A 228,186-nucleotide genomic window follows, 5' to 3' on the forward strand; every position below is an offset into this window, starting at 1 on the left:
CCTTTGCGCAAGGCTACCTGTGCAATCTGCTGAACCCAAAGGCCACCCTGTTCTTCCTGGCGGTGTTCACCCAGGTGCTGCAGATCGATTCTGGCCTGGGCGACAAACTGTGGTACGCGGGGATTATTCTCGGCCTGTCGGTCATCTGGTGGCCGCTGCTGGTATTCCTGATCCAAAGCGGACCGGTGCGCCGCGGGCTGGAGAAGGCACAGAAGGTCGTCGACAAATTGCTGGGCGGCATGCTGATCGCCTTAGGCATCAAGGTCGCGCTGAGCTGAACAAAAAAACGGGGCGCCATCGCGGCGCCCCTGTTGTTATCCTTTGGCTTCTTTGGCTTCCACCACTTCGTCTTCCGGCGCCTTGCCGTCGATACTGCCGCGCCAACCGGTCTGCTGCACCCGCGCCAACCGATTCTGATCCTGCTCGATGGCCGCGCTGAGCATCTCCTTGGCCCGTTGCAGGCTGGCGATACGGAATTCAGTGTCCTGATAATTCTCCAGCGTATCTTCCAGCATCTTCAGGTTATAGCGACGGAAAGTGTCCGCTTTCTCGCGCGCTTCATAGGCGTCCAGTCCCAGCAGCTCTAGCGTTTCACGGCCGATGCGCAGCGAGCTTTCGAAGGTTTCGCGCTCCGGTTTTTCCACCCCCAGTTGCCGCAGCTGATACCAGTGGTCGACGTCGCGCGCCCGCGCCACCACCTTCAGATGCGGGAAGTGCTGCCTGGCCAGCTCGGTTAACGCCAGGCTGTCCTCCACATCGTCGATGGCGTTGATCAGCACCTTGGCGTGGGCGGCGCCGGCGGCCTCCAGCAGATCGGCCCGCGTGGCGTCGCCGTAGAACACCTTGGTGTCGAATTTGCGCAGCGTTTCGATATGATCCGGATCGTGATCCAGTACCACGGTGTGCACGCCGTTGGCCAACAGCAGACGACCGGCGATCTGACCGAAACGGCCGAAACCGGCGATGATCACGCTGGCATTTTCGTCGTCAATGACGTCAGCCGGGCGCTCCTCTTTCGGCGCATTTTTCTCCAGCTGCGCGGCGATCACCAACAGCAGCGGCGTGGCCGCCATCGACAGCGCCACCGCCAGCGTCAGCGACTTGGCCCACTCGACCGGCAAAACGCCGGCCAGCTGCGCCGCGCTGAAGATAACGAAAGCGAACTCACTGCCCTGGCCAAGCAAAATGGCGAACAGGCCGCGCTGGCGTTTCGGCACCCCAAGCAGCGGCCCGATCAGCCACAGCAGCGCCGCTTTGATCAGCATAAAGCCCAGCAGCAGCGAGGCGATCAGCAGCGGATGATGGAACAGGGTGCCGAAATCGATCGACATGCCGACGCCGATGAAGAACAGCCCCAGCAGCAGCCCTTTGAATGGCTGAATATCGCTCTCCAGCGCGTGGCGGTATTCCGAGCTCGCCAGCAGTACCCCGGCGAGAAACGCCCCCATCGCCATCGACAGCCCGGCCATCTCCAGCAGGATGCCGAAGCCGAACACCAGGAACAGCGCCACGGCGCTGAATACCTCGCGCATGCCCGAGCGGGCGACGAAATGCAGCAGCGGGCGGGTGACGTAGCGGCCGAGCAGCACCACCATCACCAGCGCGCCCACCACCTTGGCCGCCGACAGCACGAATGCGCCCAGCGTGGTGCTGGCGCCGCTGCTGGCCAGCAGTGGGATCATCGCCACCAGCGGGATCGCCGCGATGTCCTGGAACAGCAGCACCGCAAACGCGCTGCGGCCGATCGGAGACGGCGTCAAATTGCGTTCACTCATCGCCTGCATGGCGATGGCGGTGGATGAGAGCGCCAGCGTCAAACCGATCAGCAGCGCCACCTTCCAGTTGAGGCCAAGGAAGTAACAGAACGCGCTCAGCGCCAGGCCGCAGCCTACCATCTGAATGCTGCCGCCGCCGAACACCGAGGCGCGCAGCGTCCACAGCCGCTTGGGATCCAGCTCCAGACCGATGATAAACAGCATCAGCACCACGCCGATCTCGGCGAAGGTGAGGATCGACTCGGCGTCCGACACCAGTTTCAGCCCCCAGGGGCCGATGATGCAGCCGGCGATCAGGTAACCGAGCACCGAGCCCAGCCCCAGCCGCACCGCGATCGGTACAAATAACGCGGCGGAGCCGAGATAGATCAGCCCCTCGATCATCATATGGTGATTATCCATGGCTGGCCTCCCCGGTTTCCGCTTCGGCGTGTTCCATCAGGTAGTCGACCAACCGCTGCCGGTAGGCTTCACCGGCGGCGAGCAACGCCGGTTCGTTGCAGGTAAAGGTGTTGTGCAGGGCGAAATACGGCTGCCAGTTCATGCCGCAATAGATCGCCGTGGCCTGCAGCGGCTGCGCCAGCGCGGCGAAGTTGGGAAAATCGCCCAGTTCGAAATGGTGCTCGTCACCGCCGCTGGTTACCGCCCACAGGCAGTCTTTGCCCACCAGCGCATTGCCGTCGTGGCCATAGGCCCAGCCGTGCTCCAGCACTTTATCGATCCACAGCTTCAACAGCGGCGGAAAGCTGTACCACTGCATCGGATGCTGCAACACCACCATGTCGGCGCGCTCCAGCGCCTGCTGTTCGGCATTGATGTCGATATTGAAATCGGGATACAGCTCATACAGCGAGCGCACCTCTACCTCGGGGAGATCCTTCACCGCCTGCAGCAGGCGCTGATTGGCATGCGAATGCCGGGGATACGGGTGAGCATAAATTATCAAAATCATTGTTATCGTCGTTCCTTCGTTCCTTGCCAATACACCAAGCATATACCAATCACACAGAGTGACAGTTTGCCCACTGATTGATAGCGGAAATTTTTAACGCCAGCCGACAAATTTGCTGAATAAAAAAGGGGCGCTGCATTGCAGCGCCCCTGACATAGCGTTATCGCACGGTTACTTGCCGATGCGCGCGTGCATTTCCTGCACCGAAGTGACCTGCTCGGTCGGATCCGCTTTCAGCGCCATCGCGGTGGCGAAGCCGCCGTTCAGCGTAGTGTCGTAGTGCACCTTGTACTGCAGGGCGCTGCGGCGAATCAGCTTGGAGTCTTCAATCGCCTGACGGCCGGCCGTGGTGTTGACGATGTAAGTGTACTCGCCGTTCTTGATACGGTCCTGAATGTGCGGACGCCCTTCGTGCACCTTGTTGACCAGGCGCGGGTTGATGCCCGCTTCGCCCAGCACCACCGCGGTGCCGTGGGTTGCGTCCAGCTCGAAGCCCTGCTTCAGCAGGCTGGCGGCCAGGTCGACCACGCGGGCTTTATCGCCTTCGCGCACCGACAGCAGCGCGCGGCCCTGTTTCTTCATGCCCGAGTTGCTGCCCAGCATCGCTTTGGAGAAGGCTTCCGCGAAGGTGCGGCCCACGCCCATCACTTCCCCGGTAGAGCGCATTTCCGGCCCCAGAATCGGGTCGACGCCCGGGAATTTGTTGAACGGCAGCACCACTTCTTTCACCGAGTAGTACGGCGGGATGATCTCTTCGGTCACACCCTGCTCAACCAGCGTTTTGCCCGCCATCACGCGCGCGGCCACCTTGGCCAGCGGCACGCCGGTGGCTTTGGACACGAACGGCACGGTACGCGCGGCGCGCGGATTGACTTCAATCAGGTAGACTTCGTTGTCTTTCACCGCGAACTGCACGTTCATCAAGCCGCGCACCTGCAGCTCGAACGCCAGTTTTTCCACCTGGCGACGCATCACGTCCTGAATTTCCTGGCTCAGGGTGTATGCCGGCAGCGAACACGCGGAGTCGCCGGAGTGCACGCCCGCCTGTTCGATGTGCTCCATGATGCCGCCGATCAGCACGCGCTCGCCGTCGCAGATGGCGTCGACGTCCACTTCTACCGCATCGTCCAGGAAGCGGTCCAGCAGCACCGGCGCATCGTTGGACACGCTGACCGCGGTCTGGAAGTAACGGCGCAGGTCGGTTTCGTCATAGACGATTTCCATCGCCCGGCCGCCCAGCACGTAGGAAGGGCGCACCACCAGCGGATAGCCGATGCCCGCCGCCTTCTCCACCGCCTGCTCGATGGCGGTGACGGTGGCGTTGGCCGGCTGCTTCAGGCCCAGGCGGTTTACCGCCTGCTGGAAGCGTTCGCGGTCTTCGGCGCGGTCGATGGCGTCCGGGCTGGTGCCGATGATCGGCACGCCTGCGGCTTCCAGCTCGCGCGCCAGCTTCAGCGGAGTCTGGCCGCCGTACTGTACGATAACGCCTTTCGGCTTCTCGATGCGCACGATTTCCAGCACGTCTTCCAGCGTTACCGGCTCAAAGTACAGACGGTCGGAGGTGTCGTAGTCGGTGGAGACGGTTTCCGGGTTACAGTTGACCATGATGGTCTCGTAGCCGTCTTCGCGCAGCGCCAGCGAGGCGTGCACGCAGCAGTAATCGAACTCGATGCCCTGGCCGATACGGTTCGGCCCGCCGCCCAGCACCATCACTTTCGGCCGGTCGTTGGTCGGATTGGACTCGCACTCTTCTTCATAAGTGGAGTACATGTAGGCGGTGTCGGTGGCGAATTCCGCCGCACAGGTGTCCACGCGCTTGTACACCGGGTGCAAACCGTGGCTATGGCGCAGCTTGCGAATTTCGCTCTCGGCGACGCCGGCCAGCTTGGCCAGGCGCGCATCGGCGAAGCCTTTGCGCTTCAGGGTGCGCAGGAACTCTTTGTTCAGGCCGTTGATGCCCGCGTCGGCCACCTGCTCTTCCAGGCGCACCAGCTCTTCAATCTGCACCAGGAACCAGCGGTCGACGTTGGTCAGGTTGAAGACGCCGTCGACCGACAGACCGGCGCGGAAGGCGTCGGCGATGTACCAGATGCGGTCGGAACCGGCGTCTTTCAGCTCGCGGCGAATTTTGGTCAGCGCTTCCGGATCGTCCAGGCTCACTTTCGGGTCGAAACCGGTGGCGCCCACTTCCAGGCCGCGCAGCGCTTTCTGCAGCGACTCCTGTTGGGTGCGGCCGATGGCCATCACTTCACCGACCGACTTCATCTGGGTGGTCAGGCGATCGTTGGCGCCGGCGAACTTCTCGAAGTTGAAGCGCGGGATCTTGGTGACGACGTAGTCGATGGACGGCTCGAACGACGCCGGGGTGCGGCCGCCGGTGATGTCGTTCATCAGCTCATCGAGGGTGTAACCCACCGCCAGCTTGGCGGCGATCTTGGCGATTGGGAAGCCGGTGGCTTTCGACGCCAGCGCCGAAGAGCGCGATACGCGCGGGTTCATTTCGATGACGATCAGGCGGCCGGTTTTCGGGTTGACCGAGAACTGCACGTTGGAGCCGCCGGTTTCGACGCCGATCTCACGCAGCACCGCCATCGAGGCGTTGCGCATGATTTGGTATTCCTTGTCGGTCAGGGTCTGGGCCGGCGCGACGGTGATCGAGTCGCCGGTGTGGATGCCCATGGCGTCGAAGTTTTCGATGGAGCAAACAATGATGCAGTTGTCGTTCTTATCACGCACCACTTCCATCTCGTACTCTTTCCAACCGATCAGCGATTCGTCGATCAGCAGCTCGTTGGTCGGCGACAGATCCAGACCGCGTTCACAGATTTCTTCGAACTCTTCACGGTTGTAAGCGATGCCGCCGCCGGTACCGCCCATGGTAAAGGAAGGACGGATGATGCACGGGAAGCCGACGTCAGCGGCAACCGCCAGCGCTTCTTCCATGGTGTGCGCGATGCCGGAGCGCGCGGTATCCAGACCGATCTTCTTCATCGCCACGTCGAAACGGCGACGGTCTTCGGCCTTGTCGATCGCATCGGCGGTGGCGCCGATCATGGTGACGCCGAACTCGGCCAGTACGCCCTGACGCTCCAGCTCCAGCGCGCAGTTCAGCGCCGTCTGGCCGCCCATGGTCGGCAGCACCGCATCCGGGCGCTCTTTTTCGATGATCTTGCGTACCACTTCCCAGTGGATCGGCTCAATGTAGGTAGCGTCGGCCATTTCCGGGTCGGTCATGATAGTCGCCGGGTTGGAGTTGACCAAAATGACGCGGTAGCCCTCTTCGCGCAGCGCTTTACACGCCTGGGCGCCAGAGTAGTCGAACTCACACGCCTGACCGATAACGATCGGGCCCGCGCCGAGGATCAGGATGCTTTTTATGTCTGTACGTTTTGGCATTTTTTACTGCTCCTGATTATTTGGCGTTAGAACGGTAAGTCTCAATCAGTTCGATAAAGTGATCGAACAGCGGCGCGGCGTCGTGCGGGCCAGGGCTGGCTTCCGGGTGCCCCTGGAAACTGAACGCCGCCTTGTCGGTGCGGTGAATGCCCTGCACCGTGTGGTCGAACAGCGATTTGTGCGTCACGCGCAGGTTCGCCGGCAGGTTATTCTCGTCTACCGCAAAGCCGTGGTTCTGCGCGGTGATCATCACGGTATTGTTGTCCAGATCCTTCACCGGGTGGTTGCCGCCGTGGTGGCCGAGCTTCATCTTCATGGTTTTCGCCCCGCTGGCCAGTGCCAGCAGCTGGTGGCCCAGACAGATGCCGAACACCGGAATGTCGGTTTCCAGGAACTGTTTGATGGCGGCGATGGCGTAGTCGCACGGCTCCGGGTCACCCGGGCCGTTGGACAGGAAGATGCCGTCCGGATTCATTTTCAGCACCTCGTCGGCCGGGGTCTGCGCCGGCACCACGGTCAGGCGGCAGCCGCGATCCACCAGCATGCGCAGGATGTTGCGCTTGGCGCCGTAGTCGTAAGCCACCACGTGGAAAGGCAGTTCCGCGGCGGTTTTGGCTTCAGGCAGGTCGCCTTCAAGCGTCCAGCTGCCTTGCTGCCAGCTGTAGGCCTCTTGGGTCGTGACTTCTTTCGCCAGATCCATGCCCTTCAACCCCGGGAAACCTTGCGCCTTGGCCAGGGCCAGCGCGGCGTCCGGCGTATCGGCGGCGACGATGCAGCCGTTCTGGGCGCCCTTCTCGCGCAGCAGGCGGGTCAATTTACGGGTATCGATATCGGCGATCGCCACGATGTTGTGACGCTTGAGGTAGTCGGACAGGCTTTCTTCGTTGCGGTAGTTGCTGGCGATCAGCGGGAGGTCACGAATGACGAGGCCTTGGGCGTGTACTGCGGAGGATTCTTCGTCGGAAGCATTGGTGCCGACATTGCCGATATGAGGATAAGTAAGAGTAACGATCTGGCGGGAATAGGAAGGATCAGTGAGGATTTCTTGATAACCGGTCATCGACGTATTGAAGACCACTTCCCCCACTGCCGTTCCCTCTGCCCCGATGGCCCGACCGTGGAATTGGGTTCCGTCTTCCAGAACCAATAGCGCTGACTTAATCAAAACATCCTCCGAGGAATAATCAATCACAATATTTGCATATTAATTCAGATATCGCGATCTAAATCAATGCAAAAACCGTCCGCGAGGCCAATTTTTGGCAAATTGGGCGCATTTTAATGATGAGTGTTCGGCTTGTCTACCCAAACTGCCATTTTTTGTTTTATTTTTGCAGTTTTCGGTGCCCAAGCGGCTTGAGCGGCGATAAAAACACAGAAAACCGGGGCTGGAAAACGGTTGCGAGGCCGAATGACGGAAAACGGCGCCGGAACGGGCTAAAATAGACGTTAAAATAGCCTCAGGCGGAGAAAAACGAGGTAATTAGCAAGATAAACATCAACAAACACAACCTTTAAAACAAAAAATAAACCAAAGCCACATTTATCATGTTAAAAAAAAGGACAATAAAATTATTGTCCGATTATCATAGCATTATGATCAATACACCCACATCACGATGGTATGCAAATCAATTATAACTGCTCGAGATTCAGCACATCTCGCATATCAAACAGGCCTTTATCTCGATTATACAGCCAGACTGCCGCACGCACCGCGCCGCTGGCAAAAGTCATGCGGCTGGAAGCTTTATGGGTGATCTCCACCCGCTCACCGATGTCGGCAAACATCGCGGTGTGCTCGCCGACGATGTCGCCAGCGCGAATGGTGGCAAAGCCGATGCTTTTCGGATCGCGCTCGCCGGTATGGCCTTCGCGCGCATAGACCGCGCAGCTTTTCAGGTCGCGCCCCAGCGCGCCGGCGATCGCTTCGCCCATCGCCAATGCCGTGCCCGATGGCGCATCCACTTTGTGGCGGTGGTGCGCCTCAACGATTTCGATGTCGGTATAGTCGCCCATCACCTGCGCGGCCTTCTCCAGCAGTTTCAACACCAGGTTGACGCCGACGCTGAAGTTGGCGGCAAACACGATGCCGATATGCTGCGCCGCATCGCGGATCGCCTGCTTGCCGGCGTCATCGAAGCCGGTGGTGCCAATCACCATCGCCTTGTGGTGCGCCACGCAAAAATCCAGGTAGCTCCGCGTGCTTTCCGGACGGGTGAAGTCGATCAGAATGTCGAACTCGCTCGCCACTTTCTCCAGGCTGTCGCTTACCTTGACACCCAGCGCGCCGATGCCCGCCAGCTCACCGGCGTCGACGCCGATCAGGCTGGAGCCCGGTCGCGACAGCGCCGCGCCCAACACTACGCCTTCCGCCTGCTGCACCGCCTGGATCAATTGACGGCCCATCCGGCCGCCGGCGCCCGCAATCGCAATGCGGATTTGTGAATCTTTCATGCTTGCTCTCTTCTTGATTTAACGCGTATCCCATTAATCCATCGATTCAGGGTAACTGCCCCGCTTGCGCGCCGCCAGAGGATTCATGACATCATTAGAAAATGATGATATTCCCCCGCTTCCATCAGCGGCGCTGTCATAAGATTAACATTCAACCGATTTGGCGGCCTGCGGCGATTGTACATAATCATGCAGTTTCCATTGAGAAAAAATGCAGAAAAAAGGCGCCGAAAACGGCGCCTGGGAAGGAGGTGCAGCGAGATCAGGCGGTAATAGCCGCCACTTCGTTGGCTATCGCCGTTAGCGCATCGTGGCGGGCATAATCTTCACGCACCAGCGCCGCGCGTTGGCGGTAGATCGGCTGCTGCAGAATACGCGACGCCGCCGCCAGGATCTGTTCTGCGCTCGGCGTGCTGGTGTGCAGGCTGATGCCGCAACCGGCAGCGACCACGCGCGCCGCCGCCTCCAGCTTATCCTCGCCGGTGCCGGCGACGATCAGCGGCACGCCGCTGTCCAGCGCATAGTTGATCGAGCCATAACCGCCGTTGGTGATCAGCAGCGACGCATGCGGCAGCCAGCGTTCGAAGGAGATAAACTCCCGCACTCTGGCGTTGTCCGGCAACGCGTCCATCAGCCCTGCCGTCGCCCGCCCGCCGGTGGTGGCCAACACCCGCACCGGCAGATGCGCCAGCGCCTGCAGCGTCGGCACGATCAGCTGATGCAGATCGACGTTGGCCAACGTGCCCTGAGACACGATCACCAGCGGCCGATCATCGTCCGCCTCCCACAGCGTCTCTTCCGCCGCCGGTTGACCGCCGCTACGCAGCGGACCGACGAAGCGCACGCCGCTCGGCAGATCGTCGCGCTCATATTCCAGCGCCGTGGTGGCCAACTGCAGGAAACGCTCGCAGCCGCCGATCAGCGCATCGGTAAACGGGCGAGTCAGCGCCCGCCCGCCCGCTTGCACCAGCGCCGCATCGAAGCTCCGCTGCACCTCATCAAGCAACACGCGCGTCTCTTCATCCACCAATTGCTCGCGGGTCAGCGCCTGCGGCAACAGCGCCGGCGGGATGCGCGGGCCGTAAAAAATGGCGTCACGCGAAGAATACGACAGCGGCGTAACGCCGATACCGAAGACCGGTGGCCGTTCGGCGGACTGCAACAGCGGCAATACGCCGTAGAAGCAGTTCTCCACCATCAACAAATCGGTCTTTTCGGCGGCAATGGCCGCACGCAGCTGCCGATCCAGCAGCGGGATCGGCGCGGCGAAGAAATCCTTCAGCGCCAGCGCCATCTGCGCATTGCCCGGCGGCAGCGCGGCGCGCTGCGGAAAGTGCTCTTCCAGGTGGCGATAATCGAAGTCCACCTGCGCGTCGAACGGTACGAAGTTCGCCCCAGCCGCTTCGGCGCGTTCGCGAAACAGCGCGCCGGTCATCACCCGCACCTGATGCCCTTGGGCGATCAGGTGACGAGCGATAGCTAACATCGGGTAGACGTGCCCCGGAGTGGCGACCGCCGCCATCAGTATCCTTGCCATAATGCTCCTTTACGCTTCTGCGTTGGCCGGCTTCAGCGCCAGATTGGCGCACACCGGGTTGCTCTGAATATGCACGCGCTGCAAATGACGCGCGGAACGGGCGGTAAAGCCCTCACGGCCGTGCAGCAGCGAGAAGTTGTCCGCCACGACCACGTCGCCCTGCTGCCACTGGTGGGCATAATAGTGACGCGGATCGTACAGGTGCTGCTGCAGGGTGTGGTGGAACTGTTCCTGCTGTTGCTCCGGCACACCGTGATATTCCAGCGCATGCTGGTTGAGGAATTTTTTGCCTTCCGTCGGCGGTTCATTGTAGCGCATGATCAATCCCCTGCCGTTCGGGTGCTGCACCACCAGCGGCGAACAGACTTCACCGCCGTAGTGCACCACCTGCTTAATGCGGTAAGTGATCGACACCGACAGCCACTGATCCAGCAGCGCTTCGTCCGCGTTGGCCAACAGTCGCGTGGTATCGACGAAGGTGGTGCATCCGCCTTCATCCTGCGATGGCGCCGCCACGCAGTGGAACAGCTGGAACTCGGGGATGGTCGGCTTATACATGCCATCCCAATGCAGCGGAACGTAGCTGCTGTCGAAGATATGATCCTTGGCGTCCGGATGTTCTTTCACGTCCAGCACCGCGCCGAACGGCCACATCATGATCTCGCCCCAGCGTTCGGCATAGCGAGTCAGGACATCCGCGTCGCTGAAACCGGAGTCGAATCCGCGCAGCACCAGCAAGTGGTGCTCCTGCGCCAGCGCCCGCAGTGCCGCCACCGGCAGTTCGCCGATCTTTTGCCCCGGGTGCTGCGGCGTCAGGATCGCGCCGAACGGGGTATTCAGTTGAATGTGGCAATCAAGCGGTTGGTTGTTCATCGGTGATTCTCCTTGCATCGAATGTGCTGCTCACACGGCAACGTGCCGTCAAAAACGCGCCCGCCAGGATTTCGGGCGCAAGGCCTGCAGAGGCTCAGGCCATCTGCGGCTGTTCGATCAGGTAATGGCTCGGCGTGCCGCGGATTTCCACCAGTTCGCCGTCCAGGCTCTGCGCGTCTTTGCGCTTCATCAGCACGAACTGGCCGTTCACGTTGGCCGCCACGCCGTGCCACGGCGTCAACCAGTCGTCTTTGGTCGGCATCATGTGGATACCCATCTTCAGGCTGTCGACCGGCTGCGGGTGAATCGACAGGCGGATCGCCGCCGGGAAGTGCTGCGCCAGCAGGTTGCCCCAGGCCCAGCTGCGCTGAATAACCCCGCAGGCGCGCTGTTTGGCGTCTTTCTGCAGTGCGGCGTTGGAACCGCTGTAACCCGGCAGTTGGCTATCTTCATACAGGAAGCGCGTGATGGCGCGATAAAGCAGTAAGCCCTGTTCGTCCTGCATCAGCTGTTGCTTGATCGCCTCCTCCGGTTCGGCATAGCCTTCCACCAACAGTTGGCGCAGCAGATCGTAATCATCGGTATGTTCGGCCAGGCCTTTGACATCCCCGAGGTTGAATACGCTGAGATGCGTCGCGCCCACTTCATGCAGCAGGTTTTCAATTTCGCGCTGGTAGTGGTTGATCGCTTCGTCACTGACGCGGATCAGATCGCCGAACACGTGGCCGTCGGAGCAGATAACGATATGCGCGCCCGGCGGGTAGTAGAGTTGAATGCGCTGGCATAGCGAATTGAGGAAGATCAGCGACAGACGCTCCGCCATGTCCGGCACCGCGCCGATCACCTTGTTGGCATTAGGCGATTTGGTCGGAAAGGCGGGCAGCACGAACTCGATGCGCTGTTCGTTTTCAATGAATGCCCGAATGCGCGGCAATTGCACCTGGGTGACCCGCCGCTCTTCATCGGCAATCGAGGTGCCATCACCGCCGGGGAAGCGGCGACGGTATTGCAATAATTCACGTAGTATCTTTAACGATATTTCTTCTTTCTGAGCGCTGTCCACAATGAGCTCCTGTTGCGATGTGGCGCGGGTGTATTATTGATAAGCGCAATAAGATTTATCAAAAAGAGAAAAATCCCTGCGGAATAATAACCAGCCCGGCGTTTATATGCTTCAGGCAATATAGAAGAGATGGTGCTATATTATTAGCCCGTATAACTCACAATCTTGGTTAAGTTGTGCTTAACAAACTATGAGCAATATTTTAAGACGTATGGCCATTTTCTCAAAAGTGGTCGATTGCGGCGCATTCAGCATGGCGGCAAAAGAATTGGGCATGACGACTTCCGCCGTTAGCCAGCATATTCGCCAGTTGGAAGAACATCTGGGCATTCAATTACTGCTGCGCTCGACGCGCTCATTGAGTCTGACCGAAGCCGGGCTGTGCTTTTATGAAGATTGCCTGTTGATGATCCACGCCGCCGAACGAGGCCAACAACGGATCGCCGCGCTGCGCGGCGAACTGGTCGGTGAGCTGCGCGTCGCCACCTCCACCGAATTCGCCACTCACTACCTGGTGCCGGCGCTGCAAAGTTTTCTCGACGAACATCCCCGCCTCACGCTGCGGTTGGAAATCCATGATGAGAAGATAGATCTCATCACGCAGCGCATCGATCTGGCGATACGCGGCGGCGTGCTGGCGGACTCCAGCTACGTTTCCACGCGGCTGGCGCGCTGCCGCGAAGTGCTGTGCGCCTCGCCGGCTTACCTGGCGCATCACGGCGTGCCGGATTCGCCACAGGCGCTGACGCACCACCAATGGGTCACCTTTACACCGCTCGGCAACCCGCAGTTTGTTCGTCTGATCCACCGCGACGGCGGCGAGCACCGCATGCGCATGACCGGTCGCTTGTTCACCAACAGCGGCATGGCGATGAAGGAACTGGCGCTGACCGGCAAAGGCATCATTCGCAATTTCTTCGCCAACGTTGAGCGAGAATTGCGCAGCGGCGAACTGATAGAAATATTGCCCGACTGGCGATTACCGGAAATTAATTGCTATGCCATAATGCCGCGCAGGGAGATCCAGCCATTAAAAGTGCGACGATTACTGGAGCATATGAAGATCTATTTACAGAAGAAAGGATTAAACGCTCTAGAACAGATTCGCCAAGAATAAAATAAGAAACATCTGCAACACCACTATTGTAATTATTGTAATCGCGCTGCCAACACCAGGCTCATTTAGATTGCAGACTAATGATATTCTGATTAATGACTTTATTGTCAGACCATATAATTAATTACGCAGAAGCTATTTCAAATACTCAGAATAAATTTGGCTTTAGTTAGCAGAAAATTTGAATATTCGCAGGATTTTATTTTTAACGCCGCAGCCTGCCCAAAAAAAACGGGAAGCCTGAGCTCCCCGTGGTTATCGCTATTCACGCACCTTAATCGATCTGACGCACATCCACGCGCAGCTCTTTCGGCACTTCAAACACGATATTCTCTTCACGCCCGCTGATCTCATGCACGTCCAGGCCGCCCAGCGCTTTCAGGCGAGAGATCACCTCCTGCACCAGCACGTCCGGCGCTGAAGCACCGGCGGTGACGCCGATGTTGCGCGCTTCGCTCAGCCAGCTTTCCTGAATATCCGCCGCCGAGTCGATAAGATAAGCCGGTTTGCCGACGCGCTGCGCCAGCTCCGCCAGACGGTTGGAGTTGGAGGAGTTTTTCGACCCCACTACCAGCACCACGTCCGCATCGCCGGCCAGATTGCGCACCGCTTCCTGACGGTTGGTGGTGGCGTAACAGATATCATCCTTGCGCGGGCCGATAATACTCGGGAAACGCTGCCGCAGCGCGTCGATCACGTCCGAGGTATCATCTACCGACAGCGTGGTCTGCGTCATGAAGCACAGGTTATTTTCGTCCTTCACCTGCAGCTTCCACACGTCATCCGGCGACTCGACCAGGTACATGCCGCCCTGCGGGTTGCTGTACTGGCCCATGGTGCCTTCCACCTCCGGGTGCCCGGCGTGACCGATCAGAATAGCTTCGGTGCCGCGGCGGCTGGCGCGCGCCACTTCCATATGCACCTTGGTCACCAGCGGACAGGTGGCGTCGAACAGCATGGTCAGATCGCGCGCCTTGGCTTCGGCGCGCACCGCCTGAGAAACGCCGTGCGCCGAGAAGATCAGGATAGAACCGTCCGGCACTTCGGCGATCTCTTCGATAAACACCGCGCCGCGCTCACGCAGGCTGTCGACCACGTAGCGGTTGTGCACCACTTCATGCCGCACGTAGATCGGCGCGCCATACAGCTCCAGCGCGCGTTCCACGATGCTGATCGCACGATCGACCCCGGCGCAGAAGCCGCGCGGGTTAGCCAGCAATATTTGCATGCGTCTCCTCCTGCTGCGGATCGATCTCCAGCACTTCGATATCGAAGGTCACTGGATGACCCGCCAGCGGATGGTTGAAATCGACGGTGATCGAGTCTTCCGCCACCGCGCGCACCACGCCCGGCATTTCGCTGCCGTCGATGGCGGTAAACAGCATGATGGTGCCCACGTCCGGCACGCCGGTTTCCGCGAAGTCGCGGCGCGAGAAGAACTGGACCAGATCCGGGTTCTCCGCGCCGAACGCCGCTTCCGGCTGCAGGGTAAAGGCGCATTTGTCGCCCGCGCGCAGGCCGAGCAAATGCGCTTCCAGCGGCGCCGACAGGCTGCCGTCACCCAGACGGAACAGCGCCGGTTTGCCGCTGCTGCGGGTGGATTCGGCGGTCGAACCGTCTTCCAGTTTCAGCGTAAAGTGAACCAGCACCGCGCTGTCACTGATAACCTGAGCCGTCATATTACTCACCTTTACTCTTTGCGCCTTTGCTCGCCGGCGACAGGAAACCTTCCAGCACGATCATCGCCGCACCCACGCAGATAAAGCTGTCCGCCAGATTGAAGGTCGGGTAGTGCCAATCACCGACGTAGAAGTCGATGAAGTCGACCACGAAACCGTGCCACAGGCGATCAAACAGATTGCCCAACGCCCCGCCGATAATAAAGGCGTAGGCGATGTTGTTCAGCTTCTGCTGCGCAGTGCTGCGATACATCATCACCAGCAGCACCGCGACGATGGCGATGGCGATGCCGGCGAAGAACCAGCGCTGCCAGCCGCCATGGTCTGCCAGGAAGCTGAACGCAGCGCCGTAGTTGCGCGCGTAAAACAGGTTGAACGACGGGATCAACGGCTGGGACTGGCCCAGCGCAAAGTTAGCGAGGATCCACTGTTTGCTGCCGAAATCCAGCACCAGCACCGCCACCACAACCCACAGCCAACGCAGGCCGGTCGAACAAATTGGTTTACTCATCAGGCGCGAATTCTCAGGCAAAGTTACGTTTCTCGCCGTCACCGGCGACGTTGCTTACACAGCGGCCGCAGATGTCTGCATGCTCCGCCACCAGACCGATATCGGTGGTGTAATGCCAGCAGCGCGGGCACTTCTCACCCGGCGCCGTGCTGAAGGCGATCTTCAGCCCTTTCAGCAGCTCGGAAGCCTGTGCGTCGGCCGGCGCATCCGCCAATGGCGCAACGCTTGCCGCAGAGGTCAGCAGCACAAAGCGCAGCTCATCCTGCAGGCTGTTCAGACGCGCCGCCAACTCGCTGTCGGCATACAGCGTCACCGCCGCTTCCAGCGAACCGCCGAGGCGTTTGTCGGCACGCGCCTGCTCCAGCACCTTGTTCACTTCGCCGCGCACTTTCAGCAACTCGGCCCAGAAAGCGTCGTTCATCGGCTCGCCTTCCGCCAGCCCGAACAGGCCGTCGTACCACTCTTCAGTGAACACGTACTGCGCGCGTTTGCCCGGCATGAAGCCCCAGATCTCGTCTGCGGTGAACGACATGATCGGCGCCATCCAGCGCACCAGCGCTTCGACGATGTGATACAGCGCGGTCTGGCAGCTGCGGCGGGCGACGCTGTCGCTCTTGGCGGTGTACTGGCGATCCTTGATGATATCCAGATAGAACGAGCCCATCTCGACCGAACAGAACTGCATCAGACGCTGCACCACTTCGTGGAAATCGTAGTTGGCGTAAGCCTGCTCGATATCCCGCTGCGCCGCCAGCGCACGGCCGACCGCCCAACGATCCAGCACCACCATGTCTTCCGGCGCCACGCAATCGGTGCTCGGCTCGAACCCGTTCAGGTTGGCCAGCAGGAAGCGCGCGGTGTTGCGGATGCGGCGATAAGAGTCGGCAGAACGCTTGAGGATCTCGTCGGACACCGCGATCTCGCCGGTGTAGTCGGTCGACGCCACCCACAGACGCAGAATGTCGCCGCCCAGCTTGTTCATCACGTCCTGCGGGCTGACGGTGTTGCCGATCGACTTGGACATCTTGCGGCCCTGGCCGTCGACAGTGAAGCCGTGGGTCAGCACTTCCTTGTAAGGCGCTTTGCCCTTCATCGCGGTGGAGATCATCAGCGATGACATGAACCAGCCGCGATGCTGGTCGGAGCCTTCCAGATACATGTCGGCGCCGTGACCGTTAAACTCAGGGCGCACGTCAACCACCGAGGCGTGAGTGGAGCCGGAGTCGAACCACACGTCCAGCGTATCCGGCACTTTCACGTAGTCGGCGGCTTCCGCGCCGAGGATGTCGGCCGCGTCCAGATCCCACCAGGCCTGAATGCCGTCCTGCTCGACGCGCTTGGCCACTTCTTCCATCAGCTCAACGCTGCGCGGGTGCAGCTGCTCGGTCTCTTTATGCACGAACAGCGACATCGGCACGCCCCAGGTGCGCTGACGCGAGATGCACCAGTCCGGGCGGTTGGCGACCATCATTTCGATGCGCGCCTGGCCCCAATCCGGGATCCACTGCACGCCCTTGATCTCTTCCAGCGACTGCTGACGCAGGCCTTTCTGATCCATGCTGATGAACCACTGCGGCGTGGCGCGGAAGATGATCGGCGTCTTGTGGCGCCAGCAGCACGGATAGCTGTGCAGGAACTTCTCGACGTGCAGCAGCGCGCCTTTCTCACGCAACAGGTCGACGATCAGATCGTTGGCCTTGAAGACGAATTTGCCGTCCAGCAGTGGATAGGTGCCGGTCAGGTAGCAGCCGTTCGGCCCCACCGGGTTGGCCACTTCCAGACCGTATTTCTGACCGATCACGAAGTCGTCCGGGCCGTGGCCTGGCGCGGTGTGCACCGCACCGGTACCGGCGTCCAGCGTCACGTGCTCGCCGAGGATCGCCGGCACGTCGAAGTCCATGAACGGGTGTTTGAAGCGCAGCAGCTCCAGATCGGCGCCTTTGCAGCTGCCCAGCACCGTCCACTCGGTGATGCCGGCGCGTTTCATCACGCTTTCCACCAGCTCGGCCGCCAGGATCAGGCACTGGCCGTCAACCTGCACCAGCTGATAGGTGAAGTCCGGGTGCAGCGAGATCGCGCGGTTGGCCGGCAGGGTCCACGGGGTGGTGGTCCAGATAACTAGGGAGATGGAGCCGCTGAAGTTGCTCACGCCGAACTTGGCCGCCACGGCAGCCGCATCGGCCGCATGGAAGCTCACGTCGATCGACGGCGAAGTCTTGTCGTAGTACTCCACTTCCGCTTCCGCCAGCGACGATCCGCAGTCGGTGCACCAGTGAACCGGCTTGGCGCCTTTCAACAGGTGGCCGTTGCTGATGATCTTGCCCAGCGCGCGGATGATGTTGGCTTCTGTTTTGAAGTCCATGGTCAGGTAAGGACGATCCCAATCGCCCAGCACGCCCAGACGGATGAAGTCCTTCTTCTGGCCCTCAACCTGCTCGGCCGCGTATTCGCGGCACTTCTGGCGGAACTCGGCCGCCGTCAGCTTCTCGCCCGGCTTGCCATACAGCTGTTCAACCTTCAGTTCGATCGGCAGGCCGTGGCAGTCCCAACCCGGCACATAAGGCGAGTCGAAGCCGGCCATCCCTTTCGACTTGATGATAATGTCTTTGAGAATCTTGTTAACCGAGTGACCAATGTGAATGCTGCCGTTCGCATACGGAGGGCCGTCATGCAAAATGAAGGTTTTTTTGCCCTTTTTGGCAGTACGAATAATCCCGTACAGATCCTGTTCATACCAACGTTGCAGCATGCCAGGTTCACGCTTGGCGAGGTCGCCGCGCATCGGGAACCCTGTTTCCGGCAAGTTCAGGGTATTCTTGTAGTCACTCATTAGATTCTCGGTTCCGTTTTCGGCTATAGAGATTAAACCGGTGTCTGTAGCCCGAAGAACTTCCGGGCCGTCACCACATCATTGGCGATCTGCTGCTTCAGGGCATCGAGCGAAGCAAACCGCTGTTCATTGCGCAATTTTGCGCGGAGCACCACCTCAATATGGCGCCCGTAAAGATCCATTGTGACATCCAGCAGATGCACTTCCAGCTGCTGGCGCACGCCGGCGACGGTCGGGCGCGTGCCGATGTTGGCCACGCCCGGCAGCGGCTGCGGCCCCAGGCCGTACACCTCCACCGCATATACCCCTTTCACCGGCGCCACCAGGCGCTTGAGCGGCAGGTTGGCGGTCGGGAAGCCGATAGTGCGCCCCAGCTCGTCGCCATGCACCACCCGCCCTGAAATACTGTAAGGGTGGCCCAGCAGGGTCTCCGCCAGCGGTAGATCGTCCTCGCTCAGCGCGGTGCGGATCGCGGTGCTGCTGATGCGCCGCTCGCCCTCGCGGAAGGTCGGGGTGCTGACCACCTCGAAGCCGTACTCTTTTCCGGCCTGCTGCAATAGCGGGAAATCGCCCTGACGCCCGGCGCCAAAGCGAAAATCATCCCCCACCATCAGGAATTTGACGCCCAGTTTTTCCACCAGCAGCTCGGCGACGAACGCCTGCGCGGTGTTGGCGGCGAAACGCGGATCGAATTTGACGCACAGCAGGTAATCGACACCCGCCTGCGCCAGGTAGTTGGCCTTGTCGCGCAGGCGCGTCAAACGGGCCGGCGCCTTGTCTGCGGCGAACATCTCCAGCGGCTGCGGCTCAAAGATCATGACCATCACCGGCAGCCCGAGGCGTTTCCCCTGTTGCTTCAACTGTTCCAGCAACGCCTGATGGCCGCGATGCACGCCGTCAAAGTTGCCGATGGTGAGCACGCAACCATGGTGGCGCGCCCGGATATTGTGAATGCCGCGAATTAGCTCCATAGCTGGCTCAAAACAGTGGAAATCGGCGGATTATACCTTGTACAGCCGGTAAGGTTAACCCGCGATTGGTGCCTTTATGTAATAGACATACCATACCGGAGATAATCTGCGCGTGAAACGGCTTCGCCGCAGTTTATCCGGCGCCGCCGGGCCGATTCTCGACCGCGGCCAACGGCTTGCGCCCGGTGCGGCAAAACATTGGCGAATTTTCTCGCGAAACACTGTATTCCCAAGAGCGAAGCTGGTAAAATCCTGCGCCATCACAACGTAGCGAGTGCCGCCTGTACAAACGGCGCTTATTTGCACAAATCCATTGACAAACGAAGGCTAAAAGGGCATATTCCTCGGCCTTTGAATTGTCCTCAATAGAATATATTTGGGAGTTGGACCTTGGCTAATATCAAATCAGCTAAGAAACGCGCCGTACAGTCTGAGAAACGCCGCAAGCATAACGCAAGCCGTCGCTCAATGGTGCGTACCTTCATCAAGAAGGTAGACGCAGCTATCGCAGCTGGCGACAAAGAAGCAGCACAAAATGCATTCCTGGTAATGCAGCCACTGGTGGACCGTCAGGCAGCTAAAGGCCTGATCCACAAAAACAAAGCAGCGCGTCATAAGTCAAACCTGACTGCACGCATCAACGCAATGCAATAAGCATTTCGTTATCTGCTTGATAAAAAAACCGGCTCAGGCCGGTTTTTTTACGCCCTGCGTTCAGCGAACCGCTAGCAGGAAAACAGCGCCGAGAAATCTTTGTTGCACACGCGCTGCACCGCCGGGTGCTGGATCATGCGCTCGGCGAAGATGATGTAATACTCCTCCTGCACGCTGTCGATGCGTCCGATCTCCACCACGTTGTCATCGTTGTAGGTATCCTGCGCATACAGCGTCGGCGCCACGAAAATCGCATTGTGGTACATACCGAAGGCCTTCATCAGCGCCGCATCGTCGAACTCGCCCAGAATCTCCACCTGGATGCCCTGCGTATTGAACCAGTTGAGCAGCTTGCGCCCCAGCATCGAACGGCGGCCGGGGATCAGCAGCTTGCGCTGTTCCAGGCAGGCCGGGAACGGCAGCTCCGGCGCCGGCTGGCGGCAGAAGAAACTGATGCCGCACTCGCCCAGCTTCAGCGAAAACAGCCCTTCCTGCTGGCTGGAGTCCACCGGGCAATCCGACAGGATCATATCCAGCTTGTGCTGGCTGAGCTGCTCCAGCAGCATCTCGTGCGTCGATTCAAAACAGCGCAGGTGGATCTGCTCGTTGTCCACCACCACCGCCGCCTCCAATACCTGGCTGACCAGCCGCTTCGACAGCGCATCCGCCACGCCGACGTCGAACAGCAGGTTGGACTCTTTGCGGTAGTTGACGATATCCAGCATTTCCTGGCTGAGCATAAACATCTTGTCGGCATAGCGGAACACCAGTTGCCCCAGTTCCGAAGGCACCAAGCCGCGCCCCTGGCGCTTGAACAACTTGCCGTCCAGCCGCTCTTCCAGCGCTTTGATCTGGCCGGTGATGGTCTGCGGCGTCAGGAACAACGCTTCGGCGGCGCCGACCACGGAGCCGGCCTTGCAGACCTGCCAGAAATAGTAAAGGTGATTAAAGTTGATATGCGACATCCTCACGAGCGGCTCTCCTTAACAACGTTTCGCAGCGGCAAACGGTGTGCCGTGACGAGCGACAAACTTCCTTTCCCTGCTTCAGACAACGTATAACCCCATTAGTCCCAACGAAGAACGGCCGAAGCTGCACATATTTTATACCGCGCAGCTCCGACCAGCCATTTTTTATGCGCCCCTGTCGGGCGCATTCAGGATTAACGCACGCGCGGCAACGCCAAGCGTAGTAATCCGTACCCGACTACCGCCGCAGCGGTGGAGCCCAACAGGATCCCCAGACGGGAATAGGTGCTGAGCGCCGCATCCGCATCGCCGAAAGCCAGCGAGGCGATGAAAATCGACATGGTGAAACCAATACCACAGAGCACCGAAACGGCAAACACCTGTTTGAAGCCGATGCCCTCAGGCAAGCGGGCGATACCCATCTTCACCGCCAGCAGGCTGAAGAGGAAAATACCCAGCGGCTTGCCGATAAACAGGCCGGCCGCAATCCCTACCGGCAGCAGCGACGTCAGCCCTTCCAGCGATACGCCCTGCAGAGAAACCCCGGCGTTGGCGAAGGCGAACAGCGGCAGGATCATAAACGCCACCCACGGGTGCAGCTCATGCTCCAGCGTCTCCGACGGCGATGGCCCCTTCTTCACGTTCAGCGGGATCATAAAGCCGACGATCACCCCGGCCAGCGTCGCATGCACTCCGGACTTGAGGATCGCCACCCACAGCACCAGGCCGACCATCATGTACAGCGAGGTCTTGCCGACGCCGCGCCAGTTCATCACCGCCAGCAGCGCGGTCGCCGCCGCCGCCACGCCCAGCGCCACCATCGACACTTCGTGGGTATAGAACAGCGCGATGATGATAATCACGCCCAGGTCATCGATGATCGCCAATGCCAGCAGGAACACTTTCAGGCTGGTCGGGACGCGATTGCCCAGCAACGCCATCACGCCCAAGGCGAAGGCGATGTCGGTCGCGGCCGGGATCGCCCAGCCCTGGCGGGTGACTTCGTCCGCGCCGTTGAACAGCAGGTAAATCAGCGCCGGCGCCAGCATGCCGCCCAGCGCGGCGATCGCCGGAAACACCGCCTTGTCGCGCCCGGACAGCGAACCTTGCATCAGCTCGCGCTTGACCTCAAGCCCCACCACCAGGAAGAAGATGGCCATCAGCCCGTCGTTGATCCACAGCAGCAGCGGCTTGGCGATCTCCAGCGAAGCGACCTTCACCATCACCGGCAGATTAAGAAAGGCCTGATAGATCCCTTGCGCCGGGGTGTTGGCCATGATCAGGGCGACGATCGCCGCCGCGATCAGGATGATGCCGCCCGCGGCTTCCTGACGTAAAAATTGACGAATAATGTTGGTCACAATACGTCTCTCCAAATCTGTGCAAGGCGCAGCGCCCTGCGAACCACAGTCATGAAGTGAGTATAGATGGCGTTTTAGTTCGAAAAAATAAGTTTATAAATGCTAAATAACTCGAAAAAACCGATTAAAAGCGCGAATAAGTCACATTTATATTGGGGAATTAGAGGTTTGGTGCACAAATAAAAACCCCGGGACAAAAGCCCGGGGTTCGCACATAAGCCAACAGAAACAGAAGGTTAGCGAGTCAGATCGTCAAAGAACTTTTTCACCCCGTCGAAGAAGCTCTTCGAACGCGGGCTGTTCTTGTCACCAGACGGACCACCCAGGCTCTCTTCCAGCTCACGCAGCAGCTGCTTTTGCTTGTCGTTCAGATTGACCGGAGTTTCCACCACTACGCGGCACAGCAGGTCGCCCTGGCTGCCGCCACGCACCGATTTCACGCCCTTGCCGCGCATGCGGAACAGCTTGCCGGTTTGGGTCTCCGAAGGCACCTTCAGTTTCACCCGGCCATCCAGCGTCGGCACTTCAATCTCGCCGCCCAACGCCGCCATGGCGAAGTTGATCGGCACTTCACAGTACAGGTTGTTGCCTTCACGCTCGAAGATCGGGTGCGCTTTCACCTGCACCTGAACGTACAGATCGCCCGCCGGTGCGCCGTGCTCGCCGGCTTCGCCTTCACCCGCCAGGCGGATGCGGTCACCGGTATCCACGCCGGCCGGAATTTTCACCGACAGCGTTTTGGATTTCTCTACCCGGCCATGACCGTGGCACTTGTTGCACGGATCTTTGATGATCTGACCGCGACCATGACAGTGCGGACACGCCTGCTGCACGGTGAAGAAGCCCTGGCGCATCTGCACCTGCCCCTGACCATGACAGGTTGGGCAGGTAACCGGTGAGCTGCCCGGCTTGGCGCCGCTGCCGTGGCAGACGTCGCACTCTTCGAGCGTCGGGATGCGGATCTCTTTGGTGACGCCACGTACCGCTTCCTCGAGGGTCAGCTCCATGTTATAGCGCAGATCGGAACCGCGGCTGGCGCGCTGACGGCGGCCTCCGCCGAAGATGTCGCCAAACACGTCGCCAAAGATATCGCTGAAGTCGGCACCGCCGCCAAAGCCGCCGCCGCCCATGCCGCCTTGTTCAAAGGCCGCGTGCCCATACTGGTCGTAGGCCGCGCGTTTCTGATCGTCGGTCAGGACTTCGTAAGCTTCTTTAACTTCTTTAAACTTGGTTTCGGCGTCTTGTTCCTGGTTGCGGTCAGGATGGTATTTCATCGCCAGGCGCTTGTACGCCTTTTTGATCTCACGTTCATCCGCCGTCTTACTGACGCCGAGAATCTCGTAATAGTCTTTCTTCGCCATTCTTTCGCTTACCCTTAACATGCGTGCACGGGCGCAGAGTTGCCTCGACGCCCGTGCTGGTTTCCGGGAGCGGCATCTCGCCGCCCCGTGCCCGCTTAAGGGCGATTATTTTTTGTCTTTAACTTCTTCGAACTCGGCGTCAACCACGTCGTCGTCTTTCTGCGCCGCGTTGTCCGCGCCGGCGTCAGCACCCTGCTGAGCCTGCTGCGCCTGAGCCATTTCCAGCAGTTTGCCGGAAACCTGCACCAGCGCCTGAGTCTTCGCTTCGATCTCGGCTTTGTCTTCGCCTTTCACCGCCGCTTCCAGATCTTTCAGCGCTGCTTCGATCGCCGTTTTGTCTTCCGCCGGCAGTTTGTCGCCCGCTTCTTCCAGCTGCTTGCGAGTGCCGTGGATCAGGTGATCCGCCTGGTTACGAGTCTGCACCAGCTCTTCGAACTTGCGGTCCGCTTCAGCATTCAGCTCGGCGTCGCGCACCATTTTCTGGATTTCGTCTTCGTTCAGGCCAGAAGATGCCTTGATGGTGATCTTCTGCTCACGGCCGGTGTTCTTGTCTTTGGCAGACACATGCAGGATGCCGTCGGCATCGATATCGAAGGTCACTTCGATCTGCGCCATGCCGCGCGGTGCCGCCTGGATGCCGTCCAGGTTGAACTGGCCCAGAGATTTGTTATCGCTGGCGCGCTTACGCTCACCCTGCAGCACGTGGATGGTTACCGCAGACTGGTTGTCTTCAGCGGTAGAGAACACCTGGCTGTGCTTGGTCGGGATAGTGGTGTTTTTGGTGATCAGCGGCGTCATCACGCTGCCCATGGTTTCGATACCCAGCGACAGCGGGGTCACGTCCAGCAGCAGAACGTCCTTCACATCACCGGCCAACACGCCGCCCTGTACCGCAGCGCCCACGGCAACCGCTTCGTCCGGGTTCACGTCTTTACGCGGCTCTTTGCCGAAGAAGTCTGCAACTTTCTTCTGCACCATTGGCATACGGGTCTGGCCGCCAACCAGGATCACGTCCTGAATGTCGGAAACCGACAGGCCTGCGTCTTTCAGCGCCACTTTCAGCGGCTCGATGGAGCGCGCCACCAGATCTTCAACCAGCGACTCGAGTTTGGCGCGAGTCACTTTGATGTTCATGTGTTTTGGACCGGTCGCATCTGCGGTGATGTACGGCAGGTTGACGTCGGTCTGCTGCGCGGAAGACAGCTCGATCTTCGCTTTCTCAGCGGCTTCTTTCAGACGCTGCATCGCCAGCGGATCGTTGCGCAGATCGATGCCCTGATCTTTTTTGAACTCTTCCACCAGATAGTTGATCAGACGGCTGTCGAAGTCTTCGCCACCCAGGTGGGTGTCACCGTTGGTTGCCAGTACTTCGAAGGTTTTTTCGCCGTCAACGTCGTCGATTTCGATGATGGAGATATCGAAAGTACCGCCGCCCAGGTCATAAACCGCGATGGTGCGGTTGCCGACTTCTTTGTCCAGACCGTAGGCCAGGGCCGCAGCGGTCGGTTCGTTGATGATGCGTTTTACTTCCAGACCCGCGATGCGGCCGGCGTCTTTAGTCGCCTGACGCTGGGCGTCGTTGAAGTAAGCCGGTACGGTGATAACCGCTTCAGTTACCGGTTCGCCCAGGTAATCTTCCGCCGTTTTCTTCATTTTCTTCAGCACTTCCGCAGAGATCTGCGGCGGAGCCATTTTCTGGCCTTTCACTTCCAGCCAGGCGTCGCCGTTGTCGGCTTCGACGATTTTGTACGGCATGATCGCTTTGTCGCGCTGCGCTTCTTCATCCTGGAAGCGGCGACCGATCAGGCGCTTGATGGCGAACAGGGTGTTTTCAGGGTTGGTCACTGCCTGACGCTTAGCCGGCTGGCCAACCAGAGTTTCACCGTCCTGGGTATATGCGATAATAGAAGGAGTAGTGCGGTCGCCCTCGGCGTTTTCCAGCACGCGTGCCTTGGCACCATCCATAATTGCTACGCAAGAGTTGGTAGTACCCAGGTCGATACCAATAATTTTGCCCATCTAAACGTCTCCACTAAAAAATTCATAATCAGTCAGGTTGCTAGCCTATATGCGGGCGATTTTTTACTTTTCAACTGCCCGATATCTCAGTGCGACCCGCGGTTAGCAACTGCGGTTGCAAATAAGATGGGGCCATACAATCCGGCATCAAGGGGCAAGGCGAAAAAAATTTCTTTTTTTATCGTCATTCAGATCATTGTTTCCGGCTGCGGGGATCATTATGATGCGCGCGCTCTGATGGAAAACTTCGATTTTTTGGCCATTCAGACCATTTATTATTTTACTTCGCTGTTTCCGTTAATTTTCTGTTATCGCAGAGGACTTATGCACACCAACAAGTTGGCGAATCCCGGCCCTCTCGGCCTGATGGGCTTCGGGATGACCACCGTCTTGCTGAACCTGCACAACGCGGGCTTTTTCCCACTGAACTCCGCCATCATCAGCATGGGAATTTTCTTCGGTGGCCTGGCCCAGATCCTGGCCGGTCTGCTGGAATACAAGAAGGGCAACACCTTCGGCATGACCGCGTTTACCGCCTACGGCAGCTTCTGGCTGAGCCTGGTCGGCCTGCTGCTGCTGCCGCGCCTGGGCCTGGCTGAAGCCACCGAGGCGCACGTGCTGGGCATCTACCTGGCGCTGTGGGGCGTCTTCACCCTGTTCATGTTCTTCGGTACTCTCGGCGCCAACCGCGTGCTGCAGTTCGTGTTCGCCAGCCTGACGCTGCTGTTCGCCCTGCTGGCCGTCGGCAACATCACCGGCAACCACGCGCTGCTGACCTTCGCCGGCTATGAAGGCATCATCTGCGGCGCCAGCGCCATCTACCTGGCGATGGCAGAAGTGCTCAACGAGCAGTATGGCCGCACCGTGCTGCCGATTGGCGAACCGGCTACGGCTCGCGTCGCGGCATCGCCGGTCACGGCGTAATCGCCCCCCTTAACGAAAAGCCCTGCGATGCGGGGCTTTTTTTTAGCTGTAAGAATCGGCTTGCCGCTCTCCGGCTTCGCTGTTGAGGTCGCGATGCAGGTAGACACCGAGCAGCAGCCCGATCAGCGACAGCGCCAGTACGTAGTAAGCGGGCGCTAACGGGGTTAATTTCATGATCAGCGTCACAAAAATAGGGGTTAAACCGCCGAAAATAGCGTACGAGACGTTATATGAGAACGAGATGCCGGTAAACCGCACTTCCGCCGGGAATGCCCGCACCATCACGTACGGCACAGCCCCCACCACGCCTACGCTGAACCCCACCAGGGCATAGCAGGCGAACAGCATTTCCGGGCGTACGCCCACCGTTTGATAAAACAACCAGCTGCAGCCGGCCAGCAGCAAACTGCCGACCACCAGCGTTTTGCTGGCGCCGAAACGATCGGCCGACACGCCGGCGACGATGCAGCCGGCGATCAGCATGATGGTGGCGATGCTGTTAGCCTGCAGCGTCAACGCCGGCGCGATGCCGAACTGTTTTTGCAGATAGGTCGGGGTCATCAGGATCACCACCACGATGCCGGCGGAGAGCAGCCAGGTCAGCAGCATCGATACCGCCACTTCCCGTTTGTAGTTGAGCACCACCGATTTCAACGGCAGTTCTTCGGCCAGCGCTTTACGCGCCTGCATCTCGATGAAGATCGGCGTTTCCTGCAGCCAGCGGCGCAGGTACATCGCCACCAGGCCGAACATGCCGCCCAGCAGGAAAGGAATGCGCCAGCCGCCGCCGGCGATGCTCTGCGGGCTGAGCGTGGTGTTGATCACCGTCGCTACCACCGAACCCAGCAGGATGCCGACCGTCAGCCCGGCGGTCAGCGTGCCACAGGCGAAGCCGATGCGCCGGCGCGGCACGTGTTCGGCGACGAAGACCCAGGCGCCCGGCACTTCCCCGCCGATCGCCGCCCCTTGCAGCACGCGCATCAACAGCAGCAGCAGCGGCGCAGCGATACCGATGCTGGCGTAGGTCGGCAGCAGGCCCATCGCCAGCGTCGGCAACGCCATCAGCAGAATGCTCAGGGTAAACATCTTTTTGCGGCCGACCAGATCGCCGAAGTGCGCCATCACGATGCCGCCCAGCGGGCGGGCCAGATAGCCGGCGGCGAAAATGCCGAAAGTCTGCACCAACCGCAGCCACTCCGGCATGTCCGCCGGGAAGAACAGATCGCCGACCACGGCAGCGAAGAACACGAAGATGATGAAGTCGTAAAACTCCAGCGCGCCGCCCAACGCGGCCAACGTCAGCGTTTTGTAGTCTTGCCGGTTCAGCCGGCGATTAGTGTCGTGAGGCATAGGGCACCGTCGGTAAAGGCTGTAAAAATAAAAGCCGCAGGCTTTCTGTAAAAGAATCCTTACTATAGCGGCAAATTATTTTCACACCAGACGGACTGAAGCCGATCTCGCAGAACGCTGAAATTTAGAGGTTTATCTCGCGGCGCGCGCTCTTTGGCCGAAATGCTGCTACCACCGCGGCGTGCGTTTCGACGTAAGGCCCGTCGAGCAGTTGAATGCAATAAGGCACGCTGGCGAAGATGCCGTGTACCACCGCATTGCCCTGCTCATCCTTCACCCCTTCCAGCGTCTCCTTGATCGACTTCGGCTGACCGGGCAGGTTGATGATCAGCGCCTGTTTACGGATCGCGCCCACCTGACGAGAAAGAATTGCCGTTGGCACATAGTGTAGGCTGATCTGACGCATTTGCTCGCCGAAGCCGGGCATCACGCGATCGGCGATCGCCAGCGTGGCGTCGGGGGTGACGTCGCGGCGCGCCGGCCCGGTGCCGCCGGTAGTCAGCACCAGATGGCAGCCCATTTCATCCACCAGCTCACACAGCGTTTGTTCAATCTGCGTCTGCTCATCGGGGATCAGTCGGGTTTCCAGCTTGAACGGCGTTGCCAGCGCGCCGCTCAGCCACTCTTCCAGCGCCGGGATGCCTTTATCCTGGTAAACGCCGCCGGAAGCGCGGTCGGAAACGGAAACCAAACCAATACGTAAAATATCCATGCGTAACCTCTACTGCCTGATGGGGTCCGAACGGGTTCGTCCCCCGCTCTGTTGTCATTGCCGAGAGTATAAGGGCTTCCCCCGCCGGCGGGAGCGCCGGGCATAAAAAAAGGTGGCCTGAGCCACCTTTTTACTGTGCGATCTGCGGCGATTACAGCAGGTCGGCGATCATTTTTTCCAGTTTGCCCTGGTCTACGGCGAACTTGCGGATGCCGTCGGTCAGTTTTTCAACCGCCATCGGATCCTGGTTGTGCTGCCAGTAGAACTCAGGTTCAGTCAGTGCGGCAGGACGCGCCTTCACTTCACCGGTGTAAGACAGTTTGCGCTCCAGCGCGCCTTCGCTCTCCGCCAGCTCTTTCAGCAGCGCAGGGGCGATAGTCAGGCGGTCGCAGCCGGCCAGCTCGATGATTTCGCCGACGTTACGGAAGCTGGCGCCCATCACCACGGTGTTGTAACCGTGCTGTTTGTAGTACTGGTAAATCTCGGTCACGGAGATCACGCCCGGATCTTCATGCGGCGCAAACTCTTTCTTGTCGCCGTTGGCTTTGTACCAGTCGAGGATACGGCCGACGAACGGCGAGATCAGGTAAACGCCAGCTTCGGCGCAGGCGCGAGCCTGAGCGAAGGAGAACAGCAGGGTCAGGTTACAGTTGATGCCTTCTTTCTCCAGCTGCTCCGCCGCGCGGATGCCCTGCCAGGTAGAAGCCAGTTTGATCAGGATGCGATCGTTGCTGATGCCGGCTTCGTTGTACAGCTTGATCAGGCGCTTGGCCTTGGCCACGCTGGCCACGGTGTCGTAAGACAGACGCGCGTCCACCTCGGTGGAGATGCGGCCCGGAACCAGTTTGAGGATCTCCAGACCGATGTTGACCGCCAGCTTGTCGGCGGCGTCGGCGATCTGCTGCTCGCGATCGCTGCTCTGGCCGCGCGCCCAGGCGATGGCTTCGTCAATCAGTTTGCGGTATTCAGGAATTTGGGCTGCATTGAGGATCAGCGAAGGGTTGGTTGTGGCGTCCTGCGGTTGATACAGCTTCATTGCCGCGATATCACCCGTATCTGCAACCACCGTAGTCAGCTGGCGCAGGGAAGTTAATTTGTCGGTCATGTTGGCATTATCTCATCGTTTGTGCATGAACTTTTGGCATTGTTCAACCATGCCCTGCCCTGATAATAACATGCGCCAAGCCCGGTGCAAGGCTGGAAAACCGCGGCGCGCAAGCATCTGTTTTATCCTTGGGCGAGCAACCGTTTACGCCGATATCTTTCGCCATTACCGAGCGGATGAAAAGGCAATAACGTGCTATCACCCGAATAAATTATGTTAAATTCGAAAAAATTGATGCAATTCGTCCGCTAATCTGCGAAAAATCTTAATCGACTGACGCCGGACCGATTCCAGCTAAGCTCTTGTAAAAAATAGGCCAATGTTTTTCACCTGCGGTGGATGCTGCCAGGTGCGCATTAAATTTCGATAAGAGGAGGGATCCCTTGACGGACCTGATGAATTTTATAAACAACATTTTGTGGGGGTCGGTGCTGATTTATCTGCTGCTTGGCACCGGCATTTACTTCACGTTGCGCACCCGCTTTATTCAGCTCCGCCACTTCAGCCACATGTTCTCGGTGTTGAAAAACAGCAATAAAAGCGACAGCGCCGGCATCTCCTCTTTCCAGGCGCTGTGCACCACGCTGGCCGCGCGCGTCGGCACCGGCAATCTGACCGGCGTCGCCATCGCCCTGACCGCCGGCGGCCCCGGCGCCATCTTCTGGATGTGGGTGGTAGCGTTTATCGGCATGGCCACCTCATTTGTGGAAAGCTCGCTGGCGCAGCTCTACAAAACCAAGGACGATAACGGCAACTACCGCGGCGGCCCGGCCTACTACATGGAAAAAGGCCTTGGCATGCGCTGGATGGGCGTGCTGTTTTCCATTTTCCTGATCATCGCTTTCGGTCTGGTGTTCAACGCCGTACAGGCCAACTCCATCGCGCAGGCCTCCGCCGTCGCCTTCCACTTACAGCCGCTGCATGTCGGCATCGGCCTGGTGGTGCTGAGCGGCGTGGTGATCTTCGGCGGCATCCGCTCCATCGCCAAAGTGGCCGAGCTGGTGGTACCGCTGATGGCCGGCGCCTACCTGCTGCTGGCCCTCTGGGTGATTGGCCATAACATCGAACACATGCCGGCGATCCTGACGCTGATCTTCAAAAGCGCCTTCGGCCTGCAGGAAGCCGCGGCAGGCGCGGTCGGTTACGGCATTTCTCAGGCGATGACCCAGGGCGTGCAGCGCGGCCTGTTCTCCAACGAAGCCGGCATGGGATCGGCGCCAAACGCCGCGGCGTCCGCCTCGCCTTATCCGCCGCATCCCGCCTCACAGGGCTACGTGCAAATGCTCGGGGTGTTTATCGATACCATCGTCATCTGCAGCGCCACCGCGGCGATCATCCTCTCCTCCGGCATTCTCGATCAGCCGACCGACAGCATCAGCGGCATCGATCTGACCCAGCGCGCGCTGTCGACCGCCGTCGGCAGTTGGGGCGCGCCGTTCGTCGCCATCGCCATCTTCTTCTTCGCCTTTACCTCGATCATCGCCAACTACGCCTATGCCGAGAGCAACCTGGTGTTCCTCGAGCACAACCACCCGGGCGGCCTGCTGATCTTCCGCTGCGTGGCGCTGGGCATGGTGATGTTCGGCGCGCTGGCGGAGCTGCCGCTGGTGTGGAAAATGGCGGATACCTCCATGGCATTGATGGCGATCACCAACCTGACGGCGATCCTGCTACTGTCGCGGGTGGCGCTGAAGCTGGCCGACGATTACCACCGTCAGCGCCGCCTGGGCAAACTGCCGACCTTCGATGCCAACCGCTACCCGGAGCTGAAGTCGCAGCTGGAGCCGGGCGTGTGGGACGATCAACAGCCGCCGCGCTGAATTTTCCGGGGCGTGTGCGATGTGCGCCCCGCCTATTGGACCGATTGCCCCTTTTTTCCGCGCTTTTTGCTACAGTATGCGCACTTGGATAAACAGGATCTGGCCATGCTCGTTATTATTTCCCCTGCAAAAACGCTCGATTACGAAAGCCCGCTGGCGACACAACGCTTCACGCAGCCCGAACTGCTGGACAAGTCTCAACGGCTTATCAAAATTTGCCGCGAGCTGACGCCGGCGCAAATCGCCAGCCTGATGAGCATCAGCGACAAGCTGGCCGGGCTCAACGCCGCGCGCTTTAGCGAATGGCAGCCGAAATTTACCCCTGACAACGCCCGCCAGGCGCTGCTGGCCTTCAAGGGCGACGTTTATACCGGCCTGCAGGCGCAGGATTTCAACGAAGCCGATTTCGACTTCGCCCAACAGCATTTGCGCATGCTGTCCGGCCTGTATGGCGTGCTGCGCCCGCTCGATCTGATGATGCCGTACCGGCTGGAGATGGGCATCAAGCTGGAAAACCCGAAAGGCAAAGACCTGTACAGCTTCTGGGGCGATCAGATCACCCAAAAACTCAACGAAGCGCTGGAGCAGCAGGGCGACGACGTGGTGGTCAACCTGGCGTCCGACGAGTATTTCAAGGCGGTGAAGCCGGCCAAACTGCATGGCGCGCTGATCAAGCCGGTGTTCCTCGACGAGAAGAACGGCAAGTACAAGGTCATCAGCTTCTACGCCAAAAAAGCGCGCGGGTTGATGAGCCGCTTTATCATCAAAAACCGCCTGACGCGCAGCGAACAGCTGGTGGACTTCAATCTGGAAGGCTACGCCTTCGACGAAGCCGCCTCGCAGGGCAACGAGCTGGTGTTCAAACGCCCGGAACAGGCATAAAAAAAGCCGTCGCAAGACGGCTTTTCGCATTTTAGCCGGCCGAACGTCAGGCCGGCAGCCCCATCAGGAATTTGCGCAGCTCGCCGAAATTGGCCGGCAGCGTGTGCGACAGCAGCGGCAGATCGGCCCGCAGCGCCAGCGCTTTCGGCAACGGCAGTTCCTGGCCGAGGATCGCTTCCACGCTCTCTTTAAACTTGGCCGGATGCGCGGTGCCGAGGAACAGCCCGAACTCCCCTTCCTGCAGCTGATCGCGCAGCGCGCGGTAAGCGATGGCCGCATGCGGTTCGGAGATATAGCCCAACTCAGCCAGTTCTCGCATGGTGTCTTGGGTGGTCTCATCGCTGACCGCCGCGTGCCCCAGCTCTTTCAGTTGCCAGACCTTACGACGGAACAGTTCCTCCACGCGCGGCCAGTTGTTTGGCTGGCTCACGTCCATGGCGTTGGACAACGTCGCTACCGTGGCGTGCGGCTGCCACTGGCCGCTGGTCAGGAAGCGCGGCACGGTGTCGTTGGCGTTGGTCGCGGCGATGAAACGCTTCACCGGCAAGCCCAGCGATTTGGCCAGCAGCCCGGCGGTCAGGTCGCCGAAGTTGCCGCTCGGCACCGAAATCACCAGCTGATTGCGCGCTTCCTGCGGCAGCTGCGCCACCGCTTCGAAGTAGTAGCAGATCTGCGCCAGCAAGCGGCTGATGTTGATCGAGTTGGCCGAGTTCAGGTGCAGCGCCTCTTTCAACTCCTGATCGTCGAACGCCTGCTTCACCAGCGCCTGGCAGGCGTCGAAATCGCCGTCGATCGCCACGGTGTGAATATTGCCGCCCAGGGTGCAGAACAGCTTTTCCTGCAGCGGGCTGATTTTGCCCTGCGGGTAGAGGATCACCACCCGAACGTTCTTCAGGCCATAGAAGGCGTGCGCCACGGCGGCGCCGGTGTCGCCGGAGGTGGCGGTCAAAATGGTCACCGGCTGATCGCCGGCCACTTCCGCCAGCATCTGCGCCATAAAGCGGCCGCCGAAGTCTTTGAACGCCAGCGTCGGGCCGTGGAACAGCTCCAGGCAAGAGACATCCTCGGTCACTTTCGCTACCGGTGCCGGAAACTCAAAGGCGGCCTGAACACGTTTCTTCAGCGCCGCCTCCGGCACTTCTTCGCCGATAAAGGCCGACAGAATGCGGCTGCTGCGGGTGACAAAGTCCTGCTCCAGCAGTTGGTCAATCTCGGTCAGTTCGAACTCCGGCAGCTCCAGCGGGAAGAACAGCCCCTGCTGCTTGCCCAGGCCTTGTTTGATCGCCTGCGCGAAGCTGACCTGCTCGTTGTGATCCTTAAGGTTGTACAGTTTCATGCGTTATCCCAGTAGTCGAGCGCCTGCGGTATCCAGACGGCAAATATGAACAAAACCTTCGTCGTTTTGCAGATAGTGTTGTTGCAGCCAGGCGGCCATGCGTTGCGCGGTGGCGCCGTCGTTGCAGACGGCGAACAGCGTCGGGCCGGAGCCGGAGATGCCGCAGGCCAGCGCGCCGATCTCCTGCGCCGCCTTGCGCGCTTCGGCGAAGCCCGGCAGCAGCCGGGTGCGGTACGGTTCGGCGATCACGTCCTTCATCAATTTGGCGGCCAGCTGCGGCTGCCGGGTGTGGCAGGCGTGAATAAAGCCGGCCAGATAACGGCCATGGCTGATGCAATCCTGGCGGCGGTACTGCGCGGGTAAAATAGCGCGCGCTTCGGCGGTGGAGACCTTAATGCCCGGATAGGCCATCACCCACAGCCAATCGTCGAAGCACGGCACTTCCTGGCTGATAATGCCGTCTTCTTCCAGCATCAGCTGCAGGCCGCCCAGGTAGCAAGGCGCTACGTTGTCGTAATGCACGCTGCCGGAAATGCGCCCTTCCAGCTCGCCCATCAACCCGAGCATCGTGTTTTTGTCCAGCGGGCGATCGCAGTATTCGTTCATCGCCATCAGCCCGGCGACCACCGAACAGGCGCTGGAACCCAGCCCCGAACCGATCGGCATGTTCTTTTCCAAACGCATCGCCACCGGCACTTCGCGGCCGATCTCCTGGCAGAAACGCTCCCAGCATTGATATACGATGTTCTCTTTCGGATCGGCCGGCAGCTTGCTGACGAAGCGCCCGGCGTTTTGCAGACTGAACGTCTCGGCGGCTTCCACGCTGACGCAGTCGCCCAGCAGCGTGCCGTCGATCGGCGAAACCGCCGCGCCCAGCACATCAAAACCGACGCTGACGTTACCGATCGAGGCCGGTGCATACACCTTAACCATATTAAACTCCCAACTTCCATGACAGTGTGCGCAGCAGATCGGCGAACACGCCCGCTGCGGTCACATCGTTACCGGCGCCGTAGCCGCGCAGCACCAGCGGCAGCGGCTGATAGTAGCGGCTGTAGAAGGCCAGCGCGTTCTCGCCGTTCTTCACTTTATACAACGGATCGTTGCCGTCCACCGCCTCAATGCGCACCTTGCAGCGCCCTTCGTCGATCAGGCCGACATAGCGCAGCACCTTGCCTTGCTCGGCGGCGTTGGCCACGTTGCGCGCAAACTCTTTATCCAGTTCCGGCAACCGCGCCAGGAACTGATCCACGTCGCCCGAGGCGTCGAAGGACGGCGGCAGCACCGGCTCGACCTCGATATCGCTCAGCTCCAGTTTGTAACCGGCCTCGCGCGCCAGGATCAGCAGCTTGCGCGCCACGTCCATACCGGACAGATCGTCGCGCGGATCCGGCTCCGTGTAACCGTTGGCCCGGGCCTGCAGAGTCGCCGCCGACAGCGACAACCCTTCGTCCAGCTTGCCGAAGATAAAGGACAGCGAACCGGACAGGATGCCGGAGAAACGCACCAGCTCATCGCCGGCGTTCAGCAGGTTTTGCAGGTTCTCGATCACCGGCAGACCGGCGCCGACGTTGGTATCGTACAGGAACTTGCGATGCGAACCGGCGGCGGCCGCGCGCAGTTGCTGATAATAGTTCATCGACGAGGTGTTGGCCTTTTTGTTCGGCGTCACCACGTGGAAGCCGTCCGCCAGGAAGTCCGCGTATTGATCGGCCACCGCCTGGCTGGAGGTGCAGTCGACGATCACCGGGTTCAGCAGGTGATACTCTTTCACCAGCCGGATCAGGCGGCCGAGATTAAACGGCTCCTGCGCGCCGGCCAGCTCGTCGCGCCAGCTGTCCAGCGCGATGCCGTGCACATTGGTCAGCATCACGCGCGAGTTGGCGATGCCGCACACCCGCAGATCGATATGCTTTTGCTTCAGCCACGGCTGCTGGCGGTAGATCTGCTCGATCAACGCCCCGCCGACGCCGCCGACGCCGATGACGAACACTTCGATCACCTGATCGGTATTGAACAGCATCTGGTGGCTGACGCGCACGCCGGTGGTGGCGGAGTCATTGCTGACCACCACCGAGATTGAGCGCTCGGAAGACCCCTGGGCGATGGCGACGATATTGATGTTGGCGCGCGCCAGCGCGGAGAAGAAGCGCGCGGAGATGCCGCGCAGGGTGCGCATGCCGTCGCCGACCACCGAGATGATCGCCAGGCGTTCCATCACATCCAGCGGATCCAGCACGCCGTCTTTCAACTCCAGATAAAACTCCTCTTCCAGCGCGCGACGGGCGCGCTGCAGCTCGCCTTGCGGCACGCAGAAGCTGATGCTGTATTCGGAAGAGGACTGGGTGATCAGCACCACCGAAATGCCGGCGCGCGACATCACGGCGAACACTCGGGCGGCCATGCCGACCATGCCTTTCATGCCCGGCCCGGAGACATTGATCATCGCCATGTTGTTCAGGTTGGTGATGCCTTTCACCGGCATCGCGTCATCGGTGCCGTCCTGACCGATCAGCGTGCCGGGGGCCTGCGGGTTGGAGGTGTTTTTAATCAGGCAAGGGATTTGGAACTGGGCAATCGGCGTGATGGTGCGGGGGTGCAATACTTTGGCGCCGAAATAGGAGAGCTCCATCGCCTCTTGGTACGACATCGATTTCAGCAACCTGGCGTCTGGCACGGTGCGCGGATCGCAGGTATAAACGCCGTCGACGTCGGTCCAGATCTCGCAACAGTCGGCGCGCAGGCAGGCGGCCAACACCGCGGCGGAATAGTCGGAGCCGTTGCGGCCCAGCACTACCAGCTCGCCCTTGTCGTTACCGGCAGTGAAACCGGCCATCAGCACGATGTGGTCAGCCGGGATCGCCGCAGCAGCGATGCGCAGCGTGGATTCGGCGATGTCCACGGTGGACTCCAGGTAGTGGCCCTGCGCCAGCAGTTTCTCCACCGGATTGATTACCGTGACCGGGTAGCCCTTGGCGCGGAACACCCCTTCCATGATGGCGATGGAGAGCTTTTCGCCGCGGCAGATGATCGCCGCATTGACGCTATCCGGGCACTGCCCCAGCAGCGAGACGCCGTGCAGCACCTGCTTGAGCTGCGCGAACTCCTGCTCGACCATGCCTTTCAGGCGATCGTACTCAAAGCCCGGCAGCGCCTGCGCCAGGCCGCTCAGCAGGTCGGCAAAGATCCGCTCTGCGTCGCTGATATTCGGCAGAATGTCCTGACCCGCCACCGTTTTGTCGATCATCGCCACCAGATGGTTGGTGATCTTTGCGGGGGCGGACAAGACCGTGGCTACCTGTCCCTGACGCGCGTTACTCTCCATGATGTCGGCGACGCGCAGAAAACGTTCTGCATTCGCTACCGAGGTTCCGCCAAATTTCAGCACTCGCATTTGTGATCTCTCCGAATTTAAGCCGAAAAAAAAGCCCGCACTGATTAGGTGCGGGCTTTTTTCTGTGTTTCCTGTGCGCGTCAGCCCGCCCCGTTACCTGTGGTATCGGTGGTGGTAATAATTGTGGTATTCAGGCTGATGTTGCGCATGTTGTCTGTCTGTCTCATGAAATGTTCTGTCCCCTCTATTGGTTAAAGCAATCGCTATCCCAAGTCAAACGATTTCTTTTTTTTGCTTATTTTCCGTTCAACGGCATCATTGCGCGATATCGCAGGTAAAAAGCAAGATGACAGAACAAAAACACGACTTAGCGGCAATTTACCAGTAGATCACACTGAGTAACCGCCTGATGTAGCCGCTATCACTTGGCGAGTTTTTTTTCGATGTCGTGCAGCAGCGTATGCAACATCGCCGTATCTCGCTGTTGCAGCGCACCGAGGCGCTGATGCAGCCAGTCGCGCAATTTTTGATCGTCGCCGACATCCAGGGTATTCAACAAAGCATCGGCGCGGCGGCGCAGCGCCTTGAGTTGCCCTTGCGATGCCGTGGTTTCCTGCGCCGTGCTGACGCCCATCAGGCTCGCCAGTTGGTAGCAGTACACCATCACCGCCTGCCCCAGGTTAAGCGACGGGTAATCCGCCTGCATCGGCACGCCGGTCAGCAAATCCGCCAGCGCCAGCTCTTCGTTGGTCAAGCCGGAATCCTCACGGCCAAACACCAGCGCGGCCTGGCCGACCCATTGTCGGCGCTCGCTCAGCTGTTCCAGCAGTTCAGGCGGCGTGCAGTAGTAGTGAAAACGCGCGCGGCTGCGGGCGGTGGTGGCGACGGTGAAGTCGACGTCCGCCAGCGCCTGTTCCAGCGTGGCGAACGTTTGCACGCCGTCGAGGATCTCGCCGGCCCCGTGTGCCACCCAGCGCGCCGCCGGCTGCAGATGTGCCTCGCTGTCGACGATGCGCAACGAAGCGAAGCCCATGGTTTTCATCGCGCGCGCCGCCGCGCCGACGTTTTCCGGCCGCGCCGGAGCCACTAAAACAATATGAAGCTGCATCACTCATCCACCGAAGGCGAGCCTGCGTTTTTGACGATGGCGCAGCGCCCGCTTATATTTACAATTGCGTAACAATAAACGCGTTAATAGCAACAAACAAGATTAAACGGCTCGTTGAGCTAATAAACCCGTCGTAATAGTCATTATTCGTGCTTATGTTTTACCTCATTTATTTATCAATGAGTTAAAACAACACGATGATCAATAAGCGAATAATTGTACCCTATCGCAGGAGATAATGCTGAATCGTTCACAGAATTTGAGGTTCTGTGACTTAAACTGGCATTTCTGTAAGTGTTTTTCACAAATCTGTTAACGTGCTACAATTGAATTTGATATATGTCAACAAAGCGTAGTTTTGTTGGGTGATGAATTCGGCACGCGCTGTTATATTGCTGTTAATGGGGTTAGGATATGCGCCGTTTTGGCACCTCAGGGGTTGTAGGGAACGGCATCCCCACCAAGCTAGCGATCTTGTTGACATGAGATGGAAAGTGCATCAAGAACGAGTTTACGTACTTTAGTCATTTGCTGAGAGGGAACGTGGCGCTATCTCTGCCCTCCTCTAAGAAAACAGAGACTTCTGTACTTCCGATTTTCTATTTTGTTGGCAATTTTAGGTAGCAAATATGCAGACCCCGCACATTCTGATTGTCGAAGACGAGTTAGTCACTCGTAACACCCTGAAGAGCATTTTCGAGGCGGAAGGCTACATTGTTCATGAAGCCAATGATGGTGCAGAGATGCACAATATCCTGTCCGAAAATGATATCAATCTGGTCATCATGGACATCAACCTGCCGGGCAAAAACGGCCTGCTGTTGGCGCGCGAACTGCGCGAACAGGCCAGCGTTGCCCTGATGTTCCTGACCGGTCGCGATAACGAAGTGGACAAAATCCTCGGCCTGGAAATCGGTGCCGACGATTACATCACTAAACCGTTCAACCCGCGTGAGCTGACTATCCGCGCGCGCAACCTGCTGTCGCGCACCATGAATCTGGGCAGCCTCGGTGAAGAGCGTCGCCTGGTCGAGAGCTACAAGTTCAACGGCTGGGAGCTGGACATCAACAGCCGCTCGCTGATCAGCCCGGCAGGCGAACAGTATAAGCTGCCGCGCAGCGAATTCCGCGCCATGCTGCACTTCTGCGAAAACCCGGGCAAGATCCAATCCCGTGGCGAACTGCTGAAGAAGATGACCGGTCGCGAGCTGAAGCCGCATGACCGCACCGTAGACGTCACCATCCGCCGCATTCGCAAGCACTTCGAATCGACGCCGGACACGCCGGAGATCATCGCCACCATTCACGGCGAAGGTTACCGCTTCTGCGGCGATCTGGAAGAGTAATTCCAGCCTGCCGTCATGAAAACGGGGTTCAGCATGCTGAACCCCGTTTTTTTATTTCGTCTCAGCCCACGGCATGATCGGCACCGCGCTCAGCGCGTTCTTCGGCGAACCGTCGATCACCTTGTCGGAGTAGCTCAGGTAAATCAGCGAATTGCGCTTGGCGTCGTAGAAACGCACCACCTGCAGCTTTTTGAATACCAGCGAAGTGCGTTTCTGGAATACCACATCGCCTTCCGCCTTGCCGTTTTTGATCTTGTCGCTCAGCTCGATAGGCCCCACCTGCTGGCAGGAAATGGCCGCGTCGGCGGTATCTTCCGCCAGCCCCAGGCCGCCTTTGATGCCACCGGTTTTGGCGCGACTGATATAACAAGTTACATTTTTAACATCAGGATCGTCGAACGCCTCCACCACGATTTTGTGGTCCGGCCCCAACAATTTAAACACCGTATCAACGGAACCGACCTGCTCCGCCTGTGCGCTACCCAGGGTTGCGCAAACCAAACCGAATAATAATATCCAGCTTTTTTTCATTTACTTAACTCCGATATAACCATGCCGTGAAAATAGGCTCGGCGATCACCATTATTTATGTCTAAGCTCACGGAATCGGGTTTTTACGGGTCCGCACCGTCCGTTTTAGCACAGAGCGTGACAAAAATCTTTGAGAGTCGCGGAGGAAAAAAATTGCTATGATGCGGCGTCGTTATTTCTTTGCGCCCACTACGGTGTACCCCAATCCAACTCTGGCGCGGCATGCGCAGCAGAGGCAAAGAGTGCAACGCATAATGGCTCATGGATCGGTCTGATAGCGCAGCACCAGCGTGACGAATCAACAGTTCGGGTTCCTACCCCCAAGCTTTACGAGGAAGATCTATGGATCAAGCCGGTATCATTCGTGATCTGCTTAGCTGGCTGGAAAGCCATTTGGACCAACCCTTGTCGCTGGATAACGTAGCGGCCAAGGCCGGCTACTCCAAATGGCACCTGCAACGGATGTTCAAAGATATTACCGGTAATGCCATCGGTGCTTACATCCGGGCAAGGAGGCTGTCCAAAGCCGCCGTCGCGCTGCGTCTGACCGGCCGGCCGATTTTGGATATCGCCCTGCAATATCGCTTCGACTCACAGCAGACCTTCACCCGCGCCTTCAAAAAACAGTTTGCGCAAACGCCGGCACTCTACCGCCGTGCCGAGGACTGGAACGCGTTCGGCATCTGCCCGCCGATCCGTCTGGGAGCCTTCACCCTGCCGCAGCCGGAGTTCGTCTCGTTGCCGGATAAGCAGCTGGTCGGCCTGACCCAAAGCTACTCCTGTACGCTGGAACAGATCACCACCGTGCGCACCGAATTGCGCTCGCAGTTCTGGCGCCAGTTCCTCGGGGACGTAGAAACCCTGCCGCCGGTGCTGTACGGGCTGCATCACTCACGCCCGAGCCAGGAGAAGGACGACGAGCAGGAAGTGCTGTACACCACGGCGCTGGAGCCGGATCAGGTGCCGGAAAAGGTACAGGACGGCCAGCCACTGGTACTGCCGGGCGGCGAGTTTGCCATGTTCAGCTATGAAGGGCCTACCGAGGGTCTGCAAGATTTTATTCTGACGGTCTACGGCACCTGCCTGCCGGCGCTCAAACTGACGCGCCGCAAAGGGCACGACATCGAACGTTTCTATCCGAAAGGCGAGCGCCGTCCACATCAGGCGCCTATCGAGATCAAGTGCGATTACCTGATCCCGATTCGGCGTTAACGCTGCAGTTCGTCCAACGCGGGCATGTCTAGGTGCGTGACATCGCCCGCCGTTTCAACGATCCAGCCGGAAGCCAACCACGGGCTTTGCTGGTGGTCGACGCGCGACAGTGAGCAGTTGCGCAAGCGCAAACGGCGTTCCGCATAGGCCGGCAGCCCCAACACCGTACTGATCAAACACCCCAACGCGATGCCATGGCTGACGAGCAGCGGCTTGCTGCCTTCCGGCAGCATCAGGCAGCTCTCCAGCGCGGCGCGCATGCGCTCACCCAGCTCCTCCATGGATTCGCCTTGAGGGATGCGGCCGTCAGGAGTACCATCGACCATCTGTTTGCGCCACTGTTCTTCCTGCGGCGTCAAACTGTCGATCAGGCGTTCTTCCAGAACCCCCATGTGCAGCTCACGCAAACGCGGATCGCAAATCACTTCGCAGCCGCAGGCTTCGGCGATGATCTGCGCGGTGCGGCGCGTGCGCCCCAGATCGCTGGTAATGACGTGCGTGATGCCTTCCTTGCTGACGCGCCTGGCGACCAGGCGAGCCTGGTGCTCACCCATGGCGGTTAACGGGCTGTCGGACTGACCCTGGATGCGGCGAGCCGCGTTCCATTCCGTTTCGCCATGGCGAACGAGGTATACCTGTAACATTTTTGTTTTCCGTTATACTGCGTGAAATTTGCGTTTATCCCCGGCCCGGCGGCGCTGTTGCCGCTGCCCGGCGTATCGGCCAGAAGGATATCAAACCCGTTATGTACCATGTTGTCGCTGCAACTACCAACCCGGCAAAGATTAAGGCTATTCAGCTGGCCTTCGATGACGTCTTTGGCGCGGACCAGTACCGCATTGAATCCGTCGACGTCGCCAGCGGCGTCTCGCTGCAGCCGATAGGCAATCACGAAACCCGCACCGGCTCGCGTCAACGCGTGATGGAAGCGCGCCAGGTCAGGCCCGAGGCCGATTTTTGGGTCGGCGTGGAAGCCGGGATTGAAGAGAATATGACCTTCGCCTGGATGACCGTCGAGAACCCGCACATCCGCGGTGAATCCCGTTCGGCGAGCCTGATGCTGCCGGAAGTCATCTTACAGGGTATTCGCGACGGCCGCGAATTAGGCAGCGAAATGGCGGCGATCACCGGTAACGCCGAGGTGAAGCGTCAGGGCGGTGCCATCGGCGTCTTCACCGACGGCCGGCTGAGCCGCACCAGCGTTTACCATCAAGCGTTGCTGCTGGCGCTGGTGCCGTTCCACAACGCCATCTATCAGCAATAGCGCAGAGCCTGCTAGGGCGCATCGTGCAGCAGCTGCTGCTCAAGCCACTGTTTCAGCGCGGGCGGCGCCGCTTTCAGGCTGTTTGAACCGCGGGTGATGGTGGCGATCCCCGCGCCCAGTTCATTTTTCAGCTCGCGTTGGCTCATCTCGCCGCGCATCAATTCCTGAATGATCCGTACCCGGGTGCCCAGCGCGGTGCGTTCGTCCGGCGTCAGCATCAGCTGCAACAGCGGTTGATGCAGTTCTTGCGCAAACGAATTCTGCAGCAGCACGACGAAGCGCAGCCAATCCTCATTGCCTTGTTCTGAAAGAGCGGGGTCGTTTAACGATAATTGCGTCATGGCAGCCACCATACTATTTAACTAGTACAGCAGCATACCATAGGGCCGTCAAAATCAATAACGTCTCTGCCACTCGGCGTCGGTCAGCACCTTGGCCGGCCGATGCGTCAGGTAGCGGTAAAACGCATCGTAAGCCAGCACGTTCTTGACGTAACCGCGGGTCTCCGAGAACGGGATGCTTTCGATGAACGCCACCGGATCGATCCGCCCCGCGCTGTTGCCCAGCCAGGTATTCACCCGCGACGGGCCGGCGTTATAGGCGGCGCTCGACAGAATGCGGTTGCGACCGAATTGCTGATAGACCGACTCCAGATAGCTGGTGCCGATGGTGATGTTGGTCTGCGGGTCGAACAGCTGGCTCGGACCAACATAGCCGGGAATATTGAACATCTGCACCGTATGCTGCGCGGTGCGCGGCATGACCTGCATCAGGCCCGAAGCACCGACCGGCGACTGCGCCTTCGGATTCCAGGCGCTCTCCTGGCGCGCGATCGCCATCGCATAGCTGCTGGTGATCCCCTTGTCATCGGTGGCGCGGCGGAACTCCTGCGGCCAGGCGACCGGGAAACGTTCCTCCAGGTGGTCCCACAGCTTGCCGACGATAGTCGCCTGCACGCTCAGATCGGCCCATTTCTGCTCAAAGGCGTAACGCGCCAGCGCCTCTTGTTCAGGCCGGCTGCGGCTGGCGACGTAGGAGCCCCACTCGCTGCGGGCCAGGTTGTCCATGTTCCAGTACATCAGCTCGCGCACCCGGGCGACTTCAGGCCCGTCGGTCAGCGACGCGCGCGGCTTGGCCGCCACCGCTACCATCACCGGGTAAGTGGCGTTCAGCTTTTGCGCCGCCACCATCGGATAAAAGCCGCGTTCGGTCATCAGGTTGCGCAACATCTCCTCACCTTCGGCGCGTTTGCCTTCGTCCATCAGCTGACTGGCGCGCCAGTAGCGCCACTCATCCTTGTTGCGCGACTCTTCCGGCAAGCGTGCCAGCCAGGTCGCCACCCCCTGCCGATCGCCGTTACCCAGCGCCATGCGCACCCGGCGCTCCAGCAGCGAAGGCGAACGGCTGCGCAGGATCACCTGATCGCGCCATTGCGCCTGCTCGTAGGTGGCATCGCTGCCCATCAGGCGCCAGGCCACCGCCTCTTCCAGCCCCAGCCGCTCGTCGTCGCTCATTTTCTGCAGCCGCGCGAGCGTCGGGATCATCGCCCGTGCGTTTTCCACATCCTGCCGCGCCAGGCGTTCAAAGGCGATGCCGGTAGCGGCGCGGGTAAAGTCAGTCGGCCCCACGCTGCGGGCGAAGGCTTCCACGGTGGTCGGATCGTTTTGCAAGCGCACCAGGGCGTTGCCCATGGTCTGATAATCGGCCGGCAGCTGGCTATAGAGGTTGCTGACCAGCGAGCTGTTGCCCTCTTTCAGCGCCAGCTTCATGCGCGCCAGAATATCCAGCGGGGTCTGCTTGCCTGCGCCGCGCCAGACGCTGAACAGCCGATCGCAGGCGCCCGGCAGCGTTTTGCCGTTCAGCCACAGCTCGTCAGCGCCGCTCCAGGCTGCCTGCTGATCGCCGGTGGCCCATTTGGCGTAGTAATAGTTGCAGCGCGCCGCCACCGGTTTGGGCGGCTGCGGGCTGAAAGCCAACAGGGTGCGCCAGTCTTCGCGACGCGCCAGTTCATTGACGAAGCGCGGCGCCAGTGATTTCGCCGGCGGCAGCGTCGGATTGCGCTTGATGAAGTCGTTCACCTCGGAGAATCCCGCCTGGCTCAAATCCTGAGTCAGCTCGCGGTATTCCAGATAAGGATAAAGCGGATAATCGCGCAGCGTCGGCATCAACTGCACCACCACGTCCATCTGATTGCCGTCCCACGCCTGCTTGATCTGCTGGTAGCGCTGACGCTGCGCATCCAGAGAATCCGCCAGCGCCACGCCAGAAAACGCCGTCAGGCACAGCCCCATCGCCAACAGCCGTCGCTTGTCCACCTTGACCATCCTCGCTCTTTCCTCACAGGTTGTGCCGCAGGAGCCGCCCAGCTCCCCGGTGACCGCCGCGCCACGGCGCCGCGGGACAAAATAAAACCGGGCGCACGGCCCGGACGCAGATATCTACCATAGACAGCGCGATCGCCCATCCATTCAATACTGTAGAAGAAGAAGTGTATCGCCATGGCGGGAGCCAGGTAAAAAACGTTTACTTAGGCTGACAAATCAGGACGCCCGGCTATTTTCGTCAGCCGGATTTTTATTAGCCGACCTCGTAGCTCAGAGACAAGTAAAATACTTTTTAATTATTAGCTATCACATTATTGCATTTACAGGATGGCGCAACCGTTGCGCAAATCGCCTGACAGCTGGCCAAACGCACCAACTTTGCAGAAAAGCGGTGGCAAACCCGAGTGGGCATTTTTATACTATCAAAAATAAGTAGGATAATTCCGAGAAAACAGCACATAAAGCGCCCAACGAAGACATCTTATAATACAATCCGCGCCAATTATGGGTTAGATAGTGTTCATTAGGCAGTGCAACTGACAGCTTTCAGCAAAACGATTGTCCCTGCAAGCGGGCCGGATTTTCCCTTGTCGGGCCACGGCCTGCGGGCGGTGGATCAGACCGGAATGGCGGGTGAAGATGGCGAATAACACCGCGATAGTGATGCGTTGCGCAAAAAGCCCCGTGCCGGGCTTCCTTGCCGCACGTCTGCATATCGGCCGCCTGTTGCTGATCGTCCTGTTGGTTCTGCTGACGTTGCCCGGACCTGCGCACGCCGCCGATGATCCCTATCAAAAGCGCACGCACGCCGTGACGACCGTGGTGGTAGGCATCATCAGCTACGCCCGCTGGTCGCGTGAACCCAATCCTATCCGGTTGTGCGTGACCGCACCCACCCAGTATGCCGAGGGGCTGTTCGATCCGATTCTGCTGAGCGCGCCGCGTCCAATTAAAACTGAACGTGTGCCGTTCGACAGCCCAACGCTGAGTACCGGCTGTGATGTCATCTATCTAGGGAACATCAACGCCGCGCAGAGACAAAATTTCATGCAGCGCATTTCCGGCAACTCCATTCTCAGCATCAGCGAGAACGATAGCGAATGCTCCGCCGGCAGCGCATTCTGCCTGCAGATCGATGGGGATCAGGCCAGCTTCAAGGTCAACCTGGACGCCCTGGCGCGCAGCGGCGTACGCGTTCACCCCAACGTGCTGCAACTGGCGCGCAAACAGGCGCCGCCGCTATGAGACTGTTGCGTAAAAACCGTTCCGGCAATGCGCGCCCGACGCTGGGCCGGGTGCTGCAGCGGGTGCATCTTGGGCTGGCGCTGATCGCCGTCGGCACCGCCGGCATCTTTTTGACGCTGGTGGCACTGTTTGCGCTGCGCGCTTACGCCAACCACAACCTGCATCTGATCGCGCGCTCCATCAGCTATACCGTTGAAGCGGCAGTGGTGTTTGAAGATCGCGCTGCCGCGCGCGAGGCGCTGATGCTGATCGCGTCCAACGAAGAGGTGTCGGACGCGCGGATCCTCGACAATAACGGCAAGATGCTGGCCAACTGGCGCCATCCCACCGACGGGCCGCTACACGGTCTGGAGCAGATCGTCGCGCACTGGGCGCTGCCCGAGCCGGTCATCCTGCCCATCACACATGAGGGCAAGCAGGTCGGTCAGGTCTGGCTGAGCGGCAACGGCGGCAGCCTGTTGCGTTTCCTGCTGCGCGGCCTGGTCGGCATGATCGCCTGTCTGGTGCTCAGTACCCTGTGCGCCCTGGTGCTGTCGCGCCGCATGCTGGTCGGCATCGTCAGTTCGCTGGACGACATCGCCAACGTGGCGCATGCGGTACGCCGCGATCGCACCTTCGGCCTGCGGGTTCCGTCGGCGCCGATCGCCGAACTGCACGAGCTCAGCAACGACTTCAACGGCTTGCTCGACGAGCTGGAGGCCTGGCAGGCCCACCTGAAACAGGAGAACGACTCGCTGGCCCACCGGGCGACGCACGACAGCCTGACCGGCTTGCCGAACCGCGCCTTCTTCGAAGGACGGCTGAGCCGCGCCTTGGGCGATATCGAGCCGTCGGCAAAATTGGCGGTGCTATTTATCGATGGCGATCGCTTCAAGGAAGTGAACGACAGTTACGGCCACGCCGCAGGCGATGCGGTGTTGACCACCATCGCCGGGCGCATTCGCGCGCAGCTGCGTGAAACCGATCTGGTCGCGCGCCTGGGAGGGGATGAGTTCGCCGTGCTGCTGGCGCCGGTGCACAGCACGGAAGATGTCCTGCAGATCGCCGATAATATTATCGACTGCATGACGCAGCCGGTCATTTTGCCGAACGACGAGACGATCATCACCTCTCTGAGTATCGGTATTGCGCTGTACCCTGATCACGCGGCGACGCCTCAGGGTCTTTTGCACGAAGCTGACGATGCAATGTATCAGGCAAAGCATCGTTATCACGGAGGCTGGCGGCTGGCGATACACAAATAAGAGCCGCAGCTATAACACTTGAACTAGGGATTTTGACTATGATACAGCAACTGTTTAAAGGCCGTTTTTCACTGTTGACGATGGTGTTCGTCGCCCTGCTGGCGCTCGCCGGCTGCCAGAGCAAACCGCAGGGGCTGACGCCCGAGCAGGTCGCGCTGCTGCAGTCGCAGGGCTTCAAACTGACCGACAACGGCTGGGAGTTCGGCCTGTCGGATAAAGTGCTGTTCGGCAACAACATCGGCAAGCTGAACCCGGAAAGCACCGAGACGGTGCAGAAGATGGGGCGCGCGCTGCTGAGCGTCGGCATCACCAAATTCCGTCTGGACGGCCATACCGACAACTACGGCGAAGACAGCTATAACGACCAGCTCTCCCTGCGCCGCGCCGATGCGGTGGCCGATCTGCTGGCCAGCGTCGGCATTCCACGCGCCAATATCGAAACCCGCGGCATGGGCAAACGCGATCCCGTCGCCGACAACCGCACCTCCAGCGGCCGCGCGGAAAACCGCCGCGTCGCGATCGTCGTCACGCCATAAGCCACCAATATGCGCCTTTATCGGCGCATAAACGGTTATACTTGGCGATCGCTGAGCGATGTCTGGGATCCGAGATCGAAACGGGCTACACTCATGCCGCCAGACATCCTATAAATACTGATATAGAGAGGCTTAGAGCAACGTGGCTCAATACGTCTATACCATGCACCGCGTCGGCAAGGTGGTACCGCCGAAGCGTCATATTTTGAAAAACATCTCCCTGAGCTTCTTCCCTGGGGCAAAAATCGGCGTACTGGGCCTGAACGGCGCCGGTAAGTCCACTCTGCTGCGCATCATGGCCGGCATCGATACCGATATCGAAGGGGAAGCGCGCCCGCAGCCGGGCATCAAGATCGGTTACCTGCCGCAGGAGCCGCAGCTTAACCTCGAACACACCGTGCGTGAGTCGGTGGAAGAAGCGCTGGCGGAAGTGGTCGGCGCGCTGAAACGCCTGGACGAAGTGTACGCGCTGTACGCGGAAGAAGGCGCAGACTTCGACAAGCTGGCCGCCGAACAGGGCCGCCTGGAAGAGATCATTCAGGCGCACGACGGCCACAACCTCAACGCGCAGCTGGAGCGTGCCGCCGATGCGCTGCGCCTGCCGGACTGGGACGCCAAAATCGCCCACCTGTCCGGCGGTGAACGCCGCCGCGTGGCGCTGTGCCGCCTGCTGCTGGAAAAACCGGACATGCTGCTGCTGGGCGAACCGACCAACCACCTGGACGCCGAGTCCGTGGCCTGGCTGGAACGTTTCCTGCACGACTTCGAAGGCACCGTCGTCGCGATCACCCACGACCGTTACTTCCTGGACAACGTTGCCGGCTGGATCCTCGAGCTGGACCGTGGCGAGGGCATTCCGTGGGAAGGCAACTACTCATCCTGGCTGGAACAGAAAGATGCGCGTCTGGCGCAGGAAGCATCCGCCGAAGCCGCTCGCCGCAAGTCGATCGAGAAAGAGCTGGAGTGGGTGCGTCAGGGTGCCAAAGGCCGTCAGTCCAAAGGCAAGGCCCGTCTGGCCCGCTTTGAAGAGCTGAACAACACCGAATACCAAAAACGTAACGAAACCAACGAACTGTTCATTCCGCCTGGCGCACGTCTGGGCGATAAAGTGGTCGAAGTCAGCAACCTGCGTAAGTCCTATGGCGACCGCCTGTTGATCGACGACCTGTCGTTCTCGGTGCCGAAAGGCGCAATCGTCGGCATCATCGGCCCGAACGGCGCGGGTAAATCCACGCTGTTCCGCATGATGTCCGGCCAGGAGCAGCCAGATTCCGGCAGCATCGTGCTGGGCGACACCGTCAAGCTGGCGTCCGTCGATCAGTTCCGCGACAGCATGGACGGTTCGAAAACCGTCTGGGAAGAAGTCTCCGGCGGGCAGGACATCATGCGCATCGGCAACACCGAGATGCCAAGCCGTGCCTATGTCGGCCGCTTCAACTTCAAGGGCGTCGATCAGGGCAAACGCGTGGGCGAGCTGTCCGGCGGTGAGCGTGGCCGTCTGCACCTGGCCAAGCTGCTGCAGGTTGGCGGCAACGTACTGCTGCTCGATGAACCGACCAACGACCTGGATATCGAAACCCTGCGCGCGCTGGAAAACGCCCTGCTGGAATTCCCTGGCTGCGCCATGGTGATCTCGCACGACCGTTGGTTCCTCGACCGTATCGCCACCCACATCCTGGACTACCAGGACGAAGGCAAGGTGGAATTCTTCGAAGGTAACTTCACCGAGTACGAAGAGTACAAGAAGCGTACGCTGGGCGCCGACGCGCTCGAGCCGCACCGCATCAAGTACAAAAAGATCGCCAAGTGATCCGAAAGGCGCCGCATGCGGCGCCTTTTTTTATGCCCGTGTCCGGCGATACTCGCGCGGCGAGCACGCCATCATTCTCTTAAAGGCGTGGCTGAACGCGCTGTCTGAATCGTATCCCAAGCGCTGCGCGATGGCGGACACCGGTTCGCTGCCGGTACGCAAAGCCCGTGCAGCCAACAGCATGCGCCAGCGCGACACATACTCTAACGGCGCCATGCCGGCCTTCTGCTTAAAGCGCAACGCCAACGTCGAGCGGGAAACGCTCGCAGCGGCGGCCAGCGACGCCACCGTCCAGCGCCGGCCAGGATCGGCATGCACCGCCTGCATCGCGGCGCCGATGCGCGGATCGAACAAGGCGGGCAGCCAACCGGACGCCACGCTCTCTTCTCCCATCAGGTACATCCGCAGCGCCTGAGTCAACATGATCTGCCCCAGATGGTGTACCATCGAGGCACTGCCCGGTGAAGGCTTCAGCAGCTCGCCCGCCAGCCGCTGCAACGCCCATTGCAACACCGCGGCCTCTTCAGTGCCGCCTCGAATCACCATCAGCGCCGGCAAAGTACCCAATAACCGCTCCACCTCTTCGCCAAAGGTAAAACGCCCGCCGATAAACAGACAATCCTCCGCCTCGCCACAGCTCGCCACGCCGTTTTTTGCCTGCAGATAAAGTGCGTCAGCATCGAGTGCCGGCAGCGACAGATCGCTGCCAACGGTGACCGGCAAGCTGCGGGTCAGCAACAAACAGTCGCCGGCCGCCAGCCACAGCGGTTCGGCCAGCCCTTCCGCCGCCAGCCAACAGCCGCCACGCACCACAGCGTTGAACTTCCCGCTCTGCGGCGCAGGAAAATGAACGGCCCAGTCGCCGCCGGCCTTCAGGCCGCCGAAAAACGCATTCTGGCTGTTCAACGGCGCAAGCACTTCCGATAAAGGATCCATACCCTCTCCCCCTAAGGCCCTTTCAAGAGCATAGCCCGTGCGATGCCCCAGCCAAAGGTTTTAGGACGATGGCGACAGAAATTAGGTTTTTGTTGCATTCAGCCGCCGATAACGCCGACTTACACTCCCAGTGTCACAGTCAACTGCAGCGAGGAATTCCCAATGAACAGACAAGTGCCCCTCAACTCCGGCTTCAACGCTACCACCACCGCCGCCGACGTGCTCAAAGACCGTCAACTGGCCGGCATGACAGCGCTGGTGACCGGCGGTCATTCCGGCCTGGGGTTGGAAACGACTCGCGCTTTGACGCAGGCGGGGGCGAAGGTGATCGTCGCCGCCCGCGACCCCGTTATCGCCCACACGCGTCTGGCCATCGCCGGCATCAGCAACGCTGAGGTTTATGAGCTTGATTTGGCCGATCTGAGCAACATCAAAGGGTTCACGCAACAACTTCTGGCGACAGACGTCCACCTCGATATGTTGATCTGCGGCGCCGGCATCATGGCCTGTCCTGAAACCCGTATCGGCCCAGGCTGGGAGGCTCAATTCGCGATCAACCACCTGGGGCATTACGCTTTGGTGAACCACCTCTGGCCGGCGTTGATGGGCGACGCCCGCGTTGTCGTCATCTCATCTTCCGGTCACCATGCCAGCGCCATACGCTGGAATGACGTCCAATTTCACAGCGGCTATGACAAGTGGCTGGCCTATGGCCAATCGAAAACCGCTAACGCGCTCTTCGCCCTGCAGCTTGACAAGCTGGGGAAAAACGCTGGCGTGCGCGCCTTCTCGCTGCATCCCGGCATGATCCCAACGCCGCTGCAGCGCTATCTCTCGCAGGAAGAGATGCTCGCGTTGGACTGGATCGACGCCGACGGCAAACCCGCCCACCCGGAAATGCTGAAAACCCCGCAACAAGGCGCGGCAACCCAGGTTTGGGCGGCGACATCGCCTCAACTCAATGGCCTTGGCGGATTGTATTGCGAAGATTGCGATGTCGCCCGGCGCAACGATGACAACGGCTTTTCCTTCAGCGGCGTAAAAAGCTACGCCGTCGATCCTGAACAAGCCCAACGCCTGTGGAAACTGTCGGCGCAACTCACCGGTGTCGATGCCTTCGGCAAGATTTAAACAGGGGACCTTCTATGCAGAATCGTCAAATCATCCTCGCTAAACTCCCGCAAGGAAAGCTGACCCTCGATTGTTTTCAGACTCGAGAGGCCCCCATGCCGCTCCCCGGCCCCGAAGAGGTGCTGTTGCGCACGCTTTACGTGCCACTGGATGCGGCCAGCAGAGCCTGGATGCAGGGCGTCACTTATCGTTCCGGATTGCAGGCGGGAGACGTCATGGCCGCAACCGCGCTGGCCGAAGTCGTCGAGTCGCGCTCTCCCCTGCTGGCCGCCGGAGATTTAGTGCTGGCGGAAACCGGCTGGCAAACCTTTGCGGCCGTACCGGCGGCTGGCGCGCTCAAGCAGTCGGGCATCGTTCCGCATACGCACTTGCTCAGCGTTTACGGCGTGCCTGGACTCACCGCTTACTTCGGTCTGCTGGAATGCGGACGCCCAGAGGCCGGTGAAACCGTCGTCGTATCTGCCGCCGCGGGGGCGGTAGGCATGTTCGCCGGACAAATCGCCCGGCTTCGCGGCTGCCGCACGGTGGGCATTGCCGGCGGCGGCGCCAAAACGGCTCTGCTGACGGACAGGCTGGGTTTCGACGCGGCGATAGATTATAAGAAGGAAAATCTGCATGACGCCCTGCGCCGCTCGTGTCCCAACGGCATCGATGTGCTGTTCGATAACGTCGGCGGCGATATTTTGGCGGCCAGCCTGCCGCATATGGCGAAGCATGGACGCATCGTTTGCTGCGGTGCGGTGTCGCAGTACGATACGGCCTCCCCGCCGGCAGCGCCTGCCGGGATACCCGGTTTGCTGATCGTCAACAGTTTGACGATGCGGGGATTCCTGTTGGCCGATTTCCTTCATCGGCAAGAACAGGCGCTGGCGGCACTCGCGGCCTGGGTCACTGAGGAAAAACTCGCAATTATCGAAGACCTGATCACCGGTTTCGAGCTGCTGCCCGCCGCACTGATCGGCCTGCTGGCGGGCGAAAATAGAGGGAAACGCATCGTTCAGGTGGCGCGGCGCGCCGCCTGAACCTAAAAGGCTCTGCGCGCGCCCGCCGTCACTCCCGCGCCAGCTCGCGCGCGTAGTCGTCGAACGCCGGGTGCTGCAGCACCACATCAATGAAACAGGCCAGCGCCGGGGAGTTCAGCTTGCGGCTCGGGTAGACCAGATACAGCTCGTTGCCCTCTGCACGCCACGCCGACAGCACTTCCACCAACAGCTTCTGCGCCACCACCTCACGGCTGAGAAACGCCGGCAGCAGCGTAATGCCGGCGCCGGCGATAGCGCATTCGCGCGCATACAGCAGGTTGTCGGTGGTGTGCGCCAGCGGCAACTGCCAGCGGTAGTAATCGTCGCCGCAACGCAGGTTCCAGGCCGTCCAGGCGCGATGGGCGATGCAGCGGTGCTGCTGCAGCTGTTGCGGATGTTCGATCGGCGGGTGCTGCGCCAGATAGGACGGCGCAGCCAGCAGATAGCGCGGCGCATAGCCAAGGCGGCGGCCGATCAGCGAAGAATCCTGCGGCTTGCCGGTGCGCAGCGCGGCGTCGAAACCTTCCTGCACCAGATCCACCATCGCGTCGGACACCGACACCTCCAGCGAAACGTCCGGGTACTGACGTTGAAAATCCGCCGCCAGCCGCGCCACCAGGGTCGCGCCCAGCCCGGCCGGCGTCGAGATGCGCAGGCGCCCGCTCGGGTTATCGCGCAGCCGCTGCAGCGCCAGATCGGCCCGCTCGGCGGCGGACATCATCGCCTGACAATGCTCCAGATAGCGCTCGCCGGCGAAGGTGAGATTTAACTGGCGCGTGGTGCGATTGAGCAGCCGTAGCCCCAGCGTCTGCTCAAGCTGGCTGATACGCTGGCTGACGCTGGATTTCGGCAGCCCAACACGCTGCGCGGCGGCGGTGAAGCTGCCGCATTCCGCCACCAGCGCGAACAGCGCCATGTCCTGCAGCTGTTTGAATTCCATTGTTCACCTTAAACGAACACTCAGTTAGATATTGTCCATCTTATCACTCCACTATCGCGGGTCTACACTGTGGGCATCATTTGAAAGGAGTACAACCATGTCGATAAAAGCCATTGCCGTAGACCCGCAGAACCCTGCCGGTTTCATCGAAATCTCACCGGAGATGCCGGTTCCCGGCCAGTACGATCTGCTGGTGGAAGTGAAAGCGGTGTCGGTTAACCCGGTGGATACTAAAGTGCACGCCGGCCTGCAGAAAAGCGGCCTGCAGCAGCCGCGCATTCTCGGCTGGGACGCCAGCGGCGTCGTGGTGAGCGCAGGCAGCAGCGTCAGCGGCTTCAAGCCCGGCGATGAAGTGTGGTACGCCGGCGACATCACCCGCCCCGGCAGCAACAGCAGCCACCAACTGATCGACTCACGCATCGCCGCGCACAAACCGCGCAGCCTGAACTGGGCCGAGTCCGCCGCCATGCCGCTGACCGCCCTCACCGCCTGGGAGGCGCTGTTCGAACACCTGAATATTCAGGACGCGCCGGAGCACAAGACGTTGCTGATCATCGGCGGCGCCGGCGGCGTAGGCTCGTTGGCGATCCCGCTGGCCGCGCTGCGCAGCAAGGTGAAAGTGATCGCCACCGCCTCAAGGCCTGAATCCGCCGCCTGGTGCCTCGAACGCGGCGCCGATCTGGTGGTGGATTACCGCGATTTGAAGGGCAACCTGGCGCAGCACGGCATCGAGCAGGTGGATTACATCCTGTGTCTGAACGATACCGACGGCCATTGGCCGGCGATGGCCGAGCTGGTCGCGCCGCTGGGCCATATCTGCACCATCGTCGAGAACGCGCAGCCGCTGGACCAAAACGCGCTGAAGCTGAAGAGCGCCGCGCTGCACTGGGAGTTCATGTTCACCCGCAGCATGTTCAGCACCCCGGACATCGCCCAGCAGGGCAAGATCCTGCAGCAGGTGGCGCAGCTGCTGGACGACGGCAAGCTGAACACCACGCTGAGCGAAACCCTGCACGGGCTGACGGTGGAAACGCTGACCGCCGCGCATCAACAACTGCTCGGCGGCCATATGCAAGGCAAGCTGGTTATCGCGTACTGAGCCAACTCGCGGCGGCGCACAGCGCCGCCGTTACTGCGGCCGCACGAACCCGACGCATAGCCGTTGCTCATCGGCGTGCGGATCGGAACGGAACGTCATATTCTGCTGCCAGTCGAGGCGCATCTTCGGCCAGTGGGCCAGCTCCCCGCCGAAATCGCTGTGCGCGCAATCGTCACCCAACCGGCCGAACAGGGCGACGCCATGCTGGGCAATCTGCGGATAGCTGATGTTGGCGTTGTAGATATTTGGCCGCGCATGATTGGACCAGCGCGTAATGGTTTGTGGCCGGGAATCGGCATACACCGTCATCCATTGCGACAGATACTCACCGCCGACGTAGCGCAGATCGACGCCGTAGCGCTCTCGCCAATGCTGTTCCACTTCACTGCTGAAGGCCTTGATGCCCACCATCTTCTGGCCGGCGTTGCGCACGTTGCCCACCATCACTGCGGCATACCCCAGATAGACCGCCAGCGCCGCGCACATCAGCCCAATAGTCGCCGCGCGCAGCGAACGCACCGGCGGTTGACGCACGCAGCCGACCAGCAGCGCGGGCGCCAGCATGAAGAACGGCTGCAGCCACTCGGTCAGCCGGCCGCCGACGTTGAAGGAAAACCAGAAGGTGATGATGCCGAGCGGCAGCAGGTAGATCCACAGCAGCACCCGCATCGGCAACGCCTTCGGCCAGGCCAGCACCGCCCCGCTGCGGCGCAGGATCCACCACAGCACCAGCGACGGATAGAACACCAGCAGCAGCGACTGCAGCATGTCGAGATTGAGCTGCATCTTGATCTGCGAATCCACCCACTTGAAGGCGGCGAAGTCGTGATTCCACAGCCAGACCACGTTTGGCAGCACCAGCGCCAACCAGATCGCCACCGCCAGATAGAACTGCGGCTGGCGATAGCAGCGGCGAACCTGCGGCACGAACAACGTCGACAGCGCCGCGAAGTAAACGAAGGCGAAGGTCGAGTACTTGGCCATCATCGCCAGACCGGCGACCAACGCGAAGGCCGGCCACCAATTGGCCGAACGGGAGATCGCCATATGGAAGAACAGCGCCATCCACGGCCACAGCATCACCAACAGGTAATTGTCGTTATAGGGAATGATGTCGAAATTGATGATGCCGGACAGGTTGAGCGTCAGCAGCGCCATCCAGGCCAGCGAGGTGCTGCCACTCAGGCGTCGCGCCAACAGCCAGACGCCCAACATGCCGATGGCGATGGCGATGAAGTGCCCGCCATACCAGTAAACGTTTAGCGGCAGCCACGACAGCCAAATCGCCGGATGCATCGCCGCACCGACCAGCCACGGGTTTTTCGGTGAGCCCCACTCGCCGTTGAGGCCCCAGTTGAGCGCCTCGACGGCGTCGTAAGGCAGGGTAGGATCAAGATGAACCGTCAGCAGCGTCCAGGCTGCGGCATAGCAGACCAACCAGAGAGCAAGTAAGCGATAAGACATGTCTTCTTCTAAGCGTTATTGTAAAGAAAATCTTAACTTAGTCGCTGTCGAATGAACCATGTTTAAACAAGCCGTTAAATGTGCGTCCGGGTGGCGTTTCTGCCGCCGCGATCGCACATTCCGCTAATTCTGCTCAGCCTGCGGCGTGGCGAGAAGCGGGCGCGCTCAACCGGCCGGCGTCCGCCGCCAGCAGCTGTTGCACCAGCTCGACGCAGCGCAGGAAACGCTCCTCGTAATCGCTGGATTCAACGTGCACATACTCGATATTGTTGGCGCGCAGCATCTCCTCCAGCAGGCGCTGGAACGCCAGCCGATCGGCGGTGCTGCCGAGGCTGCGCAGGCCGTCCGCCACCCACGGCGTATTGTTTTCCAGCAGGATCACCAGATCGAAACGGTATTCGTCGATCAGCGCCTGCACGAAGGGGTGTTCACGCCCTTCGTACTTTTTGCAAAACGCCTGGGTGGTGACGAAATCGGTATCGATAAACGCCACCTTGTTGGCGTACTTGACCGCAAAATCCACGTATTGCGCCTGCCCGAGGGCGATTTTGTCATAGTCGGAGTACTGCAGCGCCATCTCGTCGCCGCCCAGATGCGAAAACACATAGTCGCGGCCATATTCCCAGGCGCTGGTGGTGTTGAAGATGTTGGCCAGTTTGTTGACCAGCGTCGACTTGCCGCTCGACTCGCCGCCGAGGATCGCCACGGTACGCACGAAGAACGGCTTCACCTCGGTCGGGATGTAATCCCAATAGCGGAACGGATCCTGGCGGATCTGATTGCCACTGATGTTCATGAACGAACGCTCGGGGTCGACCAGAATGGTTTCGATGCCCAGATGCTCGCGGTAACGCGGCGCATCCTGCGCTTCGCTGGAATAGATGAAGCTCGGCACGATGCCCTTCTGTTCCATAAAGGCCTTCATGCCATCGCTCCATACGTTCCAGCCGTGCGGGTAGGGTTCGATGCCCTGCTCGTCGAATGAGTGGATATGGATGTTTTTCTGGTACTTGAAGGTCTGCAGCAGCCAGCGCAGGCGATCGCTGACCGTCGGCTGTTGCGACATCGAACTGTTCTCGAACAGTTCGCGGTCGCGCGGCTCGTCGTGGCACAAAATGACGTGCAGCTCATCCACCTGGCTGCAGGCGCGCTGGATCAGATAGATGTGGCCGGTGTGCAGCGGGTAAAATTTACCAAACACCACACCGACTTTGACCTCTTTGCGCGGGAACTCAAGCCCGAGAAAACGGTGCAGCGCCTCCAGCTTTTGCGCGCTCGGGCTTTTGATCTTGTCGTTCAACAGCTGGCTGAGATAGCCTTTGGTCATGCCACTGGCATCCGCCACCTGCTGCAAAGTACAGCCTTTTTGCTTGATGGACGTCTTCAGGTAATCAAATTGCGGCATGGCCACCTCCGTTTAGTATGCTAAACAAAATAGCATATCTCTCTCGCCGCCGGCGACATTAATAAAACTCTTCCAGCACGTCCAGTGCGTCCGCCAGCTTCTTGACCCCGAACACCTGCATGTTGGCCGGCGGCTTTTTCGGCATATTGCCGTGCGGCACGATGGCGCGCTTAAAGCCGTGCTTGGCCGCTTCGGAGATGCGTTCCTGACCGCTCGGCACCGGACGAATCTCTCCCGCCAGCCCCACTTCGCCGAACACCACCAGATCGTTCGGCAATGGCCGATCGCGCAGGCTTGAAACCAACGACATCAGCAACGCCAGATCGGCGCTGGTCTCGCTGACCTTCACCCCGCCGACCACGTTGACGAACACGTCTTGATCCGACATCTGCAGCCCGCCGTGTCGATGCAGCACCGCCAGCAGGATCGCCAGGCGGTTCTGTTCCAGGCCCACCGCCACGCGGCGCGGGTTGGACATCATCGAGTGATCCACCAGCGCCTGGATCTCCACCAGCAGCGGCCGGGTGCCTTCCCACACCACCATCACCGAGCTGCCGGAGGTAACTTCATCGCCGCGGCTGAGGAAAATCGCCGAAGGGTTGCTGACTTCGCGCAGCCCCTGCTCGGTCATGGCGAACACCCCCAGCTCGTTGACCGCGCCAAAGCGGTTTTTGTGGCTGCGCAGGGTGCGGAAGCGGGAATCGGCGTCGCCATCCAGCAATACCGAACAGTCGATACAGTGTTCCAGCACTTTCGGCCCGGCCAACGAGCCGTCTTTGGTGACGTGGCCGACCATCACGATCGCCACACCGCGCGTCTTGGCGAAGCGCGTCAGGTAGGCGGCGGTTTCACGCACCTGCGCCACGCTGCCCGGCGAGGACTGAATGTCCGCCATGTGCATCACCTGAATCGAGTCGATCACCATCAGCTTCGGCTGCTCCTGCTCGGCGATCAGGCAGATCTGCTCGATGCTGGTTTCCGACAGCATGTTCAGGCCGCCGGTCGGCAGCCCCAGACGGTGAGCGCGCATCGCCACCTGCTGCAGCGACTCCTCGCCGGTGACATACAGGGTTTTCATCTGTTCAGACAGCTTGCACAGCACCTGCAGCAACAGGGTGCTCTTGCCGGCGCCGGGGTTACCGCCGATCAGAATCGCGCTGCCGGGCACCACACCGCCGCCCAGCACGCGGTCGAACTCGAGAAAGCCGGTGGTGAAACGCGGCAGCGCCTCAAGGCTGATTTCCGACAGCTTCTGCACCTTGCTGACGCCGGCGTCGCCGGCATAGCCGCTGAGGCGATCGTTGCGCGCCGCTGCGGGCGACGCGGCCAAACGCACTTCCGTGATGGTGTTCCAGGCATGGCAGGCGCTGCACTGCCCCTGCCAACGCGGATAGTCCGCCCCGCACTCATTGCACACAAATGCCCGTTTTGCCGCTTTTGCCACGTCTTACCTCAATCTTTCGTTATCGCACTTCGTGTTTCAGGCTGCCGGTGAGAATGCACAGCACGCCCATCAGATCCGCATGCCGGATCGCCACCTGCGCTTTTTCATATACTTTCGGTTTGGCGTGGTAGGCGATGCCCAACCCCGCCGCCTGCATCATTTTCAAATCGTTGGCGCCGTCGCCGATGGCCACGGTTTGCGCCAGCGGGATCTCCAGCTTCTCCGCCAGCCGCAGCAGCGTATCGGCTTTGAACTGCGCGTCCACCACCGGCCCCAGCACTTCGCCGGTCAACTTGCCGTCGCGGATCTCCAGCTCATTGGCCGCCGCCGCCACCAGCCGCAGCCGGTTGCGCAGATGTTCGGCGTAGTAGGTGAAACCGCCGGAGGCGATCGCCACATGCCAGCCCATCGCCTGCAGTTTACCCACCAGGCTGGTCAGCCCCGGCATCAGCGGCAGCTCGTCGCGCACCTGTTTGAGGATGTTGGCGTCGGCCCCTTTCAGCGTGCCGACGCGCTGACGCAGACTGGCGGTAAAGTCCAGCTCGCCGCGCATCGCGCGTTCGGTGACTTCCGCCACCTGCTCGCCGACGCCCGCCAGCTTGGCGATCTCATCGATGCATTCGATCTCGATCGCCGTCGAATCCATGTCCATCACCAGCAGCCCCGGCGTGCGCAGGTGCGGGATCTTGCCGAGCGGCGCCACGTCCAGCCCGTTCTCCGCCGCCAGCAGCTTGGCGCGCGGCGTCAGGGTGCCCGCCAACCGCACCACCTGATAGTCGTCCACGCCCCAGGCGGTGACGATCACCATCGCCGCGCCGAGCTTGCGTTGGAATTGGGTAATGCGCGCCTTGTCCAGTTTTCTGCCGTACAACAGCCACCCGGTATTGCCCGCCCGGTAATCGAGCGGCATCACTTCGTCGCCGCTAAGCGAAAGGGGAAGACCCGGCCATTGAGAGATCTCCGCCGGAAGATCGCAATAGGTCAGACTGTTTGACATCATTGACTCCTGAATGGACAAAAACGCTGCATGATAAAACGACGCATCAAGCTATCCTATCGCCAGCGGTTCTGGCAACATAAAGTGTCCCCGATGCCCAAGGAACCTGCATGGCCCGCGCTAAACTGAAATTTCGCCTGCACCGCACCGCTATTATCCTGATTTGCCTGGCTTTGCTGGTGTTGCTGATGCAGGGCGCCTCTTATTTTAGCCTGAGTCACCAAATGGCGCGATCCGAGCAGGTTGAAGAGCTGGCGCAGACGCTGACCAAACAGGTCGCCTACAGCCTGGCGCCGCTGCTGGACGACGACGGCAACAACCCGCGCATCGACGCCATCCTCAAGCAGCTCACCGATCACAGCCGCATTCTCGACGTCAGCGTTTATCAGCTGGACGGCACACTGGTCTCCCACGCCGGGGAACAGATAAGTATACGCGATCGCCTGTCGCTCGACGGCAAACGCGCCGGCAGCTACTTCAACCACCAGTTGGTCGAATCCATTCAGGGCAAAGACGGCCCGATCGGCTTTATCCGCATCACCCTCGACACCCACGTGCTGGCGACCGAATCCAAACAGGTGGACAACACCACCAACCTGCTGCGTCTGATGATCCTGCTGGCGCTGGCGATCGGCATCATTCTGGCACGCACCCTGCTGCAGCACCGCCGCAGCCGCTGGCAGCAGTCGCCGTACCTGTTGACCGCCAACACGCCGTTGGCAGAAGGCAATACCGTGGAAGACGACGAAGAGGATGCGCCGGAGAACAAGCAGGAAGCGCCGAAGAAAGAGTGACTCAGGCCAGGTGAAGTGAATAGATTGACAGGCGGGCGCCATAACGACGCCCGCCGGAGTATTAGGCTTTGTCGCCCAGCAGTACGGATTCCAGCGCGATAACGATCATTTCGTTAAAGGTGGTCTGGCGTTCCGCCGCCGTGGTCGCTTCGTGACGCAGGATGTGGTCAGACACGGTGCAGATGGTCAGCGCTTTACAGCCGAACTCTTCATACAGCTCCGCCGCCACGCCGTAGATGCCGGCCGCTTCCATTTCCACGCCCAGGATGCCGTACTTCTTCATCACCTGGAACATGTCCGGATCCGGGGTATAGAACAGATCGGCAGAGAAGATGTTGCCCACGCGCGCCGGAATGCCCTGCGCCGCCGCGGCGTCGACCGCGTTGCGCACCATGTCGAAGTCGGCGATCGCCGCGTAGTCGTTGTCCTTGAAGCGCAGACGGTTCACCTTGGAGTCGGTGCATGCGCCCATGCCGATCACCACGTCGCGCAGTTTGATATCGTCACGCACTGCGCCGCAGGAACCCACGCGAATGATTTTCTTCACGCCGAACTCGGCGATCAGCTCGCGCGCATAGATGGAGCAGGACGGGATGCCCATGCCGTGGCCCATTACGGAGATGCGGCGGCCTTTATAGGTGCCGGTGAAGCCCAACATGCCGCGCACGTTGTTCACTTCCACCGCGCCTTCCAGGAAGGTTTCGGCGATGTATTTTGCGCGCAGCGGATCGCCCGGCATCAGTACTACGTCAGCGAAATCACCCATCTCAGCATTAATGTGCGGCGTAGCCATAATTCTCTTCCTTTAAATCGTATTAAATAGCGTTAAACGTATAAACCGTGGCATGTCAGACGGCGGCCAGCTGCGCCGCCGTCTGAGACTCACGAATTAAAACATGCTCTTACCGTAATCCATCGGCGACAGGCCAAAATAATTGGCGACGGTCTGGCCGATGTCGGCGAAGGTCTCGCGGTGGCCCAACGAGCCCGGTTTCACTTTCGGGCCGTAGACCAGCACCGGGATATGTTCACGGGTGTGGTCGGTGCCTGGCCAGGTCGGATCGCAGCCGTGGTCGGCGGTGAAGATGATGATGTCTTCATCTTTCACCAGCTTCAGCAGCTCCGGCAGGCGGCGGTCGAACAGCTCCAGCGCCGCGGCGTAGCCCGCCACGTCGCGGCGGTGGCCGTAGGAAGAGTCGAAGTCCACGAAGTTGGTGAACACGATGGTGTTGTCGCCGGCCTTTTCCATTTCCGTCAGGGTCGCGTCGAACAGCGCATCGATGCCGGTCGCTTTCACCTTCTTGGTGATGCCGACGTTGGCGTAGATGTCGGCGATTTTACCGATCGACACCACTTCACCGCCCTTCTCGTCCACCAGCTTTTTCAGCACGGTCGGCGCCGGCGGCTCCACCGCCAGATCGTGACGGTTGCCGGTGCGCTGGAAGTGACCCGCTTTGTCGCCGACGAACGGACGCGCGATCACGCGGCCAATGTTGTAACCGCCTTCGGTCAATTCTTCACGCGCGATTTCGCACAGCTCGTACAGGCGCTCCAGGCCGAAGGTTTCTTCATGGCAGGCGATCTGGAACACCGAGTCGGCGGAGGTGTAGAAAATCGGCTTGCCGGTTTTCATGTGCTCTTCGCCCAGCTGATCGAGGATCACGGTGCCGGATGAGTGGCAGTTGCCCAGGTAGCCCGGCAGGTTGGCGCGCTCCACCAGCTTATCCAGCAGCGCCTGCGGGAAGCTGTTGTGCTCGTCCTTGAAGTAGCCCCAGTCGAACAGTACCGGCACGCCGGCGATTTCCCAGTGGCCCGACGGCGTGTCTTTACCGGAAGAGAGCTCGCTGGCGTAAGCATAAGCGCCGATGATATCGGCATTGCGATCCAGCCCCTGCGGGAAGTTGCCGGTGGACTCTTCCGCCGCTTTGCCGAGACCCAAACGGCTCAGGTTAGGCAGCGTCAGCGGGCCCTGACGGCCCACGTTGGCTTCACCGCGCGCGCAAACCTCGGCGATGTGGCCCAGAGTGTCGGAACCCTGGTCGCCAAAACGTTCGGCGTCTTCGCTGGCGCCGATGCCGAAGGAGTCCAATACCATAATAAATGTGCGTTTCATCTGTGCTCTCCTGCGTGTTCTCACGCTTTGGACGGCCGCGAAAAAGCCGCGGCCGTTCCTGATTCTTGGGTTATTCCGTGATGCGCTTATACACCACCGGCGTCGCTTCCGGCGCCTTATCGCTCAGCGTCATCGCGCTGCGCACCGCATCGGCCGCCTGCTGCCAGCTCTCTTCATCATTGGCGTGGATCATCGCCAGCGGCTGCTGGGCATCCACCTTATCGCCCAGGCGCGCCACCTCGGTCAGACCGACGCTGTAATCGATGGCGTCGCTCGCCCGGCGGCGGCCGCCACCCAGCGAAACCACCGCCATGCCCAGCGCGCGGGTATCCATAGCGCTGATGATGCCTGGCTTTTCAGCATACACCGGCTTGCTCAGCGTCGCCGCCGGCAGATAGCTATCATAGCGTTCGACGAAGTCTATCGGCCCCTGCTGCGCCGCCACCATGCGGCCAAACACCTCCGCCGCCTTGCCGTTGTCCAGCACCGCCTGCAGTTTGGCGCGCGCGTCGGCCTCGTCTTGCGCCAGGCCGCCGGACAGCAGCATCTCGACGCACAGCGCCAACGTCACTTCCAGCAGACGCGGATTGCGGTATTCGCCGGTCAGGAAGCGCACCGCTTCGCGCACTTCCACCGCGTTACCGGCGCTGGAGGCCAGCACCTGGTTCATGTCGGTCAGCAGCGCGGTGGTCTTGCAGCCCGCGCCGTTGGCCACGCCGACGATCGCCTGCGCCAGATCTTGCGACAGGGCGTAGGTCGGCATAAAGGCGCCGGAACCGACCTTCACGTCCATCACCAGCGCATCCAGCCCTTCCGCCAGCTTCTTGGCCAGAATGGAGGCGGTGATCAGCGGGATCGAATCCACGGTGGCGGTGATGTCGCGGGTGGCGTAAAAACGTTTGTCCGCCGGCGCCAGCGAGCTGGTCTGGCCGATGATCGCCACGCCGACGTCCTGAATGATTTTACGGAAGGCGTTATCGTCCGGGAAAATATTGAAGCCCGGAATGGCTTCCAGTTTGTCCAGCGTGCCGCCGGTATGCCCCAGGCCGCGGCCGGAGATCATCGGCACATAGCCGCCGCAGGCCGCCACCATCGGGCCGAGCATCAGCGACGTCACGTCGCCCACGCCGCCGGTCGAATGCTTGTCGACGATCGGGCCATTCAGCGCCAGGCTCTTCCAGTCCAGCACGGTGCCGGAATCGCGCATCGCCATGGTGAGTGCCACGCGCTCCGGCATGCTCATGTCGTGGAAATAAATGGTCATCGCCAGCGCGGCGATCTGCCCTTCCGACACCACGTTGTCGCGAATGCCGTTGATGAAAAAGCGGATTTCCGCTTCGCTTAACGGCTGGCCGTCGCGTTTTTTACGAATAATTTCTTGAGCCAGGAACAAGGCATCCCCCTGTGTCGCCGAGAGTCGGTGCAGACGGGCACGCCTGGCGCCCGCCAACGAAATCGATCAGTAGCCGCCACCGGCGGTCTGGGTCTGGTGGCCCAGCGCGGTCAGCAAGCTGGCCAGCAGGCTGGAAGCGCCAAAGCGGAAATGCCGCGCGTCGGCCCAGCCCTCGCCCAGAATACGATCGGCAAGTTGCAGATAATGCAGCGCGTCTTCCGCAGTGCGCACGCCGCCGGCCGGCTTGAAGCCCACCGTCTTCGCCACGCCCATATCGCGGATCACCGACATCATCAGCTCGGCGCTCTCCAGTGTGGCGTTAACCGGCACCTTGCCGGTGGAGGTCTTGATAAAGTCAGCCCCGGCCTTGATGGCGATCTCGGACGCCTTGCGGATCAAATCGGCCTGTTTCAGTTCGCCGGTTTCGATGATCACTTTCAGCAGCACGTTGGCCGCCTGGCAAGCCTGTTTGCACTGTTTCACCAGCTCGAAGCCAACCTGCTCGTTGCCGGCAATCAGCGCACGGTAAGGGAACACCACGTCCACTTCATCCGCACCATAGGCGATCGCCGCGCGGGTTTCCGCCAGCGCGATGTCGATATCGTCATTGCCATGCGGGAAGTTGGTCACGGTGGCGATACGAATGTCCGGCGTGCCTTGCTCGCGCAGCGCCTTACGCGCCACCGGAATAAAACGCGGGTAAATGCAGATGGCCGCCGTGTGGCCGGCCGGGCTGTTGGCCTGACGACAGAGCGCGATCACTTTCTCATCGGTATCGTCATCATTCAGCGTGGTTAAATCCATCAGGTTCAGCGCACGTTGCGCTGCTGCGGTTAATTCGGTCATAAAACTCTCCAACTGAGTACCTGGGTGTTGGCGAGCGGACTTGGTTCCATGAAGATAGCGCTGGGGAACGGCGTTCCCGCGGCGGCAACTGAGATCCTTCTCACCGCACATGGCCACCCGCCTTGCGGCCGGCCAGTAATAGCTATTTGAACACGAATGCCGGGGGCGATTCGCGTTCAGCGTCACACTATATGAAATAGCACTGTAACAGACCGGAATTATATGTGAAGAGCATCACAAAATAACGCGATATCGTTCACAAATTCGCTAAAGAAGCGGCTGAAGATCGCGGGTGCGGCAAGCACCCGCGTTGCTTAGAGTATAGGCGGAGTCCCGCGTTCGGTCGCACCGTCGCGGGCTCTGGGATGGCTTACAGCGCCAGGAAGAAGCCGGCGATGGTGGCGCTCATCAGGTTGGACAGCGTGCCCGCCGCCACGGCCTTCAGGCCGAAGCGCGCAATGTCATGGCGTCGGTTAGGCGCCATGCTGCCCAAACCGCCCAGCAGGATCGCCACCGAGGAGAGGTTGGCGAAACCGCACAGCGCAAAGGAGATGATCGCCTTGGTGTGGGCCGACAGCACCTGCAGGCCTTCCGCCGCCACCACGTCGTCCGGACGCAGATAGGCGCCGAAGTTCATGTAGGCGACGAACTCGTTGACGATGATCTTCTGGCCGATAAACGAACCGGCGGTCATCGCCTCGCTCCACGGCACGCCGATCAGGAAGGCGATCGGCGAGAACACCCAGCCGAGGATCAGTTCAAGCGACAGCTGCGGATAATCGAACCAGCCGCCGATACCGCCGAGAATGCCGTTAAGCAAGGCGATCAGCGCGATAAACGCCAGCAGCATCGCACCGACGTTCAGCGCCAACTGCATGCCGGAAGCCGCACCAGAAGCCGCCGCGTCGATCACGTTGGCCGGACGATCTTCTTCGGCGATCAGCTTCATCGCATCGTCTTTATCGTGGGTCTGCTCAGTTTCCGGCACCATCAGCTTGGCGAACAACAGCCCGCCCGGCGCCGCCATGAAGGACGCGGCGATCAGGTATTCCAGCGGCACGCCCATCTGCGCGTACCCCGCCAACACCGAACCGGCCACCGAGGCCAGGCCGCCGCACATCACGGCGAACAGTTCCGATTGGCTCATGGTGGCGATATACGGACGCACCACCAGCGGCGCTTCGGTCTGGCCGACGAAAATGTTGGCGGTCGCCGACAGCGATTCGGTGCGCGAAGTGCCCAGCAGCTTATGCAGGCCGCCGCCCAGAACGCGGATCACCAACTGCATGATGCCGAGGTAGTACAGCACCGCAATCAGCGAGGAGAAGAACACGATCACCGGCAGGACGCGCAGCGCGAACACGAAGCCACCGCCGCCGAACACCTCGAACATCTTGTCGGACACCAGCCCGCCGAAGATGAACGAAATGCCCTGATTGCCGTAGGCGATAACGTTTGCCACACCGTTAGACATACTGCCGAGGATGCTGCGGCCCAGCGGCACGTACAGCACCAGCGCACCGATGCCGACCTGAATGATGAACGCCCACACGACGGTGCGCAGTTTAATGGCCCGGCGGTTGCTGGAGAGCAGCACCGCAATGGCGATCAGCACCGCCATGCCAACCAGACTCATGATGAGTTGCATGCAAAGTTTCCCTGTTGCAAAAAATAAAATACATCCCTGCTCATGAAGAGAGGTCTGCTATTGGAGAGTTTCGCGGGGGATTATACTGAGCGAGGTCACCCTCGCACCGATTTATGTCACAAATGTATACAACGAGACGCAAATGAAAATCTTATAACGTGACGCAGGTCACGTTATGGTCATCTCAGTTCGGCATGGCGAACAGCGCCTGAGTATTGCGTTGCAGGTGGGCGGCGATCTCGTCGGCCGGTTCCGGCCGCAGCGCGCACAGCGTTTGAAACACCTCGGCGGCGCGTTCGGGGCGATTCGGCTGCCCCTGATAGCCGGCCAGCGGCATATCCGGCGCATCGGTCTCCAGCAGCAGCGCCTCGAGCGGCAGCTGCGCCATCACGCCGCGCGTTTTCTGCGCCCGCTCATAGGTGATAGTGCCGCCCACGCCGATATAATAGCCAAGGCGAATAAACGCCTGTGCCTGCGACAGGCTGCCGGCGAAGCCGTGCACCACGCCGCGACGCGGCAGCTGTATGCGCCGCAGCGCCGCGGCCAGCTGATCGTGAGTGCGGCGCGAGTGCAGGATCACCGGCAGGTCATGCTGTTTCGCCAGCCTCAGTTGGGCCAGCAGCACGCTTTGCTGCCGCTCGAACTGCGGGTTGTCCATATACAGATCGAGCCCGATTTCCCCCACCGCCACCAGCTTGTGCGGCCGTTCGGCCAGCAACGCCGCCAGCTGTTCCAACTGCGGTTCATGATGCTGCGCGATATACAGCGGGTGCAGCCCCAGCGCGGCGAACAGCGGCGCGTGCTCCTGCGCCAGCCGCAGCACCCGCGCGAAGCGATCGGCGGTAACCGTCGGCACGATGATGCGCTGCACGCCGGCGCCGGCTGCCCGCGCCAGGCTCTCGGCCTCATGCCCGGTAAAGGGTGGGAAATCGAAATGGCAGTGGGTATCGGTAAAGGCGTAACTCACAGCGCGCCCCCTTCACCCGGCGGCAGATCGCCCGGCAGGATAATTTTCGGCGCCGCCACCGCGGCCTCCGGCTGCGCGCCCAGATCGGACGGCATGGCGATATCGGTCACGATCGGCGAAGGCATTCTGACGTTCTCCGGCTGGATCAGACGGCGCGACAGCGATTTCTTCACCTTCATGCCGTCCGGCTCCGGCTGCGCCATCCACTGGCCGACGGTGGCCAGGAAATAACGGCCGCAGCGGCGCCCCAGATGATAATCCTGATTGAGCGAACCCAGTCGGCTGCCCAGCGCATTGCTGGCCAGCGGCTTCGGTGGAAAGATTTCGAAAATGCGCAGCTTGCCCGGCGGCTTCTCGATAAAGCGCTGGATGCGGTGGTAGCTTTGCTCGTGGTGCTGCAGGATGCGCACCATCTGCTGCAGACTGCTGTCGCTCAGCCAGTGCTCCATGCGCTTCATCCACTGCGGGGTGTAGTACATCTGCGAAGGGACGGTGCGGATCACCACGATGGTGTCGGCGCCGCGACGGTAGGCCTCTTCCACCGGGATCGCATCGCTGATGCCGCCGTCCTGATAGCTGACGCCATCCAGCTCCACGCCCTGACGATAAAAGCCGGGAATGGCACTGGACGCCTTGATGGCCGGCAGCCAGCGTTCACGCTGCGCCGGCAGATAGGTCGGTTCAAAATCATCGCTGCGGCAGGCGCACAGCAGGAACTCGCGCCCATCGGTGAGGTGTTGTTCCGCCACGTCCATCGCCAGCGGCATCTGTGCCGCCGCCGTGTCGACCAACCAATCGAGATCGATCAGATGCCCGCCGCGTACGAAACGCAGCGGATTGAAAAATTGCGCCGACGTAGTGTAACGGGTGATCACTCGACGCGCGTAGCCCATCTGGCCGCAGATGTAGGCGGACAGATTTTGCGCGCCGGCAGACGTGCCGATCAACAAATCGAAAGGGTTAAAGCCCGCGCGCTGAAACTCGTCCAGCACGCCGGCGGTGAAAATGCCGCGCTGGCCGCCGCCTTCACAGACCAACGCCATTTTTCCTGGCCGAAAGGGTTTAGACGCCAGCGGTTCTATATTGCCGAGCGTGATGGGTATTCTGTATCCCAACTTGGCATCCTCAGTGAGACGTTTTTTCCGAGGATACCGCGTCTCGCTCTCTTCCGTAATCCTCTTGCAGCACGCCGGCGAGGAAATCATTGCTGCCAGCCAGCCAGGCGCAATCGCTGCCGGACCATTCGGCCCACGCCTGCCATACCTGGCCTTTCAGCTGTTTCCAGCGTCCGACGACGATATCGCTGTTCATGGCCGGCCCTCCCGACGTGAGAAAAGGAATTAAGCTTTGTTACAGTTTACAGGAAAATGCCGGCCGGCTAAGGGCGCCGGCGGCCGGTGAACAGGCTGACCAGGAACAGGATGATGCCGACGACGAACACCACCTTGGCGGCCCAGGCGGCGGTACCCGCCAGCGAACCGAACCCCAGCGCCGCAGCGATAAGCGCGATGACTAAAAAGATAATGCCCCAACGAAACATAAGCTTCTCCTTACCATTGTGAAAAAATCGCTGCTGTCTCCCGCCCCGACAACGGGGCATCGACGGCAAATCAGTTTCTTTTTTTGGTGGTACACGTCGGGCCGCCTTCACGGCCCGACAGATGCGGCTTGTTGTGACTTGTTACGGGCGCCTGGCGGGATTACTGCTTGACCACCAGGTCATTTTTCACGCTTTTCACGCCGTCGATGGCCTTGGCGATGCTTTCCGCACGCTCAGACTGCGCCTGCGTTTTCACTTCGCCGGAAAGCTGCACCACACCGTCGGTGGTTTCCACTTTCACATTGCGCGACGGCACGATGTCGTCGGCCAGCAACTTGGCTTTCAGCTCGCTGGTGGTGGCGGTGTCGCCGGCATACGATTTGATCGACTGGTTGGCTTCATCTTTCACGTGCAGCTTGTCGCTGACGGTCTTGACGCCTTCCACCTTACCGGCAACCGCGACCGCATGTTCCGCCTGCGCCTGGCTGCCGACGAACCCGCTCAGGGTCACCGTGCCTTTTTCGGTTTTCACCGAAATGTCAGAACTTTTGATGGTCTTATCTTCCACCAACGCACTTTTAACTTTAGCCGTTATCGCGCTGTCATCCATGTAACCGTCAACTTTTTTCATGGAGCTATCGATTTTGGCACCGGCACTATCCGCGGCGTTAGACGCCTTGTTGAGCAGACTGTCTTCGGCCAGCGCACTGCCGCTCACCAAAACAGAACCCAATACGACAGCCATCAGCGAGTGTGCAAATTTGGTCTTTTTCATCGATCTCTTCCTTTTGTTGGGGGCCCTCAGCGCCAGAGCGCCGGAACCCTGCGGCCGCCTTCACGCGGCCTGCTCGGTAAATACTTCATCATCGCTATACGATTAAGCGTTCACGACAGGAGTACTGCAACCGTCGTGCCAACTCAATAAATACATTTAAAATCAAATATATAAATCATTGCGTCGGATTTTTAATCAAAAAACTGTCGCCTATTGACGACAGACTAAGTGACACAAAACGGTAAAACAGCCATCTCATTGATATTCAAGGAAACACACTGTCTCCTATCGGCAACACATTGGAATAAGTCACCAAATAACCAACGCATTACAGTGATTTACTCTCAAGCAATGTGTGGGCATCTTGTTAAACATAGACCATCAGACGAAAAACGCAGGCCAAACGAACGCTGCCTGGCGACATCGGTTTGCGGCATAAAAGGTGAGGAAGTTTTATTAATTAGCGGAGTGAGGATGAGGGAGGTTGGCAGGGCGCACCGGGCGCCCTGCCGATTTATCAGTGTTCGCGCGTCTTGCGGAAGGTCACGTCAGGATAGCGTTCCTGCGTCAGGTTGAGGTTCACCATGGTCGGCGCGATGTAGGACAGGTTGTCCCCACCGTCCAGCGCCAGGTTGATCTCGTTCTTGCGCTTGAACTCTTCGAACTTTTTCACGTCGTCGCACTCGACCCAGCGCGCGGTCGACACGTTGACCGACTCATACAGCGCTTCCACGTTGTACTCGCTCTTCAAGCGCGCCACCACCACGTCGAACTGCAGCACACCGACCGCGCCGACGATCAGATCGTTGTTGGCGATCGGACGGAATACCTGCACCGCGCCCTCTTCGGACAGCTGCACCAGCCCTTTCAGCAGCTGTTTCTGCTTCAGCGGATCGCGCAGGCGAATGCGGCGGAACAGTTCAGGCGCGAAGTTCGGAATACCGGTGAACTTCATGTCTTCACCCTGGGTGAAGGTATCGCCGATCTGAATGGTGCCGTGGTTGTGCAGACCAATGATGTCGCCCGGGTAGGCTTCTTCCACGTGCGAGCGGTCACCGGCCATAAAGGTCAGCGCGTCGGAGATCACCACGTCTTTGCCGGTGCGTACCTGGCGCAGCTTCATGCCCTTCTCATAACGGCCGGACACGACGCGCATAAAGGCCACGCGGTCACGGTGCTTCGGATCCATGTTGGCCTGGATCTTGAACACGAAGCCGGTGAATTTCTCTTCCGCCGCTGTCACTTCGCGGGTATCGGTTTTGCGCGGCATCGGCGCCGGCGCCCAGGCTACCAGGCCGTCCAGCATATGATCCACGCCGAAGTTGCCGAGTGCGGTACCGAAGAACACCGGGGTCAGATCGCCGCTCAGGAAAGCCTCCTGATCGAACTCGTGGGAAGCACCCTGCACCAGTTCCAGCTCATCGCGCAGCTGCGCCGCCAGATCTTCGCCCACGGCGACATCCAGTTCCGGGTTATTCAGGCCTTTGACGATGCGCACTTCCTGAATGGTGTGGCCTTTACCGGTCTGATACAGGTAGGTTTCATCCTTGTACAGGTGGTAAACGCCTTTGAACAGCTTGCCGCAGCCGATCGGCCAGGTGATGGGCGAGCAGGCGATCTTCAGTTCACGCTCAACTTCGTCCATCACTTCCATCGGATCGCGGATGTCGCGGTCCAGTTTGTTCATGAAGGTCAGGATCGGCGTGTCGCGCAAACGGGTGACTTCCATCAGTTTGCGGGTGCGATCCTCAACGCCCTTGGCGGCGTCGATCACCATCAGACAGCAGTCGACGGCGGTCAGGGTACGGTAAGTATCTTCGGAGAAGTCTTCGTGCCCCGGGGTGTCCAGCAGGTTGACCAGGCTGTCGCGATACGGGAACTGCATCACCGAGGTGGTGATCGAGATCCCACGCTGCTTTTCCATTTCCATCCAGTCGGATTTGGCGTGCTGGCTGGAGCCGCGGCCTTTTACCGTACCGGCGGTCTGGATCGCCTGTCCGAACAGCAGCACTTTTTCGGTAATGGTGGTCTTACCGGCATCGGGGTGCGAGATGATGGCGAAAGTTCTTCTTTTGGAGACTTCGCGGGCAAATTCACTAGGAGACATGGTTTTCAGGTTCTACGGTTAGTCCGCCCTGCGACATCATCAGAACGCGCCGATCGCGGCGCCGGGCAAAGCGGTGAATAAAAGATAACAGCCGGGCATTTTCGCCGATTTGCCAACCGGTGACAATCAATGGATCCGATTTCCCGCTAACGCAGGCGGAAATCGGGGGACAAGGCAGCCCAATGCCGACGCAATATCGATTTGTGATCGTCCGCCATCGGCAGGTTTTCCAACAATGCCGGCCACAAAGCTCGCGCCTTGTCGATGGCATCCAAGAGATGCACCCGTATTGCGGGCCAGGGAATATCGACTCGATCAGACCAGTGCTCGAAGGTTCGCATTGAGATCCTATCCCAGCGTTTTTCCTTCGCCATATTGAGCGCAACCTCAGACTCACCAGGGATATAAACCAATGTAGTGACGATGTCATAAGCGGGGGCAAGCCGCACATCGGCCTGGTTTGGATAGATCATGGACCAATTTTTTACGTGAGCATCGCCATTGGCGAGCAGAATATTCGCCAACAGACGGCGCGCCATTTGCTGCGTATCCGCTAAAGATTCACTGCCAAACTCATAGAGATAAGCCGCTATCTGATCGTAATTTTTGCCGCGGTATTTGTCGTGTGGATAGATCTCGAATATCTGGGCAAAATCTTCTGTATGCACTCGCCCACTTTCACTGCGGTCAAAACGACGAATGGCATAAGCATAGGGTTCATCCGCCAAGCGAATATCAGGCAAGTGTTCAAGCCGTGTCAGCTCAACCAGCTCAATATCGGGAATATCCACGCCGATGGCTTGCGCCAAGCGCATTGCCGTATATTCATTTTCGGGGAGATGACGATGAACGGTTGAAGGCGTTTTAATGATCCAGCTATCAGCGCCCACCTGAGAAGAAATGTTGAAGCGGCCATCTTTGCGCACAGAGGAAAATTTCATTTGTACCCCTGCCAGAGAAAATTTCTGCGCCACCACTCCAACATCAATTTGCACGGCTTCCAGCTCTCCGCGCGACATTAACGCCCAAGCGGGAATATCACTTGCGGCCAGCGGCCGTGCTTCAAGCGCTCCCGGCAAGTTTTCCCCCGCCCAGGCAATTAAAGGAAACTCCTCATTCACATGGGTTTTCAACGACTGGGCCAACCAACTGCGCAGTGCGCCTTCGGGCAATAAATTGGATAAGACGGGCGGAAGGCGCTGCGATGACTGTAAAACTTGCTCAAGATACCCTGCGTGCGCCTTCTGCCTTAGCGTAAACAGGGGACGAACAGGCTCCGGCAAAGCGAGGTAGTGCGGATCAAACGTCAGGATGTTTCTGCCGCCGCTGTAGTGCGCCAGCACGCCCACCCGCACACCATGCAATATCAAGGCTAACGCCTGCACCGATTCAACCTGTCGCCGCCCTTTCATTCGCTAGTCCTCGAGATCTTTCAGTTTTTCTTCGAAATTCTGTAAGTTACTCACTTCTGGTGCATGACTCACTGTCTGTTGCAGCAAGCACTCCACATCACGGACAGACCTTTTCGGCACGATAACATATTCCAAATCCATCGCCGCCAATATCCGTAGCAGCGTGCTCATCCGCATATCGCTGCCCGATTCAACACGCTGATATTGCTGTTGAGTCATGCCAATCTTCATCAAAAAGTCTTTTTGGCTCCAGCCCAACTCAATGCGCTTTTCTTTCAGCAACGCTGATATTTCTGATAATTTTCTCATCCCCACCTCCAAACAACGCATTGATTGTTTCCTCAACAATAAACAACAAATTAGTTGTCGTCACAGCGAAAAACAACTTGTTTGATGTAAATTAATCAGGAAACAACTTTTAAGTTGTTAAAGGGAAGAAAACAATCAATAGGATGTTTTTAGATTACGCCAACGGCAGCGCCATCACGATCGCGTCTTCGCGGCCGTGGGCGCTCGGGTAATAATTGCGGCGCACGGTGACTTCGTTGAAGCCGAGATCTTCATACAGCGCGATCGCCGCCTGGTTGGAGGCGCGCACCTCCAGCCACAGCGTGACCACGCCGCGACTCTCCAGCTGTTCGATCAACGCGTTGAGCAGCAGGCGGCCAAAACCCCGGCGCTGCCACTGCGGATGGATGGCGATGTTGAACAGCGTGGCTTCATCCAGCACGATTTGCGTGATGGCGAATCCCGCCATCTCCCCGTCGGCGCTCAGCTTCAGGTTAAGGTAGCGATCGCCCTGATTGCTGGCGAAGGTGGTTTCCGTCCAGGGAAAGGCGTGGCTGGCTTGCTCAATGGTGAAGGCTGTGGCCAGGTCGGCCGCCGTCAGGGTAGAAATCGTGTTCATGATGACAAATCTGCTGCCAGAGGGCGCGTTTGGCCCCCGCGTCTTGGGAAAGCTCGGCCAGCGCCGGGCTGTGTAGCTGCGCGCCGGCGACCGCAAGCGGTTCCGCCACGCCCAGCCGCCAACTGTTGCATGTGGTCTCTTCAGGCAGCATCGCCGCCTGTTCCGGCGTCAGGCTGTAGGTTTGCGCCGGCGTCAGCCCCAGGCTGCGCAGCACGTCGCAAAACAGCGGATCGTCGGGCGCGGGCAGCGTCTGCGCGACCACCAGCAGGCGCGCCTCGGGTGGCAGACTGACCGCCACTTCGCCCTGCAACACGCCCGGGCGGCGCAATGTCCACTGCGTAATACCCAGTTGTTGTAACAGCCAGTCGCGTTTTGATGCCATGCCGATTCCTACCCGTTGTGGTGCGCCATGCCTGCCATGCGCCGCGCTATGCTAACAAACCCGCGCAGCCCGCGCCAACAAACCCGTCGAACATATCGCCACAAAGCTCTATAATCCCCGGTCTCATTTCCAGGAGCCAATATCTGATGTCTGCATTAACCCCCGCCAGTGAAGTCATGCTGCGCCACAGTGATGAATTTATCGAACGCCGCGTGCTGTTTGCCGGCGACCTGCAGGACAGCCTGCCGGCCCAATTCGAGGCCGCGGACGTGCGCGTCCACACTCAGCATTACCATCACTGGCAGTTACTGAACCGGACGATGGGCGATAACGTGCAGTTCGGTTTGACCGTCGATCCCGCTTTCGTCGCCGACTGCGACACGCTGGTTTACTACTGGCCGAAGAGCAAGCAGGAGGCGCAATTCCAACTGTGCAACCTCCTGGCGCTGTTGCCGGTAGGCGTGGACGTGTTCGTGGTCGGTGAAAACCGCAGCGGCGTGCGCAGCGCCGAGCCAACGCTGGAAGGCCACGTTGCGCTGGTGAAAATCGACAGCGCACGGCGCTGCGGCCTGTATCACGGCCGCCTGGACGCGCAGACCGAGTTCGATCTGAACGACTGGTGGGACAGCTATCAGCTGCACGATCTGGAAGTGAAAACGCTGCCGGGCGTGTTCAGCCGCGATGGCCTGGACGTCGGCAGCTCGCTGCTGCTGTCGACGCTGGAAAAACACATGAAAGGCAAGGTGCTGGACATCGGCTGCGGCGCCGGCGTGATGGCCTCGGTGATGGCCAAGCTGTCGCCGAAGGTGAAACTGACCCTCAGCGACGTCAACGCCGCCGCGGTGGAATCCAGCCGTGCGACGCTGGCTGCCAACGGCATCGAAGGCGAAGTGATCGTCAGCAACGTTTACTCCGACATCACCGGCCGTTTCGACATGATCATCTCCAACCCGCCGTTCCACGACGGGCTGCAGACCAGCCTGACCGCCGCGGAAACCCTGATCCGCGGCGCGGTGAAGCATCTGCCGATCGGCGGCCAGCTGCGCATCGTCGCCAACGCCTTCCTGCCGTACCCGGACATTCTGGACGCCACCTTCGGCAGCCACGAAGTGCTGGCGCAGAACGGCCGCTTCAAGGTGTACCAGGCTACCGTCGGCCGCCCGCCGCGCGCGCCGAAGAAGAAATAAGTTCCCGTTGGCGGAAAACGACAGAGCGCGGCCCGAGGCCGCGCTTTTTTTTAGCCGTTGATATAGGTCATCGACTCCGCGCCGTAGCGATCGCCGGCCGCCGCGCTCAGCGGGAACACCGCTTCTATCGCTGCCAGTTCAGCCGCGCTCAGTGTTATCTCCGCCGCGGCGACGTTCTCTTCCAGATAGCGCCGGCGTTTGGTACCGGGGATCGGCACGATGTGCTCGCCCTGCGCCAACACCCAGGCCAGCGCCAACTGTGAAGGCTTGACGCCCTTCTGCGCCGCCAGCTCGCCCACCTTCTCCACCAGCGCCAGGTTGCGGGCGAAGTTTTCCCCCTGGAAGCGCGGGTTACTGCGGCGGAAATCGTCCTCGGCCAGATCCTCCGGCCGCCGGATAGCGCCGGTGAGAAAACCGCGCCCTAACGGGCTGTATGGCACAAAGCCGATGCCCAGACGCTCACAGGCCGCCAGCACGCCCTGTTCGGCGTCGCGCGTCCACAGCGAATACTCGGTCTGCAGCGCGGTGATCGGATGCACCTTGTGCGCCCGCTCCAGCGTGGCGACCGACGCCTCGCTCAGGCCGATATGGCGGATCTTGCCTTCGCGGATCAGATCCGCCATCGTGCCCACGACGTCTTCGATCGGCACCTGCGGATCGACCCGGTGCTGATAATAGAGATCGATCTCCTCCACGCCCAAGCGCCGCAGGCTGCCTTCCACCGAGCGCCGGATATACTCGGGCCGGCTACTGACGCCGCGCGCCGACGGATCCGCCGGATCGCGCAGAATGCCGAACTTGGTGACCAGGAACACCTGCCGCCGCTTGCCCTTGATCGCCTCCCCCACCAGCTGTTCGTTGGTGTGCGGCCCGTACATGTCGGCGGTGTCGAGCAGCGTGACGCCCAACTCCAGCGCCCGGTGCAGCGTGGCAATGGCTTCTTGCCGATCGGCGCCGGTGGAATAGAAGTCGCTCATGCCCATGCACCCCAGCCCCAGAGCGGAGACGACGGGACCGTTGGAACCGAGTTTACGTTGTTGCATTGTGCTGCCCTCATGCGGTGAATGGATAACGCAGCAAAGTCTGGTTGTTTACGCGGCAAAGATAAATAATGCAGATTGCACATCACTGTTTAAGAATCGCCAACAATCCGGAGTGAACATGGATCAGGTTCAAGCCATGCGCATTTTTACCCGCATCGTCGAACTGGGCAGCTTCAGCCGGGCGGCCGAACGCCTGCAGCTGCCGCGCGCCACGGTCAGCAACGCACTGAAACGGCTGGAACAGCGGCTGGGCGTGCGCCTGCTGATCCGCACTACCCGCCAGGTGCAGGTGACCAGCGAAGGCAGCCTCTATTACCAGCGCTGCGTGCAGTTGCTGGGGGCGCTGGAAGAGGCGGACACGCTGTTCAGCCAGCATAAGCTGCAGCCGTCCGGCAAGGTGCGCATCGATATGCCCCATTCGCTGGCGCGCGAGGTGGTGATTCCGGCGCTGGACGACTTTTATCGGCGATATCCCGACATCACGCTGGCGCTGGGCGCCAACGACACCCACGTCGATCTGTTGCGCGAAGGCGTAGACTGCGTGCTGCGCGCCTGGGAAACCGAAGACGACGGCCTGGCGGCGCGGCGCATCGCCCAGCTGCCGCAGGTGACCTGCGCGTCCCCCGTTTATCTGCAGGCCCACGGTACGCCGCTCGACATCGATAGCCTGGCGCCGCATCGCGCGGTGGGCTATTTTTCCCTGGCCAGCAACCGCGATTACCCGCTGGAATTCTGCCGCGGCGGCAAGCTGGAACTGCGCGAGCTGCCCGCGCGGCTCAGCGTCAGCGGCGCCGATGCCTACATCGCCGGCGCGCGCGCCGGCATGGGATTGATTCAGGCGGCGCGCTATTCGCTGGCACCCTGGCTGAAACAGGGGGAGCTGGTGGAGGTGTTGACGGAAACGCCGCCTCCGCCGATGCCGATTTACATCATGTATCCACCCGGCCGTTTCCTGGCGCCGCGGGTCAGAGTGTTGATTGATTGGCTGATTTGGCTGTTTGACCAGCAGAAAAGCGGCGATATGGCTGTTTTTCCAGCAAACGCCCGCAAAGCGGGGAAATAACTATTGACGTGTCCGCCAAAATCTCTAGAATTCGCCTCCGTGGTAACGTTACTCCGGTAATGTTTCTGGTACGCGAAGGTGGCGGAATTGGTAGACGCGCTAGCTTCAGGTGTTAGTGTCCTTACGGACGTGAGGGTTCAAGTCCCTCTCTTCGCACCAATAACCACATGATTTATATTGCACTCAGCATCGATGCGAAGGTGGCGGAATTGGTAGACGCGCTAGCTTCAGGTGTTAGTGTTCTTACGGACGTGAGGGTTCAAGTCCCTCTCTTCGCACCAATCTGGCGACGTAATATAAATCAAAGCAACAACATCGACTGTGCGAAGGTGGCGGAATTGGCAGACGCGCTAGCTTCAGGTGTGAGTGTTCTTACGGACGTGAGGGTTCAAGTCCCTCTCTTCGCACCAATTGATGATCTCTCCGGCAGTTCCCTCGAAAAAATCCCAACGCATTGATGATAAACACGTATAAGCGTGGTTTTGCCGTTTCCGGCGTTTAGCCGACGCTGAAGTTCAGACTGATGGCCGCCAGGCCGCCCGCCAACGCCATACAGGAAGGCAGCAGCAGATAGTGACGCAACCGGCTGTTAAACAACATCACCAGCGTCGCCAACATCGCTATCACGATCAGGGTGCGCAACTGCATCATATCCAGGTCGATCAAGGCCAGCAGCGGCATCAGCGCGCACGGCAGCAAAACGCCCCAGGCGCTGGCCAGACGATCGCCGAGGCACCAACTGACGCCCCACAGCCCGCATGCGGCAATCATGGCAGTAAGCATGACAACCCCCTTCAAGTGATAATGATAACCAATATCATATAACACTTTTTTGGCCGCCGCATCATTTTCGCTACGGTGACCAAACCCAGATGACACCAGCATGAAAAAATGATAATTTGACATAAGAAAATTCCTAGTCCTGTTTGCATGATAATAATCACAACGGTCAACCATGCAATTCAAGTGGATATTTCGCGCCGAGGGAATGCTTCTCAACCTTAATTATTCGACAGTACGACTTTGCAAAGAGTGACCTCCGTATGAACGCCCGTTCTTATCAGGAATTACTGAACAGCAAGCAGCGCCTGGCATTATTTATTTTTCTAATGATGAATGCCGCCTCTTCCATATTTACGTTATTGTTCCCTTTTAGGGATGTCCCTTCTTTTACTCTGCCTTTATTATGCATACCGTTATTTTGTCTGGCGGCGGCGCTATTTTCGTTGTACACACCGCGGCAATACCAGTGCAAACTCAACCTGTTCGCCAGCGTGCTCGGCCTGCTGTGGGCCGCACATATCTATGTCAAAAGTCAGTATTGCCTACCGAATAACCAAGATTTTTTATTAATTAGTTTGTTCAGTATCTTTTTTATCAGCGCTATTTCTCTGACGGATAACTTCACCGCCTTTTGTTTGCACGCCGTGCCCTCTGCAATGATGATCCTGGCCCTGGACGGCATGCATAATACCCTGCGGATATTATTCACTACGGTATTACCTATTATTGCTTTCTCGCTCCATCATCTGATGTTGAAACGCAGCGAAATCTTCACCCATGCGTTGGTGGCCAATCTGTATAACGAACGGGACAGATTCAATAATTTGAGCATGATCGATCCCCTGACCGGTCTTTATAACCGACGTGGGCTGGAGAATAAGATCAATATGCTGCTGGAGCCGCAAACCGGCCGCCACTACGTATTGCTGCTGGATATCGACCACTTTAAGGTCTACAACGACAGCTACGGCCATGCGATGGGCGATCGGGCGCTGGTGCAAGTGGCGGTCGCCATCCGCGATGCGGTGCGTTCGCGCGATATCGTGGTGCGCTACGGCGGGGAAGAGTTTTTGGTGCTGCTGACCAACGTGCACGAAGGCTACGCGGCGCAGCTGGCAGAACGGGTACGCCAGCGGGTGGCGGAACTGAACATCCCACACGGTGCCAGCCCACAGCACAGCGGCACGCTGACGCTCAGCGCCGGCATCTCGGCATTGGAAAAGCTGGACGTCGAATCGGCGATCGGTGCAGCCGACGCTGCGCTCTACCTGGCGAAACACAGCGGCCGCAACAATATCCAGCTGGCGCAAAACGTCCAGCCCGCTCCCCTTCACTCCTAAGCCGCCGCCGCAACGCGCGGCGGCCGGCTTCAACATTTAAGCGACGGGAAAACGCAGCCCGTTCAGCAACAGGTTCAGACCGGCTAACGCCTGTTCCAACGCCGTTTCTTTTTCCGGCTGATGTGCGACCCACAGCGCAGCATCCATCAGGCCGCCATTGATTAAATGCGCCAGCGCTTCCGGTTCGGCGGTAGCGATACGCCGCTGCGCCATCAACGCCTGTAAAGCCCCCGTCATCCAGGTGATGCAACCCAACTTGCTGGCCTGTAGATAGTCGGCTCCCAGCACCGAAGGCGAATCGCGTAACAGAATGCGCTGCGCATGCGGCTCCGTCATCATGATCAGGTAACCGCGGCAACGCCCTGCGAAGGCCTCCCAGTCATCCGGCGTGCTCGCGGTAATGTCGGCCAGGCGCGTATCCATTTCGGCGTCGATTTCCTGCACGACGGCCAAAAACAATCCCTTCTTGTCGCCAAAATGGTGATAGAGCGCACCACGCGTCATACCGGCTTGCGCGGTAAGCTCATCCATCACCGTTTCGGCATACCCCACGCCGCCGAACTGCTGACGGGCGGCCGCCACCAGCTTACGCCGGGTTTCTTCAATCATTTCTGTGCGCGCTTTACGTGCCATGGATTCACTCCCGTCTCGCCATTGATGACGTTATAATTGACATACGCCATGTATGTCAATTAACGTAACATACGTGGCGTATGTCAATGATGGGCATTGCGCGAAGACCGAGCCGCCAACATTCAGGAGCCCTTTTCATGGCAAATCCTTATTTCACACTGTTCAGCGCACCGGGCAGCAAGGCGTTTTCCTCTGCCGGGTTGATCGCACGCCTGCCGATCTCAATGACCGGTATCGGCATCATCACCATGCTTTCGCAGGTACGCGGCTCCTATTGGCTGGCGGGTGCGGTGGCGGCGACATTCGCCTTTTCCATGGCGCTGCTCGCGCCGCAAATCGCACGCGCGGCGGACCGCCACGGCCAAAACCGCGTGCTGCCCTACGCCACCGGGGTCAGCGCACTCGCCCTGTTGCTGCTGCTGATCTGCACCCACTATCGGGCGCCGGACTGGACGCTGTTCGTCTTCGCCGCGCTCGCGGGCGGCATGCCCAGCATCTCCGCGATGGTCAGAGCCCGCTGGAGCGAAATTTATCGCGGCACGCCGCAGCTGCACACGGCATTTTCATTCGAATCCGTACTGGATGAGGTCGCCTTTATCATCGGCCCGCCGATCGCCGTGGGGCTCAGCGTTTCACTCTTCCCTGAGGCCGGCCCTTTGGCGGCCGCGCTGCTTCTGGTGGCGGGCGTCACGGCGTTCGCCTGGCAAAAAAGCACTCAGCCTCCGGTTTACCCCCGCACTCGCCAGCGGCAGCGCGCCATCCTGGCGATGCCGTCGATGCAGATCCTGGTGCTGGCGCTGATCGCGCTGGGCACCATCGTCGGCACCGTGGACGTCATCAGCGTGGCCTTCGCCGAGCAGCAAGGGCAGCCGGCCGCCGCCAGCATCGTGCTGTCGGTTTATGCAGGCGGCTCCTGCCTCGCCGGGCTGATTTTCGGCGCAATAAAGCTGCCGTCTCCCTTGCCCCGGCAGTTCTTATACGCCGCCTTCGCCACCGCACTCACCACGCTGCCGCTGCTGTGGGTGCACAATGTCTTAACGCTGGCGGCGGCGATGTTTGTCGCCGGACTGTTTTTCGCGCCAACCATGATCGTCGCCATGGGGTTGGTTGAACGCCTCGTGCCGCCTTCACGCTTGACGGAAGGATTGACCTGGATGGTGACCGGCCTGGGGATTGGCGTGGCGCTCGGCGCCGCCCTGGCGGGGCTGGCGATCGATGCGGTGGGGATCAAGGCCGGCTTCGGCGTCACGCTCATTGCCGGCCTGGTGGTTATGGCGGTGGCGGCCGGCGGCTATCGCTTAATGCGGCGAACGCTGGCCGTGCAAGCGGCGTGAGCCGCCCGCGCTAAGCGGTTTCCCAAATCGCCTTGCCCTGCCAGCGCTGTTCGATCGCCGCGAGGAACAGCTTCACCTTGGGGGAGAGGTGGCGCCGGCTGGGATAGACGGCGCAGATCGGCGGCCCTGGGCGACAATAGCGCTCCAGCACCGGTACCAGCGTGCCGGCCGCAATCTGTTCGCCGACCAGAAACGCCCCCACCTGGCACAGGCCGGCCCCGGCGACGGCCGCATCCCGCAAGGCCTCGACGTTGTTGAAACGCATCCGGCCGCGCACCGGCTGTTCGTGCAGTTGACCGTTGACCCGATAGCGCCAGGGCGCCGGCAGCCCCTGATGGCTGAAGACCAGCGTCTGGTGATCGCCCAACGCCTCCGGTTTCGCAGGCGTACCGTGCCGCACCAGATAGTCCGGCGCAGCGCAGGTGATCAGACGATGCGGCGCGAGCACCCGCCGCACCAGCCGGCTGTCGTCGCTGCCGCCGACGCGGACAGCCACGTCGATGCCGTCGCGCACCAGATCGCTGTAATCATCGGAAAAGCTGACGTCGGCGTCCACCTCCGGCCACTGCGCCAAAAACTCCCGCAAAATCGGCAGAATATGCAACCGCCCCAACGCGACCGGCAAATCCAGCCGCAGCCGCCCGCGCGGGGTTTGCCGCCGCGTATTGAGCGCGGTTTCCGCCTCTTCGGCCTGCGACAGGATGCGCTGCGCATATTCGTAAAACACCGCGCCGTCTTCGGTCAGGCTGACGCTGCGCGTGGTGCGCTGCAGCAGCCGGGTGGCCAGTCGCTCCTCCAACCGGTTCACGCATTTGCCCGCCGCCGATCGGGAGATGCCCAGCCTCTCGGCCGCCAGCGTGAAGCTACAGGCGTCGGCGACGCGAATGAACACCAGCAGATCGGTCAGGTTATCCAACGGCATAGACGGTAAATTAGCCACGTTTTGTCCCCAATATTGCGCATCAAGGCCAGTTTATCAGCCATTTTGGCGCGGATACACTGAGGTTATTCATCTGCTGGGAGGATCCTTATGAATGCCTTACACGCCGACGGCGGCGCAAAACCCTGGCTGGCGACCTTCGCCATCGGCCTGTCCACCTTCACCGTCGTTACCGCAGAAATGCTACCCGTCGGGCTGCTGACCCCGATCGTCAGCACGCTGAACGCGACGGTCGGCCGCGCGGGGCTGCTGATTTCTCTGCCAGCCCTGTTCGCCGCGCTGTTCGCCCCGCTGGTGGTGCTGGGCGCCCGGCGCACGGATCGCCGCCGCCTGTTGGTGGGCTTTCTGCTGCTGCTGATCGCCGCCAACCTGCTGGCCGCCGCCGCCACCTCCATGGCCCTGCTGTTCGCCGCTCGCATCCTGCTGGGCTTTTGCATCGGCGGTATCTGGGTCATCGCCGGCGGGCTGGCGGAACGTCTGGTGCCGCCGGCCTCCGTCGGATTGGCGCTGTCGATCATCTTCGGCGGCGTGGCGGCGGCCTCGGTGTTCGGCGTGCCGTTCGGGGTGTTCCTCGGCGAGGCGCTGGGCTGGCGCCTGGCGTTTCTGGCCGTCGCCGTCCTGGCGGCGCTGACCCTGCTGCTGCTGCTGTGCGTGCTGCCACCGCTGCCGGTCACGCAGGCGGTGAGCTGGCGGTCGTTCACCGCGCAGCGTGCGAATCGCCGGCTGCTGACCGGGCTGCTGCTGACGTTTCTGCTGGTCGCCGGCCACTTTATGGCTTACACCTTTGTCCGCCCGCTGCTGCAGACGGTTGCCGGCATCGAGGGCCGCTGGATGGGGCCGTTGCTGTTCGCCTACGGCGTCGCCGGCATCATCGGGAATTTCATCGCCGGCCAGGCCGCCGCCAAACGGCTGCGCCGCACCCTGGCGCTGATCGCCCTCGGGCTGGCGCTCGCCGTCCTGCTGCTGCCGCTGCTGGGCCACGCGCCGATGAGCGGCGGCGCCTTCCTCCTGCTGTGGGGCATCGCCTACGGCGGCGTTTCCGTTTCGCTGATGGCGTGGATGCTCAAGGCGGCGCCCGACGCGGTCGAGGTCGCCTCTTCGCTGTATATCGCGCTGTTTAACCTGGCGATTTCCTGCGGTTCGCTGGCGGGCGGGCTGGTGGTGGACGCCGGAGGCTTGACGATAAACGGTGCGCTGTCCGGCATGGTGCTGCTGCTGGCGTTGGCGATCCTGATGCGAACGCGCCCACAGACGCTGACAACGGCGGCGAAGGCCGATTCGCCGCCGGGTTGAATCAGGCGCGGCGCTGCCGCAGGCCGTAAACCAGCACCACCGCGAAGCACAGTAGCGGCAGCAGATAAGAGAGCGCGGTGCTGTAGCGGTCGGCCAGCGCCCCCATAAAGTACGGCATGATGGCGCCGCCGACGATCGCCATGATCATGAAGGAACTGGCGCGTTTGGTGTGCTTGCCCAGATTTTTCACCCCCAGGGCGAAAATGGTTGGGAACATGATCGACATAAAGAAGAACACCGCGATCAGCGCCACCACCGACACCCCGTCGACGCTCAGCATCACCACGCCGCACAGCGCGATGTTGATCAGCGCATAGGCCGCCAGCAGCGTCGCCGGCTTGACCCGCCCCATCAGCCAGGTGCTGAAGAAGCGCCCGACCATAAAGCAGATCATGGCGATCGACAGCAGGTAAGAAGCGCTCTGGTTGGACACATCGCGCCAGTGCTCGGTGGCGTAGTTGATGAAGAATGCCCCCACGCCCACCTGCGCCGCCACGTAAAAGAACTGCGTGATAACCCCGCCGACGAAATGCGGATGCTGCCACAATCCCTGCGCTATCACGCCGTGCACCGGTTTCTCCTCTTCGCGGATCGCCGGCAGCCGGGTGCGGCTGAACAACAGCGCGATCAGCAGCACCAGCACGGCGATCGCCACATAGGTCATCTTCACCGCGCTCTGATCGCCGCCGCCGGCGGATTGGCTGGCGGAGAAGAACAGCGTGCCGCCGATCAGCGGGCCGATAAACTGCCCGAGGCCGTTGAACGACTGGGCCAGGTTCAGCCGCCGTTCGGCGCCCTGCGCGTCGCCCAGCACCGTGGCGTAAGGGTTGGCCGCCGTTTCCAGGCAGCCCAGGCCGCTGGCGATAACGAACAACGCGAACAGGAACACGCCGAAGCTGTTGGCCGACGCCGCCGGCACGAACAGCAGCGCCCCCAGCGCATACAGGCACAGCCCGACCAGAATGCCCGCCTTATAGCCCTTGCGGTCCATGAAATAGCCGGCGGGCAGCGCCACCAGGAAATAGGCGCCGAAATAGGCCGCCTGCAGCAGCCCCGACTGCGCCTTGGTGACGTGCAGCGTCTCCTGAAAATGTTTGTTTAATACGTCCAGCAGGCCATAGGACAGCCCCCACATGAAGAACAGGCTGGTGACCAGGATAAAGGCCCAGCGCAGGTTGGCGGTCACGGGGACGCCCGGCTGCGCGGAGGCCGCGCTTTTTTCAGCAAGCATGGTGATATCCTCGTATCGGCTAGCGATGTTGATGTCGGCGTTATTGCTGTTGCAGAGAGAAAATCCGCGTCATTTCCACCCATTTTTCGCCCTGCGGCGTCCAGGGGGTGGCGGCCTGGTAGTGCCACATCAGCGCTTCCCATCGCTGTACTTCGGGGTTGTTCAGGCTGGCGGCGTCAAAGCGCGCGGCGTCGAAGTCGGCGCAGACCTCCACGATCATGAACAGCCGGGTGCCCAACCGGTAAATCTCCATCTCCAGAATGCCGTGCTCGCGCAAATGCGCGGCGATGCCCGGCCAAATGCGCTGGTGATGCTGCTGGTACTCCGCAATCAGCGCCGGTGAGTCGATCAGATCGAGCGCCTGGCAGAAACGGCGCCGCCCAGCCGCCGCGCCGCTCACGTCAGCGCCCGATCGAGATGCAGGTAGCCGCCGTCCACCGACAGCCATTGCCCGGTGGTGTGCGATGACCGCGATGACAGCAGAAACGCCACGGTATCGGCGATCTCCTGCGGCGTGGTCATGCGCTGTCCGAGCGGAATGCGCGCAGTGATTTTCTCCATCTGCCGCTGCGGCTCGGCGAAGGTGTTGAGCCAGCGCTGGTACTGCGGGGTGATCACCTCCGCCGGCACCACCGCGTTCACCCGCACCCCGTCATGGCGCAGCGACACCGCCCATTCGCGCGTCAGCGCCAGCACCGCGCCCTTGGCGGCGGTGTAACCGCTGGTACCCCCCTGCCCGCTGAGCGCGGTCTTGGAGGCGATGTTGACGATGGAGCCTCGGCTCTCCCGCAGCGCCGCCTGGCACAGGTGCGCCATCAGGTAGTAGTGCACCAGATTCTTTTCCAGCGAGCCGACGAACGCCTCGCGCCCCGCCTCCAGCCCGACGCCATCGTTGACCCCGGCGTTATTCACCAGCCCGTCGATGCGGCCGAAGGTCGCCAGCGTCTGGCTAACCGCGCGGCGGCAGGCCGCCTCGTCGCACAATTCGGTGAGGATCACCTCGGTGCGCGGCTGCAGCCGCTGCAAATCGGCCAGCAGCGCCGCCTCCGGCGCGGCGTTGGTGACCAGCACCGGAATCGCTCCCTCTTCGGCCAGCACATGAGAAATCGCCGCGCCGATGCCGGAACCGCCGCCGGTAACCAACACCACCTTATCTTGCAGATACAGATCCATAACCAGACTCCGTTAAACCGTAAATTCGCCAGGCGGTGCCGCCCCAAATTGCCGCCTGTTCGGCGGCCCCCAGCGTCGACAGCGCCTGTTCGCACAGTTGCACCACCTGACGGTAGTCGCCGGCCAACAGGCACACCGGCCAGTCGGAGCCGAACATCAGCCGCTGCGGGCCGAAAGCCTCCAGCGCGGCGGCGAAGAACGGCAGTAGCTCCTCCGCCCGCCACCGGCCGCCCGGTGCCTCGGTGATCAGCCCCGAGAGCTTGCAGGCCACGTGCGGCAATGCCGCCAGCGGCCGGATTTGCTGCGCCCAGTGCCGCGCACCGCGCGCCACGTCCGGCTTACCGAGATGATCCAACACCAGCCAGTGTTGGTCGTGGCGGGCGGCGAACGCCGCCGCGGCCGCCAGATCCCGGTGCGTCACCAGGATCTCGTATACATACCCGGCGCGCTGCAGCGTCTGGATGCCGCGCTCCACCTCTGGCCGCGCCAGCCAGGCTGCCGGCTCCGCCTCGTCCTGCACCTGATGGCGCACCCCGCGCAGCGCGCGATAAGGCTGCAAGGCCTCCAGACGCTGCGCCAGCTGTGGCGAAGAGATATCCAGCCACCCCACCACGCCGCATACGCCCTCGCTCTGCTCAGCCAGCGCCAGCAGGGCCAGCGTCTCTTCCTCGCTGGGACGCGCCTGCACTGCCAGCGCGCCGTCGAAACCGTGCGCCTGCAACAGCGGCCGCAGCTGGGTCGGCCCAAAATCCTGCCGCAGCACGCGCATCTGCTCGTCGATCCACGGGTGGTGCTGCGGGTGGTAGCGCCAGTAGTGCTGGTGAGCGTCGATGCGCAGCATGGGATCCCCCTGCCTCACCCGCGGAACCGATACTGCTCGATCGACGCCGGATGCATCTCGATCGAATAGCCGGGCCGGCTCGGCGGCATGTAGGCCGCGCCCTTGATTACGCAAGGATCGACAAAGTGCTCATGCAGATGATCGACATACTCGATCACCCGGCCCTCGTGGGTGCCGGCGATGCACAGATAGTCGATCATCGACAGGTGCTGCACGTATTCGCACAGCCCGACGCCGCCGGCGTGCGGACAGACCGGCAACTGGTATTTGGCCGCCATCAGCATCACCGCCAACACTTCGTTGACGCCGCCGAGGCGACAGGCGTCGATCTGCACCACGTCCACCGCGCCGCGCATGATGAACTGCTTGAACATGATGCGGTTCTGGCACATCTCGCCGGTGGCCACCTTGACCGGCGCCACCCCTTCGCGGATGCGGCGATGCCCTTCCACGTCGTCCGGGCTGGTCGGCTCTTCGATAAACCAGGGCTTGGCGAACGCCAGATGCTTCACCCACGGAATGGCTTCATCGACTTCCCACACCTGGTTGGCGTCGATCATCAGCCGGCGATCCGGGCCGATCACCTCGCGGGCGATGCGCACCCGGCGGATGTCGTCTTCCAGATCGCGCCCCACCTTCAGTTTCAGGTAGGAGAAACCGGCGTCGACCGCCTCCTGGCACAGGCGGCGCAGCTTGTCGTCCGGATAACCCAACCACCCTGCCGAAGTGGTGTAGCAGGGATACCCTTCCTGCAGCAGCTGTTCCAGGCGGCGTTCTTTGCCCTCGGCCCGCTGCTTGAGCAGCGCCAGCGCTTCCTGCGGCGTGATGCAGTCGGTGATGTAACGGAAGTCGATGCAGCGCACCAGCTCCTCCGGCGTCATCTCCGCCACCAGCCGCCACACCGGTTTGCCGACCGATTTGGCCCACAGATCCCACACCGCGTTAACCACCGCGCCGGTCGCCAGGTGAATAGCGCCTTTGTCCGGCCCGATCCAGCGCAGCTGGCTGTCGCTGGTGAAGCGCCGCCAGAAGGCGCCCATGTCGTCGGCGATCGTCTCCAGCCGTTCGCCGACGATCTGATGCTCCAGCGCGCGGATCGCCGCGCAGCAGATCTCGTTGCCGCGGCCGATGGTGAACGTCAGCCCGTGGCCGCTGAGATCCGCGCGATCGGTCTCCAGGATCACGTAAGCGGCAGAATAGTCGGGATCCGGATTCATGGCGTCGGATCCGTCCAGCCCCAGCGACGTGGGGAAACGAATGTCTTCAACCCGCAGTGCGGTAATGGTGGTCATGGCAGCGCTCCCGGTTAAGCCTGTACGGTTTGCTGGCGCTGTTCGCCCAGCCCTTCAATGCCCAGACGCATCGTCTGGCCCGCCCGCAGATAGATAGGCTGCGGTTTCTGCCCCATGCCGACGCCCGGCGGCGTGCCGGTGGAGATCACGTCGCCCGGCTGCAGGCTCATGAAGCGGCTGAGGTAACTGACGATCTGCGGAATGCGGAAGATCATGGTGCTGGTGTTGCCGTCCTGATAGCGCTTGCCGTCCACCTCCAGCCACAGATTCAGGCTGTGCGGATCGGCGATTTCGTCGGCGGTGACCAACCAGGGACCGATCGGCCCGAAGGTGTCGCAGCCTTTGCCCTTGTCCCAGGTGCCGCCGCGCTCAATTTGATATTCGCGTTCAGAGACATCGTTGATCACGCAGTAGCCGGCGACGTGGCGCATCGCGTCCGCTTCGCTGATGTAGCGCCCGCCCTGGCCGATCACCACGCCCAGCTCCACTTCCCAGTCGGTTTTCTGCGAACCGCGCGGGATCTCCACCCGATCGTTGGGGCCAACCACCGCGCTGGTCCATTTGTTAAACACCACCGGCTCTTCAGGGATAGCCGCGCCGGTTTCCGCTGCGTGATCGGCGTAGTTCAGGCCAATACAGATAAACTTGCCGATGCCGCCGACACAGGCGCCGAGGCGCGGCTGCCCTTCGACCAGCGGCAGTGCGGCGCTGTCCAGCGCGCGCAGTTTGGCCAGCGATGCCGGCAATAACGCGGCGCCGCCCACGTCGGCGATATGCTGCGACAGATCGCGCAGGCGACCTTGCGCATCCAACATGCCGGGGCGTTCTTGCCCGGGTTGCCCGTAACGTAAAAGTTTCATGCCTTCCTCTCTCAAAAATGACGGTTCAGTTGCTCCAGCCGCCGTCGATGATCTGCACCGTGCCGGTGGTGTATGAACTGGCGTCAGAGGCCAGATACAGCGCCAATTGGGCGATCTCCTCGGTGGTGCCGATGCGCCCGATCGGCTGGCGGGCGACGAACGCCTGATACACCTCTTGCTCGCTGCGCCCCTGCTCGCGCGCCTGCTCGGCGATACGCTGGCGCAGCGACGGCGATTCCACCGTGCCGGGGCAGATGGCGTTGCAGCGGATGCCCTGGGTGACGTAATCCGCCGCCACCGAGCGCGTCAGGCCGATCACCGCCGCCTTGCTGGCGCCGTAGGCGAAGCGGTTCGGCACCCCTTTCACGCTCGAGGCCACCGAGGACATGTTGATGATCGAGCCTTTGCCGCGCGCCAACATGCCCGGCAGGAAGGCGCGGATCATGCGGAACATCGCGGTCACGTTGAGATCGAGCGCGAACGCCCACTGATCTTCGCTGCAATCGAGGATCGATCCGCTGTGCACCACGCCGGCGCAGTTGAACAGCACATCGATCGGGCCGATCGCTTCCGCCGCCGCCGCGATGGCGGCCGGATCGGTGACGTTCAGCGTCAGCGCGCGGATCCCGGCGCAGCCCTGCAGGCGCTCGAGGTTAATGTCGCTGGCGATCACTTCGGCGCCGGCGGCGGCGAACAGCCTGGCGGTGGTGAATCCGATCCCTTGCCCAGCGGCGGTGATCAGTACGCGTTTCCCGGTTAAATCCATCTTGACTCCTCGGCCTAAAGGTCTAATGGTCAGGCCACTAAGGGCGATTAAAGGTCAGGCCTCTAACATGACAAAAGACGCTTTACGCGTTATCGTTGGGGGAAGAAGTTAATAAAACAGCCTTGAAACCGCATTTCAATTAACCATTTTTTTACACTTGAATAACGATTACTCAAGCGCCTTGTCGCATAATTGTGCGCCAAATCACTGAACGCCGAATCGTCAAAGGTCAAAAATGCCGATTACCCGACTGGAAAACCCACGAATTTACAGACAGATAGCTGATCAGCTCAAACGTCTTATCGAAAACAACGAATTTCCGCCGGGCAGCCGCCTGCCCTCGGAGCGCGATCTTGCCCAGCAGTTGCAGGTCAGCCGCGCGTCGGTGCGCGAGGCGCTGATCGCGCTGGAAGTGATCGGCCTGGTGGACGTTAAGGTCGGCAACGGGGTGATCGTGCGCTCGCCAACGCCGCTGGCGTCGTCGCAGGAGCCGGTGATGGCCCAGGCCGGCCGCAACCAGTGGGCGGAGATCGACGACGAGCTGAACATCGAGCTGGATTTCAACGCCGAGCTGCCGCCGTTTTCTCTGCTGCAAACTCGCCTGCTGATCGAACCGGAAACCGCCGCGCTGGCCGCGCGCCACGCCACCGACGAAGAACTGGCGGGCATCCGCGCCGCCTATGAGCAGAACTGCCGCGATAACCGGGCCGGTTCCGCCACCCACCCCGGCGATCGGCTGTTCCACATCCGCATCGCCCAGGCCAGCGGCAACCCGGCCTATGCGTTCATCATCGGCCACCTGCTCGGCCACCGCTACGGCAGCATGTTCCGCGTGCTGCAGCGCCACTATACGCCGGACGATATGCCGCACCGCTCCGAACTGGAACACCGGGCGATCCTGGCAGCGATCGAAGCGCACGACGTGCGCGGCGCCCGCAAGGCGATGAAGGCGCACCTGGACGAAGTGATCGCCATTTTCGCCCGTGCGCAGTAGGCCGCCGGCGGTTAAAAAATTTTATCGTCACCGCTCTTTTTTCTACATGCAGCCGGGGCCTGGGCGCATTACACTGGGCGACGAATGACGCCCTTTCCCGCTGCATTGTTAAATGGATAACGACCGTTGAAGAACTCTGTCTCCGCTTTATTGCTGGCGCTGGGCCTGTGCGCCGCGCCGCTGGCCGTGCAGGCCACGCCCCCGCAGCTGGCTTCGCAAATCGTCGACCAGTATGCCGAACATATTTTCTACAACAGCGGCGCCACCGGCATGGCGCTGGTGGTGATCGACGGCAATCAGGTGGTTAACCGCAGCTTTGGCGACACCAAACCCGGCAACAACCTGCGCCCGCGCCCGGATTCCCTGATCCGCATCGCCTCGATCACCAAACTGATGACCAGCGAAGTGATGGTGAAAATGGCGGCGGATGGCCAGGTCAAGCTGACCGACCCGCTGCGCAAGTACGCCCCCAAAGGCGCCTATGTGCCGGCTTACAACGCCGGCCAACCGATCACCCTGCTGAACCTGGCGACCCACACCAGTTCGCTGCCGCGCGAGCAGCCGGGCAAGAAGCCGCCGAAAACGCCGGTGTTCACCTGGCCGACCAAGGCCCAGCGCTGGCAGTGGCTGGCGCACGCCAACGTCACGGTGCCGCCGGGGGTGCACGCCGCCTACTCCAACCTGGCGTATGACCTGCTGGCCGATGCGCTGTCGCGCGCCGCGGGCAAGCCTTACAACGCGCTGCTGAAAGAGAAAATCACCGCGCCGCTCGGCATGGTCGACACCACGCTGACGCCAAGCCCCGAACAGTGCTCTCGCCTGATGGTGGCGGCGGCCGGCCCAAGCGCCTGCCGCGACACCACCGCCGCAGCCGGCAGCGGCGGCGTCTACTCGACCCCGCGCGACATGCAGCGCTGGATGCAGCAGTTCCTCTCTTCCAGCGCCAGCGGCCCGCGCAAAGCCACCGCCGCCAGCGAGCAAACCATGTACTTCCAGCGCCACGATCTGGTGTCGCTGAAGGGCATGGACGTGCCGGGGCAAGCGGATGCGCTGGGATTGGGTTGGGTGTATATGGCACCGAAAGACGGGCTGCCGGGCATCATTCAGAAGACCGGCGGCGGCGGCGGATTCATTACCTACATGGCAATGATTCCGGCGAAAAACGTCGGGGTGTTCGTGGTGGTGACGCGCTCAGAGCTGAGCAAGTTCACCAACATGAGCGATCCGGTCAACCGCCTGGTGAGCGATCTGGCAGCCAACAAGAGTTGAAACGCGGGGCGCAGGCTGCTGCGCCCCAACGCCTCAGGCCGGCACCGCCATCGGGTGGATCACCGAATGGAAGTTGCGCTTGAAGTAGATCAGACCGTTGCCGGCTTCGCTCAGCGCGATCTGCTTGATCTGCACCAGGTACATCTGGTGGGTGCCGATGCTCTGGATCTGTTCGATCTCCCCTTCCAGGCTGGCCAGGGTATTGCGCAGCACCGGCTGCCCCAGCGCGCCAAGCTGCCACTCTTCCAGCCGGAAACGCTCCTCCATGCTGACGCCGGTCATGCCGGCGAAGTGGCGCGCCATCAGCTCCTGCTCGTGGTTGAGCACGTTGACGCACAGCCTGCCGTTTTCCTGAAACACCGGGTTCATCGCGCTGTTGCGATTGATGCACACCAGCAGCGTCGGCGGCGTATCGGTTACCGAGCACACCGCCGTGGCGGTGATGCCGCAGCGCCCCGCCGGGCCATCGGTAGTGACGATATTCACCGCCGCCGACAGGCTGGCCATGGCATCGCGAAAGCGCAACCGCTGTTCATTTTCCTGAGACATACAACCTCCTCCTGAATTACTTCAGCAGATTATCCAACTGATTAATATCGTCATTGTTCCGCAGGTGCGGCACCTTCCAGCCGTGCTGATCGTAATCGGCCAGGCATTTGTCGACCATCTGCATCATGCGATCCATGTTGCCGGATCCCTGCGCGTGGCGCAGGCACTGCAGGCGGATCTCATCCTGGCTGCCGGCGTAGTTGATCTCATACAGCTCGTGACGGCCGCCGAATTCGCTGCCGATCGCATCCCACATCAGCTTGAGGATCTTGATGCGCTCGACGTGATCCATGCCGTCCGATCCGCGCACGTAGCGCGCCAGGTACTTGTCGATCTCTGGATTGTTCATGTCGCGCACGCTGGACGGCAGGTAGATCAGGCCGCTGGTGACGTTCTTCTCGATGATGTGTTTCACCTTGGTGTAGGCCATCGGCGCCATCACCCGGTAGGTTTGCAGCGCGGCGGAATCCGGCAGGTAGGCGCCGTTTTCCCATTTAGTGGCTTCGGCGCACATCGCGTCGCTCAACGACCAGAACAGATTGCGCCAGGCCACCACTTCGCCCAGATCGGCCTGCACGCCGCGGAACTCCAGCACGCCGGTACACGAGAGGCTCTTTTGCAGCAGCGCGGTGATGAAATCCATCTTCACCGCCAGGCGCACGCAGGCCTGCAGCGGGAACAGCCGGGCGAAACCGCCCTGGGTGCTCCAACGGCGGCAACGATCGAAATCGCGGTAGATCAGCACGTTTTCCCACGGGATCAACACATGATCCATGATCAGGATCGCGTCGTTCTCGTCAAAGCGGCTGGTGAGCGGGTAGTCGAACGGCGATCCGGTGGCGCCGGCCACCAGCTCGTAGGAGGCGCGCGAAATCAGCTTCACCCCTTCGGCGTCCATCGGCGCCACGAACATCAGCGCGAAGTCCGGGTTATCGCCCATCACCTGCGCCGAACCGAAGCCGATGAAGTTGTAGTGGGTCAACGCCGAGTTAGTGGCCACCACTTTGGCGCCGCTGACGATGATGCCGGCGTCGGTCTCTTTCTCCACCTGAATGTAGACGTCTTTCACCTCGTTGACCGGCTTATGGCGGTCGATCGGCGGGTTGACGATGGCGTGGTTGAAATAGAGCCCGGTTTCCTGAATGCGTTTGTACCAGTGGCGCGCGTTGTCGGCGAACTGGCCGTAGAACTCCGGATAAGCGCCCAGCGCGCAGCCGAAGGCAGCCTTGTAGTCCGGCGTGCGCCCCATCCAGCCATAGCTTTGGCGCGACCAGTCGGCGATGGCGTCGCGCTGTTGGCGCATCTCTTCCGGGCTGCGGGCATAGCGGAAGAATTTGTGGGTGTAACCGCCGTTGCCGGTGTCAGTGTTCCAGCACAGGCGATCCTGGCTGGCCGGATCGTGCAACGCGTCGTACAGCTGACCGACAGACGCCGCGGCGTTGCGGAACGCCGGGTGCGTAGTGACGTCTTTCACGCGCTCGCCGTAAATGTAGATTTCGCGGCTGTCCTGCAAACTTTTCAGGTATTCGGCGCCGGTGAACGGGCGTTTGCTGTCGGCACGAAAGTCTTCTGGTTTCATCGGGTCTTCCTCGTCATCGGCATTTTTCAGGCCGTGGAGCTGGCCATTTGTTAAAATAATGTTTTCTTTTGGTTGCTTAATTGAAGCTGCCAAAGCCGGTTTCGAGAAGAGACTTTTGCGGCAATCGCCGGTACTTTTCAGGTCAGTTTGCCGCTTTCGCGGCAAACTGTGATCGCGGTTACGAAAGGGCGTGCTGCGCCGCGCGGTAGGTCGAAGGGGAACAGCCTTCCAGCCGATTGAAAAACCGGGCGAAATAGGCCGGATCCTTGAAGCCGAGGCTGTAGGCGGTTTCATGCACCGTGCAGGCGCTGAACAGCAGCATGCGCTTGGCCTCGCGCAGCAGCCGATCGAAGATCAGCCGCTTGGGCGGCCGATTGGCGAAGCGTCGGCACAGGTCGTTGAGCCGCGATTCGGTCACCCCCAGCGCCTGCGCATACTCCGGCACCGGCAGGTGCTCGCGAAAACGCTCGTCCACCATCTTGTTAAATCGTTGAAATAGTTTCAATTCCCCGCGCACGCCGCTGTTGGCGCTGTCTTCCAGCGCGGTGTTGCGCAGCAGCAGCGTGAACACCGCCTGCGCCAGCAGCGCCAGCGTCTGTTCGCGCCCGGCCAGGTTCTGCGCGAACTCGCGGCGGATCAGCGCCCAATAGTGGCTGAGCGCCGTCAGCTCCTGCGGCGCGTCGGCCAGCGACAGGCAGATGCCCGGCATGTCCAACGCCAGATTGCTGCCGGGATAGAGGCGCTCCAGCAGCGGCCAAATCAGCTCCTGGCGCACCGTCAGCACGTGGCCGTCGCTGTCCGGTTCGGTGAAGAACGCATGCGGCACCGACGGCGGCGTGAGGATGAACAGCGGCGCCTGCACCGAATAGTGCTGATCGTCGAGCTGCAGCTCTATCTTGCCGGTCTCCAGGAAATGCACCTGGAAAAAGCAGTCGTGCCAATGCACCTGCATGTCGCGGCCGAAGAACGCCGCCAGCCCGGCGAAGGTTTCGTAATGCACCTCGTCGGCGGCGTAGCGCGCGTCATACTCTTTGCAAATATCGATGTTGGCGATAAAGCCGGTACTTTTCCGCACCTCATGACCTCCTGCAATCCTGCCTATCTGCACATCAAGGCGTCGCTCTCGGGCGCGAATCCTTCATCGGGATGCGCCACACCAACACGGCGCCGACGATCAACAGCGCCGAGACGAAATACAGCCCAGAGTTAAAGCTGCCGGTCATGTCCTTGAACCAGCCGATCAACAGCGGGCTGAGCGCCGATCCGATGTTGCCGGTGGCGTTGATCACGGCGATCCCCACCGCCCGCGCTTCCAGGCTGATCGACTGATCCGGCGTGGTCCAGAAGATCGCCATGGCGGTGAAGGAGCCGACCGAGGCCATCACGATCCCCAGCAGTTGGATCAGGCTGTGATCGGTGGCCGACGCCAATAGCCAGCCGGCGGCGGCGAACAGGTACGGCAGCGCGGTGTGATGCTTGCGCTCCTGCAGCCGGTCGGATCGTTTGCTCCACCACACCATGCCGGCGATGGTGCAGATCTGCGGGATCGCCGCCAGGATGCCGATCGTCACGTTGCTGCTGCCCTGGTTAAAGCTCTGCAGGATCTGCGGCGTCCAGATATTGATCGCGCTCAGGGTGTTGGTCAGGCAGAAATAGGCCAGCGTGTACATCAGCACGATCGGCGTGCAGATCTCGCGCCACAGGCTGCGCTGCTGCAGCGCGCGGTGGCTGCTCGGCCCGTTGGGTTGCACCAGCTGCAGCTTGTCGGCCTCCATCATCGCCTTCAGGCTGGCTTTCTCCTCGTCGGTCAGCCACTTGGCCTTGGCCGGCGTATCGTCGAGATAGAACCACACCACCACGCCCAGCAGCACCGACGGAATGCCTTCCAGCAGGAACAGCCACTGCCAACCCTTCAGGTTCATCACCCCGTCCAGCGCCAGAATATAGCCGGAGACCAGCGAGCCGATCGCCATGGTCACCGGCATGGCGATCATGAACAAGGCGTTGGCGCGGGCGCGGTAGAACGCCGGGAACCAGTAGGTGAGGTACACCAGAATGCCCGGCAGGAAGCCGGCCTCGGTGATACCGACGATCATACGCAGCACGTACAGGCTGGTGGGCCCGGTGGCGAACATGGTGCAGGTGGAGGCGATGCCCCACAGCACCATGATGGTGGCGATCCAGCGCCGCGCGCCGACCCGGCTCAGCATCATGTTGCTGGGAATGCCGAAGATCACGTAGGTGACATAGAACAACGTCGCCGCCAGCCCGAACATGGTCGAGCTGAGGCCGAGATCTTTGCCCATCGTCAACCCGGCGAAGCCGATGTTGATGCGGTCGAGGAAAGAGAAAACAAACAGCACGAACAGGAAAATGATCAGGCGCCGAAACAACTTTTTAATCACCGATTGCTCGGCGGCGGTTAACGCTTTATGTTGCTGCGCCGGGTTGGCCGGCTGCAGCGAATCGACGTGGTTCATGGTTCAGTAGACTCCCGATGAAGGTGCTGACGCCCCGCCTTGCTTGAACTCGTCCGCCAGGGCTTCCGCCGCCCGCGCCAGCAGGGTGGTGTCCACCCCTACCGCGACGAACAGCGCGCCGGCTTCCAGATAGCGCTGCGCCAGCGCCTTGTTGGCCATCAGAATGCCCGGCGCCTTGCCGGCGGCGCGGATGCGCGCGATGGCGTCGTCGATGGTGCGCTGCACCTCCGGGTGCTGCGGGTTGCCGGCGAAGCCCATGTCGGCGCTGAGATCCGCCGGGCCGATAAACACGCCGTCCACCCCTTCCACCTGTAAAATGGCGTCGAGGTTTTTCACCGCTTCGCGGGTTTCAATCTGCACCAGCACGCACATCTGCTCGTCGGCCTGCTGCAGGTAATCGGGCACCCGGTTCCAGCGTGAAGCGCGCGCCAGGGCGCTGCCGACGCCGCGCACCCCGTGCGGCGGGTAGCGCGTCGCGCGCACCGCGTCACGCGCCTGTTCGGCGTTTTGAATCATCGGGATAAGCAAGGTTTGCGCGCCGACGTCCAGCAGTTGCTTGATGATCACCGCGTCGTTCCACGGCGGACGCACCACCGGCTGGCTGGGGTAAGGCGCGACCGCCTGCAGCTGCCCCAGCACCGTTTGCACGTTGTTGGGCGCATGTTCGCCGTCGATCAGCAGCCAGTCGAAACCGGCGCCGGCCAGCAGCTCGGCGCTGTAGCTGCTGCACAGCCCGAGCCACAGCCCGATCTGCGGGCGTTTTTCCTGCAGCGCACGTTTGAAGTGGTTGGTTAACATCGCATTCTCCCTGACAAGCGGGCGCGGCGCATGGCCCCCGCCCGGTTTAGTGCGGCCCGGTTCGCCGAGCCTGCTTATTAGACGAAGCGGCAGCTGATGCAGCCCATCGGGCCGTAGTCGACGTGGAAGGTATCGCCGCGCCGCGCCGGCACCGGCCGGGTGAAGGAGCCGCCGAGGATCACCTGCCCCGCCTCCAGCTCCACCTCATACGGCGCCAGCTTGTTGGCCAGCCAGGCCACGCCGTTGGCCGGGTGGTTGAGCACCGCCGCCGCCACGCCGGACTCTTCAATCACGCCGTTGCGGTACAGCAGCGCAGAGATCCAGCGCAGATCCAGCGCATCCGGCTTGATCGGCCGCCCGCCCATCACCACCCCGGCGTTGGCGGCATTGTCGGAGATGGTGTCGAACACCTTGCGCGGCCGCTGAGTCTCGGGATCGACGTTATGGCTGCGCGCGTCGATAATCTCCAGCGCCGGAATGATGTAATCGGTGGCGTTGTAGACGTCGAACAGCGTACAGTTCGGCCCGCGCAGCGGCTTGGCCAGTATGAACGCCAGCTCCACCTCCACCCGCGGCACGATAAAGCGATCGATCGGAATGTCGCTGCCGTCGTTGAAGAACATATCGTCCAGCAGCGCGCCGTAATCCGGCTCGGTGATCTGCGAGCTCACCTGCATGGCGCGCGAGGTCAGGCCGATCTTGTGGCCTTTGAGCGTGCGCCCCTCGGCGATCTTCAGCTCCACCCACTGCCGCTGAATGGCGTAAGCGTCTTCGATGGTGATCTCGGGATGATCGAGCGACAGCGCGCGGATCTGCTCACGGCTCTTTTCCGCCTGATGCAGACGCTGCACGGCGCGGTTAACCTGCTCTTTATCCAGCATTTACGACCCCTTATTCACGCTTTGTTGAACAGCGCGTGGACATTGTTCTGTTTGTAATTCAGTACCGGATCCAGCTCTTCCATAGTGAAAGAGAGCGCCAGGTAACGCTGCGCCATCAGCGCGGCGAAGTGTTCCTTGATCAGAGCAAACAGCATCTCGCCCACCTGTTGCCGGCTTTCCAGACTGCGGCCGTGGCCGATCTTCAGCGTCATGTGCACGAAGGCGTAATCCTGCTTGCCGTCGGCCATCTGCCAGGTGTCGAGCCAGATGGCGCGGCTGCGCACGCCGGCCAACGGGAAGATGCCGGTCGCCGCCAGCGCTTCGTTGACCTTGGCGAACAGAGTCGGCAAATCCGCCTCACGGCGGATGTTGTCGGTACATTCAGCGTAAAAATGGGGCATAGCGTTCTCCAGACGGCGAATATGCGCGGGCCAGGCCCGCGCAACGGCATTTACAGCGTATTGCCAAGTTTGAAACCTTTTTCCGTATCGCCCTCGCGGGTATAGGAAAAACCGTCTGCGCCGATGGTGACGGCCATTTCGCTGGGCGCGCTGCGTTCGATGACCGGCTGCGGCTGCCCATCGAGATCCAGCACCAGCGATCCTTCGGTGTACCAGCTCGGCACCACCGGATTGCCCCACCAGTCGCGGCGCTGGTTGTCATGCACGTCCCAGGTCACGGTCGGGTTGTCCGGATCGCCGGTGTAGTAATCCTGCGTGTAGATTTCCACGCGGTGGCCATCGGGATCGCGCAGGTAGAGATAGAACGCGTTGGAGACGCCGTGACGGCCAGGGCCGCGTTCGATCAAATCGGATTTGCGCAGCGCGCCGAGTTTGTCGCAGATGGCCAAAATGTTGTGTTTTTCATGGGTGGCGAAGGCGATGTGGTGCATGCGCGGCCCGGCGCCGCCGGTCATCGCGGTATCGTGCACCGTCGCCTTACGGCGCATCCAGGCGGCGTAAACCACGCCGTCTTCATCGCGGATGTCTTCCGTTACGCGGAAGCCCAGCCCCTGGATATATTCCACGGCGCGCGGCACGTCTGGGGTGATTTGGTTAAAGTGATCGAGGCGCACCAGCGCGCCCGGCGTATACAGATCGTAACGCCAGGCCAGACGCTCGACGTGCTGCACGTCGTAGAAAAATTCGTACGGGAAACCGAGCGGATCTTCTACCCGCACCGCATCGCCGATGCCTTTGGCGAACCCGTTCACCCGCCGCTCGGTGCGGCAGCCAAGCGCCTTGAAATACGCTTCGGCGCGATCGACGTCTTCCGGCGTGCGCACGCGGAAAGCAAACGCCGCCACGGCGGCCACCGGGCCTTCACGCAGCACCAGGTTATGGTGAATGAACTCCTCCATCGAACGCAGGTAGAGGGTTTTGTCATCTTCGGCGGTCACGACCAGGCCGAGGATATCGACGTAAAATTCGCGTGCGGCTTTAAGGTTCGTGACCTGAATTTCCATGTAGGCACAGCGCACGACGTCGGGAGCAGGGACAGCATTAGTGGTCAGTTTTGTCGTCATTGTTCTCATCTCTCTCGTTATTATTGTGGTCTGAGGCTCAGACGCCCCATTTCGGGATCGGGTGGTCGCCCATGGAAATGCACACGTTCTTCATTTCGGCGAACACTTCGAAGCTGTATTCGCCGCCTTCGCGGCCGGTGCCGGAGGCTTTCACGCCGCCGAACGGTTGGCGCAGATCGCGCACGTTTTGGGTGTTGACGAAAACCATGCCGGCTTCGATGCCGCGGGCCAGGCGCAGAACCTTGCTCACATCCTGCGTCCAGATGTACGACGCCAGGCCGTACTCCACGTCGTTGGCCATGCGCAGGCCGTCTTCTTCCGACTTGAACGGCAGCAGGCAGGCCACCGGCCCGAAGATCTCCTCCTGCGCCACGCGCATCCGGTTATCGACATCCGCCAGCACCGTCGGGCGCAGGAAGTTGCCGTGGCTCAAACCAGCCGGTTTGTCCGGGCCGCCGGCCAGCAGGGTCGCCCCTTCTTCCACCCCGAGGCGGATATAGCCGGAGACTTTTTCCCAGTGCTGCGGGCTGATCAGCGCCCCCACCTGGGTGTTGGGATCTTGCGGATCGCCCACGCGCAGACGGTTGGCGCGCTCGGCGAAGCGTTTGACGAATTCCGGATAGATGCTCTCCTGAATGAAGATGCGCGAACCGGCGGTGCAGCGTTCGCCGTTGATCGAGAAGATGGTGAACAGCGCGGCGTCGAGCGCCCGCTCGATGTCGGCGTCTTCAAAGATCAGCACCGGCGACTTGCCGCCGAGCTCCATGGAGAATTTCTTCAGCCCGGCGCTTTCGATGATGCGGCGGCCGGTGGCGGTGCCGCCGGTGAACGAAACCGCACGCACGTCTTTATGGCGCACCAGCGCGTCGCCGGCGGTGGCGCCGTAACCCTGCACCACGTTCAGCACCCCGGCGGGAATACCGGCCTCCAGCGCCAGCTCGCCCAGGCGATCGGCGCTCAGCGGCGACAGTTCGGACATCTTCAACACCGCAGTGTTACCCAACGCCAGGCAAGGTGCGGTTTTCCAGGTGGCGGTCATGAACGGCACGTTCCACGGCGACACCAGCGCGCAGACCCCCACCGGCTGCACCAGCGTGTAGTTGAGCATCTTGTCGTCCACCGGGTAGGTCTTGCCGTTCATCTGCTGGCACACCTCGGCGAAGAACTCGAAGTTGTGCGAGGCGCGCGGGATCAGCACGTTTTTGGTCTGATGGATCGGCAGGCCGGTATCGGCAGTTTCCATTTCGGCGATCTGCGGCACGTTCTGGTCGATCAGTTCACCCAGACGGCGCATCAGGCGCGCGCGCTCTTTCATCGGCGTGTTGGCCCATTTGGGGAAAGCCTCTTTCGCGGCCGCCACCGCCTGGTCGATCTCCAGCTGGCCGCCGGAGGCCACTTCCGCCAGCACTTCGCCGTTCGCCGGGTTGGTGGTGGTGAAATACTCTTTGCTGGCGACGTTCTTGCCGTTGATCCAGTGGTTGATGGTTTTCATCGCAGGCTCTCCTCGTAATCTTTTTCACTGATAATGTGGTTAACCAGACGGCCGATGCCCTCGATCTCCACCACCACTTCGTCGCCCGGCCGCACGTCGGCCAGCCCTTTCGGCGTGCCGGTGGCGATCATGTCGCCCGGCTGCAGCGTCATGAATTCGCTCAGGTAGGCGATCAGGAACGGAATGTCGAAAATCATGTCGGCGGTACTGCCGCGCTGGCGCAGCTCGCCGTTGACGTAGGTACTGAGCGCCAGCCGGTGCGGATCGGCGACGTCGTCACGATCGACGATGTACGGCCCGATCGGCGTCAGGGTATCGCGGCTCTTCACCCGCAGATTCGGCCGGTAGTAGTTTTCCAGGTAGTCGCGGATGGCGTAGTCGTTGCACAGGGTGTAGCCCGCCACATACTCCATGGCGCGCTCGCGGCTGACGTTGCGCGCGGTCTTGCCGATCACCGCCACCAGCTCGGCTTCGTAATGCATGTACTCCACGTCGGCCGGACGTACCGATACCTGACGATGGCCGGTCAGGGTGTTCGGCGCCTTGAGGAACACCAGCGGCTCTTCCGGCGCCTTGAATTCCAGTTCGCTGGCGTGGTCGGCATAGTTCAGCCCCAGGGCAAACACCGTGCCCTGCGCCGGCGGCAGCCATTCCACTTCGCGCTCCTGCAGCACCTCGCCGTTTGGCAGCGTGACGCGCAGCTGGTCGTCCACCTGAACGTTGACGATCTGGCCATGATGGCGAATACGGGCATGTTTCATGATGTGGCTCCTGCCTGGGTGACGCGGTTGCTCAGAGTGGGCAGGCCGGCGGCGCGCACCGTCACCTCATCCCCCGGTTTGATCTCCACCCGCTGGTGCGGGGTGCCGATCAGCACCGCATCGCCCGGCTGCAGGGTGATGAAATCGCTGATGGCGGCGATCAGCTCCGGCACCGAGCGCACCAGATCGGCGGTGGACCAGCGATCCTGCTCCACGCCGTTGATCTCGGTGACGATCTCCAGCCGATCGGCATTCTCCAGCTGGCCTATCTCTCCCAGCGGGCAGAACCCGTCGCGGCATTTGGCCTTGATCGCCGGGCGATAGAAGCTGCTCTCCGGCAGGCTGACGTCGTTGGCCAACGCGTAACCGGCCAGATAACGGCTCACCTGCGCCGCCGGCACCTTGCGCGCGGTGTCGCCGATGATCACCGCCAGCGTGCCGCCGCTCTGCACGGTTTCACCGGCCGGAAACGGGATCGCCCCGCCGTTGGCGAGGTGAGTGTTGCGCGGTTTGATAAACCACACCGGGGTTTTGGGTGGGGTCTGATACGGCGGCTGGTGAAACGCCTGATCCCAGGCGTCCAGTTGGCTGCGGTGGTTCAGCGCAACGGAAAATACGGTGCCTTTCATGCGAACTCCTCCAATGGCAAAACATGACAACCGGCATTCATTAATATATTAATGATTACTTTTATACGCTGTGCAGCTTTTACGCAACGCGCTTGGAGTGATTTGTGATCGTGATAACAAAATATTCACAAACCAAGAACATTAGCGTGATTACTCAACGTATTAACCCTTTTTCACACCATTTTTCGCTGTGCCTTGCATTTTTGCTTTATCCCTACGGGTAACTTTGGCTACTATTAAGTTATTAACAAAATCGGGCTTTGTGGGGCAGGCGCCCCCATAACGAGCGCCGTAATAACGAACACCTTGATAGCTAAGGCCAAACTTATGCATGAATCGTTAACCATCGCCCTGCTGCAGGCGCGTGAAACCGCCATGGGGTTCTTCCGCCCGATCCTGAAAAGCCACAATCTCACCGAGCAGCAGTGGCGCATCATCCGCGTGCTGGCCAACAGCCGTTCGATCGAATTCCACGAGCTGGCGGCGGAAACCTGTATCCTGCGCCCCAGCCTGACCGGCATTCTGTCGCGCATGGAGCGCGACAAGCTGATCTTCCGCCTGAAACCCGTCAACGATCAGCGCAAGCTGTACGTGTCGCTGACCCAACAGGGTCAGGATCTGTATGAAGTGGCGCGCCACCAAGTGGAACAGGGCTACGCCGAGATTGAAGCTGCCTTTTCGCGGCAGAAAATGGACCAGTTGATGACGTTGCTGGACGAGCTGATCACCCTGGGCGACAGCCTGCCCGCCAACGTCACCGCGCATCCTGCCAAGCAGTGATTTAACCCATCGGAATTCTCAAATTAATTGGCGTCTGCAGCCAACAACGCTGCAGCGTCAAGCAAGCGGAGAATTCGTTTCCGGCAACAGCGCGCCGCCGTCCACCACCAGCGTCTGGCCGGTGATATAGGCCGCCGCCGGCGAGGCGAGAAACACCATCGCCGCAGCGATGTCTTCCGGTTCACCCAGCCGCCCGAGCGGCACCGCAGCGGCGATCGCCTGATTCACCTGCGCGTCGCCCAGGTTGGCCATCGCCGGCGTGCGGATCATCCCCGGCTCCACGCCGTTGACGCGAATTTTCTCCGCCGCCAGCTCCAGCGCCGCCGCGCGAATAAACCCGTTTACCCCGGCCTTGGAAGCGGCGTAGTGCGCCAGCCCCGGGTAGGCCACCCGCGGGCCGGTCACCGACGAGGTCACCAGCAGACTGCCGCCCCCGGAGCGGCGCATCCACGGCAGCGCCGCCTGCGCCAGAAAGAACGGCGCCATCAGATTGACGCTCAGCGTGCGTTGCAGCAGGGCCGCGTCGATGGCGGCGAACGGCGTCAGCGGAAAGTAAGCGGCGTTGTGGATCACCACATCCAGCCGTTGATGCCGCTCGCCCACCGCCGCCACCCCCTCGGCGATCTGCCCCGGCTCGGCCAGATCGCAGGCCAGCGCCTGCACGCTCAACCCTTCGTCCCGCAGCGCTTGCGCCGCCGCCTGTGCCTGCGGCAGCTGCACGTCCGCGATCGTCACCTCGGCGCCCAACCGGGCGAAGGCGCTGACGATCGCCAGCCCAATGCCCTGAGCGCCGCCGGTCACCAGCACCGCCTGCCCCGCGAAGGCGTCGGCCGCATAGGTTGCGTTCATCGGCCTATCCTCGCGGGTGGCGCGTGGTGTTCAGCACCTGCGCGTGGGCGCCGACCGCAAAGTTGCTCAGCGCGCTGAAATCGCTGCCCTGATAGCCGAGGATCTTGCCGTCGGTGCGCATGCCTTGCAGATCGATCATCACCACGCCCAGCGTCGGAATGATCTTCTCGCGCCAGACGAACAGATAAAGCTGCTCCGCCACCTTCACGTAGTGACAGCGATCGACGTCCGCCAGCCCTTTCTCCACCCCGTCCAGACACTGCCAGGCGTAGAAGTTGTCGTTCAGGTAGATATGCTCGTAGCGTTCGGTCGGGCTGTAGGTGTACATATTGCGCATGCCGATCAGCTCATCGGTAAAACCCGGCGGCGCCACGTCGGCGTCATCCAGCGTGCCGAAGCGGAATTCGGCCTCGACCGCGGTCAGCGGCAGCCCCTGCTCCACCCGGCTGAAGGCGTCGAGCCGCGCCTGCGCTTCGTCCGGCAGTTGGCCGTACACCGCGGTGAAGTTGCCCTGATTGCGGTCGCACACCAGCGTAATGCTGGCGTTGGCGCGTGCGGGGTCGAGAAAATCGATGAACAGCACGCCGGGGCGAATGCTGGTGGCGCGATAGGCGACGCCGCGCCGCTCTCCCCACTCCAGCGTCTGCTCGTCGGTGAACCGGCAGCGCTGTGTCGCACCGTCGCGAAAGCGCAGCGTCAGCGTGGTGCCCGCCAGGCCGTGCTGGCGTTCCAGCGTATTGCTGTGCGGCGCAAAGCCTTCCGCCAGCGCGCCAACCTGAATGAATACCGCTTCTGAACTCATGGAAATGCTCCTTACAGGGAAGTGAAAGCCAATGTCGGCACATCGACGATGGTGGAGCCGCCGTCGGCCACCAGCGCCGCGCCGGTAATGATTGAAGCCTCGCTGGAACAGAGGAAACGGCAGACGCGGGCGATCTCCTCGGCGCTGGCCGGCCGGCGCAGCGGCACATCGCGGCAGACCATCTGGTAAGCCTGTTCCAGCGAAATCTGATGGGCGTCCATCAGCAGCTGCATCTCTTCGTCCGCCATCGGCGTGGTCACCCAGCCGGGACACACCGCGTTGGCGCGCACGCCCAGCGGGCCATAGTCGCGGGCGATGGAGCGCATCAGTCCGATCAGCGCGTGCTTGGCGGTGACGTAACCGCAGACCTCCGGCCCGGCGGCCAGCGAGGCGATCGAGGCGACAAACAGCAGGTTGCCGCCGCTCTTGATCAGCTCCGGCAAGCAGGCGCGCGCGCTGGCGAAAGCGCTGTTGAGGTTGCTGTCCATCGCCCCTTGCCACTGCTCGTCGGTCATCTCGGTAATGCGCTTGAAGCCCATGCCACCGGCGCTGCCGATCAGGCAGTCGATGCGCCCGGCGTCGCGCAGAATGGCCGGCAGCAGCGTGTGGTTCCAGCTCTCGCCGCTGGCGGCGTCGCCCACCAGCGCCTGCGCGCCGATCTCATGCGCCAGCGCCGCCAGCGGTTCCGGGCGGCGGCCGATGATGAACACCCGATCGCCCTGCGCCGCCAGCAGACGGGCGCAGGCGGCGCCGACGCCGGTGCCGCCGCCGGTAATCACAACCACTCTATTCATGATTCAGCTTCTCCATCAGTTGGCCGATCATCAGCAGGCTGCTCAACAGCAGCCGCCGCTGTTCGGCGTCCAGCCGCAGATAGCGGCGGCCGGCCGGCAAACGGCTGACCACCTCCGATGCGGCGAAATGCTCGATATCCACCTGCCAGCGCCCGTCTTTGACCGTCAGCCGCACGCGGCGAAAATCCAGCTGCGCCAGCGTCTCGCCGATCTGCGGGTAGCGCAGCAGGCCATCCAGCACCCGCTGCGCGGCCGCATGGCGCTGGCGTAGCAGATAGCGCACGCCGCGCCGCCGCAGCCAACCGCCGGTCACTACGTCCAGCGTCAGCGGGGGCTGCGCCGCGCACGCGCCCTGCAACCGAAAGCGATGGCTGACGATATGCGCCATAAACAGCCCCTGCACCTGTTCGCTGACCTCGATCTGCGGCCCCTGCGGCAGCGTCAGCCGCAGCAGGCCCGGCGCCAGACGTTCGCACGCGTAGGGTTCCAGGTTGCGGGCCAGGCGATCCAGCGCGGCGCCCGGACGATAGCCCGACGGCGCTCGCCGCCAGGCGCGATTAAGTGAGGGAAGTAAGCCGATCAAACTGCGCCTCCTCGTTTTCGCCTTTGGCGAAGGCATTTTCCAGCACCTGCTCAACCGGCACCGGCTTGAACGGATTCACTTTCTGCACGCACAGCGTCCAGAACAGCGCATAGGCGGCGGTCAGGCCGATCATCCAGCCGAAGGGAATGTAAACGTCGCTCGGGTTCATCCCCGGCGGCGTGATGTAGACGATGGCCAGCACGATGCCGACGCTGGAGACGATTTGCGGCAGCGGGAACCACGGCGATTTATAAGCGCGCGGCAGATCGGGGCGACGCAGGCGCAGGATGACCACCGAGCAGGTCACCAGCAGGTAGGCCACGCCCCAGGCGCACACCGCCGCCAGCACCAACGGAATGATCTTGTCGAGGTTGCCCTGAATGGCGAAGGCGTGCACGCAGGGGATCAGAACCGCCACCAGAATGCCGACCACCGGCGTTTTAAAGCGCGGGTGCAGATAAGCGAACATGCGCGGCAACGCGCCGTCCAGCGCCATGCCGTAAAGGATGCGCGGCACCGCCGCCATCAGCGTATTGATGGTCGCCGCGCCCGCCAGCAGCAGGCCGACGCCCAGCCAGTATTTGCCGAACTGGCCCATCACCTGGCCGGCGAAGGCCGGGATGGCCATCGGCGTTTCCAGCAGGCGCGTGCCGCTGGCGGCGTCGACCACCACGTTTTCCACCTGGTGGCTGAGCGCCGCGCCGTACAGCGCCATGCACACCGCCACGCCGCACAGCCCGAGCGCCATGGCGCGCGGGATCACCCGATCGCAGCGTTTGATCTCCGGCGCCATCGGCGTCACCAGCTCACAGCCGACGAACATGAACATCGCCATGCCGATCAGGCTGAATACCGCGAAGGGATCGTTCAGGCTCAGCGTGCTGCCGAACCAACCCTCGAGCGGCACCGCATGCGGCGACAGCAGCCCGACGATGCCGAAGATCACCAGCGTGCTCCACATGGCGAAGGTCAGCACGATCTCCGCCTTGCCGAAGGCCTCGATGCCGAACGCATTGAGCAGGCCGAACACGACAACCAACCCGACGCCGACCATCCAGGAGGCGTTGTGGCTTTCCATCAGGGTGTTGAGATGCTCGAAGTTCACCAGCGCCATGATGCCGGAGAGAATGGTCTCGGCGGTGCCGGCGAAGATATGCACGATCAGGTAGGCCGACAGCGCGCCGGTGATGGCGAAAAAGCGCCCCATGCCGCAGGAGATGTAGTCGTAAACCGAACCGGAGGTCGGCAGCAGCGCCGCCGCTTCGGAGAAGGTGGTGAGCTGCGCCTGCATCATGATGAAGGCGATCAGCATCGCCAGCGCGAAGGTGTCGCCGCCGATGCCGAAGCCGCTGGTGACCGTCAGGATCACCGGGCTGGCCATGATCACCCCGACCGAACTGGCCAGGGTGGTGGGAAAGCCGACCTTGCCTCGAGCCAGGTGGGCGTGCAACCGCGACGACAGGTTCATGGTTATTTCCTCTTATAGTTTTGGCCTGATGCATGCAGGTGCTTGCAGGTTTTTCACCGCCAGTGGCGGTCATCTCACTATAGAGAGGAAAGGAAAATGCTGACTATCGTCCTTAAGGACGAGACGCTTTCAACCTGCGGCCGCGCTCACGGCGGCGCGCCACTGCATCGCCCCCTGCGGGCTGCGCGGGTAGGCGAGCAGCGGCGCCAGCAACGCGGAGAAGAAGGCGTAATAGCCGGCGCACAACCGGTTGTAGCGATCTTCGCCCACATGCGCCGGGCAGCCGCCCTGGCAGACGCTTTTCACGCTGCAGCGTTGGCACTCGCGGCGCAGGCTTTTGTTCTTGCCGAACGGCATCTCCGCCGCCTTTGCCGCCAGGGTGGCGAGCGGCGTCTGCCGATCGGCATGGCCGAGCAGGTGCTGCGCATTGATCAGGTGATCGCAGGCGTAGAGGCGCCCGTCCGGCTCCATCACCAGATTGCCGCCGCAGCGTTCGGCGTGCACGCAGCTGGAGCTGACGTGAGTGAAATACTGCGCGTAGACCTGTTCGATGTTCATCACAAACACCTGACCGACGTGCCCGCGGCTGCGCCAGCGGCGGTACACCGCCAGCATGAAACGCCCCCAGTTGGCGGCGCTCAGCCCGTAACCCGCGGCGGGCGCGTCCCCTTCCAGCATCAGCGGCTGAAACTGCAGATAGCGCGCGCCGATCGCCACCGCATGATCGTAGATCGCCTCGGCGCGGTCCGCGACGCCGTCGTGCACCACCATCAGCAGGTTGAAGTCGATCTGATGGCGCTGCAGCAGCGCGATGCCGCGCAGCGCGGCGTCATAGCTGGCGCCGCCGCGCTTGTCCGGCCGATGGGCGTCCTGCACCTCGCGATCGCCGTCCAGGCTGACGCCGATGATGAATTGATGCTGCCGGAACAGCCGGCACCAGGCATCGTTCAGCAGGGTGCCGTTGGTCTGCAGGCTGTTGCTGATCCGCACGCCCGGCGGCGCAAAGCGGCGCTGCAGCGCCAGCGCCCGCTTGTAAAAACCGATCCCCGCCAACAGCGGCTCGCCGCCCTGCCAGACGAAGTTGATCTCGCGGCTGTAGCGCGGCTGGGCGGCGATGTAGCCGCGGATAAACTCCGCCAGCAGGTCGTCGTCCATCTTGCGCGTCCGCGCTTGCTGGCGCTGCGGGTAGTAGCAGTAGCGGCAGCCCAGGTTGCAGCCGGCACCGATCGGTTTCACCAGCAGGTGAAAAGGCGCCGCCGCGCGCGGTTCGCTCTCTACCGGGATCTGCTGCGCGCGCAGCTGGGCCAGGTTCATGGCGCCGCCTGCGGCAACGGTTTGTGGGTCTGCGGATCCAGGCCGATGTAGTCGCCGGTATTGGCGTCGACGCCGAGATAGTCGATCGCTGCACCTTTGGCTTCAATAACCATGCTCTGCTGCGCAAAGCGGCGATACGCCTCGCTCAGCCGTTTGACCCGCTCCGGGTCGGCGGCGGCCAGATCGCGCGTCTCCAGCGGATCGTCATGCAGGTTGAACAGCCCCCACGGCGCCATCTGCGCCGTCGGCCCGGCCTTCACCAACCGCCGCAGCTTCCAGACGCCATCCACGTAGGCGGCCTGGTTATGCAGCTCCACGCCGTAGGTCGCGCGCGGCACGCCGTCGGCCTCGCCGCTGAAATAGCGTTTGAAGCTGACGCCGACCATCGGCAGCGTCGGCTTGGCCTTCAGCGGTTTATTGGCGTCGATGCCGGCATAGTCGTACAGCGTCGGCGCGATGTCATACACCGCCATCGGCGTGCGATCGATACCGCCGCGGCCCTTCAACCCTGGCGCGGAAATGATGAAATCGGTGTTGATGCCGCCCTGCGCGCTGGTGGTCTTGTGGTAGTTGGCGTACGGCGCATTGCTGACGTTGGCCCAGTGCGGCCCGTAAGAGATGAACGATCCCTTGCGGCCGAGGTTGGCGTAGCTGTTGTCGAACTGCCGCCAATACTCCGGCTTCGAGCCGTAGTAAAAGCCGCTGGCGGGGTTGGCGCCGTTGTCGGTGGCGAACACGATCACCGTATTTTGGTCGCGGCCGGTCTGCTTCAGGGTGTTCAACACCGCGCCGACCTGATCGTCCATATAAGCGATCATCGCCGCGTACACCTGCATGGTCTTGGCTTCATATCTTTGCTGTTCCGGCGTCAGCGCGTTCCAGGCCTTATCCAGCGCTAGCGTCGGCATCGGCGTGCGATCGGAAATCAATCCCAACGCTTTCAGGCGCTGAATGCGCTGCTGATAGGCCAGCTGATAGCCGGCGTCGTATTTGCCGTCGAATTTGGCGATCCAGTCATCCGGTGCCTGCAGCGGATCGTGCGGCGCGGTAAAGGCCAGATAGGCGAAGATCGGCTTGCTCTGCGGTGTCTCGCGGATCCACCGTTCCAGCTGGTCGGCATAGGCCTTGCTGGAATAGAAATCTTTGGGCAGCGACACGCGCTTGCCATTCAGGGTGTAGAAGGTATGGAACGCCTCCACGGTGCCCAGCGGTTTCGCGTCGTCGAAATGGCTGGTGCCGCCGCCCATAAAGGCGAAGGCACGCTCAAAGCCACGATCGGTTGGTTTGGCGCCGTCGACATAGCCCAGATGCCATTTGCCCGCCATCATGGTGGCGTAGCCCGCGTCGCGAAAACGCTCCGGCAGCGTGGTCACGCGGTCGGTCAGGCGCATTTCATACCCCGGCTGCGCGGCGGTGCTCTCATACCACCACATGCCGCCCATGCCGGCCTGCTGATTGGTGTTGCCGGTCATCAACATCGAACGCGCCGGCGCCGACATCGGCGAGGTGTAGTACTGGCTCATGCGCACGCCCCGTTCGGCCAGCGCCTGCAAGTTGGGCGTCGGTATCTCGCCGCCGAACGGGCTGATGTCGGAGTAGCCCATATCGTCCACCAGAATGATCAGCACATTGGGGCGATCGGCGTCCGCTCCTTGTGCCAGGCCCGATAAGGCGCCGCTCAACGCCACCGCCAACGTTTTTTTCTGCATCGTCCGTCCCCTGTATGGTCATGCGGACTGAACAACCCGACGCCTCAGCCCGAGAAAGGTCATCATTTTTTCGTCTTATACGTTTGGCGCCGCCTGGCGCTATCTTCAATTCGCAGTGTAGAAAGCGGCGGAAAAGCCTGGCTATCGTTCTTAAGAACGAGGGACGGCGACGACAGCGGCGGCTGTAGCACGCGCAGGGCGGCGAGGGCAGCACCCGGGCAGGCATTGAAAAGCGCTGTAAATTCAGCGGGAAAAGCGGTGAATTATTTCATTAACCTATTAATGAAAATCGCGATAAATCCGAACGAAAAAGCCCTAATTAACACAGTGTCATCTTGTTATTTATGTGTTTTATTGCAATCGTCCTCACGTTGTTAACATGTTTTTATTGTGTTGCTAAATTGCTACAACTATGCTTGTATCGTTCATATATTGACCGCCAACATTCTCCAGATTGAACGATAAAGGGAGGAACACGAATCATGCACAGCACCGCATCCGATGCCTTTATCAACAGCTGTTTGGCGACCATTACACACCTGATCCCGGTCTCCGCCGGGGTGTTTTATCTGGTCGATCGCAACCTGCGGCCGGATCACTACATCCTGCACGGCATGCCCGATAAAACGCATCAGCAGTACCTGAACCACTTCCAGCAAATTGACCCGCTGCAGCCGGCCAATTTCCATCGCCAGGACATCACCATGGTCGGCATGAGCCCGGCGGCGATCGCCGGCAACCGCCGCTATTACCACGACTTTATGCTGCCGAACGACATGCGCGACATGACGGAGATTTTCATCCGCCAGCGTAAGCGCATCGTCGCCGGGGTGTCATTGATCCGCGATACGCCGTTCACCGAAGTGGAGCGCGGCCGCCTGCGCGCGGTGCTGCCGCTGATCGAGCTGGCGACGCGCGATCTGCTGCCCGACAGCGAGGCGCAGATGCTGACCGCCAAAGAGCAAGAGATCGTCAATATGGTGCGCGAAGGCGCCAGCAATAAGCGCATCGCCCTGAAACTGGGCATTTCGCTGTCTACGGTGAAAACCCATATGCGCAATATTTTCGCCAAAACCGACGTGGTGAATCGCACCGAACTGGTCGCCAGCGGCTTTCTCGCCCACGGTTAACGCCCGATAACGGCCGCCGTCGCCGGCGTCCGGAAAATAACGTCAGAACGTATTCGCCATCTATGGCGCGGCCTCCCCCTGCCCGCAATCGGGCCTGGCGGGATATTTCATCGTCACTCAACGCTTGGGGAATAAGCTTTATGTCCAGTGATTCGGTTTCCGCGCCCGCCGTCGGCGCGGCGCTCCCCTGCCCGCCGCGGCTGTTGACCGCCATTATCGTCTTCGCCGCCATCGCGCCGGGCATTCTGATGACCGCCCCCGCCGTGGCCGCCCAGCTCGCCGCACAGTGGCAGCTCGGCCCGGCGCAGATTGGCCACCTGTTTTCCACCGAACTCGGCGCCATGAGCCTGGCCACGCTGCCGGCGTGGTGGTGGATCGGGCGCATCAACTGGCGACGGGTCGCTACGCTGTCGGCGCTGGTGTTTATCGCCGGCAACCTGGCTTCGGCGCTGGTGCAGGACTTCACCCTGCTGCTGCCACTGCGCTTTATCGCCTCGCTGGCGGGCGGCACCCTGATGATCCTGTGCATCACCTGCGCCGCCGGCACTGCCAATCCCAGCCGGGTGTATGCCTTCTGGGTGCTCGGCCAGTTGGTGCTGGGCGCGGTCGGGCTGCTGGTGCTGCCGCCGCTGTTCGCGCACTTCGGCCTGATGGCGGTCTACCTGATTTTGGCGGCCATCATGCTGTGCTGCCTGCCGCTCATCCCGGCGTTTCCCAGCGGCTTCACCGCCGCCCGCGCCGCCCGCAGCGGCCCCACGGCTTCGCTGGCGCGCAAGCTGTGCGCCGTAATGGCGGTGCTGACCTTTTACATCAGCCTGAGTGCGGTCTGGACCTTCATCGGCGGCATCGCCGCCGGCGCCGGGCTGTCGCCGGCCCACAGCGGCCAGGTGCTGGCCGTCGCCACCTTGCTCGGCATCGTCGGCGCGGGGGCCGCGGCGATGATCGGCGCGCGCTTCGGCGGCGGACGCCTGATCGTGCTCGGTTACGCCCTGCTACTGGCCAGCGTGGCGCTGCTGACTGGCCAGCCCCTGCTGTTGCGCTTCGCCCTGGCGGCCCTGCTGTTCAAATTCACCTGGACCTTCGTGCTGCCATTCATTCTCGCGCGGGTCGCCGGGTTGGATAACGACGGCAAGCTGATGAACGGCATCAACCTGGTGATCGGCGGCGGCATGGCCATCGGCCCGACGCTGGCCGGCTATCTGATCGAATCTTCCGGCGGTTTCAACGCCTTGCTGTTCGGCGCGCTGGGCTGCGCGCTGCTGTCGCTGCTGTTGATTTCGCTGGCTTCACCGCGCACACCGCGCCGTATAACAGGAGGAGAAAGGTGAAAAGAACAACCGGTTTCTTGTTTGATGAACGCTGTTTCTGGCACAGCACCGGCCTGCACGCCACCACCCTGCCGGTCGGCGGCTGGGTGCAACCGCCTTCGGGCGCCGGCCACGCCGAATCGCCGGAAACCAAACGGCGCATGAAGAACCTGATGGACGTGTCCGGCCTGTCGCGCCAGCTCACCCTGCTGAGCGCCGAACCGGCGACGGAAGAAGACCTGCTGCGCATCCACCCCGCCCACTATCTGCAGCGTTTCAAACAGGTGAGCGACAGCGGCGGCGGGCTGCTGGGGGAAGAGGCGCCGCTGGGGCCGGGCAGCTATGAAATCGCCAAACTCTCCGCCGGGCTGGCCTGCGCGGCGGTGGAAGCGGTGCTGCAGGGCGAGCTGGATAACGCCTATGCGCTGTCGCGCCCGCCGGGCCACCACTGCCTGCCGGATCAATCGATGGGCTTCTGCTTCCTGGCCAATATTCCCATCGCCATCGAGCGCGCCAAGGCCCGCTACGGCCTCGGCAAGGTGGCGGTGCTCGACTGGGACGTGCACCACGGCAACGGCACCCAGCACATCTATTGGCAGCGCGGCGACGTGCTAACGCTGTCGCTGCATCAGGACGGCTGCTTCCCGGCGGGCTATTCCGGCGAACGGGATCGCGGTGAAGGCGCCGGGGCGGGCTGCAACGTCAACGTGCCGATGCTGGCCGGCGCCGGCGACGACGGCTACCTGCACGCCATGCGGCGCATCGTCATCCCGGCGCTGGAAAAATTCGAGCCGGAGCTGATCATCGTCGCCTGCGGCTACGACGCCAACGCGCTCGATCCGCTGGCGCGCATGCAGCTGCACAGCGACAGCTTCCGCGCCATGACCGCGCTGGTGCAAGACGCCGCCGACCGGCTGTGCGGCGGCAAACTGGTGATGGTGCATGAAGGCGGCTACGCCGAATCCTACGTGCCGTTCTGCGGGCTGGCGGTGATGGAGCAGCTGAGCGGCGTGCGCACTGAAGTGCAGGATCCGCTGTTGGCGTTCATCCAGCAACAGCAGCCGCGCGACGCCTTCAATCGCTTCCAGCGCGAAGCGCTCGACGAACTGGCGCACCAGTTCGGTCTGTAATGTCCTCTCTGCGGGCGCCGCATCCGGCGCCCCTGACAACCTCGCCGCCAGCCGCTACGCTGAAGGGCAACCCTACCACCATGAGAACAATAACATGCCCGAACAAACCGTCAGCTTTATCAAAGGCCGCCACGGCGACATCGCCTTGCATGACTGGGGAAACGACAAGCCGCGCTATCTGGCGCTGCTGGTGCACGGCTACGGCGAGCATCTCGGCCGCTATCAATACGTGGCGCGCACGCTGCAGGCGCAGGGGGCACGGGTATTCGGCCCCGATCATCTGGGCCACGGCCTGTCGCAGGGCGAGCGCGTGCTGATCGAGGATTATGACGCCGTCGTCGACGACGTTCAGCGCGTGGTCGAGCATCTTCGCCAACAGTATCCGACGCTGCCGCTGGTGGTGATCGGCCACTCGATGGGCGGCATGATCGCCACCCGCTACGCGCAGCGCCACGCCGAGGAGGTGAGCGCGCTGGTGCTGTCCGGCCCGCTGCTCGGCGACAGAACGGCGATCTCCGATCTGGCCGAGTTGCCGACGATCCCCGACGCGCCGCTGGATACCGCCACCCTGGCGCGCGATCCGGCGGTTGGCGCGGCCTATCAGGAAGATCCGCTGGTGTGGCACGGGCCGTTCAAACGCCCCACCCTGCGCGCCATGCAACGGATCCTCGCCGCCATCAACGCCGGGCCGGGGTTCGGCCCGCTGCCTACGCTGTGGATCCACGGCGACGACGATCGGCTGGTGCTGATGAGCGAAACGCAAACCGCGCTCGATCGCCTGCGGGGCGACGATTTCGAACGGATGATCAATGCGGGCGGGCGACACGAGAGCTTTAACGAAACCAATAAGGATCAGATCCTCAAGCGGGTAAGCGACTTTATTGCGCGGGCGTTAGGTTAAGGCGCTCCCCCTCAGCGGGCTGAGGGGGGCATGGCGGCATCAGCCCTCGACGATGGCGAGGTAGTGTTTGACGAAGCGATCCGAGGTGATGTCCCAGCGCACCGGGGTGCCCTTCTCGACGAACCAGGAGTCGCCGGCCTGATACTGCACCGATTCGCCGGTGCGTTCGTTGGTCAGGGTGGCGCTGCCTTCCCACACCGTGGCGTGCTCGGCGAACGGATATTCCATCACGAAGCTGCCGCGGGTGCAGCTGAACACGCCACAGTTCAGATTGTCGGTCGGTTCGCCGAAGATGCTGGCCACGCCGACGGTCGGCGTGCCGGCGATCACCGTGGCGCCGAGGTTGCTGACGCTGCCGATCTCCAGCAGTTCCGGCAGCGGTTGTTTAAGCAGTAACGGTTTCATGTCATTCTCCTCTGAGGATTAACGGCGGCCTTTCCAATAGCCGGATGTCTGGTGCCAAACCTTACCGGCGGTGGTCATCACTCGCCGCAGCTTGTCCTTGCCGAAGATGTTGACGTGCGGGATCGAGCTCATCAGATCGTAACGATCGGATCCTTCACTCATGCCCTCCGCCAGCACCTTGCACACGATGTGGCTCGGCGTCACGCCGAAGCCGGAGTAGCCCTGCACGTAAAACACGTTGTCGCGATCCGGCAGCGTGCCGATCTGCGGGAACAGGTTGGCGCTGCAGCACAGCGGGCCGCCCCAAGCCAGATCGATCTTCACGTCTTTCAGGTACGGGAACACCTTCAGCATCAGGTTGCGGTTCCAGGCCTTGAGATCCGACGGGAAATATTCGATCAGGCGAGTGGCGCTGCCGAACAGCAGCCGGTTTTCGTTGGTCACCCGGTAATAGTCGATCACCGGGCGAATGTCGCTGTAGGCGCCGCGGATCGGGCTGATCTGACGGATCAGATCGTCAGACAGCGGCTCGGTGGCCAGTTGGAAAGCGTAGGTGTTGATAGTCTTGCGGTAGATCTGCGGTTCCATGCCGTTGAGGAAGCCGTTGCAGGCCCACAGCATCTTGTTGGCGCGCACCGAGCCCATGGCGGTGCGCACCGTGATGCGCGGCCCGTATTCCACGTTGAGCACGCTGCTGTTCTCGAAGATTTTCACCCCGTAGCCGCTCAGCGCCTTGGCCTCGCCCAGCAACAGGTTGAGCGAATGCACATGGCCACCGCCCATGTGTTTCAGCGCGCAGGTATAGGCGTCGGAGCCCACCACCTGCTTCACCTCCGCGCCGGTGTAGAGCTCGATCTCTTCGTCCGGCGCCACCGCCCTGAACTCCTTCAGCCATCCGCGCAGGGTCTTCTCCTGGCGCGCGTTGCTGCCGAGATAGCCGTAGCCGAAGCAGAAGTCGGCGTCGATGTCATATTTCTTGATGCGCTCGCGGATAATGCCGGCGCCGAGGTTGCTGATCTTGAAGATGGTTTCCAGCCCAGACGGGCCGACGTGGCGTTTGATCTTCTCCAGATCGTGGCCGATGCCGGCCATCACCTGGCCGCCGTTGCGTCCGGTGCCGCCGTAGCCCAGATAGCGGCCTTCGAGGATGGCGATGTTGGTGATGCCCTTCTCTGCCAGCTCCAGTGCGGTGTTGATACCGGAGAAGCCGCCGCCGATGATCACCACGTCGACGTCCAGATCCTCTTCCAGCGTCGGGAAGCGCAGATCGTATTTTTTGGTCGCCGCGTAGTAGGTTAAGGACTCGATTTCGTTGTTCACTGCCGCACTCCCGATTGCCTATGCCATGACATCGGATTATCGGGAGGCAGCAGCCGTGCCGCTATGTCCCCTTAGGGACATTCGCTACAAAAAATTAACATTCACGCGCTGCGTCGCTGCGGGGTGGCCAGCAGCAGGCTGAACAGTTCGGCCTGCGAGCCGATGTTCAGCTTGCCGTAGATGTTCTTGCGGTGATTTTTTACCGTGCCGAGGCTGATGAACAGCCGGTCGGCGATCTGCTGCGAACCGCAGCCGGCGAGGATCAGATCGACGATCTCGCGCTCGCGCGGCGTCAGCAGATAGCGCGCCTGCGCGCCGTCGTCGTTCACCGTCGCGGCATCGGCCGGCGCCGCCACCACCTCACCGTGCAGCCGCGCCACGCTTTTCACCAGCGTCAGCGCGCTGCGCAGATCCGCCCGCTGCGGGTAGCGCACCGCCACCGTGCGGCGCGCCGAGCCAAAGAACACGCCCAGCCCGCGCTCCGGCGTCAATTGCAGCAGCACCCCGGCCTCGTCGTGCCAGCCGGTCTTGCGATAAAAGTTACGGTAATAGTCGCTGTGATAAAACCCGCAGGGCGCCAGCTGACGCAGCGTCAGCACCTCGCCTTCGCCGCCGTCGTTCAGCGCGCGGTAAAACGGATCCTGCAGATAGGCGCCCTGCTGGTAGATCTGGTTGACCGCGTCGCTGTTTTCCCGCTCGGTTTTGATCAGGCAGCGCGGCGGCCGGCCGCGTTCGAAGGCATAGACGATGGCGTTGTCGAAGGCGAAAAACCCTTCCAGCCAGTTCAGCAGGCTGGGATAAAAACGCGGGCTGGCCACCGCATCGATCACCGCAGACAAGCGTTCAACCTGAATATCCATACCCGCCTCGCCATTATTAATACATTAACAATCTACCGATTTCGGATGGGGTTGGCCGCATGACGGCCGGTACTGTTAAAAAAAGCATCCGGCGCGCCGAAATGCAAGAACGAGATCGTTTACATGTTAAACAACTCACAGGTTGCCACGGCGGGGAAAGCGGTGGCCGCTCCGCGCCCGCTGGCTTATGCTGTGGCATCGCGCCCCGCAACGCCGTCAAGGAGACCTCATGTCCGTCAGCCACATCATCGCCAACCGCCAGACCTGGTTCGGCCACGGCAGCATCCAACAGCTGCCGCCGCTGCTGCTGGCCGATCCGCAGCCGACGCTGCTATTCAGCTGCCGCTCTTTTCTCAACGGCCCGGTGTACGCCGGCCTGCGCGAGTCGCTGACGCCGCTGTTCATCGGCACTGAGATCGTCAGCCACGAGGCGTCGCCGCAGGAAATAGACGCCTGGGTGGCGCGCTGGCGCGGCCAGGTGCGGCGCGTGGTGGCCATCGGCGGCGGCAGCGTGCTGGACGCCGCCAAGGCGTTCTCCGCGCTGGTGGAGCACCCGCTGCCGACGCTGCGCTATATGGAAAAGGTGGGCGACAGTAAAATCAGCGGCGCCACCCTGCCGCTGATCGCCATTCCTACCACCGCCGGCACCGGCAGCGAGGTGACGCAGAACGCGGTGATCACCGACACCCAGGTCAGCAAAGTGAAGGCCTCGCTGCGCCATAACAACTTCGTGCCGCATACCGCTATTCTCGATCCGCAGTTGCTGGCGGGCGCCCCGGACAAGGTGCTGGCCTACTGCGCCATCGACGCCTTCACCCACCTGTTCGAGGCCTATCTGTCGAAAACCGCCGGTGCCATGACGCGCGACATGTCGTTAAGCGGCATCCGCCACTTCCTTGCGGCCTGGCCGGCGCTCAACCGCAGCGACGCGGCGCGCGAAGCGATTATGCAAGCTTCGTACTTCGGGGGGCTGACGCTGAGCGCCGCCGGGCTGGGGGTCATTCACGGCATCGCCGGCGAGATCGGCGCACTGCGCGACTACCATCACGGCCAGGTCTGCGGCCGCCTGCTGCTGCCGTTCCTCGCCCTGCTGGAAAGCAGCGAACAGCCGCAGCAGCGCGCGCTGATGGCCGAGCTGGCCGCGCGCTTGTATCCGCACTGGCAGGGCAGCCCGGAGAGCTACCTGACCGATTTCATCACCCGTCACGCCATCGCGCCGTTCTGGCAGGACGATCTGCCGATTTCCGGCCAGGAATTGGCGGTGGCGCTGGAGAAATCCAACAGCAAGAATTCCTGGATCGACTATGCGCCGGCGCAGCGGCAACGGATGATCGAAGAGGCGTTTCGCGTCGAATGATTATATAATCAGATCAACGCACTAGCAGGAGTTAAGGAAATGGGCATCATCGGCTGGATCTTCGCCGGCATCGCGGTCGGCATCCTGGTCGGCGCGCTGATCAGAATCTTCGGCAAGAAGAAAGAGCAGTAAGCGTCACGCTGTTCCGTGGGCCGCCAGCAGGCACTCATGGAACAGCTTCACCACCCGCTGCGGTACCGGCGAGCGGCGCAGCACGCTGGAGTATTCGCAGTGATAGCGGAACAGCGCCGGTTTGATCGCCCGCATCAGGTTCTGCGCCACAAAAAACGCCGCGTAGTGATCGGGCAAAAAGCCGACGTATTTGCCGGACAGAATTAACGTCGCTATCGATTCCTGCGCAAATCCCGTCGCCTTGCGATGCAAATGTTGCTGCAGGCTCAGTTCCATATTCGGCGAATGATAGCCTAATCCGGCGAAGGCATAATTGTGCAGCAGATCCCAATTTAATGTTTCATGACGGGCGGAAAATAATTCATGCTGCGCGCCGCAATATAAGAACATCCTCTCACTGAATAACGAATGATAAGATAAACTTTCTGCGCTGCGGTGCATGGGAATAACCCCAACCTGAAATTGCCCGTCAATAACGCCGCGTTCAATGGTATTAATCGGCTCCACATACATTTGCAAAGAAACCTCCGGCGCGCGCTCGCTGAATAACGCGATGGCCCGGCCGATCTGCGCCTGCGGATTACTGACCGTATGGTCGAATATCGCCACGTGCAGCTGCCCGCCCATGCGCTGGTGCACCTCGTCCACCCCGCGCCGGAACGCCTCGGTGGCCGCCAGCAGGTTGACCGTTTCCTGGTAGATCAACAGCCCCTCGTCGGTGACCGCAAAGCCCTCGCGCCCGCGCTGGCACAGCGTCAGGCCCAGCCGCTGCTCCAGATCCTTGATGTGTTTGCTGATGGTCGACAGGCTGATGTTCAGTTCCAGTTCGGCGGCGCTCATGCCACCGCAGTCAACCACGGCCTTGAATACCCGCAGCAAACGCAGATCCATATCCGACAATTGCCCTAACAGCGCGCGCTTTTTTACTTGCATAAAACCTTAAGTAAGTTTCGACATATGATTATTCACAGTAGAGAACAAGCGGTACATAGTCAATTTCGCACAACAATTCGTTAACAACTCGGTTTATTTCATTAATCGCTCTTATTTTCCTGTTCGGAGGAAAACATGGCCGTTGAAAATCACCCGCTAAATAGTCTCGATGCCGAAGGGTTAGAGGCCCATTGGATGCCTTTTACCGGTAACCGTAATTTTAAAGCGCAGCCGCGCATCATTACTCAAGCCGCGGGGGCGTATTACACCAGCCATGACGGCAGAAAGATTTTCGACGGCCTGTCCGGATTATGGTGTTGCGGATTGGGGCACGGCCGGCAGGAAATCACCGACGCCGCCCAGCGACAGCTGGCGACGCTGGATTATTCGCCGGCGTTTCAATTCGGCCACCCGCTGTCGTTCGAACTGGCCAACAAGATCAAGGCACTGACGCCGGCGGGGCTGGATTACGTGTTCTTCACCGGTTCCGGCTCCGAAGCGGCAGACACCTCGCTGAAAATGGCGCGCGCTTACTGGCGCGCCAAAGGCCAGGCAGGCAAAACCTGCTTTATCGGCCGGGAAAAGGGCTATCACGGCGTTAACTTCGGCGGTATCTCGGTCGGCGGCATCGCCGGCAACCGCAAGACGTTCGGCGCCGGCGCCGAGGCGGACCACCTGCCGCACACCCTGCTGGCCGGCAACGCCTTTTCGCGCGGCATGCCGCAACAGGGGGCGGAGCTGGCGGAAGAGCTCAACCGCATCATCGCGCTGCGCGACGCCTCAACGATCGCCGCGGTGATCGTCGAACCCTTCTCCGGCTCCGCCGGGGTGATCGTGCCGCCGGTCGGCTACCTGCAGCGCCTGCGCGAAATCTGTACCCAGCATGACATCCTGCTGATCTTCGACGAAGTGATCACCGCCTTCGGCCGCTGCGGCGCGATGACCGGCGCCGAGGCGTTCGGCGTCACGCCGGACATCATGAACATCGCCAAACAGGTGACCAACGGCGCGCAGCCGATGGGCGCGGTGGTGGTACGGCCGGAGATCTACCAAACCTTCATGAACGGCGGCGAGCCGGACTACCAGCTCGAATTCCCGCACGGCTACACCTACTCCGCCCACCCGGTCAGCTGCGCGGTCGCGCTGGCGACGCTGGACATCCTGCAGCGCGAACAGATGGTGGAGCGCGTACAGGCGCTGGCGCCCTACTTCGAGCGCGCGGTGCACAGCCTGCAGGGGGCCAAACACGTCGCCGACATTCGCAACATCGGCCTGGCGGCCGGCATTACGCTGGCGGCGCGGCCGGGCGAACCGGCGCGGCGTCCCTTCGAGGCGGCGATGCGCTGCTGGGAAAGCGGATTTTACGTGCGCTACGGCGGCGACACCCTGCAACTGGCGCCGCCGTTCATCAGCAGCGAAGCGCAGATCGATGCGCTGATCAACGCCGTGGGCGACGCCCTCAACGCCACCGAATAAGGAGAAAACCATGACCATCACCCACTGGATCAACGGCGAGCCTGCCGCCGGCGGCGAACGCAGCCAGCCGGTTTACGACCCGGCCACCGGCCAATCGGCGCAGGAGGTGCAGCTGGCCGACCGCGCCACGGTGGAGCGCACCATCGCCGCCGCCGAACAGGCCTATCCCGCCTGGCGCGACACCCCGCCGCTGAAGCGCGCGCGCATCATGATGAAGCTCAAGGATCTGCTGGAGCAGCACGCCGACGCCATCTGCCAACTGATCACCGCCGAGCACGGCAAAGTGCTCAGCGACGCCCTGGGCGAACTGCAGCGCGGCATCGAGAATATCGAATACGCCGGCTATGTGCCGGAACTGCTGAAGGGCGAACACAGCAAAGAGGCCGGTCCGGGCATCGACAGCTGGAGCGAGTTTCAGCCGCTGGGCGTGGTGGCGGGCATCACGCCGTTCAACTTCCCGGCGATGGTGCCGCTGTGGATGTGGCCGATGGCGGTCGCCTGCGGCAACACCTTCGTGCTGAAACCTTCCGAGCGCGTGCCTTCCGCCGCGCTGTATATCGCCCGGCTGGCGGCGGAAGCCGGGCTGCCGCCGGGGGTGCTCAACGTGGTCAACGGCGATCGCGAAGCGGTGGAGACGCTGCTGCATGACGGGCGCGTCAAAGCGATCAGCTTCGTCGGTTCGACGCCGGTGGCGGAACACATTTATCACACCGGCTGCGCGCAGAACAAACGGGTACAGGCGCTGGGCGGTGCCAAGAACCACGCGGTGGTGCTGCCGGACGCCGATATCCCCGGCGCGGTCGGCGCGCTGATGGGTGCCGCCTTCGGCTCGTGCGGCCAGCGCTGCATGGCCATTCCGCTGGTAGTGGCGGTGGGTGAAGGCACCGCCGAGGCGCTGGTCGCCGGGCTGCGGCAACAGATGGCCGCCATGCACGTCGGCCCCGGCAGCGATAATCGCAACGACATGGGGCCGCTGGTGACCCGGCAGCATTATCAGAAGGTGAAAGGCTATATCGATCAGGGCGTGGCCGAAGGCGCCGAGCTGCTGGTGGATGGCCGCGAGCTGAGCGTGACGGACGCCGACGGCCGCCCCAGCCAGGGGTACTTCCTCGGCCCAACGCTGTTCGACCGCGTGACGCCCGGCATGCGCATCTATCAGGAGGAGATCTTCGGCCCGGTGCTCGGCGTGGTGCGCGCGGCTTCGCTGCAGGAGGCGATGGCCTTGATCGACGCCCACGAATACGGCAACGGCACCTGCCTGTTCACCCGCGACGGCGAAGCGGCGCGCTACTTCTCCAGCCGCATTCAGGTCGGCATGGTGGGGATCAACGTGGCGCTGCCGGTGCCGGTGGCCTACCACTCGTTCGGCGGCTGGAAGCGCTCGCTGTTCGGCGATCTGCACGCCTACGGCCCGGACGCGGTCAGGTTCTACACCAAACGCAAGACCGTGACCCAGCGCTGGCCGGCTTCCGGCGACGCCCGGCGCGCCAGCTTCAGCTTCCCGTCGGGGCAGGGGTAACACATAAGAACAATAAACTTCCGGGGAGCAAAGCTCCCCGGCATTTCGCGCGCTCCATTTGATTCCTGCGTACAGCCTGTGCAGCAAAACAATAACTCACTCACACGTTAATGGAGTCGTTAACCATGCAAGAGTCCGCCCCTGAACACACCTTCAAAGGCAATCTCAGCGTCCTCGACGTGGTGATGATCACCGCGTCCGGCGTGACGCCGGCCAGTTCGATCTTCGTCATCGCCCCGCTGGCGATCGCCAGCGCCGGCAGTGGCGCCTTTCTGTCGTTCCTGATCGCCGCCTGCGTCGCCGCCACCATCGCGCTGTGCTATGCCGAGCTCGGCGCCGCACACCCCAGCGCCGGCGGCGAATACAGCATCATCAAACGCCTGTTCGGCACCCTGTGCGGGCTGCAGACCTACCTGTTTATCCTCAGCGCCTCGCTGTTCGTGCCGGCGGTGCTGGCCACCGGCGCGGTGCCCTACCTGAACACCGCGCTGGGCACCCAATTCGACGCCTCGACCGCCGGCATGCTCACCGTGCTGGTCGGCGGCATCTGCGCCATTTTCAACATCAAGGCCAACGCCCTGCTGACCGGCGCTTTCCTGGTGGTGGAAGTAGCGGTGCTGGCGCTGATCGCCTGGCTCGGCTTCAGCCACCCGCATCAGAGCACGGAGATCCTCACCGCGCCGGTGATGCTGGACGCGCAGGGCAGCCTGACGCCGGTGTCGCTGCCGCTGATCGTCGCGATGGTCGGGGTCGCGCTGTTCTCCTACAACGGCTACGGCGCGGCGGTGTACATGGCGGAGGACATGCGCGAACAGGGCAGACCGATGGCGATGGCGATCATGCTGACGCTGGTCATCGTGGTGCTGGTGGAACTGGTGCCGTTCACCGCCCTGCTGATCGGCTCGCCGTCGCTGACGGAGATGGCCAAACAGGCCGACCCGGTCGGCTATGTGGTCACCCAGCTCGGCGGCCCGACGCTGGCGCGGGTAGTGAGTGGCGCGATTTACTTGTCGGTGTTCAACGCCATCATCGCCATCGTGGCGCAATTCAGCCGCATGATGTTCGCCAGCGGGCGCGACGGCTTCTGGCTGCCGGCGTTCAACCGGGCGCTGAAAATCATCCATCCGCGCTTCGGTACCCCCTGGATCGCCACCCTGCTGTTCGGCGTGCCGTCGGCGCTGCTGGCGTTTTGCTCCGATCTCGAATCGCTGACCTCCTTCACCGTGATCCTGCTGCTGCTGGTGTACATCATCATGGCGATCGCGGCGCTGATCAGCCGCCGCCGCCGCCACTTCCACCATCCTTACCTGATGCCGCTGTGGCCGCTGCCGGTGCTGGCGGCGCTGCTGTGCTGCCTGTACGTGCTGTGGACGATTTTGATCGCCAGCAGCCTGAAAGACTTTATTATCATTGCCGGCATCGTCGGCTTCGGGCTGGCGCTGAACCATCTGCGCGGCCGCCAGACGGCGCCCCTCGCCGCCCCCTCAATAGAAGGAGAATAACCATGACGCAGCGCGCTCAGGATCTGGGCATCACCATCGGCCAGGGCACGCCCGGCCCGCTGAACGCCATCACCGACGTGCCCGGCGTGCGCGTCGGCCATGCCAGCATTCATGCCGATTTGGCGGACGGGCGCAGCGTGCGCACCGGCGTGACGGTGATCGAACCGCGCCCCGGCTCCGCCCGCCACGCGCCCTGCTTCGCCGGCGTGCACGTGTTGAACGGCAACGGCGACGCCACCGGCCTGGAATGGGTGCGCGAAGCGGGCCTGCTGACCAGCCCGATCGCCTTCACCAACACCCACAGCGTGGGCGTGGTGCGCGATGCGCTGATCGCGCTGGAACGCGAAACGCTGCCCGCGGGCGACAACGCGGTGTACTGGAATATGCCGGTGGTGATGGAAACCTTCGATGGCCTGCTCAACGACATCAACGGCTTTCACGTCAAGGCCGAGCACGTGCGCCAGGCGCAGCAGGCGGCCCGGGGCGGCTTGCCGCAGGAAGGCGCGGTCGGCGGCGGCAGCGGCATGATCTGCCATGAATTCAAAGGCGGCAGCGGCACCGCGTCGCGCCGCCTGCCCGCCGATCAGGGCGGCTGGACGGTGGGCGCCATCGTGCAGGCCAACCACGGCAAGCGCGAGTCGCTGCTGGTGGGCGGTTACCCGGTGGGCCGCCATCTGGGGCATATCCCCTCGCCGTTCACGCCGCAACTGCCGCATCCCGGCATGGGCTCCATCGTCGTGGCGCTGGCGACCGACGCGCCGCTGTTGCCGCACCAGTGCGCGCGCCTGGCGCAGCGCGCCAGCATCGGCATCGCCCGCACCGGCGGCGGCACCGAAGATTCGAGCGGCGATATCTTTATCGCCTTCGCCACCGGCAACGACGGCTTGCCGCCCGCCGACTACGCCAATAAAGGCGCTTTCACCACGCCGCTGCGCATGGTGAACAACGACTATATTTCGGCGCTGTTCGCCGCGGCGGCGGAAGCGGTAGAGGAAGCGATCGTCAATGCGCTGCTGGCGGCCAATAGCGTCAGCGGCAACGGCCATCGGGCGGAAGGGCTGAGCGCCGAACAGCTGGTGACGGCGCTGGAGAAGGCCGGCTGGCGGCGATAAAAAAACGGGGCGCGGGGATTAACCGCGCCCTGCTTATCAGGATTCGCCGCCCGGCTTGGGCGTCGGATAATCGTAATCCAGCTTCAACGGCTCGGCGTAGACGCTGTTCCACAGCTGTTGATACAGCTGGTCCAACCGCCCGCTCATCGTCGCATTGTGCAACACCAGCTCCAGATTGCGCGAGTTGTCCAGATAGCCGCCGGTCCAGTTACTGGTGCCCACCCAGGCAATCTCATCGTCGATGGTCATCAGCTTGCTGTGGATCACCCGGGCAAACGGAATGAAACCGCTGCTGGCCGGGGGAATGGTCACCACTTTGATCTGCACGTTCGGCACCAGCGCCAGGCTCTTGAGCCAGGCGATGTCCGGCTTTTTGGTGTTCCAGTTGGCCACCATCAGCTCGATCTGCACCCCGCGCTCCGCCGCGCCGCGCAACGCGTTGTCGATCACCGCATAAAAGGGACGACTGCGCTCCGGACCGAAAGACAGCGGCGCGTAATCCATCACCTGCACCCGCACCCGCCGCTTGGCGCCGGCCAGCAGGCGCGGCAGCTCAGCCTGCGAGTCGATCACCCCTGCCGGGTTGTAGGCGCGCGGGCTGGCCACCAGATAGTCGCCCTGCGGGGGCGCGGTCGGCGGCGCATCGGGCAGCGCCGGCACCGGTTTATCCTGCGCCAGCAGCGCCTGCGCCTGCCAGTCCTGTTCGAAGATCGCCTGAATTTGCCCCACCACCTTGGCGTCGCTGATACGCAGCCCGGTTTCGTGAATATGCTCCAGCGCGCGCCAGTCGAAGTTCTGGCTGCCGACAAACGCCTGTTCGCCGTCCACCAGCAGATACTTGGCGTGCAGGATGCCGCCACTCAGCTTCTGGTAAGGAATGATGCGCAGCTCCAGATTGGGGATCGCCTTCAGCTGTTCCAGCGTCTCGGCGGTGGAGTTGCGGATGCCTTTCTCCTCCATCAGGAAACGGATTTTCACCCCGCGCTCACCGGCCGCCTTCAGGCGCTGCAGCACGCCGTCCAGCAAGGAGCCGTCCTGATTCGCCACGTAAAACTGCCCCAGATCGATGCGGGTTTTCGCCGCGTCGAACATCTCGCGCCACACCTCGGCGGTGTTGCGCAGGTCGTCGGCCTGCAGCGCAGTTTCTACCGGTGCGGTATACACCAGCTCATAACCGGGAATCGCAAAACGCGCCGCAGCGCTCTGGCTCAACATCAACAAACAACCGCCCCACAATGCCGTATAAAGGCGGCCGAACGGCCGCCGTGTTGGATGGCCATTAGGCATAGCGCGGCGCCCCGCTGTCAACCCATTGTTCACCGCTGCCGCTCTCCGGGCGGCTGGCCGGTTGACCGGCGCGGATCAGCAGCACCTTCAGCAGCTCGTTGATGCGCTCCATGCGGCTCTGCAGGAAGTTGTTGGCCACCAGGCACAGCAGCGCGATGGCGATACCGAGACCAGTGGCGTACAGCGCGGTGCCCATCCCGGCCGACACCAGGCTCGGCTCGGAGACGCCCGAGGCGGCCAGCGCCTTGAAGGTTTCGATGATCCCCATCACCGTGCCCAGCAGCCCCAGCAACGGCGCGGCGGTGACCACGGTTTCCAGCAGCCACAGGCCGCGCGCCATCGGCGGCTTGCTCAGCAGATACTGGGCGTCGATCAGATCGCCGATCGCCTCGCGATCGCCGGCGCGGTGTTTCTGCGCCAGCACCGGCGCGATCACCGCCATCGGCAGGCTGTTGCGCTGGGTCAGCTCGTCCGGCAGATCGGCCGCGCGGCGCACGTCCGGCGTCAGCGCCTGCTCCAGCCGGCGCGCCTGGCGCTGGGTATAGGCGAAGTACAGCGTGCGTTCGATGATGATCACCAGCGCGATCGCCAGCGCGGCGTACATCACGTAGAAAATAATGTCGTGCAACAGATTGGCGTCCATACAGGGCTCCTCTGCCCCGCCGCCCGGCAGGCGGCAGGGCGTTCAGTTAAAAGGTGGCTTCCAGCGAGACGCTGAAGGTGCGTTCTTCGCCGACGTTGTAATACGGGGTGCTGGCCTTCACGCCGCCGTAAGGCGCCGCGTTGAAGGTAGTGGTGCGCACCGAGGTCAGGTATTCCTTGTCAAACAGGTTGCTGATGCCAAAGCGCAGCGCGGCGCTTTTGACGATTTTTTTGTCCACCGGCAGATGCACCCCCGCCGCCAGATCGAACACCGTGCGGCCGCCGATCTTCTCGTCGTTGGTCAAGTCGCCGTAGAACGCGCTGACGTACTTGCCGCTGACGCTGCCGTAATACAGCCCGTCGTCATAACCCAGCGTCATGTTGAGCAGGTTTTTCGGCACGTTCGGCACCTCTTTGCCGGAGGTCGGCAGCGGCAGCCCGCCGTTGCTGACGATGTCGCTCTTCTGCTTCGATTGGGTATAGGTATAAGAGGTGTAGTAGTTGAAGTTATGCGGCAGCTGGCCGCTCCACTCCAGCTCCAGCCCTTTGTTCTCCACGTTGCCGATGTTCATCATCTCGTAGTCGCCCGACGAGTTGGTGGTGGAGATCTGGCGATCGCTGTAGCGCATGTAGAACAGCGTGGCGCTCAGCAGCATGTCTTCCTGTTGGAAACGCCAGCCCAGCTCGTGGTTCCAGCTCAGCTCCGGCTTGGTGCTGAGCGAATCGCCGACGTTGTACAGCACGTAGTTCGGTGGCGTGCGCATGTTGCGCGTCAGGTTATAGAACACCTGGTTTTCCTGGTTCACCTTATAGCTGGCGCTGAAGTTCGGCAGGAATTCATGATAGGTGGCTTTGCGCTTCTCCGGCACGTTGTACAGGCTACCGCGGTTGTCCCCTTTACGCTCCACGTACTGATAGGCCAGGCCGCCGACGAAGGTCCAGTCCGGCGTGGCGAACCAGGTGTCCTGCAGCCACACCTTTTGCGCCGGGGTGATGGTGTACTGGTTGCGCCCCTGCACGGTATTGCCGTTGGCGTCCTTCACCTGATCGGAACCGCCCGGCTGCCCCCAAATCTGCGACGGGTTGCCGTCGCCCTTGATGCTGATGAACGGCTGGGTCTGCAGCTGACGCGCGCGTTCATACCAGTAGCCGATATCCAGGCTGTGCTGATCGTTAATGTCCCACTTCAGTTTGGTGGTGATGCCCGGTCGCCAGGTCTGGGTCCACGACGGGCGGTAATAGGTGTTGGACTTCAGATTGCTGAGATCGTACTGCCCGGCCTTGCTGGAGGTGTTGGACAGCACCGACGCCGTCTGGCCGGTGAAGCTGCCGCCGTTGCCCCAGTAGTAATACGGCTGCAGGGTCAGCGACAGGTTGTCGCGCAGCTGCAGCTTCTGGGTGAACGACAGCGTAAAGTTCTCGAACGGGTTGCGTTCAATCTTGTAGTACTTGTTCAACTGCCCTTTGCTGTTGTATTCCGGCGTGGTGGCGTAGTCGGTGTCACGGCCGTCGTTTTGGAACTGCGCCTTGCTCAGGGTGTTGTAGTTGGTGTTGTTCTGGCGGTTGTACTTCATCACCAGATTGCTGCTGTTGCCGTTGCCGTCTTCGTACAGCGAATTCATCTCGAACTTGTCGGAGTACAGCCGGCCCTCGCCGCGCCATTTCTTCGCCTCGGTATGCGAATAGGAAAGCCAGTTGCTGAAGCCGTTGTACTCGCCGGTATCCAGGCGGGCGAAGGTTTTGCTCAGGCTGTTGCTGCCCAGCGTCTGCTTGAGAAAACCGCCGAAATCCTTCGCCGGGCGGCGCGTCACCAGGCCGATATTGCCGCCGCTGGAGCCGATGTGCGGGCCGTCCGCTTCGGAGGAGCCCTGGGTAACGAACACCTCCTCCAGGTTTTCCGCGTCGCCCAGCAGGTTCGGGTACACCGCGTAGTTGCCGGAGTCGTTGATTGGAATGCCGTCCATCGACAGACCGATCTGATCCGAGTTCATGCCACGCATGGTGTAGTCCACGCCGCTCAGGCCGCTGGCGTCGTTGCTGTTGACGTTCAGACCCGGCGTGAATTTCAGCTTATCGATGGCGTTGGCCGCCGACGGCATTTTGTCCATCGCTTCTTTGGTGACGGTGGAGCGCGCCTTGGCGCTGTCGTCCTGCACCATCATGCCGCCGCCGAGCGACTGCCCCTTGACGCTGATGGTGCCGACATCGGTGGCGTCGGCCGCCAGCGCGGCGCCCGGCAGCATCGCCGACATCACCGCCAGATAGATCCCAGAACGATTGAAAGATTTCATGGTGTGCATCCCTTAAAAATCAAACGATTAACTCTTGCGCTAAGGCGCCTGATAATTGAACGTCGCGGTAAATCTTTTGGTTGTTTGCCCGGCGAACGCGTCGCTCGGGAATGGCTTCACTGAACTGATGCTTTGCAGGCTGCTCATCGCCGCGCGGTTCAGCAGCATGCTGGCGGCCTTGTTGGCGATGCCGGAAGAGAGCACCCGCCCGCTGCGATCGACCTCCAGCCACACCTCGACGTTGCCCTGCGGGCGCTCGAGCGAGGCCTGACGGCCGGTCGGGTAGCGCTTGCGCTGTTCCAGCTCGCGGCGCAAGGCCAGCAGATAGCCGTTTTCAATCGCCTGCGCGTTCACCTTCGGCGCCGCGGGGGCGGCCGGCGCGGGCTGCGCCGCCGGTTTGCTGACCAGCGCGCGCGGCGCGGCTGACGCCGGCGTCGGTTTAGGCTTTTCCACCGGTTTGGCTTTCTCTTTTACCGGTTTCGGTTTGGGTTTCGGCTGCGGTTTCGGCACCGGCTTGGCTTCCACGATCGGTTCCGGCGCCGGCACCACCGGCTCGGGAATCGGCTCCGGCTCGGGCGGCGGCGGTTCGGGCTGGGGCTCCGGCGGCGTTTCCGGTTGAGGTTCAGGCGCCGGTTCAGGCTCCACCAGCGCCAGTTCGATGGCGGTTTCGTCGTAGCGCGGCTGGATCTTCAGCGCCGCCTGCTGGCTGGCGAACAGCAGGCAACCGGCGACAATCAGCGCCGGCAACCAGCTGAAAAGATGACGTGAGCGATAGAGCAGATACATGTCACAGCTTCCGTGTCGCGATGGAGACGGAGAAGAAACCGCCCTGGCGCAGGTTGTCCATGACCGCCACCAGCCGCTCGACCGCCACGCCTTTATCGCTGTTGACGATGATGGTGGTGGTCTGGTAGGCCTGCTGCTGTTGCTTCAGCGTGTTGACCAACGCGTCGAGCGCGATCGGCTGGCCATCCAGCTGCAGCTGCTCATCAGCCCCCAGCGTAATGATCGCCTTCTTCTGCGGTTTCAGCTGCTGCGCACTGCCGGCGGACGGCAGCTGCGTTTTCAGCCCGAGCGCCGGAATGACGTTCAGGCTAATCAAGACGAAAAACACCAACAAGAACATCATCACGTCGATCATCGGGATCAGTTCGATGTGCGCTTTATTCTTTTTCGGTTCGTTCCAGTTACGCATGACACTCCCTCCCAAAAGCGAAGCAGCCAATATAGGAGGGCTTTGTTTACCTTTTGTTACGCTTGTGTGATCTTATTTTCACAGTGTGGATTTTTTGCGAGAATTTTTTCAATGGCAGGGGATAGCGGAAGAGATATAACTTATTAATTAGTTATAGTTTTTAATGGAATAATCACAATGCGGACGTACTCTCTGACCGGTAGCAGAGCCTGAAATGTGAAAATAGTGACAGCCACAGCGGGCCGCGCGGCAAAGGCGGAAAAAAAGCCCCCCCCTTAGAGAAATCGCCTCAGCCCATCCACAATAAGGGCATGATGAGTTTTCCAGCGGCGTTTCCAGTGATATCGCCTTTTTTAACCAAGAATATTCCCAACATCTGTCATAAAAATATCGACAGAAAATAAATGTTCGCATATATAACCAAACAATATTCCTCATTGGATATATTATTGCCAACAGATTATCAGCTGTTATATTTTTAAAGTGGAGTAGCGCCACAGCGTTATTCTCGGTGTTAATTAAACCCACTAAGTCACCCTTTTATTTATAAGGAATGTATATGAAAGTACTTAGTCAATATGAAGAGCAGTACGTCAGCGGTGGCGATCTGAACGCGGCCTGGGATGGGCTATTGGATGGCGCAATGACCGGCGCGCTGATTGCAGGCAAATCCGCAGGTGCAGGCGGCTTCATTGCCGGCGCCGTCGGCCAATTGGTCGGCACTATCATCGGCGGCGTTGCAGGCGGCGTGGGGCTGGGTCTTTATGGTCTGACGCATACGCAGCAGGAAGTGGCCGACTACGCCAAACATTTCCGCGAAACTATCGGCTCCACCTCGACCTCGGTCGGCGGCAGCCTGTAAGCATTAATAAATAGTCACCCTTGCGGTGGCTATTTATTTTATTGCCGTCCTTGCCCTACGTCGCCCGCTTAACGCTTTGTCACGATCGCATCCCGATATTCTTTCAAGCCTGAAATTATCGCGTCGGTATTCAATTGCGAAACCATCCACGGGCTGAAACCGAAAGGCGTTAATTTTACCGCCGCCATTAAATGGTTGAGCTCGACCCACGCATAATCCACCACTTCATCCGGATTAGCATAGAGAGCGCCTTTACTATGCGCGGCAAATACCGGGCAGACCTCATTCTCCATCACGCCGGACGCGTCGGTCGCCTGATAACTGAAGGCGTCGCTCAGCAACGTTATCTGCTCGGCTTCCGTGCCCAACTCAACCTGGGCACGGCGCATCACCGCCTGCGCCAGCGCTTCTTGCGGCAAAGGGTGGCCGCAAAAGGAATTGGTCCAGACTCCCGGCCAGGCGGTTTTGCTCAAGGCGCGTCTTGTGACCAGCACGTTGCCCTCTGGGGTGAACAGATAGCAGGAAAAGGCCAAATGCAGCGGCGTATGGCGCGTGTGGACCTGGTTTTTGGGCATCGTCCCGCAAGGCTGCCAGGCGGCATCAAGCAAAACGACGTCTTCATTTTTCATCATTGCCATATCCATGGACAGGCGGGCCTTTCCCCGCCTGCGGTTTCATTTCGTCAAAAGAGGAGGAATGGTCGGCACTTCCGGCGCATTATCGATATCCTGCTGAATCATACGAAACTCGGGCGGATAATGCTCCCGTTCCGTTCTGCGAGCGGGTTCGGTACTCCGCCAGGTATAAAGGCAGTGTTGACACTGGTATACCGTCCACACGCCCTTGACCGGAGAATGCGCCATGGCATCTATCTGTTTATCGGCACAACGAGGACAAATCATAGGAGCTCCTTAAGGACGGTTAGCCAACATGGCGGTTAATTTATCCACCCACAGGGCGGTTTCGGGTAAATCCTTGACCGGCTGGCTGTAGTGGCCACGCGTATCCGGAGCCACCGGCGTTGTCGCATCGATGATTAATTTGTCCGTGATCCCCGCCGGGCTGGAGCCGGGATCCAGCTCGAGCACCGACATGTTCGGCAACTGCACCAGATCGCCGGCCGGGTTGACCTTGGCGGACAGCGCCCACATAACCTGCGGCAGGTTGAAGGGATCGACATCCTCATCGACCATGATCACCATTTTCACATAGCCCAGCCCATGCGGCGTGGTCATGGCCCGCATTCCCACCGCGCGCGCGAAACCGCCGTAACGCTTTTTGGTGGAGATGATGACGAGCAACCCGTGGGTATACATCGCATTGACCGCCTGCACTTCCGGAAACTCGGCTTTCAACTGCTGATACAGCGGCACGCAGGTAGCCGGCCCCATCAGATAGTCGATTTCTGTCCAGGGCATGCCCAGATAAAGGGATTCAAAAATTGGGCGTGTTCGATAAGAAACCTTATCGATACGCACCACCGTCATGTTGCGGCCGCCGGAATAATGGCCCGTAAACTCGCCGAACGGGCCTTCAATCTCGCGCTTGCGGCCCTCAATCACCCCTTCGATGATCACTTCGGAACCCCACGGCACATCAAAGCCGGTCAAAGGAGCCGTTGCTATCGGATACGGGCTTTCGCGCAGGGCGCCGGCCATCTCATACTCCGACTGATCGTATTTCAGCGGCGTCGCCCCCATCAGCGTAATGATCGGGTCATTACCCAACGTAATGGCAATAGGCAAATCTTCACCGCGCTCTTCCGCTTTATGCAGATGCAGCGCGATGTCGTGCATCGGTACCGGTTGCAGACCCAGCTTGCGCTTGCCCTTCACCTCCATACGATAGATGCCGACGTTTTGCTTGCCGAAGTGGGTCGGATCTTCAGGATCACGGGAAACGACACAGGCTTTATCCAGGTAGAATCCACCGTCGCCGTCGTTTAGGCGAAACAGCGGCAGGATATCAAACAGATTAATCTCCTCGCCGTTGACCTCATTCTCGGCCCAGGGCGGATTATCGCGGCGTTCCGCAGAGACAGGGAAATGATCCCAGCGGCGAATATACTCATCGATTTGCTGTTTCACCGGCGTGGTCGGCGGAAGCTCCAGGGCTATGGCGTGATTCTGCCATGACCCAAGGGTATTCATGACCACATGCGCATGTTCAAAGCCTTTAATGTTCCTGAATGCAATGGCGGGGGCGCCTTCACCGATTCTGCCGGTGGCGTTGGCCGCCGCGGCAATATCCGGTTCCGCCTGAACTTCCTCGGTGATATCGAGTAATTGTCCGGCCTTATCCAGCGCCGCTAAATAACTTCGCAGATCGTCATAAGCCATATTTAATCCTCCTCGGTGTCAGTGGTTTTTTGGCCATTCTTTTTTAATCCGGCCCAGCGCGTTGCCCGGCCGTAATCAATGCCAAATTGATCCAGAACCCGTGCGACAATATGATCGGTGACGTCATCGATATGAGTAGGATGGTTATAATAAGCGGGCATTGGCGGCACCAATGACACTCCTAATTTCGAGAGCGCGAGCATATTTTCCAAGTGAATGGTGCTCAGTGGCGTTTCTCTGGGAACCAGCACCAATTTCCGCCCTTCTTTGATAATCACATCCGCCGCTCGGCCAATAAGACCCTCGGCATAACCAGCTCGAATACCCGCCAACGTTTTCATGCTGCAGGGAATAATGATCATGCCGTCCGTATGAAAAGAACCTGAAGATATCGTGGCGGCCTGATCGGCAGAACTGTGTGTCACATCAGCCATCGCCATCACTTCATGCACGGTGAAGTTTGTTTCGAGTTCAATGGTCGTTTTGGCCCACTTACTCAAGATCAAATGCGTCTCTATCCCCTCGATGGCCTTCAGCGCCTGAAGCAGCGCCGTGCCTAGCGGCGCCCCGGTCGCCCCCGTCATCGCGATCACCAGTCTCATGCAACACCTCACAAAGTTCGTATACGAACGATATGTCAAATCTAGTCCCGAGATGGCGATAAAACAAGTGGGCGAGATGTAACCGTTCGTAAGCGAACGACCTATCAAGGCAAGTATCTCTTACCGACCGGTTTTGTTATATTGATATTATTACTCGCTTTTTTCTCGCTGGGATAAACGTATGAACAGAACGCTGGCCAATACTTTTTTCCATCTCATCCGTGAGCTGCTTCAGGATCATAGTGCTCAATGGCAAAAATCGCTTCCTGAACTCAGCAAACAGCAATATTCCATTCTGGCCACCGTTTCAGAAACTCCGGGCATTGAACAAGTCGAATTAATGGAAGCGGCGATCAGCAGTAAAGCCGCGCTGGCCGAATTGCTCAGCCGCATGGAAGGGAAAGGTCTGTTAAAACGGGAAGCCGGCGAGCATGATAAGCGCCGCCGATTTATTTACCTGACGCCTGCAGGGCAGGCGCTGTTCGAATCCAGCCGCCCCATTGCCGACGCGATTGATAATAGATATCTCGAACGGGTCAATAAAGACCAACATGAATCGGCGCTTTTCGTTTTAAAGACGATGATAGGGAAGCAATAAATTCGCCGCGCCAGCAGCGTGCGGCTGGAAGCATAAAAAAAGACGCCCGCGGGCGTCTTTTTTATCTCGTTCACTGCAGCCTGAGGGCGATCAGTTCACTTTCACCGGCATGCCGGAACGGGCCTTGATCGCCGCGTCCACTTCGCTCTGATTGACGCCGGCGTCCATCAGCACTTTGCCGACCGGTGCGGAGATAGTCAGCGGCACCGGATCTTTGGATTGCAGCTGCGCTTCGTTGGCCGACAGCGGGTTGTGCACTTCCACGTAGCGCGAGCCGTCCGGTTCCACGGTGGCTTTCATCGGTTCGTTGATGAACTGCACGCGGGTGCCGACCGGCACGTTCTGGAACAGATACTTGATATCGTCGGCACGCAGGCGCACGCAGCCGTGGCTCACGCGCAGACCGATGCCGAAGTTGGCGTTGGTGCCGTGAATGGCGTACAGACGGCCGACATACAGCGCATACAGCCCCATCGGGTTATCCGGGCCTGCCGGGAACACCGCCGGCAGGATTTCGCCTTCTGCCGCATATTCGGCGCGCATTTTGGCGGTCGGCGTCCAGGTCGGGCCATCTTTCTTGCGCTGAACGGTGGTGGTCCAGTTCAGCGGGGTGTCTTTACCCAGCTGGCCGATGCCGATCGGCAGCACCACCACGGTGTTGGAGCCTTTCGGGTAGTAGTACAGACGCATCTCGGCGCTGTTGATGATGATGCCGTCACGCGGCGCGTCCGGCAGGATCAGCTGCTGTGGGATGGTCAGGGTGCTGCCGGCCTTCGGCAGGAACGGATCCACGCCCGGGTTAGCTTCCAGCATGTTGCTCAGCCCCATCTGATACTGGGCGGCGAAGCTTTCCAGCGGCAGTTTGCTGTCTTCCGGTACGGTGATTTGGATATTCTCGCCCACCAAGCGGCTGTCTTTAGGCGGCAGCGGGTAAACGACGGCGAAGGCAGCCTGGCTGAATGCAACCAGTGCCGTAAACAGGGTTAATAACGCGCGAATGCTCATTTTCATCTTCGTGTTGGTCAAGGCCACTGGCGATTATGGGTATCGGTTTCTACGGCCACCTTGCCCCGATGAATTTCAGCCGGCAGCCAAGCGCGCTGCGGCCTGAAAGACCAGGGGGGATTTGACCGGATGCGCATTATATGTGCACATCAATCAAAGTGTGAACCATTACCGATGTAATATCGCAATTTTTTGTAACCTGACGCGCCACGAAGGCGATTTTTTGCGAGAACCGCCGCCTAACTGGCGGCAGCCAGCGCCTCCACCCGCCGGATCGGGATCAGATACTCACAGCGGATCGCCGCGCCGCCGAGCGGGCTGCTGCCCTCCTGCGCCGGGTAGAAACGCTCGATATCCTGCCCTGGCCGGCGAATGGCATTCATCTGCGGCATCGCGGTGTCATAAAGCCGGACGATAAAGTTTTGTAACCCTTCGACCTGCCCCTGATAGGTAAAGCGAGCGTACTCCCCCTGTTCGATGAGCACCCGCTCCCCCACAGCCCCTTCGTCCGGCAACGCGGCGGTGTAGGCCATGCGCGGATTGCCGCGCCGCTGCCTGTCGATCTCCAGGCTGGTGAGGCCATACATCACCTCCGGCAGCGCCTGCGGCCGCAGCAGTTGCCGCCAGGCGTGGCGGCGCAGCTCGCACTTGGAGGCCGCCAGCTGCCCCAGCGTGCAGTGGCGGCGTTGAGTGTGCCCCACCAGCTGCATCGCGGGCAGCGTCACGATTTCCGCCTGCGGCAACGGCGCTTCGGTCAGCCGCAGCGGCGGCTGCAGGCCATAGCTCGACCAATCCTGACTGCGGCGATAGCTGGCCGGCGGCAGGCCGAACTGCTTGCGAAAACAACGGGTGAAGGTCTGCTGCGAATCGAACTGGTAAGTATCGGCGATGCAGGCCACGCTGGTGCCGGTCAGGCGCAATTCGCGCGCGGCGGCGGTCAACCTTCTGCGGCGCGCATAGGTGCCGAGGATATGGCCGGTTTGCTGTTTGAACATCCGCTGCAAATGCCACTTCGAGTAGCCGGAGCGGGCGGCGATATCGTCCAGCGTCAGCGGCTGATCCAGGCTCTGCTCGATCCAGGCCAGCAGTTGTTCAATCACCTGTTGCTGATGCATGGTATTCCCCTTATTTGATCAATAACGTCCGCGCCAGCACCCGGCCAGCGGCTTCGTCGGCGGCCACCAGCACCGGATAGCCCCAAAACTTGGCGCCATATTCGGCGAACTCTTCCGCCGCCGTGCGTTTGGCGTCGTCCGGCTCCAGCATGATCATGCCTTTCACCCATAGCTTCAGCGCCTCGCGGTTATCGCGTTTCCACAGCGCCACCTGAGTACGGGCATCGCGATCGTGCCCCTCTTCTTCTTCATCGCCGACGCTGCGGTCGGTCATCAGGACGAACGGCTCGGCGCGCGCCAGCAGCGCGCTGAATTCGGCCAAATCGGCCTGGGTATCGCGCCCGCTGCGGCGCATCCACACCAGCGGAAAATCGGCGGTATCCAATGACATAATCAGTTTCCTCACGAAAGGGTTTAGCACTGGCGCTTACTTTATCGGCAGTGGCGCTAGACCACATTGCGCAATCAGGACATAATACTTTTCAATTCCGCCAAATTGAGAATTGTTCTCATGAAAGTACAGATCCCCCGCCACTGTCTGGATATCGATCAGGTGCCGCGCCCGCTGTTTGCCTTGCAAGGTTCCACCCTCGAGCAGGACTGGGAAGTCGAGCCGCACCGCCATCAGAAGGCGCAGCTGATCTACACGGTACGCGGCATGATCCGCTGCGAAGTGGAAAACGGGCTGTGGCTGGTGCCGCCGCAGTGCGCGCTGTGGATGCCGGGCAACGTGTTGCACAACGCCCAGGGCGCCGGCTCCACCGAGGCCTACTGCCTGTTCGTCGATCAACATGCCGCCGCCGGCCTGCCGCAAAACTGCTGCACGCTGTCGGTCTCGCCGCTGCTGCGCGAGCTGCTGCTGCAGGCCAGCACCTTCGAGCCGCTCTACGACGAACAGGGCGCCGAGGGGCGCCTGACGGCGGTATTGCTGGACCAGCTGGCGGCCGCGCCGATCGAGAACCTGCATCTGCCGGTGTCCGACGACGCGCGCATCCGGCAGTTGACCGAAGGCATGCTGAGCAGCCCGGCGGACAAATCCACCCTCGGGCAGTGGGCGCAGCGCATCGGCATGAGCGAGCGCTCCCTCAGCCGCACCTTGCAGCAGCAGATGGGCATGAGCTTCGGCCACTGGCGGCGCCAGCTGCACGTGATGCTGGCGCTGCAGCGCTTGACGCAGGGCGAGAGCGTACAGACGGTGGCGCTGGATTTGGGCTACGAGAGCGCCAGCGGCTTCGTCACCATGTTCAGAAAGGCGGTGGGCAAACCGCCGGCGCGCTACCTAGCGGAGCGCAACGCCTCTGGAGAAACCCTGGGCGGCGCGATAACCATGTGAAAAAGCCGGCGCAGGCGCCGGCTTGGAGCAGGTGAAAATCAGAAGTCGTAGAACACCGTAATCCAGGTGGAGTCCGGCTCATTGTCGCTGCTGTTGGCCAAGGTGCGCTCCACATACACCGACAGACCGTAACCGATGGTGGTGCCCGCGCCGAGGTAAACGTGGTTGGCGTGATACGCCTCGTCACCCTTCAGCCGCAGCGAGTCCGCCGCCACGTAAGGCTGGATCGATTTGAGAAACGGCTTGTCGATATTGAAGGTGTAACCGACGAAGCCTTCCAGCCCGTAGCCGTCGCCGGCGAAGAAATGCGACAGCGTGCGCTGGCGGGTGCTCGGCACATAGTCTTTGTAATAGCTGGCGGTGCCGACGATATACCAGTTGTTCGGCTGCCAGGTTAACGCGGTGCCGGACAGCTGCTGGTGATAATCTTTTTCGCTGTACAGATTATCTTTGATCTTCGCATCGGTATAACTGTAAGCGGCGCTGAAGGTGAAGTCTTTCGTCACCTTATAATCGAAGCCCAGCCCGCCGCCGCCCTTGCGGCGATAAATCAGGTTATCCGCGGTGTGCAGATCGTCTTCCGGCAATAAATAGTTGGCGTACAGCGTCACCGGCCCAAAATCATTGGTGTACTTGATGCTGTTTTTCGGTTTATTGCCGCCGTCGTAGTCGCCGGAAATACCGATGCCGGTGCCGCCCGCATGGCCATCGTTATCCCAGACGTCGCTTTTGATGCCGACCACGGAATAATAGATGCCGTATTGATGGCCGTAGGTCAGGGTGCCGTAACGATCGTCTTTAAAACCGGCGTACAGCTGGCGCTGATAGTCGCGCTTGCCGTCTTCGTTATAGTGCCCGTCCCAGCTGAGCGCGTGCGCCAGATCGACGCCCCACTCGTAATAGCCGATGATCGAGGTGTCCCGCGTCAGCGCATAGTCGCCGCTGAAGCGAAAACGCGTGCCGCCGTCGTGGCCGTTTTTGTCATAGCCCGGCTCCGGGCCGTTATTGAAGATCCACTCGGGGCGAATGCTGCCGCCCACCTTTAAACTGAGCGGCGCCAGCAACACATTGCTCTGCGGGTTTTTATCCAGAATGGTGATCTCGGCCTGCGCGCCGGCGGAAATCGCCGACAGCAAGACGCCGCCAATGACGATTGGCGTTGTGGTTTTTCTCATTATTACCCCTGCCCTAAAAAGAATTATTTTTATAAATACGGTGGTCTTAAGCCACGCCAAAATAATTACCCGATGTGAACAGCGCACGCAAGATATAAAAATTCACGCCATAACCTGCCATTATTTCAGGTTGGATTTAATTTCAGCAAAAACGTGTTCACCTGTAACATGGAGAAAAACAATGTAATAACTGCAGCACGAAATAAACCAATCCGCACGTTTCATCCAAAATAACCCAGCGTGATTATCTGGGAATAATGATAGCAAATAACAAATAAATATTATTGCCGCAGGTAAACCGTCACGCGAGGGAATTAATTAAAGGCGGGAAATAACGACGGAGCGCATTGCGCGCTCCGGGGAAAATCTCACTACTGCGCCAGCCAGCCGCCGTCCATGTTCCAGGCGGCGCCGCGCACCTGCACCGCCGCATCGCTGCACAGGAACAGCGCCAGCTCACCGAGCTGCTCAGGCGTGACGAACTCTTGCGACGGTTGCTTCTCCGCCAACAGCTCATCGCGCGCCCGCTGCGGCTCGGTACCGGCGGCGATGCGTTTGTCGATCTGCTGCTGCACCAGCGGCGTCAGCACCCAGCCGGGGCAGATGGCGTTGCAGGTGACGGGCGTGCGGGCCGTTTCCAGCGCCAGCGTCTTGGTCAGCCCCACCACGCCGTGCTTGGCCGCCACATAGGCCGACTTGTCTTTCGACGCCACCAGCCCGTGCACCGACGCCACGTTGATGATGCGCCCCCAGTGGCGCTCGCGCATGCCCGGCAGCGCCAATCGGCAGGTATGGAACACCGCCGACAGATTGATGGCGAGGATGGCATTCCATTTCTCCACCGGGAACTGATCCAGCGGCGCCACGTGCTGAATGCCGGCGTTGTTCACCAGAATATCCACGCCGCCGAACTCGCGTTCGGCATAGTGCATCATGTCCGCTATCTGGGCCGCATCGCCGAGATCGGCGCCGTGATACCCCGGCGCGGTGCCCAGCCGGGCGACCTGCGCTTGCGCCTGCTCTACCTCGCCGAAGCCGTTGAGGATCACGCGCGCGCCGGCGGCGGCCAACACGGACGCTATTCCGAGGCCGATGCCGCTGGTCGAGCCGGTCACCAGCGCGGTTTTGCCTTGTACACTCATGGTATCGCTCCTTTAAACAATGCCGGTCAGGTAGAACACGCCGATCACGAACAGCACCGCGGCGCTCTTGATAAGGGTGATGGCGAAGATGCCGCCATAGGCCTGCCGGTGGCTGAGGCCGGTGATCGCCAGCAGGGTGATCACCGCGCCGTTGTGCGGCAAGGTGTCCATGCCGCCGCTGGCCATCGAGGCCACCCGGTGCAGCACTTCCAGCGGGATATGCGCGGCGTGGGCGGCGGCCACGAAATTATCGGCCATCGCCGCCAGCGCGATGCTCATGCCGCCGGAGGCCGAGCCGGTGATGCCGGCCAGCAGGGTGACGCTGATCGCTTCGTTCAGCAGCGGATTGGGGATCGCCGACAGCGCCTGCGACAGCACCAAAAAGCCCGGCAGCGCGGCGATCACCGCGCCGAAGCCGTATTCGGAGGCGGTGTTCATCGCCGCCAGAATCGCGCCGCCGACCGCCGTCTTGCTGCCTTCCGCCAGCCGGCCGCGAATATTGCCAAAGCCGAACACCACCACCAGCAGAATACCCGACACCAGCGCCGCTTCCACCGCCCAGATGGCGGTGATCTTCGCCACGTCGGTGGTGATCGGCTTGGCCAGCCCCGGCAGCGTCAGCTCGTGGCTGGCGCCGTACCACTGCGGGATCCAATGGGTGAAGGCAAGGTTGAATACCCCGACCAGAATCAACGGCAGGATGGCGATCAGCGGATTCGGCAGGTTGATATCGTCCGGGGTTTCCGGTTCGTTCAGCAGCTCGGTGCCGTACCCTTCGCCTTTCAGCTGCGCCTTGCGCCGCTGGCGTTCAAGATACAGCAGACCGACCGCGATGATGAACAGCGAGCCGATCAGCCCCAGCCAGGGCGCGGCCCAGGCATTGGTGCCGAAGAAGCTGGTCGGGATGATGTTTTGGATCTGCGGCGTGCCGGGCAAGGCGTCCATGGTGAAGGAGAAGGCGCCGAGTGCCACGGTGGCCGGGATCAGCCGCTTGGGGATGCCGCTCTGGCGGAACAGCTCGGCGGCGAACGGATAGACCGCGAACGCCACCACGAACAGCGACACCCCGCCGTAGGTCAGCAGCGCGCACACCAGCACGATCACCGGAATGGCATGACGCCGGCCGAGAATGCGGATCGCCGCCGCGACGATCGAACGGGAAAAACCGGACAGTTCAATCAGTTTGCCGAATACCGCCCCCAGCAGGAACACCGGGAAATAGAGCTTCACGAAGCCGACCATTTTCTCCATAAACAGCCCGGTGAAGGTCGGCGCCACCGCGCCGGGGTCGGTCAACAGCACCGCGCCCAGCGCGGCGATCGGGGCGAACAAAATCACGCTGTAGCCGCGGTAGGCGGCCAGCATCAGTAATCCCAGTGCTGCCAGGGCAATCAAAACGCTCATCGGACACCTCGCTATCGTTGTTATTGTCAGGTACGGAGTGCGAAATTACGGTTTCAGCGCAAAGCGCAGCTGATGCGCCCGGCGCCGTTGAATGCGTTCCCTGCGTGCTTCATCCCACAGATAAAATCCCCGGCCGCTGCGTTGGCCGCTATCGCCGCGCTGCAGCCGCTGTTCCACCAGCGCCATCATCTCGTCGCCGGTCGCCAGTTCCGGGAACAGGTGGCGGGCGATGTCCGCCACCGTCGCCAGCCCGGTCATGTCGGCGGCTTCGAGCGGGCCGACCATGGCGTAGCGCCGCCCCAGCGAGGCGCGCATCACCTGATCCACCACCTCGGCGCTGGCGATACCGCTGTGTACGATGTGCAGCGCCTCGCGCAGCACCGCAAACTGCAGCCGGTTGCCGACAAACCCCGGCGCGGCGCGCTCCAGCAGCACCGCCTCAAGATCCATCTCACCGAGCAGCGCCTGCACCGCCGCCAGATGACCCGGTTCGGTGGCGCTGCCGGGCACGATCTCCACCAGCGGGATCAGGTGCGGCGGGTGCCAGAAATGGGCGATCAATAGGCGCTGCGGATGGGTCATGCGCGCCGCCAGCTCATCCGGCGGCAGGCCGCTGGTGTTGCTGGCGATCACCGCGTCGTCGGCGATCAGCCCTTCCAACTGCTCATACAGCGCATGCTTCAGCTCGAGCCGTTCCGGGATCGCCTCGATAAGCAGCCGGGCGCGCGCCACCTCGTTCAGATCGCCGGTCACGCGCAGCCGCGCCAGCGCCGCGTCGCGCTCATCGTTATCATACTGCCCGACGTCGCTCAGCTCGGCCAGAATGCCGCTCGCCACCACCGGCGCTTCCGCCAGGCGCTGCGGATCCGGGTCATACAGCAGCACCCCATGGCCGTGGCGGATAAAATGGGTGGCGATGCCCACCCCCATCAAGCCGGCGCCCAGCACCGCATAGTCAGATGACTGCATCGTGCCTCCTCGGTTGTTTACGGGCGCTCTACCGCCAGCGCCACGCCCTGCCCGCCGCCGATGCACAGCATCGCCAGCCCCTTGTTCACCCCGCGGCGCTGCATTTCGAACAGCAGCGACACCAAAATGCGGCAGCCGGACGCGCCGATCGGATGCCCCAGCGCGATTGCCCCGCCGTTGACGTTGACCCGCTCCGCATCCCAGCCCAGTTCTTTACCCACCGCCAGCGCCTGCGCGGCGAAGGCTTCGTTGGCTTCGATCAGATCGACCTCCTCCAGCCGCCAGCCGGCTTTTTCCAGGCAGCGGCGCGCGGCCGGTGCCGGGCCGATGCCCATGATCGCCGGATCGACACCCGACGAGGCGTAACCGGCGATGCGCGCCAGCACCGGCAAGCGCAGCGCGGCGGCTTTTTCCGCGCTCATCAGCAGCACCACGGCGGCACCGTCGTTGAGCGACGAGGCGTTGCCGGCGGTCACCGTGCCCTCCTTGCGAAACGCCGGGCGCAGCCGCGCCAGCGCCTCAGGGCTGGTGTCGCGCGGCTGCTCGTCGTGCTCAACCCGCAGCGCCTCCCCCTTTGGCTTCGGCACCGTCACCGGCGTGATCTCCTGCGCGAAACGCCCGGCCTGCTGCGCCGCCTGCGCCTTCTGCTGCGAGCGCAGCGCGAACCTGTCTTGTTCTTCTCTGCTGATGGCGTATTTCTCCGCCAGGTTTTCGGCGGTGATGCCCATGTGATAGTCGTTGAACGCGTCCCACAGGCCATCGTGGATCACGCTGTCCACCATCTGCGCATGACCGAGACGCAGACCGGCGCGCGCACCAGCCATCAGGTAAGGCGACTGGCTCATGCTCTCCTGGCCGCCGGCGATCACCGCCTCGGCGTCGCCGCTGCGGATCGCCTGTACCGCCAGATGCACCGCCTTCAAACCGGAGCCGCACACCTTGTTGATGGTCAGCGCCGGCGTCGTAACGGGCAGCCCGGCGTTCAGCGCGGTCTGGCGCGCCGGATTCTGCCCGCAGCCGGCGGTCAGCACCTGGCCGAGGATCACTTCATCGATCTGCTGCGGCGCCACGCCGCTTTGCGCCAGCAGCCCCTGCACCGCCGCCGTGCCCAGTTCCACCGCCGTCAACGGCGCCAGCGCGCCGTGAAAACTGCCGACCGGCGTGCGCGTCGCCGCTACGATCACCACTTCACGTTGTTGCACATTCACCTCCCGTTTCAGAAACGCATTTCCGGCACTTGCTCCGGCACGATAAGCCGGCCGGCGGTTTTGGCGACAATCTCCGCCACGCTGACGCCCGGCGCGCGTTCGCGCAGCACGAAGGCGCCGTCTTCAATTTCCAGGTAGGCCAGATCGGTCAATACCTTGCGGATACAGCGGGCGCCGGTCAGCGGCAGCGTGCAGCGCGGCAGCAGCTTGGACTCGCCGCCCTTCGCGGCGTGGGTCATCACCACGATGATGTTCTCCGCTCCCGCCACCAGATCCATCGCGCCGCCCATGCCCTTGACCATCTTGCCGGGGATCATCCACGAGGCGATGTTGCCCTCGACGTCCACTTCAAACGCCCCCAGCACGGTCAGATCGACATGGCCGCCACGGATCATGGCGAACGACTGCGCCGAATCGAAGATCGACGCGCCGAGGCGCGCGGTGACCGTCTGCTTGCCGGCGTTGATCATGTCGGCGTCCAGCTGCTGCTCGGTCGGGAACTCGCCCATTCCCAGCAGGCCGTTTTCCGACTGCAGCATCACGTCCATGCCCGCCGGCACGTAGTTGGCCACCAGCGTCGGGATGCCGATGCCCAGGTTGACGTAGTAACCGTCTCTCAGCTCTTGCGCTACGCGCTGCGCCATTTGTTCACGGGTAAGCATGCGAATTCTCCTTATGCCCGCAGGGTGCGTTGTTCGATACGCTTCTCGAAGGTGCCCTGGATCAGCCGATCGACGTAGATGCCGGGGGTATGGATCGCCGCCGGATCCAGTTCGCCCGGCGCCACGATCTCTTCCACTTCCACCACCGTGATGCGCCCGGCGGTCGCCATCAGCGGATTGAAGTTCTGCGCGGTGTGGCGGTAGATAACGTTACCGAAGTGATCGGCCTTCCAGCCTTTAACGATGGCGAAATCGCCGGTGATGGCGGTTTCCATGATGTAAGGGCGGCCGTTGAACTCGCGCACCTCTTTGCCTTCGGCGATCGGCGTGCCGTAACCGGTGGCGGTGAAGAACGCCGGGATACCGGCGCCGCCGGCGCGGATCTTCTCCGCCAGCGTGCCCTGCGGCGTGAGATCCACCTCCAGCTCGCCGCTGAGCGCCTGCTGCTCGAACAGCGCGTTTTCGCCGACGTACGATCCCACCACCTTGCGGATCTGATGGGTTTCCAGCAGCCGCCCGAGGCCGAACCCGTCGACGCCGCAGTTGTTGGAAACCACCGTCAAGCCGCGCACGCCGCGCCGGCGGATCTCTTCGATCAGGTTTTCCGGGATGCCGCACAGGCCAAAGCCGCCCGCCAGCACCGTCATGTTGTCCGTCAGGCCTGCCAGCGCTTCCTGGTAGCTGCCGACGCGTTTGTCGAGCCCTGCCATATCGTTGCCCCTGCATGTTGCGGCGCAGGGCGAAATGCCCTGGCTTGCGTGAGGGCATCTTCAGGTCACAAAAATGATTTGTTAATTTTGTTTTTATGCCGCATTCATTTAGAATTTTTATTAATCAACCGTTAACCGACAATTAACAAAGAGTTAACGCCAGCCAAAATGAAAATGAGCATCAAACAGTTACGCGCGTTTTTAGCGGTAGCTCACACTCTGAACTTCGCCCAGGCCAGCGAGCGGCTGAATATTTCTCAGCCGGCGCTCAGCCTGGCGATTCGTGGGCTGGAAGACGCGCTGGGCGGGCCGCTGCTGCTGCGCACCACCCGCCGGGTGACGCTGACGCCGGAGGGGGAAACCTTCTTCCCGATGGCGCGCCAGCTGCTGGCGGATTGGGACAACGCGGAAGAGGCGATGCGCCAGCGCTTCACCCTGCAGATGGGCAAGGTGGCGATCGCCGCCATGCCGTCGTTCGCCGGCAACCCGCTGCCGCCGATCCTCAAGGCGTTTCGCGATCGTTACGCCGGCATCAACGTGGCGGTGCACGACGTCATCAACGAGCAGGTGTTTGAAATGATCCGCGAAGGCCGGGTGGAGATGGGCATCGCCTTCGAGCCGGAGCCGAGCGACACCCTGCACTTCACCCCGCTGTGCCGCGATCGCTTTATGGCGGTGGTGCCGAAGGATTCGGCGCTGGCGCGCAAGGCGCAGGTGAGCTGGAAGGAGCTGCTGACGCTGGATTTCATCACCCTGCAGCGGCCATCGGCGGTGCGGCTGCTGCTGGAGCAGGAGCTGGCCCGCAGCGGCCGCACGCTGGAGGTGGCGTTTGAAAGCCACCAGCTGGTAACGGTCGGGCGCATGGTGGCCAACGGCCTCGGCGCCAGCGCGGTACCGGCGCTGTGTGAGCAACAGATGGATGAGCTGGGAGCGGTCTGCGTGCCGCTGATCGGCCCGATCATCGAACGGCGCGTGGGCCTGATCCGCCTGGCGCAGCACCAACTCTCTTCCGCCGCGCAGGCGCTGGCGACGGTGATCGAACGGGAGATGGCGGGAAGTGGCGCAGAACCTGCGCTTAAACCGTAAACCCGACGTGCTTGCCGCCCGGCAGCTCAACGTCCAGGCGCAGCGTGCCGCCCATCGCTTCCACGTAGCGTTTCAAGGTGGAAATCTTCAGCTCGTTGCCGCGCCCTTCGATGGCCGCGACTGAAGGCTGGGAAATGCCCAACGTTTTCGCCAGTTCCTGTTGGGAAATATTCAGCGCTTCCCGCAGCTGGTGCAGGTGCGCTTCAAACAGCATCTCTTCGGCCATTTCCTCGATGCGCCGGCGGCTCTCTGGAGTGCGGGAGGCCAGCAGTTGTTTTAAGGTGCTCATGGGTTACTCCTTGAAATCACACATCAAATATTGGGTGAACTGCGCATCCGCGATGGGCAGCATCACTTTATAAAACCGCTTCTCATTACCCGTTTTGTCGCCCGCACACAGCACAATCGCCTGCCGCGCCGGATCGAAGGCGAAAAAAGCGCGAATCGGCCGCCCTTTGTGCTGAATACGCAGCTCTTTCATGTTGGGATGCAACGAGCCTTTCAGCACGTCGACAAAAGGCCGCCGAAGAGAAGGCCCGGCACGCTCGAGCATCACCAGCGCGGCCAACACCTTTTCCTGTGTCGATTCATCCTGCTCACAGAGCCACCGATCAAACTCTTCCGTTGTCATTACCGTCCACATGGCATCTCCTGATTATAGAGTACAATCTATGACAAGACGATAGACTGGAATATATAATTTTATCCAGACCGCCATTGGCGTTTTGCTTGGCGACTCGCAAAAGAAACCGATAGGACCATCGTCTATCAAATAGAGGAAAGGAGAGGCAAATTTAGCGAAATGCCGATGTTTTCAGATGATTCTCCGATCGAGAGCGTGAGCCAGAACCTGTTACCACCCTGTAGAAAATGTTAAGTTTCCTAAAAATAAGGAGGCTTTTTGACATGGAACAGAAGTCCAGCAGCATCGCACCGGGCTATTGCATCGCCCAACAAACCGGCCCGCTCGCCTTCCACGCCAACTACCTGTTCGGTGGCAGGCCATCGGAAGCGGCACGCTTTTTTATGCAGCTCAATGCCGATACGCCGCTGGTTCAACCGGGGCAAATGCTGATCGTCGCCGATCCGCGCAATCATAATCAATCTACGCAGATCGCCGCCCTGATGCAGGCCAAGAGACGTACCAGCAAAGCGGTGAAAGCCGGTGACAGCGATTTCTCCACCTTCTTGCACCGTAATTACGCCGCTATCGCCGCCTTCACCAGCTATGGGGAAACGGTCGTCGGGCTGGCTTCGGATGCCGGAGAACGCTACTTCAGCCAGATCAAAAATATCCTGGTTGAGATTGAAAAAACCTACCAAAATCAGTTCCGCACGAGTGGCGCGTTGATTGGCACCCAGTTTCAGGTGGAACGGGCGCGGCTGTTCGGTACATTAAAACCGTTACTGAATCGCCTTACTCGTGCTCAACTCAATATGAAAGAGTATGCGCATATCAAACACGCGCTGGGGCTCTCCAGTAAATCGCTGGTGCATGAATGGAGCACCGCCGGCGTCGGCGCCATTAGGGGTTATTCGAACTACGTCGACAGCGCCAGCCGTGCGGCCAAGTTTATGAAAGCCGGCGGCTGGATCGGCATCGGATTGAGTGGGCTGAATACCACCAACGACGTCTACAATGCCTGCACCACTGGCCGCGAACAGGAGTGCGCCAAGATCGCGGTAAAGGGATACAGTCATTTTGCGGCGAGTACTGCGGCGGGGATTTTGGGGGGTGAAGGCGGTGCAATGTTAGCAATGACGGCTTGCAGTATCGTCTTAGGCGCCTCCACGTTTGGTACCGGTATTTTAGCTTGTGGTATAGCAGGCGCTGCTCTGGGTGGCGCAGCTGGCAGTTGGGGTGGCGGTGTAGCCGCCGACAGCATTACTGGTTTCATTTTTGGTGAATAATGAAAATCGCTATCGTCCTGTTCTTCACTCTGACATTGATTAGCGCCTTGGTGCAGTATCTTTGCTATCGGCGCTATAAAGACGAATTTTCTGAATTCTATCAACGTTATGTGCAAAGCGCCCATCCCTTGCCTCCATTTGTCATCTTCGCGGATAACCTTGGTTTGCTCGGTGTGTCTATTAAAGCGCAATGGTTCCGTTGGGTATTGAATGGCAGAAAAATAAGGATAGGGAAAAACGCTTTTCTGAGCTCAAAAACCTACGAATTCGTGAATGAAAACACATCTCAACATCTGAAGAGTTGGATTCGAAAAGACTTCATCTTAAGCGTGCTGAAAATGGGGTGTTTGGCGTTAATGTGCATTTTTGCTTTTTTGAGTAAGGCATAACGCCCCTTGAACCTTAGCCGGTGGCTTATGAAAATAGCATCACTTACTGCAGCCGTGCTGCTCTTACTTTGTTGGCTTGCTCAATATATTTACTCTCGTCGCTATAAACACGAGTTCGATGTTTTTTATCAACGCTATACCCAACAGGGCCACTTTGTCCCTGCTCACGTCGCAATTGCCGATGGCCTTGGCTCTTTAGGTACTTCCATCAAAGTCCAATGGTTCAGAGGGATCCTTTTCGGCAAGAAAATCAAGGTGAAGAAAAACCAATATCTTCCCGCCAAGACCTATGAATTTTTTCGTCTTTCATCATCTGAACGCTTGCAGACCTGGATGAAAAACAACGGCACGCTTTTGGCGCTGGAAGGCTTGTTCTTCATCATGGCATTGATCTTTATGATGATAACGAGAATGTCGTGATTCAGGCTGCTCGATGAAAACCCTTGTCATATTATGCTTAACGCTGCTGGTTTTAAGCACCTTCATCCAGTTCATTGGTTACCGTCGCCATAAAAAAGAGTTTGATGCTTTCTATCAGCGTTACGCCGGCAGCGGACATTTTATTCCGCCCTACGTCGCCTTTGCCGATAGCCTCGGCATGCTTGGAACCTCATTGAAAGCACAGTGGTTTCTTTGGATCCTGAAAAGGAAAAAAATAAAAATAAGGGATCAGGTTTGGCTCGATGCGAAAACCTACGATTTCGTGCAAAAAACCGCCTCTCCTGAGCTACAGAAGTGGCTGGCAATGGACTTTATACTTTTGCTCGTAGAGGCCATGATTACCACCGTGGGCTGTATTTTTATTTACCTCATCAATCATCTAAGTTGAGCAGACGCGTTGCTCCCCTCCACCGCCTGCACCGCCGCCTTTTGCGTGGCACGCTGATATAAGCACAGCTCCCTGCCCGGCTGGTTTTTCATAAACGGCTGCGAGTAGCGCCCGCCGATAAACAGCGCCGAATAGCCGACGTCGTCACCGTAGTGAATAATCGCCCCTTCCACCCTGGCATTTTTTAGCCCGCTGGCTTGCAGGCAGGCGGCGCGCATCGCCCGTTCGCTCTTGGCCCACGCCTGGGGGGAAGACGCAGTGGCGTTGAACGCGGCCAGCGCGGCGATAAGCAGCCCTATTCTCTTCATCGTTATCTCTCCTTCTACGGCCCGTCTCGCCAGTATAGACCGTGCCGCCCCGGCCAACCCGCCACGTTCTTTACGGCATTTTTATTCCGCGCCCCGTTAACGTTACGGCGTTTTTACAGACAGTTTTTGCCGCCGCAGATACCCTTTTCACATCGCCGCTATGGCCTCACAAGAGAGTTGTCTCATGCGTTTATCCCTGCCTCTGGCCGTGACCAGTCTTCGTTCTGGAGCACGCCATGCATGCTAATATCATCGGCTTCAATCCCCTGCTGGCGGAGCTGCCCGCTTCGCCGACGCGCACCTTCCGTAAAGAGCTGGAGCACTATCTGCAGCGCTATCCGGATACCGAACAGCTGGATATTTATCTGCACGATCTGAACGGCCAGCTGCGCGGCAAACGGCTGCCGATCGCCGAAGCCTTTGGGCTGGAAAAAGGCTGCTACTTCCCGCTGTCGATCTACGCCATGGATCTGCACGGCCGGGTGATAGAAGAAAGCGGGCTGGGGCAGCGGGCGGGCGAGCCGGACCGGCTGTGCCTGCCGGTGCCCGGTACGCTGCGCCCCTGCGCGCGCGATCCCGAGCGCCACGCCCAGCTGCTGCTGACGATGCAAAACGCCGATGGCGACGCCTGCGAGCTGGAGCCGCGCGTGGTGCTGCAACGGGTGCTGAAGCGCCTGCACGAGCGCAACTGTTTCCCGGTGGTGGCGGCCGAACTGGAGTTCTACCTGCAGGATCCGCAGCACCCCGCCGAGGCGGAAACCTGCCCGACGCAGAGCTTCGCGGTGGATGCGCCGGAGCGCCACCATGCGCTGCTGAGCGACATCGAACGGCACGCGCGGCTGCAGAGCCTGCCATTGACCGGCGTGGTGGCCGAAGCCGCCTCCGGCCAGTACGAGCTGAACCTGCATCACAGCCGGCGCGTGCTGGAAGCCTGCGACCAGATCATGGTGCTAAAACGCCTGACGCGGCAAATTGCCGAGCAACATCACCAGCACGCCTGCTTTATGGCCAAGCCCTGCGCCCACGCCGCCGGCAGCGGACTGCACTTTCACATCAGCCTGCAGAACGAGCACGGCGAGAACCTGCTGACCGGCGCGCCGGGCGAACTGAACGACAACATGCAGCAGGCGATGGCGGGCATGCTGGCGCTGATGCCGGCGTCGATGGCGATCCTGGCGCCCAATATCAACGCGTTCCGCCGTTTCCGCCCCGGCATGCACGTGCCGCTGCGCGCCTCCTGGGGCCACAACAACCGCACGGTGGCGCTGCGCCTGCCCTGCGCCGACAGCGCCAACCAGCGCATCGAATACCGCCTGGCCGGCGCCGACGCCAACCCCTATCTGGCGCTGGCGGTGATGCTCGGCGGCCTGCTGCACGGGCTGGAACAGCCGCTACCGCTGCCGCCGGCCGCCAACGGCTGCGAGAGTGACAACGCCGCCCCCTTGCCGCTCGGCCAACAGGAGGCGCTGACGCTGTTCCGTCACAGCGATCCGCTGCGCGAGCTGCTCGGCCCGGCGTTCTGCACTCTGTGGCACACCTGCAAAAGCGCCGAACTGCGCCGCTTCGAGGAACAGGTCACCGCCGCCGAACTCGGCTGGATGCTGTAACCACCCGGTTCATTAACCTAAGGATAATCATGAATATGCAACCGCAACCGGCGCCCGCGCAGCCGCTGCTCTGCTGGCGCAAAGGCGTTTTTCATATCAGCACCGACCGGCAGTTATTGGACATCGAGGCGATCCAGCGTTTCCTCAGCCTGCCGGATCGGGCGGCGGCGGAGCGCCTGGTGCACCACGGCCTGTGCTTCGGCCTGTACCGCAAGCGCCACCTGCTCGGTTTCGCCCGCATGGTGACCGATTACGCCACCTTCGCCTCGGTGAGCGAACTGTTCGTCAGCGCCGAATACCGCGGCGTCGGGCTGGGCAGCTGGCTGACGCGCTGCTGCCTGGCGCATCCGGCATTACGCGGCCTGCGCGTCACGCTGCCCGCTCTGCAAGCCCCCTGGCGCGCCGATTGTTCGGCGCATGCCCCGCGCGCCCTTCACTGATAAGGAGCTCCTGATGTCTCGTTTAGTGCTGATTTCGAACAAGCAGTGCGACGGCAAGGATCTGGCCTGCGCCGGCCAGACGCTGGCGGCCGACGCCGAACCGGGGCTGTGGCTGGGCTGGAACGGCGACGTGCAGAATTTTGCGCAGCGCCCGATCAGCTGCCGCCAACGCGCCGGTTACGATCAGGTGACCTTCCCGCTGTCGATCGAGGAGTTCCGCCGTCACTATCAGGGCTATTACCACGATGGCCTATGGCCGGTGTTCCACAACCAGCCGGAGAAGGCGCACTTCACGCCGGAAAACTACCGCGCCTACCGGCAGTTGAACCGCCGTTTTGCCGATATCGCCTGCGAGCACCTGTGCCCCGGCGACATCGTCTGCATCGACGACTATCAGCTGCTGCCCTGCGCCCAGGCGCTGAAGGAGCAAGGACTGCTGAACGCCTGCGCGTTCTTCTTCCACCTGCCGTTCCCGTCGGCGGCGCTGCTGCGGCGCATCCCGGAACATCGCCAGCTGATCGCGTCGCTGCTGTTCTACGATCTGATCGGCTTTACCACCACCGACGATCGCAACGCCTTTCTCAGCTGCCTGGCGGCCGAGTTCCCGCTGGAGATGCTGCCCGACGACCAGATCCAGGCCAACGGGCATCTGTTCGCCACCGGCATTTTCCCCGCCGGCATCAACGGCAGGCAGGTTTATTGATTTACGGCGGCGCGCCCCCTTCAGGCGCGCCGTTTTATTTCGCCGCGATTTATTTTTACCGTTTTTATTGCCATCACCATGCGTTATTTCATTTTATGAATATAGCGATTAAAAAATGAATATTCATCCTGTTACATATCAACCGTAAAAACCCTACGCCGCCAATTGCTTTTTATTAGTAAAAAACATTACCCTCTCCCTGCCATATTTAAACCGAGGAGGGCCCCATGGGCGATGAAAGTTTTAGTTTTACGCTAATGCTATTGGGCGTCTTTCAGTAATGCCATCCGCGTTGCATTCTGAAAGACACAGAATGCGGCATCCGCTCCCCTTCTGACGGTTTTCCCGCTCTGCCTGCCCGCCCATCGCCCCGCTGCGAAAACAACGTCTGTCTCAACCGTTACAGCGGTATTTATCTGATGTCGCCGGGCATATTCCCCGAGCGGCGACGGATTTCTTATGGGAAAAATAAGGTATTGCGTTATGCAAAATAACCGGGGTACATCTGTTTTCAAAAAGTCTTATTTAAATGACTTTATCGTTATCGCCATCGGTGTTTTTTTCATTGCCTTTTTTATTCGTGCCTGGGGTGACATGCACGCTGACTTCAATGAACAAAACGTCTCTGCCATTAATCTCGATGCCTGGAACCTGCTTTATTATTCGCTCAGAACCAGCATGCGTTTTCTCCTCGGCATGGCCTGGTCGCTGCTGTTTTCTGTGGTATTCGCCGTGCTGGCCGCGCGCTATGCACCGCTGCGCCGGGTGATCCTGCCCTTCGTCAACTTTATGGAGTCGGTGCCGCTGGTAGGGTTCCTGACCTTCACAACCGTGTATTTTCTCAACCTCTACCCGCACAGCGTGATGGGGCTGGAGTGCACCGCCATCTTCGCGGTGTTTACCGGCCAGGCCTGGAACATGATGCTGACGCTGTATCAGACGCTGCGCATCGTGCCCAAGGAGCTGGACGAAGCCGCGCGCAGCTTCAATTACAACCCGTGGCAACGCTTCTGGCGGCTGGAGTTCATCTATTCAGTGCCGGGCCTGCTGTGGAACGCCATGGTGTCACAATCCGCCGCCTGGTTCGCCCTGGTGGCCTCCGAGGCCATTCCGGTCGGCGATCGCTCGGTCGAACTGCCCGGCGTCGGCTCCTATATCGCCGAAGCGCTGGCGCAGCAGAACGTGCCGGCGATCCTGTATGCGATCGTCGCGCTGGCTGCCAACATCGTGCTGCTCGATCAGCTGGTTTTCCGCCCGCTGGTGCGCTACACCGCGCGCTTCAAATACGAAGACGTCACCGCCAACCGGCCGCTCGGCAATCCGTGGTTTTACAACAGCCTGGCCTTCTCGCACGTTGGTGCGGCGCTCGGCCGCACGCTGCGCACGCTGGCTGACCTGTGGCTGTTCAAGCTGCCGCGGCTGTGGTACGCCCTCGGCCTGCACCGCCTGTTCAGGCTCGCCGCCAAAGGCAACTGGCTGTGGCGCAGCCTGTGGTATCTCGGCGTGGTGCTGGCCTGCGTGTGGTTCGGCTATCAGTTGTGGGAATACTTCCCCAAACAGTACTTCGCCATGCTGCCAGAGTGGATGTTGCTCACCACCGCGCGGGTGGCTGCGGCCATGCTGCTCAGCGTGGCGATCTTCACGCCGCTGGGCGTCTGGATCGGCATGAATCCGCGGCTGATGAAGATCTTCCAGCCGATCATCCAGATCCTGGCGGCTATTCCGCCCAACATTTTCTACCCGCTGATCGCCGCCTTCATCGCCATTTATCACCAGGATCTCGGCTGGTGGGCCATTCCGATGATCATGCTGGGCACTCAGTGGTACGTGTTGTTCAACGTGATCGCCGGCGTTTCCGCCATTCCGACGCAGATCACCGAAGTCAGCGAAACCTTCGGCATGCGCCGCTTCCGCTGGTGGCGCTACTACATGCTGCCGGCGATCTTCCCCTACATCGTGACGGGCATCATCTCCGCCGCCGGCGGCGCCTGGAACAGCGCCATCGCCGCCGAGGTGATCCAGTGGGGCAGCACCACCCTCAGCGCCACCGGGCTGGGCGCGTTCATTTCCGTCGTCACCGACGCCGGCAAGAACCCGGAGTCCGCGCTGGGCTGCGCCGCGATGTGCGCGCTGGTGGCGCTATGCATCATCTTCATCTGGCAACCGCTGTATCGCATCGCGGAAACCAAATTCAAATATGACTGATCAAGGGGGAACCACATGGTGACTCAAGAGGTAATTATCAGCGCCCGCCGGCTGAACAAGACGTTTATCGGCGAAAACAAACGCCCCAAACCCGTGCTGCGCGACGTATCGCTGACCGTGCACGCCGGCGAGTTCGTTACCATTCTGGGGCAATCCGGCTCGGGCAAGTCCACGTTGCTGCGCATGCTGGCCGGGCTGATCCCACCGGACAGCGGCACGCTCACCCTGGCGGGCAAACCGGTCGACGGCCCGAGCGCCAACGCCGGTATGGTGTTTCAGTCGTACGCGCTCTATCCCTGGCTGGCGGTGTACGACAACATCGCCTTCGGGCTGCTGGCGCAAAAACTGCCGCCGCAGACGATCGCCGAGCGACTGGACGCGCTGCTGCGCCTGGTGGGCCTGACCGGCTATGAGCACGCCTGGCCGCGCGAGCTTTCGGGCGGCATGCGCCAGCGTGTGGGCTTCGCCCGGGCGTTGGCGGTAGAGCCCGACCTCTTGCTGCTGGACGAGCCCTTCTCCGCTCTCGATATCTTCACCGCGCAAAAACTGCGGGGCGACCTGCTGGCGCTGTGGGGGGAAAACCGGCTGCGCACGCGCGCCATGGTGATGGTGACGCACGATGTCGAAGAGGCGGTGCTGATGTCCGATCGGGTGCTGATCCTGGACGCGACCAGCAAACGGATCGACGACGAATTCAGCGTCAACCTCCCGCGCGCGGCGCGCAACCGGGAAAGCCTGCGGCACCTCACCGATCGGATCCGCAGCTGCCTGTACAAAAAAATCGCGCAAGCGCAATCGGTCGGTTAACGGCCCTGTTTTCATCCAATTGGGGAATTGAAATGAACCATAAAAGCTTGCTGATGACGCTGGTCATCCTGCTGCCAGCCGCCGCCACCGGCGCGGAAATCGTCAATAAAGACGGCAATAAGCTGGATCTGTACGGCCAGCTGAACGGTGTGCATTACTTCAGCAGTGACGCCGACAATAACGGCGACCGCTCCTATACCCGCTTCGGCTTCAAAGGCGAGACGCAGATCGGCGACGGGCTGACGGGGTATGGCCAATGGGAATATCAGGCAGGGCTCAATCAGCCGGAAAGCGCCGGGCCGGGCGACAGCTATACCCGCCTCGGCTTCGCCGGATTGACGTTCGGCCCCTGGGGCAGCCTGGATTACGGCCGCAACTACGGCCTGCTGTATGACGTGGCCGGCTGGACCGACGTGCTGCCTGAATTCGGCAACGACAGCTACGAAGCGGCCGACAACTTTATGACCGGCCGCGCCAACGGCCTGCTGACCTACCACAATCGCAGCCTGGGCGGTCTGGTCGACGGCCTGGATCTCGGCCTGCAATATCAGGGGAAGAATCGGGGGGACGACGCTCACCGGGCGAAGGATATCCAAACGCAAAACGGCGATGGTTACGCCTTTTCCGCCACTTACGACACCGGCGCGGGGCTCAACGTTGGCGCCGCCTACGCCAACTCTGCGCGCACCCTGGCGCAGCAGCGCTTCGGCCTGGCTGACGGCGATCGCGCCCGGGCCTGGACGCTGGGGCTGAAATACGACCAGGACAACCTCTATCTGGCGGCAAGCTACGCGCGCACCGAGAACATGACCTACGTCGACGGCGATCGCTACGCCGGCTTCGCCCCGCGCGCAGACGCCGTCGAGGCGGTCGCGCAGTATCACTTCGATTCCGGCGTCACGCCCTCGGTAGCCTACCTGCAAACGCGCGGCCGCAACCTGCCCGGCATTGGCGACGCCGATCTGGTCAAATACCTGGATCTGGCGCTGAACTACAGCTTCAACGCCAACATGTCGACCTACGTGGAGTACAAACTCAACCTGCTGCAGCGGCAGAACGCCGCTGGCGCCAGCGCCGACGACATCGTCGAAACCGGCATCATGTATCAGTTCTGACCCCCATCCCGGCCAGAGGGCACCCTCCGGCCGGTTCATTATTCGACTTTCCGCCCGCCGCTTATTCTCTCGTTTAATTCAGGTTTATATTTCCACAAAATGACGCCTATATTCATTCTCGCGCTTTCTGTTGACGCCCCGTTTAATGAATAAAGAAAATTTTTCCCGCATTCATATTAAATTACATTTTGCCGCCATAATTCGGTGCATCCACATTGAACAATAGGCAATAGCACGCGTATTATGGCCACACGAAAAATAACGGGAGAATGATATGGACGGCGACAGTTGGTTGTTTATTTTATTGTTGGAGCCGCTGAGGTCACAGGAGCAATAGTCATCCCATTGCATCCTGAAAGTGTCAGGATATGAGTCAGTTATAGCATCCCTTCGCTTTACCCTTCAGCCTCTGGCCTCCGCGCACGCCGCACCGGCACGCCCGACGGGCTACCCCCTCCAGCATAAGCGTATTAACAGCCCGATAACGGTCAGGCTTATTTGCACTCGCATTTATTTTACGCCTGCCCGGCGATAAATATCGGCCCTTTTTCCATGCTCATATTTTAATTGGGTGGAGACAGATCATGATGGTAAAAAAAACCACGCTGCTGACGGTCAATAACGTCAGCAAAAGCGTTCAGCCTACCGGTAAAGAAAAACGTCTGGTGCTGGATGAAATCAATTTGCGCCTCTACGACAACGAGGTCGTCAGCATTTTGGGGCAGTCCGGATCGGGTAAATCCACTTTGCTGCGCATGCTTTCCGGCCTGATCGCGCCGGATCTGGGCAGCGTGATGCTGGGGGATAAAAAAGTCTCGGGGCCGAATCCCCAGATCAACATGGTGTTCCAGACCTTCGCCATTTTCCCGTGGCTGAACGTCTACCAAAATATCGCCTTCGGGCTGCAGGCGCAGGATCTGCCGCCGCAGGTGGTCGAAGCCCAAACGCTGAAAATGCTCGATCTGGTCGGGCTCGCGCCTTACCGCGACGCCTACCCGCGCGAGCTTTCCGGCGGCATGCGCCAGCGGGTCGGCTTCGCGCGTGCGCTGGCAGTTGAACCGATGCTGCTGTTGCTGGACGAGCCGTTTTCCGCGCTGGACGTCTATACCGGTGAGCACCTGCGCAGCGATCTGCTGCGGATCTGGAGCACGCGCCAGATCAAAACCCGTTCCATCGTGCTGGTCACCCACAGCGTAGAGGAGGCGGTGATGATGTCTGACCGCATCCTCCTGCTGGGCGCCGGCACCCTCGACGGCTGCTATCACATCACGCAGCGCCGCGAGGCGCGCACCCGCGAGGGGATGCAGCCGCTGACGGACAAAATCAGCGAGGCGCTCAGCCGGCAGATCGCCGCCGCGCACTGAGCGCCGTCCTGGACTGGCGGGACGGAATCCCGCCAACTTAACTACCTGTTTATCAAGAGTTACCCCACCACGGGTGGCTCATGATAAGCGGATAATACATCGAGTTATTATCATGCATTTCATTCATACGCTGCTGACGCTGCTGACCGCGTCCGTCCTGGGCGCCGCCATCGGCTACGAAAGACAGTTCCGCCAGCGCACCGCCGGGCTGCGCACCAACACGCTGGTGGCCACCAGCGCGGCGATCTTCGTCCATCTGGCCATGACCATCGACGGCAGCGGCGGCGCGGTGCGCGTCATCTCCTACGTGGTCTCCGGCGTCGGCTTTCTCGGTGCCGGGGCCATCATGAAGGAAGGGATGAACATCCGCGGCCTGAACACCGCCGCCACGCTCTGGGGCTCCGCAGCGGTCGGCGCCTGCGCCGGCTGCGGCCTGTACGGCGACGCGCTGGCCGCCACGCTGTTCGTGCTCGCCGCCAACACCCTGTTGCGCCCGCTGGTCAATATGGTCAACAAACAGCCCTTCAATGACGTTAACGGCGAATCCACCTACCAGATTTGCGTCATTGCCTTCGAGCATGAACAGCGTGAAGCGCTGGCCAAATTCAAACAGGTGCTGCAAGGGGAAAACTGCTTTATCTCGCATCTGGATATCGAACCCTTCGGCGACGACGACGTGGAGATCACCGCCACCTTGATGCCGGCTTCCGTCACCACGCCGGTGCTCGACCAGACCATCAATAAATTGCTGAACGACAGCATGATGAAACAGGCCTATTACAGCCGCATCGCCGGCTCCGGCTGATGCCTTTCACTTCCAGGGAGATCAACCATGAAAACCATGCCAAAGCTGGCGCATCTGACGATGTTCAAAGACATTGTCCACTGTGGAAGCTTGCACGAGGCCGCGAAAAAGCTGGCCATCTCGCAACCGACGCTCAGCCGGGTGCTGAAAGAGCTGGAAATGACCGTCGGCGCGCGGCTGCTGGAGCGCAGTAACCGCGGCGTGCGCCTGACGGCGGTCGGCGAACTGTTTTACCGGCGGATAGACGCCGCCACCAACCAGTTGCTCAACGCGTTTGACGAGCTGCGCGGCCTGAGCGCCGACGGCGAGAAGCGCCTGCGGGTAGGGATGAGCGTCGATCCGCTGCTGTGCTACCTGCCGCAGGTGCTCGAAGGCTTCAACCGCCGCTACCCGCATACCCGGGTGACGGTGGTGGAGGACGGCCCGGAAGGCCTGCTGGCCCGGCTGAGAAACTGCGAGCTGGATTTGGCGGTCAGCAGCCTGAACGGCGCGGCGGGCGGCGCCGATCTGGCGATGCAGGCGCTGAAGAGCGAGCGCTTCTCGCTCTATCAGGGAGGCGACCTTAGCGCGGCCGGGCAGCCGCCGGCCGAGGCCAAATGGGTGGTGCCGCGCTCCTGCTCGGTGGGGCATGCCGCCATCCGCGAGATCGCCGAACGCTACACGCCGCACGGCCAGATCGTCGAGACCGACTCCTTTCTGGCAACCTGGTGCCTGGTCAGGCAGCAGGGCTATATCGCGCTGCTGAGCGATCGGGTGGTCGCGCACTACGCCCCGCAGCTGCACCTGCAGAAAATCCCGACGCAAGAGATCGACATCAGCGCGCGCTTTTACGTCTTTACCCGCCATGAACCGGCCACGCCGCCGCTCAGCGCCGCCTTTATCCACCTGCTGCAGGCCATGCAGACGGCCTGAGGAGACAGGCCGCCGCCCGCCGGCGGCCGACTCTCTGGTTCAGGCCGCCAACCGCTCACCCCGCCAATCCAACCGTTCACCCGGCGAATCTGACCGCTGAGCGAAATACGCCTGTCTTCCCCCCTTACCCCCAGCGATGATGAGCTGTTCCTAAACCCGCCTTACCTCGGGAAAGACGCTACGGCTCACCGCGCCACTCTGACATCTCTTACAAGCGGATGAGTTCATTCATATTTTGCAGACTGGAATTAAGGATACCTCATGAAACGAGAGGGGATTTTAAAGCACATTCCGTGGATGCTGCTGGGGATACTCGGCGCAGCCTGCCTCGGCGTGGTGGCGCTGCGCCGCGGCGAACACATCAGCGCGCTGTGGATCGTCGTCGCGTCGGTGGCGGTGTATCTGGTGGCCTACCGCTACTACAGCCTGTACATCGCCACCAAGGTGATGAAGCTGGACGCCGGCCGCGCCACCCCGGCGGTGGTCAACAACGACGGCCTGAACTACGTGCCGACCAACAAGAACGTGCTGTTCGGCCACCACTTCGCCGCCATCGCCGGCGCCGGGCCGCTGGTGGGGCCGGTGCTGGCCGCGCAGGTCGGCTACCTGCCCGGCACGCTGTGGCTGCTGGGCGGCGTGGTGCTGGCGGGGGCGGTGCAGGACTTTATGGTGCTGTTCATCTCCTCGCGCCGCAACGGCGCCTCGCTCGGTGAGATCATCAAAAAAGAGATGGGGCCGATACCGGGCACCATCGCGCTGTTCGGCTGCTTCCTGATCATGATCATCATCCTGGCGGTGCTGGCGCTGATCGTGGTGAAAGCGCTGGCGGAAAGCCCGTGGGGGGTGTTCACCGTCTGCTCCACCGTACCGATCGCGCTGTTTATGGGCATCTACATGCGCTATCTGCGGCCCGGCCGCGTGGGTGAAGTGTCAGTCATCGGCATCGTACTGCTGGTGGCCGCCATCTGGTTCGGCGGCGTGGTGGCGCACGACCCGTACTGGGGCCCGGCGCTGACCTTTAAAGACACCACCATCACCTTCACGCTGATCGGCTACGCCTTTGTCTCCGCCCTACTGCCGGTATGGCTGATCCTGGCGCCGCGCGACTACCTGGCCACCTTCCTGAAAATCGGCGTGATCGTCGGGCTGGCGATCGGCATCGTGATCCTCAACCCTGAGCTGAAAATGCCGGCGGTGACCCAGTTCGTCGACGGCACCGGCCCGGTATGGAAAGGCACCCTGTTCCCGTTCCTGTTCATTACCATCGCCTGCGGTGCGGTCTCCGGCTTCCATGCGCTGATCGCCTCCGGCACCACGCCGAAGCTGCTGGCCAATGAGACCGACGCGCGCTTTATCGGCTACGGCGCGATGCTGATGGAGTCCTTCGTCGCCATCATGGCGCTGGTGGCGGCGTCCATCATCGAGCCGGGCCTGTACTTCGCCATGAACACCCCGCCGGCGGCGCTGGGCATCACCATGCCGGATCTGCACCGCCTGGGCACCGAAGACGCGCCGATGATCATGGCTTCGCTGAAGGACGTCACCGTGCACGCAGCGGCGGCGGTCAGCTCCTGGGGCTTCGTCATCAGCCCGGAACAGATCCTGCAGACCGCCACCGACATCGGCGAACCTTCGGTGCTGAACCGCGCCGGCGGCGCACCAACGCTGGCGGTGGGCATCGCCCACGTGTTCCACCAGATCATTCCGGGCGCCAACATGGGCTTCTGGTACCACTTCGGCATTCTGTTCGAGGCGCTGTTCATCCTGACCGCGCTGGACGCCGGCACCCGCTCCGGGCGCTTTATGCTGCAGGATCTGCTGGGCAACTTCGTGCCGTTCCTGAAGAAAACCGACTCGCTGGTAGCCGGCATCATCGGCACCGCCGGCTGCGTCGGGCTGTGGGGCTACCTGCTGTACCAGGGCGTAGTCGATCCACTCGGCGGCGTGAAGAGCCTGTGGCCGCTGTTCGGCATCTCCAACCAGATGCTGGCCGCCGTGGCGCTGGTGCTGGGTACCGTGGTGCTGATTAAGATGAAGCGCACCCAATATATCTGGGTGACCGTACTGCCGGCGGTGTGGCTGCTGATCTGCACCACCTACGCGCTGGGCCTGAAGCTGTTCAGCGACAACCCGCAGCTGGAAGGCTTCTTCTTCCTGGCCGGCGAGTACAAACGCAAGATCGCCGAAGGCGGCGCCGAGCTGAGCGCCCAGCAGATCGCCAACATGAACCACATCGTGGTGAACAACTACACCAACGCCGGGCTGAGCATTCTGTTCCTGCTGGTGGTGTACAGCATCATCTTCTACGGGGTGAAAACCGCGATGGCGGCGCACAAGAACCCGAAACGCACCGACCAGGAAACGCCTTACGTGCCGGTGCCGCAGGCCGCGCCCGCCGACGGCGTAACTGAGGGGGAGGTCAAAGTTTCGACCCAGCATTGATGTGATTTAACGGATACCCTGCATAATAAACGTTAAGTAGTACCCAAAGCCGTACGGCCTGTGCATCGCAAGACGCCAGGCGTACGGCGCGATGCAATCGAGATACCCGGGGTGACCCGGAGGTGGGGCATCCCTGCGGGAACCCCATCCCCCGGCTTCTCCTAATATCAGGCTTAAGCAAGCGCTGTAGTGATGCAGGGTAAAGTTGGAGAAGGCTTATGTTCGGAAATCTCGGCCAGGCGGGGAAGTATCTCGGGCAGGCGGCGCGCATGTTGGTGGGCGTGCCTGACTACGATACCTACGTCCAGCACATGAAAGACAACCACCCGGACAAGCCGGTGATGACCTATAAAGAATTTTTCCGCGAGCGCCAGCAAGCGCGCTACGGCGGCGACGGCAAAGGCGGCATGCGCTGCTGTTAACCCGCAGTCACAAGGACCCGTATGAAACCCATTGCAGTCACCATCCTGACCGGCTTTTTGGGCGCCGGCAAAACCACCCTGCTGCGCCACATCCTGAACGCCGAACACGGCTATAAAATTGCGGTCATCGAGAACGAGTTCGGCGAAGTGCCGATCGACGACGCGCTGATCGGCGATCGCGCCAGCCGCATCACCACCCTGAGCAACGGCTGCATCTGCTGCAGCAAGTCCAACGAACTGGCGGACGCGCTGCTGGATCTGCTGGACGGCGTCGACAGCGGCCAGCTGGCGTTCGACCGGCTGATCATCGAATGCACCGGCATGGCCGATCCCGGCCCGATTACCCAGACCTTTTTCTCGCACGAGATCCTGTGCGAGCGCTTCCTGCTGGACGGCATCATCACCCTGGTGGACGCGGCGCACGCCGAGCAGCAGCTGAGCCAGTTCAGCATCGCCCAGGCGCAGGTGGGCTACGCCGACCGCATCCTGCTGACCAAAACCGACGTGGCGCCGGACTGCGAGGCGCTGATCCAGCGGCTGCAGCGGATGAACGCCCGCGCGCCGGTCTACCAGGTGACGCACGGCGATATCGATCTGAGCGTGCTGTTCGACATCGAAGGCTTCACGCTGAACGACAAGCTGAACCTGACGCCGCCCGCCCCGCTGTTCCGCCGCATCCCGCAGCCGCAGAGCGACATCCGCTCGATCGTGGTGACGCTGGAGCGTCCGCTGCCGCTGATACAAATCTCCGAGGTGATGGAAGGCCTGCTGCTGGAATACGCCGATAACCTGCTGCGCTACAAAGGCATTCTGTCTATCGAAGACGAACCGCGCCGCCTGCTGTTCCAGGGCGTACAGCGGCTGTACAACGCCGACTGGGATCGGGAGTGGCTGCCTGAGGAAGAGCGCAAGAGCACCTTGGTATTTATTGGTGTGGATCTGCCGGAGGAGGAGATTCGGGGAAGGATTGGGAGGTTGGAGTAAACGGGGCTTGGATATGGGAGCCTGTGGGTGGGCTCCTTTATGGGCATATGGTGTTAATGGGGTTGGAGGGAGGGACACTAGACGCAGCTCTGTTGCTGCTTGCTGTAGGGCAAATTCAGCGGCGAATTCGCGTGCAGGAAGGAACTCACCTGCCTGTTGTTTTTTGTAGGAGAGCAGCTTTATCGTGATCGTGAGCGGTTTAATCGAATAGACTTGCATCAGTTAACATCATCACAACTTGTCGGCCTTGCTGTATTCGGCAAAATAGACAGAAGGACTGTGCACTTTTCAATGAACTTCTGCAAAAGAGTTCTCAGCTCTCCTCCCTCTAGCGAGATCATCTAGTATTTTGAAAAATATAAACATAGAATCAAGTAGAACTAAAACAGATATACTTACAAATAGTAGAGCCACATTCTAAAACTGCTGGGACTTTAAACCAGAAAGATCTATCCCATACTCCAACTGAACAACGCCTGTAGGCATGACTCCACCTTTGAAACTCTCAGGCGTTATGCGGGGAAAACTTTCATCAACCCTATAAGACCTCGCCTCAAGCAGGTTGTATTCCTCTTTCCGCACAGAACATCCTGCCTCCATACCAAGTCGCTGCAAGGCGACTTCCAGCATGACGGCATCAACGCCGAGCGCAACAAGACGATCACAGACAAGGTCTATCGACAACCCATCATCAACTGGCTCGAACCTATAGTGAACCAGCTCCAACGGTTTACCGGATGAGGCAGCTAACTGAAACTGCCCAGATATGTTGATTATGGCCCCGTAACGACTGATCGTCGACTTGATCTCGTAATCGGTTGCTGGGGTCATGATATCAACCACGCCGCCGAAAGGGCCACTCCACTCCAAAGAATTTCCTTTAATGACCAGCGCTTCTAACGCCAGCAGCTCTGCGAGCACGTCATAACCATGCTTGTCGATCAGCGCATTCCCCAGCAGGTGGCGCCATCGTTCCCACCAAACAAGCGGGGCAGCAAGTAACGTTTGGCGAACATCGCTGCTGTGCTCGACACTTACCATGTGCGCACAGATCAACCCGAATTCATTGCGGAGCCATTCCATGGACGACTCCAGACGCAGAAAGCATCTATGCTGACCTGCAACAATTCGTCCTACAGTCCGAAGTCTGGCGCCGGCAAACTCTTCTGAGATCTCAAGTGATTCAGAGCACTCAATGGCAACGCCAAAACTGTCGCTCTCTCGAAAAACCCACGCAGGAAACTCTGCTGGCATCGCTTTGATAAGCAGCATTCGGCCACTCTGCTCAAGGTTGGCAAAGCCTTCTTGAATTTCTTTCAACAGATCAGTCATGAGTACTATCCAAGTCCTTAGAAACGCATCCCACATCTGAAAAAAGCGTGTCAACGTAACCGAATAAGCCCCCTTCGCATAATGAAGGTTCCTTCAACAAAATTTGTGCCGTATTGAGCTTCATAATTGCTCTGAACTGATCTTGTGAAGGGTTACGCTGCCGACGCATTTCAAAAATCCGCCGTGTAAGATCAATTCTGAATCCCCCCCTGCCAGGGCGCTCGACCAATTGCACAACCGTATCTGTGGTTACGTTCTCCAACACCTTACGAGTATTCTGCTCCGAGCCTTGCCATGTGAGGTGCACAGTCCACCAAACTGCTCGCAACCAAATACGGCTTCGCCCTTTCCAGAAACGAACTGGAGGGGCGCTATCCCAGCGACTTTTCACAAGATCCGGCAATACACGTACTGAAAGAAAGCGCCACCAGCCATCATCTGCCGCGGAACGAAGGTCCATACCAGCTTCCGACAATATCTGGAACAGAACCAAACCGACTTTCATATCATAAGCGCCAGGGCCTGCGGCGTTACCTCTTGCATTCACATCATATAACGGTATAGCAGTAAGCAGCTGGCGGCGTATTATCTCCAGTTCCGGATGGAGTTTGTCTGGAGCAAACGAATCATTTTTTACCATCTCATCAAAATGACGCTGCGATAATTTCAGATTCAATGTCGGGAAAATCATTTAGCGGCCTCCAATTCCATGACCCGGCTATCAATCCAACGTTGGATAGATTTGAACAGCTCTGGAAGGGAGCCAGTGTCCAAGTCACCTAATCTGATAAATGAGCATATCGCATCCGCAATACTCCCAATCCCCTCGTCAGCATCGGTCACGCCTAGATGTGTATCGAACTCTGCCCCCATGTCTTCCTTGACCTGAGCAATAACCAAGGTTAGCCAAGCTGCAAACACTTGACGCATCAACTGCGACTGCTCGATACTTAAAGCACGACGATCGCGTAACTGGTCGAAATGAGGATGAGAGCTGTTAAGTACCAAGGCGACGTATTCGCTGGAAAACGGTTCATCTTGGGGATCACTCCAGCACGCTTTCAACTCCCACAGAGGCTCCGTTGGCCCTAAGGACTCCTCCAGTACAGGGAAGAGAGAACCATCACCGTCAATAATGATTTCGATCGGCTGTGTCACGAGTCCCAACCGTGCCCCTAGCTGATGTGCATATCCGGGAACAAATTCTGACGTGTGTCGGCCTAAGAACGTTTGAACTGATATCAGACCACTCCCCCTGACAGTTCCAGGTTTGAGTGTGATCTCAAGGACTACATACCCATCTTCGGTAACGTGCTGCAATCCATAAGCAGTTCCAAGTGTTCTCCAGCATGAGTCCGCAGATGCCCACTCCAACGCAAGCAGAACTTCAGATTCCGCAGTCACTACTCCTTCAGCACCAAAGATGGCTTCTAGCAGCGGAATTCGTTCGATAACGCATTGAACTACCAGAGTATGTTCGCCCGGATTCCAATCACTGTCCTTGCCGATAGCATATTGGTATTGAGCCAACGCCTTCACACCAGGATCAAAATAGCTATCGGCCCTAAAGCTGAAACTTACGACCGAATCATTCCCTTGTGAGAGCGGTGCATTCAGCATCCGATAGAGCGGCAACCGTGTACTCATTCCGCCTCTCCCTTGGAACTCAAGATTCGAACACCTACAACAGGTTGTAGGAGCTTGCCTCCGGACTCATCCATTCTGACTAGAACCCTCCCTTCCAGTACCAAGTCAGACTGGAGGAACGCAGCGTCAACAATGGTAAGTTTTAAGCTTGTCCCGTCGGCACTCTGTAAGCACTTTATAGCAGAGGTTGCGCTCATGATTCGAGGTGATTCCAATCGAAATGGAAACGTACTGAGTCCACTTTCAAGCCACTTCTCGCAGGTGATCGGTCCGGACTCAGAATCTACAGAAACTGTAATTTCCCTCGGGGTATTCGTTTGCGCCCTTCCCCATATCAAGCGCCATGTCATGGAAATAGTGTATGCTGCATGCCTAATTTCTATTATTTCCAGCACTGGGGAAGAGTTTTTTGCTCTTTTGGAACCGTTCCCTATGGCAGCATGCGAAGCCGGTTTACCAAAGCGCCCATCACCGCCAAATCCTCGATTGGGCAGCACTAGCTCAGCCAGTTTACGGGACATCCGCATCGAAGGTTTTACATTCGCACTAGGCTGCGACGGTACACAGAAGTCTTTCCATGCCCGACCACATTGCGTACGAATCTTTTCAACAATTCTTCCTCCATATACATCGATCCAAGTAGCATGATCCGCACGCTCGCAACTTCGCAAATATCCTTCTAGGTTTTGGGTTGTCGAACGCAATCCCCTAGTTTCTGATGGAGTGAGCTTCTGTTTCGAATTTGGCAGAAAGAGCCCTATCACATACCGCCCATCTGTAAAACCAGAGAACCCACCGGACCAGCCGCGTGAATCAATACTATCATCCCAACAGATGTTCATTCCTAACGAGCGCATGAAAGTCATGATCGGTCGATGGGGCGGAACACTGTCCATCCTAGAGAAAATGCAAACTTCCGGGCTCGGGCTATTGTCTGGCGCATCCATTTGCAACTGTTTCGAAGTTAGCGCCACTGCAATCAGTTTTCCTGCCTGACTACTACCTACGAACTCACCACGCAATGAAATAGCTCTGATGAGCATATTATTGGTCTTGATGCCTCGGGCTGTAAGGTAATCATTCGCCTCAAGCGTCTCCCCAACCACACGATTATACAAACACTGGGCCACCCGAAAGATCGGCAACATGTCGGCACTGGCTATTTTTTTCCCGTTAACTGATGCTCTTAAATGTCTACCACTGGCGAAGAAAGGGTTATCCAGTCGAGCATTGAACCAGCGCTGGATCGCGACATTCACATAATCTGCGTAACTTCTTTCCCACCATGGAACCCACCCGCTTTCCTGATCGAGTACGGGTAGCAGGTTTTCCTTGAGCAATGGAATTATGATTGCCGTTCCGGTTTCTTCGCCAGTAAATGGCTGAGCACCAAGTGCCTTCAAAATATCATTGATATGATCAGGAGCAGTGATTGCCTGCAAGCCTTCTTCCGCTCCCCACCATGCAATGCCTGTTTGAGTCTTAAGCTGCAAGCGGTCTTCACGACTTTCATCTTCGACCAACGAAGCTACCAAGCGCTCCTCATAGCCTTCCGCAGTCTTAATCCGACTATAATAAATAACCAGGCCGGCTCCCATGCGGAAATAACAGGTCTTGCCTAACCCCCACGAACCGCCGGCACCATCATCTGTGCGAGTTCTACCAATCTCAAATACAAGCTTCAGGAAATTTCCATGCTGACCGTTAGTCTTCACGCTATCGAATGTCATCGGACCTGTCAGACCTTCAGTACCAGAATCACGAATCTCAAGTAGTTTTGGTAGACGCGGATAGCGTTTCTTCAGCATCTGCAGATTGAGACCTTCACTGAACGTGGAAGCAATGGCGTCCAGCAAATGCTCACGGATATGAAAATCCACCGAAACTGGTTGTAATTGAAAACTATTCTGGCCCGCATCAAGGGAATTCTGAACGGATTCGCGTACCAACAGATCTAGTAATGGAGTTTCTTCGTTCTGCAGTGCGCGAAGCAGAAATGCACCGGATTCCTGCATTGGCTGCAGTGGAAGACTGTAATACTTCATGGTTCAGATCTCTCCTACCTTTTCCTCGAGGCTATTCTCCAATATAGAAAGAGGCTCTGGAATATGCACAGTCACATGAGTAGCATAGTTTTGCTTCTTACCTTGCGAACCCGGTAGATAAAGACTGATGCCTATAATGTGAGCCTTGGCATTAAGCGATGCTCTCTCTCTGCGCGGCGCAGCCTTCATCTTTGACAAACTATCGTATTTGCTGACTTTATCGATAAGGTAGATAAGCAATTGAGGTGTATTTCCGACACCACCTTTGCAACGCAACTCTGATATCCTGGAATTAGTGAAAGTCGCATTTGAAAGATCACTGTCTTCAATATAGAGAACATCCGCAAGCAGATCCTTTGGATCTCGCAGTGCCCCAATGGACACCCCATCATCCGAGCGCTTATCAGCAAAGCGAGTACGATTGATCCGACCAACCGCATTACTGCCAATCACCCATGTGTTTTCCGGTTTCGGAGAGCTGCCAGCAACAACGACGTTCCAATTCGTATAACCGGCATTTGTAGCATGTTCACCAAGCCATTTCAGAAAAGCGTTGATGTCGGAGAAAAACTGATTCCCCGGATGGAATGACAAGCGAGCCAAATACTCAGCTATTAGACTCACATCAACATTACGCCAAACAAGGTTATGAGACCTCTTCAATTCAGGCTGTTCAGAATTCGAACCAAGCGAGTTCAGAAACTCTTCGGTGTAATGCAAATTGCCATTAAGTACTACTTCAGCGTCATCGCCATCATGGAAGACCGTAGTCTGCCGGTTGATGCCCGAAAAGTCGAAATCTGCCTCGATCGCACTCTGCATCCTATTCGCACCAGTAGGGCGAATCCAAGCCAGCCTCGCATGAACCCGAACACGTGGTCCATACTCCTCAGGCTTAGAGCCACCATGCATGAAACGTTGTAAATCATCACGAAGTTCTTCCTCCGCAACCGTCATGAACTCGTATTTGGCTCTTGTATCATTAGACATCCAGATTCTAGGTAACAATTCATAACCTTTGCGATATCCAAACCAGCGTCCCATTTGCATAAGAGAATCCGCTTGGGCCGAGCCACGCAAGAAAAAGGTGCTGACGAGATTTTCAATCGTCAGTCCACGGGAAAGGGTGCCGCCACCAATAACAATAAAAGCTGTGCAAAAATCAATGCATTGCCCATCATCAGGGTAGAACAACCGCCGGACTTCATTCTCATCGGTGACCCCATTGTTGGCACAGTTATCAACGCAGACATGGATCCCACGGTGGTATATACGCCTAGAGTCCGCGTCGAGTTGAATAGCTGTTACCATGCTTAGAAGCGTCCGGATCTCAGCCAAAAGACTATCAAATGTCGGCAGCTCATGAAGCTCGGAGAGCCGCCCGTAATCAGGAAAACGCTCAGAAAACTGGTTGACGTCCAGCTCTGACGAGACGTTTTCCCATACCTGTCTGAAAACCTGTTCCAACTGAATATTGCTGTATTTCGACCACGTTTCGAGAGCAGCTTGCACTGCTTTACTCATATAGTCATGGTGAACCTGCCTTGCACTAGTATGAATCAACATGCTCACAGGTTTTGCAGAACCGGATACTCGCATGACTGCCACGCAACACAGATACCAGACCAAGCTTTCTCTCAATGCTTGAGGTAGGGTTAAGTCATCGCCTTTGTGAATGCTACGAACCTTCTCCAAGTCATCGCCAGAAACTTCACGAACGATCCCAAGCGGTTCCTTATTTTGTTCAAGATATCCGAAGATCTGTACAGGCCCGAAATGTTCATCAGCTTGTGGTAGAGCAGCGATGAAATCTGTTGGGTAGAGGGTCGTTTCACTAGGCCCTTCATTGAGAAAATTGGCTGCTGGTGTAGCAGTAAATGCTACATAGTTCACGCTTTGCAACGGCAAACGGATCAACCGCAGAATAAGGTCGTTGATGACCGTACGTTCATCTTTGGAAACGTCATTCGAATTGATGCCTGCCTGATCCGCCTCGTCATCAATCACTACAAGTCGCATTTGTGACATGCCCTGCGGATGCGCACTGATCCAATCAATGAGATGCTTCAACCGGGCTGGATTCTTGAGACAGACAACCAAGTGACGGTCCCTTCGGCCAGCGTCAAACTGCATATCTTGTGCCCGCGCACCATAAGGGCTATTGCTCGACGGATGCTCAATCGACTTCCAACTGAGGTTTCCATCATGCTGGAATAGATCGCCGACAAGTCGCTTGCTGGTTTGCACCCGTAGGTTTTCCAGCGTACCAGTGAGTACGACGAACAGGTTCCATCGGTAGTCCGCGGCCATTGAAATAAGGCCCGCCATGTTAGCTGTTTTGCCAGACTGGACATGCCCGACCACTAGGCCTTTCACAGCCACTCGATCTTTTGTGTTCTGGCGAAAGTGCTTGAGTACACGTAAAGCAGACTCTTGGATATTATCGACTGAGGTTTTCTTCCAGCCCTGATTGAGCAGGTATTTCCTGTAGAGTTGCCAAGCACTTCGTCCGTCTTGCGGCACAGTGAAGCCTGGCTCGGCCTCTTCCGGTCCTACAACGATCAAGGGTCTTGCCGCGGCGAAAGATTGTTGTTCTGCGTGTTTCTTATGCCGGACGATTTCCCTCCAACATTCACAGCGTTCTTCCGGGCTGTTGCCCAACGAAGGCCAGTCTTCCATTTCCTCCTGCATACGGAACCAAGAATCGACTTTCTCGAGTGATTCCCCCAACCGGCCAAGAGCGGCAATTTCATCCCAGCTCTTTCCTTTCAGGCGCCAGCTGTCAATGAAAGCGCGGCATTTGTCGTACGCCGGGTCAATACTGTAATTAGCCATGAGCATCCCTACCTTCAAAGAAAATGGATTTAAGTATAACCTCTAAAACCGTAAAGTCCCGCCCCTCTTACTTATCTAATGGAATATTTTAAAATAATAAATATTTATTTTAGGCAGCAAGGAGGAGGGGCACTACAAAATTAATTACCAAAGTCAAATTAAGCACCATATAAATAACCAGTGTTTTTTATTTTAAAGTAATTAATTTCCATAATAAACTATAACCTTATCATCAATAAAATCAGATTAAAATATCTGCAACGATCCGTGCAATCTGCTTAGCCAAAAATGGAGGAACTGCATTACCGACTTGATGATATTGTTGAGTTCTTCCTCCTTGGAAAAAATAGTTATCTGGGAAAGTTTGTAATCTTGCAGCTTCTCGAACCGTCAAGCTTCTGCACTGTACAGGGTCATAATGGATAAAGTAATGCCCATCTTTTGAAATATGGCTTGTTATTGTCGTAGATGGGCTGCCAGAAAGCTGCACCCGGAAACGGTCCGAGAATTTACCAGTTTCCCAGTTCTTATGGTCAGGAGCGAGACCTGGCAAGTTAAACTCTTTATGCCCTTTAGGAGACCTTTTATGAATAGAGGCGAAACACGCAGCATATCCATAGCGAGCAAGATCGTCGATTCGATGTCCTCGGGCCTCATGGTTTAACCAAACATTCAAACGTGAATCGAGCAGCCAGTCATCAAGATAACTATGCTGAGTACGTCCAGTAGAGCCGTCTTTTGGCATTCTAGTGGACCCAGTATTGCTGACAAGACCAATTTTCTCAGAGACTTTTGCAAGACAGCTTGATAATGATTTTTCGGGTTCAATAGCTTTTGATGCATGAGCAGCAAGACGGTTAATCTGCTCACTTACCTGAACTTCCCATTGTTCTCTTGAGTCTTTCTGCCTACTCAGAAGACTTCTTAGTTTAGGAAGGCTTCCAATAACATCTTGGACACTTACACTACCTTGAATCTGCAATTTAGGAAGATTCTCTTTATAGCGGTCTTCACGTATTCCAAGCAGAATAACTCTATGGCGTGCTTGGGGTACCCCATAGTCCTCAGATCGAATAATATATTTTGTCGCATCAAGCAAGTCAGGGTTTTCACCATCACAAAACTCTTGTTCACTGACTAACGAAACAATCCGATAACATGGACTATCTTGGGTAGCCTTGAGTGCAGAACCAGGGTTGGCGAGATCTTTCAGAATCTGATTGAATATTTTTTCGCCATTTATCTTGGAAGAGAGTATTCCTTTAACGTTCTCCATTACAAAGATATCAGGCTGATAATTCTGAATAATTCTCAAGTATTCGCGATAGAGGAAATGGCGATGATCTTCTTCTGGTTTGTAATCCGTTTTCCCTTTATTGCGGGCTCGTCCAACCAAGGAATAGGCTTGGCAAGGTGGCCCACCTATCAGTACCCAAGGTTGATTAGTACAGCGTTTTTCAAGCACTTCTTGAATTGATGCATCAAGGATAGCATTCCCGATACTGCTACCAATTTCAATGCACATAGCCTCTTTAGCAGCAAGCCCCCAAAGTTCAGCTGTTTCACCAGTATAAGGTTTTGTTGTTTCACCATTGCAGAAGCGATAATAGTCGTCAAGGCTTTCAGGTTGGTTTCTGACCAACAGTCGATAGAATGCTCTAAGACGAAGAGTCTCATGGGCAATCGGATCTTTCTCTGCTGAAACAGATATTTGAAACGTATCGCCATTTTCCAGGGATGAAAAACCCTCCCCTAATCCTCCAGGTCCGGCAAAAAGGTCTACTACAGGGATCGGCTTCACAGGCATACTCAATTATGTATATTAGTGGGATAAATAGGAGCCCAGGATACCAAGAAGAAGGGCAAACAGGAAGCATAGCTGATGGATATTGTCGATAGTAAAACGCGCTCTCGTATGATGTCAGGCATCAGGCACAAGCATACAAAACCAGAGCTGCTTGTTCGTAAATTTTTATACACTAATGGTTTCAGGTTCCGATTACACGTGAAGGACTTGCCCGGCACTCCTGATATCGTACTGCCACGATATAGCTTGTGCATCTTTGTTCATGGGTGCTTTTGGCATCATCATAATGGATGCAGATTCGCTACAATGCCCAAAACTCGTCCAGAATTCTGGAGAGAAAAATTGATCTCCAATAGACAACGTGACATCCGAGCAAAAATAATGCTTAACGCACTAGGATGGAGAGTGTTTGAAATCTGGGAATGTGGGATTAAAAACCGCGATCAAGACTCTCTAGAATGGCTTCCAGAACATATAAAAAGCAGCGTTTCTACATTCAGCTGGCCTGATTATATATGCAGTTATGATCCTGAATAACAACAGATTTAACAGACACCCTTGAGCCATTCTCGATCTTCCATTTTCAGCCCCTACTTTCGAACTCGAGCATCCACCTGCTGAGACAGCAGCATGCTTGCAATAACACAAAACATAAAATAAATCAAATAATTACATGTTATTTACAACAACAGCAGTGACTCATATCAAATACCTGAAAGCATCCTGAAACAGTTTTTCAGCTATCGGCCGGAATTGATCTCCCATGCATATTTACAGGACATTCACTTGTTTAGAGTAACGGTATTTATTTGGTAATTTTTGATATTTATGCATCAGCAAGGCCTGGTTACAGACACAAAAAAACCACCTTTCGGTGGCTTCTTGTTCGCGCGGTACTTAATGGTGCCGAAGGCCGGACTCGAACCGGCACGTATCTCTACGGTTGATTTTGAATCAACTGCGTCTACCGATTTCGCCACTTCGGCACTGAAGTAGTATGCGGAAAACGGGTGCATTATACCTTCCCGCGATCGGTGCGCAAGAGTTATCAGGCATTCAATGAGTTAAATGTTGAAAAAAACGTCACAACCCCCGTTTACCCTCTTATTGCTGCGTTTGCCGCATCTTCCTCCCGCACTTTCACCCTCCTCGCAACAAAACCGCAGATCCGATCACAATTTCACCAAATGCTGATTTTAAAGCCATATGAAAGAGAATAAGGTGAGCAAATAAAATTAAATGAAAACAAAAGAAGGATAAACACAATGAATGAAACAACCAGACGCATGGCCAGGTTGATCGATCTGAGCGCGGTGCAGGCCACCAATACCGAGGAAGACGTGCGCCACTGCGCCGCACTGGCCAGTCGCTATCGCATTATCTCGGTGCACGTGCTGCCGTGCTGGACGCGTTTCCTCAGCACTTTGCTGCCGGAGCGCGGCCAGGCGGACGTGATGATTGGCGGGCCGGTCGGCTTTCCCGGCGGTGGGCAGACCACCGATCTCAAGGTGCAGGAGGTGCGCCAGCTGATCGCCGAGGGCGCGCGCGAGGTCGATATGGTGGTGAACATCGGCAAGGTGCTGTCGGGGGATTACGATTGTGTGCGCGAAGATCTGCGCCGGGTAGTCGAGGCCGCCGCGCCGGTGCCGGCCAAAGTCATTCTGGAGACGCACTATCTGAACGAGAAGCAGATCCGTCGGGTGTGCGACATCGCCGTCGAGATCGGCATGGCCTGGGTGAAAACCTCCACCGGCTGGGCACCGACCGGCGCCACGGTAGAGAAAGTGGCGATCATCGCCGATCAGTTGCGTGGCCGCATTCAGATCAAAGGGGCCGGCGGCATTCGCGATCTGGACACGGTGCGCGCGCTATATCGGCTGGGCGTGCGCCGCTTCGGCATGAGCGCGGCGGCCACTCAGCGTGTGCTGGAGCAGCTCGAACAGGATCCAGGCCTGTTCCCGGAACTGAACGATAACTAATCTTGCGCGATCCCAGCGCACGCTTCTGCGGGTGGCCCGCGCCATCCGCCACGGGAGTGATAACAATGAAAGATTTACTTCTTACCCTTGATATCGGCACCGGCAGCACCCGTGCCGGGCTGGTCACCAACACCGGGGAAATCCTTGGCTTCGCGCAGCGCGAGTACGAGCAGATCACGCCGCAGGCCGGCTGGTCGGAACAACCGCCTTCGCTGTGGTGGCAGTGCGTCTGCCAGTGTACGCAGGAGCTACACGCGCGCTACGCCGAATACTGGCCGCGTATCGCCGCCGTCGGCGCCTGCGGGCAGATGCACGGCACGGTCTTGCTCGATGCCGACGGCGAACTGGTCGTCGATCGCGCCATGCTGTGGAACGACAAACGCTCTCAGCAGCAGGTAGCCCGCTTTAGCCACCAACAGCCGCCGCAGCCTTGGCTGGAACTGTTGAATAATCCCCCCACCGCCGCCTGGCCGGCGTTCAAGCTGGCCTGGCTGCGCGAGCATCATCCATCGCAGTGGGAGCGCATCGCTACGGTGTTGATGCCCAAGGATTACGTCAATTTCCGTCTCTGCGGCGTACGCGCCACTGATTACAGCGAGGCCTCCTGCTATTACCTGATGGACAGCGCCACGCTGCAGTGGTCGCCAGAGGCGCTGCGGCAGTTCGGGTTGCGTGCCGATCAGTTGCCCGCCATCCATCTCTCCAGTGAGGTGATTGGCCACATTACGCCCGCAGCGGCGAGCGCCACCGGTCTGCCGTCGGGCGTACCGGTGGTAGCGGGCACGGCGGATATGGCCGCTACCCTGCTCGGTTCCGGCGTCTATCAGGCCGGCATCGCCTCCGACAGCACCGGCACCTCCACGTTGCTCACCGTGGTCTCGGAGCACCCGCTGCTCTCTGCCAGCGTCAACAACCTGCACCTGGCCAACCCGGCCTGGGGTGGTTTCACCCTGCTCGACGCCGGTGGCGACGCCATGCGCTGGGCGCGTTCGGCGCTGAGCGCCGGCCAACTCAGCCACCAGCAGATGCTCGATATGGCGGCCGACGTACCGCCGGGCGCCGAAGGGCTGCTGTTCCTGCCTTACCTGACCGGCGAGCGGCTGGCGGAACACACCAACTCACGCGCGCAGTTCTTCGGCCTGCAGCGCAAGCATAGACAGCCACACCTCTACCGCGCGGTGCTGGAAGGGGTGGCACTGGCGTCCTTGCGCAATCTGCAGCAGCTCAGGCGCCACGCGCAGGAACCGGAGGCAATGATCGCTTCGGGTGGTGGCGCACGTAGCCCACTGTGGCTGCAGATCAAGGCCTCGGTCTACAACCTGCCGCTGCTGCAAACGCGCAATCAGGAGAACGGCACTACCGGCTGCGCGATAGTCGCCGGGGTCGGCGTCGGGCTGTTCAACAGTTTCGCCCAAGGGGTGAGCCGCACCGTCAGCATCGAGCGCGAATTTACCCCCGATCCACGCCAGCACGAACACTACCTGCGCTGCTTCGAGCTGTTCGAACAGCTCTACCGCCAGGCGCAGCCCCTCTACGAACAGCTTGATGTTATTAGCTCGTTCTCTTTTTCTCCGGATGAAGGAACACCGCAATGAGCGACTCTCTGATTAACAAGGGCGACATCGCGCAGCACGCCGCGGCCGAAAGTATCGACCGTAGTGCCTATCTGCCCGCCACGCCCTGGCTGCAGCTGATGCTGGTCTGCTGCCTGTTCGCCCTGTGGGGCATGGCCGGCAACCTGAACGATATTCTGATCGCCCAGTTCAAAAAGGGGTTCGATCTGTCGGATACCCAAACCGCACTGGTGCAGTCGATCTTCTTCCTCGGCTACTTCGTGATGGCGCTGCCCGCCGCAGCGGTGATCAAACGCTACTCGTACAAGGTGGCGATCGTGATCGGCCTGTGCCTGTACGCGCTCGGCTGCTTCCTGTTTATCCCGGCAGCGCAGATCATGACCTACGGCGCCTTCCTGGCCTGCCTGGGGGTGATCGCCACCGGGCTGTCGTTCCTGGAAACCTCAGCCAATACCTACTCCAGCCTGCTGGGGCCGCTGGAAACCTCCACCCAGCGCATCAACTTCTCGCAGATATTCAACTCGCTGGGGATCATTTTTGGCGTATTGATCGGCCAGCAGCTGGTGTTCGGCAAAAACGATCCCAGCCACGCCGAGCTGCTGCAGATGCCACCGGCGGCGGCCGAAGCGGCACGCTCCCAGATGGTGTCGCAGGTGGTCACACCTTATCTGATCATCGGCAGCGTGCTGATCGTCCTGGCGCTGATCTTCGTGGCGGTGAAATTCCCCGCCTGCAAAACCCAGCGCTCGCACCAGGGAGCGGGCAAGCCGCTGATGCAATCGCTGAAGATCCTGCTGGCGCTGCCGCGCTTCCGGTTGGGGGTGCTGTCGCAGTTCCTGTATGTCGGCGCGCAGGTAGGGCTGTGGAGTTTCACCATTCGGTTTGTGCAAATGATTGAACAGGGGGCAACCGAGCATTCGGCCACCTACTGGCTGCTGGCCACGCTGGTCTGTTACTCGGCCGGCAAGGTGGTCACCACCGCGCTGATGAAAAAGTTCAGCCCGGCGCGGTTGCTCGGCGTGTTCTGTTCGGTATGCGTGCTGCTGTTGCTGCTGGCCGTCAACATCCAAAGCCTGCTGGCGGTGGTGGCGATCATGGGCGTCAACTTCTGTATGGCGTTGTGCTGGCCAACCAACTTTGGCCTGACGATCAAAGGGCTGGGCGAAGAAACTCAGGTGGCCGGTTCGATCGTAGTGATGTCGATCATCGGCGGTGCGGTGGTGCCGTTAATCATGGGCATCATCTCCGATCTCAACGGCGGCGATATGCAGATCGCCTTCGCGGTGCCGCTGGTCTGCTTCGCCTACGTCGCTTTCTATGGCTTCTACTGCGCGCGCAAGGGGATTTGATATGGCACATCAGATTAACGGACTGATGCACGTCGGCCTACGCTGCGCGGATATCGAACGAGCCGCCGGCTTCTATCGCTCACTCGGTTTCGAACCCCGGCAAACGCTGGCGCTCGGCGGCCCCGTCGCCGTACAGTTTTTGCAGTTGGGTGAGCTAACGCTGGAGTTATACCAGCTGCCCGCCGAAGGGCTGATTCGCCCCGCCAGCGCCTATGGTATCGACCACATCGCTTTGCGGGTCACCGATTTGGCGGCCACGCAGCGTTGGCTGGCGGATCTGGGGTATCAGGTGATTGAGGGGCCGACACTGCAACCCAGCGGTGCCAACGGCGTGCGCTATCTGATGATCGCCGGGCCGGACGGCGAACGGGTGGAGTTCAGCCAACCGCTGTAATGTTTCTTCCCACATAGCACAAGGCCCGATGGCGGTTATAAGCCATCGGGCCTCATTCGCTTTTTTTGTCAGCTCACGAGCCTTTACCGCCATAGCCATGCACCTTATCGGCCATCGCCTACATTTCCTCAATCGCCCTACCGGGCAGCACCAAATAATCCCCAGCCGCAATGACAACACTGCAAATAATTGCATAACAATGTGTCAGCCAATAAAGAATGAGGTTGCGTAACATTCCGAGAACACTATTTTTTCATTGATGTATATCTGACGGGAAATAAAAAATCGTAATAGCGCTCGCAAAGGCGAAAGAGTGATTCTATTAGAAGGGTTTTATCTTAAATCACCAGAAAATAGCGTACATACCTAACAAAATGGCTAGTTAATGCCTAAAAACCAGCTGAGATCGCTTGCCTCTTCAGAGTTAATAGCTTTAAGATGATGTAAGAAAATTTTCCCTGGTGTTGGCCAATATTGGCAACCTGGCCCTACGCGGTCAGGTTTTTTTTTGTATTTTTTATCAAAACATTACCGGGGAAGTGTATCGCCTTGAGGGGTGGGAAACCAGTTAGACTAAAGTACAGTCCCTTACTGGACCTTTATAAGTTCAGTCTGGTTATTATTTCACATCGCAGAGATCGGGACCGCTACTCTATTACTTCCTTCTCTAGAATCACCACGGTGCCAAATCAATACCGGCTGCCGCCTGTCATTTCCTGAATCGAAAGAATCTATTTCCTATCTGGTATTTTCTACCTTTAGGCTTCTCTCGGCTGATTTGGCTCTGCCTGGTCGCCGGCGCAGCATCCTACCGAAACGCCAGCCGCGGGCCGGCTTGCGCATCACTCCACCGGTTTAATCAGCCGCAGCTCCATCCCCAGGCGCACGGCATGTCGGGCATTCGTGACCCCCAACTTTTTGACGATGTTGGACATATGAAACTTGATGGTGCCGGTCTTTATGCCCAGGATCATCGCCGTTTCCTGGTAGGTTTTACCCACGCTGGCCCAATAGAGGATTTCGTTTTCTCTGTCGGTAAAACGAGCGTTACGCTCCAGGGATACGGCGTTTTTTTCTGACAGTGGTGACAGCGCCAGATAGGACTCATGGATTGAGGCCAGCAATACCGAAATATCACCTTTACGATCGCTGAGTGCCTGGATGGCTTCCGCTCTCTGCTCAACGTTGAAGGCAAAGGAAAGCGTGACGAGATTGTCGCTGTAATCGTGCAGCACGAAGGTATAGCCGTGCGTTACGCCAAACTCGCGGGCCTGCTCGAACAGTTCGGGAAAATGCAGCCCTGCGTCAGCCATAATTTGCTCGTCCCAGGCGAACGGGGTCAGGCGGTTGCGGGCGGTAAGTACCACCGGATCAATGTACTGCAACCCCTGCTCTTGATACTTTTTTACCCATTCACTCGGGTAGTTGGTGACGCCAAAAATGCAGGCAATGTCTTTTTTGGATAACACCACATACGCCCACAGGAGATCGCCTAACTCCCCCAACGCAGCTTCCAGGCGCTTGCCAATAATGTTGCTGAGATTATATTCATCTTCCATTGACTGTCAGCTCCCTCTGCCCACCCTATCGCTGAACTGACTATACCAAAAAGGATCGGTACGCCGTAACCTTCGCATCTTGCACGGATAACGCCCGGTGGAATATTGCCAGCGGCGGCCGGCAAGCGCTTTGCCTGCCGCCGATACGCGGGGTATATTAGCCGCACGTCCATTGTGCCTGTCAGGAGTGAATGAGTGAGCATGTTCGCAGAAGAGCGCCAGGAAAAACTCCTCGCCATTCTCAAGGAGAAGCGCAAGCTCTCAGTGGGGGAAATGAGCTCGCGCTTTAACGTCTCCGGCGCCACCATCCGCACCGATCTGCGCATTCTGGAAGACGCCGGTATGCTGACACGCACCCACGGCGGCGCCATTCTGCGCACCCGCGCCAGCTTCGAGGTCGGCTCCGATCAGCGTGAAGAGGTGAACCTCAGCGCCAAGGAGCAAATCGGTCAATTGGCCGCCGGCCTGGTGGAAGACGGCGACATCATCGTATTGGATACCGGCACCACCACCCTGCAGATCGCCCGCCATCTGCGCCAGCGCCGCAACCTGACCGTGGTCACCAACGATTTCATGATCGCCAAGAGTCTGGAAGACGTCGAATCGATCCAGATCATCCTGCTGGGCGGCATCGTCAAAAAGGGTTATCACTGCGCGGTCGCCATCAACGGCCGTTCGCTGCTGGATACGCTGAACATCGACAAGGCGTTTATGGGCGCCAATGCATTGTCGCTGAAACAGGGCGCCTGTGTGGCCGACATCATGCTGGCCGAAACCAAGCGCGCGATGGTGGAACATGCCAATCAAGTGATCGTGGTGTGCGATCACTCCAAGCTGAGCAACACCTCGCTGGCGCAGTTCGCCTCCCCTGCCCAGATCGACACCCTCGTGCTGGATCGCCTGCCGGAAGACGCGCAGGCCTATCAGGATGCCGGCATTGCGCTGCTGAGCGTCGGCTGATCCCCTCAACAAAAAAGGCGCGGCCCCGCGGCCACGCCTTTCTTCACTACCGATCGCCACGCTACTTGCGTTTGAGCAGCATATACACGCTGATCAGCAGGAACAGCATGCTCGGCAGCAGCGCACCCAGCACCGGCGGCATGCTGTAGACCATGCTCAGCGGGCCGAAGATCTGATCCAGCACGTAGAACAGGAAGCCGAAGCTGATGCCGGTCACCACGCGGATGCCCATCGGCACGCTGCGCAGCGGGCCGAAGATGAACGACAGCGCCATCAGCATCATCACCGCCACCGACAGCGGCGAGAAGATTTTGCTCCACATGTTGAGCTGGTAACGGTTGGATTCCTGGCCGCTCTGCTTCAGGTACTTCACGTAGTTGTGCAGCCCGCTGATGGAGAGCGAATCCGGATCCAGCGCCACCACGCCCAGCTTGTCCGGGGTCAGGTTGGTTTTCCATTCGCCGGTCAGCGTCTGGGTGCCGGTTACCTGTTTCGGGTTGGTCAGATCCGAGGTGTCCACCTGCGAAAGCTGCCACAGGCCGTTTTCGAAGCTGGCGGTAGCGGCATAGCGCACCGTTTCCAGGCGACGCTGATCGTTGAAGTGGTAGATGTTCACGCCGGAGAGTTCTTTATCGCCGGAGACGCGCTCGATGTAGATGAAGTCGTTGCCGTCCTTCGCCCACAGCCCGCTCTTGGTGGAGAGCAGCGAACCGCCGTACATCTGCTGGGCGCGGTAGTTACGCGCCATCTGCTCACCCTGAGGCGCCACCCACTCGCCGATCGCCATGGTCAACAGCACCAGCGGAATGGCGGTTTTCATCACCGAGCCGGCGATCTGCAGGCGGGTGAAGCCGGAAGCCTGCATCACCACCAGTTCGCTGCGCGTCGCTAGCTGGCCCAGGCCGAGCAGCGCGCCAAGCAGCGCCGCCATCGGGAAGAAGATCTCGATGTCTTTCGGCACGCTCAGCAGGGTGTACATGCCGGCGCTCAGCGCGGTGTATTCGCCCTGGCCCACCTTGCGCAGCTGATCGACGAACTTGATGATGCCGGACAGCGACACCAGCATGAACAGCGTCATGATGATGGTGTTGAAAATCGTTTTACCGATATACCGGTCTAATACGCCAAACATCAGGCCGCTCCTCTCAGGCGTGCGCGCAGCTTACGCATCGGCACGGTATCCCACAGGTTCAGCGCCAGCGCGATCGCCAAGTAAATGCCGTTAACCAGCCACAGCCACAGCATCGGATCCAGCTTGCCCTTGCCGGCGTTGGAGCGCAGCGAGGTCTGCAGCAGGAAGAAGATCAGATACAGCAGGATGGCCGGCAGCATGCTCAGCACGCGGCCCTGGCGCGGGTTCACCACGCTGAGCGGCACCACCAGCAGCGCCATCAGCGCCACCGATACCACCAGCGTCAGGCGCCAGTGCAGCTCGGCGCGCGCGTCCGGATCGTCGGATTCCCACAGCGTCTGCATCGACATCTGTTCGGATTCGGTGTTGTCCGCCACCACGGTGCGGTGGCCAATCACCGCCTTGTAGTCGGTGAAGTCAGTAATGCGGAAGTCGCGCAGCAGCGCGGTGCCTTCAAAGCGGGTGCCCTTGTCGAGCGTCACCACCTGCGAGCCGTCTTTCTGCTGCACGATGTTGCCGTGCTCGGCCACCACCACCGACGGGCGTTGGTTGCCGTTCGGCCGCAGCTGCGCCAGGAACACGTCGTTGAAGGTGCTGCCCTTCACGTTGCCGATAAACAGCACCGCGTTGCCGTCCTGCGAGGGTTTGAACTGCCCTTCCGCCAGCCCGGCGATGCTCGGGTTGGCCTTGGCTTCGTTCACCACCACGTCCTGATAACGCGAGGCCCAGGGGCCGGCCCAAAACACGTTCACCGCTGCGACCGCAGAGGTGAGCAGCGCCAGGATCATGGCGGCGATAATCAGGGTGCGTTTGCCCAGCCCGCAGGCGTGCATAACGGTGATTTCGCTCTCGGTATACAACCGCCCAAGCGTCATCAGCAAGCCGAGAAACAGGCTCAAAGGCAGGATGAGCTGCGCCATTTTCGGCACGCCCAACGCGAGCAGGGAGAGTACTAAGTTTGTCGGGATATTGCCGTCCACCGCGTCGCCCAACACCCTGACCAAATTCTGACAAAAGAAGATCAGAAGCAGGATGAACAGGATGGCGATTTGGCTCTTGAGCGTTTCCCGTACCAGATATCTTATGATGATCACGCTTATTACGCCTGTGAAAACTTGTCTTTTTGCAGGAAAATCGATAATTTCATCGTTAATCCGCCATTTATTCTCATCATATGGCAACCTTCACAGCTAAAATAGTATTACAACATCAAGCCGTTTGGGTGTCCTATAGGAACTTGCTTATAGTCGCCAAAACAGAGCAATTTATGCCGTTCAGGTTAACATAATCCGTTAACTCAAATGGCAGGAGATCGTTACGGAGTCGGTTATTCTAGCCGTAGCGTCCGCCTTTGTCTTTAAGATTCAGGAGAGTGCATGGAGTTCAGTGTAAAAAGCGGTAGCCCGGAAAAACAGCGCAGTGCCTGTATTGTAGTCGGCGTTTTCGAACCGCGCCGCCTGTCCCCTATCGCAGAACAACTCGACAAAATCAGTGATGGTTATATCAGCGCATTGCTGCGCCGTGGCGAACTGGAAGGCAAGGTCGGGCAGACGCTGCTACTGCACCATGTGCCCAACATTCTCTCCGAGCGCATCCTGCTGATCGGCTGCGGCAAAGAGCGCGAGCTCGATGAGCGCCAATACAAGCAGGTGATCCAGAAAACCATCAATACCCTCAACGACACCGGCTCGATGGAAGCGGTCTGCTTCCTGACCGAGCTGCACGTGAAAGGCCGCAACACCTACTGGAAAGTGCGTCAGGCGGTGGAAACCGCCAAAGAGACGCTCTACACCTTCGATCAGCTGAAAAGCAACAAGGTGGAGCCGCGTCGTCCGCTGCGCAAAATGGTGTTCAACGTGCCGACCCGCCGTGAGCTCACCAGCGGCGAGCGCGCGATTCAGCACGGTCTGGCGGTGGCTTCCGGCATCAAGGCGGCCAAAGATCTCGGCAACATGCCGCCGAACATCTGTAACGCTGGCTACCTGGCCTCGCAGGCCCGCCAACTGGCGGACGCCTTCAGCACCAACATCACCACCCGCGTCATCGGCGAACAGCAGATGAAAGAGCTGGGCATGAACGCCTATCTGGCGGTCGGCGCCGGTTCGCAGAACGAATCATTGATGTCGGTGATGGAATATAAGGGCAACCCAAATCCGGACGCTAAGCCGATCGTGCTGGTAGGTAAAGGGCTGACCTTCGACTCCGGCGGCATCTCGATCAAACCGGCCGACGGCATGGACGAGATGAAATACGACATGTGCGGCGCGGCGACCGTGTACGGCGTGATGCGCGTGGTGGCGGAGCTGAATCTGCCGCTGAACGTGATCGGCGTGCTGGCCGGCTGTGAAAACATGCCGGGCGGCCGGGCGTATCGTCCGGGCGACGTGCTGACTACCATGTCCGGCCAGACCGTCGAGGTGCTGAACACCGACGCCGAAGGCCGCCTGGTGCTGTGCGACACCCTGACCTACGTCGAGCGCTTTGAGCCGGAGCTGGTGATCGACATTGCCACCCTGACCGGCGCCTGCGTGATCGCCCTAGGCCACCACATCACCGGCCTGATGTCGAACCACAACCCGCTGGCGCACGAGCTGCTGGGCGCTTCCGAGCAGGCCGGCGACCGCGCCTGGCGCCTGCCGATGGCCGACGAGTACTACGAGCAGCTGGACTCCAACTTCGCCGACATGGCGAACATCGGTGGCCGCCCTGGCGGCGCCATCACCGCCGCCTGCTTCCTGTCGCGCTTCACCCGCAAGTACACCTGGGCGCACCTGGATATCGCCGGCACCGCCTGGCGCTCCGGTAAAGCCAAGGGCGCGACCGGCCGCCCGGTGGCGCTGCTGTCTCAGTTCTTGCTCAACCGTGCAGGTCTGAACGGCGACGATTAAATCTGAGCGGTAATTCAGGTATAATCCCAAGGGGCACAGCATGCTGTGCCCCTACATTTTTTTATCGGCAGCGGTGGATCCTTAATGAAACAGGCGACGTTTTATTTGCTCGACAACGCGGAACCGTCAGGTGCGCTCAGCGCCCATGAGGCCGTGGCCTGCGCCGTTGCCGCCGAACGCTGGCGCGCCGGCAAGCGGGTGCTGATCGCCTGCGAGAGCCAGGAGCAGGCCCAGCGGCTGGACGAAGCGCTGTGGCAGCGCGAGCCGCATGAATTCGTGCCGCACAACCTGGCCGGCGAAGGGCCGCACTACGGCGCGCCGGTGGAACTGTGCTGGCCCGGCAAGCGCGGCAATGCCCCGCGCGATCTGCTGATCGCCCTGCTGCCGCAGTTTGCCGATTTTGCTACCGCTTTCCATGAAGTGGTAGACTTCGTTCCTTACGAAGACACTCTGAAACAGTTGGCGCGCGACCGTTACAAGGCCTATCGCAGCGTCGGCTTCCATTTGACCACGGCTACGCCGCCAACTCACTGAATACGATAAAGAATGGAAAAGACAAACAGTCAGCTCGACACCGCATACGACCCAAAACAGATCGAACAGAAGCTGTACGATCACTGGGAGAATCAGGGTTACTTCAAGCCAAACGGCGACACCAGCCAGGAAAGCTTCTGCATCATGATCCCGCCGCCGAACGTCACCGGCAGCCTGCACATGGGTCACGCGTTCCAGCAGACCATCATGGACACCATGATTCGCTATCAGCGCATGCAGGGTAAAAACACCCTGTGGCAGGCGGGCACCGACCACGCCGGCATCGCCACCCAGATGGTGGTAGAGCGCAAGATCGCCGCGGAAGAAGGCAAAACCCGCCACGACTACGGCCGTGACGCGTTCATCGACAAGATCTGGCAGTGGAAGGCGGAATCCGGCGGCACCATCACCCGTCAGATGCGCCGTCTGGGCAACTCCGTGGACTGGGAGCGCGAGCGCTTCACCATGGACGAAGGCCTGTCGAACGCGGTGCGCGAAGTGTTTGTCCGTCTGCACAAAGAAGACCTGATCTACCGCGGCAAGCGCCTGGTGAACTGGGATCCGAAGCTGCGCACCGCCATCTCCGATCTGGAAGTGGAAAACCGCGAGTCCAAAGGTTCCATGTGGCACCTGCGCTACCCGCTGGCCGACGGCGCGAAAACCGCCGAGGGCAAAGACTATCTGGTGGTCGCCACCACCCGTCCGGAAACCGTGCTGGGCGATACCGGCGTGGCGGTCAACCCGGAAGATCCGCGCTATAAAGATCTGATCGGCAAAGAGATCATTCTGCCGCTGGTCGGCCGCCGCATCCGCATCGTCGGCGACGAGCACGCCGATATGGAAAAAGGCACCGGCTGCGTGAAAATCACCCCGGCGCACGATTTCAACGACTACGAAGTCGGCAAACGCCACGGCCTGCCGATGATCAACATTCTGACCTTCGACGGCGACATCCGTCAGGAAGCGGAAGTGTTCAACACCCTGGGCGAAGTCTGCACCGACTACTGCAACGAGATCCCGGCCGAGTTCCGTGGCCTGGAGCGCTTCGCGGCGCGTAAAGCGGTAGTGGCCGCCTTCGACCAGCTGGGCCTGCTGGACGAGATCAAACCGCACGACCTGACGGTGCCTTACGGCGATCGCGGCGGCGTGGTGATCGAGCCGATGCTGACCGACCAATGGTACGTGCGCACCGCGCCGCTGGCCAAAGTGGCGGTGGAAGCGGTCGAACAGGGCGAAATCCAGTTCGTACCGAAGCAGTACGAAAACATGTACTTCAGCTGGATGCGCGACATTCAGGACTGGTGCATCTCGCGTCAGCTGTGGTGGGGCCACCGCATCCCGGCCTGGTACGACGTGAACGGCAAAGTCTACGTGGGCCGCAGCGAAGAAGAAGTGCGCAGCGAGAACAACCTGGGCGCCGACGTGGTGCTGACCCAGGACGAAGACGTGCTGGACACCTGGTTCTCGTCCGGCCTGTGGACCTTCTCCACCCTGGGCTGGCCGGAGCAGACCGAGGCGCTGAAAACCTTCCACCCGACCAGCGTGATGGTCAGCGGCTTCGACATCATCTTCTTCTGGATCGCGCGCATGATCATGCTGACCATGCACTTCATCAAGGATGAAAACGGCAAACCGCAGGTGCCGTTCAAGACCGTCTACATGACTGGCCTTATCCGCGATGACGAAGGCCAGAAGATGTCCAAGTCCAAAGGCAACGTGATCGATCCGCTGGATATGGTCGACGGCATCTCGCTGGAAGATCTGCTGGAAAAACGCACCGGCAACATGATGCAGCCGCAGCTGGCGGAGAAAATCCGCAAGCGCACCGAGAAGCAATTCCCGAACGGCATCGAGCCGCACGGCACCGACGCCCTGCGTTTCACCCTGGCGGCGCTGGCCTCGACCGGCCGCGACATCAACTGGGACATGAAGCGCCTGGAAGGCTACCGCAACTTCTGTAACAAGCTGTGGAACGCCAGCCGCTTCGTGCTGATGAACACCGAAGCGCACGACTGCGGCTTCAACGGCGGCGAGAAAGTGCTGTCGCTGGCGGATCGCTGGATCCTGGCCGAATTCAACCGCACGGTGAAAGCCTACCGCGAAGCGCTGGATACCTACCGCTTCGATCTGGCGGCCAACATCCTGTACGAATTCACCTGGAACCAGTTCTGCGACTGGTATCTGGAGCTGACCAAGCCTGTCGTGAGCAACGGCAGCGAAGCGGAACAGCGCGGCACCCGCCACACGCTGATCACCGTGCTGGAAGCGCTGCTGCGCCTGGCGCACCCGATCATTCCGTTCATCACCGAAACCATCTGGCAGCGCGTGAAGCCGCTGACCGGCACGACCGCAGATACCATCATGCTGCAGCCGTTCCCGGCCTACGACGCCGCGCTGGAAGACGAGCAGGCGCTGAACGATCTGGAGTGGATCAAGCAAACCATCATCGCCGTGCGCAACATCCGCGCCGAGATGAACATCGCGCCAAGCAAAGCGCTCGACGTGCTGCTGCGCAACTGCAGCGCCGACGCCCAGCGCCGCGTGCAGGAGAACCAGAGCTTTATCGCCCGTCTGGCGCGTCTGGAATCCATCGCGCTGCTGCCGGCCGGTGAGAAAGGCCCGGTCTCCGTCACCAAACTGGTGGACGGCGCCGAGCTGCTGATCCCGATGGCCGGTTTCATCGACAAGGACGCCGAGATCGCGCGTCTGGCGAAAGAGATGGGCAAGCTGGATGCGGAAATCGCTTCGATCGAAGGCAAGCTGGCGAACGAAGGCTTCGTGGCGCGCGCGCCGGAAGCGGTAGTTGCCAAAGAGCGCGATCGTCTGGCGGCCTGCAAAGAAGGCAAAGTGAAGCTGCAGGAACAGCAGGCGACCATCGCCGCGCTGTAATCCACCGGCTCACGCCAACGCCTGAAAAACAGCGGGGTCTTCCCCGCTGTTTTTTTATCGCCGTTGCATCCGGGCCGGGTTAGATGTTATTACAAGATATTACTGCCGCAAGGACGCCGCCGGGAAATAACCCCGGCGCGTTTCGCGCTGCGATAAAAATGAAAAACGAACGTGGTCTCTTTCAATGGCGAGTGTAAACATGACAACAGCAACCCCGGCGCGCCTGCTGGTGCGCCCCATCACGGCGGAAGACAATCCCGCCATTGCTCACGTCATTCGCGAAGTCTCCGCCGAGCACGGCCTGACGGCGGATAAAGGCTATACCGTCTCCGATCCCAATCTGGATGCCCTGTATCAGCTCTACAGCCTGCCGCGCAGCGCTTACTGGGTGATCGAGGTGGACGGCCAGGTCGCCGGCGGCGGCGGCATCGCGCCGCTGCAGGGTGGCGCAGACGATATTTGCGAATTGCAGAAGATGTATTTCCTGCCGGTGTTGCGCGGCAAGGGATTGGCGAAACGCCTGGCGCTGCAGGCGCTGGATTTCGCCCGCCAGCACGGCTTCCGCTGTTGTTACCTCGAGACCACCGCCAGCCTGACGCAGGCCGTTGCGCTGTACGAACACCTGGGCTTCGAACACATCGACCACGCGATGGGCGCCACCGGCCACGTCGATTGCGAAGTCACCATGCTGAAAACGCTGTAATCGCCCCCTGCCTCTTCATCAGGGCGCAGCTTGCTGCGCCTTTTTTATTAATATCGCAATCAATCAGTAAAACTCGCTATAACGCCGTTTTTCAAGCAGATAAACTGACGTTAAAAACCACGATGTAAATTTAATGTGAAGTTCGTTAATAAATTAACGATCGTAAATTGACCGCCTTTTCCCCCGCGTTACTCTGCCAGTATCTCAATCGCGCACGGAGAGCTGTCATGTCGGAAAATACCTTTGATTACATCATCGTCGGCGCCGGTTCCGCCGGCTGCGTGCTGGCGGCGCAGCTTATCCGCCGCACCCAGGCGCGGGTGCTGCTGCTGGAAGCCGGCGGCGACGACAATAACCTGTTCATCAAGATGCCGGCCGGGGTGGCCAAGATCATCGCCAAAAAGAGCTGGCCCTATGAAACGGAGCCGGAACCGCACGCCAATAACCGCCGTATGCAGATCGCACAGGGCAAGGTGCTGGGCGGCAGCAGTTCGGTCAACGGCATGATCTACCTGCGCGGCCAGCCGCAAGACTACGACGACTGGGCCGAACGCTACGGCTGCACCGGCTGGAGCTACCGCGAGGTGTTGCCCTACTTCAAACGCGCCGAGGCCAACGAAAGCCTGTCGGACGACTACCACGGCGCCGACGGACTGCTGCCGGTCAGCGAGAATCGCTACCGCCACCCGCTCAGCATGGCGTTTATCCGCGCCGGCCAGGAGCTGAACCTGCCCTATCGCAACGACTTCAACGGCGACAGCCAGCACGGCGTCGGTTTCTACCAAACCACCACCCACAACGGCGAGCGCGCCAGCACCGCCCGCACCTACCTGAAGGCGGTGCGCGACGAACGGCGGCTGGTGGTGAAACTGAACGCCCTGGCGCACCGGCTGACCTTCGAGGGCAACGTCGCCACCGGCGTGGTCTACAGCCAAAACGGCGGCGCGGAAGTCACCGCGCGCGCCACCAAAGAGGTGATCGTCAGCGCCGGCGCGGTCGGTTCACCGAAGCTGCTGATGCTGTCCGGCATCGGCCCGCGCGACCACCTGCAGCAGCTGGGCATCGAGGTGCGGGCGGATCTGCCGGTGGGCAAAAACTTCCACGACCACCTGCACATGTCGATCAACGTCAGCACCCGCGAGCCGATCAGCCTGTTCGGCGCCGATCGCGGTCTGCAGGCGCTGAGCCACGGCGCGCAGTGGCTGGCGTTCCGCAGCGGCGTGCTCTCGTCCAACGTGCTGGAAGGCGCCGCCTTTACCGACAGCCAGGGCGACGGCCGGCCGGACGTGCAGATCCACTTCCTACCGCTGCTGGACAGCTGGGACGACGTGCCCGGCGAGCCGCTGCCCAACATTCACGGTTTCACGCTCAAGGTCGGCTACCTGCAGCCGAAAGCGCGCGGCGAAGTGCGGCTGCGCAGCAGCAACCCGCGCGATCCGGTCAAGCTGCACGCCAACTACCTCGGCCACCCGGACGATCTGGCCGGCAGCGTGCGCGCGGTGAAGTTCGGCCTGGGCTTCCTGCAAACCGCGGCGCTGAAGCCGCTAATCAAAGATCTGCTGATGCCGCAGCCGGAGTGGACGCGCGATGAGGCGCAGCTGGAAGAGTTCGTGCGCAACTTCTGCAAGACGGTGTATCACCCGGTGGGCAGTTGCCGCATGGGGCCGTCGCCGCAGGACGCGGTGACCGATCCGCAGCTGCGGGTGCACGGTTTTGAACAGCTGCGGGTGATCGACTGCTCGGTGATGCCGCAACTGACCAGCGGCAACACCAATGCGCCGACCATCATGCTGGCGGAAAAGGCGGTGGATCTGTTGCTGGGCGCGCCGCAGTAAGGGCGCGCCTAAACCTCAGGCGGCGGCGGGCACGCCGCTGTGGAAGCGCAGTTCGCTGTCCGGCGACAGGATCAGTTCAGCTTCGAGGCGGCCGAAATGCGCCACCCGTTCGCTGATGTCGCCGCCGGCGATCTGCTCGGCCAGCGTCAGGTAGTCCTGATAATGCCGCGCTTCGGAGCGCAGCAGCGAGACGTAAAAGCGGTTCAGCTCGTCGTCCAGGTGCGGCGCCAATTTGGCGAAACGTTCGCAGGATCGCGCTTCGATGTAGGCGCCGCAGATCAGTTTGTCGATCAGCGTCGCCGGATCGTGGGTGCGGATCTCGCGGATCATGCCCTTGGCGTAGCGGCTGGCGGTGATCTTGCGATACGGGAGCCCACGCGCCTGCATGATCTCCAGCACCTGCGAGAAGTGATGCAGTTCTTCCTTGATCAACAGCACCATGCGATCCGCCAGATCCTGGCCGTAGGCCGAGCCGTTTTTCGGCAGGATCTTGCGGGTGAACTGGCCCTGGCGGAACAGCGTGTCCGGTGCGCCCTGCGCTTCGTGCAGAAACGCCTCGTAAGGGCGCAGCAGCGCCAACAGCGCATCGCCGCTCTCTTTGTCCGCCACGTAGCGGCGGATCAGCCACATGCCGGTCTGAGCGGCTTTCAGCTCGCACACCAGATGGTCGGTCAGCAATAGCTGCAGGTTTTCCGGACGGCGCGCGGCGTCGATCCAGGCGTCGGGAGTTTCACAGTGCAGGAAGCTTAAAATCGGGGCTAACAGGGATTGGTATGTCATGGCGTCATTGCCCTATGTATTTCAAGTTGCAGCCAGGCGGCCAGCTCACTCATCCCCAGGAGCTTACTCAGGTAAGTGACTGGGGTGAGGGAGTGCAGCCAACAACGCTGCAGCTTGAAAGACGACGGGGATATCAGGGGCCGGCGAAAGCCAGCCCACAGGTATTGATCGGAAAGGAATTAGTGGCGTTTGCCGTCGTCGTCTTCGTCGATGTAGTCGCCGTCTTCGTCATCCTCACCGTCTTCACCGTTCGGATCTTCGAAGTAGGTGCCCCAGCCGTCGTAGTTGACGCCGCAGCGTTCCGCCAGCGCCACCAGCTGCTCTACCTGGGCGTCGATCAGCTCGGCGTTCAGGCCGACTTCGCTGATCACGTCGCAGCACATCACCAGCGAACCGTCTTCCACTTCCAGCTCTTCGGCGTCGGTCACTTCGTAGCCCAGCTTGAAGGCTTCAACGGCGGCCTGCTCCAGAACCTCAAATTTCTCGGCGGACAGATGGTGCTCGATGGTGTAGAGCGCGTCCGGATCGCTGCCGTCTTCCAACAGCTCTTCGATGATCAGGCGGGTCTCTTCACGTTGTTCTTCCAGCAATTCGCGGTTTGCCATGCCTATATCCTCAAGTCAAATGGCCTTCATTCCTTCTATTTTCACACACCGCCGACGTTGCTTCCACGATAAACGTGAAAGATTTCCATGCCGGGGTTGAAATTGAATATTCATACATATAAAGTGAATTTTAATTCAATTATACAATCAGGGAATCGGACTATGAGCACCGGCAATGCGTTCTACCAACGTCACTTTCTGAGGTTAATGGATTTCACCCCCGCCGAACTGCAGGCGCTGCTGAAACTGGCGGCCGATCTGAAACAGGCCAAAAAGCTGGGGCAGGAACAGCGCCGGCTGCAGGGCAAAAACATTGCGCTCATCTTCGAAAAAGACTCGACCCGTACGCGATGCTCTTTCGAAGTTGCCGCATTCGATCAGGGCGCACAGGTGACCTATCTCGGCCCAAGCGGCAGCCAGATCGGCCATAAAGAGTCGATGAAAGACACCGCCCGGGTGCTGGGCCGCCTGTACGACGGTATTCAGTATCGCGGCTACGGCCAGGCGCTGGTGGAAACCCTGGCGCAGCACGCCGGCGTGCCGGTGTGGAACGGCCTGACCGACGAGTTCCACCCTACTCAGCTGTTGGCGGATCTGCTCACCGTACAGGAGCATCTGCCGGGCAAGGCGCTGAGCGAGGTGAAGCTGGCGTACGTCGGCGACGCGCGCAACAACATGGGCAACACGCTGCTGGAAGCCGCCGCGCTGGCGGGCATGGATCTGCGTTTGGTGGCGCCGAAGGCCTGCTGGCCGCAGCCGGAGCTGGTGGCCGAGTGTCAGGCGCTGGCGCAGCAAACCGGCGCGAAGCTCACCCTGACCGAAGACATCGCCGAAGGGGTGCAAGACGCCGACTTCCTCTACACCGACGTCTGGGTGTCGATGGGCGAACCGAAAGAGACCTGGCAGGAGCGTATCGCGCTGCTGCGGCCGTATCAGGTCAACATGGCGATGCTGAAGCTGACCGGCAACCCGAACGTGAAGTTCCTGCACTGTCTGCCGGCGTTCCACGACGACCAAACCACCCTCGGCAAGCAGATGGCACAGCAGTACGATCTGCACGGCGGCATGGAAGTGACCGACGAGGTGTTCGAGTCGGCGCACAGCGTGGTGTTCGATCAGGCGGAAAACCGGCTGCACACCATCAAGGCGGTGCTGGTCGCCACGCTGAGCAACACCCTCTGACAATCCCCCCTCCGCCCTGGCGTCCCCGGCCAGGGCGGCTAATATATTCCAGGAATATCAAATAGCGGATTGACCTTTGCCCACCGCCGGTAAAGGTTCTACCGTGACAGGCCGACGGCGCCCGCGCCGTAAAAACCAACGATAACAAACCGTTCTCAGCGCCGCCTTGTGGCGCCTTCAGGGGATATACACCGATGAAAGCCAAACTCTTGCCGCTGTTCCTGTTCGCCGCTCTGCCCGCCGCCGCGTTAGCCGCCACGCCGCCGAATACGCTGGTGGTGGTGCAATCGCTGGATGACATCGTCAGCCTCGATCCGGCGGAAGCCAACGAACTCTCCAGCATCCAGACGGTGCCCAGCCTGTATCAACGATTGGTGCAGGCGGATCGCGACGATCCGGCCAAGGTGGCGCCGGTGCTGGCGGAAAGCTGGCAGAGCGATGCGGCGGCCAAAACGCTGACGGTGAAACTGCGGCCGCAGGCGGCGTTCGCCTCCGGCAACCCGCTGACCGCCGACGACGTGATCTTCTCCTACAGCCGCGCGGTCAAGATGAACAAGTCGCCGGCGTTCATCCTCAACGTGCTCGGCTGGCAGCCGGACAACATCGACGCGCAGCTGAAGAAGATCGACGAACATACCGTGCAGCTGCGCTGGACGGCGGACGTCAGCCCGGCGGTGGCGCTGAATATCCTCTCGACGCCGATCGCCTCGATCGTCGACAGCAAGGCAGCGCTGCCCAACGTCAAAGACGGCGACTTCGGCAACGCCTGGCTGAAAATGCACTCCGCCGGCAGCGGCCCGTTCAAGATGCGCGTCTATCAGCCGCACCAGGCGATCGTGCTGGACGCCAACCCCTCGACGCCGGGCGACAAGCCGCAGCTGAAAAACATCATCATTAAAAACGTGCCGGACCCGGCCACCCGCCGCCTGCTGATCCAGCAGGGCGACGCCGATATCGCCCGCGAACTGGGCGCCGACCAGACCGATACGTTGAAGAATCAGCCCGGCGTCAAGGTGCTGGAGATCCCGTCCGCCGAGCAAAACTACCTGGTGTTCAACGCCGGCAACGGCGCCAATCCGCTGCTGAGCAACCCGGCCTTCTGGGAAGCGGCGCGCTACCTGGTGGATTATCAAGGCATCACGAAAGATCTGCTGAAGGGCCAATATTTCGTGCACCAGAGCTTCCTGCCGGTCGGGCTGCCGGGCGCGCTGGAGACCAACCCGTTCAGCTACGATCCGGCCAAGGCGAAAGCCATCCTGACCAAGGCGGGGATCACCCACGCCGCCTTTACGCTGGACGTGGAGAACAAACCGCCGTTCATCACCATTGCGCAGGCACTGCAGGGCAGCTTCGCCGCCGCCGGCGTGAAGGTCGAACTGCTGCCGGCCGCCGGCAGCCAGGTTTACTCCCGCGTGCGCGCCAGACAGCACCAGGCGGCGATCCGCCTGTGGATCCCGGATTACTTCGATGCCCACTCCAACGCCAGCGCTTTCGCCTACAACGACGGCAAGAGCAGCACGGTGGCCGGGCTGAACGGCTGGCAGATCCCGCAGTTGAATAAGCAGACGCTGGCGGCGCTGGCCGAAGCCGATCCGGCCAAGCGCCGTGCGCTATACACCGCCATGCAGCAGGAGCTGCAGCGCAGTTCGCCGTATGTGTTTATCGATCAGGCTAAAACCGAAGTGGTGCTGCGCGACAACGTCAAAGGCTATCAACAGGGGTTGAACGCCGACATGGTCTACTACGATCGCGTCAGCAAATAGCCGGCGGGCGGCCACCGTCGGCCAATCGATTGCGGGGCGGCAAAAAACGGCGTTTTAACGCTTGCAGTGGCGAAAAGCGCGAGTATAATGCGCCACAATTTGCCAGGAGAAAGCATGAAAAACGACGTTTGTTTTGTTAGCCGCAATCGACAAAACCGACTGCCTATCGGCGGCCAGCTGCCGTTGTTTCTCCTGTTGCTAAACCGATCGTTTCAAGCCCCTCATTGAGGGGCTTTTTTTTGCCTTGAGAATATCCCAAAGTCCCGCGCCACGGGCACGCGTCGAGGAGGAGTGAAAAATGGCCAACCCGCTGTATCACAAACACATCATCTCTATTAACGATCTCAGCCGCGAGGATCTGGAGCTGGTGCTGCGCACCGCCGCCGGTCTGAAAGCCAACCCGCAGCCGGAGCTGTTGAAACACAAGGTGATCGCCAGCTGCTTCTTTGAAGCCTCGACCCGTACCCGCCTGTCGTTCGAAACCTCGATGCACCGCCTCGGTGCCTCGGTGGTCGGTTTCGCCGACGGCAGCAACACCTCGCTCGGCAAGAAAGGCGAAACCCTGGCCGACACCATCTCGGTGATCAGCACCTACGTAGACGCCATCGTGATGCGCCACCCGCAGGAAGGTGCGGCGCGCATGGCTTCGGAGTTCTCAGGCAACGTGCCGGTGCTCAACGCCGGCGACGGCGCCAACCAGCACCCGACCCAGACCCTGCTGGATCTGTTCACCATCCAGGAAACCCAGGGCCGCCTGAGCAACCTCAGCATCGCCATGGTCGGCGACCTGAAGTACGGCCGCACCGTGCACTCGCTCACCCAGGCGCTGGCCAAGTTCGAAGGCAACCGCTTCTACTTCATCGCCCCGGACGCGTTGGCGATGCCGGCCTACATCCTGAAAATGCTGGACGAGAAAGGCATCGAGTACAGCCTGCACGGCAGCATTGAAGAAGTGGTGCCGGAGCTGGATATTCTCTACATGACCCGGGTGCAGAAAGAGCGCCTCGATCCGTCCGAGTACGCCAACGTGAAGGCGCAGTTCGTGCTGCGCGCCGCGGATCTGGCCGGCGCGCGCACCAACCTCAAGGTGCTGCACCCGCTGCCGCGCATCGACGAGATCGCCACCGACGTGGATAAAACGCCGCACGCTTACTACTTCCAGCAGGCGGGCAACGGCATCTTCGCCCGCCAGGCGCTGCTGGCGCTGGTGCTCAACGCAGATTTGGCTCTTTAAGGGGGAACCGCCATGACTCATGACAACAAACTGCAGGTCGAAGCGATCAAATGCGGCACGGTGATCGACCACATTCCGGCGCAGATCGGTTTCAAACTGCTGACGCTGTTCAAGCTGACCGCCACCGACCAGCGCATCACCATCGGCCTGAACCTGCCTTCCAACGAGCTGGGCCGCAAGGATCTCATCAAGATCGAGAACACCTTCCTGACCGAGCAGCAGGCCAACCAGCTGGCGATGTACGCGCCGAAGGCCACGGTGAACCGCATCGATAACTATGAAGTGGTGCGCAAGCTGACTCTCAGCCTGCCGGACCACATCGACGGCGTGCTGACCTGCCCGAACGGCAACTGCATCAGCCGCAGCGAGCCGGTGGCGTCGAGCTTCAGCGTGAAGCCGCGCGATGGCGAAGTGCACCTGAAGTGCCGCTACTGCGAAAAAGAGTTCGAGCATCAGGTGGTGCTGCAGGCGGACTGAATTCTGCCCCTTTGCGGGAGCGGCGCTGTTAATCTGCGCGTCACTCCCTATAATGGATGCCTGAAAATAACTCTACCCACGTTGCTACCCACCGAATTTTACGCTGCGGCCGACCGCGCGGCGGCGTGAAAGACAACGGGTCTATCAGGAGAAAACATGTCACGTAACATCAGCACTGAACTCGCCCCGGCAGCCATTGGTCCTTATGTACAGGGCGTTGATCTGGGCAGCATGATCATCACTTCCGGCCAGATCCCGGTCGATCCAAAAACCGGCACCGTCGCCGACGACGTGGCCGCTCAGGCGCGCCAGTCGCTGGAAAACGTCAAAGCGATCGTCGAAGCCGCCGGCCTGAACGTTGCCGACATCGTGAAAACCACCGTGTTCGTGAAAGACCTGAACGACTTCGCCACCGTCAACGCCGCGTACGAAGCCTTCTTCACCGAGCACAGCGCGCCGTTCCCGGCCCGCTCCTGCGTGGAAGTGGCGCGTCTGCCGAAAGACGTGAAGATCGAAATCGAAGCCATCGCCGTGCGTCGTTAATCGACACGTATGCGAATCACGGCCAGTGCAGACTGGCCGTTTTTATTTGTCCTCACTCTGTTTTAAGACCACGCAGCAGCGCCTCCAGCGGGTATACCGCCGCAATCACCACTTCGTCACGCGTCTGCGCCGCCGCATCCAGCTGGCGCTGCGCTTGCTCGGCCTCGGCCCGGCTCAACGGTTTGTCCTGCTGATGGCGCTCCAGCAGCGTTAAGCCCAGCGTGGCCAGGGTGCCAACGTCCTGCGCCACCGGCGCCAGATCCCGCAGCGTGCGGTTGCCCGCGATCGCCGTCTGCAGCGCCGCGCCGTTCGTCTGCCAGCGCTGCAGCCGTTCACGCAGCGCCTGCGCCGCGGCCTTATCGCGCTTGTCCTGCAACAAGGCCGCGACCTGGGCATGCATGGCGCGCACCGCCTCGCTTTCCGGCGGCAGCGCATCGGCAAAGCGGTTCAGCGGTTCGAACTGGTGATAGTTGCCGGCCTGGAACTTCAGGTGCTGGCGGGTGTAATACTGCGCCGGTTCCACCGCCTCGGCCAGGATCTGCAGCGGCGCGATCTGCACGCTGTTGCTCAGGCGGGTGAATTCGCGCGCCGTTTCCGCGTGCTGCTGCAGGCCGACCGACACCACCGACCAGGCGTCGATCGCCGCCAGCCGCCGATACATGTTGCTTTCATCGGTGACGTCCTGCGCCGACCACAGCCGCTCCGCCACTGCAAAAGCGCGCGGCCACAGCTTGAGATCGAGAAGCGGCGCACGCACGTTTTCCGCCCACAGCGCCGCTTCCCCGCCGAGGATCTTGGCCTGCCCCTTCTCATCCGGCACCACCGGCATCTTGCCTGCCGGTGCCGCCGCCAGTTTCTCGCCCTGGGTGGGATAGCGTACGTTACCGACCAGCGTATAGCCGCTGAGCTTGTCCTGTTGCAGCGTGAACACCGGCCGTGTGTCGCCCATCCAGGTATCGACGCGGAACGTCACCTGCTGCGGCGTACGCCAGACGATGTCGTGCACCGCGCGGCGTGACTTGCCGTTGAAATCGATAAAGCCGCGCCAGCCCTGCTTGCCCTCGATCAGCGTGAAGCTGCCCTCCACCGCGCTGCCCTTCAGGCGCGGCATGCTGAAACGCCAGCTTTGCGCCTGCTCGCCGGGCTGCACCGCCGTCTCGACCCCCAGCGGCTGCGGCAGAATTTCATTGCGGTAGTGATAGGCGGTGCTTTGCGGCTGATCGAGATAGAAACCGGTGGAGAGAATGCCTTGATAGCCGTCCTGGGCGCTGGCGCCCAGCGAGTCCTGCCCCTGCCAGGATTGAATGACGATCGAACGCGGCAGCGACGGATGGTAGATCTCATCCCAGCCAACCATCTGCCGCTGGTGCTTCTCGAGGATCTTTTCCAGCTTCTGGTTGAAGTAAGCCTGCAGCGCATGGGTATCCGCCAGCCCGTTCTTCTGCATAAACGCCTGAATCGACGGCGACGCCCGCCACTGGCTTGCGTCAACTTCATCGCCGCCAATGTGCAGATAAGGATCGGGAAAGATCGCCGCCAGTTCACCGACGATCGTGTCGACAAACTGATAAACCTCGTCACGGCTCGGATCGAGCGTCGGCTTATGCACACCCCACTCGCGCTCCATGCGATACGGCCCCGGCGCGCTCATCAGTTCGGGATAGGCCACCGCGATGCTGGAGGCGTGCCCCGGCATGTCGATCTCCGGCACCACGCGAATGCCGCGCGCCGTGGCGTAAGCCACCACCTGCCGCATTTGCTCGCGGGTGTAAAACTGGCCGTCGCTGGCCTGCTGCTGCAGTTTGGGGTAATGCTCGGAGGCGAAGCGCCAGCCCTGATCGTCGCTCAGGTGCCAATGGAACACGTTGAGCTTGGCCGCCGCCATGCCGTCAAGCTGGCGCAGAATGTCCGGCAGCGGCAGGAAATGGCGCGCCGAATCCAGCAGCACGCCGCGCCACGGGAAGCGCGGCACGTCGCGGATATCCACCAGCGGCAGGAAGGTGTTTTTCCCGTCGGTCTGCAGCAGCTGCAGCAGGGTCTCCATGCCGCGCAGCGCGCCGAAGCGGGTGTTGGCGGTCAGCGTAGCGCCCTGCGCCGTAACCGCCAGCCGGTAGCTTTCGTCGCTGCCCGGCAGCGGCTGCGCCGCCACCCGGTCCTTGATCACCACCTTGATCGCCGCGCCGTTCGCTTCTTCCCTCGGCGCCAGCGTCCAGCCGGTCTGCAGTTCGATGCGCTGACGCCAGCGTGGCAGGGCGTCACCCAGATCGTCGCCCTGGAGGCTTAACGCCAGCCGGTGATCCAGCACCAGCTTGCCCGCCGGTTGCGTCACTTCCACCTGCTGCGGCCAGGGCATCAGCGGCAGATCGCCCGCCGGCTGCGCCAGCGCGCCGCAAGAAAGCCATAACGATGAAGCCAGTAGCGTATAACGGAAAGGTCTGTGCATCGGAAATTCCTCAGAGGAAAAAAACAAAATATCCCCAATGAATTTCAAACCACCGCTAGGCGATAAACAACAACGCGGTGGCTTGAAAGGCGCAGGGGAAAACAGCCAACGCTGTAGATAAAGACTCAGCACAGAACAGATGTCCAACCGTTGCGGTGAAAAAGCGGACGGGATCACAATTGCCCCCTCCCGGCCGGAGGGGGCGAACGGGTTATTGCCAGCCGTAGCGGCGCACGAACCAGCCTTTCACGCACTGGGTCAGCACCATGTAACCGGCGAGGATCAGCACCAGCCACGGGAAGTAGCCGAGCGGCAGCGCCTGCAGCTGCAGGAAGCCGGCCAGCGGCGAGAACACCAGGCCGATGCCGGTGGCGATCACCGCCAGCGTCATGATGCACAGCGGCCAGGACGGGCGGCTCTGGATAAACGGAATTTTGCGCGTGCGGATCATGTGCACGATCAGCGTTTGCGACAGCAGCCCTTCAACGAACCAGCCGGACTGGAACAGCGTCTGCATTTCCGGCGTATTGGCCTTGAATACCCACCACATCAGGCTGAAGGTCAGCACGTCGAAGATTGAACTGATCGGCCCAAAGAACACCATAAATCGCCCCAGATCGGCGGAGTTCCAGCGCTGCGGCTGGGTGATCTGATCGTCGTCGACGTTATCGAACGGGATGGCGATCTGTGAGATGTCGTACATCAGGTTCTGAATCAACAGGTGCAGCGGCAACATCGGCAGGAACGGCAGGAAGGCGCTGGCAATCAGCACGCTGAACACGTTACCGAAGTTGGAGCTGGCAGTCATCTTGATGTATTTCAGCATGTTGGCGAAGGTGCGGCGCCCTTCGATCACCCCCTGCTCCAGTACCATCAGGCTTTTTTCCAGCAGGATGATGTCCGCCGCTTCCTTGGCGATGTCCACCGCCGAATCGACGGAGATGCCGATATCGGCCGCGCGCAGCGCCGGCGCATCGTTGATGCCGTCGCCCATAAAGCCCACCACGTGCCCCTGGCGGCGCAGCAGTTTGACGATGCGCTCTTTGTGCAGCGGCGTCAGCTTGGCGAACACCGTGGTGCGCGCCGCCGCCTGCGCCAGCTGCTCGTCGTCCATCAGCTCGATCTCGCTGCCGCGCAGCAGGTGATCGGCCGCCAGCCCGACGTCCCGGCACACTTTGGCCGCCACCAGCTCGTTGTCGCCGGTGAGGATCTTCACCGTGACGCCGTTCTGTTTCAGCGCCGCCAGCGCCGGCGCGGTGCTCTCCTTCGGCGGATCGAGGAAGGCGACGTAACCTTCGAGGATCAGGTCCGATTCATCCGCCACGCCGTATTCATGGGTTTGTGCCGGCAGGATCTTGTTGGCCACCGCCACCACCCGCAGCCCCTGCTGGTTGAGATCGTCGGTGATGCGGCGAATGCGTGCCAGCAGCGCCTCGCTGAGCGGGATCACCTCGTCTTCGTGGCGCACGTGGCTGCAAATCGCCAACATCTCTTCCAGCGCGCCCTTGCACACCAGCTCGTGATACTCGTTGTCTTTGGCCACCACCACCGACATGCGGCGGCGCACGAAGTCGAACGGGATCTCATCCACCTTGCGGTAGTGCTGCAGCGCCTCCGGCTGCTGATTTTGCTCCGCGCAGCTCAGCACCGCCACGTCGAGCAGGTTTTTCAGCCCGGTCTGGTAGAAGCTGTTCAGCCAGGCGTAGCGCAGCACCCGCTCGCTGCTGGCGCCGAACACGTCGGTGTGGCGCTCCAGCACGATCTTGTCCTGGGTCAGGGTGCCGGTCTTGTCGGTGCACAGAATATCCATGGCGCCGAAGTTCTGGATGGCGTCCAGTCGTTTGACGATCACCTTCTGGCGCGACAGCTTCACCGCCCCTTTGGCCAGCGTCGAGGTGACGATCATCGGCAGCATTTCCGGCGTCAGCCCGACCGCCACCGACAGCGCGAACAGCGCCGCTTCCCACCAGTCGCCCTTGGTGTAGCCGTTGATCAGCAGCACGATCGGCGTCATTACCAGCATAAAGCGGATCAGCAGCCAGCTGACCTTGCTGATACCGCTCTGGAAGGCGTTCGGCTGTTCATCCTGGCTGGTGACGCGCTGCGCCAGCTGGCCGAAATAGGTGCTGCCGCCGGTGCCGATCACCATCGCCAGCGCGGTGCCGCTGACCACGTTGGTGCCCATGAAGCACAGGTTCTGGCAATCGAGCGGATCGGCCGCCAGCGTCTGCGGCGCCGCAGATTTCTCCACCGGCAACGATTCGCCGGTCAGCGCCGCCTGGCTGATGAACAGATCCTTGGCCGACAGCACGCGCAGATCCGCTGGGATCATGTCGCCGGCCGCCAGCTTGATGATATCGCCCGGCACCAGCTGCGCGATCGGCAGCTCCACATGCTCGCTCCTGCCGGTGAGCGCATCGCTGCGGATCACCGTGGCGGTGTTGCTCACCATCGCTTTCAGCGCATCGGCCGCCCGGTTGGAGCGCGCCTCCTGGATGAAGTTCAGCAGCGTGGAGATCAGCACCATCAGCGCGATCACCAACGCGCCGGTGAGATCTTCGGTGGCGTAAGAGATCATGCCGAGCGCGGTCAGCAGCAGGTTGAACGGGTTGCGGTAGCAGTGCCAGAGGTGTTGCCACCAGGCCTCTTTCTGCTGATCGTCGATGACGTTCTCGCCGCAGCGCTGGCGCACCTGTTCCGCCTCATGGGCGGTGATACCTTCCGGGTGGCTGTGAAAACGCTCAAACAGCTGCATCGTCTCTGCGGCGGCGCATTCCAGTCGCTGCTGCGCCAGGCCGGCCGGCATATCGCGCGCAGCGCCGCTGACGCTGTCCAGCAGGCTGTCGCGGTGCACCAAACGGCGCGGAAGGCCGCGGGCGAACAGGCCCAGCAGCTGACGGGGGAGTTTTTTCAGTTTCATGGTTCGCACCTCGTCGCCCGGTGCCTCACGGCAGCGGGTAAACGGGGATCGTCATCGGCCGGGCGGATGGCGGGCACGCCAAAAAGCCTCTGCCAATGCAGATCCTTATTCTTTTTTCAGCAGCAGGAGCGAACGACGAAGCGCGCGCCACCGGTTACCGTGATGTACTTCACCGGTAAAACAGCAGCGCCAGGCGGAGAGGTTTTACCGGAGAACCGAGTGAGTGTCTAAAGCAGTCGGGTCGGGGTCCATATGGGGTATAACCTCCGGTAAAGGGAAAAACAGAGCGGCATGAGCGGCCGTTCATCGCAATGTCACAATCCCGTTTTGCATCAAGATCCGCGTCGGAAAATGAGCTATGCTGACGGGCATTCATTATTGGCCGTCAATTTACGCCTTACAACCTAAACGACAAGTAAACCATGCAAAACCGGCTGACCATCAAGGACATCGCACGCCTGAGCGGCGTAGGCAAATCCACCGTCTCACGCGTGCTGAACAATGAAGGCAGCGTGAGCCCGCAAACCCGTGAACGGGTGGAAGCGGTGATCCGTCAGCAAGGGTTTACCCCCTCCAAGTCGGCGCGCGCCATGCGTGGCCAAAGCGACAAGGTGGTGGGCATCATCGTTTCCCGTCTCGATTCGCCGTCGGAAAACCAGGCGGTGCGCACCATGCTGCCGCTGCTGTATCAGCAGGGCTTCGACCCGATCGTGATGGAGAGCCAGTTCGAAACCCGCCTGGTGCAGGAGCACCTGCACGTGCTGCACCAGCGCAACGTCGACGGCGTGATCCTGTTCGGTTTCACCGGCCTGACCGCGGCGATGCTCAAACCATGGCAGGAAAAAATGGTGGTGATGGTGCGCGAATACGACGGCTTCTCGTCCGTCTGCTACGACGACGCCGGCGCGGTGAACCTGCTGATGGATCGTCTGTACCGGCAGGGGCATCGGCATATCGGCTATCTGGGGGTGCAGCTCAGCGACGCCACCACCGGCCAGCGCCGCTACCAGGCCTATCTCGACGCCTGTGAACGCCTCAAGCTCACGCCGCGCGCCACGCTGGGCGAGCTGAGTTACCAGAGCGGTTTCCAGCACGCCGCCGAAGTGATCGATGCGCACACCAGCGCGCTGATCTGCGCCTCCGACAGCATCGCCCTCGGCGCGATCAAATACCTGCAGCAGCAACCGGCGCGCGCCATTCAGGTGTGCGCCATCGGCAATACCCCGCTGCTCAGCTTCCTGTTCCCCGATACCCTGTCTGTCGAGTTCGGCTACGGCAGCGCCGGCCTGCTGGCAGCGCAGCAGCTGCTGGCGCAGCTCAGCGGCGAACAGGGGATCCGCCGCCTGGTGGTGCCCAGCAAACTGTCCTGACGATCTGCTTGGAAGTTGACCATTTTTTGTCATTTTGTGATCCTCGCCCCAAACTGGGAACGTTCCCATTTCATTCAAAAAGCCGAGTGGCTAAGCTTTGATCATTACTCAGTCAACACCTCTGCAGGTATCCCATAATGAGCAAAGTAAAACAGCAGGATATTGATCGCCTGATTGTTTTGGTCGGCGGCCGCGAGAACATCGCCACCGTCAGCCATTGCATTACCCGGCTGCGTTTCGTCCTCAATGACCCCAGCAAGGCCAGCCCAAAGGAAATCGAAGAGCTGCCGATGGTCAAAGGCTGCTTCACCAACGCCGGGCAGTTCCAAGTGGTGATCGGCACCGACGTCGGCGACTACTATCAGGCGCTGATCGCCAGCACCGGCGTCAACGAGGCCGACAAGGAACAGGCCAAGGTGGCGGCACGCCAGAACATGACCTGGACCGAGCGCACCATCTCCCACTTCGCCGAGATCTTCTTCCCGCTGCTGCCGGCGCTGATCAGCGGCGGTCTGATCCTCGGCTTCCGCAACGTGATCGGCGACATCCCGATGTCCGGCGGCCAAACGCTGGCGCAGATGCACCCGGCGTGGAAGACCGTTTACGACTTCCTGTGGCTGCTGGGTGAAGCGATCTTCATGTTCCTGCCGGTGGCCATCTGTTGGTCGACGGTGAAAAAGATGGGCGGCACGCCGGTGCTCGGCATCGTGCTGGGCGTGACCCTGGTGTCGCCGCAGCTGATGAACTCCTACCTGCTCGGCCAGCAAACGCCGGAAGTGTGGAACTTCGGCTGGTTCGTGATCCAGAAAGTGGGCTATCAGGCGCAGGTGATCCCGTCGATCCTGGCGGGGATGGCGCTGGGCTGGATCGAAACCCGGCTGAAAAAGATCGTCCCCGACTATCTCTATCTGGTGGTGGTGCCGGTGGTCTCGCTGCTGCTGGCGGTGTTCCTGGCGCACGCGCTGATCGGGCCGTTCGGCCGCATGATCGGCGACGGCGTCGCCTGGGCGGTGAAAGCGGTGATGACCGGCAGCTTCGCGCCGGTGGGTGCTGCGCTGTTCGGCTTCCTGTATGCGCCGCTGGTGATCACCGGCGTGCACCAGACCACGCTGGCCATCGACATGCAGATGATCCAGAGCATGGGCGGCACCCCGGTATGGCCGTTGATTGCGCTGTCCAACATCGCGCAGGCTTCGGCGGTGCTCGGCATCATCATCATCAGCCGCAAGGCCAACGAGCGTGAAATCTCGGTGCCGGCGGCGATCTCCGCCTATCTCGGCGTGACCGAACCGGCGATGTACGGCATCAACCTCAAATACCGCTTCCCGATGCTGTGCGCGATGATCGGCTCCGCCCTCGCCGGCCTTATCTGCGGCCTGGACGGCGTGATGGCCAACGGCATCGGCGTCGGCGGCCTGCCGGGCATCCTGTCTATCAAACCGCAGTTCTGGCTGATTTACTCGCTGGCAATTCTGGTAGCGATCGTCATCCCGCTGGTGCTGACCATCATGGTCTACAAACGCAAGGCCGCCCGCGGCGAGCTGCCGGTTTAATTGACGCAATATGAATGTAGGAGCCTGCTCGCGCAGGCTCGTTGTCACGATTCAAAGGTATACAGCTATGAGCAACCCAACCCCCTGGTGGCAGAACGGCGTCATCTACCAAATTTATCCGAAGAGTTTTCAGGACAGCACCGGCAACGGCTACGGCGATTTGGCCGGCGTGACGCGGCGGCTGGACTATCTGCAGGAACTGGGCGTCGACGCCATCTGGCTGACGCCGGTCTACGTATCGCCACAGGTGGACAATGGCTATGACGTGGCGGACTACTGCGCCATCGATCCGGCTTACGGCACCATGGCGGACTTCGAGCAGTTGGTCGCCGCTGCCCACCGGCGCGGTATCCGCATCGTGATGGACATGGTGTTCAACCACACCTCGACCGAGCATCCGTGGTTCAAGGCCGCACAGGATCGCCACAGCCCGTATCGCCAGTTCTACGTCTGGCGCGACGGCGAGGGGGATACGCCGCCGAACAACTGGCGTTCCAAATTTGGCGGCAACGCCTGGCAGTGGCACGCCGACAGCGGCCAGTACTACCTGCACCTGTTCGCCGCCGAGCAGGCGGATCTCAACTGGGAACACCCGCCGGTGCGCGAAGAGCTGAAGAAAGTGTGTCAGTTCTGGGCGGACAAAGGCGTCGACGGCCTGCGCCTCGATGTGATCAACCTGGTGTCCAAACAGCAGGACTTCCCGTCCGACAGCCAGGGCGACGGCCGCCGCTTCTACACCGACGGCCCGCGCATCCACGAGTTCTTGCAGGAGATGAGCCGCGACGTGTTCCAGCCGCGCGGCCTGATGACGGTGGGCGAGATGTCCTCCACCACGCTCGAGCATTGCCAGCAATACGCGGCACAGAGCGGCGAAGAGCTGTCGATGACCTTCAACTTCCACCACCTGAAGGTGGACTACGCCGGCGGCGAAAAATGGACGCGGGCGGCGCCGGATTATGTGGAGCTGAAGCAGATCTTCCGCCACTGGCAGCAAGGAATGCACAACCGCGCCTGGAACGCGCTGTTCTGGTGCAACCACGATCAGCCGCGCATCGTGTCGCGCTTCGGCGATGAAGGCGCACTGCGGCTGCCGGCCGCCAAAATGCTGGCGATGGTGCTGCACGGCATGCAGGGCACGCCTTATATCTACCAGGGTGAAGAGATCGGCATGACCAACCCCGGCTTCCGCGCCATTGAACAGTATCGCGACGTGGAAAGCCTGAACATGTACGCCGAACTGAGCGCTCAGGGCCGCAGCGATGCCGAACTGCTGGCGATCCTGGCCGACAAATCGCGCGACAACGGCCGCACGCCGATGCAATGGAGCGCCGCGCCGCACGCCGGTTTCACCACCGGCACGCCGTGGATCGGCTGCGCCGAGAACTACCCGCAGATCAACGCCGAAGCGGCGCTGGCCGACCTCGACTCGGTGTTTTACGCCTACCGCCAGCTGATCACCCTGCGCAAGCAGTACCCGCTGCTGACCCACGGCGACTATCAGGATCTGGCGCCGGAACACCCGGCACTGTGGTGCTATCAGCGCAGCTGGAACGGCCAGCGCCTGCTGGTGGTGGCCAACCTGAGCCGCGAGCCGCAGGCCTGGGCGGCGGCGGGCGTGGAGCCTTCCGCCCAGTGGCGCCCGCTGATGAGCAACTACAGCGACTCGGCAGACCAGCCGCAGGCGCTGACGCTGCGGCCGTTCGAAGCGGTGTGGTGGCTGCTCGAAGACTAACCCCGCAGGGCGCGGCGAGCGCTGCGCCCTACAATTTCCCCAGCAACGCCACCACCCCGGCGGCCTCTTGCGCCAGGCGTTCATCGCTCATGTCGAATACGCCCTGCACCAGATGCGGCGGCAGGTAATCCATGCCGGTCAGGTTGGCCATGGCGTGGAACGGCAGCAGCAGATCCTGCACCGGATAACGGTTGTATCCTTCCGCCGTATAGGCCTGCGCGTTGCCGCCGGTGCTCACCACCAGCTGCAGCGGCTTGCCGTGCAGCTGGGTGCCTTCGCTGCCGTAGGCGAAACCGTAGGTTAATACCGCATCCTGCCATTCGCTGAGGATCGCCGGCGAACTGTACCAATAAAACGGGAACAACATCACTACCGCATCATGGCTCTGCAGCAGTTCCTGCTCGCGCGCCACGTCGATGCGGTAATCCGGGTAAGCGCGGATCAGTTCGTGAACGGTAACGTTGGGCAACGGACTCAGCGCCGCGATCAGCGCTTTGTTGATGCGCGACTCGTCGGGGGTGCGGTGGGCGGTTAACACTAAAATGCGCGACATAACGATTCCTCGGTCATAAGAAGATGAGGGCATTTTTCCATTTCTGCCGCTTCGGGTGTAGGCTGTTAAAGGTCACTTCAATTTCAACCAAAAGTATCAACCACTATGTCGCTGCCCTTTGACGTGCACCGCCTGCTGCCGGCCTTCCTCGCCGCCGCACAGGCGCAAAATTTCTCCGCCGCCGCTCGCCAGCTGGGCGTGACGCCGGCGGCGGTCAGCAAAAACATCCGCGCGCTGGAAGAGAAGCTGGCGCTGCGGCTGTTCCAGCGCAACACCCACAATGTGCTGCTGACCGACGAGGGCAAAGCGCTGCTGGCGCAGGTGGCGCCGCTGTGGCAGGCGTTGGCGGCCACGCTGGAGAGCGCCGGCGGCGAACGGCAGGCGCCGGCCGGGGTGGTGCGCGTCAGTATGATCCCCGGCTTCGGCCGCCAGATGCTGATGCCATTGATCCCGCAATTTCTGGCGCGCTATCCGCAGATCGATCTCGATCTGTCGCTGGACGCCCGGGTGGTGAACCTGGTGGGCGAAGGCTTCGACGTCGGCATCGGCAGCCGGGTCGATCCCGACAGCCGGCTGGTAGCCCGCCCGCTCTACCCGATGCACATGGTGCTAGCGGCCTCGCCCGACTATCTGGCGCAGCGTGGTGAGCCGCAAACGCCGCACGATCTGCTGCGCCACGACTGCCTGCTGCACCGCAACCCGGGCAACGGCCGCCACGTCAAATGGCAGCTGCGCCATCAGGGCGAAACCCTGGCGCTGGATCTGAACGGCCGGCTGGTGGTCAGCCGGCCGGAGATGTTGCTGGATGCGGCGCTGGCCGGGCTCGGCATCGTCAACCTGGCGCGCTGGTACGTTGAAAAGCACTTCGAGCAAGGCACGCTGCGGCCGGTGCTGGCGCAATGCTGGCCGCGCCCGGTGCAGCTGTGGCTCTATTACGCTTCGGCGGATCTGCCGCCGCGGGTGCGCGCCTGGGTCGATTTTCTGCTGGAACATTTTCGCGATCGGCCGGCGGGCGATTGACGTCTGTTCAGCTTGCACACGCTCTTCCGTTTTCCTTGTTCTACATCAAAAGAATCGCGCCAATATCTATATATAGTGCATTAAGAATTGTGAACACCTATATATAGTAGTTATCCACAAAATCATCCACACGTCGCCACAGCCCTTGCGCGCTGCGGCTTTGCCCTGTGGATAAGCGAAATTTGACGGTTGCTCGCCGCGTCAGGCGGGTATGAACGCTCCCTCGGGGAACAAGGAGTACAACGTGAAACCAGTAGTGATTAAGCGGGACGGTTGCCAGGTACCTTTTGACGAAGCGCGCATCGCGCAGGCCATCGAGCGCGCCGCGCTGGCGGTGGGCGTAGTCGACGCCGACTACTGCGCCACCGTCGCCCGCGTGGTCGCTCAGCGCATGCAGCAACAGCCGCGCGTCGATATCCACGAGATCCAGCAGGCGGTGGAAAACCAGCTGATGGCCGGCGAGTACAAACAGCTGGCGCGCGCCTATATCGAATACCGCCACGATCGCGACGTGGCGCGCGAGCTGCGCGGCCGCCTGAACCAGGAGATTCGCGGCCTGGTCGAGCAGAGCAACCGCGCGCTGCTGAACGAAAACGCCAATAAGGACAGCAAGGTGATCCCCACCCAGCGCGACCTGCTGGCGGGCATCGTCGCCAAACACTACGCCAAGCAGCACATCCTGCCGCGCGACGTGGTGCTGGCCCATGAACGCGGCGAAATTCACTACCACGATCTCGACTACTCGCCGTTTTTCCCGATGTTCAACTGCATGCTGATCGATCTGAAAGGCATGCTGACCAACGGCTTCAAGATGGGCAACGCTGAGATTGAGCCGCCGAAGTCGATCTCCACCGCCACCGCCGTGACCGCGCAGATTATCGCCCAGGTCGCCAGCCATATCTATGGCGGCACCACCATCAACCGCATCGATGAAATTCTGGCGCCGTTCGTCGACGAGAGCTTCCGCAAACACCTGCAGGTGGCGGAAGAGTGGCAGATCCCGGACGCCAAAGGCTATGCCATGGCGCGCACCGAGAAAGAGTGTTACGACGCCTTCCAGTCGCTGGAGTACGAGGTCAACACCCTGCACACCGCCAACGGCCAGACGCCGTTCGTCACCTTCGGCTTCGGCCTCGGCACCAGCTGGGAGTCGCGCCTGATCCAGCGCTCGATATTGAAAAACCGCATCGCCGGGCTGGGCAAAAACCGCAAGACCGCCGTGTTCCCCAAGCTGGTGTTCGCCATCCGCGACGGCCTCAACCACCAGTACGGCGATCCGAACTACGACATCAAGCAGCTGGCGCTGGAGTGTGCCAGCAAGCGCATGTACCCGGATATCCTCAACTACGATCAGGTAGTGAAGGTCACCGGCTCGTTCAAAACGCCGATGGGCTGCCGCAGCTTCCTCGGCACCTACGAGCAGGACGGCGAGCTGGTGCACGACGGCCGCAACAACATCGGCGTCATCAGCCTCAACCTGCCGCGCATCGCGCTGGAGGCGATGGGCGATGAGTCGCGCTTCTGGACGCTGCTGGATCAGCGCCTGCAGCTGGCGAAAAAGGCGCTGATGACGCGCATCGCCCGGCTGGAAGGTATCAAGGCGCGGGTGGCGCCAATCTTGTACATGGAAGGCGCCTGCGGCGTGCGGCTCAAGGCCGACGACAACATCGCCGAGATCTTCAAGAACGGTCGCGCTTCAATTTCGCTGGGCTATATCGGCCTGCACGAGACCATCAACGCGCTGTTCGGCGGCGAAAACCACGTGTATGACGACGAAGCGCTGCGCGCCAAAGCGGTGGCGATCGTCGCGCGGCTGCGCGCCGCCGTCGACGCCTGGAAAGACGAGACCGGCTACGGCTTCAGCCTCTACAGCACGCCGAGCGAGAACCTGTGCGATCGCTTCTGCCGGCTGGACACCGCCGATTTCGGCGTGGTGCCGGGCGTCACCGACAAGGGCTATTACACCAACAGCTTCCACCTCGACGTGGAGAAGAAGGTCAATCCGTACGACAAGCTGGACTTCGAAGCGCCCTACCCGCCGTTGGCCAGCGGCGGCTTCATCTGCTACGGCGAATACCCGAACCTGCAGCACAACCTGAAGGCGCTGGAAGACGTGTGGGACTACAGCTACAGCCGGGTGCCTTACTACGGCACCAACACGCCGATCGACGAGTGCTACGAATGCGGCTTCACCGGTGAATTCTCCTGCACCAGCAAAGGCTTCACCTGCCCGAAATGCGGCAACCACGACTCGGCCAAGGTCTCGGTCACTCGCCGGGTGTGCGGCTATCTCGGCAGCCCCGATGCCCGGCCGTTCAACGCCGGCAAGCAGGAAGAGGTGAAACGCCGGGTAAAACACCTCGGTAATGGGCAGCTCGGCTGAGAAACGCCGCGCTGCCTATGCAGAAGCCTGTTCATCAGGCGTGATTGTCGCAGCCAGCTTGCCTTCGGCCAGCGCGCACCAACCGCAGCGTACACGCAGTACGTGAGGATTGGCAGCACTGCCCGGAGGCAAAATGGCCAGTAAAATAGCCTGATGGGCAGGCCTCACATGAATTATCACCAGTATTACCCAATCGACGTCGTCAACGGCCCCGGCACCCGCTGCACGCTGTTTGTCGCCGGCTGCGTGCACCAGTGCCCCGGCTGCTACAACAAAAGCACCTGGCGGCTCAACTCCGGCCAGCCGTTTACCCCGGCGCTGGAAGACCGCATCATCGCCGATCTGAACGATACGCGCGTGCCGCGCCAGGGGCTGTCGCTCTCCGGCGGCGATCCGCTGCACCCGGCCAACGTGCCGAGCATCTTAACGCTGGTGAAACGGGTGCGCGCCGAGTGCCCCGGCAAGGATATCTGGCTGTGGACCGGCTACCGGCTGGCAGAGCTGGACGCACAGCAAATGCAGGTGGTGGACAGGATCAACGTGCTGATCGACGGCAAGTTCGTGCAGGATTTGAAAGACCCGGCGCTGATCTGGCGCGGCAGCAGCAACCAGGTGGTGCATAGGTTGCGATGAGCTGGCGGTACGTGTCTCGACACGTGTTAATCCAAAGTAGGCCTGGCACAGCTGCGGCTACGGCTACGGCTACGGCTACGGCTACGGCTACGGCACAGAACTAAACCTGATCTGATAGGCGGCTTTGTGCCAATTACAGACTTTGGCGTAAATTTATATGTATGTTTATCAATCTATGAGGCTAGTCGGTCAAATCGATAACTATTTAGTATTTTTATCAAGATAGATTTTTACTTCACCTTCCCAAAGCCCATAATCTTTTACCTGCACACCGATAAAGACAGTAAAGAAATCTTTATCTAAAATGTCACTGACCACATAAAAATCCTCTACTCGATCAATACACTCAAGAGTGGTTTGTCTTTCCACCGGAAAATGGTTTTCTGGGCCTAAAGCCGAATGATAAATCACTTCAAGTTTTAAAATCCGCTCAAGCCAAATAGTGCACTTGAACAAATTATAATATTCAGAAAGGTTTACTCCAACTTCAGGTTGTCCGTAAACTTCTCCTTTCTGCGTTGATAAGCAGATCATGAGATGCTGTGATAGTCTATCTATACCTGAAATGATCTTAATATCACCATTTTCAATAAGAAGATCACCAGTATCGTCTAAAGCCAAATCACTCCCAAGGTTACGACCACTAATTCGTTTTGTTCTTGGTGATACTTTTAACTCTAAAAATAGGCCAGTAGATGTGAAAACCATTCTAGGGGGAATTGTGAGTAAACGGGCATCACTAAGTGATTCCGAAATTATACATTTCCCTTCATAAGTAAGATCGTCGAAGCAATTTATCACATTTAAAATGTCAAACTTATCACCAGAAATGTATTCATCAATTTTTATATTCCATGTAGTGGGTTCAACTGATAATAATTCTCCAGTAAAAATCAATTGACTACCTAACCTAAACAATTCGGATATGGCTTCTTTCGGTAGCTTTAGATGTTCATGTTGAATCTTACGTTCATGTTCCTCTTTCATTTGAAATAATACTTCGGGAGTGAATATTACTTCATCTCTATCAATCATTACAGAATGGGTTACGCATAACCAAATACCATTAGTGATATCGGAACGTTCTTCAGAGGTCATATCACTTTTGTATCGCCTGCCGCCAGGAGCTGCAGCATAAATATGAGAAGCAACGCCGGTGTTATTCACCGCAGATCTAGACTCATTACTGGGTCCACATGTAATCTGGGCACAGCCTGTAAAAGAACATCTAAAATTCGCTCTTGCAGCTAAAGCTTGCTTAGTCTTGGAAGAAAAATCATCTCTGTTTTCTTTGCCCATCTTTCCTTTCTCATCACACTGTCAATCTAAATGAAATCGTTATACAACAACCAACCGCCCCTGTCTGCACCTTGCTCACAACGGACCTGATAGCCACGCAGCCTATCGGCTGCGAGCCAAGAGCGGACATTACAAACATCATTAGATCACCTTATAATTTATCTTCAGCTTCTTGGATCAGCTTTAAAAGTAGTTTCATATCTAGACAAATATATCCGTATGTAAAGCTTGTCTCGACGACATTTTTTGTAGATTTGCGCAGATCAGAATGTACATGATCAGGGCCGTAAGGTACTTTGTGATGATCGGCTGAATCGACCCTAGACAACTGTTTTCCTTCAGGGGTCATTATTATATAGGCATAATTCGATGGAGATTGGTGTCTAATTACTACGGTGACCCCCGACGTTCTTCGGGCGGTTACAGTTTCCCCTACAACTTTCATGATAGTGCACTTGAAATTTACTTTAAGTATTTCGCAGGTCTGCTCAAGCATTTCTTCAGTAGTCAGTGGACGCATATTTGAGAACATAACTGTTCCACCCAAATGATTCGAGAGATAGTTGAGAAGAATTGATTGCTTCTGAGATTCCTCTTCGTGTGTCAAACACAGCTGCATACCAATCATCATGCCTGACTTCCCCCAAACAGTACTGGTCGCCATGCGATCGGTTTTTTCACCACAAACCAAGCACTTTCCACCAGAGGACAGCCATATAGCTTGATCTACAGCAGTATTCTTAAGCCGCCCTCCCAGCAGACCATCGAATAATCTCGAGTCAGATTTCCTTTTTTCGTACCACGGATTATAACGTTGTACATACCCCGTATCATCAATGAGCTTTGAAAAGCTGGCATCATCTACTGGAGTGAGTCTGATTCCGTGTTGCTCGAGATAAACACCAATATGGCCAAACCAGAAAAGGTCTTTTGATTTCAAAAAATAAATTCTGGCTGCTGGAAAGCGGACAGTTGGTGCATACATTGCATTTACATGAAAAGTACCTGCGCTGATATAAACATGTACATTCGTTGCTCCTTGCATCATCCAAAGTAATATTTCTTTGCTCGAAACTTCAATTGCCAAAACTGGATTTTCTTTTCTCAGTATATTGCCACCAAAGCATTGAATAACATTATCCGTTGCAGTTCCACTTAATTTAAAATTGATGCAGTCAGTAATTACATCATTAAGTCTCAAAGTTTCATCCTTTATTATTTCAAATGGGGCTGCGCCTAAGTATACCGGCCACTGATACACCAATACCACCTTGTTACCAGATAGTTTTTTACACCGCAAGGGAGGCATGTCCATTCCTCGCTCAAAGCCGACCAACAGCGCCCCTAGACACTGTAAGTCCAGCTGTGAGCTAGCGCAGCTCAACACCCTCGTCGATAGCGCCCCCGGATCTTCGCTTTGAATAAAGCCATTCGTTTTCCTGCCTCCGAATGGCTTAGATAAATCGCTGTGCCGGTGCTTAAACGTTCAAAGGCGCCATCTCCTCCCTTGAGACAGCATCGAACCACTCATCAGCAACGGTAAGTTACACCAACCCCATCCCCACCACGCCGGTCAGCACGCCGCACAGCACCACCAGCGCCGCCGTCAGGCACAACGCCCGGGCGGAGAAGGCTTTGTTGAGCATCAGCAGCGAAGGCAGGCTGACCGCCGGCAGGGTCATCAGCAGCGCCAGCGCCGGGCCGGCGCCCATGCCCGCCAGCATCATGGTCTGTACGATCGGGATTTCTGCTGCGGTGGGGATAACGAACAGGCAGCCGACGATCGCCAGGCCGATGATCCACAGCAGGCTATTGTCGACGGCGCCGTCGGCGTGCGGGAACAGCCAGACGCGCGCCGCCCCCAGCGCCAGTACCGCCAGCACGTAGATCGGGATGGTCGACCAAAACAGCGCCCACAGCGCTTTGCCCCAGCGGGCGAGGAACGGCTGCTCGTCGTTCTGCGCCGTCATCAGCGGCGGCTGCGGCGCGGCGGGTTGCGGATCGTTGGCGGTCACGCGCTGCACCAGCCAGGCGATACCCAGCACCATCACCACGCCCGCCACCAGGCGGATGGCGGCGAACGGCCAACCGAGCACAAACCCCATAAACACCAGCGTCGCCGGGTTCAATACCGGATTGGCGAGCCAAAAGGCCAGCGCGGCGCCGCTGGACACCGACTGACGGCGCATGCCGGCGGCAACCGGTGCGGCGCAGCAGGTGCACATCATGCCCGGCAGCGCGATCAGCGCCCCCAGCACGGTGCCGGAAAAACGCCGGTGGCCGAGCGTGCGCGCCAGCCAGTCGCGCGGGATCAGCACCTGTACCAGCGAGCCTAACAGCACCCCGAGCAGCGCCGCCTTCCACACCGCGGTGAAGTAGACCAGCGCGTACTGCCAGGCCGCCAGCCAGGGGCTCGCGGCGCCGTCGGCCAGGATCGACTTGCCGATCGAGTGGCTGTCCGCCGCCACGAAGGCCTTGCCGTAGTAAGGCTGCCATTTGACGTAGTAGAGGCCGACGGCCACCACCAGCAGAAACAGGATCGGTTTCCACAGCGGCCAGGCGCGTGGGGCGTGTTCAGGGGCGTTCAGAGGTTGCGGCATGGTAGCGGCCAGAGTCAGTCAACAGTGGCGCCAGCATAGCGCGCCGCCGCCGCTCGTGCACGCCCGGGCTGTCCTAAATAGTTCATCTGTTCGCCACCGAGGCGTAACGCGATTGTCATCTGCGCCCGTCACCATGATGCCAACTTGAAAACCACAGGGTAGACGCACGATGAAACGCACCGCTTCCGCCTTCATCGCACAGCCATCGGTATGACGAGGTTTTTATTATGATGGAGTTATCTAGACATCCGACCACTTATCCCACCCGCTATCAGCAGATCGCCGCGCAGCTGGAACAGGAGCTGCGCACGCAATACCGCTGCGGCGACTACCTGCCTTCGGAACAGCAGCTGGCCGAGCGTTATCAGGTCAATCGCCACACCCTGCGCCGCGCGGTGGATCAGCTGGTGGAACGCGGCTGGCTGCAGCGCCGCCACGGCGTCGGCATTCTGGTGCTGATGCGGCCTTACGACTACCCACTGCACGCCAACACCCGCTTCAGCCAGAACCTGTTCGAGCAGGGCAGCCATCCCACCAGTGAGCGCTTACTCGCTGTCTTGCGCCCGTGCAATGGGCATGTTGCCAGCGCGCTCTCACGTGAAGAAGGCGAAATGGTGATCCACCTGCGCACCCTGCGCCGGGTCAACGGCGTGCCGATGAGCGTGATCGACCACTATCTGCCCGATCTGGAGTGGTGGCCGGCGCTGCAGCAGTTCCACAGCGGTTCGCTGCACCAGTTTATCGAACAGCACCTCCAGCAGCCGCTGACCCGCCGCCAGACGCGCATCAGCGCGCGCCGCGCGCAGGCCAAAGAGAGCCGGCTGCTGGAGATCGCCACCCACGCGCCGCTGCTGTGCGTGCGCACCCTTAACGTCCGCAGCGGCGGCGAAGACGTGGCGGAATACTCCGTCAGCCTGGCCCGCGCCGACATGATTGAACTGACGATGGAGCACTGAATGCACGCCTTAGAGTCGAGACAACGCTGGATGTCGGTGCTGGCGCACAGCCGGCCCGAGCAGCTGCGCAGCCACTGGCAGGCGCTGAACCTCAGCCCGGGTTACCGCAGCATCCGCGCGCCGGAGATCGGCCTGGCCCAGCTGCAGGGGCGCATGGGCGCCACCGGCCGCCGCTTCGTGCTGGGGGACATGACGGTCACCCGCGCGGTGGTGCAACTGGACAACGGCGGCTATGGCTACAGCTATATCGCCGGGCGCGACAAGGCGCACGCCGAGCTGTGCGCGCTGGCCGATGCGCTGCTGCAACAGCCGGAACACGGCGAACGCCTGCAACAACAGCTGATCGCGCCGCTGGCCGCGCTGCAGCACGAACAGCGCCAGCTGCGCGCCCGGGCGATCGCCGCCAGCCGGGTGGACTTCTTTACGCTGGTGCGAGGGGATTAAGCCATGAGTTTATTGACCGGTTTTGAACAACCGATAGACCAATCGCAGCACGCTTTCCGTTTGATTCTTAAAGCCTTGAGCGAACCGGGCCACCGGGTGACGCTGCCGAACGGCCCGGCCTGGGCGCCGCTGAACGCCGCCAGCACCGCCGCGCTGCTGACGCTGGCCGATCAGGAAACGCCGCTGCAGCTGTGCGCTGCACTCAATAGTGAGCAAGTGCTAACCAACATTCGTTTTCACAGCGGCGCGCCGCTGGCCGCCACGGCGCAGGAGGTCTGCTTTGCCCTGTTCGATAAGCACCTGCAGGCCACCGATCTGCAGGCGTTGCCGCACGGCACTGAAATCTCGCCGGAATGCGGCGCCACGGTGGTGGTGCAGCTCGCCGAGCTGGAGAACGGCGCCGTGCTGCGCCTGACCGGCCCCGGCATCGAGAATCATCGCCTGATCGCACCGCGCCTGCCGCCGGCGCTGCTGGATTATCTGGTCAACCGTCCGCAGCGCTTCCCGCTGGGGCTGGATATTTTGCTGACCTGCGGCGATCGCCTGCTGGCGATCCCGCGGACCACCCGCGTGGAGGTGTGCTGATGTACGTAGCGGTAAAAGGGGGCGAAAAAGCCATTGAGGCCGCCCATCAGCTGCAGGAACAGCTGCGGCGCGGCGACGAGGCGCTGCCGGCGATCGGCGCGGAACAAATCGAACAGCAGCTGGGGCTGGCGGTGGATCGGGTGATGACCGAAGGCGGCATCTACGATCGCGAGCTGGCGGCGCTGGCCATCAAACAGGCCAGCGGCGATCTGGTGGAGGCGATTTTCCTGCTGCGCGCCTATCGCACCACCCTGCCGCGCCTGGCGGTCAGCGAGCCACTGGCCAGCAAAAACATGCGGCTGGAGCGGCGCATCTCGGCGGTTTACAAGGACTTGCCCGGCGGGCAGGTGCTGGGGCCGACCTACGACTACACCCACCGGCTGCTGGACTTCGCGCTGCTGGCGGAAGGCGAAGCGCCGCGTGCGCCGCAGGCCGACGAACCGCTGCCGGACAACTGCAGCCACGTGTTCGATCTGTTGTGTCGCCAGCAGCTGGCGCGCGAAGAGCAGGACGACGGCAGCACACCGGACGACATCACCCGCAACCCGCCGGTTTACCCCTGCTCGCGCTCGGCGCGCCTGCAGCAGCTGGTGCGCGGCGACGAAGGCTTCCTGCTGGCGCTCGGCTACGCCACCCAGCGCGGCTACGGCCGCAACCACCCGTTCGCCGGCGAGATCCGCACCGGCCACGTTTCGGTGGAGATCGTGCCTGAAGAGCTCGGTTTCGCCATCGATATCGGCGAGATCCTGCTGACCGAGTGCGAAATGGTCAACGGCTTCGTCGATCCCAAGGACCATCCGCCGCACTTCACCCGCGGTTACGGGCTGGTGTTCGGCCGCGCCGAACGCAAGGCGATGGCGATGGCGCTGGTGGACCGCGCATTGCAAAGCCCCGACTACGGCGAAGGCGTCGCCGGCCCGGCGCAGGACGAAGAGTTCGTGCTGGCCCACGCCGACAACGTCGAGGCCGCCGGCTTCGTCTCCCATCTCAAGCTGCCGCACTACGTCGACTTCCAGGCCGAACTGGAGCTGCTCAAGCGGCTGCGACAGGAATACAGCGAGCGTCAGGAGGCCCGCGATGAGTGAAGTATTGACCGGCTATAACCTCGGTTATCTGGACGAGCAGACCAAGCGCATGATCCGCCGCGCCCTCCTCAAGGCGGTGGCGATCCCCGGCTATCAGGTGCCGTTCGGCGGCCGCGAGATGCCGATGCCCTACGGCTGGGGCACCGGCGGCATTCAGCTCACCGCCAGCGTCATCGGCCGCGCCGACGTGTTGAAGGTGATCGACCAGGGCGCCGACGACACCACCAACGCGGTGTCGATCCGCCGCTTCTTCCAGCGCGTCGCCGGGGTGGAAACCACCGAGCGCACGCCGGAGGCTACGCTAATCCAGACCCGTCACCGAATTCCGGAAACCGCGCTGCGCGAAGACCAGATCCTGATCTATCAGGTGCCGATCCCGGAGCCGCTGCGCTTTATCGAACCGCGCGAAACCGAGACCCGCAAGATGCACGCGCTGGAGGAGTACGGCGTGATGCAGGTGAAGCTGTATGAGGACATCGCGCGCTACGGCCATATCGCCACCACCTACGCCTACCCGGTGAAGGTCAACGATCGCTACGTGATGGATCCGTCACCGATCCCAAAATTCGACAACCCGAAAATGCACATGATGCCGGCGCTGCAGCTGTTCGGCGCCGGGCGCGAGAAACGCATCTACGCCCTGCCGCCATTCACCAAGGTGGAGAGCCTGGACTTCGACGATCATCCGTTCAGCGTGCAGCAGTGGGACGAACCCTGCGCGCTGTGCGGCTCGCGCCACAGCTACCTGGACGAGGTGGTGCTCGACGATCGGGGCAACCGCATGTTCGTCTGTTCGGACACCGACTACTGCCGGCAGCAGCTGGCGCAATCTTCGCAAGAGGCGCAGCACTGATGACTTCCACCCCTTTGAGCACCACCCCGCTGCTGTCGGTGAACCAGCTCACCCACCTGTACGCCCCCGGCAAGGGCTTCAGCGACGTGTCGTTCGACATCTACCCCGGTGAAGTGCTGGGCATCGTCGGCGAATCCGGCTCCGGCAAAACCACGCTGCTGAAATCGATCTCGGCGCGGCTGGCGCCGCAGCACGGGCAGATCCTTTACCGCCCGCAGGCGGACCAGGAACACGATCTGTACGCCATGGCGGAGAGCGATCGCCGCCGCCTGCTGCGCACCGACTGGGGCGTGGTGCATCAGCATCCTCTCGACGGGCTGCGGCCGCAGGTCTCCGCCGGCGGCAACATAGGCGAGCGGCTGATGGCCATCGGCCAGCGCCACTATGGCGACATTCGCCGCCAGGCCGGCCAGTGGCTGGAGGACGTCGAGATCCCGCTGTCGCGCCTCGACGATCTGCCGACCACCTTCTCCGGCGGCATGCAGCAGCGGCTGCAGATCGCCCGCAATCTGGTCACCCACCCCAAGCTGGTGTTTATGGATGAGCCGACCGGCGGGCTGGACGTGTCGGTGCAGGCGCGCCTGCTCGATCTACTGCGCAATCTGGTGGTGGAGATGCAGCTGGCGGCGGTGATCGTCACCCACGATCTCGGCGTGGCGCGGCTGCTGGCCCACCGCCTGCTGGTGATGAAACAGGGCGAAGTGGTGGAGAGCGGCCTGACCGACCGGGTGCTGGACGATCCGCACCATCCTTATACCCAGCTGCTGGTTTCTTCGGTGCTGTCGTAACCCAAGGCGATAACAGATGACTATGCAAATCCGAGTTGAACATCTCAGTAAAACCTTTGTGCTGCATCAGCAGTACGGCACCCGTCTGCCGGTGCTGCACGACGCCAACCTGACGGTCCACGGCGGCGAATGCGTGGTGCTGCACGGCCACTCCGGCAGCGGCAAATCCACCCTGCTGCGCTCGCTGTACGCCAACTACCTGCCGGACAGCGGCCATACCTGGATCAACCATCAGGGCGACTGGCTGGACATGGTCAGTGCCGACGCGCGCCAGATTCTGGCGGTGCGCCGCCATACGCTGGGCTGGGTCAGCCAGTTCCTGCGGGTGATCCCACGCATCAGCGCGCTGGAGGTGGTGATGCAGCCGCTGCTGGAACAGGGCGTCGAGCGCGCCGAGTGCCGTGAACGCGCCGAAGCGCTGCTCGCTGCGCTCAACGTGCCGCAGCGCCTGTGGCCGCTGGCGCCGTCCACCTTCTCCGGCGGCGAACAGCAGCGGGTGAACATCGCGCGCGGCTTTATCGTCGATTACCCCATTCTGTTGCTGGACGAACCGACCGCCTCGCTCGACAGCCGCAACAGCGCGGCGGTGGTGCAGCTTATCGAACGCGCCAAGGCGCGCGGCGCGGCGATCGTCGGCATTTTCCACGATGAAGGCGTCCGCCGACAGGTCGCCGACCGGCTTTATGACATGCAGGCGCCGCAGGCGCTGGAGGCCCTCTGATGATCGTCAATAACGTTAAGCTGGTGCTGGATGACCAGGTGGTGCAAGGCTCGCTGGAGATGCAGGACGGCGTGATCCGCAGCTTCGCCGACGGCCCAAGCCGGCTGCCGCAGGCGCTGGACGGCGACGGCGGCTGGCTGCTGCCGGGGCTGATCGAGCTGCATACCGACAACCTGGACAAGTTTTTCACCCCGCGCCCAAACGTCGACTGGCCGGCCCATTCGGCGATGAGCAGCCACGATGCGCTGATGGTGGCCAACGGCATCACCACGGTGCTGGACGCAGTGGCGATCGGCGACGTGCGCGACGGCGGCCACCGGCTGGAAAACCTGCAGAAGATGATCGACGCGGTGATCCACAGCCAGCGCGCCGGGGTGAACCGCGCCGAGCACCGGCTGCACCTGCGCTGCGAACTGCCGCACGAGAGCACCCTGCCACTGTTCGAACAGCTGATGGACAAGCCGGGCGTGTCGCTGGTGTCGCTGATGGACCACTCGCCGGGCCAGCGCCAGTTCGCCTCACGCGAAAAATACCGCGAATATTATCAGGGCAAATACCACCTCAACGACCAGCAGATGAGCGAGTACGAGGAGCAGCAGGTCGCCCTGTCCGCCCGCTGGGCCGCACCGAACCGCGAGGCGATCGCCGCCCACTGCCGCGCGCGCCGCATCTCGCTGGCCAGCCATGACGACGCCACCGCCGCGCACGTGGCCGAATCCTGCGCGCTGGGCAGCGCGATTGCCGAGTTCCCCACCACCGAGGCGGCCGCCCGCGCCTCGCACCAGCAGGGCCTGCAGGTACTGATGGGCGCACCGAACATCGTGCGCGGCGGTTCCCACTCCGGCAACGTGGCGGCGCACCATCTGGCGGCGCTGGGCGTGCTGGACATTCTCTCTTCCGATTATTACCCGGCCAGCTTGCTGGACGCGGCGTTTCGCCTCGCGGCGGACGAGCGCAACGCCTACGATCTGCCCCAGGCGGTGCGCATGATCACCCGCAACCCGGCGCGGGCGCTGGATCTGCAGGATCGCGGCACCATCGCCGAAGGATTGCGGGCGGATCTGGTGCTGGCACGGCCGCACGGCGAGCACGTTTACGTGCAGAACGTGTGGCGTCAGGGCAGGCAGGTGTTCTGATGGCGCGGCTCATCTATCTGATGGGGCCTTCCGGCGCAGGCAAGGACAGCCTGCTGGCCGCGCTGCGGGCCGACGCCGACCGCGCGCCGCTGGTGGCGCACCGCTATATCACCCGGCCGGCGGACGCCGGCTGCGAGAATCACATCGCGCTGAGCGAACCGGAATTTCTGCGCCGCCGCGCCAAGGGGCTGTTCGCGCTCGACTGGCAGGCGCACCAGCAGCGCTACGCGTTTGGGATCGAGGTGGATCTTTGGCTGCTGCAGGGGATCGACGTGGCGGTCAACGGTTCACGCGCCCACCTGCCGCAGGCGCAGCAGCGCTATGGGGCGCAGCTGCTGCCGGTGTGCCTGCAGGTCAGCGCCGCGATCCTGCGCCAGCGCCTGCAGGATCGCGGACGAGAAAGCGCCGAACAGGTCGAGCAGCGGCTGGCGCGGGCGGCGGAATATCAGCAGAGTCTGCCCGCCGGCTGCCGGGTGCTGCACAACGACGGCCCACTCGACGACACCCTGGCGGCGCTGCTGGCGCTGTTGCCGACCACTACCCGACAAACTCAGGACGCGACGCCATGAACGACTTCGCCCAGCCGAAAATCGGCGACAACGTGACCCTTAACCGCACCCGGCTCGGCCAGTATGTGCACCTGGCCGACGATGCGATCCTGGAAGAGGTGGAGATGGGGGACTACTCCTACACCGCCGGGCACAACCAGATCTTTTACGCCACTATCGGCAAGTTCGTCTCCATCGCCTCCTATGCGCGCATCAATCCCGGCAACCACCCGACCTACCAGCGCATCGCGCAGCACCACTTCACCTACCGCGCTTCCGAATACGGGCTGGGGGAAGATGACGCGGCGTTCTTCGACTGGCGGCGCGAGCACCACGTTACCGTCGGCCACGACGTGTGGATCGGCCATAACGCCATCCTGATGCCGGGCGTCAGCGTCGGCAACGGCGCAGTGATCGGCAGCGCGGCGGTGGTCACCAAGGACGTGGAGCCGTACAGCATCGTCGCCGGCGTGGCGGCCAAAAAGATCGGCATGCGCTTTGACGACGTGCTGATAGAACGCATCGAACGCAGCCAGTGGTGGCACTGGGATCACGCTACGCTGCAGGCGCGGCTGGCGGATTTTCGCGACATCAACCGCTTTGCGCAGCAGTACCTTTAACGGAGGGGAGCGATGCAACTGACCTTTCTCGGCACCGGCGGCGCGCAGCAGGTGCCGGTGTTCGGCTGCGACTGCCCGATCTGCCAACGGGCGCGGCGCGAGCCGGCATTTCGGCGGCGAGCGTGCAGCGCCATGCTCAACTATCAGGGGGAAACGACCTTATTGGATGCGGGATTACCGGCTTTGGAGCGGCGATTTTCGGCGGGGCAAATTCAACGTTTTTTACTGACACATTACCACATGGATCACGTTCAGGGGTTATTTCCTTTGCGTTGGGGGTGCGGAAATTCCATTCCGGTATATGGCCCGCCGGATGAACAGGGCTGCGACGATCTGTTCAAACACCCCGGCATTCTGGCGTTTCAGCCGCCGCTGGCGCCCTTCGCCACCGTCGAGCTGGGCGGCATGCGTATCACCCCGCTGCCGCTGCAACACTCCAAACTGACCCACGGCTATCTGATCCAGGCGGCGGGCGCTTCACTGGCCTACCTGACCGACACCGTCGGCCTGCCGCCGGCCACCGCCGACTATCTGCAGAACGTGGCGCTGGATCTGCTGGTGCTCGATTGCAGCCTGCCGCCTCAGCCGCAGGCGCCGCGCAACCACAACGATCTGACCCGCGCGCAGGAGACGCAGCGCTTGCTGCAGCCCAAACGCACGCTGCTGACGCACATCAGCCATCATCTCGATCGGTGGCTACTGGACCACGAACTGCCCGCCGGGCTGGAGCTGGCGTTCGATCACCTCAGCGTCAGCCTCGGTAGCAGTGCAGCCGATCCGACTCCAGCACCCTGACCCCTTCACCCGGCGTGAACGCCTGTTGCAGCAGCGTTTGCGCCACGTCTTTGGCGGCGACCGCCCGCCATTTGCCGGGCAACAGCCTGAACAGCGGCAGCGTGAGGCGCTCCATCAGGCGCGGCGCAGGGCGATCCCCCACCAGCATGGAAGGCCGCACCAGCGTCAGGCGCGGCCAGTGCTGTTCGCGCAGCGCCTGCTCCATCTCGCCTTTGGTGCGGTTATACAAGAAGGTGGAATCCGCGTTGGCGCCCAGCGCGCTCACCACCAGACAGTGCTGCGCCCCCAACCGGCGGCCGGTCAGCGCGCTCTCCACCACCAACTGGTAATCGACATAGCGGAAGGCATCGGCGCTGCCCGCTGCCTGGCGGGTGGTGCCCAGGCAGCAGAACACCAAATCGACCGGCTGTTGCAGGCTACTCAGTAACTCGAACAGCGCGTCGCCGACCGGATTGGTCAGCTTGCCGTGCGGCGGCAGCGGCGTGCGCGTCGGTGCCACGATGGCCGTTATCTGCGGATCGTTTTGCAACCGTTGCAACAACTCGCGCCCCACCAGCCCGGTTGCGCCGACTAACAGTGCTCGCGCCATGCGATCTCCCGTTGTAATCAATACGTCGACTTAAAGTATAGACCGCGCCCAGTGCAGCTTCTTGCCGAAGCCCAGTGTGTTGTCGGTCATCTTCACCTCGTGCAGATCCAGCCGCCAAACCGAGGCCTTCATCGCCCTGGCGATCGGGAAACGCTTGCAGTAACGCGCGCGCGCCGCCTCGGCCTCTTCGCCGCTCAGCAGCACCGCCTCGGCGCGGTACTGTACGCCGCGGATCAGCGCGATGCTTTTCGGTTTCGGCGCGATGGTACCGACCACCCGGCCGTTGTTCAGCATCAGCCCGCCGTGGCGGGTGTGCGGTTCGGTCATCAGCCACAGCGCCATCGTCGCGGCGTCGAACACGTAAAAACAATTGGCGCACCACATGTCGAGGCCGTCGCCGGCGCACAGCGTCAAGACGTGTTGCTTACCGATGAAATCCGCAATCTGCTGCCGTTGTTCTGGGGTATTCAAGGTCAATCGCCTCCCTGTTCACTCGCCTCATCTTACCCTGCGTTGTTGAAGCGAGTCACAAATAACGATAATCGCCAAAAAACAAAAATGAATATAAAAACACAGATAGTGAATTTTTATTTATTTC

210 protein-coding genes, 4 tRNA genes, 1 pseudogene and 1 other annotated feature (1 of these 216 running past the window's edge) are annotated in these 228,186 nt (G+C 60.5%); of the genes and pseudogenes, 90 read left to right on the forward strand and 125 right to left on the reverse strand.

What is annotated here, in order from left to right; genetic code table 11:
* Nucleotides 1-278, forward strand: the end of a protein-coding gene (locus tag GKN89_RS12675; protein ID WP_019455034.1) for a LysE family translocator. It extends 337 nt beyond the left edge of the window; 278 of the gene's 615 nt are visible here — the last part of the coding sequence; its start codon lies off the left edge, out of view; it ends in the stop codon at nt 276-278.
* 36 nt (nt 279-314) lie between these two features.
* Here the strand turns inward: GKN89_RS12675 and kefC are convergent, their stop codons facing one another.
* The 8 genes from kefC to pvcA all read right to left on the reverse strand — a co-directional run bounded on the left by kefC (nt 315) and on the right by pvcA (nt 12,053).
* Nucleotides 315-2,177 (reverse strand): glutathione-regulated potassium-efflux system protein KefC, encoded by a 1,863-nt coding sequence (kefC, locus tag GKN89_RS12680; protein WP_019455033.1) that lies wholly within the window; start codon nt 2,175-2,177, stop codon nt 315-317.
* Nucleotides 2,170-2,727: a glutathione-regulated potassium-efflux system oxidoreductase KefF gene (gene kefF, locus GKN89_RS12685; protein ID WP_063918140.1), complete on the reverse strand. Its 558-nt coding sequence runs from the start codon at nt 2,725-2,727 to the stop codon at nt 2,170-2,172. Before kefF ends, kefC begins: the two co-directional genes overlap by 8 nt.
* 171 nt (nt 2,728-2,898) lie before the next feature.
* Nucleotides 2,899-6,123: a carbamoyl-phosphate synthase large subunit gene (carB, locus tag GKN89_RS12690; protein ID WP_019455031.1), complete on the reverse strand. Its 3,225-nt coding sequence runs from the start codon at nt 6,121-6,123 to the stop codon at nt 2,899-2,901.
* 16 nt (nt 6,124-6,139) lie between these two features.
* A complete protein-coding gene (gene carA, locus GKN89_RS12695; RefSeq protein ID WP_071532848.1) occupies nt 6,140-7,288 on the reverse strand; it encodes a glutamine-hydrolyzing carbamoyl-phosphate synthase small subunit in 1,149 nt (382 codons plus the stop codon).
* A 470-nt stretch (nt 7,289-7,758) separates the two neighbouring features.
* The gene (gene dapB, locus GKN89_RS12700; RefSeq protein ID WP_019455029.1) at nt 7,759-8,580 is read right to left on the reverse strand and encodes a 4-hydroxy-tetrahydrodipicolinate reductase; all 822 of its coding nucleotides are present in this window, start codon (nt 8,578-8,580) and stop codon (nt 7,759-7,761) included.
* A gap of 262 nt (nt 8,581-8,842) precedes the next feature.
* Nucleotides 8,843-10,102 carry a glycosyltransferase gene (locus GKN89_RS12705; RefSeq protein ID WP_063918139.1) on the reverse strand — a complete coding sequence of 420 codons (1,260 nt, stop codon included), beginning with the start codon at nt 10,100-10,102 and terminating at the stop codon, nt 8,843-8,845.
* 24 nt (nt 10,103-10,126) lie between these two features.
* On the reverse strand, nt 10,127-10,990 hold the full coding sequence (locus tag GKN89_RS12710) for a TauD/TfdA family dioxygenase (RefSeq protein ID WP_019455027.1): 864 nt from the start codon (nt 10,988-10,990) through the stop codon (nt 10,127-10,129).
* A gap of 94 nt (nt 10,991-11,084) precedes the next feature.
* Complete coding sequence (gene pvcA / locus GKN89_RS12715; protein ID WP_063918138.1) at nt 11,085-12,053, reverse strand: L-tyrosine isonitrile synthase; 969 nt, start codon at nt 12,051-12,053, stop codon at nt 11,085-11,087.
* 211 nt (nt 12,054-12,264) lie between these two features.
* Between pvcA and GKN89_RS12720 the strand changes: the two genes are divergently transcribed.
* Entirely contained in the window at nt 12,265-13,170 is a 906-nt protein-coding gene (locus tag GKN89_RS12720; protein WP_019455025.1) for a LysR family transcriptional regulator, read from the forward strand.
* A 274-nt stretch (nt 13,171-13,444) separates the two neighbouring features.
* Here GKN89_RS12720 and ispH read toward each other — a convergent pair whose 3' ends face one another.
* The 5 genes from ispH to ribF are packed head-to-tail and all read right to left on the reverse strand — an operon-like array spanning nt 13,445 to nt 19,161.
* A complete protein-coding gene (ispH, locus tag GKN89_RS12725) occupies nt 13,445-14,398 on the reverse strand; it encodes a 4-hydroxy-3-methylbut-2-enyl diphosphate reductase (RefSeq protein WP_004932946.1) in 954 nt (317 codons plus the stop codon).
* Nucleotides 14,379-14,849, reverse strand: a complete 471-nt coding sequence (gene fkpB, locus GKN89_RS12730; RefSeq protein WP_019455024.1) for an FKBP-type peptidyl-prolyl cis-trans isomerase — start codon at nt 14,847-14,849, stop codon at nt 14,379-14,381. The genes ispH and fkpB overlap by 20 nt, the downstream gene beginning before the upstream one ends.
* A gap of 1 nt (nt 14,850) precedes the next feature.
* Nucleotides 14,851-15,360, reverse strand: a complete 510-nt coding sequence (gene lspA / locus GKN89_RS12735; protein ID WP_019455023.1) for a signal peptidase II — start codon at nt 15,358-15,360, stop codon at nt 14,851-14,853.
* Between the two features lie 13 nt (nt 15,361-15,373).
* Nucleotides 15,374-18,190, reverse strand: a complete 2,817-nt coding sequence (ileS, locus tag GKN89_RS12740; protein WP_019455022.1) for an isoleucine--tRNA ligase — start codon at nt 18,188-18,190, stop codon at nt 15,374-15,376.
* Nucleotides 18,191-18,222: 32 nt separating this feature from the next.
* Nucleotides 18,223-19,161 (reverse strand): bifunctional riboflavin kinase/FAD synthetase, encoded by a 939-nt coding sequence (gene ribF, locus GKN89_RS12745; protein WP_019455021.1) that lies wholly within the window; start codon nt 19,159-19,161, stop codon nt 18,223-18,225.
* A gap of 390 nt (nt 19,162-19,551) precedes the next feature.
* On the opposite strand from ribF, the gene rpsT reads away from it, so the two are divergent.
* The gene (gene rpsT / locus GKN89_RS12755; RefSeq protein WP_004932960.1) at nt 19,552-19,815 is read left to right on the forward strand and encodes a 30S ribosomal protein S20; all 264 of its coding nucleotides are present in this window, start codon (nt 19,552-19,554) and stop codon (nt 19,813-19,815) included.
* 71 nt (nt 19,816-19,886) lie between these two features.
* Here the strand turns inward: rpsT and nhaR are convergent, their stop codons facing one another.
* The 4 genes from nhaR to dnaK all read right to left on the reverse strand — a co-directional run bounded on the left by nhaR (nt 19,887) and on the right by dnaK (nt 25,524).
* Nucleotides 19,887-20,786 carry a transcriptional activator NhaR gene (gene nhaR / locus GKN89_RS12760; protein WP_025159627.1) on the reverse strand — a complete coding sequence of 300 codons (900 nt, stop codon included), beginning with the start codon at nt 20,784-20,786 and terminating at the stop codon, nt 19,887-19,889.
* A gap of 191 nt (nt 20,787-20,977) precedes the next feature.
* The gene (gene nhaA / locus GKN89_RS12765) at nt 20,978-22,144 is read right to left on the reverse strand and encodes a Na+/H+ antiporter NhaA (RefSeq protein ID WP_019455019.1); all 1,167 of its coding nucleotides are present in this window, start codon (nt 22,142-22,144) and stop codon (nt 20,978-20,980) included.
* A 236-nt stretch (nt 22,145-22,380) separates the two neighbouring features.
* Nucleotides 22,381-23,505: a molecular chaperone DnaJ gene (gene dnaJ / locus GKN89_RS12770; RefSeq protein ID WP_004932969.1), complete on the reverse strand. Its 1,125-nt coding sequence runs from the start codon at nt 23,503-23,505 to the stop codon at nt 22,381-22,383.
* Nucleotides 23,506-23,610: 105 nt separating this feature from the next.
* Nucleotides 23,611-25,524 carry a molecular chaperone DnaK gene (gene dnaK / locus GKN89_RS12775; RefSeq protein WP_004932972.1) on the reverse strand — a complete coding sequence of 638 codons (1,914 nt, stop codon included), beginning with the start codon at nt 25,522-25,524 and terminating at the stop codon, nt 23,611-23,613.
* A 324-nt stretch (nt 25,525-25,848) separates the two neighbouring features.
* Between dnaK and satP the strand changes: the two genes are divergently transcribed.
* On the forward strand, nt 25,849-26,448 hold the full coding sequence (satP, locus tag GKN89_RS12780) for an acetate uptake transporter (protein ID WP_025159626.1): 600 nt from the start codon (nt 25,849-25,851) through the stop codon (nt 26,446-26,448).
* Nucleotides 26,449-26,490: 42 nt separating this feature from the next.
* On the opposite strand, the gene GKN89_RS12785 is transcribed toward satP, so the two are convergent.
* The 3 genes from GKN89_RS12785 to tal form a co-directional block, all read right to left on the reverse strand.
* Complete coding sequence (locus tag GKN89_RS12785) at nt 26,491-27,798, reverse strand: MFS transporter (protein WP_019455017.1); 1,308 nt, start codon at nt 27,796-27,798, stop codon at nt 26,491-26,493.
* Between the two features lie 124 nt (nt 27,799-27,922).
* Complete coding sequence (gene mog, locus GKN89_RS12790) at nt 27,923-28,510, reverse strand: molybdopterin adenylyltransferase (protein WP_004932980.1); 588 nt, start codon at nt 28,508-28,510, stop codon at nt 27,923-27,925.
* 151 nt (nt 28,511-28,661) lie between these two features.
* Complete coding sequence (tal, locus tag GKN89_RS12795) at nt 28,662-29,615, reverse strand: transaldolase (RefSeq protein ID WP_004932982.1); 954 nt, start codon at nt 29,613-29,615, stop codon at nt 28,662-28,664.
* A 383-nt stretch (nt 29,616-29,998) separates the two neighbouring features.
* Here tal and GKN89_RS12800 point away from each other — a divergent pair, with 383 nt between their 5' ends.
* Both GKN89_RS12800 and yaaA read left to right on the forward strand, forming a co-directional pair.
* Complete coding sequence (locus tag GKN89_RS12800) at nt 29,999-31,435, forward strand: sodium:alanine symporter family protein (protein ID WP_063918135.1); 1,437 nt, start codon at nt 29,999-30,001, stop codon at nt 31,433-31,435.
* Nucleotides 31,436-31,540: 105 nt separating this feature from the next.
* The gene (yaaA, locus tag GKN89_RS12805) at nt 31,541-32,317 is read left to right on the forward strand and encodes a peroxide stress protein YaaA (RefSeq protein WP_025159625.1); all 777 of its coding nucleotides are present in this window, start codon (nt 31,541-31,543) and stop codon (nt 32,315-32,317) included.
* Nucleotides 32,318-32,363: 46 nt separating this feature from the next.
* On the opposite strand, the gene thrC is transcribed toward yaaA, so the two are convergent.
* The 5 genes from thrC to GKN89_RS12830 form a co-directional block, all read right to left on the reverse strand.
* Nucleotides 32,364-33,653: a threonine synthase gene (gene thrC / locus GKN89_RS12810; RefSeq protein ID WP_063918134.1), complete on the reverse strand. Its 1,290-nt coding sequence runs from the start codon at nt 33,651-33,653 to the stop codon at nt 32,364-32,366.
* A gap of 3 nt (nt 33,654-33,656) precedes the next feature.
* Nucleotides 33,657-34,586, reverse strand: a complete 930-nt coding sequence (thrB, locus tag GKN89_RS12815) for a homoserine kinase (RefSeq protein WP_063918133.1) — start codon at nt 34,584-34,586, stop codon at nt 33,657-33,659.
* A 1-nt stretch (nt 34,587) separates the two neighbouring features.
* Complete coding sequence (gene thrA, locus GKN89_RS12820) at nt 34,588-37,047, reverse strand: bifunctional aspartate kinase/homoserine dehydrogenase I (RefSeq protein WP_063918132.1); 2,460 nt, start codon at nt 37,045-37,047, stop codon at nt 34,588-34,590.
* 24 nt (nt 37,048-37,071) lie between these two features.
* Nucleotides 37,072-37,189, reverse strand: a sequence feature (Thr leader region).
* Nucleotides 37,128-37,214, reverse strand: a complete 87-nt coding sequence (thrL, locus tag GKN89_RS12825; protein WP_071532847.1) for a thr operon leader peptide — start codon at nt 37,212-37,214, stop codon at nt 37,128-37,130. (Overlaps the previous feature by 62 nt.)
* Before the next feature lie 194 nt (nt 37,215-37,408).
* On the reverse strand, nt 37,409-38,095 hold the full coding sequence (locus GKN89_RS12830; protein WP_063918131.1) for a tRNA/rRNA methyltransferase: 687 nt from the start codon (nt 38,093-38,095) through the stop codon (nt 37,409-37,411).
* Nucleotides 38,096-38,724: 629 nt separating this feature from the next.
* On the opposite strand from GKN89_RS12830, the gene arcA reads away from it, so the two are divergent.
* Nucleotides 38,725-39,441: a two-component system response regulator ArcA gene (gene arcA, locus GKN89_RS12835; protein ID WP_004933003.1), complete on the forward strand. Its 717-nt coding sequence runs from the start codon at nt 38,725-38,727 to the stop codon at nt 39,439-39,441.
* Between the two features lie 51 nt (nt 39,442-39,492).
* On the opposite strand, the gene creA is transcribed toward arcA, so the two are convergent.
* Entirely contained in the window at nt 39,493-39,972 is a 480-nt protein-coding gene (creA, locus tag GKN89_RS12840) for a protein CreA (protein ID WP_019455010.1), read from the reverse strand.
* Between the two features lie 342 nt (nt 39,973-40,314).
* Between creA and robA the strand changes: the two genes are divergently transcribed.
* On the forward strand, nt 40,315-41,184 hold the full coding sequence (gene robA / locus GKN89_RS12845; protein ID WP_019455009.1) for an MDR efflux pump AcrAB transcriptional activator RobA: 870 nt from the start codon (nt 40,315-40,317) through the stop codon (nt 41,182-41,184).
* Here robA and gpmB read toward each other — a convergent pair.
* A complete protein-coding gene (gpmB, locus tag GKN89_RS12850) occupies nt 41,181-41,828 on the reverse strand; it encodes a 2,3-diphosphoglycerate-dependent phosphoglycerate mutase GpmB (protein ID WP_019455008.1) in 648 nt (215 codons plus the stop codon). The two genes, robA and gpmB, sit on opposite strands and share 4 nt — an antisense overlap.
* A 101-nt stretch (nt 41,829-41,929) precedes the next feature.
* Between gpmB and yjjX the strand changes: the two genes are divergently transcribed.
* Complete coding sequence (gene yjjX / locus GKN89_RS12855; RefSeq protein WP_025159624.1) at nt 41,930-42,448, forward strand: inosine/xanthosine triphosphatase; 519 nt, start codon at nt 41,930-41,932, stop codon at nt 42,446-42,448.
* An 11-nt stretch (nt 42,449-42,459) separates the two neighbouring features.
* On the opposite strand, the gene trpR is transcribed toward yjjX, so the two are convergent.
* Both trpR and sltY read right to left on the reverse strand, forming a co-directional pair.
* Nucleotides 42,460-42,789 carry a trp operon repressor gene (gene trpR / locus GKN89_RS12860; RefSeq protein WP_154747122.1) on the reverse strand — a complete coding sequence of 110 codons (330 nt, stop codon included), beginning with the start codon at nt 42,787-42,789 and terminating at the stop codon, nt 42,460-42,462.
* A 54-nt stretch (nt 42,790-42,843) separates the two neighbouring features.
* On the reverse strand, nt 42,844-44,772 hold the full coding sequence (gene sltY / locus GKN89_RS12865; RefSeq protein ID WP_154747123.1) for a murein transglycosylase: 1,929 nt from the start codon (nt 44,770-44,772) through the stop codon (nt 42,844-42,846).
* A 633-nt stretch (nt 44,773-45,405) separates the two neighbouring features.
* Here sltY and GKN89_RS12870 point away from each other — a divergent pair.
* The 4 genes from GKN89_RS12870 (at nt 45,406) to ettA (ending at nt 49,607) form a co-directional block, all read left to right on the forward strand.
* On the forward strand, nt 45,406-46,017 hold the full coding sequence (locus tag GKN89_RS12870) for a YfiR family protein (RefSeq protein WP_025159622.1): 612 nt from the start codon (nt 45,406-45,408) through the stop codon (nt 46,015-46,017).
* Nucleotides 46,014-47,261, forward strand: a complete 1,248-nt coding sequence (locus tag GKN89_RS12875) for a diguanylate cyclase domain-containing protein (protein ID WP_019455004.1) — start codon at nt 46,014-46,016, stop codon at nt 47,259-47,261. The genes GKN89_RS12870 and GKN89_RS12875 overlap by 4 nt, the downstream gene beginning before the upstream one ends.
* Before the next feature lie 38 nt (nt 47,262-47,299).
* Nucleotides 47,300-47,797 carry an OmpA family protein gene (locus GKN89_RS12880; protein ID WP_019455003.1) on the forward strand — a complete coding sequence of 166 codons (498 nt, stop codon included), beginning with the start codon at nt 47,300-47,302 and terminating at the stop codon, nt 47,795-47,797.
* A gap of 142 nt (nt 47,798-47,939) precedes the next feature.
* Complete coding sequence (gene ettA / locus GKN89_RS12885) at nt 47,940-49,607, forward strand: energy-dependent translational throttle protein EttA (RefSeq protein ID WP_370520202.1); 1,668 nt, start codon at nt 47,940-47,942, stop codon at nt 49,605-49,607.
* A 30-nt stretch (nt 49,608-49,637) separates the two neighbouring features.
* Here the strand turns inward: ettA and GKN89_RS12890 are convergent, their stop codons facing one another.
* Nucleotides 49,638-50,543, reverse strand: coding sequence for an AraC family transcriptional regulator (locus GKN89_RS12890; protein ID WP_063918126.1), 906 nt, complete (start codon nt 50,541-50,543; stop codon nt 49,638-49,640).
* Between the two features lie 162 nt (nt 50,544-50,705).
* Between GKN89_RS12890 and GKN89_RS12895 the strand changes: the two genes are divergently transcribed.
* Both GKN89_RS12895 and GKN89_RS12900 read left to right on the forward strand, forming a co-directional pair.
* Nucleotides 50,706-51,674, forward strand: coding sequence for an SDR family NAD(P)-dependent oxidoreductase (locus GKN89_RS12895; RefSeq protein WP_019455001.1), 969 nt, complete (start codon nt 50,706-50,708; stop codon nt 51,672-51,674).
* Nucleotides 51,675-51,688: 14 nt separating this feature from the next.
* Nucleotides 51,689-52,696 (forward strand): NADP-dependent oxidoreductase, encoded by a 1,008-nt coding sequence (locus tag GKN89_RS12900; RefSeq protein WP_025159619.1) that lies wholly within the window; start codon nt 51,689-51,691, stop codon nt 52,694-52,696.
* 28 nt (nt 52,697-52,724) lie between these two features.
* Here the strand turns inward: GKN89_RS12900 and GKN89_RS12905 are convergent, their stop codons facing one another.
* A complete protein-coding gene (locus GKN89_RS12905; RefSeq protein WP_019454999.1) occupies nt 52,725-53,636 on the reverse strand; it encodes a LysR family transcriptional regulator in 912 nt (303 codons plus the stop codon).
* A 97-nt stretch (nt 53,637-53,733) separates the two neighbouring features.
* Here GKN89_RS12905 and GKN89_RS12910 point away from each other — a divergent pair, with 97 nt between their 5' ends.
* Nucleotides 53,734-54,735, forward strand: a complete 1,002-nt coding sequence (locus GKN89_RS12910; protein ID WP_154747124.1) for a zinc-binding alcohol dehydrogenase family protein — start codon at nt 53,734-53,736, stop codon at nt 54,733-54,735.
* A gap of 30 nt (nt 54,736-54,765) precedes the next feature.
* Here the strand turns inward: GKN89_RS12910 and GKN89_RS12915 are convergent, their stop codons facing one another.
* The 4 genes from GKN89_RS12915 to serB all read right to left on the reverse strand — a co-directional run bounded on the left by GKN89_RS12915 (nt 54,766) and on the right by serB (nt 60,045).
* Nucleotides 54,766-56,199, reverse strand: coding sequence for a glycosyltransferase family 39 protein (locus tag GKN89_RS12915; protein ID WP_025159618.1), 1,434 nt, complete (start codon nt 56,197-56,199; stop codon nt 54,766-54,768).
* 133 nt (nt 56,200-56,332) lie between these two features.
* Complete coding sequence (gene nadR / locus GKN89_RS12920; protein WP_019454996.1) at nt 56,333-57,604, reverse strand: multifunctional transcriptional regulator/nicotinamide-nucleotide adenylyltransferase/ribosylnicotinamide kinase NadR; 1,272 nt, start codon at nt 57,602-57,604, stop codon at nt 56,333-56,335.
* Nucleotides 57,605-57,662: 58 nt separating this feature from the next.
* Nucleotides 57,663-59,048 (reverse strand): DNA repair protein RadA, encoded by a 1,386-nt coding sequence (gene radA / locus GKN89_RS12925; protein ID WP_025159617.1) that lies wholly within the window; start codon nt 59,046-59,048, stop codon nt 57,663-57,665.
* A gap of 19 nt (nt 59,049-59,067) precedes the next feature.
* Nucleotides 59,068-60,045, reverse strand: a complete 978-nt coding sequence (gene serB / locus GKN89_RS12930) for a phosphoserine phosphatase (protein WP_025159616.1) — start codon at nt 60,043-60,045, stop codon at nt 59,068-59,070.
* Nucleotides 60,046-60,155: 110 nt separating this feature from the next.
* Here serB and GKN89_RS12935 point away from each other — a divergent pair, with 110 nt between their 5' ends.
* Nucleotides 60,156-60,839, forward strand: coding sequence for a YtjB family periplasmic protein (locus GKN89_RS12935; protein WP_019454993.1), 684 nt, complete (start codon nt 60,156-60,158; stop codon nt 60,837-60,839).
* A gap of 61 nt (nt 60,840-60,900) precedes the next feature.
* Here the strand turns inward: GKN89_RS12935 and deoD are convergent, their stop codons facing one another.
* The 15 genes from deoD to GKN89_RS13010 form a co-directional block, all read right to left on the reverse strand.
* Nucleotides 60,901-61,632: a purine-nucleoside phosphorylase gene (gene deoD, locus GKN89_RS12940; RefSeq protein ID WP_004933059.1), complete on the reverse strand. Its 732-nt coding sequence runs from the start codon at nt 61,630-61,632 to the stop codon at nt 60,901-60,903.
* A gap of 96 nt (nt 61,633-61,728) precedes the next feature.
* On the reverse strand, nt 61,729-62,952 hold the full coding sequence (deoB, locus tag GKN89_RS12945) for a phosphopentomutase (protein ID WP_154747125.1): 1,224 nt from the start codon (nt 62,950-62,952) through the stop codon (nt 61,729-61,731).
* A 70-nt stretch (nt 62,953-63,022) separates the two neighbouring features.
* On the reverse strand, nt 63,023-64,345 hold the full coding sequence (deoA, locus tag GKN89_RS12950; RefSeq protein WP_019454991.1) for a thymidine phosphorylase: 1,323 nt from the start codon (nt 64,343-64,345) through the stop codon (nt 63,023-63,025).
* Nucleotides 64,346-64,411: 66 nt separating this feature from the next.
* Nucleotides 64,412-65,191 carry a deoxyribose-phosphate aldolase gene (deoC, locus tag GKN89_RS12955; protein ID WP_016929165.1) on the reverse strand — a complete coding sequence of 260 codons (780 nt, stop codon included), beginning with the start codon at nt 65,189-65,191 and terminating at the stop codon, nt 64,412-64,414.
* A gap of 370 nt (nt 65,192-65,561) precedes the next feature.
* Nucleotides 65,562-66,839, reverse strand: a complete 1,278-nt coding sequence (locus GKN89_RS12960; RefSeq protein WP_019454990.1) for a NupC/NupG family nucleoside CNT transporter — start codon at nt 66,837-66,839, stop codon at nt 65,562-65,564.
* A gap of 184 nt (nt 66,840-67,023) precedes the next feature.
* Nucleotides 67,024-67,806 carry a TatD family hydrolase gene (locus GKN89_RS12965; protein WP_370520203.1) on the reverse strand — a complete coding sequence of 261 codons (783 nt, stop codon included), beginning with the start codon at nt 67,804-67,806 and terminating at the stop codon, nt 67,024-67,026.
* Nucleotides 67,803-68,921, reverse strand: a complete 1,119-nt coding sequence (locus tag GKN89_RS12970; protein WP_074055303.1) for a patatin family protein — start codon at nt 68,919-68,921, stop codon at nt 67,803-67,805. Before GKN89_RS12970 ends, GKN89_RS12965 begins: the two co-directional genes overlap by 4 nt.
* A 10-nt stretch (nt 68,922-68,931) precedes the next feature.
* Nucleotides 68,932-69,117, reverse strand: coding sequence for a hypothetical protein (locus GKN89_RS12975; protein ID WP_019454987.1), 186 nt, complete (start codon nt 69,115-69,117; stop codon nt 68,932-68,934).
* Nucleotides 69,118-69,184: 67 nt separating this feature from the next.
* Nucleotides 69,185-69,346, reverse strand: coding sequence for a DUF1328 domain-containing protein (locus GKN89_RS12980; RefSeq protein ID WP_004933089.1), 162 nt, complete (start codon nt 69,344-69,346; stop codon nt 69,185-69,187).
* 160 nt (nt 69,347-69,506) lie between these two features.
* Nucleotides 69,507-70,121 carry a molecular chaperone OsmY gene (osmY, locus tag GKN89_RS12985; protein ID WP_063918121.1) on the reverse strand — a complete coding sequence of 205 codons (615 nt, stop codon included), beginning with the start codon at nt 70,119-70,121 and terminating at the stop codon, nt 69,507-69,509.
* A gap of 517 nt (nt 70,122-70,638) precedes the next feature.
* Entirely contained in the window at nt 70,639-72,228 is a 1,590-nt protein-coding gene (prfC, locus tag GKN89_RS12990) for a peptide chain release factor 3 (protein WP_154747126.1), read from the reverse strand.
* A 146-nt stretch (nt 72,229-72,374) separates the two neighbouring features.
* Nucleotides 72,375-73,640 carry a type II toxin-antitoxin system HipA family toxin gene (locus GKN89_RS12995; protein ID WP_154747127.1) on the reverse strand — a complete coding sequence of 422 codons (1,266 nt, stop codon included), beginning with the start codon at nt 73,638-73,640 and terminating at the stop codon, nt 72,375-72,377.
* Nucleotides 73,641-73,643: 3 nt separating this feature from the next.
* Nucleotides 73,644-73,949, reverse strand: a complete 306-nt coding sequence (locus GKN89_RS13000; protein ID WP_019454983.1) for a helix-turn-helix domain-containing protein — start codon at nt 73,947-73,949, stop codon at nt 73,644-73,646.
* A gap of 154 nt (nt 73,950-74,103) precedes the next feature.
* The gene (rimI, locus tag GKN89_RS13005) at nt 74,104-74,547 is read right to left on the reverse strand and encodes a ribosomal protein S18-alanine N-acetyltransferase (protein WP_019454982.1); all 444 of its coding nucleotides are present in this window, start codon (nt 74,545-74,547) and stop codon (nt 74,104-74,106) included.
* Nucleotides 74,492-74,929 (reverse strand): DNA polymerase III subunit psi, encoded by a 438-nt coding sequence (locus GKN89_RS13010; RefSeq protein ID WP_019454981.1) that lies wholly within the window; start codon nt 74,927-74,929, stop codon nt 74,492-74,494. Before GKN89_RS13010 ends, rimI begins: the two co-directional genes overlap by 56 nt.
* Before the next feature lie 146 nt (nt 74,930-75,075).
* Between GKN89_RS13010 and rsmC the strand changes: the two genes are divergently transcribed.
* A complete protein-coding gene (rsmC, locus tag GKN89_RS13015; RefSeq protein WP_049241930.1) occupies nt 75,076-76,116 on the forward strand; it encodes a 16S rRNA (guanine(1207)-N(2))-methyltransferase RsmC in 1,041 nt (346 codons plus the stop codon).
* Nucleotides 76,117-76,166: 50 nt separating this feature from the next.
* On the opposite strand, the gene GKN89_RS13020 is transcribed toward rsmC, so the two are convergent.
* On the reverse strand, nt 76,167-77,159 hold the full coding sequence (locus tag GKN89_RS13020; RefSeq protein ID WP_154747128.1) for an aldo/keto reductase: 993 nt from the start codon (nt 77,157-77,159) through the stop codon (nt 76,167-76,169).
* A gap of 118 nt (nt 77,160-77,277) precedes the next feature.
* Between GKN89_RS13020 and GKN89_RS13025 the strand changes: the two genes are divergently transcribed.
* The 4 genes from GKN89_RS13025 (at nt 77,278) to GKN89_RS13040 (ending at nt 78,632) form a co-directional block, all read left to right on the forward strand.
* The gene (locus GKN89_RS13025; protein WP_154747129.1) at nt 77,278-78,222 is read left to right on the forward strand and encodes a LysR family transcriptional regulator; all 945 of its coding nucleotides are present in this window, start codon (nt 77,278-77,280) and stop codon (nt 78,220-78,222) included.
* A 72-nt stretch (nt 78,223-78,294) separates the two neighbouring features.
* A tRNA-Leu gene (locus GKN89_RS13030) sits at nt 78,295-78,381 on the forward strand.
* 35 nt (nt 78,382-78,416) lie between these two features.
* A tRNA-Leu gene (locus GKN89_RS13035) sits at nt 78,417-78,503 on the forward strand.
* A gap of 42 nt (nt 78,504-78,545) precedes the next feature.
* Nucleotides 78,546-78,632: transfer RNA gene (locus GKN89_RS13040), tRNA-Leu, on the forward strand.
* Nucleotides 78,633-78,720: 88 nt separating this feature from the next.
* Here the strand turns inward: GKN89_RS13040 and GKN89_RS13045 are convergent.
* Complete coding sequence (locus GKN89_RS13045) at nt 78,721-79,005, reverse strand: DUF1435 domain-containing protein (protein WP_025159611.1); 285 nt, start codon at nt 79,003-79,005, stop codon at nt 78,721-78,723.
* A 260-nt stretch (nt 79,006-79,265) separates the two neighbouring features.
* On the opposite strand from GKN89_RS13045, the gene GKN89_RS13050 reads away from it, so the two are divergent.
* Nucleotides 79,266-80,345 carry a GGDEF domain-containing protein gene (locus GKN89_RS13050; protein ID WP_154747232.1) on the forward strand — a complete coding sequence of 360 codons (1,080 nt, stop codon included), beginning with the start codon at nt 79,266-79,268 and terminating at the stop codon, nt 80,343-80,345.
* Between the two features lie 36 nt (nt 80,346-80,381).
* On the opposite strand, the gene GKN89_RS13055 is transcribed toward GKN89_RS13050, so the two are convergent.
* On the reverse strand, nt 80,382-80,978 hold the full coding sequence (locus tag GKN89_RS13055) for a TetR/AcrR family transcriptional regulator (protein WP_154747130.1): 597 nt from the start codon (nt 80,976-80,978) through the stop codon (nt 80,382-80,384).
* Between the two features lie 137 nt (nt 80,979-81,115).
* Here GKN89_RS13055 and GKN89_RS13060 point away from each other — a divergent pair, with 137 nt between their 5' ends.
* Complete coding sequence (locus GKN89_RS13060) at nt 81,116-82,312, forward strand: MFS transporter (RefSeq protein WP_154747131.1); 1,197 nt, start codon at nt 81,116-81,118, stop codon at nt 82,310-82,312.
* A 10-nt stretch (nt 82,313-82,322) separates the two neighbouring features.
* Here the strand turns inward: GKN89_RS13060 and GKN89_RS13065 are convergent, their stop codons facing one another.
* On the reverse strand, nt 82,323-83,234 hold the full coding sequence (locus GKN89_RS13065) for a LysR family transcriptional regulator (RefSeq protein ID WP_063918116.1): 912 nt from the start codon (nt 83,232-83,234) through the stop codon (nt 82,323-82,325).
* Nucleotides 83,235-83,342: 108 nt separating this feature from the next.
* Here GKN89_RS13065 and GKN89_RS13070 point away from each other — a divergent pair, with 108 nt between their 5' ends.
* Nucleotides 83,343-84,545 carry an MFS transporter gene (locus GKN89_RS13070; RefSeq protein WP_154747132.1) on the forward strand — a complete coding sequence of 401 codons (1,203 nt, stop codon included), beginning with the start codon at nt 83,343-83,345 and terminating at the stop codon, nt 84,543-84,545.
* A 1-nt stretch (nt 84,546) separates the two neighbouring features.
* Here GKN89_RS13070 and fucP (GKN89_RS13075) read toward each other — a convergent pair whose 3' ends face one another.
* Genes fucP (GKN89_RS13075) through GKN89_RS13105 form a run of 7 tightly spaced genes read right to left on the reverse strand, consistent with a single transcriptional unit; the run spans nt 84,547 to nt 90,708 of the window.
* Nucleotides 84,547-85,776, reverse strand: coding sequence for an L-fucose:H+ symporter permease (gene fucP / locus GKN89_RS13075; RefSeq protein WP_019454971.1), 1,230 nt, complete (start codon nt 85,774-85,776; stop codon nt 84,547-84,549).
* A gap of 40 nt (nt 85,777-85,816) precedes the next feature.
* Nucleotides 85,817-86,176 (reverse strand): L-rhamnose mutarotase, encoded by a 360-nt coding sequence (locus GKN89_RS13080; RefSeq protein WP_063918113.1) that lies wholly within the window; start codon nt 86,174-86,176, stop codon nt 85,817-85,819.
* Complete coding sequence (locus tag GKN89_RS13085; RefSeq protein ID WP_154747134.1) at nt 86,173-86,949, reverse strand: SDR family oxidoreductase; 777 nt, start codon at nt 86,947-86,949, stop codon at nt 86,173-86,175. Before GKN89_RS13085 ends, GKN89_RS13080 begins: the two co-directional genes overlap by 4 nt.
* Nucleotides 86,927-87,790, reverse strand: coding sequence for an amidohydrolase (locus tag GKN89_RS13090; protein WP_154747135.1), 864 nt, complete (start codon nt 87,788-87,790; stop codon nt 86,927-86,929). Before GKN89_RS13090 ends, GKN89_RS13085 begins: the two co-directional genes overlap by 23 nt.
* 14 nt (nt 87,791-87,804) lie before the next feature.
* On the reverse strand, nt 87,805-89,082 hold the full coding sequence (locus GKN89_RS13095) for an L-fuconate dehydratase (RefSeq protein ID WP_154747136.1): 1,278 nt from the start codon (nt 89,080-89,082) through the stop codon (nt 87,805-87,807).
* Nucleotides 89,083-89,096: 14 nt separating this feature from the next.
* Entirely contained in the window at nt 89,097-89,942 is an 846-nt protein-coding gene (locus tag GKN89_RS13100; protein ID WP_063918109.1) for a fumarylacetoacetate hydrolase family protein, read from the reverse strand.
* A 25-nt stretch (nt 89,943-89,967) separates the two neighbouring features.
* On the reverse strand, nt 89,968-90,708 hold the full coding sequence (locus GKN89_RS13105) for an SDR family oxidoreductase (RefSeq protein ID WP_019454965.1): 741 nt from the start codon (nt 90,706-90,708) through the stop codon (nt 89,968-89,970).
* A gap of 235 nt (nt 90,709-90,943) precedes the next feature.
* Between GKN89_RS13105 and GKN89_RS13110 the strand changes: the two genes are divergently transcribed.
* Nucleotides 90,944-91,702 (forward strand): FadR/GntR family transcriptional regulator, encoded by a 759-nt coding sequence (locus GKN89_RS13110; protein WP_154747137.1) that lies wholly within the window; start codon nt 90,944-90,946, stop codon nt 91,700-91,702.
* 126 nt (nt 91,703-91,828) lie between these two features.
* Nucleotides 91,829-92,971, forward strand: a complete 1,143-nt coding sequence (gene ampH / locus GKN89_RS13115; RefSeq protein WP_154747138.1) for a D-alanyl-D-alanine-carboxypeptidase/endopeptidase AmpH — start codon at nt 91,829-91,831, stop codon at nt 92,969-92,971.
* A 33-nt stretch (nt 92,972-93,004) separates the two neighbouring features.
* On the opposite strand, the gene hpaC is transcribed toward ampH, so the two are convergent.
* The 11 genes from hpaC to GKN89_RS13170 all read right to left on the reverse strand — a co-directional run bounded on the left by hpaC (nt 93,005) and on the right by GKN89_RS13170 (nt 103,665).
* The gene (hpaC, locus tag GKN89_RS13120; RefSeq protein ID WP_154747139.1) at nt 93,005-93,520 is read right to left on the reverse strand and encodes a 4-hydroxyphenylacetate 3-monooxygenase, reductase component; all 516 of its coding nucleotides are present in this window, start codon (nt 93,518-93,520) and stop codon (nt 93,005-93,007) included.
* Nucleotides 93,521-93,536: 16 nt separating this feature from the next.
* Nucleotides 93,537-95,099, reverse strand: a complete 1,563-nt coding sequence (hpaB, locus tag GKN89_RS13125) for a 4-hydroxyphenylacetate 3-monooxygenase, oxygenase component (RefSeq protein WP_019454961.1) — start codon at nt 95,097-95,099, stop codon at nt 93,537-93,539.
* Between the two features lie 178 nt (nt 95,100-95,277).
* Nucleotides 95,278-96,174 carry a 4-hydroxyphenylacetate catabolism regulatory protein HpaA gene (gene hpaA / locus GKN89_RS13130; RefSeq protein WP_019454960.1) on the reverse strand — a complete coding sequence of 299 codons (897 nt, stop codon included), beginning with the start codon at nt 96,172-96,174 and terminating at the stop codon, nt 95,278-95,280.
* 34 nt (nt 96,175-96,208) lie between these two features.
* A complete protein-coding gene (gene hpaX / locus GKN89_RS13135) occupies nt 96,209-97,579 on the reverse strand; it encodes a 4-hydroxyphenylacetate permease (RefSeq protein WP_154747140.1) in 1,371 nt (456 codons plus the stop codon).
* A 3-nt stretch (nt 97,580-97,582) separates the two neighbouring features.
* The gene (gene hpaI / locus GKN89_RS13140; RefSeq protein WP_019454958.1) at nt 97,583-98,377 is read right to left on the reverse strand and encodes a 4-hydroxy-2-oxoheptanedioate aldolase; all 795 of its coding nucleotides are present in this window, start codon (nt 98,375-98,377) and stop codon (nt 97,583-97,585) included.
* A 77-nt stretch (nt 98,378-98,454) separates the two neighbouring features.
* The gene (gene hpaH / locus GKN89_RS13145; protein ID WP_074055322.1) at nt 98,455-99,258 is read right to left on the reverse strand and encodes a 2-oxo-hept-4-ene-1,7-dioate hydratase; all 804 of its coding nucleotides are present in this window, start codon (nt 99,256-99,258) and stop codon (nt 98,455-98,457) included.
* Between the two features lie 14 nt (nt 99,259-99,272).
* Nucleotides 99,273-99,659 carry a 5-carboxymethyl-2-hydroxymuconate Delta-isomerase gene (locus GKN89_RS13150; protein ID WP_004933172.1) on the reverse strand — a complete coding sequence of 129 codons (387 nt, stop codon included), beginning with the start codon at nt 99,657-99,659 and terminating at the stop codon, nt 99,273-99,275.
* A 50-nt stretch (nt 99,660-99,709) separates the two neighbouring features.
* On the reverse strand, nt 99,710-100,783 hold the full coding sequence (gene hpaD, locus GKN89_RS13155; protein ID WP_004933173.1) for a 3,4-dihydroxyphenylacetate 2,3-dioxygenase: 1,074 nt from the start codon (nt 100,781-100,783) through the stop codon (nt 99,710-99,712).
* A gap of 37 nt (nt 100,784-100,820) precedes the next feature.
* Entirely contained in the window at nt 100,821-102,275 is a 1,455-nt protein-coding gene (gene hpaE, locus GKN89_RS13160) for a 5-carboxymethyl-2-hydroxymuconate semialdehyde dehydrogenase (protein ID WP_033631722.1), read from the reverse strand.
* Entirely contained in the window at nt 102,272-103,036 is a 765-nt protein-coding gene (locus GKN89_RS13165; RefSeq protein WP_004933177.1) for a fumarylacetoacetate hydrolase family protein, read from the reverse strand. Before GKN89_RS13165 ends, hpaE begins: the two co-directional genes overlap by 4 nt.
* A complete protein-coding gene (locus tag GKN89_RS13170; RefSeq protein WP_019454953.1) occupies nt 103,033-103,665 on the reverse strand; it encodes a fumarylacetoacetate hydrolase family protein in 633 nt (210 codons plus the stop codon). Before GKN89_RS13170 ends, GKN89_RS13165 begins: the two co-directional genes overlap by 4 nt.
* Before the next feature lie 327 nt (nt 103,666-103,992).
* Between GKN89_RS13170 and hpaR the strand changes: the two genes are divergently transcribed.
* Entirely contained in the window at nt 103,993-104,445 is a 453-nt protein-coding gene (hpaR, locus tag GKN89_RS13175) for a homoprotocatechuate degradation operon regulator HpaR (RefSeq protein WP_004933183.1), read from the forward strand.
* Between the two features lie 57 nt (nt 104,446-104,502).
* Here the strand turns inward: hpaR and GKN89_RS13180 are convergent, their stop codons facing one another.
* The 7 genes from GKN89_RS13180 to GKN89_RS13210 form a co-directional block, all read right to left on the reverse strand.
* The gene (locus tag GKN89_RS13180) at nt 104,503-105,294 is read right to left on the reverse strand and encodes an SDR family oxidoreductase (protein WP_063918103.1); all 792 of its coding nucleotides are present in this window, start codon (nt 105,292-105,294) and stop codon (nt 104,503-104,505) included.
* A gap of 4 nt (nt 105,295-105,298) precedes the next feature.
* A complete protein-coding gene (locus GKN89_RS13185; protein ID WP_049300740.1) occupies nt 105,299-106,096 on the reverse strand; it encodes a molybdenum cofactor biosynthesis F family protein in 798 nt (265 codons plus the stop codon).
* 11 nt (nt 106,097-106,107) lie between these two features.
* A complete protein-coding gene (locus GKN89_RS13190; RefSeq protein ID WP_025159608.1) occupies nt 106,108-106,890 on the reverse strand; it encodes an SDR family NAD(P)-dependent oxidoreductase in 783 nt (260 codons plus the stop codon).
* Entirely contained in the window at nt 106,883-107,473 is a 591-nt protein-coding gene (locus GKN89_RS13195) for a DUF3156 family protein (RefSeq protein WP_019454949.1), read from the reverse strand. The genes GKN89_RS13190 and GKN89_RS13195 overlap by 8 nt, the downstream gene beginning before the upstream one ends.
* Nucleotides 107,448-108,941 carry an APC family permease gene (locus GKN89_RS13200; RefSeq protein ID WP_019454948.1) on the reverse strand — a complete coding sequence of 498 codons (1,494 nt, stop codon included), beginning with the start codon at nt 108,939-108,941 and terminating at the stop codon, nt 107,448-107,450. The genes GKN89_RS13195 and GKN89_RS13200 overlap by 26 nt, the downstream gene beginning before the upstream one ends.
* 129 nt (nt 108,942-109,070) lie before the next feature.
* Nucleotides 109,071-110,255 carry an anaerobic sulfatase maturase gene (locus GKN89_RS13205; protein ID WP_154747141.1) on the reverse strand — a complete coding sequence of 395 codons (1,185 nt, stop codon included), beginning with the start codon at nt 110,253-110,255 and terminating at the stop codon, nt 109,071-109,073.
* Nucleotides 110,252-111,964: an arylsulfatase gene (locus GKN89_RS13210; protein ID WP_154747142.1), complete on the reverse strand. Its 1,713-nt coding sequence runs from the start codon at nt 111,962-111,964 to the stop codon at nt 110,252-110,254. Before GKN89_RS13210 ends, GKN89_RS13205 begins: the two co-directional genes overlap by 4 nt.
* A 482-nt stretch (nt 111,965-112,446) precedes the next feature.
* Here GKN89_RS13210 and GKN89_RS13215 point away from each other — a divergent pair, with 482 nt between their 5' ends.
* The 4 genes from GKN89_RS13215 to GKN89_RS13230 all read left to right on the forward strand — a co-directional run bounded on the left by GKN89_RS13215 (nt 112,447) and on the right by GKN89_RS13230 (nt 116,432).
* Nucleotides 112,447-113,094 carry a LuxR family transcriptional regulator gene (locus GKN89_RS13215; RefSeq protein WP_019454945.1) on the forward strand — a complete coding sequence of 216 codons (648 nt, stop codon included), beginning with the start codon at nt 112,447-112,449 and terminating at the stop codon, nt 113,092-113,094.
* 140 nt (nt 113,095-113,234) lie between these two features.
* Nucleotides 113,235-114,422: an MFS transporter gene (locus GKN89_RS13220; protein WP_154747143.1), complete on the forward strand. Its 1,188-nt coding sequence runs from the start codon at nt 113,235-113,237 to the stop codon at nt 114,420-114,422.
* Nucleotides 114,419-115,531: a class II histone deacetylase gene (locus GKN89_RS13225; RefSeq protein WP_370520204.1), complete on the forward strand. Its 1,113-nt coding sequence runs from the start codon at nt 114,419-114,421 to the stop codon at nt 115,529-115,531. Before GKN89_RS13220 ends, GKN89_RS13225 begins: the two co-directional genes overlap by 4 nt.
* A gap of 94 nt (nt 115,532-115,625) precedes the next feature.
* Nucleotides 115,626-116,432 carry an alpha/beta hydrolase gene (locus GKN89_RS13230; protein WP_154747144.1) on the forward strand — a complete coding sequence of 269 codons (807 nt, stop codon included), beginning with the start codon at nt 115,626-115,628 and terminating at the stop codon, nt 116,430-116,432.
* A 39-nt stretch (nt 116,433-116,471) separates the two neighbouring features.
* Here GKN89_RS13230 and GKN89_RS13235 read toward each other — a convergent pair whose 3' ends face one another.
* The 3 genes from GKN89_RS13235 to GKN89_RS13245 form a co-directional block, all read right to left on the reverse strand.
* Entirely contained in the window at nt 116,472-116,837 is a 366-nt protein-coding gene (locus GKN89_RS13235; RefSeq protein WP_019454941.1) for a cupin domain-containing protein, read from the reverse strand.
* An 18-nt stretch (nt 116,838-116,855) separates the two neighbouring features.
* On the reverse strand, nt 116,856-118,157 hold the full coding sequence (locus tag GKN89_RS13240) for an FAD-binding oxidoreductase (protein WP_019454940.1): 1,302 nt from the start codon (nt 118,155-118,157) through the stop codon (nt 116,856-116,858).
* A 101-nt stretch (nt 118,158-118,258) separates the two neighbouring features.
* Nucleotides 118,259-119,017 (reverse strand): helix-turn-helix transcriptional regulator, encoded by a 759-nt coding sequence (locus GKN89_RS13245; protein ID WP_154747145.1) that lies wholly within the window; start codon nt 119,015-119,017, stop codon nt 118,259-118,261.
* Nucleotides 119,018-119,246: 229 nt separating this feature from the next.
* On the opposite strand from GKN89_RS13245, the gene GKN89_RS13250 reads away from it, so the two are divergent.
* Entirely contained in the window at nt 119,247-120,374 is a 1,128-nt protein-coding gene (locus GKN89_RS13250) for an iron-containing alcohol dehydrogenase (RefSeq protein ID WP_019454938.1), read from the forward strand.
* A 135-nt stretch (nt 120,375-120,509) separates the two neighbouring features.
* Here the strand turns inward: GKN89_RS13250 and GKN89_RS13255 are convergent, their stop codons facing one another.
* Nucleotides 120,510-121,439, reverse strand: coding sequence for a LysR family transcriptional regulator (locus tag GKN89_RS13255; RefSeq protein ID WP_025159607.1), 930 nt, complete (start codon nt 121,437-121,439; stop codon nt 120,510-120,512).
* Nucleotides 121,440-121,574: 135 nt separating this feature from the next.
* On the opposite strand from GKN89_RS13255, the gene GKN89_RS13260 reads away from it, so the two are divergent.
* The 4 genes from GKN89_RS13260 (at nt 121,575) to GKN89_RS13275 (ending at nt 127,048) form a co-directional block, all read left to right on the forward strand.
* Nucleotides 121,575-122,915: an aspartate aminotransferase family protein gene (locus tag GKN89_RS13260; protein WP_154747146.1), complete on the forward strand. Its 1,341-nt coding sequence runs from the start codon at nt 121,575-121,577 to the stop codon at nt 122,913-122,915.
* 10 nt (nt 122,916-122,925) lie between these two features.
* Nucleotides 122,926-124,434, forward strand: a complete 1,509-nt coding sequence (locus GKN89_RS13265; protein WP_154747147.1) for a CoA-acylating methylmalonate-semialdehyde dehydrogenase — start codon at nt 122,926-122,928, stop codon at nt 124,432-124,434.
* 125 nt (nt 124,435-124,559) lie between these two features.
* Complete coding sequence (locus GKN89_RS13270) at nt 124,560-125,936, forward strand: APC family permease (RefSeq protein WP_154747148.1); 1,377 nt, start codon at nt 124,560-124,562, stop codon at nt 125,934-125,936.
* Between the two features lie 2 nt (nt 125,937-125,938).
* On the forward strand, nt 125,939-127,048 hold the full coding sequence (locus GKN89_RS13275) for a P1 family peptidase (protein WP_019454933.1): 1,110 nt from the start codon (nt 125,939-125,941) through the stop codon (nt 127,046-127,048).
* A gap of 36 nt (nt 127,049-127,084) precedes the next feature.
* On the opposite strand, the gene GKN89_RS13280 is transcribed toward GKN89_RS13275, so the two are convergent.
* The 5 genes from GKN89_RS13280 to GKN89_RS13300 are packed head-to-tail and all read right to left on the reverse strand — an operon-like array spanning nt 127,085 to nt 132,463.
* Nucleotides 127,085-128,335, reverse strand: coding sequence for a phospholipase D-like domain-containing protein (locus GKN89_RS13280; RefSeq protein ID WP_154747149.1), 1,251 nt, complete (start codon nt 128,333-128,335; stop codon nt 127,085-127,087).
* Nucleotides 128,328-128,978: a MotA/TolQ/ExbB proton channel family protein gene (locus tag GKN89_RS13285; RefSeq protein WP_019454931.1), complete on the reverse strand. Its 651-nt coding sequence runs from the start codon at nt 128,976-128,978 to the stop codon at nt 128,328-128,330. Before GKN89_RS13285 ends, GKN89_RS13280 begins: the two co-directional genes overlap by 8 nt.
* Before the next feature lie 46 nt (nt 128,979-129,024).
* Nucleotides 129,025-131,268 carry a TonB-dependent receptor gene (locus GKN89_RS13290; protein ID WP_019454930.1) on the reverse strand — a complete coding sequence of 748 codons (2,244 nt, stop codon included), beginning with the start codon at nt 131,266-131,268 and terminating at the stop codon, nt 129,025-129,027.
* Between the two features lie 39 nt (nt 131,269-131,307).
* A complete protein-coding gene (locus tag GKN89_RS13295; protein ID WP_154747150.1) occupies nt 131,308-132,054 on the reverse strand; it encodes a TonB N-terminal domain-containing protein in 747 nt (248 codons plus the stop codon).
* A 1-nt stretch (nt 132,055) separates the two neighbouring features.
* Complete coding sequence (locus GKN89_RS13300) at nt 132,056-132,463, reverse strand: biopolymer transporter ExbD (protein WP_154747151.1); 408 nt, start codon at nt 132,461-132,463, stop codon at nt 132,056-132,058.
* 559 nt (nt 132,464-133,022) lie between these two features.
* On the opposite strand from GKN89_RS13300, the gene GKN89_RS13305 reads away from it, so the two are divergent.
* Nucleotides 133,023-133,325, forward strand: coding sequence for a hypothetical protein (locus GKN89_RS13305; RefSeq protein WP_004933246.1), 303 nt, complete (start codon nt 133,023-133,025; stop codon nt 133,323-133,325).
* A 68-nt stretch (nt 133,326-133,393) separates the two neighbouring features.
* Here GKN89_RS13305 and idi read toward each other — a convergent pair whose 3' ends face one another.
* From idi to GKN89_RS13325, 4 genes are read right to left on the reverse strand one after another with little or no spacing between them, the layout of a single operon-like run.
* A complete protein-coding gene (gene idi / locus GKN89_RS13310; RefSeq protein ID WP_043128832.1) occupies nt 133,394-133,957 on the reverse strand; it encodes an isopentenyl-diphosphate Delta-isomerase in 564 nt (187 codons plus the stop codon).
* A 42-nt stretch (nt 133,958-133,999) separates the two neighbouring features.
* A complete protein-coding gene (locus GKN89_RS13315) occupies nt 134,000-134,227 on the reverse strand; it encodes a non-oxidative hydroxyarylic acid decarboxylases subunit D (protein ID WP_071532813.1) in 228 nt (75 codons plus the stop codon).
* 9 nt (nt 134,228-134,236) lie between these two features.
* Nucleotides 134,237-135,664, reverse strand: a complete 1,428-nt coding sequence (locus GKN89_RS13320) for a non-oxidative hydroxyarylic acid decarboxylases subunit C (RefSeq protein WP_019453256.1) — start codon at nt 135,662-135,664, stop codon at nt 134,237-134,239.
* Nucleotides 135,665-135,666: 2 nt separating this feature from the next.
* On the reverse strand, nt 135,667-136,266 hold the full coding sequence (locus GKN89_RS13325) for a non-oxidative hydroxyarylic acid decarboxylases subunit B (protein ID WP_025159604.1): 600 nt from the start codon (nt 136,264-136,266) through the stop codon (nt 135,667-135,669).
* 181 nt (nt 136,267-136,447) lie between these two features.
* Between GKN89_RS13325 and GKN89_RS13330 the strand changes: the two genes are divergently transcribed.
* Nucleotides 136,448-136,864 (forward strand): MarR family winged helix-turn-helix transcriptional regulator, encoded by a 417-nt coding sequence (locus GKN89_RS13330; protein WP_019453258.1) that lies wholly within the window; start codon nt 136,448-136,450, stop codon nt 136,862-136,864.
* A gap of 93 nt (nt 136,865-136,957) precedes the next feature.
* Here GKN89_RS13330 and GKN89_RS13335 read toward each other — a convergent pair.
* From GKN89_RS13335 to GKN89_RS13345, 3 genes and pseudogenes are all read right to left on the reverse strand, one after another.
* A pseudogene (locus GKN89_RS13335) lies at nt 136,958-137,875 on the reverse strand (L,D-transpeptidase family protein); the annotation flags it as partial.
* 233 nt (nt 137,876-138,108) lie between these two features.
* The gene (locus tag GKN89_RS13340; protein WP_074055339.1) at nt 138,109-138,984 is read right to left on the reverse strand and encodes a helix-turn-helix domain-containing protein; all 876 of its coding nucleotides are present in this window, start codon (nt 138,982-138,984) and stop codon (nt 138,109-138,111) included.
* Between the two features lie 10 nt (nt 138,985-138,994).
* The gene (locus tag GKN89_RS13345; RefSeq protein ID WP_154747153.1) at nt 138,995-139,375 is read right to left on the reverse strand and encodes a hypothetical protein; all 381 of its coding nucleotides are present in this window, start codon (nt 139,373-139,375) and stop codon (nt 138,995-138,997) included.
* 120 nt (nt 139,376-139,495) lie between these two features.
* Between GKN89_RS13345 and GKN89_RS13350 the strand changes: the two genes are divergently transcribed.
* Nucleotides 139,496-140,317 carry a helix-turn-helix transcriptional regulator gene (locus GKN89_RS13350; RefSeq protein ID WP_019453262.1) on the forward strand — a complete coding sequence of 274 codons (822 nt, stop codon included), beginning with the start codon at nt 139,496-139,498 and terminating at the stop codon, nt 140,315-140,317.
* Between the two features lie 38 nt (nt 140,318-140,355).
* Here GKN89_RS13350 and GKN89_RS13355 read toward each other — a convergent pair whose 3' ends face one another.
* The 7 genes from GKN89_RS13355 to GKN89_RS13385 all read right to left on the reverse strand — a co-directional run bounded on the left by GKN89_RS13355 (nt 140,356) and on the right by GKN89_RS13385 (nt 147,587).
* Nucleotides 140,356-141,492 (reverse strand): porin, encoded by a 1,137-nt coding sequence (locus GKN89_RS13355; RefSeq protein ID WP_154747154.1) that lies wholly within the window; start codon nt 141,490-141,492, stop codon nt 140,356-140,358.
* Between the two features lie 371 nt (nt 141,493-141,863).
* Nucleotides 141,864-142,634, reverse strand: a complete 771-nt coding sequence (locus tag GKN89_RS13360; RefSeq protein ID WP_019453264.1) for a 3-hydroxybutyrate dehydrogenase — start codon at nt 142,632-142,634, stop codon at nt 141,864-141,866.
* 12 nt (nt 142,635-142,646) lie between these two features.
* Nucleotides 142,647-144,038, reverse strand: a complete 1,392-nt coding sequence (locus GKN89_RS13365) for a GntP family permease (protein ID WP_025159601.1) — start codon at nt 144,036-144,038, stop codon at nt 142,647-142,649.
* 45 nt (nt 144,039-144,083) lie between these two features.
* Nucleotides 144,084-145,007: a 3-hydroxyacyl-CoA dehydrogenase family protein gene (locus GKN89_RS13370; protein WP_154747155.1), complete on the reverse strand. Its 924-nt coding sequence runs from the start codon at nt 145,005-145,007 to the stop codon at nt 144,084-144,086.
* A 17-nt stretch (nt 145,008-145,024) separates the two neighbouring features.
* A complete protein-coding gene (locus GKN89_RS13375) occupies nt 145,025-146,209 on the reverse strand; it encodes an acetyl-CoA C-acetyltransferase (protein ID WP_019453267.1) in 1,185 nt (394 codons plus the stop codon).
* A gap of 14 nt (nt 146,210-146,223) precedes the next feature.
* On the reverse strand, nt 146,224-146,877 hold the full coding sequence (locus GKN89_RS13380; RefSeq protein WP_015376496.1) for a CoA transferase subunit B: 654 nt from the start codon (nt 146,875-146,877) through the stop codon (nt 146,224-146,226).
* Nucleotides 146,878-146,888: 11 nt separating this feature from the next.
* Nucleotides 146,889-147,587, reverse strand: a complete 699-nt coding sequence (locus tag GKN89_RS13385) for a CoA transferase subunit A (protein ID WP_004933280.1) — start codon at nt 147,585-147,587, stop codon at nt 146,889-146,891.
* A gap of 168 nt (nt 147,588-147,755) precedes the next feature.
* Between GKN89_RS13385 and GKN89_RS13390 the strand changes: the two genes are divergently transcribed.
* Entirely contained in the window at nt 147,756-148,673 is a 918-nt protein-coding gene (locus GKN89_RS13390) for a LysR family transcriptional regulator (RefSeq protein ID WP_195934009.1), read from the forward strand.
* On the opposite strand, the gene GKN89_RS13395 is transcribed toward GKN89_RS13390, so the two are convergent.
* Both GKN89_RS13395 and GKN89_RS13400 read right to left on the reverse strand, forming a co-directional pair.
* Complete coding sequence (locus GKN89_RS13395; RefSeq protein WP_019453270.1) at nt 148,663-148,962, reverse strand: helix-turn-helix domain-containing protein; 300 nt, start codon at nt 148,960-148,962, stop codon at nt 148,663-148,665. The two genes, GKN89_RS13390 and GKN89_RS13395, sit on opposite strands and share 11 nt — an antisense overlap.
* 3 nt (nt 148,963-148,965) lie before the next feature.
* A complete protein-coding gene (locus GKN89_RS13400; protein WP_019453271.1) occupies nt 148,966-149,316 on the reverse strand; it encodes a type II toxin-antitoxin system RelE/ParE family toxin in 351 nt (116 codons plus the stop codon).
* A 263-nt stretch (nt 149,317-149,579) separates the two neighbouring features.
* Between GKN89_RS13400 and GKN89_RS13405 the strand changes: the two genes are divergently transcribed.
* The 4 genes from GKN89_RS13405 to GKN89_RS13420 are packed head-to-tail and all read left to right on the forward strand — an operon-like array spanning nt 149,580 to nt 151,802.
* Complete coding sequence (locus tag GKN89_RS13405) at nt 149,580-150,584, forward strand: hypothetical protein (protein ID WP_154747158.1); 1,005 nt, start codon at nt 149,580-149,582, stop codon at nt 150,582-150,584.
* The gene (locus tag GKN89_RS13410) at nt 150,584-150,973 is read left to right on the forward strand and encodes a hypothetical protein (protein ID WP_063918084.1); all 390 of its coding nucleotides are present in this window, start codon (nt 150,584-150,586) and stop codon (nt 150,971-150,973) included. Before GKN89_RS13405 ends, GKN89_RS13410 begins: the two co-directional genes overlap by 1 nt.
* 27 nt (nt 150,974-151,000) lie before the next feature.
* On the forward strand, nt 151,001-151,393 hold the full coding sequence (locus GKN89_RS13415; RefSeq protein ID WP_063918083.1) for a hypothetical protein: 393 nt from the start codon (nt 151,001-151,003) through the stop codon (nt 151,391-151,393).
* A gap of 13 nt (nt 151,394-151,406) precedes the next feature.
* Nucleotides 151,407-151,802: a hypothetical protein gene (locus GKN89_RS13420; RefSeq protein ID WP_154747159.1), complete on the forward strand. Its 396-nt coding sequence runs from the start codon at nt 151,407-151,409 to the stop codon at nt 151,800-151,802.
* Here the strand turns inward: GKN89_RS13420 and GKN89_RS13425 are convergent.
* Nucleotides 151,790-152,110 (reverse strand): hypothetical protein, encoded by a 321-nt coding sequence (locus GKN89_RS13425; protein WP_154747160.1) that lies wholly within the window; start codon nt 152,108-152,110, stop codon nt 151,790-151,792. The two genes, GKN89_RS13420 and GKN89_RS13425, sit on opposite strands and share 13 nt — an antisense overlap.
* Before the next feature lie 236 nt (nt 152,111-152,346).
* Between GKN89_RS13425 and GKN89_RS13430 the strand changes: the two genes are divergently transcribed.
* From GKN89_RS13430 to yjiA, 12 genes are all read left to right on the forward strand, one after another.
* Nucleotides 152,347-153,717: a glutamine synthetase family protein gene (locus tag GKN89_RS13430; protein ID WP_154747161.1), complete on the forward strand. Its 1,371-nt coding sequence runs from the start codon at nt 152,347-152,349 to the stop codon at nt 153,715-153,717.
* A 29-nt stretch (nt 153,718-153,746) separates the two neighbouring features.
* On the forward strand, nt 153,747-154,157 hold the full coding sequence (locus GKN89_RS13435) for a GNAT family N-acetyltransferase (RefSeq protein ID WP_154747162.1): 411 nt from the start codon (nt 153,747-153,749) through the stop codon (nt 154,155-154,157).
* A 13-nt stretch (nt 154,158-154,170) separates the two neighbouring features.
* Entirely contained in the window at nt 154,171-154,860 is a 690-nt protein-coding gene (locus tag GKN89_RS13440) for a trehalose-6-phosphate synthase (protein WP_060422105.1), read from the forward strand.
* 594 nt (nt 154,861-155,454) lie between these two features.
* The gene (locus GKN89_RS13445; RefSeq protein ID WP_230328989.1) at nt 155,455-157,065 is read left to right on the forward strand and encodes an ABC transporter permease subunit; all 1,611 of its coding nucleotides are present in this window, start codon (nt 155,455-155,457) and stop codon (nt 157,063-157,065) included.
* 15 nt (nt 157,066-157,080) lie between these two features.
* Nucleotides 157,081-157,872, forward strand: coding sequence for an ABC transporter ATP-binding protein (locus GKN89_RS13450; RefSeq protein WP_154747163.1), 792 nt, complete (start codon nt 157,081-157,083; stop codon nt 157,870-157,872).
* Between the two features lie 32 nt (nt 157,873-157,904).
* Nucleotides 157,905-158,987, forward strand: coding sequence for a porin (locus tag GKN89_RS13455; RefSeq protein WP_154747164.1), 1,083 nt, complete (start codon nt 157,905-157,907; stop codon nt 158,985-158,987).
* 584 nt (nt 158,988-159,571) lie between these two features.
* Nucleotides 159,572-160,351: an ABC transporter ATP-binding protein gene (locus tag GKN89_RS13460; RefSeq protein ID WP_063918074.1), complete on the forward strand. Its 780-nt coding sequence runs from the start codon at nt 159,572-159,574 to the stop codon at nt 160,349-160,351.
* A 112-nt stretch (nt 160,352-160,463) separates the two neighbouring features.
* Entirely contained in the window at nt 160,464-161,156 is a 693-nt protein-coding gene (locus GKN89_RS13465) for an MgtC/SapB family protein (protein WP_019453282.1), read from the forward strand.
* 27 nt (nt 161,157-161,183) lie between these two features.
* The gene (locus GKN89_RS13470) at nt 161,184-162,068 is read left to right on the forward strand and encodes a LysR family transcriptional regulator (RefSeq protein WP_154747165.1); all 885 of its coding nucleotides are present in this window, start codon (nt 161,184-161,186) and stop codon (nt 162,066-162,068) included.
* Between the two features lie 261 nt (nt 162,069-162,329).
* Nucleotides 162,330-164,510 carry a carbon starvation CstA family protein gene (locus tag GKN89_RS13475; protein WP_154747166.1) on the forward strand — a complete coding sequence of 727 codons (2,181 nt, stop codon included), beginning with the start codon at nt 162,330-162,332 and terminating at the stop codon, nt 164,508-164,510.
* Nucleotides 164,511-164,728: 218 nt separating this feature from the next.
* Nucleotides 164,729-164,932: a YbdD/YjiX family protein gene (locus GKN89_RS13480; RefSeq protein ID WP_004953088.1), complete on the forward strand. Its 204-nt coding sequence runs from the start codon at nt 164,729-164,731 to the stop codon at nt 164,930-164,932.
* A gap of 21 nt (nt 164,933-164,953) precedes the next feature.
* On the forward strand, nt 164,954-165,916 hold the full coding sequence (gene yjiA, locus GKN89_RS13485) for a GTPase (RefSeq protein WP_154747167.1): 963 nt from the start codon (nt 164,954-164,956) through the stop codon (nt 165,914-165,916).
* 417 nt (nt 165,917-166,333) lie between these two features.
* On the opposite strand, the gene GKN89_RS13490 is transcribed toward yjiA, so the two are convergent.
* The 6 genes from GKN89_RS13490 to GKN89_RS13515 form a co-directional block, all read right to left on the reverse strand.
* Nucleotides 166,334-167,248 (reverse strand): PD-(D/E)XK motif protein, encoded by a 915-nt coding sequence (locus GKN89_RS13490; RefSeq protein ID WP_072271057.1) that lies wholly within the window; start codon nt 167,246-167,248, stop codon nt 166,334-166,336.
* On the reverse strand, nt 167,241-167,939 hold the full coding sequence (locus GKN89_RS13495; RefSeq protein ID WP_154632735.1) for a hypothetical protein: 699 nt from the start codon (nt 167,937-167,939) through the stop codon (nt 167,241-167,243). The genes GKN89_RS13490 and GKN89_RS13495 overlap by 8 nt, the downstream gene beginning before the upstream one ends.
* On the reverse strand, nt 167,936-168,895 hold the full coding sequence (locus GKN89_RS13500; protein ID WP_154747168.1) for a hypothetical protein: 960 nt from the start codon (nt 168,893-168,895) through the stop codon (nt 167,936-167,938). Before GKN89_RS13500 ends, GKN89_RS13495 begins: the two co-directional genes overlap by 4 nt.
* Nucleotides 168,892-170,940 carry a hypothetical protein gene (locus GKN89_RS13505; RefSeq protein WP_060440849.1) on the reverse strand — a complete coding sequence of 683 codons (2,049 nt, stop codon included), beginning with the start codon at nt 170,938-170,940 and terminating at the stop codon, nt 168,892-168,894. Before GKN89_RS13505 ends, GKN89_RS13500 begins: the two co-directional genes overlap by 4 nt.
* A 3-nt stretch (nt 170,941-170,943) precedes the next feature.
* Nucleotides 170,944-173,775 (reverse strand): Z1 domain-containing protein, encoded by a 2,832-nt coding sequence (locus GKN89_RS13510; protein ID WP_195934010.1) that lies wholly within the window; start codon nt 173,773-173,775, stop codon nt 170,944-170,946.
* Nucleotides 173,776-174,016: 241 nt separating this feature from the next.
* Nucleotides 174,017-175,576, reverse strand: a complete 1,560-nt coding sequence (locus GKN89_RS13515; protein WP_370520205.1) for a DNA cytosine methyltransferase — start codon at nt 175,574-175,576, stop codon at nt 174,017-174,019.
* Between the two features lie 81 nt (nt 175,577-175,657).
* On the opposite strand from GKN89_RS13515, the gene GKN89_RS13520 reads away from it, so the two are divergent.
* Nucleotides 175,658-176,119: a very short patch repair endonuclease gene (locus GKN89_RS13520; protein ID WP_154747171.1), complete on the forward strand. Its 462-nt coding sequence runs from the start codon at nt 175,658-175,660 to the stop codon at nt 176,117-176,119.
* Between the two features lie 364 nt (nt 176,120-176,483).
* Here the strand turns inward: GKN89_RS13520 and GKN89_RS13525 are convergent.
* Nucleotides 176,484-176,568: transfer RNA gene (locus tag GKN89_RS13525), tRNA-Leu, on the reverse strand.
* 279 nt (nt 176,569-176,847) lie between these two features.
* Here GKN89_RS13525 and deoC (GKN89_RS13530) point away from each other — a divergent pair.
* The 4 genes from deoC (GKN89_RS13530) (at nt 176,848) to GKN89_RS13545 (ending at nt 180,878) form a co-directional block, all read left to right on the forward strand.
* Nucleotides 176,848-177,561, forward strand: coding sequence for a deoxyribose-phosphate aldolase (gene deoC, locus GKN89_RS13530; protein ID WP_154747172.1), 714 nt, complete (start codon nt 176,848-176,850; stop codon nt 177,559-177,561).
* Nucleotides 177,562-177,626: 65 nt separating this feature from the next.
* Nucleotides 177,627-179,156, forward strand: coding sequence for an FGGY-family carbohydrate kinase (locus GKN89_RS13535; protein ID WP_154747173.1), 1,530 nt, complete (start codon nt 177,627-177,629; stop codon nt 179,154-179,156).
* Nucleotides 179,153-180,484, forward strand: coding sequence for an L-fucose:H+ symporter permease (gene fucP / locus GKN89_RS13540; RefSeq protein WP_154747174.1), 1,332 nt, complete (start codon nt 179,153-179,155; stop codon nt 180,482-180,484). The genes GKN89_RS13535 and fucP (GKN89_RS13540) overlap by 4 nt, the downstream gene beginning before the upstream one ends.
* Nucleotide 180,485: 1 nt before the next feature.
* Nucleotides 180,486-180,878: a VOC family protein gene (locus GKN89_RS13545; RefSeq protein WP_195934011.1), complete on the forward strand. Its 393-nt coding sequence runs from the start codon at nt 180,486-180,488 to the stop codon at nt 180,876-180,878.
* A gap of 842 nt (nt 180,879-181,720) precedes the next feature.
* On the opposite strand, the gene GKN89_RS13550 is transcribed toward GKN89_RS13545, so the two are convergent.
* Nucleotides 181,721-182,437, reverse strand: a complete 717-nt coding sequence (locus GKN89_RS13550; protein WP_154747176.1) for a LuxR family transcriptional regulator — start codon at nt 182,435-182,437, stop codon at nt 181,721-181,723.
* 201 nt (nt 182,438-182,638) lie between these two features.
* Here GKN89_RS13550 and GKN89_RS13555 point away from each other — a divergent pair, with 201 nt between their 5' ends.
* Nucleotides 182,639-183,397 (forward strand): DeoR/GlpR family DNA-binding transcription regulator, encoded by a 759-nt coding sequence (locus GKN89_RS13555; RefSeq protein ID WP_086580906.1) that lies wholly within the window; start codon nt 182,639-182,641, stop codon nt 183,395-183,397.
* A gap of 61 nt (nt 183,398-183,458) precedes the next feature.
* Here the strand turns inward: GKN89_RS13555 and lptG are convergent, their stop codons facing one another.
* Both lptG and lptF read right to left on the reverse strand, forming a co-directional pair.
* A complete protein-coding gene (gene lptG, locus GKN89_RS13560) occupies nt 183,459-184,529 on the reverse strand; it encodes an LPS export ABC transporter permease LptG (protein ID WP_019453290.1) in 1,071 nt (356 codons plus the stop codon).
* Nucleotides 184,529-185,623, reverse strand: coding sequence for an LPS export ABC transporter permease LptF (gene lptF, locus GKN89_RS13565; protein ID WP_273830524.1), 1,095 nt, complete (start codon nt 185,621-185,623; stop codon nt 184,529-184,531). Before lptF ends, lptG begins: the two co-directional genes overlap by 1 nt.
* A gap of 282 nt (nt 185,624-185,905) precedes the next feature.
* Here lptF and pepA point away from each other — a divergent pair, with 282 nt between their 5' ends.
* The 5 genes from pepA to GKN89_RS13590 all read left to right on the forward strand — a co-directional run bounded on the left by pepA (nt 185,906) and on the right by GKN89_RS13590 (nt 193,378).
* A complete protein-coding gene (gene pepA, locus GKN89_RS13570; RefSeq protein WP_004933352.1) occupies nt 185,906-187,417 on the forward strand; it encodes a leucyl aminopeptidase in 1,512 nt (503 codons plus the stop codon).
* 84 nt (nt 187,418-187,501) lie between these two features.
* Nucleotides 187,502-187,951: a DNA polymerase III subunit chi gene (locus tag GKN89_RS13575; protein WP_019453292.1), complete on the forward strand. Its 450-nt coding sequence runs from the start codon at nt 187,502-187,504 to the stop codon at nt 187,949-187,951.
* Nucleotides 187,952-187,963: 12 nt separating this feature from the next.
* The gene (locus tag GKN89_RS13580) at nt 187,964-190,840 is read left to right on the forward strand and encodes a valine--tRNA ligase (protein WP_063918055.1); all 2,877 of its coding nucleotides are present in this window, start codon (nt 187,964-187,966) and stop codon (nt 190,838-190,840) included.
* A 199-nt stretch (nt 190,841-191,039) separates the two neighbouring features.
* Nucleotides 191,040-191,543 carry a GNAT family N-acetyltransferase gene (locus GKN89_RS13585; protein ID WP_004933360.1) on the forward strand — a complete coding sequence of 168 codons (504 nt, stop codon included), beginning with the start codon at nt 191,040-191,042 and terminating at the stop codon, nt 191,541-191,543.
* Between the two features lie 227 nt (nt 191,544-191,770).
* Nucleotides 191,771-193,378, forward strand: a complete 1,608-nt coding sequence (locus GKN89_RS13590) for a GMC family oxidoreductase (RefSeq protein WP_154747178.1) — start codon at nt 191,771-191,773, stop codon at nt 193,376-193,378.
* A gap of 15 nt (nt 193,379-193,393) precedes the next feature.
* Here the strand turns inward: GKN89_RS13590 and miaE are convergent, their stop codons facing one another.
* A complete protein-coding gene (miaE, locus tag GKN89_RS13595) occupies nt 193,394-194,158 on the reverse strand; it encodes a tRNA isopentenyl-2-thiomethyl-A-37 hydroxylase MiaE (protein WP_154747179.1) in 765 nt (254 codons plus the stop codon).
* Between the two features lie 179 nt (nt 194,159-194,337).
* Nucleotides 194,338-194,763, reverse strand: coding sequence for a ribonuclease E inhibitor RraB (rraB, locus tag GKN89_RS13600; protein WP_004933365.1), 426 nt, complete (start codon nt 194,761-194,763; stop codon nt 194,338-194,340).
* Nucleotides 194,764-194,925: 162 nt separating this feature from the next.
* Between rraB and argF the strand changes: the two genes are divergently transcribed.
* The 5 genes from argF (at nt 194,926) to ridA (ending at nt 199,962) form a co-directional block, all read left to right on the forward strand.
* Entirely contained in the window at nt 194,926-195,945 is a 1,020-nt protein-coding gene (gene argF, locus GKN89_RS13605; protein WP_019453295.1) for an ornithine carbamoyltransferase, read from the forward strand.
* 194 nt (nt 195,946-196,139) lie between these two features.
* On the forward strand, nt 196,140-197,708 hold the full coding sequence (locus tag GKN89_RS13610; RefSeq protein ID WP_154747180.1) for an ABC transporter substrate-binding protein: 1,569 nt from the start codon (nt 196,140-196,142) through the stop codon (nt 197,706-197,708).
* A 298-nt stretch (nt 197,709-198,006) separates the two neighbouring features.
* The gene (gene pyrB, locus GKN89_RS13615; RefSeq protein WP_154747181.1) at nt 198,007-198,942 is read left to right on the forward strand and encodes an aspartate carbamoyltransferase; all 936 of its coding nucleotides are present in this window, start codon (nt 198,007-198,009) and stop codon (nt 198,940-198,942) included.
* Between the two features lie 12 nt (nt 198,943-198,954).
* Nucleotides 198,955-199,419, forward strand: a complete 465-nt coding sequence (pyrI, locus tag GKN89_RS13620; protein WP_019453298.1) for an aspartate carbamoyltransferase regulatory subunit — start codon at nt 198,955-198,957, stop codon at nt 199,417-199,419.
* A gap of 156 nt (nt 199,420-199,575) precedes the next feature.
* The gene (ridA, locus tag GKN89_RS13625; protein ID WP_154747182.1) at nt 199,576-199,962 is read left to right on the forward strand and encodes a 2-iminobutanoate/2-iminopropanoate deaminase; all 387 of its coding nucleotides are present in this window, start codon (nt 199,576-199,578) and stop codon (nt 199,960-199,962) included.
* 52 nt (nt 199,963-200,014) lie between these two features.
* Here ridA and GKN89_RS13630 read toward each other — a convergent pair whose 3' ends face one another.
* Together GKN89_RS13630 and mgtA are read right to left on the reverse strand one after the other, a co-directional pair.
* Nucleotides 200,015-202,405, reverse strand: coding sequence for a beta-N-acetylhexosaminidase (locus tag GKN89_RS13630; protein ID WP_154747183.1), 2,391 nt, complete (start codon nt 202,403-202,405; stop codon nt 200,015-200,017).
* A gap of 211 nt (nt 202,406-202,616) precedes the next feature.
* Complete coding sequence (gene mgtA, locus GKN89_RS13635; RefSeq protein WP_154747184.1) at nt 202,617-205,325, reverse strand: magnesium-translocating P-type ATPase; 2,709 nt, start codon at nt 205,323-205,325, stop codon at nt 202,617-202,619.
* Nucleotides 205,326-205,747: 422 nt separating this feature from the next.
* Here mgtA and treR point away from each other — a divergent pair, with 422 nt between their 5' ends.
* The 3 genes from treR to treC all read left to right on the forward strand — a co-directional run bounded on the left by treR (nt 205,748) and on the right by treC (nt 209,980).
* The gene (treR, locus tag GKN89_RS13640) at nt 205,748-206,695 is read left to right on the forward strand and encodes a trehalose operon repressor TreR (protein ID WP_019453303.1); all 948 of its coding nucleotides are present in this window, start codon (nt 205,748-205,750) and stop codon (nt 206,693-206,695) included.
* A 137-nt stretch (nt 206,696-206,832) separates the two neighbouring features.
* Entirely contained in the window at nt 206,833-208,248 is a 1,416-nt protein-coding gene (gene treB, locus GKN89_RS13645) for a PTS trehalose transporter subunit IIBC (RefSeq protein WP_015376449.1), read from the forward strand.
* Nucleotides 208,249-208,315: 67 nt separating this feature from the next.
* The gene (gene treC / locus GKN89_RS13650; RefSeq protein ID WP_154747185.1) at nt 208,316-209,980 is read left to right on the forward strand and encodes an alpha,alpha-phosphotrehalase; all 1,665 of its coding nucleotides are present in this window, start codon (nt 208,316-208,318) and stop codon (nt 209,978-209,980) included.
* A gap of 28 nt (nt 209,981-210,008) precedes the next feature.
* Here treC and GKN89_RS13655 read toward each other — a convergent pair whose 3' ends face one another.
* Entirely contained in the window at nt 210,009-210,533 is a 525-nt protein-coding gene (locus GKN89_RS13655; RefSeq protein ID WP_154747186.1) for an NAD(P)H-dependent oxidoreductase, read from the reverse strand.
* 105 nt (nt 210,534-210,638) lie between these two features.
* Between GKN89_RS13655 and GKN89_RS13660 the strand changes: the two genes are divergently transcribed.
* The 3 genes from GKN89_RS13660 to nrdG all read left to right on the forward strand — a co-directional run bounded on the left by GKN89_RS13660 (nt 210,639) and on the right by nrdG (nt 214,569).
* Nucleotides 210,639-211,553 (forward strand): LysR family transcriptional regulator, encoded by a 915-nt coding sequence (locus tag GKN89_RS13660; RefSeq protein ID WP_154747187.1) that lies wholly within the window; start codon nt 210,639-210,641, stop codon nt 211,551-211,553.
* 244 nt (nt 211,554-211,797) lie between these two features.
* Nucleotides 211,798-213,936 carry an anaerobic ribonucleoside-triphosphate reductase gene (gene nrdD, locus GKN89_RS13665; protein WP_370520206.1) on the forward strand — a complete coding sequence of 713 codons (2,139 nt, stop codon included), beginning with the start codon at nt 211,798-211,800 and terminating at the stop codon, nt 213,934-213,936.
* 168 nt (nt 213,937-214,104) lie between these two features.
* Nucleotides 214,105-214,569, forward strand: coding sequence for an anaerobic ribonucleoside-triphosphate reductase-activating protein (gene nrdG / locus GKN89_RS13670; protein ID WP_033636852.1), 465 nt, complete (start codon nt 214,105-214,107; stop codon nt 214,567-214,569).
* 201 nt (nt 214,570-214,770) lie between these two features.
* Here the strand turns inward: nrdG and GKN89_RS13675 are convergent, their stop codons facing one another.
* The 3 genes from GKN89_RS13675 to GKN89_RS13685 form a co-directional block, all read right to left on the reverse strand.
* Nucleotides 214,771-215,868, reverse strand: coding sequence for a hypothetical protein (locus GKN89_RS13675; RefSeq protein WP_152903441.1), 1,098 nt, complete (start codon nt 215,866-215,868; stop codon nt 214,771-214,773).
* Between the two features lie 151 nt (nt 215,869-216,019).
* Nucleotides 216,020-217,129, reverse strand: a complete 1,110-nt coding sequence (locus tag GKN89_RS13680) for a hypothetical protein (RefSeq protein WP_370520207.1) — start codon at nt 217,127-217,129, stop codon at nt 216,020-216,022.
* 283 nt (nt 217,130-217,412) lie between these two features.
* Nucleotides 217,413-218,468, reverse strand: a complete 1,056-nt coding sequence (locus tag GKN89_RS13685; RefSeq protein WP_154747189.1) for a permease — start codon at nt 218,466-218,468, stop codon at nt 217,413-217,415.
* Between the two features lie 227 nt (nt 218,469-218,695).
* Here GKN89_RS13685 and phnF point away from each other — a divergent pair, with 227 nt between their 5' ends.
* From phnF to phnP, 11 genes are read left to right on the forward strand one after another with little or no spacing between them, the layout of a single operon-like run.
* Entirely contained in the window at nt 218,696-219,424 is a 729-nt protein-coding gene (phnF, locus tag GKN89_RS13690; RefSeq protein WP_047025109.1) for a phosphonate metabolism transcriptional regulator PhnF, read from the forward strand.
* Complete coding sequence (phnG, locus tag GKN89_RS13695) at nt 219,425-219,868, forward strand: phosphonate C-P lyase system protein PhnG (protein ID WP_016929298.1); 444 nt, start codon at nt 219,425-219,427, stop codon at nt 219,866-219,868.
* A 3-nt stretch (nt 219,869-219,871) separates the two neighbouring features.
* Complete coding sequence (gene phnH / locus GKN89_RS13700) at nt 219,872-220,453, forward strand: phosphonate C-P lyase system protein PhnH (RefSeq protein ID WP_154747190.1); 582 nt, start codon at nt 219,872-219,874, stop codon at nt 220,451-220,453.
* Nucleotides 220,453-221,538: a carbon-phosphorus lyase complex subunit PhnI gene (locus GKN89_RS13705; protein ID WP_154747191.1), complete on the forward strand. Its 1,086-nt coding sequence runs from the start codon at nt 220,453-220,455 to the stop codon at nt 221,536-221,538. Before phnH ends, GKN89_RS13705 begins: the two co-directional genes overlap by 1 nt.
* Nucleotides 221,531-222,391: an alpha-D-ribose 1-methylphosphonate 5-phosphate C-P-lyase PhnJ gene (locus tag GKN89_RS13710; RefSeq protein WP_063991585.1), complete on the forward strand. Its 861-nt coding sequence runs from the start codon at nt 221,531-221,533 to the stop codon at nt 222,389-222,391. Before GKN89_RS13705 ends, GKN89_RS13710 begins: the two co-directional genes overlap by 8 nt.
* Nucleotides 222,391-223,179 (forward strand): phosphonate C-P lyase system protein PhnK, encoded by a 789-nt coding sequence (gene phnK / locus GKN89_RS13715; RefSeq protein WP_019453318.1) that lies wholly within the window; start codon nt 222,391-222,393, stop codon nt 223,177-223,179. Before GKN89_RS13710 ends, phnK begins: the two co-directional genes overlap by 1 nt.
* 16 nt (nt 223,180-223,195) lie before the next feature.
* Nucleotides 223,196-223,900 carry a phosphonate C-P lyase system protein PhnL gene (gene phnL / locus GKN89_RS13720; protein WP_154747192.1) on the forward strand — a complete coding sequence of 235 codons (705 nt, stop codon included), beginning with the start codon at nt 223,196-223,198 and terminating at the stop codon, nt 223,898-223,900.
* The gene (gene phnM, locus GKN89_RS13725) at nt 223,900-225,036 is read left to right on the forward strand and encodes an alpha-D-ribose 1-methylphosphonate 5-triphosphate diphosphatase (protein WP_004933428.1); all 1,137 of its coding nucleotides are present in this window, start codon (nt 223,900-223,902) and stop codon (nt 225,034-225,036) included. Before phnL ends, phnM begins: the two co-directional genes overlap by 1 nt.
* Nucleotides 225,036-225,605, forward strand: coding sequence for a ribose 1,5-bisphosphokinase (gene phnN / locus GKN89_RS13730; RefSeq protein WP_154747193.1), 570 nt, complete (start codon nt 225,036-225,038; stop codon nt 225,603-225,605). Before phnM ends, phnN begins: the two co-directional genes overlap by 1 nt.
* The gene (locus tag GKN89_RS13735) at nt 225,602-226,204 is read left to right on the forward strand and encodes a DapH/DapD/GlmU-related protein (RefSeq protein ID WP_154747194.1); all 603 of its coding nucleotides are present in this window, start codon (nt 225,602-225,604) and stop codon (nt 226,202-226,204) included. The genes phnN and GKN89_RS13735 overlap by 4 nt, the downstream gene beginning before the upstream one ends.
* Before the next feature lie 12 nt (nt 226,205-226,216).
* The gene (gene phnP, locus GKN89_RS13740; protein WP_154747195.1) at nt 226,217-226,999 is read left to right on the forward strand and encodes a phosphonate metabolism protein PhnP; all 783 of its coding nucleotides are present in this window, start codon (nt 226,217-226,219) and stop codon (nt 226,997-226,999) included.
* Here the strand turns inward: phnP and GKN89_RS13745 are convergent.
* Nucleotides 226,956-227,588: an NAD(P)H-binding protein gene (locus GKN89_RS13745; protein ID WP_063918033.1), complete on the reverse strand. Its 633-nt coding sequence runs from the start codon at nt 227,586-227,588 to the stop codon at nt 226,956-226,958. The genes phnP and GKN89_RS13745 overlap by 44 nt on opposite strands.
* A 30-nt stretch (nt 227,589-227,618) precedes the next feature.
* Nucleotides 227,619-228,059: a YhbP family protein gene (locus tag GKN89_RS13750; protein WP_015376428.1), complete on the reverse strand. Its 441-nt coding sequence runs from the start codon at nt 228,057-228,059 to the stop codon at nt 227,619-227,621.
* Nucleotides 228,060-228,186: the final 127 nt, after the last annotated feature.

Source organism: Serratia sp. YC16 (genome assembly GCF_009707615.1).
GTDB classification, from domain to species: domain Bacteria; phylum Pseudomonadota; class Gammaproteobacteria; order Enterobacterales; family Enterobacteriaceae; genus Serratia; species Serratia surfactantfaciens.

What these genes read in the sequence shown, in the direction of transcription:
- kefC (WP_019455033.1), bottom strand. Translation starts at nt 2,177, where the DNA reads ATGGATAATCACCATATGATGATCGAGGGGCTGATCTATCTCGGCTCC.
- kefF (WP_063918140.1), bottom strand. Translation starts at nt 2,727, where the DNA reads ATGATTTTGATAATTTATGCTCACCCGTATCCCCGGCATTCGCATGCC.
- carB (WP_019455031.1), bottom strand. Translation starts at nt 6,123, where the DNA reads ATGCCAAAACGTACAGACATAAAAAGCATCCTGATCCTCGGCGCGGGC.
- dapB (WP_019455029.1), bottom strand. Translation starts at nt 8,580, where the DNA reads ATGAAAGATTCACAAATCCGCATTGCGATTGCGGGCGCCGGCGGCCGG.
- GKN89_RS12705 (WP_063918139.1), bottom strand. Translation starts at nt 10,102, where the DNA reads ATGGCGGCGGTCGCCACTCCGGGGCACGTCTACCCGATGTTAGCTATC.
- GKN89_RS12710 (WP_019455027.1), bottom strand. Translation starts at nt 10,990, where the DNA reads ATGAACAACCAACCGCTTGATTGCCACATTCAACTGAATACCCCGTTC.
- GKN89_RS12720 (WP_019455025.1), top strand. Translation starts at nt 12,265, where the DNA reads ATGGCCATTTTCTCAAAAGTGGTCGATTGCGGCGCATTCAGCATGGCG.
- ispH (WP_004932946.1), bottom strand. Translation starts at nt 14,398, where the DNA reads ATGCAAATATTGCTGGCTAACCCGCGCGGCTTCTGCGCCGGGGTCGAT.
- fkpB (WP_019455024.1), bottom strand. Translation starts at nt 14,849, where the DNA reads ATGACGGCTCAGGTTATCAGTGACAGCGCGGTGCTGGTTCACTTTACG.
- lspA (WP_019455023.1), bottom strand. Translation starts at nt 15,360, where the DNA reads ATGAGTAAACCAATTTGTTCGACCGGCCTGCGTTGGCTGTGGGTTGTG.
- ileS (WP_019455022.1), bottom strand. Translation starts at nt 18,190, where the DNA reads ATGAGTGACTACAAGAATACCCTGAACTTGCCGGAAACAGGGTTCCCG.
- ribF (WP_019455021.1), bottom strand. Translation starts at nt 19,161, where the DNA reads ATGGAGCTAATTCGCGGCATTCACAATATCCGGGCGCGCCACCATGGT.
- dnaJ (WP_004932969.1), bottom strand. Translation starts at nt 23,505, where the DNA reads ATGGCGAAGAAAGACTATTACGAGATTCTCGGCGTCAGTAAGACGGCG.
- dnaK (WP_004932972.1), bottom strand. Translation starts at nt 25,524, where the DNA reads ATGGGCAAAATTATTGGTATCGACCTGGGTACTACCAACTCTTGCGTA.
- satP (WP_025159626.1), top strand. Translation starts at nt 25,849, where the DNA reads ATGCACACCAACAAGTTGGCGAATCCCGGCCCTCTCGGCCTGATGGGC.
- GKN89_RS12785 (WP_019455017.1), bottom strand. Translation starts at nt 27,798, where the DNA reads ATGCCTCACGACACTAATCGCCGGCTGAACCGGCAAGACTACAAAACG.
- mog (WP_004932980.1), bottom strand. Translation starts at nt 28,510, where the DNA reads ATGGATATTTTACGTATTGGTTTGGTTTCCGTTTCCGACCGCGCTTCC.
- tal (WP_004932982.1), bottom strand. Translation starts at nt 29,615, where the DNA reads ATGACCGACAAATTAACTTCCCTGCGCCAGCTGACTACGGTGGTTGCA.
- yaaA (WP_025159625.1), top strand. Translation starts at nt 31,541, where the DNA reads ATGCTCGTTATTATTTCCCCTGCAAAAACGCTCGATTACGAAAGCCCG.
- thrC (WP_063918134.1), bottom strand. Translation starts at nt 33,653, where the DNA reads ATGAAACTGTACAACCTTAAGGATCACAACGAGCAGGTCAGCTTCGCG.
- thrB (WP_063918133.1), bottom strand. Translation starts at nt 34,586, where the DNA reads ATGGTTAAGGTGTATGCACCGGCCTCGATCGGTAACGTCAGCGTCGGT.
- thrA (WP_063918132.1), bottom strand. Translation starts at nt 37,047, where the DNA reads ATGCGAGTGCTGAAATTTGGCGGAACCTCGGTAGCGAATGCAGAACGT.
- thrL (WP_071532847.1), bottom strand. Translation starts at nt 37,214, where the DNA reads ATGAGACAGACAGACAACATGCGCAACATCAGCCTGAATACCACAATT.
- GKN89_RS12830 (WP_063918131.1), bottom strand. Translation starts at nt 38,095, where the DNA reads ATGCAGCTTCATATTGTTTTAGTGGCTCCGGCGCGGCCGGAAAACGTC.
- arcA (WP_004933003.1), top strand. Translation starts at nt 38,725, where the DNA reads ATGCAGACCCCGCACATTCTGATTGTCGAAGACGAGTTAGTCACTCGT.
- creA (WP_019455010.1), bottom strand. Translation starts at nt 39,972, where the DNA reads ATGAAAAAAAGCTGGATATTATTATTCGGTTTGGTTTGCGCAACCCTG.
- robA (WP_019455009.1), top strand. Translation starts at nt 40,315, where the DNA reads ATGGATCAAGCCGGTATCATTCGTGATCTGCTTAGCTGGCTGGAAAGC.
- gpmB (WP_019455008.1), bottom strand. Translation starts at nt 41,828, where the DNA reads ATGTTACAGGTATACCTCGTTCGCCATGGCGAAACGGAATGGAACGCG.
- yjjX (WP_025159624.1), top strand. Translation starts at nt 41,930, where the DNA reads ATGTACCATGTTGTCGCTGCAACTACCAACCCGGCAAAGATTAAGGCT.
- trpR (WP_154747122.1), bottom strand. Translation starts at nt 42,789, where the DNA reads ATGACGCAATTATCGTTAAACGACCCCGCTCTTTCAGAACAAGGCAAT.
- sltY (WP_154747123.1), bottom strand. Translation starts at nt 44,772, where the DNA reads ATGGTCAAGGTGGACAAGCGACGGCTGTTGGCGATGGGGCTGTGCCTG.
- GKN89_RS12875 (WP_019455004.1), top strand. Translation starts at nt 46,014, where the DNA reads ATGAGACTGTTGCGTAAAAACCGTTCCGGCAATGCGCGCCCGACGCTG.
- GKN89_RS12880 (WP_019455003.1), top strand. Translation starts at nt 47,300, where the DNA reads ATGATACAGCAACTGTTTAAAGGCCGTTTTTCACTGTTGACGATGGTG.
- GKN89_RS12890 (WP_063918126.1), bottom strand. Translation starts at nt 50,543, where the DNA reads ATGGATCCTTTATCGGAAGTGCTTGCGCCGTTGAACAGCCAGAATGCG.
- GKN89_RS12895 (WP_019455001.1), top strand. Translation starts at nt 50,706, where the DNA reads ATGAACAGACAAGTGCCCCTCAACTCCGGCTTCAACGCTACCACCACC.
- GKN89_RS12900 (WP_025159619.1), top strand. Translation starts at nt 51,689, where the DNA reads ATGCAGAATCGTCAAATCATCCTCGCTAAACTCCCGCAAGGAAAGCTG.
- GKN89_RS12905 (WP_019454999.1), bottom strand. Translation starts at nt 53,636, where the DNA reads ATGGAATTCAAACAGCTGCAGGACATGGCGCTGTTCGCGCTGGTGGCG.
- GKN89_RS12910 (WP_154747124.1), top strand. Translation starts at nt 53,734, where the DNA reads ATGTCGATAAAAGCCATTGCCGTAGACCCGCAGAACCCTGCCGGTTTC.
- GKN89_RS12915 (WP_025159618.1), bottom strand. Translation starts at nt 56,199, where the DNA reads ATGTCTTATCGCTTACTTGCTCTCTGGTTGGTCTGCTATGCCGCAGCC.
- nadR (WP_019454996.1), bottom strand. Translation starts at nt 57,604, where the DNA reads ATGCCGCAATTTGATTACCTGAAGACGTCCATCAAGCAAAAAGGCTGT.
- serB (WP_025159616.1), bottom strand. Translation starts at nt 60,045, where the DNA reads ATGTCAAACAGTCTGACCTATTGCGATCTTCCGGCGGAGATCTCTCAA.
- GKN89_RS12935 (WP_019454993.1), top strand. Translation starts at nt 60,156, where the DNA reads ATGGCCCGCGCTAAACTGAAATTTCGCCTGCACCGCACCGCTATTATC.
- deoD (WP_004933059.1), bottom strand. Translation starts at nt 61,632, where the DNA reads ATGGCTACGCCGCACATTAATGCTGAGATGGGTGATTTCGCTGACGTA.
- deoB (WP_154747125.1), bottom strand. Translation starts at nt 62,952, where the DNA reads ATGAAACGCACATTTATTATGGTATTGGACTCCTTCGGCATCGGCGCC.
- deoC (WP_016929165.1), bottom strand. Translation starts at nt 65,191, where the DNA reads ATGACCGAATTAACCGCAGCAGCGCAACGTGCGCTGAACCTGATGGAT.
- GKN89_RS12960 (WP_019454990.1), bottom strand. Translation starts at nt 66,839, where the DNA reads ATGCAACTCATCATGAGTCTGGTTGGCATGGCGGTGCTGATCGCCATT.
- GKN89_RS12975 (WP_019454987.1), bottom strand. Translation starts at nt 69,117, where the DNA reads ATGAACAGCGATATCGTCGTCGGACGCTGGAAACAGCTGAAAGGCCAG.
- GKN89_RS12980 (WP_004933089.1), bottom strand. Translation starts at nt 69,346, where the DNA reads ATGTTTCGTTGGGGCATTATCTTTTTAGTCATCGCGCTTATCGCTGCG.
- osmY (WP_063918121.1), bottom strand. Translation starts at nt 70,121, where the DNA reads ATGAAAAAGACCAAATTTGCACACTCGCTGATGGCTGTCGTATTGGGT.
- prfC (WP_154747126.1), bottom strand. Translation starts at nt 72,228, where the DNA reads ATGTCTCCTAGTGAATTTGCCCGCGAAGTCTCCAAAAGAAGAACTTTC.
- GKN89_RS12995 (WP_154747127.1), bottom strand. Translation starts at nt 73,640, where the DNA reads ATGAAAGGGCGGCGACAGGTTGAATCGGTGCAGGCGTTAGCCTTGATA.
- GKN89_RS13000 (WP_019454983.1), bottom strand. Translation starts at nt 73,949, where the DNA reads ATGAGAAAATTATCAGAAATATCAGCGTTGCTGAAAGAAAAGCGCATT.
- rimI (WP_019454982.1), bottom strand. Translation starts at nt 74,547, where the DNA reads ATGAACACGATTTCTACCCTGACGGCGGCCGACCTGGCCACAGCCTTC.
- GKN89_RS13010 (WP_019454981.1), bottom strand. Translation starts at nt 74,929, where the DNA reads ATGGCATCAAAACGCGACTGGCTGTTACAACAACTGGGTATTACGCAG.
- rsmC (WP_049241930.1), top strand. Translation starts at nt 75,076, where the DNA reads ATGTCTGCATTAACCCCCGCCAGTGAAGTCATGCTGCGCCACAGTGAT.
- GKN89_RS13020 (WP_154747128.1), bottom strand. Translation starts at nt 77,159, where the DNA reads ATGCAACAACGTAAACTCGGTTCCAACGGTCCCGTCGTCTCCGCTCTG.
- GKN89_RS13025 (WP_154747129.1), top strand. Translation starts at nt 77,278, where the DNA reads ATGGATCAGGTTCAAGCCATGCGCATTTTTACCCGCATCGTCGAACTG.
- GKN89_RS13045 (WP_025159611.1), bottom strand. Translation starts at nt 79,005, where the DNA reads ATGCTTACTGCCATGATTGCCGCATGCGGGCTGTGGGGCGTCAGTTGG.
- GKN89_RS13050 (WP_154747232.1), top strand. Translation starts at nt 79,266, where the DNA reads ATGAACGCCCGTTCTTATCAGGAATTACTGAACAGCAAGCAGCGCCTG.
- GKN89_RS13055 (WP_154747130.1), bottom strand. Translation starts at nt 80,978, where the DNA reads ATGGCACGTAAAGCGCGCACAGAAATGATTGAAGAAACCCGGCGTAAG.
- GKN89_RS13060 (WP_154747131.1), top strand. Translation starts at nt 81,116, where the DNA reads ATGGCAAATCCTTATTTCACACTGTTCAGCGCACCGGGCAGCAAGGCG.
- GKN89_RS13065 (WP_063918116.1), bottom strand. Translation starts at nt 83,234, where the DNA reads ATGCCGTTGGATAACCTGACCGATCTGCTGGTGTTCATTCGCGTCGCC.
- GKN89_RS13070 (WP_154747132.1), top strand. Translation starts at nt 83,343, where the DNA reads ATGAATGCCTTACACGCCGACGGCGGCGCAAAACCCTGGCTGGCGACC.
- fucP (WP_019454971.1), bottom strand. Translation starts at nt 85,776, where the DNA reads ATGCTTGCTGAAAAAAGCGCGGCCTCCGCGCAGCCGGGCGTCCCCGTG.
- GKN89_RS13085 (WP_154747134.1), bottom strand. Translation starts at nt 86,949, where the DNA reads ATGGATCTGTATCTGCAAGATAAGGTGGTGTTGGTTACCGGCGGCGGT.
- GKN89_RS13090 (WP_154747135.1), bottom strand. Translation starts at nt 87,790, where the DNA reads ATGCTGCGCATCGACGCTCACCAGCACTACTGGCGCTACCACCCGCAG.
- GKN89_RS13095 (WP_154747136.1), bottom strand. Translation starts at nt 89,082, where the DNA reads ATGACCACCATTACCGCACTGCGGGTTGAAGACATTCGTTTCCCCACG.
- GKN89_RS13100 (WP_063918109.1), bottom strand. Translation starts at nt 89,942, where the DNA reads ATGAAACTTTTACGTTACGGGCAACCCGGGCAAGAACGCCCCGGCATG.
- GKN89_RS13105 (WP_019454965.1), bottom strand. Translation starts at nt 90,708, where the DNA reads ATGGATTTAACCGGGAAACGCGTACTGATCACCGCCGCTGGGCAAGGG.
- GKN89_RS13110 (WP_154747137.1), top strand. Translation starts at nt 90,944, where the DNA reads ATGCCGATTACCCGACTGGAAAACCCACGAATTTACAGACAGATAGCT.
- hpaC (WP_154747139.1), bottom strand. Translation starts at nt 93,520, where the DNA reads ATGTCTCAGGAAAATGAACAGCGGTTGCGCTTTCGCGATGCCATGGCC.
- hpaB (WP_019454961.1), bottom strand. Translation starts at nt 95,099, where the DNA reads ATGAAACCAGAAGACTTTCGTGCCGACAGCAAACGCCCGTTCACCGGC.
- hpaX (WP_154747140.1), bottom strand. Translation starts at nt 97,579, where the DNA reads ATGAACCACGTCGATTCGCTGCAGCCGGCCAACCCGGCGCAGCAACAT.
- hpaI (WP_019454958.1), bottom strand. Translation starts at nt 98,377, where the DNA reads ATGTTAACCAACCACTTCAAACGTGCGCTGCAGGAAAAACGCCCGCAG.
- hpaH (WP_074055322.1), bottom strand. Translation starts at nt 99,258, where the DNA reads ATGCTGGATAAAGAGCAGGTTAACCGCGCCGTGCAGCGTCTGCATCAG.
- GKN89_RS13150 (WP_004933172.1), bottom strand. Translation starts at nt 99,659, where the DNA reads ATGCCCCATTTTTACGCTGAATGTACCGACAACATCCGCCGTGAGGCG.
- hpaD (WP_004933173.1), bottom strand. Translation starts at nt 100,783, where the DNA reads ATGACGACAAAACTGACCACTAATGCTGTCCCTGCTCCCGACGTCGTG.
- hpaE (WP_033631722.1), bottom strand. Translation starts at nt 102,275, where the DNA reads ATGAAAACCATCAACCACTGGATCAACGGCAAGAACGTCGCCAGCAAA.
- GKN89_RS13165 (WP_004933177.1), bottom strand. Translation starts at nt 103,036, where the DNA reads ATGAAACATGCCCGTATTCGCCATCATGGCCAGATCGTCAACGTTCAG.
- GKN89_RS13170 (WP_019454953.1), bottom strand. Translation starts at nt 103,665, where the DNA reads ATGAAAGGCACCGTATTTTCCGTTGCGCTGAACCACCGCAGCCAACTG.
- hpaR (WP_004933183.1), top strand. Translation starts at nt 103,993, where the DNA reads ATGCATGAATCGTTAACCATCGCCCTGCTGCAGGCGCGTGAAACCGCC.
- GKN89_RS13180 (WP_063918103.1), bottom strand. Translation starts at nt 105,294, where the DNA reads ATGAACGCAACCTATGCGGCCGACGCCTTCGCGGGGCAGGCGGTGCTG.
- GKN89_RS13185 (WP_049300740.1), bottom strand. Translation starts at nt 106,096, where the DNA reads ATGAGTTCAGAAGCGGTATTCATTCAGGTTGGCGCGCTGGCGGAAGGC.
- GKN89_RS13190 (WP_025159608.1), bottom strand. Translation starts at nt 106,890, where the DNA reads ATGAATAGAGTGGTTGTGATTACCGGCGGCGGCACCGGCGTCGGCGCC.
- GKN89_RS13200 (WP_019454948.1), bottom strand. Translation starts at nt 108,941, where the DNA reads ATGAACCTGTCGTCGCGGTTGCACGCCCACCTGGCTCGAGGCAAGGTC.
- GKN89_RS13205 (WP_154747141.1), bottom strand. Translation starts at nt 110,255, where the DNA reads ATGAACCTGGCCCAGCTGCGCGCGCAGCAGATCCCGGTAGAGAGCGAA.
- GKN89_RS13210 (WP_154747142.1), bottom strand. Translation starts at nt 111,964, where the DNA reads ATGCAGAAAAAAACGTTGGCGGTGGCGTTGAGCGGCGCCTTATCGGGC.
- GKN89_RS13215 (WP_019454945.1), top strand. Translation starts at nt 112,447, where the DNA reads ATGCACAGCACCGCATCCGATGCCTTTATCAACAGCTGTTTGGCGACC.
- GKN89_RS13220 (WP_154747143.1), top strand. Translation starts at nt 113,235, where the DNA reads ATGTCCAGTGATTCGGTTTCCGCGCCCGCCGTCGGCGCGGCGCTCCCC.
- GKN89_RS13230 (WP_154747144.1), top strand. Translation starts at nt 115,626, where the DNA reads ATGCCCGAACAAACCGTCAGCTTTATCAAAGGCCGCCACGGCGACATC.
- GKN89_RS13235 (WP_019454941.1), bottom strand. Translation starts at nt 116,837, where the DNA reads ATGAAACCGTTACTGCTTAAACAACCGCTGCCGGAACTGCTGGAGATC.
- GKN89_RS13245 (WP_154747145.1), bottom strand. Translation starts at nt 119,017, where the DNA reads ATGGATATTCAGGTTGAACGCTTGTCTGCGGTGATCGATGCGGTGGCC.
- GKN89_RS13250 (WP_019454938.1), top strand. Translation starts at nt 119,247, where the DNA reads ATGTCCGTCAGCCACATCATCGCCAACCGCCAGACCTGGTTCGGCCAC.
- GKN89_RS13255 (WP_025159607.1), bottom strand. Translation starts at nt 121,439, where the DNA reads ATGCAAGTAAAAAAGCGCGCGCTGTTAGGGCAATTGTCGGATATGGAT.
- GKN89_RS13260 (WP_154747146.1), top strand. Translation starts at nt 121,575, where the DNA reads ATGGCCGTTGAAAATCACCCGCTAAATAGTCTCGATGCCGAAGGGTTA.
- GKN89_RS13265 (WP_154747147.1), top strand. Translation starts at nt 122,926, where the DNA reads ATGACCATCACCCACTGGATCAACGGCGAGCCTGCCGCCGGCGGCGAA.
- GKN89_RS13270 (WP_154747148.1), top strand. Translation starts at nt 124,560, where the DNA reads ATGCAAGAGTCCGCCCCTGAACACACCTTCAAAGGCAATCTCAGCGTC.
- GKN89_RS13275 (WP_019454933.1), top strand. Translation starts at nt 125,939, where the DNA reads ATGACGCAGCGCGCTCAGGATCTGGGCATCACCATCGGCCAGGGCACG.
- GKN89_RS13280 (WP_154747149.1), bottom strand. Translation starts at nt 128,335, where the DNA reads ATGCCTAATGGCCATCCAACACGGCGGCCGTTCGGCCGCCTTTATACG.
- GKN89_RS13285 (WP_019454931.1), bottom strand. Translation starts at nt 128,978, where the DNA reads ATGGACGCCAATCTGTTGCACGACATTATTTTCTACGTGATGTACGCC.
- GKN89_RS13290 (WP_019454930.1), bottom strand. Translation starts at nt 131,268, where the DNA reads ATGAAATCTTTCAATCGTTCTGGGATCTATCTGGCGGTGATGTCGGCG.
- GKN89_RS13295 (WP_154747150.1), bottom strand. Translation starts at nt 132,054, where the DNA reads ATGTATCTGCTCTATCGCTCACGTCATCTTTTCAGCTGGTTGCCGGCG.
- GKN89_RS13300 (WP_154747151.1), bottom strand. Translation starts at nt 132,463, where the DNA reads ATGCGTAACTGGAACGAACCGAAAAAGAATAAAGCGCACATCGAACTG.
- GKN89_RS13305 (WP_004933246.1), top strand. Translation starts at nt 133,023, where the DNA reads ATGAAAGTACTTAGTCAATATGAAGAGCAGTACGTCAGCGGTGGCGAT.
- idi (WP_043128832.1), bottom strand. Translation starts at nt 133,957, where the DNA reads ATGATGAAAAATGAAGACGTCGTTTTGCTTGATGCCGCCTGGCAGCCT.
- GKN89_RS13315 (WP_071532813.1), bottom strand. Translation starts at nt 134,227, where the DNA reads ATGATTTGTCCTCGTTGTGCCGATAAACAGATAGATGCCATGGCGCAT.
- GKN89_RS13320 (WP_019453256.1), bottom strand. Translation starts at nt 135,664, where the DNA reads ATGGCTTATGACGATCTGCGAAGTTATTTAGCGGCGCTGGATAAGGCC.
- GKN89_RS13325 (WP_025159604.1), bottom strand. Translation starts at nt 136,266, where the DNA reads ATGAGACTGGTGATCGCGATGACGGGGGCGACCGGGGCGCCGCTAGGC.
- GKN89_RS13330 (WP_019453258.1), top strand. Translation starts at nt 136,448, where the DNA reads ATGAACAGAACGCTGGCCAATACTTTTTTCCATCTCATCCGTGAGCTG.
- GKN89_RS13340 (WP_074055339.1), bottom strand. Translation starts at nt 138,984, where the DNA reads ATGCATCAGCAACAGGTGATTGAACAACTGCTGGCCTGGATCGAGCAG.
- GKN89_RS13345 (WP_154747153.1), bottom strand. Translation starts at nt 139,375, where the DNA reads ATGTCATTGGATACCGCCGATTTTCCGCTGGTGTGGATGCGCCGCAGC.
- GKN89_RS13350 (WP_019453262.1), top strand. Translation starts at nt 139,496, where the DNA reads ATGAAAGTACAGATCCCCCGCCACTGTCTGGATATCGATCAGGTGCCG.
- GKN89_RS13355 (WP_154747154.1), bottom strand. Translation starts at nt 141,492, where the DNA reads ATGAGAAAAACCACAACGCCAATCGTCATTGGCGGCGTCTTGCTGTCG.
- GKN89_RS13360 (WP_019453264.1), bottom strand. Translation starts at nt 142,634, where the DNA reads ATGAGTGTACAAGGCAAAACCGCGCTGGTGACCGGCTCGACCAGCGGC.
- GKN89_RS13365 (WP_025159601.1), bottom strand. Translation starts at nt 144,038, where the DNA reads ATGAGCGTTTTGATTGCCCTGGCAGCACTGGGATTACTGATGCTGGCC.
- GKN89_RS13370 (WP_154747155.1), bottom strand. Translation starts at nt 145,007, where the DNA reads ATGCAGTCATCTGACTATGCGGTGCTGGGCGCCGGCTTGATGGGGGTG.
- GKN89_RS13380 (WP_015376496.1), bottom strand. Translation starts at nt 146,877, where the DNA reads ATGCTTACCCGTGAACAAATGGCGCAGCGCGTAGCGCAAGAGCTGAGA.
- GKN89_RS13385 (WP_004933280.1), bottom strand. Translation starts at nt 147,587, where the DNA reads ATGGCAGGGCTCGACAAACGCGTCGGCAGCTACCAGGAAGCGCTGGCA.
- GKN89_RS13390 (WP_195934009.1), top strand. Translation starts at nt 147,756, where the DNA reads ATGAAAATGAGCATCAAACAGTTACGCGCGTTTTTAGCGGTAGCTCAC.
- GKN89_RS13395 (WP_019453270.1), bottom strand. Translation starts at nt 148,962, where the DNA reads ATGAGCACCTTAAAACAACTGCTGGCCTCCCGCACTCCAGAGAGCCGC.
- GKN89_RS13400 (WP_019453271.1), bottom strand. Translation starts at nt 149,316, where the DNA reads ATGTGGACGGTAATGACAACGGAAGAGTTTGATCGGTGGCTCTGTGAG.
- GKN89_RS13405 (WP_154747158.1), top strand. Translation starts at nt 149,580, where the DNA reads ATGGAACAGAAGTCCAGCAGCATCGCACCGGGCTATTGCATCGCCCAA.
- GKN89_RS13410 (WP_063918084.1), top strand. Translation starts at nt 150,584, where the DNA reads ATGAAAATCGCTATCGTCCTGTTCTTCACTCTGACATTGATTAGCGCC.
- GKN89_RS13415 (WP_063918083.1), top strand. Translation starts at nt 151,001, where the DNA reads ATGAAAATAGCATCACTTACTGCAGCCGTGCTGCTCTTACTTTGTTGG.
- GKN89_RS13420 (WP_154747159.1), top strand. Translation starts at nt 151,407, where the DNA reads ATGAAAACCCTTGTCATATTATGCTTAACGCTGCTGGTTTTAAGCACC.
- GKN89_RS13425 (WP_154747160.1), bottom strand. Translation starts at nt 152,110, where the DNA reads ATGAAGAGAATAGGGCTGCTTATCGCCGCGCTGGCCGCGTTCAACGCC.
- GKN89_RS13430 (WP_154747161.1), top strand. Translation starts at nt 152,347, where the DNA reads ATGCATGCTAATATCATCGGCTTCAATCCCCTGCTGGCGGAGCTGCCC.
- GKN89_RS13435 (WP_154747162.1), top strand. Translation starts at nt 153,747, where the DNA reads ATGAATATGCAACCGCAACCGGCGCCCGCGCAGCCGCTGCTCTGCTGG.
- GKN89_RS13440 (WP_060422105.1), top strand. Translation starts at nt 154,171, where the DNA reads ATGTCTCGTTTAGTGCTGATTTCGAACAAGCAGTGCGACGGCAAGGAT.
- GKN89_RS13445 (WP_230328989.1), top strand. Translation starts at nt 155,455, where the DNA reads ATGCACGCTGACTTCAATGAACAAAACGTCTCTGCCATTAATCTCGAT.
- GKN89_RS13450 (WP_154747163.1), top strand. Translation starts at nt 157,081, where the DNA reads ATGGTGACTCAAGAGGTAATTATCAGCGCCCGCCGGCTGAACAAGACG.
- GKN89_RS13455 (WP_154747164.1), top strand. Translation starts at nt 157,905, where the DNA reads ATGAACCATAAAAGCTTGCTGATGACGCTGGTCATCCTGCTGCCAGCC.
- GKN89_RS13460 (WP_063918074.1), top strand. Translation starts at nt 159,572, where the DNA reads ATGATGGTAAAAAAAACCACGCTGCTGACGGTCAATAACGTCAGCAAA.
- GKN89_RS13465 (WP_019453282.1), top strand. Translation starts at nt 160,464, where the DNA reads ATGCATTTCATTCATACGCTGCTGACGCTGCTGACCGCGTCCGTCCTG.
- GKN89_RS13470 (WP_154747165.1), top strand. Translation starts at nt 161,184, where the DNA reads ATGAAAACCATGCCAAAGCTGGCGCATCTGACGATGTTCAAAGACATT.
- GKN89_RS13475 (WP_154747166.1), top strand. Translation starts at nt 162,330, where the DNA reads ATGAAACGAGAGGGGATTTTAAAGCACATTCCGTGGATGCTGCTGGGG.
- GKN89_RS13480 (WP_004953088.1), top strand. Translation starts at nt 164,729, where the DNA reads ATGTTCGGAAATCTCGGCCAGGCGGGGAAGTATCTCGGGCAGGCGGCG.
- yjiA (WP_154747167.1), top strand. Translation starts at nt 164,954, where the DNA reads ATGAAACCCATTGCAGTCACCATCCTGACCGGCTTTTTGGGCGCCGGC.
- GKN89_RS13490 (WP_072271057.1), bottom strand. Translation starts at nt 167,248, where the DNA reads ATGACTGATCTGTTGAAAGAAATTCAAGAAGGCTTTGCCAACCTTGAG.
- GKN89_RS13495 (WP_154632735.1), bottom strand. Translation starts at nt 167,939, where the DNA reads ATGATTTTCCCGACATTGAATCTGAAATTATCGCAGCGTCATTTTGAT.
- GKN89_RS13500 (WP_154747168.1), bottom strand. Translation starts at nt 168,895, where the DNA reads ATGAGTACACGGTTGCCGCTCTATCGGATGCTGAATGCACCGCTCTCA.
- GKN89_RS13505 (WP_060440849.1), bottom strand. Translation starts at nt 170,940, where the DNA reads ATGAAGTATTACAGTCTTCCACTGCAGCCAATGCAGGAATCCGGTGCA.
- GKN89_RS13510 (WP_195934010.1), bottom strand. Translation starts at nt 173,775, where the DNA reads ATGGCTAATTACAGTATTGACCCGGCGTACGACAAATGCCGCGCTTTC.
- GKN89_RS13520 (WP_154747171.1), top strand. Translation starts at nt 175,658, where the DNA reads ATGGATATTGTCGATAGTAAAACGCGCTCTCGTATGATGTCAGGCATC.
- deoC (WP_154747172.1), top strand. Translation starts at nt 176,848, where the DNA reads ATGAATGAAACAACCAGACGCATGGCCAGGTTGATCGATCTGAGCGCG.
- GKN89_RS13535 (WP_154747173.1), top strand. Translation starts at nt 177,627, where the DNA reads ATGAAAGATTTACTTCTTACCCTTGATATCGGCACCGGCAGCACCCGT.
- fucP (WP_154747174.1), top strand. Translation starts at nt 179,153, where the DNA reads ATGAGCGACTCTCTGATTAACAAGGGCGACATCGCGCAGCACGCCGCG.
- GKN89_RS13545 (WP_195934011.1), top strand. Translation starts at nt 180,486, where the DNA reads ATGGCACATCAGATTAACGGACTGATGCACGTCGGCCTACGCTGCGCG.
- GKN89_RS13550 (WP_154747176.1), bottom strand. Translation starts at nt 182,437, where the DNA reads ATGGAAGATGAATATAATCTCAGCAACATTATTGGCAAGCGCCTGGAA.
- GKN89_RS13555 (WP_086580906.1), top strand. Translation starts at nt 182,639, where the DNA reads ATGTTCGCAGAAGAGCGCCAGGAAAAACTCCTCGCCATTCTCAAGGAG.
- lptG (WP_019453290.1), bottom strand. Translation starts at nt 184,529, where the DNA reads ATGTTTGGCGTATTAGACCGGTATATCGGTAAAACGATTTTCAACACC.
- pepA (WP_004933352.1), top strand. Translation starts at nt 185,906, where the DNA reads ATGGAGTTCAGTGTAAAAAGCGGTAGCCCGGAAAAACAGCGCAGTGCC.
- GKN89_RS13575 (WP_019453292.1), top strand. Translation starts at nt 187,502, where the DNA reads ATGAAACAGGCGACGTTTTATTTGCTCGACAACGCGGAACCGTCAGGT.
- GKN89_RS13580 (WP_063918055.1), top strand. Translation starts at nt 187,964, where the DNA reads ATGGAAAAGACAAACAGTCAGCTCGACACCGCATACGACCCAAAACAG.
- GKN89_RS13585 (WP_004933360.1), top strand. Translation starts at nt 191,040, where the DNA reads ATGACAACAGCAACCCCGGCGCGCCTGCTGGTGCGCCCCATCACGGCG.
- GKN89_RS13590 (WP_154747178.1), top strand. Translation starts at nt 191,771, where the DNA reads ATGTCGGAAAATACCTTTGATTACATCATCGTCGGCGCCGGTTCCGCC.
- miaE (WP_154747179.1), bottom strand. Translation starts at nt 194,158, where the DNA reads ATGACATACCAATCCCTGTTAGCCCCGATTTTAAGCTTCCTGCACTGT.
- rraB (WP_004933365.1), bottom strand. Translation starts at nt 194,763, where the DNA reads ATGGCAAACCGCGAATTGCTGGAAGAACAACGTGAAGAGACCCGCCTG.
- argF (WP_019453295.1), top strand. Translation starts at nt 194,926, where the DNA reads ATGAGCACCGGCAATGCGTTCTACCAACGTCACTTTCTGAGGTTAATG.
- GKN89_RS13610 (WP_154747180.1), top strand. Translation starts at nt 196,140, where the DNA reads ATGAAAGCCAAACTCTTGCCGCTGTTCCTGTTCGCCGCTCTGCCCGCC.
- pyrB (WP_154747181.1), top strand. Translation starts at nt 198,007, where the DNA reads ATGGCCAACCCGCTGTATCACAAACACATCATCTCTATTAACGATCTC.
- pyrI (WP_019453298.1), top strand. Translation starts at nt 198,955, where the DNA reads ATGACTCATGACAACAAACTGCAGGTCGAAGCGATCAAATGCGGCACG.
- ridA (WP_154747182.1), top strand. Translation starts at nt 199,576, where the DNA reads ATGTCACGTAACATCAGCACTGAACTCGCCCCGGCAGCCATTGGTCCT.
- GKN89_RS13630 (WP_154747183.1), bottom strand. Translation starts at nt 202,405, where the DNA reads ATGCACAGACCTTTCCGTTATACGCTACTGGCTTCATCGTTATGGCTT.
- mgtA (WP_154747184.1), bottom strand. Translation starts at nt 205,325, where the DNA reads ATGAAACTGAAAAAACTCCCCCGTCAGCTGCTGGGCCTGTTCGCCCGC.
- treR (WP_019453303.1), top strand. Translation starts at nt 205,748, where the DNA reads ATGCAAAACCGGCTGACCATCAAGGACATCGCACGCCTGAGCGGCGTA.
- treB (WP_015376449.1), top strand. Translation starts at nt 206,833, where the DNA reads ATGAGCAAAGTAAAACAGCAGGATATTGATCGCCTGATTGTTTTGGTC.
- treC (WP_154747185.1), top strand. Translation starts at nt 208,316, where the DNA reads ATGAGCAACCCAACCCCCTGGTGGCAGAACGGCGTCATCTACCAAATT.
- GKN89_RS13655 (WP_154747186.1), bottom strand. Translation starts at nt 210,533, where the DNA reads ATGTCGCGCATTTTAGTGTTAACCGCCCACCGCACCCCCGACGAGTCG.
- GKN89_RS13660 (WP_154747187.1), top strand. Translation starts at nt 210,639, where the DNA reads ATGTCGCTGCCCTTTGACGTGCACCGCCTGCTGCCGGCCTTCCTCGCC.
- nrdG (WP_033636852.1), top strand. Translation starts at nt 214,105, where the DNA reads ATGAATTATCACCAGTATTACCCAATCGACGTCGTCAACGGCCCCGGC.
- GKN89_RS13675 (WP_152903441.1), bottom strand. Translation starts at nt 215,868, where the DNA reads ATGGGCAAAGAAAACAGAGATGATTTTTCTTCCAAGACTAAGCAAGCT.
- GKN89_RS13685 (WP_154747189.1), bottom strand. Translation starts at nt 218,468, where the DNA reads ATGCCGCAACCTCTGAACGCCCCTGAACACGCCCCACGCGCCTGGCCG.
- phnF (WP_047025109.1), top strand. Translation starts at nt 218,696, where the DNA reads ATGATGGAGTTATCTAGACATCCGACCACTTATCCCACCCGCTATCAG.
- phnG (WP_016929298.1), top strand. Translation starts at nt 219,425, where the DNA reads ATGCACGCCTTAGAGTCGAGACAACGCTGGATGTCGGTGCTGGCGCAC.
- phnH (WP_154747190.1), top strand. Translation starts at nt 219,872, where the DNA reads ATGAGTTTATTGACCGGTTTTGAACAACCGATAGACCAATCGCAGCAC.
- GKN89_RS13705 (WP_154747191.1), top strand. Translation starts at nt 220,453, where the DNA reads ATGTACGTAGCGGTAAAAGGGGGCGAAAAAGCCATTGAGGCCGCCCAT.
- GKN89_RS13710 (WP_063991585.1), top strand. Translation starts at nt 221,531, where the DNA reads ATGAGTGAAGTATTGACCGGCTATAACCTCGGTTATCTGGACGAGCAG.
- phnK (WP_019453318.1), top strand. Translation starts at nt 222,391, where the DNA reads ATGACTTCCACCCCTTTGAGCACCACCCCGCTGCTGTCGGTGAACCAG.
- phnL (WP_154747192.1), top strand. Translation starts at nt 223,196, where the DNA reads ATGACTATGCAAATCCGAGTTGAACATCTCAGTAAAACCTTTGTGCTG.
- phnM (WP_004933428.1), top strand. Translation starts at nt 223,900, where the DNA reads ATGATCGTCAATAACGTTAAGCTGGTGCTGGATGACCAGGTGGTGCAA.
- phnN (WP_154747193.1), top strand. Translation starts at nt 225,036, where the DNA reads ATGGCGCGGCTCATCTATCTGATGGGGCCTTCCGGCGCAGGCAAGGAC.
- GKN89_RS13735 (WP_154747194.1), top strand. Translation starts at nt 225,602, where the DNA reads ATGAACGACTTCGCCCAGCCGAAAATCGGCGACAACGTGACCCTTAAC.
- phnP (WP_154747195.1), top strand. Translation starts at nt 226,217, where the DNA reads ATGCAACTGACCTTTCTCGGCACCGGCGGCGCGCAGCAGGTGCCGGTG.
- GKN89_RS13745 (WP_063918033.1), bottom strand. Translation starts at nt 227,588, where the DNA reads ATGGCGCGAGCACTGTTAGTCGGCGCAACCGGGCTGGTGGGGCGCGAG.